This window comes from Sphingobium agri, assembly GCF_023051225.1.
Lineage (GTDB): Bacteria > Pseudomonadota > Alphaproteobacteria > Sphingomonadales > Sphingomonadaceae > Sphingobium > Sphingobium agri.
The window spans coordinates 1,070,771-1,297,996 of record NZ_JALKHS010000006.1 but is presented as its reverse complement, the minus strand read 5'-3'; the positions used below and the strand labels follow the sequence as shown (position 1 = coordinate 1,297,996).

229 protein-coding genes, 3 tRNA genes and 2 pseudogenes (2 of these 234 only partly in view) are annotated in these 227,226 nt (G+C 62.0%); 106 read left to right on the top strand and 128 right to left on the bottom strand.

Annotated elements, in window-relative coordinates:
* Both MU848_RS09750 and MU848_RS09745 read left to right on the top strand, forming a co-directional pair.
* A protein-coding gene (locus MU848_RS09750; RefSeq protein WP_247231464.1) for a copper resistance system multicopper oxidase crosses the window boundary here: on the top strand, positions 1-502 show its end. The gene continues 1,241 nt to the left of window position 1, outside the view; 502 of the gene's 1,743 nt are visible here — the last part of the coding sequence; its start codon lies off the left edge, out of view; its stop codon occupies positions 500-502.
* Complete coding sequence (locus MU848_RS09745; protein ID WP_247231462.1) at positions 499-1,410, top strand: copper resistance protein B; 912 nt, start codon at positions 499-501, stop codon at positions 1,408-1,410. Before MU848_RS09750 ends, MU848_RS09745 begins: the two co-directional genes overlap by 4 nt.
* Before the next feature lies 1 nt (position 1,411).
* On the opposite strand, the gene MU848_RS09740 is transcribed toward MU848_RS09745, so the two are convergent.
* Positions 1,412-2,875, bottom strand: coding sequence for an NAD-dependent succinate-semialdehyde dehydrogenase (locus MU848_RS09740; RefSeq protein WP_247231460.1), 1,464 nt, complete (start codon positions 2,873-2,875; stop codon positions 1,412-1,414).
* A 138-nt stretch (positions 2,876-3,013) separates the two neighbouring features.
* Between MU848_RS09740 and MU848_RS09735 the strand changes: the two genes are divergently transcribed.
* Positions 3,014-3,199, top strand: a complete 186-nt coding sequence (locus MU848_RS09735; protein WP_247231458.1) for a DUF1328 domain-containing protein — start codon at positions 3,014-3,016, stop codon at positions 3,197-3,199.
* A gap of 4 nt (positions 3,200-3,203) precedes the next feature.
* Positions 3,204-3,407, top strand: a complete 204-nt coding sequence (locus MU848_RS09730) for a DUF5818 domain-containing protein (RefSeq protein WP_097091352.1) — start codon at positions 3,204-3,206, stop codon at positions 3,405-3,407.
* Between the two features lie 26 nt (positions 3,408-3,433).
* Here the strand turns inward: MU848_RS09730 and MU848_RS09725 are convergent, their stop codons facing one another.
* The gene (locus tag MU848_RS09725; protein ID WP_247231456.1) at positions 3,434-3,691 is read right to left on the bottom strand and encodes a hypothetical protein; all 258 of its coding nucleotides are present in this window, start codon (positions 3,689-3,691) and stop codon (positions 3,434-3,436) included.
* 399 nt (positions 3,692-4,090) lie between these two features.
* On the opposite strand from MU848_RS09725, the gene acnA reads away from it, so the two are divergent.
* From acnA to MU848_RS09710, 3 genes are all read left to right on the top strand, one after another.
* Entirely contained in the window at positions 4,091-6,760 is a 2,670-nt protein-coding gene (gene acnA / locus MU848_RS09720) for an aconitate hydratase AcnA (protein WP_097091353.1), read from the top strand.
* A 143-nt stretch (positions 6,761-6,903) separates the two neighbouring features.
* Positions 6,904-7,161: a CBU_0592 family membrane protein gene (locus MU848_RS09715; RefSeq protein ID WP_097091354.1), complete on the top strand. Its 258-nt coding sequence runs from the start codon at positions 6,904-6,906 to the stop codon at positions 7,159-7,161.
* A gap of 72 nt (positions 7,162-7,233) precedes the next feature.
* Positions 7,234-7,935 (top strand): glutamine amidotransferase, encoded by a 702-nt coding sequence (locus MU848_RS09710; RefSeq protein ID WP_097091355.1) that lies wholly within the window; start codon positions 7,234-7,236, stop codon positions 7,933-7,935.
* A gap of 29 nt (positions 7,936-7,964) precedes the next feature.
* On the opposite strand, the gene MU848_RS09705 is transcribed toward MU848_RS09710, so the two are convergent.
* Positions 7,965-8,621, bottom strand: coding sequence for a glutathione S-transferase (locus tag MU848_RS09705; RefSeq protein WP_097092741.1), 657 nt, complete (start codon positions 8,619-8,621; stop codon positions 7,965-7,967).
* A 125-nt stretch (positions 8,622-8,746) separates the two neighbouring features.
* On the opposite strand from MU848_RS09705, the gene MU848_RS09700 reads away from it, so the two are divergent.
* Complete coding sequence (locus MU848_RS09700; protein WP_097091356.1) at positions 8,747-9,970, top strand: polyhydroxyalkanoate depolymerase; 1,224 nt, start codon at positions 8,747-8,749, stop codon at positions 9,968-9,970.
* A 7-nt stretch (positions 9,971-9,977) separates the two neighbouring features.
* Here MU848_RS09700 and MU848_RS09695 read toward each other — a convergent pair whose 3' ends face one another.
* From MU848_RS09695 to MU848_RS09675, 5 genes and pseudogenes are all read right to left on the bottom strand, one after another.
* Entirely contained in the window at positions 9,978-10,337 is a 360-nt protein-coding gene (locus MU848_RS09695; protein WP_247231454.1) for a YbaN family protein, read from the bottom strand.
* Positions 10,337-11,641: a sensor histidine kinase gene (locus MU848_RS09690; RefSeq protein WP_201514837.1), complete on the bottom strand. Its 1,305-nt coding sequence runs from the start codon at positions 11,639-11,641 to the stop codon at positions 10,337-10,339. The genes MU848_RS09695 and MU848_RS09690 overlap by 1 nt, the downstream gene beginning before the upstream one ends.
* Before the next feature lie 180 nt (positions 11,642-11,821).
* Entirely contained in the window at positions 11,822-12,487 is a 666-nt protein-coding gene (locus MU848_RS09685; protein WP_097091359.1) for a response regulator transcription factor, read from the bottom strand.
* A gap of 36 nt (positions 12,488-12,523) precedes the next feature.
* Positions 12,524-12,860 (bottom strand): annotated as a pseudogene (locus MU848_RS09680) (hypothetical protein).
* 47 nt (positions 12,861-12,907) lie between these two features.
* A complete protein-coding gene (locus MU848_RS09675; RefSeq protein ID WP_247231452.1) occupies positions 12,908-13,639 on the bottom strand; it encodes an SIMPL domain-containing protein in 732 nt (243 codons plus the stop codon).
* A gap of 142 nt (positions 13,640-13,781) precedes the next feature.
* Here MU848_RS09675 and MU848_RS09670 point away from each other — a divergent pair, with 142 nt between their 5' ends.
* The 4 genes from MU848_RS09670 (at position 13,782) to MU848_RS09655 (ending at position 17,620) form a co-directional block, all read left to right on the top strand.
* Positions 13,782-15,575: an ABC-F family ATP-binding cassette domain-containing protein gene (locus MU848_RS09670; protein ID WP_247231450.1), complete on the top strand. Its 1,794-nt coding sequence runs from the start codon at positions 13,782-13,784 to the stop codon at positions 15,573-15,575.
* 17 nt (positions 15,576-15,592) lie between these two features.
* Complete coding sequence (locus MU848_RS09665) at positions 15,593-16,327, top strand: VIT1/CCC1 transporter family protein (RefSeq protein ID WP_247231448.1); 735 nt, start codon at positions 15,593-15,595, stop codon at positions 16,325-16,327.
* 40 nt (positions 16,328-16,367) lie between these two features.
* Complete coding sequence (locus tag MU848_RS09660; protein WP_247231446.1) at positions 16,368-16,913, top strand: glutathione peroxidase; 546 nt, start codon at positions 16,368-16,370, stop codon at positions 16,911-16,913.
* A gap of 68 nt (positions 16,914-16,981) precedes the next feature.
* The gene (locus tag MU848_RS09655; protein ID WP_201513588.1) at positions 16,982-17,620 is read left to right on the top strand and encodes a trimeric intracellular cation channel family protein; all 639 of its coding nucleotides are present in this window, start codon (positions 16,982-16,984) and stop codon (positions 17,618-17,620) included.
* A gap of 67 nt (positions 17,621-17,687) precedes the next feature.
* Here MU848_RS09655 and sppA read toward each other — a convergent pair whose 3' ends face one another.
* On the bottom strand, positions 17,688-19,571 hold the full coding sequence (gene sppA / locus MU848_RS09650; RefSeq protein ID WP_247231444.1) for a signal peptide peptidase SppA: 1,884 nt from the start codon (positions 19,569-19,571) through the stop codon (positions 17,688-17,690).
* A 150-nt stretch (positions 19,572-19,721) separates the two neighbouring features.
* Between sppA and gpmA the strand changes: the two genes are divergently transcribed.
* The 8 genes from gpmA (at position 19,722) to MU848_RS09610 (ending at position 27,602) form a co-directional block, all read left to right on the top strand.
* Positions 19,722-20,408 (top strand): 2,3-diphosphoglycerate-dependent phosphoglycerate mutase, encoded by a 687-nt coding sequence (gpmA, locus tag MU848_RS09645; RefSeq protein WP_247231442.1) that lies wholly within the window; start codon positions 19,722-19,724, stop codon positions 20,406-20,408.
* Positions 20,409-20,489: 81 nt separating this feature from the next.
* The gene (purE, locus tag MU848_RS09640; RefSeq protein WP_247231440.1) at positions 20,490-20,981 is read left to right on the top strand and encodes a 5-(carboxyamino)imidazole ribonucleotide mutase; all 492 of its coding nucleotides are present in this window, start codon (positions 20,490-20,492) and stop codon (positions 20,979-20,981) included.
* A gap of 1 nt (position 20,982) precedes the next feature.
* Entirely contained in the window at positions 20,983-22,053 is a 1,071-nt protein-coding gene (locus MU848_RS09635) for a 5-(carboxyamino)imidazole ribonucleotide synthase (RefSeq protein WP_247231438.1), read from the top strand.
* Complete coding sequence (locus MU848_RS09630; RefSeq protein ID WP_247231436.1) at positions 22,050-22,550, top strand: dihydrofolate reductase; 501 nt, start codon at positions 22,050-22,052, stop codon at positions 22,548-22,550. Before MU848_RS09635 ends, MU848_RS09630 begins: the two co-directional genes overlap by 4 nt.
* A 43-nt stretch (positions 22,551-22,593) precedes the next feature.
* Complete coding sequence (locus tag MU848_RS09625) at positions 22,594-23,535, top strand: bifunctional riboflavin kinase/FAD synthetase (protein WP_247231434.1); 942 nt, start codon at positions 22,594-22,596, stop codon at positions 23,533-23,535.
* A gap of 113 nt (positions 23,536-23,648) precedes the next feature.
* Positions 23,649-26,534, top strand: coding sequence for an isoleucine--tRNA ligase (gene ileS / locus MU848_RS09620; RefSeq protein WP_247231432.1), 2,886 nt, complete (start codon positions 23,649-23,651; stop codon positions 26,532-26,534).
* Positions 26,535-26,676: 142 nt separating this feature from the next.
* Positions 26,677-27,189 (top strand): signal peptidase II, encoded by a 513-nt coding sequence (gene lspA / locus MU848_RS09615; protein ID WP_247231429.1) that lies wholly within the window; start codon positions 26,677-26,679, stop codon positions 27,187-27,189.
* A complete protein-coding gene (locus MU848_RS09610; RefSeq protein WP_201513597.1) occupies positions 27,189-27,602 on the top strand; it encodes a DUF3035 domain-containing protein in 414 nt (137 codons plus the stop codon). Before lspA ends, MU848_RS09610 begins: the two co-directional genes overlap by 1 nt.
* Before the next feature lie 11 nt (positions 27,603-27,613).
* Here the strand turns inward: MU848_RS09610 and MU848_RS09605 are convergent, their stop codons facing one another.
* The 9 genes from MU848_RS09605 to MU848_RS09565 form a co-directional block, all read right to left on the bottom strand.
* Positions 27,614-27,943, bottom strand: coding sequence for an ArsR/SmtB family transcription factor (locus tag MU848_RS09605; protein ID WP_247231427.1), 330 nt, complete (start codon positions 27,941-27,943; stop codon positions 27,614-27,616).
* Positions 27,930-28,385 carry an SRPBCC family protein gene (locus MU848_RS09600; RefSeq protein WP_247231425.1) on the bottom strand — a complete coding sequence of 152 codons (456 nt, stop codon included), beginning with the start codon at positions 28,383-28,385 and terminating at the stop codon, positions 27,930-27,932. Before MU848_RS09600 ends, MU848_RS09605 begins: the two co-directional genes overlap by 14 nt.
* A 65-nt stretch (positions 28,386-28,450) precedes the next feature.
* A complete protein-coding gene (gene dxs / locus MU848_RS09595; RefSeq protein WP_247231423.1) occupies positions 28,451-30,376 on the bottom strand; it encodes a 1-deoxy-D-xylulose-5-phosphate synthase in 1,926 nt (641 codons plus the stop codon).
* Positions 30,377-30,434: 58 nt separating this feature from the next.
* Positions 30,435-30,899 (bottom strand): Fur family transcriptional regulator, encoded by a 465-nt coding sequence (locus MU848_RS09590; protein ID WP_201513601.1) that lies wholly within the window; start codon positions 30,897-30,899, stop codon positions 30,435-30,437.
* Between the two features lie 46 nt (positions 30,900-30,945).
* Complete coding sequence (locus MU848_RS09585) at positions 30,946-31,272, bottom strand: DUF423 domain-containing protein (RefSeq protein WP_247231422.1); 327 nt, start codon at positions 31,270-31,272, stop codon at positions 30,946-30,948.
* Positions 31,269-33,089: a cation:proton antiporter domain-containing protein gene (locus MU848_RS09580; protein ID WP_247231420.1), complete on the bottom strand. Its 1,821-nt coding sequence runs from the start codon at positions 33,087-33,089 to the stop codon at positions 31,269-31,271. The genes MU848_RS09585 and MU848_RS09580 overlap by 4 nt, the downstream gene beginning before the upstream one ends.
* Positions 33,089-33,508, bottom strand: a complete 420-nt coding sequence (locus tag MU848_RS09575; protein WP_201513604.1) for an iron-sulfur cluster assembly scaffold protein — start codon at positions 33,506-33,508, stop codon at positions 33,089-33,091. Before MU848_RS09575 ends, MU848_RS09580 begins: the two co-directional genes overlap by 1 nt.
* Positions 33,509-33,554: 46 nt before the next feature.
* Positions 33,555-34,721, bottom strand: coding sequence for a formate-dependent phosphoribosylglycinamide formyltransferase (purT, locus tag MU848_RS09570; RefSeq protein ID WP_247231418.1), 1,167 nt, complete (start codon positions 34,719-34,721; stop codon positions 33,555-33,557).
* A 67-nt stretch (positions 34,722-34,788) separates the two neighbouring features.
* Positions 34,789-36,849: a transglycosylase domain-containing protein gene (locus MU848_RS09565; protein ID WP_380800668.1), complete on the bottom strand. Its 2,061-nt coding sequence runs from the start codon at positions 36,847-36,849 to the stop codon at positions 34,789-34,791.
* Positions 36,850-36,957: 108 nt separating this feature from the next.
* Between MU848_RS09565 and MU848_RS09560 the strand changes: the two genes are divergently transcribed.
* Positions 36,958-37,140, top strand: a complete 183-nt coding sequence (locus MU848_RS09560) for a hypothetical protein (protein WP_247231414.1) — start codon at positions 36,958-36,960, stop codon at positions 37,138-37,140.
* Positions 37,141-37,150: 10 nt separating this feature from the next.
* Here MU848_RS09560 and MU848_RS09555 read toward each other — a convergent pair whose 3' ends face one another.
* Complete coding sequence (locus MU848_RS09555; protein WP_247231749.1) at positions 37,151-38,446, bottom strand: MFS transporter; 1,296 nt, start codon at positions 38,444-38,446, stop codon at positions 37,151-37,153.
* A 145-nt stretch (positions 38,447-38,591) separates the two neighbouring features.
* Between MU848_RS09555 and pgsA the strand changes: the two genes are divergently transcribed.
* From pgsA to MU848_RS09540, 3 genes are read left to right on the top strand one after another with little or no spacing between them, the layout of a single operon-like run.
* Positions 38,592-39,155 carry a CDP-diacylglycerol--glycerol-3-phosphate 3-phosphatidyltransferase gene (gene pgsA / locus MU848_RS09550; RefSeq protein WP_097091381.1) on the top strand — a complete coding sequence of 188 codons (564 nt, stop codon included), beginning with the start codon at positions 38,592-38,594 and terminating at the stop codon, positions 39,153-39,155.
* Positions 39,156-39,158: 3 nt separating this feature from the next.
* The gene (locus MU848_RS09545; protein WP_201513607.1) at positions 39,159-39,419 is read left to right on the top strand and encodes a MoaD/ThiS family protein; all 261 of its coding nucleotides are present in this window, start codon (positions 39,159-39,161) and stop codon (positions 39,417-39,419) included.
* A complete protein-coding gene (locus tag MU848_RS09540; RefSeq protein ID WP_247231412.1) occupies positions 39,416-39,859 on the top strand; it encodes a molybdenum cofactor biosynthesis protein MoaE in 444 nt (147 codons plus the stop codon). The genes MU848_RS09545 and MU848_RS09540 overlap by 4 nt, the downstream gene beginning before the upstream one ends.
* Positions 39,860-39,861: 2 nt before the next feature.
* Here MU848_RS09540 and MU848_RS09535 read toward each other — a convergent pair whose 3' ends face one another.
* Both MU848_RS09535 and MU848_RS09530 read right to left on the bottom strand, forming a co-directional pair.
* Positions 39,862-40,788, bottom strand: coding sequence for a hydrogen peroxide-inducible genes activator (locus tag MU848_RS09535; protein ID WP_097091384.1), 927 nt, complete (start codon positions 40,786-40,788; stop codon positions 39,862-39,864).
* Between the two features lie 39 nt (positions 40,789-40,827).
* The gene (locus MU848_RS09530) at positions 40,828-41,601 is read right to left on the bottom strand and encodes a sulfite exporter TauE/SafE family protein (RefSeq protein WP_097091385.1); all 774 of its coding nucleotides are present in this window, start codon (positions 41,599-41,601) and stop codon (positions 40,828-40,830) included.
* A gap of 157 nt (positions 41,602-41,758) precedes the next feature.
* Here MU848_RS09530 and epsC point away from each other — a divergent pair, with 157 nt between their 5' ends.
* From epsC to MU848_RS09515, 3 genes are all read left to right on the top strand, one after another.
* Complete coding sequence (gene epsC, locus MU848_RS09525; RefSeq protein ID WP_247231747.1) at positions 41,759-42,481, top strand: serine O-acetyltransferase EpsC; 723 nt, start codon at positions 41,759-41,761, stop codon at positions 42,479-42,481.
* The gene (locus MU848_RS09520) at positions 42,478-42,822 is read left to right on the top strand and encodes a DUF2794 domain-containing protein (RefSeq protein ID WP_247231409.1); all 345 of its coding nucleotides are present in this window, start codon (positions 42,478-42,480) and stop codon (positions 42,820-42,822) included. The genes epsC and MU848_RS09520 overlap by 4 nt, the downstream gene beginning before the upstream one ends.
* 82 nt (positions 42,823-42,904) lie before the next feature.
* Positions 42,905-43,849 (top strand): NAD(P)H-dependent flavin oxidoreductase, encoded by a 945-nt coding sequence (locus tag MU848_RS09515; RefSeq protein WP_247231408.1) that lies wholly within the window; start codon positions 42,905-42,907, stop codon positions 43,847-43,849.
* Here the strand turns inward: MU848_RS09515 and MU848_RS09510 are convergent.
* Positions 43,832-44,722, bottom strand: a complete 891-nt coding sequence (locus MU848_RS09510) for an alpha/beta fold hydrolase (RefSeq protein ID WP_247231406.1) — start codon at positions 44,720-44,722, stop codon at positions 43,832-43,834. The genes MU848_RS09515 and MU848_RS09510 overlap by 18 nt on opposite strands.
* 177 nt (positions 44,723-44,899) lie before the next feature.
* Positions 44,900-46,864, bottom strand: a complete 1,965-nt coding sequence (locus tag MU848_RS09505; RefSeq protein WP_247231404.1) for a hybrid sensor histidine kinase/response regulator — start codon at positions 46,862-46,864, stop codon at positions 44,900-44,902.
* Positions 46,865-47,081: 217 nt separating this feature from the next.
* On the opposite strand from MU848_RS09505, the gene MU848_RS09500 reads away from it, so the two are divergent.
* Positions 47,082-47,155, top strand: a tRNA-Gly gene (locus MU848_RS09500).
* Positions 47,156-47,167: 12 nt separating this feature from the next.
* Here the strand turns inward: MU848_RS09500 and MU848_RS09495 are convergent.
* The 7 genes from MU848_RS09495 to cyoA form a co-directional block, all read right to left on the bottom strand.
* Positions 47,168-47,701: a response regulator transcription factor gene (locus MU848_RS09495; RefSeq protein WP_097092748.1), complete on the bottom strand. Its 534-nt coding sequence runs from the start codon at positions 47,699-47,701 to the stop codon at positions 47,168-47,170.
* Entirely contained in the window at positions 47,701-49,017 is a 1,317-nt protein-coding gene (locus tag MU848_RS09490; RefSeq protein WP_247231402.1) for an ATP-binding protein, read from the bottom strand. Before MU848_RS09490 ends, MU848_RS09495 begins: the two co-directional genes overlap by 1 nt.
* Positions 49,014-49,676, bottom strand: coding sequence for an SURF1 family protein (locus MU848_RS09485; RefSeq protein WP_247231745.1), 663 nt, complete (start codon positions 49,674-49,676; stop codon positions 49,014-49,016). The genes MU848_RS09490 and MU848_RS09485 overlap by 4 nt, the downstream gene beginning before the upstream one ends.
* A gap of 50 nt (positions 49,677-49,726) precedes the next feature.
* On the bottom strand, positions 49,727-50,119 hold the full coding sequence (gene cyoD, locus MU848_RS09480) for a cytochrome o ubiquinol oxidase subunit IV (protein WP_097091391.1): 393 nt from the start codon (positions 50,117-50,119) through the stop codon (positions 49,727-49,729).
* The gene (cyoC, locus tag MU848_RS09475; RefSeq protein ID WP_097091392.1) at positions 50,116-50,760 is read right to left on the bottom strand and encodes a cytochrome o ubiquinol oxidase subunit III; all 645 of its coding nucleotides are present in this window, start codon (positions 50,758-50,760) and stop codon (positions 50,116-50,118) included. Before cyoC ends, cyoD begins: the two co-directional genes overlap by 4 nt.
* Positions 50,761-50,764: 4 nt before the next feature.
* Complete coding sequence (gene cyoB, locus MU848_RS09470; RefSeq protein WP_247231400.1) at positions 50,765-52,783, bottom strand: cytochrome o ubiquinol oxidase subunit I; 2,019 nt, start codon at positions 52,781-52,783, stop codon at positions 50,765-50,767.
* A gap of 174 nt (positions 52,784-52,957) precedes the next feature.
* Positions 52,958-54,109, bottom strand: a complete 1,152-nt coding sequence (cyoA, locus tag MU848_RS09465) for a ubiquinol oxidase subunit II (protein ID WP_247231743.1) — start codon at positions 54,107-54,109, stop codon at positions 52,958-52,960.
* A 166-nt stretch (positions 54,110-54,275) separates the two neighbouring features.
* Between cyoA and MU848_RS09460 the strand changes: the two genes are divergently transcribed.
* A complete protein-coding gene (locus MU848_RS09460; protein ID WP_247231398.1) occupies positions 54,276-55,607 on the top strand; it encodes an MFS transporter in 1,332 nt (443 codons plus the stop codon).
* On the opposite strand, the gene MU848_RS09455 is transcribed toward MU848_RS09460, so the two are convergent.
* The 4 genes from MU848_RS09455 to MU848_RS09440 all read right to left on the bottom strand — a co-directional run bounded on the left by MU848_RS09455 (position 55,604) and on the right by MU848_RS09440 (position 60,061).
* The gene (locus tag MU848_RS09455; protein WP_247231741.1) at positions 55,604-56,449 is read right to left on the bottom strand and encodes a glycosyltransferase family 2 protein; all 846 of its coding nucleotides are present in this window, start codon (positions 56,447-56,449) and stop codon (positions 55,604-55,606) included. The two genes, MU848_RS09460 and MU848_RS09455, sit on opposite strands and share 4 nt — an antisense overlap.
* A gap of 4 nt (positions 56,450-56,453) precedes the next feature.
* Positions 56,454-57,728 (bottom strand): ammonium transporter, encoded by a 1,275-nt coding sequence (locus MU848_RS09450; RefSeq protein WP_247231396.1) that lies wholly within the window; start codon positions 57,726-57,728, stop codon positions 56,454-56,456.
* A gap of 288 nt (positions 57,729-58,016) precedes the next feature.
* Complete coding sequence (locus MU848_RS09445; protein WP_247231394.1) at positions 58,017-58,697, bottom strand: GIN domain-containing protein; 681 nt, start codon at positions 58,695-58,697, stop codon at positions 58,017-58,019.
* 137 nt (positions 58,698-58,834) lie between these two features.
* Positions 58,835-60,061: an NAD(P)/FAD-dependent oxidoreductase gene (locus tag MU848_RS09440; RefSeq protein ID WP_247231392.1), complete on the bottom strand. Its 1,227-nt coding sequence runs from the start codon at positions 60,059-60,061 to the stop codon at positions 58,835-58,837.
* Positions 60,062-60,250: 189 nt separating this feature from the next.
* Between MU848_RS09440 and MU848_RS09435 the strand changes: the two genes are divergently transcribed.
* The 5 genes from MU848_RS09435 to MU848_RS09415 all read left to right on the top strand — a co-directional run bounded on the left by MU848_RS09435 (position 60,251) and on the right by MU848_RS09415 (position 63,958).
* The gene (locus MU848_RS09435; protein ID WP_247231390.1) at positions 60,251-62,149 is read left to right on the top strand and encodes a potassium transporter Kup; all 1,899 of its coding nucleotides are present in this window, start codon (positions 60,251-60,253) and stop codon (positions 62,147-62,149) included.
* Between the two features lie 99 nt (positions 62,150-62,248).
* Positions 62,249-62,773, top strand: a complete 525-nt coding sequence (locus MU848_RS09430; RefSeq protein ID WP_315862451.1) for a PilZ domain-containing protein — start codon at positions 62,249-62,251, stop codon at positions 62,771-62,773.
* 153 nt (positions 62,774-62,926) lie between these two features.
* Positions 62,927-63,073 carry a hypothetical protein gene (locus tag MU848_RS09425; protein ID WP_247231386.1) on the top strand — a complete coding sequence of 49 codons (147 nt, stop codon included), beginning with the start codon at positions 62,927-62,929 and terminating at the stop codon, positions 63,071-63,073.
* Positions 63,074-63,185: 112 nt separating this feature from the next.
* On the top strand, positions 63,186-63,428 hold the full coding sequence (locus tag MU848_RS09420) for a hypothetical protein (RefSeq protein WP_247231384.1): 243 nt from the start codon (positions 63,186-63,188) through the stop codon (positions 63,426-63,428).
* 344 nt (positions 63,429-63,772) lie between these two features.
* Positions 63,773-63,958, top strand: a complete 186-nt coding sequence (locus MU848_RS09415; RefSeq protein ID WP_247231382.1) for a hypothetical protein — start codon at positions 63,773-63,775, stop codon at positions 63,956-63,958.
* Here MU848_RS09415 and MU848_RS09410 read toward each other — a convergent pair.
* Positions 63,955-64,611, bottom strand: coding sequence for an SOS response-associated peptidase family protein (locus tag MU848_RS09410; RefSeq protein WP_247231380.1), 657 nt, complete (start codon positions 64,609-64,611; stop codon positions 63,955-63,957). The genes MU848_RS09415 and MU848_RS09410 overlap by 4 nt on opposite strands.
* Before the next feature lie 95 nt (positions 64,612-64,706).
* Here MU848_RS09410 and MU848_RS09405 point away from each other — a divergent pair, with 95 nt between their 5' ends.
* Together MU848_RS09405 and MU848_RS09400 are read left to right on the top strand one after the other, a co-directional pair.
* Positions 64,707-64,994, top strand: coding sequence for a hypothetical protein (locus MU848_RS09405; RefSeq protein WP_247231378.1), 288 nt, complete (start codon positions 64,707-64,709; stop codon positions 64,992-64,994).
* 12 nt (positions 64,995-65,006) lie between these two features.
* On the top strand, positions 65,007-65,201 hold the full coding sequence (locus tag MU848_RS09400; RefSeq protein ID WP_247231376.1) for a hypothetical protein: 195 nt from the start codon (positions 65,007-65,009) through the stop codon (positions 65,199-65,201).
* Between the two features lie 350 nt (positions 65,202-65,551).
* Here MU848_RS09400 and MU848_RS09395 read toward each other — a convergent pair whose 3' ends face one another.
* Together MU848_RS09395 and MU848_RS09390 are read right to left on the bottom strand one after the other, a co-directional pair.
* Positions 65,552-66,097, bottom strand: coding sequence for a hypothetical protein (locus tag MU848_RS09395; protein WP_247231374.1), 546 nt, complete (start codon positions 66,095-66,097; stop codon positions 65,552-65,554).
* Positions 66,094-66,780, bottom strand: coding sequence for an N-acetylmuramidase domain-containing protein (locus tag MU848_RS09390; protein ID WP_247231373.1), 687 nt, complete (start codon positions 66,778-66,780; stop codon positions 66,094-66,096). The genes MU848_RS09395 and MU848_RS09390 overlap by 4 nt, the downstream gene beginning before the upstream one ends.
* Positions 66,781-66,930: 150 nt before the next feature.
* Between MU848_RS09390 and MU848_RS09385 the strand changes: the two genes are divergently transcribed.
* On the top strand, positions 66,931-67,095 hold the full coding sequence (locus MU848_RS09385) for a hypothetical protein (RefSeq protein WP_247231371.1): 165 nt from the start codon (positions 66,931-66,933) through the stop codon (positions 67,093-67,095).
* A gap of 7 nt (positions 67,096-67,102) precedes the next feature.
* On the opposite strand, the gene MU848_RS09380 is transcribed toward MU848_RS09385, so the two are convergent.
* Genes MU848_RS09380 through MU848_RS09345 form a run of 8 tightly spaced genes read right to left on the bottom strand, consistent with a single transcriptional unit; the run spans position 67,103 to position 77,661 of the window.
* Positions 67,103-67,477 carry a hypothetical protein gene (locus tag MU848_RS09380; protein ID WP_247231369.1) on the bottom strand — a complete coding sequence of 125 codons (375 nt, stop codon included), beginning with the start codon at positions 67,475-67,477 and terminating at the stop codon, positions 67,103-67,105.
* Between the two features lie 26 nt (positions 67,478-67,503).
* Positions 67,504-68,058, bottom strand: a complete 555-nt coding sequence (locus tag MU848_RS09375) for a hypothetical protein (protein WP_247231367.1) — start codon at positions 68,056-68,058, stop codon at positions 67,504-67,506.
* Entirely contained in the window at positions 68,058-68,357 is a 300-nt protein-coding gene (locus tag MU848_RS09370) for a hypothetical protein (protein WP_247231365.1), read from the bottom strand. Before MU848_RS09370 ends, MU848_RS09375 begins: the two co-directional genes overlap by 1 nt.
* Positions 68,358-68,392: 35 nt before the next feature.
* On the bottom strand, positions 68,393-68,902 hold the full coding sequence (locus MU848_RS09365) for a hypothetical protein (RefSeq protein WP_247231364.1): 510 nt from the start codon (positions 68,900-68,902) through the stop codon (positions 68,393-68,395).
* Positions 68,899-73,908, bottom strand: coding sequence for a hypothetical protein (locus MU848_RS09360; RefSeq protein WP_247231362.1), 5,010 nt, complete (start codon positions 73,906-73,908; stop codon positions 68,899-68,901). The genes MU848_RS09365 and MU848_RS09360 overlap by 4 nt, the downstream gene beginning before the upstream one ends.
* The gene (locus tag MU848_RS09355) at positions 73,905-74,714 is read right to left on the bottom strand and encodes a hypothetical protein (protein WP_247231360.1); all 810 of its coding nucleotides are present in this window, start codon (positions 74,712-74,714) and stop codon (positions 73,905-73,907) included. The genes MU848_RS09360 and MU848_RS09355 overlap by 4 nt, the downstream gene beginning before the upstream one ends.
* The gene (locus MU848_RS09350) at positions 74,714-75,073 is read right to left on the bottom strand and encodes a hypothetical protein (protein WP_247231358.1); all 360 of its coding nucleotides are present in this window, start codon (positions 75,071-75,073) and stop codon (positions 74,714-74,716) included. The genes MU848_RS09355 and MU848_RS09350 overlap by 1 nt, the downstream gene beginning before the upstream one ends.
* The gene (locus tag MU848_RS09345) at positions 75,073-77,661 is read right to left on the bottom strand and encodes a phage tail length tape measure family protein (protein WP_281494406.1); all 2,589 of its coding nucleotides are present in this window, start codon (positions 77,659-77,661) and stop codon (positions 75,073-75,075) included. Before MU848_RS09345 ends, MU848_RS09350 begins: the two co-directional genes overlap by 1 nt.
* 309 nt (positions 77,662-77,970) lie before the next feature.
* On the opposite strand from MU848_RS09345, the gene MU848_RS09340 reads away from it, so the two are divergent.
* The gene (locus tag MU848_RS09340) at positions 77,971-78,246 is read left to right on the top strand and encodes a hypothetical protein (protein ID WP_247231354.1); all 276 of its coding nucleotides are present in this window, start codon (positions 77,971-77,973) and stop codon (positions 78,244-78,246) included.
* On the opposite strand, the gene MU848_RS09335 is transcribed toward MU848_RS09340, so the two are convergent.
* The 25 genes from MU848_RS09335 to MU848_RS09215 form a co-directional block, all read right to left on the bottom strand.
* Positions 78,247-78,666, bottom strand: coding sequence for a phage tail assembly chaperone (locus MU848_RS09335; protein WP_247231352.1), 420 nt, complete (start codon positions 78,664-78,666; stop codon positions 78,247-78,249).
* 17 nt (positions 78,667-78,683) lie between these two features.
* On the bottom strand, positions 78,684-79,121 hold the full coding sequence (locus tag MU848_RS09330) for a hypothetical protein (protein ID WP_247231350.1): 438 nt from the start codon (positions 79,119-79,121) through the stop codon (positions 78,684-78,686).
* Positions 79,122-79,206: 85 nt separating this feature from the next.
* On the bottom strand, positions 79,207-79,674 hold the full coding sequence (locus tag MU848_RS09325; protein WP_247231348.1) for a hypothetical protein: 468 nt from the start codon (positions 79,672-79,674) through the stop codon (positions 79,207-79,209).
* A gap of 68 nt (positions 79,675-79,742) precedes the next feature.
* On the bottom strand, positions 79,743-79,997 hold the full coding sequence (locus MU848_RS09320) for a hypothetical protein (RefSeq protein WP_247231346.1): 255 nt from the start codon (positions 79,995-79,997) through the stop codon (positions 79,743-79,745).
* On the bottom strand, positions 79,994-80,398 hold the full coding sequence (locus tag MU848_RS09315; RefSeq protein WP_247231344.1) for a hypothetical protein: 405 nt from the start codon (positions 80,396-80,398) through the stop codon (positions 79,994-79,996). Before MU848_RS09315 ends, MU848_RS09320 begins: the two co-directional genes overlap by 4 nt.
* Entirely contained in the window at positions 80,395-80,955 is a 561-nt protein-coding gene (locus MU848_RS09310; RefSeq protein WP_247231342.1) for an HK97-gp10 family putative phage morphogenesis protein, read from the bottom strand. Before MU848_RS09310 ends, MU848_RS09315 begins: the two co-directional genes overlap by 4 nt.
* Positions 80,952-81,302: a phage head closure protein gene (locus MU848_RS09305; protein WP_247231340.1), complete on the bottom strand. Its 351-nt coding sequence runs from the start codon at positions 81,300-81,302 to the stop codon at positions 80,952-80,954. The genes MU848_RS09310 and MU848_RS09305 overlap by 4 nt, the downstream gene beginning before the upstream one ends.
* The gene (locus MU848_RS09300; protein ID WP_247231338.1) at positions 81,302-81,871 is read right to left on the bottom strand and encodes a head-tail connector protein; all 570 of its coding nucleotides are present in this window, start codon (positions 81,869-81,871) and stop codon (positions 81,302-81,304) included. Before MU848_RS09300 ends, MU848_RS09305 begins: the two co-directional genes overlap by 1 nt.
* Positions 81,868-82,077 carry a hypothetical protein gene (locus MU848_RS09295; protein WP_247231336.1) on the bottom strand — a complete coding sequence of 70 codons (210 nt, stop codon included), beginning with the start codon at positions 82,075-82,077 and terminating at the stop codon, positions 81,868-81,870. The genes MU848_RS09300 and MU848_RS09295 overlap by 4 nt, the downstream gene beginning before the upstream one ends.
* 77 nt (positions 82,078-82,154) lie before the next feature.
* On the bottom strand, positions 82,155-83,372 hold the full coding sequence (locus MU848_RS09290; protein WP_247231334.1) for a phage major capsid protein: 1,218 nt from the start codon (positions 83,370-83,372) through the stop codon (positions 82,155-82,157).
* Positions 83,373-83,383: 11 nt separating this feature from the next.
* Complete coding sequence (locus MU848_RS09285) at positions 83,384-84,058, bottom strand: HK97 family phage prohead protease (protein WP_247231332.1); 675 nt, start codon at positions 84,056-84,058, stop codon at positions 83,384-83,386.
* A gap of 4 nt (positions 84,059-84,062) precedes the next feature.
* Entirely contained in the window at positions 84,063-85,313 is a 1,251-nt protein-coding gene (locus MU848_RS09280; protein ID WP_247231330.1) for a phage portal protein, read from the bottom strand.
* Entirely contained in the window at positions 85,313-87,082 is a 1,770-nt protein-coding gene (locus MU848_RS09275) for a terminase large subunit (RefSeq protein ID WP_247231327.1), read from the bottom strand. The genes MU848_RS09280 and MU848_RS09275 overlap by 1 nt, the downstream gene beginning before the upstream one ends.
* On the bottom strand, positions 87,058-87,408 hold the full coding sequence (locus MU848_RS09270; protein ID WP_247231325.1) for a hypothetical protein: 351 nt from the start codon (positions 87,406-87,408) through the stop codon (positions 87,058-87,060). The genes MU848_RS09275 and MU848_RS09270 overlap by 25 nt, the downstream gene beginning before the upstream one ends.
* Before the next feature lie 155 nt (positions 87,409-87,563).
* Positions 87,564-87,902 (bottom strand): HNH endonuclease signature motif containing protein, encoded by a 339-nt coding sequence (locus MU848_RS09265; RefSeq protein WP_247231323.1) that lies wholly within the window; start codon positions 87,900-87,902, stop codon positions 87,564-87,566.
* Between the two features lie 163 nt (positions 87,903-88,065).
* Positions 88,066-88,524: a hypothetical protein gene (locus MU848_RS09260; protein WP_247231321.1), complete on the bottom strand. Its 459-nt coding sequence runs from the start codon at positions 88,522-88,524 to the stop codon at positions 88,066-88,068.
* 460 nt (positions 88,525-88,984) lie between these two features.
* Complete coding sequence (locus tag MU848_RS09255; protein ID WP_247231319.1) at positions 88,985-92,002, bottom strand: phage/plasmid primase, P4 family; 3,018 nt, start codon at positions 92,000-92,002, stop codon at positions 88,985-88,987.
* Between the two features lie 93 nt (positions 92,003-92,095).
* Complete coding sequence (gene ssb, locus MU848_RS09250; RefSeq protein ID WP_247231318.1) at positions 92,096-92,536, bottom strand: single-stranded DNA-binding protein; 441 nt, start codon at positions 92,534-92,536, stop codon at positions 92,096-92,098.
* Positions 92,533-92,727, bottom strand: a complete 195-nt coding sequence (locus tag MU848_RS09245; protein WP_247231316.1) for a hypothetical protein — start codon at positions 92,725-92,727, stop codon at positions 92,533-92,535. Before MU848_RS09245 ends, ssb begins: the two co-directional genes overlap by 4 nt.
* The gene (locus tag MU848_RS09240; protein WP_247231314.1) at positions 92,724-93,416 is read right to left on the bottom strand and encodes a site-specific DNA-methyltransferase; all 693 of its coding nucleotides are present in this window, start codon (positions 93,414-93,416) and stop codon (positions 92,724-92,726) included. Before MU848_RS09240 ends, MU848_RS09245 begins: the two co-directional genes overlap by 4 nt.
* Positions 93,413-94,420, bottom strand: a complete 1,008-nt coding sequence (locus MU848_RS09235; protein ID WP_247231312.1) for a DUF5131 family protein — start codon at positions 94,418-94,420, stop codon at positions 93,413-93,415. Before MU848_RS09235 ends, MU848_RS09240 begins: the two co-directional genes overlap by 4 nt.
* Entirely contained in the window at positions 94,413-95,105 is a 693-nt protein-coding gene (locus MU848_RS09230; protein ID WP_247231310.1) for a hypothetical protein, read from the bottom strand. The genes MU848_RS09235 and MU848_RS09230 overlap by 8 nt, the downstream gene beginning before the upstream one ends.
* Positions 95,106-95,107: 2 nt before the next feature.
* Positions 95,108-95,566 (bottom strand): hypothetical protein, encoded by a 459-nt coding sequence (locus MU848_RS09225; protein WP_247231308.1) that lies wholly within the window; start codon positions 95,564-95,566, stop codon positions 95,108-95,110.
* The gene (locus MU848_RS09220) at positions 95,563-96,243 is read right to left on the bottom strand and encodes a hypothetical protein (protein ID WP_247231306.1); all 681 of its coding nucleotides are present in this window, start codon (positions 96,241-96,243) and stop codon (positions 95,563-95,565) included. The genes MU848_RS09225 and MU848_RS09220 overlap by 4 nt, the downstream gene beginning before the upstream one ends.
* On the bottom strand, positions 96,240-96,743 hold the full coding sequence (locus MU848_RS09215) for a phage regulatory CII family protein (RefSeq protein ID WP_247231304.1): 504 nt from the start codon (positions 96,741-96,743) through the stop codon (positions 96,240-96,242). The genes MU848_RS09220 and MU848_RS09215 overlap by 4 nt, the downstream gene beginning before the upstream one ends.
* Positions 96,744-96,851: 108 nt before the next feature.
* Here MU848_RS09215 and MU848_RS09210 point away from each other — a divergent pair, with 108 nt between their 5' ends.
* Positions 96,852-97,073: a hypothetical protein gene (locus tag MU848_RS09210; RefSeq protein WP_247231302.1), complete on the top strand. Its 222-nt coding sequence runs from the start codon at positions 96,852-96,854 to the stop codon at positions 97,071-97,073.
* Here the strand turns inward: MU848_RS09210 and MU848_RS09205 are convergent.
* Positions 97,054-97,335: a hypothetical protein gene (locus MU848_RS09205; protein ID WP_247231301.1), complete on the bottom strand. Its 282-nt coding sequence runs from the start codon at positions 97,333-97,335 to the stop codon at positions 97,054-97,056. The two genes, MU848_RS09210 and MU848_RS09205, sit on opposite strands and share 20 nt — an antisense overlap.
* Complete coding sequence (locus tag MU848_RS09200; RefSeq protein ID WP_247231299.1) at positions 97,335-97,598, bottom strand: helix-turn-helix domain-containing protein; 264 nt, start codon at positions 97,596-97,598, stop codon at positions 97,335-97,337. Before MU848_RS09200 ends, MU848_RS09205 begins: the two co-directional genes overlap by 1 nt.
* Positions 97,599-97,646: 48 nt before the next feature.
* On the opposite strand from MU848_RS09200, the gene MU848_RS09195 reads away from it, so the two are divergent.
* From MU848_RS09195 to MU848_RS19130, 7 genes and pseudogenes are all read left to right on the top strand, one after another.
* Positions 97,647-98,318, top strand: coding sequence for a LexA family protein (locus tag MU848_RS09195; protein WP_247231297.1), 672 nt, complete (start codon positions 97,647-97,649; stop codon positions 98,316-98,318).
* Positions 98,319-98,676: 358 nt separating this feature from the next.
* Positions 98,677-98,817 (top strand): hypothetical protein, encoded by a 141-nt coding sequence (locus MU848_RS09190; protein ID WP_247231295.1) that lies wholly within the window; start codon positions 98,677-98,679, stop codon positions 98,815-98,817.
* Positions 98,814-99,041 (top strand): hypothetical protein, encoded by a 228-nt coding sequence (locus MU848_RS09185; protein ID WP_247231293.1) that lies wholly within the window; start codon positions 98,814-98,816, stop codon positions 99,039-99,041. The genes MU848_RS09190 and MU848_RS09185 overlap by 4 nt, the downstream gene beginning before the upstream one ends.
* Positions 99,038-99,334 carry a hypothetical protein gene (locus MU848_RS09180; RefSeq protein WP_247231291.1) on the top strand — a complete coding sequence of 99 codons (297 nt, stop codon included), beginning with the start codon at positions 99,038-99,040 and terminating at the stop codon, positions 99,332-99,334. The genes MU848_RS09185 and MU848_RS09180 overlap by 4 nt, the downstream gene beginning before the upstream one ends.
* Before the next feature lie 2 nt (positions 99,335-99,336).
* Complete coding sequence (locus tag MU848_RS09175) at positions 99,337-100,566, top strand: hypothetical protein (protein ID WP_247231289.1); 1,230 nt, start codon at positions 99,337-99,339, stop codon at positions 100,564-100,566.
* 1 nt (position 100,567) lies between these two features.
* Entirely contained in the window at positions 100,568-101,077 is a 510-nt protein-coding gene (locus tag MU848_RS09170; protein WP_247231288.1) for a hypothetical protein, read from the top strand.
* Positions 101,078-101,134: 57 nt separating this feature from the next.
* A pseudogene (locus MU848_RS19130) lies at positions 101,135-102,244 on the top strand (recombinase family protein); the annotation flags it as partial.
* A gap of 520 nt (positions 102,245-102,764) precedes the next feature.
* Here MU848_RS19130 and MU848_RS09160 read toward each other — a convergent pair.
* Positions 102,765-102,841: transfer RNA gene (locus MU848_RS09160), tRNA-Met, on the bottom strand.
* 235 nt (positions 102,842-103,076) lie between these two features.
* Between MU848_RS09160 and MU848_RS09155 the strand changes: the two genes are divergently transcribed.
* The 5 genes from MU848_RS09155 to trxB all read left to right on the top strand — a co-directional run bounded on the left by MU848_RS09155 (position 103,077) and on the right by trxB (position 108,310).
* Positions 103,077-104,486, top strand: a complete 1,410-nt coding sequence (locus MU848_RS09155; RefSeq protein WP_247231284.1) for a circularly permuted type 2 ATP-grasp protein — start codon at positions 103,077-103,079, stop codon at positions 104,484-104,486.
* A 148-nt stretch (positions 104,487-104,634) separates the two neighbouring features.
* Entirely contained in the window at positions 104,635-105,567 is a 933-nt protein-coding gene (locus MU848_RS09150) for an alpha-E domain-containing protein (protein ID WP_097091416.1), read from the top strand.
* 16 nt (positions 105,568-105,583) lie between these two features.
* Positions 105,584-106,456: a transglutaminase family protein gene (locus MU848_RS09145; RefSeq protein WP_247231282.1), complete on the top strand. Its 873-nt coding sequence runs from the start codon at positions 105,584-105,586 to the stop codon at positions 106,454-106,456.
* Positions 106,457-106,480: 24 nt separating this feature from the next.
* Positions 106,481-107,218 (top strand): peptidase, encoded by a 738-nt coding sequence (locus tag MU848_RS09140; protein WP_097091418.1) that lies wholly within the window; start codon positions 106,481-106,483, stop codon positions 107,216-107,218.
* A 129-nt stretch (positions 107,219-107,347) separates the two neighbouring features.
* Positions 107,348-108,310, top strand: coding sequence for a thioredoxin-disulfide reductase (gene trxB, locus MU848_RS09135; protein ID WP_097091419.1), 963 nt, complete (start codon positions 107,348-107,350; stop codon positions 108,308-108,310).
* Positions 108,311-108,471: 161 nt separating this feature from the next.
* On the opposite strand, the gene MU848_RS09130 is transcribed toward trxB, so the two are convergent.
* Both MU848_RS09130 and MU848_RS09125 read right to left on the bottom strand, forming a co-directional pair.
* On the bottom strand, positions 108,472-108,762 hold the full coding sequence (locus MU848_RS09130; protein ID WP_247231280.1) for a phosphopantetheine-binding protein: 291 nt from the start codon (positions 108,760-108,762) through the stop codon (positions 108,472-108,474).
* Between the two features lie 29 nt (positions 108,763-108,791).
* Complete coding sequence (locus MU848_RS09125; protein ID WP_247231278.1) at positions 108,792-109,793, bottom strand: GNAT family N-acetyltransferase; 1,002 nt, start codon at positions 109,791-109,793, stop codon at positions 108,792-108,794.
* A 50-nt stretch (positions 109,794-109,843) separates the two neighbouring features.
* On the opposite strand from MU848_RS09125, the gene MU848_RS09120 reads away from it, so the two are divergent.
* The 19 genes from MU848_RS09120 to MU848_RS09030 all read left to right on the top strand — a co-directional run bounded on the left by MU848_RS09120 (position 109,844) and on the right by MU848_RS09030 (position 133,598).
* Positions 109,844-111,376, top strand: coding sequence for an acyl-CoA ligase (AMP-forming), exosortase A system-associated (locus tag MU848_RS09120; protein ID WP_247231276.1), 1,533 nt, complete (start codon positions 109,844-109,846; stop codon positions 111,374-111,376).
* Positions 111,373-112,605, top strand: coding sequence for a pyridoxal-dependent decarboxylase, exosortase A system-associated (locus MU848_RS09115; protein WP_201513724.1), 1,233 nt, complete (start codon positions 111,373-111,375; stop codon positions 112,603-112,605). The genes MU848_RS09120 and MU848_RS09115 overlap by 4 nt, the downstream gene beginning before the upstream one ends.
* 133 nt (positions 112,606-112,738) lie before the next feature.
* Positions 112,739-113,383: an XrtA/PEP-CTERM system exopolysaccharide export protein gene (locus MU848_RS09110; RefSeq protein ID WP_097091422.1), complete on the top strand. Its 645-nt coding sequence runs from the start codon at positions 112,739-112,741 to the stop codon at positions 113,381-113,383.
* Position 113,384: 1 nt separating this feature from the next.
* Positions 113,385-114,902, top strand: a complete 1,518-nt coding sequence (locus tag MU848_RS09105; RefSeq protein ID WP_247231274.1) for an XrtA system polysaccharide chain length determinant — start codon at positions 113,385-113,387, stop codon at positions 114,900-114,902.
* Between the two features lie 11 nt (positions 114,903-114,913).
* Positions 114,914-115,831, top strand: coding sequence for an AAA family ATPase (locus MU848_RS09100; RefSeq protein ID WP_247231272.1), 918 nt, complete (start codon positions 114,914-114,916; stop codon positions 115,829-115,831).
* Positions 115,831-117,411, top strand: coding sequence for a hypothetical protein (locus MU848_RS09095; RefSeq protein ID WP_380800664.1), 1,581 nt, complete (start codon positions 115,831-115,833; stop codon positions 117,409-117,411). The genes MU848_RS09100 and MU848_RS09095 overlap by 1 nt, the downstream gene beginning before the upstream one ends.
* Positions 117,412-117,430: 19 nt before the next feature.
* Positions 117,431-118,654, top strand: a complete 1,224-nt coding sequence (locus MU848_RS09090) for an XrtA/PEP-CTERM system-associated ATPase (RefSeq protein ID WP_247231268.1) — start codon at positions 117,431-117,433, stop codon at positions 118,652-118,654.
* Between the two features lie 8 nt (positions 118,655-118,662).
* Positions 118,663-119,511, top strand: coding sequence for an XrtA system polysaccharide deacetylase (locus MU848_RS09085; protein ID WP_247231266.1), 849 nt, complete (start codon positions 118,663-118,665; stop codon positions 119,509-119,511).
* Positions 119,508-120,578: a FemAB family XrtA/PEP-CTERM system-associated protein gene (locus MU848_RS09080; RefSeq protein ID WP_247231264.1), complete on the top strand. Its 1,071-nt coding sequence runs from the start codon at positions 119,508-119,510 to the stop codon at positions 120,576-120,578. The genes MU848_RS09085 and MU848_RS09080 overlap by 4 nt, the downstream gene beginning before the upstream one ends.
* Positions 120,575-121,804: a TIGR03087 family PEP-CTERM/XrtA system glycosyltransferase gene (locus MU848_RS09075; protein ID WP_247231262.1), complete on the top strand. Its 1,230-nt coding sequence runs from the start codon at positions 120,575-120,577 to the stop codon at positions 121,802-121,804. The genes MU848_RS09080 and MU848_RS09075 overlap by 4 nt, the downstream gene beginning before the upstream one ends.
* A 26-nt stretch (positions 121,805-121,830) precedes the next feature.
* Positions 121,831-123,336 carry an exosortase A gene (xrtA, locus tag MU848_RS09070; protein ID WP_247231259.1) on the top strand — a complete coding sequence of 502 codons (1,506 nt, stop codon included), beginning with the start codon at positions 121,831-121,833 and terminating at the stop codon, positions 123,334-123,336.
* 11 nt (positions 123,337-123,347) lie between these two features.
* Positions 123,348-125,243 (top strand): XrtA/PEP-CTERM system amidotransferase, encoded by a 1,896-nt coding sequence (locus MU848_RS09065; RefSeq protein WP_247231257.1) that lies wholly within the window; start codon positions 123,348-123,350, stop codon positions 125,241-125,243.
* 105 nt (positions 125,244-125,348) lie between these two features.
* Positions 125,349-126,698 carry an exopolysaccharide biosynthesis polyprenyl glycosylphosphotransferase gene (locus MU848_RS09060; protein WP_247231256.1) on the top strand — a complete coding sequence of 450 codons (1,350 nt, stop codon included), beginning with the start codon at positions 125,349-125,351 and terminating at the stop codon, positions 126,696-126,698.
* Positions 126,698-127,831 carry a glycosyltransferase gene (locus MU848_RS09055; protein ID WP_247231255.1) on the top strand — a complete coding sequence of 378 codons (1,134 nt, stop codon included), beginning with the start codon at positions 126,698-126,700 and terminating at the stop codon, positions 127,829-127,831. The genes MU848_RS09060 and MU848_RS09055 overlap by 1 nt, the downstream gene beginning before the upstream one ends.
* Before the next feature lie 62 nt (positions 127,832-127,893).
* Positions 127,894-128,646 (top strand): class I SAM-dependent methyltransferase, encoded by a 753-nt coding sequence (locus MU848_RS09050; RefSeq protein ID WP_247231254.1) that lies wholly within the window; start codon positions 127,894-127,896, stop codon positions 128,644-128,646.
* A gap of 29 nt (positions 128,647-128,675) precedes the next feature.
* Positions 128,676-129,965, top strand: a complete 1,290-nt coding sequence (locus MU848_RS09045) for a hypothetical protein (protein ID WP_247231739.1) — start codon at positions 128,676-128,678, stop codon at positions 129,963-129,965.
* The gene (locus MU848_RS09040) at positions 129,962-131,107 is read left to right on the top strand and encodes a glycosyltransferase family 4 protein (protein ID WP_247231253.1); all 1,146 of its coding nucleotides are present in this window, start codon (positions 129,962-129,964) and stop codon (positions 131,105-131,107) included. The genes MU848_RS09045 and MU848_RS09040 overlap by 4 nt, the downstream gene beginning before the upstream one ends.
* Complete coding sequence (locus tag MU848_RS09035; RefSeq protein ID WP_247231252.1) at positions 131,104-131,856, top strand: FkbM family methyltransferase; 753 nt, start codon at positions 131,104-131,106, stop codon at positions 131,854-131,856. The genes MU848_RS09040 and MU848_RS09035 overlap by 4 nt, the downstream gene beginning before the upstream one ends.
* A complete protein-coding gene (locus tag MU848_RS09030; RefSeq protein WP_247231251.1) occupies positions 131,856-133,598 on the top strand; it encodes an MFS transporter in 1,743 nt (580 codons plus the stop codon). The genes MU848_RS09035 and MU848_RS09030 overlap by 1 nt, the downstream gene beginning before the upstream one ends.
* Here MU848_RS09030 and MU848_RS09025 read toward each other — a convergent pair.
* Positions 133,595-135,289: an amidohydrolase gene (locus tag MU848_RS09025; protein WP_247231250.1), complete on the bottom strand. Its 1,695-nt coding sequence runs from the start codon at positions 135,287-135,289 to the stop codon at positions 133,595-133,597. The two genes, MU848_RS09030 and MU848_RS09025, sit on opposite strands and share 4 nt — an antisense overlap.
* Positions 135,286-136,155: an NAD(P)-dependent oxidoreductase gene (locus tag MU848_RS09020; protein ID WP_247231249.1), complete on the bottom strand. Its 870-nt coding sequence runs from the start codon at positions 136,153-136,155 to the stop codon at positions 135,286-135,288. The genes MU848_RS09025 and MU848_RS09020 overlap by 4 nt, the downstream gene beginning before the upstream one ends.
* Before the next feature lie 97 nt (positions 136,156-136,252).
* Between MU848_RS09020 and MU848_RS09015 the strand changes: the two genes are divergently transcribed.
* On the top strand, positions 136,253-137,500 hold the full coding sequence (locus tag MU848_RS09015; protein WP_201513742.1) for a threonine ammonia-lyase: 1,248 nt from the start codon (positions 136,253-136,255) through the stop codon (positions 137,498-137,500).
* A 121-nt stretch (positions 137,501-137,621) separates the two neighbouring features.
* Entirely contained in the window at positions 137,622-138,440 is an 819-nt protein-coding gene (locus MU848_RS09010) for an arginyltransferase (protein WP_247231248.1), read from the top strand.
* 36 nt (positions 138,441-138,476) lie between these two features.
* On the opposite strand, the gene MU848_RS09005 is transcribed toward MU848_RS09010, so the two are convergent.
* The 5 genes from MU848_RS09005 to MU848_RS08985 all read right to left on the bottom strand — a co-directional run bounded on the left by MU848_RS09005 (position 138,477) and on the right by MU848_RS08985 (position 141,406).
* The gene (locus MU848_RS09005) at positions 138,477-138,854 is read right to left on the bottom strand and encodes a VOC family protein (RefSeq protein ID WP_097091442.1); all 378 of its coding nucleotides are present in this window, start codon (positions 138,852-138,854) and stop codon (positions 138,477-138,479) included.
* A 91-nt stretch (positions 138,855-138,945) separates the two neighbouring features.
* Complete coding sequence (locus tag MU848_RS09000) at positions 138,946-139,716, bottom strand: RcnB family protein (protein ID WP_247231247.1); 771 nt, start codon at positions 139,714-139,716, stop codon at positions 138,946-138,948.
* A gap of 126 nt (positions 139,717-139,842) precedes the next feature.
* Positions 139,843-140,328, bottom strand: coding sequence for a GAF domain-containing protein (locus MU848_RS08995; protein ID WP_097091443.1), 486 nt, complete (start codon positions 140,326-140,328; stop codon positions 139,843-139,845).
* A 9-nt stretch (positions 140,329-140,337) separates the two neighbouring features.
* Positions 140,338-140,742, bottom strand: coding sequence for an alternative ribosome rescue aminoacyl-tRNA hydrolase ArfB (gene arfB, locus MU848_RS08990; protein ID WP_097091444.1), 405 nt, complete (start codon positions 140,740-140,742; stop codon positions 140,338-140,340).
* On the bottom strand, positions 140,729-141,406 hold the full coding sequence (locus MU848_RS08985) for an RluA family pseudouridine synthase (RefSeq protein WP_247231246.1): 678 nt from the start codon (positions 141,404-141,406) through the stop codon (positions 140,729-140,731). The genes arfB and MU848_RS08985 overlap by 14 nt, the downstream gene beginning before the upstream one ends.
* A gap of 65 nt (positions 141,407-141,471) precedes the next feature.
* Between MU848_RS08985 and MU848_RS08980 the strand changes: the two genes are divergently transcribed.
* On the top strand, positions 141,472-142,458 hold the full coding sequence (locus tag MU848_RS08980) for an acyltransferase family protein (protein WP_247231245.1): 987 nt from the start codon (positions 141,472-141,474) through the stop codon (positions 142,456-142,458).
* A gap of 100 nt (positions 142,459-142,558) precedes the next feature.
* Here MU848_RS08980 and wrbA read toward each other — a convergent pair whose 3' ends face one another.
* Positions 142,559-143,158 carry an NAD(P)H:quinone oxidoreductase gene (gene wrbA / locus MU848_RS08975; RefSeq protein WP_247231244.1) on the bottom strand — a complete coding sequence of 200 codons (600 nt, stop codon included), beginning with the start codon at positions 143,156-143,158 and terminating at the stop codon, positions 142,559-142,561.
* Between the two features lie 119 nt (positions 143,159-143,277).
* Complete coding sequence (locus tag MU848_RS08970) at positions 143,278-143,997, bottom strand: pirin family protein (RefSeq protein ID WP_247231243.1); 720 nt, start codon at positions 143,995-143,997, stop codon at positions 143,278-143,280.
* 105 nt (positions 143,998-144,102) lie between these two features.
* Between MU848_RS08970 and MU848_RS08965 the strand changes: the two genes are divergently transcribed.
* Positions 144,103-144,996 (top strand): LysR family transcriptional regulator, encoded by an 894-nt coding sequence (locus MU848_RS08965; RefSeq protein WP_247231242.1) that lies wholly within the window; start codon positions 144,103-144,105, stop codon positions 144,994-144,996.
* Positions 144,997-145,204: 208 nt separating this feature from the next.
* Positions 145,205-145,912, top strand: coding sequence for a response regulator transcription factor CtrA (ctrA, locus tag MU848_RS08960; RefSeq protein WP_097092755.1), 708 nt, complete (start codon positions 145,205-145,207; stop codon positions 145,910-145,912).
* A 201-nt stretch (positions 145,913-146,113) separates the two neighbouring features.
* Here the strand turns inward: ctrA and MU848_RS08955 are convergent, their stop codons facing one another.
* Both MU848_RS08955 and MU848_RS08950 read right to left on the bottom strand, forming a co-directional pair.
* Positions 146,114-146,803 carry a hypothetical protein gene (locus tag MU848_RS08955; RefSeq protein ID WP_247231241.1) on the bottom strand — a complete coding sequence of 230 codons (690 nt, stop codon included), beginning with the start codon at positions 146,801-146,803 and terminating at the stop codon, positions 146,114-146,116.
* Positions 146,804-146,903: 100 nt separating this feature from the next.
* Complete coding sequence (locus MU848_RS08950) at positions 146,904-148,154, bottom strand: S8 family serine peptidase (RefSeq protein ID WP_201513755.1); 1,251 nt, start codon at positions 148,152-148,154, stop codon at positions 146,904-146,906.
* 157 nt (positions 148,155-148,311) lie between these two features.
* On the opposite strand from MU848_RS08950, the gene MU848_RS08945 reads away from it, so the two are divergent.
* On the top strand, positions 148,312-148,800 hold the full coding sequence (locus MU848_RS08945) for an RNA polymerase sigma factor (protein WP_097091452.1): 489 nt from the start codon (positions 148,312-148,314) through the stop codon (positions 148,798-148,800).
* On the top strand, positions 148,797-149,492 hold the full coding sequence (locus MU848_RS08940; RefSeq protein ID WP_247231240.1) for an anti-sigma factor family protein: 696 nt from the start codon (positions 148,797-148,799) through the stop codon (positions 149,490-149,492). Before MU848_RS08945 ends, MU848_RS08940 begins: the two co-directional genes overlap by 4 nt.
* A gap of 7 nt (positions 149,493-149,499) precedes the next feature.
* On the opposite strand, the gene MU848_RS08935 is transcribed toward MU848_RS08940, so the two are convergent.
* From MU848_RS08935 to MU848_RS08915, 5 genes are read right to left on the bottom strand one after another with little or no spacing between them, the layout of a single operon-like run.
* Positions 149,500-150,258 (bottom strand): metallophosphoesterase family protein, encoded by a 759-nt coding sequence (locus MU848_RS08935; protein ID WP_247231239.1) that lies wholly within the window; start codon positions 150,256-150,258, stop codon positions 149,500-149,502.
* A 23-nt stretch (positions 150,259-150,281) separates the two neighbouring features.
* Positions 150,282-150,836, bottom strand: a complete 555-nt coding sequence (gene dcd / locus MU848_RS08930) for a dCTP deaminase (RefSeq protein WP_097091455.1) — start codon at positions 150,834-150,836, stop codon at positions 150,282-150,284.
* Between the two features lie 8 nt (positions 150,837-150,844).
* Complete coding sequence (gene cdd / locus MU848_RS08925) at positions 150,845-151,288, bottom strand: cytidine deaminase (RefSeq protein WP_247231238.1); 444 nt, start codon at positions 151,286-151,288, stop codon at positions 150,845-150,847.
* Complete coding sequence (locus MU848_RS08920; RefSeq protein WP_247231737.1) at positions 151,285-151,941, bottom strand: GH25 family lysozyme; 657 nt, start codon at positions 151,939-151,941, stop codon at positions 151,285-151,287. The genes cdd and MU848_RS08920 overlap by 4 nt, the downstream gene beginning before the upstream one ends.
* A 42-nt stretch (positions 151,942-151,983) precedes the next feature.
* A complete protein-coding gene (locus MU848_RS08915) occupies positions 151,984-152,466 on the bottom strand; it encodes a UPF0262 family protein (protein ID WP_247231237.1) in 483 nt (160 codons plus the stop codon).
* 118 nt (positions 152,467-152,584) lie between these two features.
* Between MU848_RS08915 and MU848_RS08910 the strand changes: the two genes are divergently transcribed.
* Positions 152,585-154,069, top strand: a complete 1,485-nt coding sequence (locus MU848_RS08910; RefSeq protein WP_097091459.1) for a replicative DNA helicase — start codon at positions 152,585-152,587, stop codon at positions 154,067-154,069.
* Positions 154,070-154,114: 45 nt separating this feature from the next.
* Here MU848_RS08910 and MU848_RS08905 read toward each other — a convergent pair whose 3' ends face one another.
* On the bottom strand, positions 154,115-154,510 hold the full coding sequence (locus MU848_RS08905) for an MAPEG family protein (RefSeq protein WP_247231236.1): 396 nt from the start codon (positions 154,508-154,510) through the stop codon (positions 154,115-154,117).
* Between the two features lie 177 nt (positions 154,511-154,687).
* Here MU848_RS08905 and MU848_RS08900 point away from each other — a divergent pair, with 177 nt between their 5' ends.
* Positions 154,688-155,743, top strand: a complete 1,056-nt coding sequence (locus tag MU848_RS08900; RefSeq protein WP_247231235.1) for a family 43 glycosylhydrolase — start codon at positions 154,688-154,690, stop codon at positions 155,741-155,743.
* Positions 155,744-155,861: 118 nt separating this feature from the next.
* Here the strand turns inward: MU848_RS08900 and MU848_RS08895 are convergent, their stop codons facing one another.
* The 13 genes from MU848_RS08895 to MU848_RS08835 form a co-directional block, all read right to left on the bottom strand.
* Positions 155,862-156,653 carry a phosphoadenylyl-sulfate reductase gene (locus MU848_RS08895; RefSeq protein ID WP_201513761.1) on the bottom strand — a complete coding sequence of 264 codons (792 nt, stop codon included), beginning with the start codon at positions 156,651-156,653 and terminating at the stop codon, positions 155,862-155,864.
* The gene (locus MU848_RS08890) at positions 156,646-157,086 is read right to left on the bottom strand and encodes a DUF934 domain-containing protein (RefSeq protein WP_247231234.1); all 441 of its coding nucleotides are present in this window, start codon (positions 157,084-157,086) and stop codon (positions 156,646-156,648) included. The genes MU848_RS08895 and MU848_RS08890 overlap by 8 nt, the downstream gene beginning before the upstream one ends.
* The gene (locus MU848_RS08885; RefSeq protein WP_247231233.1) at positions 157,079-158,710 is read right to left on the bottom strand and encodes a nitrite/sulfite reductase; all 1,632 of its coding nucleotides are present in this window, start codon (positions 158,708-158,710) and stop codon (positions 157,079-157,081) included. The genes MU848_RS08890 and MU848_RS08885 overlap by 8 nt, the downstream gene beginning before the upstream one ends.
* 2 nt (positions 158,711-158,712) lie before the next feature.
* Positions 158,713-159,009 carry a DUF2849 domain-containing protein gene (locus MU848_RS08880; protein ID WP_247231232.1) on the bottom strand — a complete coding sequence of 99 codons (297 nt, stop codon included), beginning with the start codon at positions 159,007-159,009 and terminating at the stop codon, positions 158,713-158,715.
* Positions 159,006-159,794, bottom strand: a complete 789-nt coding sequence (gene cobA, locus MU848_RS08875) for a uroporphyrinogen-III C-methyltransferase (protein ID WP_247231231.1) — start codon at positions 159,792-159,794, stop codon at positions 159,006-159,008. The genes MU848_RS08880 and cobA overlap by 4 nt, the downstream gene beginning before the upstream one ends.
* A 135-nt stretch (positions 159,795-159,929) precedes the next feature.
* Positions 159,930-161,363 carry a succinylglutamate-semialdehyde dehydrogenase gene (gene astD / locus MU848_RS08870; RefSeq protein WP_247231230.1) on the bottom strand — a complete coding sequence of 478 codons (1,434 nt, stop codon included), beginning with the start codon at positions 161,361-161,363 and terminating at the stop codon, positions 159,930-159,932.
* An 89-nt stretch (positions 161,364-161,452) separates the two neighbouring features.
* Positions 161,453-162,553: a redox-regulated ATPase YchF gene (ychF, locus tag MU848_RS08865; protein ID WP_097091467.1), complete on the bottom strand. Its 1,101-nt coding sequence runs from the start codon at positions 162,551-162,553 to the stop codon at positions 161,453-161,455.
* Positions 162,554-162,622: 69 nt separating this feature from the next.
* Positions 162,623-163,327: a DUF2490 domain-containing protein gene (locus tag MU848_RS08860; RefSeq protein ID WP_247231229.1), complete on the bottom strand. Its 705-nt coding sequence runs from the start codon at positions 163,325-163,327 to the stop codon at positions 162,623-162,625.
* 61 nt (positions 163,328-163,388) lie between these two features.
* Positions 163,389-165,017: an alpha-D-glucose phosphate-specific phosphoglucomutase gene (locus tag MU848_RS08855; protein ID WP_247231228.1), complete on the bottom strand. Its 1,629-nt coding sequence runs from the start codon at positions 165,015-165,017 to the stop codon at positions 163,389-163,391.
* A 140-nt stretch (positions 165,018-165,157) separates the two neighbouring features.
* Complete coding sequence (pth, locus tag MU848_RS08850) at positions 165,158-165,727, bottom strand: aminoacyl-tRNA hydrolase (protein ID WP_097091470.1); 570 nt, start codon at positions 165,725-165,727, stop codon at positions 165,158-165,160.
* 157 nt (positions 165,728-165,884) lie between these two features.
* The gene (locus MU848_RS08845) at positions 165,885-166,499 is read right to left on the bottom strand and encodes a 50S ribosomal protein L25/general stress protein Ctc (protein ID WP_247231227.1); all 615 of its coding nucleotides are present in this window, start codon (positions 166,497-166,499) and stop codon (positions 165,885-165,887) included.
* A 111-nt stretch (positions 166,500-166,610) separates the two neighbouring features.
* Positions 166,611-167,489 carry a TraB/GumN family protein gene (locus MU848_RS08840; protein ID WP_247231226.1) on the bottom strand — a complete coding sequence of 293 codons (879 nt, stop codon included), beginning with the start codon at positions 167,487-167,489 and terminating at the stop codon, positions 166,611-166,613.
* The gene (locus MU848_RS08835; RefSeq protein WP_247231735.1) at positions 167,486-168,400 is read right to left on the bottom strand and encodes a TraB/GumN family protein; all 915 of its coding nucleotides are present in this window, start codon (positions 168,398-168,400) and stop codon (positions 167,486-167,488) included. The genes MU848_RS08840 and MU848_RS08835 overlap by 4 nt, the downstream gene beginning before the upstream one ends.
* Positions 168,401-168,562: 162 nt before the next feature.
* Between MU848_RS08835 and MU848_RS08830 the strand changes: the two genes are divergently transcribed.
* The 3 genes from MU848_RS08830 (at position 168,563) to ppdK (ending at position 174,596) form a co-directional block, all read left to right on the top strand.
* Positions 168,563-169,435: a glycine--tRNA ligase subunit alpha gene (locus tag MU848_RS08830; protein WP_247231225.1), complete on the top strand. Its 873-nt coding sequence runs from the start codon at positions 168,563-168,565 to the stop codon at positions 169,433-169,435.
* Complete coding sequence (gene glyS / locus MU848_RS08825) at positions 169,435-171,747, top strand: glycine--tRNA ligase subunit beta (RefSeq protein WP_247231224.1); 2,313 nt, start codon at positions 169,435-169,437, stop codon at positions 171,745-171,747. The genes MU848_RS08830 and glyS overlap by 1 nt, the downstream gene beginning before the upstream one ends.
* 149 nt (positions 171,748-171,896) lie before the next feature.
* Positions 171,897-174,596: a pyruvate, phosphate dikinase gene (gene ppdK, locus MU848_RS08820; protein ID WP_247231223.1), complete on the top strand. Its 2,700-nt coding sequence runs from the start codon at positions 171,897-171,899 to the stop codon at positions 174,594-174,596.
* A 54-nt stretch (positions 174,597-174,650) separates the two neighbouring features.
* On the opposite strand, the gene MU848_RS08815 is transcribed toward ppdK, so the two are convergent.
* Positions 174,651-175,085 carry a hypothetical protein gene (locus tag MU848_RS08815; RefSeq protein ID WP_247231222.1) on the bottom strand — a complete coding sequence of 145 codons (435 nt, stop codon included), beginning with the start codon at positions 175,083-175,085 and terminating at the stop codon, positions 174,651-174,653.
* A gap of 139 nt (positions 175,086-175,224) precedes the next feature.
* On the opposite strand from MU848_RS08815, the gene MU848_RS08810 reads away from it, so the two are divergent.
* Positions 175,225-175,301: transfer RNA gene (locus tag MU848_RS08810), tRNA-Arg, on the top strand.
* Between the two features lie 189 nt (positions 175,302-175,490).
* Here MU848_RS08810 and MU848_RS08805 read toward each other — a convergent pair.
* From MU848_RS08805 to MU848_RS08785, 5 genes are all read right to left on the bottom strand, one after another.
* Positions 175,491-176,945 (bottom strand): cobyric acid synthase, encoded by a 1,455-nt coding sequence (locus tag MU848_RS08805; RefSeq protein ID WP_247231221.1) that lies wholly within the window; start codon positions 176,943-176,945, stop codon positions 175,491-175,493.
* Between the two features lie 60 nt (positions 176,946-177,005).
* Positions 177,006-177,227: a hypothetical protein gene (locus tag MU848_RS08800; protein WP_097092760.1), complete on the bottom strand. Its 222-nt coding sequence runs from the start codon at positions 177,225-177,227 to the stop codon at positions 177,006-177,008.
* A gap of 25 nt (positions 177,228-177,252) precedes the next feature.
* Positions 177,253-178,512, bottom strand: coding sequence for an N-succinylarginine dihydrolase (locus tag MU848_RS08795; RefSeq protein WP_247231220.1), 1,260 nt, complete (start codon positions 178,510-178,512; stop codon positions 177,253-177,255).
* Positions 178,509-179,528, bottom strand: coding sequence for an arginine N-succinyltransferase (locus MU848_RS08790; RefSeq protein WP_247231219.1), 1,020 nt, complete (start codon positions 179,526-179,528; stop codon positions 178,509-178,511). Before MU848_RS08790 ends, MU848_RS08795 begins: the two co-directional genes overlap by 4 nt.
* A 100-nt stretch (positions 179,529-179,628) precedes the next feature.
* On the bottom strand, positions 179,629-180,114 hold the full coding sequence (locus tag MU848_RS08785; protein ID WP_247231218.1) for an RNA pyrophosphohydrolase: 486 nt from the start codon (positions 180,112-180,114) through the stop codon (positions 179,629-179,631).
* A 182-nt stretch (positions 180,115-180,296) separates the two neighbouring features.
* Between MU848_RS08785 and MU848_RS08780 the strand changes: the two genes are divergently transcribed.
* Together MU848_RS08780 and MU848_RS08775 are read left to right on the top strand one after the other, a co-directional pair.
* Entirely contained in the window at positions 180,297-181,673 is a 1,377-nt protein-coding gene (locus MU848_RS08780) for a cryptochrome/photolyase family protein (RefSeq protein ID WP_247231217.1), read from the top strand.
* A gap of 36 nt (positions 181,674-181,709) precedes the next feature.
* Positions 181,710-182,975, top strand: coding sequence for an SAM-dependent methyltransferase (locus MU848_RS08775; RefSeq protein ID WP_247231216.1), 1,266 nt, complete (start codon positions 181,710-181,712; stop codon positions 182,973-182,975).
* A 4-nt stretch (positions 182,976-182,979) separates the two neighbouring features.
* On the opposite strand, the gene MU848_RS08770 is transcribed toward MU848_RS08775, so the two are convergent.
* Positions 182,980-183,690, bottom strand: a complete 711-nt coding sequence (locus tag MU848_RS08770; protein ID WP_247231215.1) for an SDR family NAD(P)-dependent oxidoreductase — start codon at positions 183,688-183,690, stop codon at positions 182,980-182,982.
* Between the two features lie 93 nt (positions 183,691-183,783).
* Entirely contained in the window at positions 183,784-185,262 is a 1,479-nt protein-coding gene (gene purF, locus MU848_RS08765) for an amidophosphoribosyltransferase (RefSeq protein WP_201513800.1), read from the bottom strand.
* A 182-nt stretch (positions 185,263-185,444) separates the two neighbouring features.
* Here purF and ccmC point away from each other — a divergent pair, with 182 nt between their 5' ends.
* From ccmC to MU848_RS08730, 7 genes are all read left to right on the top strand, one after another.
* Positions 185,445-186,167: a heme ABC transporter permease CcmC gene (gene ccmC, locus MU848_RS08760; RefSeq protein WP_097091483.1), complete on the top strand. Its 723-nt coding sequence runs from the start codon at positions 185,445-185,447 to the stop codon at positions 186,165-186,167.
* Positions 186,168-186,300: 133 nt separating this feature from the next.
* Complete coding sequence (gene ccmE / locus MU848_RS08755; RefSeq protein ID WP_201513808.1) at positions 186,301-186,747, top strand: cytochrome c maturation protein CcmE; 447 nt, start codon at positions 186,301-186,303, stop codon at positions 186,745-186,747.
* A 46-nt stretch (positions 186,748-186,793) separates the two neighbouring features.
* Positions 186,794-188,725, top strand: a complete 1,932-nt coding sequence (locus MU848_RS08750) for a heme lyase CcmF/NrfE family subunit (RefSeq protein ID WP_247231214.1) — start codon at positions 186,794-186,796, stop codon at positions 188,723-188,725.
* Entirely contained in the window at positions 188,722-189,249 is a 528-nt protein-coding gene (locus tag MU848_RS08745; RefSeq protein WP_247231213.1) for a redoxin family protein, read from the top strand. Before MU848_RS08750 ends, MU848_RS08745 begins: the two co-directional genes overlap by 4 nt.
* Positions 189,246-189,656 (top strand): cytochrome c-type biogenesis protein, encoded by a 411-nt coding sequence (locus tag MU848_RS08740; RefSeq protein ID WP_097091486.1) that lies wholly within the window; start codon positions 189,246-189,248, stop codon positions 189,654-189,656. The genes MU848_RS08745 and MU848_RS08740 overlap by 4 nt, the downstream gene beginning before the upstream one ends.
* The gene (locus MU848_RS08735; protein WP_247231212.1) at positions 189,653-190,300 is read left to right on the top strand and encodes a tetratricopeptide repeat protein; all 648 of its coding nucleotides are present in this window, start codon (positions 189,653-189,655) and stop codon (positions 190,298-190,300) included. Before MU848_RS08740 ends, MU848_RS08735 begins: the two co-directional genes overlap by 4 nt.
* 130 nt (positions 190,301-190,430) lie before the next feature.
* Entirely contained in the window at positions 190,431-192,359 is a 1,929-nt protein-coding gene (locus tag MU848_RS08730; protein ID WP_247231211.1) for a potassium transporter Kup, read from the top strand.
* Positions 192,360-192,419: 60 nt separating this feature from the next.
* Here the strand turns inward: MU848_RS08730 and MU848_RS08725 are convergent, their stop codons facing one another.
* A complete protein-coding gene (locus tag MU848_RS08725; RefSeq protein ID WP_097091489.1) occupies positions 192,420-192,884 on the bottom strand; it encodes an Hsp20 family protein in 465 nt (154 codons plus the stop codon).
* Between the two features lie 461 nt (positions 192,885-193,345).
* On the opposite strand from MU848_RS08725, the gene MU848_RS08720 reads away from it, so the two are divergent.
* Together MU848_RS08720 and MU848_RS08715 are read left to right on the top strand one after the other, a co-directional pair.
* A complete protein-coding gene (locus MU848_RS08720) occupies positions 193,346-194,596 on the top strand; it encodes a lipoprotein-releasing ABC transporter permease subunit (RefSeq protein WP_097091490.1) in 1,251 nt (416 codons plus the stop codon).
* Positions 194,589-195,278, top strand: coding sequence for an ABC transporter ATP-binding protein (locus tag MU848_RS08715; protein WP_247231210.1), 690 nt, complete (start codon positions 194,589-194,591; stop codon positions 195,276-195,278). The genes MU848_RS08720 and MU848_RS08715 overlap by 8 nt, the downstream gene beginning before the upstream one ends.
* On the opposite strand, the gene MU848_RS08710 is transcribed toward MU848_RS08715, so the two are convergent.
* Complete coding sequence (locus MU848_RS08710) at positions 195,264-197,072, bottom strand: diguanylate cyclase (protein WP_247231209.1); 1,809 nt, start codon at positions 197,070-197,072, stop codon at positions 195,264-195,266. The two genes, MU848_RS08715 and MU848_RS08710, sit on opposite strands and share 15 nt — an antisense overlap.
* 180 nt (positions 197,073-197,252) lie before the next feature.
* On the opposite strand from MU848_RS08710, the gene dnaE reads away from it, so the two are divergent.
* Positions 197,253-200,795, top strand: a complete 3,543-nt coding sequence (gene dnaE / locus MU848_RS08705; RefSeq protein WP_247231208.1) for a DNA polymerase III subunit alpha — start codon at positions 197,253-197,255, stop codon at positions 200,793-200,795.
* Here dnaE and MU848_RS08700 read toward each other — a convergent pair whose 3' ends face one another.
* The 4 genes from MU848_RS08700 to MU848_RS08685 are packed head-to-tail and all read right to left on the bottom strand — an operon-like array spanning position 200,796 to position 204,940.
* Positions 200,796-201,863, bottom strand: a complete 1,068-nt coding sequence (locus tag MU848_RS08700) for a PA0069 family radical SAM protein (RefSeq protein WP_247231207.1) — start codon at positions 201,861-201,863, stop codon at positions 200,796-200,798.
* 46 nt (positions 201,864-201,909) lie between these two features.
* Positions 201,910-202,437, bottom strand: a complete 528-nt coding sequence (moaB, locus tag MU848_RS08695; RefSeq protein WP_097091495.1) for a molybdenum cofactor biosynthesis protein B — start codon at positions 202,435-202,437, stop codon at positions 201,910-201,912.
* Positions 202,437-204,224: a lytic transglycosylase domain-containing protein gene (locus tag MU848_RS08690; protein WP_247231206.1), complete on the bottom strand. Its 1,788-nt coding sequence runs from the start codon at positions 204,222-204,224 to the stop codon at positions 202,437-202,439. Before MU848_RS08690 ends, moaB begins: the two co-directional genes overlap by 1 nt.
* On the bottom strand, positions 204,221-204,940 hold the full coding sequence (locus MU848_RS08685; RefSeq protein WP_247231205.1) for a uracil-DNA glycosylase family protein: 720 nt from the start codon (positions 204,938-204,940) through the stop codon (positions 204,221-204,223). The genes MU848_RS08690 and MU848_RS08685 overlap by 4 nt, the downstream gene beginning before the upstream one ends.
* 129 nt (positions 204,941-205,069) lie before the next feature.
* On the opposite strand from MU848_RS08685, the gene MU848_RS08680 reads away from it, so the two are divergent.
* Genes MU848_RS08680 through MU848_RS08645 form a run of 8 tightly spaced genes read left to right on the top strand, consistent with a single transcriptional unit; the run spans position 205,070 to position 214,672 of the window.
* The gene (locus tag MU848_RS08680; protein WP_247231204.1) at positions 205,070-206,722 is read left to right on the top strand and encodes an electron transfer flavoprotein-ubiquinone oxidoreductase; all 1,653 of its coding nucleotides are present in this window, start codon (positions 205,070-205,072) and stop codon (positions 206,720-206,722) included.
* A 16-nt stretch (positions 206,723-206,738) separates the two neighbouring features.
* Positions 206,739-208,370 carry a tetratricopeptide repeat protein gene (locus MU848_RS08675; RefSeq protein WP_247231203.1) on the top strand — a complete coding sequence of 544 codons (1,632 nt, stop codon included), beginning with the start codon at positions 206,739-206,741 and terminating at the stop codon, positions 208,368-208,370.
* The gene (locus tag MU848_RS08670; protein WP_247231202.1) at positions 208,357-209,226 is read left to right on the top strand and encodes a 4-(cytidine 5'-diphospho)-2-C-methyl-D-erythritol kinase; all 870 of its coding nucleotides are present in this window, start codon (positions 208,357-208,359) and stop codon (positions 209,224-209,226) included. The genes MU848_RS08675 and MU848_RS08670 overlap by 14 nt, the downstream gene beginning before the upstream one ends.
* Positions 209,223-209,939: an N-formylglutamate amidohydrolase gene (locus tag MU848_RS08665; protein WP_247231201.1), complete on the top strand. Its 717-nt coding sequence runs from the start codon at positions 209,223-209,225 to the stop codon at positions 209,937-209,939. The genes MU848_RS08670 and MU848_RS08665 overlap by 4 nt, the downstream gene beginning before the upstream one ends.
* Before the next feature lie 45 nt (positions 209,940-209,984).
* Positions 209,985-211,706: a dihydroxy-acid dehydratase gene (gene ilvD / locus MU848_RS08660; protein WP_201513845.1), complete on the top strand. Its 1,722-nt coding sequence runs from the start codon at positions 209,985-209,987 to the stop codon at positions 211,704-211,706.
* Complete coding sequence (locus tag MU848_RS08655) at positions 211,687-212,073, top strand: hypothetical protein (RefSeq protein ID WP_247231200.1); 387 nt, start codon at positions 211,687-211,689, stop codon at positions 212,071-212,073. Before ilvD ends, MU848_RS08655 begins: the two co-directional genes overlap by 20 nt.
* Positions 212,070-213,461: an NAD(P)H-hydrate dehydratase gene (locus tag MU848_RS08650; protein WP_236574940.1), complete on the top strand. Its 1,392-nt coding sequence runs from the start codon at positions 212,070-212,072 to the stop codon at positions 213,459-213,461. The genes MU848_RS08655 and MU848_RS08650 overlap by 4 nt, the downstream gene beginning before the upstream one ends.
* On the top strand, positions 213,458-214,672 hold the full coding sequence (locus MU848_RS08645; RefSeq protein WP_247231199.1) for a class I SAM-dependent RNA methyltransferase: 1,215 nt from the start codon (positions 213,458-213,460) through the stop codon (positions 214,670-214,672). Before MU848_RS08650 ends, MU848_RS08645 begins: the two co-directional genes overlap by 4 nt.
* Positions 214,673-214,739: 67 nt before the next feature.
* On the opposite strand, the gene MU848_RS08640 is transcribed toward MU848_RS08645, so the two are convergent.
* The 9 genes from MU848_RS08640 to murI all read right to left on the bottom strand — a co-directional run bounded on the left by MU848_RS08640 (position 214,740) and on the right by murI (position 224,898).
* Positions 214,740-215,930, bottom strand: coding sequence for a type III PLP-dependent enzyme (locus MU848_RS08640; protein WP_201513851.1), 1,191 nt, complete (start codon positions 215,928-215,930; stop codon positions 214,740-214,742).
* Positions 215,931-216,078: 148 nt separating this feature from the next.
* Positions 216,079-217,266 (bottom strand): carboxynorspermidine decarboxylase, encoded by a 1,188-nt coding sequence (locus tag MU848_RS08635; protein ID WP_247231198.1) that lies wholly within the window; start codon positions 217,264-217,266, stop codon positions 216,079-216,081.
* A 102-nt stretch (positions 217,267-217,368) separates the two neighbouring features.
* Positions 217,369-218,574: a saccharopine dehydrogenase family protein gene (locus MU848_RS08630; RefSeq protein ID WP_247231197.1), complete on the bottom strand. Its 1,206-nt coding sequence runs from the start codon at positions 218,572-218,574 to the stop codon at positions 217,369-217,371.
* A 101-nt stretch (positions 218,575-218,675) separates the two neighbouring features.
* Positions 218,676-219,023, bottom strand: a complete 348-nt coding sequence (locus MU848_RS08625; protein WP_247231196.1) for a GFA family protein — start codon at positions 219,021-219,023, stop codon at positions 218,676-218,678.
* A 71-nt stretch (positions 219,024-219,094) separates the two neighbouring features.
* The gene (locus MU848_RS08620; protein ID WP_097091506.1) at positions 219,095-219,883 is read right to left on the bottom strand and encodes a TerC family protein; all 789 of its coding nucleotides are present in this window, start codon (positions 219,881-219,883) and stop codon (positions 219,095-219,097) included.
* A 104-nt stretch (positions 219,884-219,987) separates the two neighbouring features.
* A complete protein-coding gene (locus tag MU848_RS08615; protein ID WP_247231195.1) occupies positions 219,988-221,571 on the bottom strand; it encodes a cisplatin damage response ATP-dependent DNA ligase in 1,584 nt (527 codons plus the stop codon).
* Positions 221,572-221,676: 105 nt separating this feature from the next.
* Positions 221,677-222,669, bottom strand: coding sequence for a ligase-associated DNA damage response exonuclease (locus MU848_RS08610; RefSeq protein WP_247231733.1), 993 nt, complete (start codon positions 222,667-222,669; stop codon positions 221,677-221,679).
* Positions 222,670-222,719: 50 nt separating this feature from the next.
* The gene (gene hemA / locus MU848_RS08605) at positions 222,720-223,940 is read right to left on the bottom strand and encodes a 5-aminolevulinate synthase (RefSeq protein WP_097092767.1); all 1,221 of its coding nucleotides are present in this window, start codon (positions 223,938-223,940) and stop codon (positions 222,720-222,722) included.
* Between the two features lie 154 nt (positions 223,941-224,094).
* On the bottom strand, positions 224,095-224,898 hold the full coding sequence (murI, locus tag MU848_RS08600) for a glutamate racemase (RefSeq protein ID WP_247231194.1): 804 nt from the start codon (positions 224,896-224,898) through the stop codon (positions 224,095-224,097).
* Between the two features lie 243 nt (positions 224,899-225,141).
* On the opposite strand from murI, the gene plsY reads away from it, so the two are divergent.
* The 3 genes from plsY to topA all read left to right on the top strand — a co-directional run.
* Entirely contained in the window at positions 225,142-225,741 is a 600-nt protein-coding gene (gene plsY / locus MU848_RS08595; RefSeq protein ID WP_247231731.1) for a glycerol-3-phosphate 1-O-acyltransferase PlsY, read from the top strand.
* Positions 225,738-226,820, top strand: a complete 1,083-nt coding sequence (gene dprA, locus MU848_RS08590; RefSeq protein ID WP_247231193.1) for a DNA-processing protein DprA — start codon at positions 225,738-225,740, stop codon at positions 226,818-226,820. The genes plsY and dprA overlap by 4 nt, the downstream gene beginning before the upstream one ends.
* A gap of 74 nt (positions 226,821-226,894) precedes the next feature.
* Positions 226,895-227,226, top strand: the 5' end (the start) of a protein-coding gene (topA, locus tag MU848_RS08585; protein WP_247231192.1) for a type I DNA topoisomerase. The gene runs 2,245 nt beyond the window's last position; 332 of the gene's 2,577 nt are visible here — the first part of the coding sequence; the start codon lies at positions 226,895-226,897; its stop codon lies off the right edge, out of view.

Here is a 227,226-nt window from a genome sequence, read left to right as displayed (position 1 = left end):
CGCAACGCTTTCGCCAATGCCCATGGACCGGACTGCCGACCGCCCTACGGGTCTGGAAGATGTGTCCCATCGGGTGCTGACCTATGCCGACCTCAAATCGCTGCTGCCGCACAAGGACCGGCGGCCACCGACACGCACGCTAGACATCCATCTCACCGCGAACATGGAACGCTATATGTGGTCCTTCGATGGGGTGAAGCTGTCCGACGGTGCGGAACCCATCGCGTTCCGTCACATGGAGCGGGTGAGGGTGAACCTCATCAACGACACGATGATGCCGCATCCCATCCATCTTCACGGCCATTTTTTCGAGCTGGTCACGGGCGCGGATGAGCATAATCCGCTCAAGCATACGGTGAATGTACTGCCCGGTGGCAAGGTCAGCTTCGATCTGACGGCCGACGCCTTGGGCGATTGGGCATTTCACTGCCATATGCTGATGCACATGCATTCGGGCATGATGCGGGTGGTGACGGTGCGTCATGACGCGGGGACGCCATGAAATACGCCCTCGCGGCCCTGCTGCTGCCTGCTGCACCTCCAGCGCATGCGCAGCAGATGGATCACAGCCATATGCATCATGGCGGCATGGAGCAGCCTCCGGAGGCGAAGGACAATCCGTCTCCAGACATTGCCGATCCTCATGCGGGCCATCTCGCCGTACCAGCCACCCCGAAAGGGACAGCTCCGCCGCCGCCAAGCGATCATGCCGCTGACGCATATTACAACCCTGCCGAAATGGCTCGCGCCCGGGCCGCCATGCGCAGGGAAAATGGCGGCATGACCTTCTCGCAATTGATGCTCGACCGCCTTGAATATCGCCTGGGCCAGGGCGCCGACGCCTACCACTGGCAGGGTGAAGGCTGGATCGGCGGGGACATCAACCGCCTCGCGTTCAAGACGGAGGGCGAGGGGGAGGTCGGGGGCAGGCTGGAAGAGGCGGAGGTCCAGGCGCTTTACAGCCGCGCGATCGATCCATGGATCAATCTCGAAGCTGGATTGCGGCATGACTTCCGTCGCGGGCAGGACCGAAGCTATGCTGTGATTGGCATAGATGGCCTGGCTCCATATTGGTTTGAGGTCGGCGCGCAGGCATTCCTGTCCGCCAAAGGGGATGCGCATCTCCGGCTGGAGGCAAATTATGATCAGCGCATCACCCAGCGTTTGATCCTGCAACCGGCCGCCGAATTGAACTTCGCCGCCCAGGATGTGCCTGAACTGGGGCTTGGATCAGGATTGTCGGACGTCGAACTGGGTCTGCGGCTGCGCTATGAATTTGCCCGCGAATTCGCGCCTTATATCGGGGTCGATTGGGAACGGAAGCTTGGCAAGACCGCCCGGATCGCGCGCGCCGGGAGCGATGATGCTTCCGCGGCGAGCTTGGTGATGGGCATCCGTTTCTGGTTCTAGCCTAAAGCTTCAACCCGCCGACGTGGAACGTCTTGGTCTCAAGATATTCCTCGATCCCCATATGCGCGCCCTCGCGGCCAAAGCCTGACATCTTGACCCCGCCAAAGGGCGCCATCTCCATCGATATGCCGCTCGTGTTCAGCGCGACCATGCCAGCCTCCAGGCGCTCGGCCACGCGAAAGGCGCGATGCAGGTTCTCGGTGTAGAAATAGCTGGCAAGGCCATAGCTGGTGCCATTGGCGATTTCGATGCCTTCCTCTTCATGGGTGAAGCGGAAGAGGGGTGCTACGGGTCCGAAAGTCTCTTCGTCCGCCAGCCGCATGTCGCGCGTCGCTCCGGTCAGCACCATCGGCGTCGCGAAGCGCTCGCCCTTCGCACCTTCCGGCGCCTGGGCATAGATTTTGGCGCCATGGTGCAGAGCATCGTCTACATGCTCCTTCACCTTGTCGACGGCAGCGCTGTTGATGAGGGGCCCGATCGTGGCGCCTTCCTGATCGCCGGGTGCGACCTTGAGGGCGGAGACCGCCTTGGCCAGCCGCTCGGCAAATGCGTCGTGAATGCCGTCCTGCACCAATATGCGGTTGGCACAGACGCAGGTTTGCCCTGCGTTGCGGAACTTGCTCGCCATGGCGCTCGCAACGGCGAGGTCGAGGTCCGCGTCGTCGAACACGATCAACGGCGCATTGCCGCCAAGCTCCAGGCTCAGCCGCTTCAAGGTGCCGGCGGATTGCTGCATCAGTTGCACGCCCACGCGCGTGGAGCCGGTAAAGGACAGCTTCCGCACGATCGGACTCGACGTCATGACCCCGCCGATAGCCTTCGCATCCCCAGTGACGATGCTGAAGACGCCTGCGGGAAAGCCCGCCATTTCCGCCAGCTTCGCCAGGGCCAGCGCGGAGTAGGGCGTCAGTTCGGACGGCTTGATGACAACCGGACAACCCGCTGCGAGGGCGGGGGCGCATTTCCGCGTGATCATCGCGGCGGGGAAGTTCCACGGCGTTATCGCGGCCGAAACACCCACCGGCTCTTTCATGACCAATATGCGGCGATTGGCTTCGGGTGCCGGTATGATGGCTCCATCGACCCGGCGTGCTTCCTCCGCGAACCATTTTATGAAGGTCGCGGCGTAGCGGATTTCCCCCTCTGCTTCCGCCAGCGGCTTCCCTTGTTCAGCCGTCATGATCCGCCCAAGGTCCGCGATCTTGTCCAACACAAGCGCATGCCAGCGTTCCAGCAGCGCGGCGCGGTCATTGGCCGTGCGCGCGCGCCAGGCAGGATAAGCCCGCTCAGCCGCCGAAATGGCCGCGCGCGTATCCTCTTCACCGCAATCTGGGACCGTGCCGATGACCGCCCCGGTCGCAGGATTGTCGACGGGCACGGTCGCGCCGGATTTCGCACTGACCCATTCGCCGCCTATGAAGGCGCGGTCGGTCAGCAATGCGGGATTGTCGAGCAAAAGGGTCATGGATGCCTGCACCGCTGAGAGGAGTTTCTGGCGTCAGTAACGGCTCAGGCCCGGAAAATCTCCGGCCATAACGCATGCGGAACCTGCAAGCTTCGTCATCCGTTCAGCCCGCATCTGTTTATAGTGAAGGATTTCATCATGATCCGCCTGGCAATCGTATCGCTGGTCATCGCCGCGGTGCTCGCGATCCTGGGTTTTGGCGGCGCTGCCGGCACCTTTGTCGGCATCGCCAAGATATTGTTCTTCCTTGCGATCGCGCTGTTCGTGATCTTCCTCGTTCTGGGCCTGCTGGCTGGAAAAGGGATCAAGAACGCAATAGATTGATCGCATGATAGAGATTGGCGCTGGAATCGATGAAACGGGCAGGCTGATAAGGGACGAAGCCGGTTTCCTGCTCCAGCGCGATCTCGGCGGCACCTTTCGCCTCGTCCTCCTGCGCGTACCCGTCGATCATGTCGAAAAGCGCGTACGCGTGCAGGGCTATTATGCAGGCGAGGGAATAGTCGAGGTCGAAGGCGTCGCCGCCGCCTGAATTGCTTCAGCGGCAGCGAAGATATGTCAGGCGGTAACGGGATCGCCGGGCGCGATCGGATTGTTGGTGTGCACGAAGCGTGCGCACGCACCTACGCCACGGTTATTTTCCAGCGGCAGGGCAGTTTCGCAATAGGCGCATTCGGCCATAAGGCGGCCGACGATCCACTGGCTCCGGCCGCAACTGGGACAATGGTTGGCCTCCCCAACATGATAATGAATGATATATCCCCTTAGGGCCGGGTCAAATGACTTGCCGGTCGCGAGGCTCGAAACTGGGCGCATCGTCTCTTCCTCCTCAGACATATATTATCGAGCACCCAGTGAAAAATATCATCGATATTTCAAAACACTGCGATGCGACGACTTAAGTCAGAGCGCGCGACCCGCTTTATTTCATGGTAACCCGCTCCGACTGCCAGAACGCGGCTACAGCTCAATGTATCCCGTGCCGTCGGACCCCGTCTATAATAAAGATTGGTGACATGTCTCATTTCGCGCCTTCGCATTGACTTGACGGGTGCAGGCGCTATGGCGGCGGCCATCAAGGGACATACCCGCTTCGGCCATCGGTTGGGGCGCATCCCGCCACTGTGAGGCCGCCATGATGTGGGGGCATGCGCCGGCGGAATGTCGTTATCCTCCTAGCCCCTTGGCCGGGCATTGCGAGGAGACGCACGACTCATGACCGCCATCGGACAGGATACTCTCGGCACGCGCGACACGTTGAAGGTCGGCGGCAAGGACATTGCCTACTACTCGCTGAAGAAGGCCGCGGCCAAGCTGGGCGATGTTTCGCGTCTCCCCTTCTCGATGAAGGTGCTGCTGGAAAACCTGCTCCGCTTCGAAGATGGCGTGACCGTCACCACCGACGATATCAAGGCGATCGTCGAGTGGCAGAATGACAAGGGCAAGGCCGAGCGCGAGATTCAGTATCGCCCGGCCCGCGTCCTGTTGCAGGACTTCACTGGCGTTCCCTGCGTGGTCGATCTCGCCGCCATGCGCGACGCGATGAACGCGCTCGGCGCCGATGCCAGCAAGATCAATCCGCAGGTGCCCGTCCACCTCGTCATCGATCACTCGGTCATGGTCGACGAATTCGGCACGCCCAAGGCGTTCGAACAGAATATGGAAATCGAATATCAGCGCAACATGGAGCGCTACGACTTCCTGAAGTGGGGCAGCAAGAGCCTCGCCAATTTCTACGCCGTTCCCCCGGGCACCGGCATCTGCCATCAGGTGAACCTGGAAAATATCGCGCAGGCCGTCTGGTCGAGCGAAGGCCCCGACGGCGTCACTGTCGCTTATCCCGACACCTGCGTCGGCACCGACAGCCACACCACCATGGTGAACGGCCTGGGCGTGCTCGGCTGGGGCGTGGGCGGCATTGAGGCTGAGGCCGCCATGCTGGGTCAGCCCGTTTCCATGCTCATCCCCGAAGTCGTCGGCTTCAAGTTCACGGGCGAACTGAAGGAAGGCGTGACCGCCACCGACCTCGTCCTCACCTGCACCCAAATGCTGCGCGCGCGCGGCGTGGTTGGCCGTTTCGTCGAATATTTCGGCCCTGGCCTCGCTTCGCTGACCCTGGCCGACCGTGCGACGCTCGCGAACATGGCGCCGGAATATGGCGCGACCTGCGGCTTCTTCGGCATCGACGACAAGACGCTCGACTATATGCGCCTCACCGGTCGCACCGAGGAGAATATCGCGCTGGTGGAGGCTTATGCCAAGGAGCAGGGCTTCTGGATCGATCCTTCGGTGGAGCCGATCTTCACCGACACGCTCGAACTCGACCTGTCGACCGTCGTCCCGAGCCTCGCTGGTCCCAAGCGTCCGCAGGACCGCGTCTCGCTGCCGGAAGTCGATGACGTGTTCAATGCCGACATGGAGAAGGTCTACAAGAAGGCGCAGACCCGCGTTCCTGTCGAGGGCAAGGATTTCGACATTGGCGACGGTGACGTCACGATCGCCGCGATCACCAGCTGCACCAACACGTCGAACCCCGGCGTTCTGGTCGCTGCCGGCCTCGTCGCCAAGAAGGCGAACGAACTCGGCCTGAAGCCCAAGCCCTGGGTCAAGACTTCGCTCGCCCCCGGCAGCCAGGTCGTCACCGACTATCTGGAAAAGGCCGGGCTCCAGTCGCACCTTGACGCCATCGGCTTCAATCTGGTGGGCTATGGCTGCACCACCTGCATCGGCAATTCCGGCCCGCTGGCCGAGCCGATCAGCAAGGCGATCAACGACAACGGCCTGGTCGCTGCTGCCGTCATCTCGGGCAACCGCAACTTCGAAGGCCGCGTGTCGCCCGACGTGCGCGCCAACTTCCTCGCCTCGCCGCCGCTGGTCGTCGCCTATGCGCTCAAGGGCACTGTGGTCGAGGATTTCATCACGACCCCGATCGGCACGAGCAAGGATGGCCAGGCAGTCTATCTGAAGGACATCTGGCCCACGAACGACGAAGTCGCCTCGACCATGGCGGGCTGCATGGATCGCCAGATGTTCCAGGCGCGCTATGCCGACGTCTACAAGGGCGATGCACACTGGCAGGCGATCGACGTGACCGGTTCGGCCACCTATAGCTGGCGCGCCGGATCGACCTATGTCGCCAACCCGCCCTATTTCGAGGGGCTGACCATGACCCCGGCCGCGGTCACCGACATTGTCGAGGCCAAGCCGCTGGCCATCTTCGGCGACTCCATCACCACCGACCATATTTCGCCCGCCGGTTCGATCAAGGCGACCTCGCCCGCAGGCAAGTGGCTGTCGGAGCATCAGGTCGCCCAGGCCGACTTCAACAGCTATGGCGCGCGCCGTGGCCATCACGAAGTGATGATGCGCGGCACCTTCGCCAACATCCGCATCAAGAACCTTATGCTGGACGGCGTCGAAGGCGGCATGACCCGCTATGAAGGCGAAGTCATGCCGATCTATGACGCAGCGATGAAGCACAAGGCGGACGGCACCTCGCTGGTCGTCATCGGCGGCAAGGAATATGGCACCGGATCGTCGCGCGACTGGGCGGCGAAGGGCACCAACCTGCTGGGCGTCCGCGCCGTCATCGTCGAAAGCTTCGAGCGTATTCACCGTTCCAACCTGGTCGGCATGGGCGTGCTGCCGCTGCAGTTCAAGAATGGCGAGAGCAAGGACACGTTCGGCTTCACGGGTGATGAGACCTTCACCATCCAGAATGTCGCTGGCCTGAAGCCGCGCCAGGACGTGGAGGTGATCGTGAAGCGCGCCGATGGCTCGACCTTCACCTTCACGGCTCTCTGCCGCATCGACACCGTGAACGAGCTCGAATATTTCATGAATGGCGGCATCCTTCAGTACGTCCTGCGCAAGCTGGCCGCCTGATCCGCTGCAATGCCGAGCTAAGACGAAAGGCTCTCTCCGGCAGGAGGGAGCCTTTTGTATGTCGAGATGGGCTGCAATTTCCTGCGCCGAAAACTCTTAACTGCTCACCCGCACACCAGTAAGACGCACGCCGAAAGGACCGCATGGCAATCATCGTGGAAATCGTCGGCTGGGTGGGCGCTGTCCTGGTCCTGGGCGCTTACATCCTCGTCTCGATAGGCCGCCTTTCTGGCGGATCGGCGCTTTTCCAGTGGATGAACGCGTTGGGCGCCGGTTTCTTCGTGCTGAACACCTGGTGGCACGGCGCCATACCTTCGATGGTGCTGAATATCGTCTGGAGCGCGATCGGTTTTGCGGCGCTCTGGCGCATCTGGCGCGCCAAGGCGACAGATAGCCGATAGGAGGGTTATCGGCTCCTCAAGAAAGCCTGGGGTGGCGAGCGTCCGTCCAATCCGTTAGGCATCCCATCAGCAATGAAAAAAGCACTCATCGTCCGTCATGTGCCGCGAGAGGGAGCGGCCGGGTTTCTCCAGCCGATCGAAGCCGCAGGCTTTCAGATCGAGAGGATCGACGTAGCGAGCCCTGAATTTGCCGATGTCGATCTGTGCACGCCTGACCTGCTGATCATGATGGGCGGGCCCATGGGCGTCTATGAGCATGACATCCATCCGTGGATTCCGGTGCAGGTCGGCAAACTGGCCGCGCGGCTGGAGCAGGATCTTCCAACCTTGGGCGTCTGCCTTGGCAGTCAGATGATCGCGGCAGCACTGGGCGCACGGGTCTATCCCGGCGAGGTGATGGAACTAGGCTTCGCGCCTGTCACTCTAAATGGGGCAGGGGCCGATTCGCCCTTGAGGCACATCCGGGATGTGCCCGTTCTCCACTGGCATAGCGATACCTTCGAATTGCCGCGTGGCGTCGAACTGCTGGCATCGACGGGTGCCTATGCGCATCAGGCTTTTCGGCGCGGACGCAACCTTCTGGCGCTGCAATTCCATGCCGAAATGGGCGAAGACCCGCGCTTCGATGACTGGCTGACCCATTTCTGGGCGGACCTCGACGTGGCTCGGCAGTGCGGCGTGGCGCTGCGCCGGGACCATGACGAACATGGTCCTGCGGCCGTCGCAGCGGGCCGTGCGATGATCGGTGATTGGTTGGCCCAGCTGAAGGCCTGACCAGTCCAGCCGCGTCAAAACTCCCAGCGTCAAAATTCTACGTCGAGTTCCTCCACCTCGTCAGGCTCCTTGCGCGCGTCATCGATCCACTCGCGCATCAGGTCCCAGCTGTTCACCGTATCGCAATAGGCAGCCGCTGGACCCTGCAACTTCACGGCATAGGTCAGGAAGCGCTGCACGACCGGCGCGAACATCGCATCCGCCACGGTGGGGCTGTCGCCGAACAGCCATGGCCCGCCATAGGACCCAAGACATTCGGTCCAGATCGCCTCCACCCGTTCGATGTCGGGCTTGGCGCCAGAGAAGATCGGGAATTTCTTGTGCCGGACCTTGAGGTTCATCGGCAAGGCGGATCGCAGGTTCGCAAAACCGGAATGAATCTCGCCCGAAACCGACCGGCAATGCGCGCGCGCGATCCGGTCCTTCGGGTACATGCCGGCGTTCGGATAAAGCTCATGCAGATATTCCGCGATCGCCAGCGTGTCCCAGACGCTGGCCCCTTCATGCGTCAGTCGCGGCACCAGAACGGACGGCGTCAGCAGCAAAAGTTCGGCGCGGTTTTCCAGATTTTCCAGCGCCACCATCTTCTCCGTGACGCGCAGCCCGGCCAACCGGCACAGCAGCCAACCTCTCAATGACCAGGAGGAATAGATCTTGCTCGATATCGTCAATTCCGTAGCGGCCATGGCGATCCTCCCGATATTCCCACATTTTTCCATCAAACATGATGCAGTGCAATACGCAAAAACAGTATATCGAACGGAGGGGGCCGAATCGGCCTGGGGGAACATTTTGGGGCGCCGTTCATATTATGACGATGCTGTACACTGGCTATCAAGCTCTTGAAGACATGCTGGCTCCGGCTCGTTTCGGTGCTGAACTCGCCTTGGGTCTTCGGGACAAAATGGGACCGGTAGCCGATTGGCCCATGCCCCGCCGCGTGTTCGCGCTCATGGATGTGTTCCAGGGGGCGCGCCTCACCCACAAGCGGCCGTCCTACGGAATAGACGAAGTCCGTAGCGGCAATGCCCTTGTTGCAGTGCGGGAAGAAGTGCTGCTCGACCTGCCTTTTGGCAATCTGCTGCACTTCGCCAAGGATGATGTCGAAACAGAACAGCCGCGCATATTGCTCGTCGCTCCGATGTCCGGCCACTTCGCGACACTGTTGCGGAGCACCGTTCGGACGCTGTTGCGCGACCATGACGTCTACATCACAGACTGGAAAAATGCGCGCGACGTGCCTTTGTCGGCCGGACGGTTCGGGTTCGACGATTATGTCGACTATGTGATCACCTTCATGCAGGAACTGGGGCCGGGCGCGCATATGCTGTCGGTCTGCCAGCCTTGCGTGCCCGCCTTCGCCGCCGTCGCGCTGATGGCGGAGGATGACGACGCGGCCACTCCTCGTTCCATGACCTTGATGGGTGGGCCGATCGATCCGCGCGCCGCGCCTACCGTCGTCAACGAACTGTCGAACGAGCGTCCGATCCAATGGTTCGAACGGAACCTCATCACATCGGTCCCGCTACGCTATGCCGGTGCTGGCCGCCGCGTCTATCCCGGCTTCCTGCAGCTATCCGCTTTCCTGTCGATGAATTTGGAGCGCCACGGCGCCCAGCATCGCGAGCTTTATCAGCTTCTGGCGGACGGAAAGGAAGCAGAGGCAGCGAAGATCAAGGATTTCTATCAGGAATATTTCGCCGTCCTCGACATGACCGCCGAATTCTACCTGGAGACCGTCGATCGGGTGTTTCAGCGGACCCTCCTGGCCAAGGGAGAGCTCAAGCATCGCGGCCGCCCGGTCAACCCCGGTGCCATTCGGAAGACGGCGTTGCTGACCGTTGAGGGTGAAAAGGACGATATCTGCGCGGTCGGGCAAACGGCTGCCGCCCATGCGCTCTGCACCGGGCTGCGCCCCCACTTGAAACGTCATCACCTGCAAATCGGCGCGGGTCATTATGGCGTCTTCTCGGGCCGCAAATGGGAAAAGGAAGTCTTCCCGCAAGTCCGCAACATGATCCTAGCGATGAACTGACGCCGCTTCAGGCGTCATCTTCCGGGCGGGTCCATATCCAGGTGCCGCCGATCAGCGCGGCCGCCAGCGGCATGAGGAACCAGGGAAAAGGCGCGAGGAGCAGCGCCAGCAGGGCGCTGAACGCGAAAGCCGCCAATGCCGCCCGCTTTCCCCTACGGCTGATCGCGCCCTTGTTTCGCCAGCGCCGGATATGTGAACCGAAATGGGGATGATCGAGCAGCCTTGCTTCCAATGCCGGGCTCGACCGGGCAAAGCAGAATGCCGCCAATATCATGAAGGGCACCGTAGGCAGCAGCGGCAGGAAAATGCCGACCGCACCTAGGCCGAGCGAGAGAAACCCGGCGGAAAGATAGAGCGTCCGCCGCATCAGGCCGCTGGCAGACGCAGCCGCATGAGGAGACCGCCCAGGTCCTCGCTTTCCTCCATGCTGATCGACCCGCCATAAATTTCGGCCACATCGCGCACAATGGCGAGGCCAAGACCGGTGCCGGGCTTGCCGGAATCCAGCCGCACGCCCCGGTCGAAAATGCGGGTACGTTCCTCTTCGGGAATGCCCAGGCCGTCATCTTCGACCAATATCTCGACCATCGGCCCAGCGCGGTTGACGGTGGCAAAGACGCTGCCTCCGCCATATTTCGCGGCGTTTTCGATGAGGTTGCCAAGCATCTCGTCCAGGTCCTGACGCTCCACCCGAACCGCGACCTCCTTGTCGCCATCCATGTCGATCCGCGTTTCGGGATAGAGGCGCTGCACGGCGCGCTCGACCGCCTGCAAGCTCGCCCATACCTCCGCGCGGCTCTGCGCAGCTCCGCGCCGCCCGACGGCACGAGCGCGGGCGAGATGGTGATCCACCTGACGCCGCATCGTCGTCGCCTCGCGGATCACGGTCTCGCCCAGGTCGGCGGACTGGGCCGTCGCCGCATTCATGATGACGGTCAGCGGCGTCTTCAGCGCATGAGCAAGATTGCCCGCATGGGTTCGCGCCTCTTCCGCCTGCCGCTCATTATGGGCGAGCAGCGCGTTCAGTTCCTCGACCATCGGCAACACTTCGGATGGCATGGGATCGGTGACGCGGTTCTTTTCGCCCGCACGCATCCGCACGATCTCCTTGCGCACCCGGCGCAGCGGCCGCAATCCGTAAAGCGTTTGGAGAGTCGTCAGAACGATCAGGCCAAGCGCCAGCAGCGCAAAGCTCTGCGTCAAGGTTGATCGCAGCGTCCTGATCTGATCATCCAGCCCCGCGCGGGCGGCGGCGACCATGAACATCCACCGCGTATCGGAGCCGGGAAGGACGATGGTCCGTTCCATGATGCGCAGATCCTCGCCCGGAAACTGCTTGCTGTCATAGGCGTGGAAGCTGCGATCATCATGCTCGGGCAGCACCCTCAGCGCGCGGTCCCACAGCGAACGTGACCGCCAATCCTCATGTCCCTTGGCGCTGATCTGATAATAAAGGCCGCTATTGGGCTCCAGAAAGCGCTGGTCGGCGAGGGGGCGATTGAACAGCACTTCGCCATCCGGGCCGATCTCGGCCGACGCGATCATCGCGGTCAGCACATAGTTGAGGCCATCGTCAAAATTGCGGGTGATGGCTTGCGACAGCACGCGATCGAGCGCCAGCCCGCCGCCCAGCAGCAATATGCTGATCCACAGCGCCGCAATGCCGATCATGCGGCGGCTGATCGATCCGGTGGAACGAACTGGAGGAGGGGCGCTGGACTCGCTCATTGGTAATTGCCGGAACCTCCCTGTCCGTCCGCCACGAGGGTGTTGAAGGTTCTACCTTCTTGCGGGAAGTAAAGCGCGTCATGGGTTCGATCAGGGGAATAAGCCGTCCGAACCCGCGAAGGATCAGCGGCCCGGCTCGTCCAGACTGTAGCCCAGGCCGCGTATCGTCGTGATCACGTCCGCGCCCAGCTTCTTGCGGATGCGGGTGACGAACACTTCGATCGTGTTTGAATCGCGATCGAAATCCTGGTCGTAGATATGTTCGATCAACTCGGTACGGCTCACCACCTTCCCCTTGTGGTGGAGAAGGTAGGACAGCAGCTTATATTCTTGCGCGGTCAGCTTCACCGGCTCGCCTTTCAGCGTCACCTTGCCCGAACGTGTGTCGAGCCGCACATCGCCCGCGATCAGTTCGCTAGACGCGTTGCCCGAAGCACGACGGATGAGCGCGCGCAGCCGGGCGATCAGTTCCTCGCTTTGGAAAGGCTTGGCCAGATAATCGTCGGCGCCCGCGTCAAGCCCCGCGACCTTGTCGGACCAGCTGTCCCGCGCGGTCAGCACCAGCACCGGGAAACTACGCCCTTCCTTGCGCCACCGGTCGAGCACGGTAAGCCCATCGATCGTCGGCAGGCCAAGGTCCAGCACGACCGCGTCATAGCTTTCCGTCGCGCCAAGGAAATGTCCGTCCTCGCCATCGGTCGCGAGGTCCACGGCATAGCCCGCGCCCTCCAGCGTGTTGCGGAGCTGTTGCCCAAGGCTTGGTTCATCTTCGACGATCAGCAGACGCATATGGCTCCGTTTCTTTGTATTTTGCCCTTTGGCGCGTCAGTGCGCCCTGCCCATTATATTGCCCGTGCGTCCATCCGCATCAACCCAAACCACCTTGCCGTCCTTCACATATTTCAGCCGATAGCGGTTCGAAGCGGGATTGAATTCCGCGCCAAGATAGGTTGCGCCACCCATGTCCGCGTCGACCCGCCGCTTGATGAGGGAAAATGGCATGGTCTGCCCTTCCAGCATCGCCCGGCGCGCGGCATCCTGCTCGCCGCGCTGACCGGCCTCGGCATAGGAGGGTACGGCCACCATCGCGGCGATGGCGGCCACACCGGCAATCAGGCTGCTAAGCTTCATCGTCATGTGGCATGCCATAGGCGATAAGCATTGAACAGGTGGTGAATGGTGCTGTCAGCGGGGAGACAGGCTACCGGATCAGCGTTCCAGCGCATATTGGACGGTGAGCGTCACCGACGATCCCACCTGGCCCGGCTCCACCGGCGTCGCTTCGGCTGCGTCTGCCTTGAAACGGGTGGTGAGCATCGGCATGGGCGGGCGGCCACCACTGTTGTTTTCCGAGATCGAAATGAGCCGCGCCGAGCGATAGCCCGCCGCCTGCGCATAGAAGTCGGCCTGCGTCTTGGCGCTCTTCAAGGCTGCCGCGCGCGCCTGGGCCAGCATGGGGGTTGGATCTTCAATCGCGAAAGACGGCCCGCTGACATTGGTCGCGCCCGCTTCGACCAGCGTGTCCAGCAACTGCCCCATCTTCTTGATGTCGCGCAGCTTGATCGTCACCTGGTTCGACGCTTCATAACCGATGAAGCGCGGCCCGGCAGGCTGGCCGTTCTGATTGCTGTAGTCATATTGGGCGTTCAGGTTGATGCCGCTGGTCTGGATGTCCTTCTTGGCGATCCCCGCCTTGGCGAGGGTGGCGATCAACCGGTCCATCTTCGCCGCATTTTCCCGCATCGCCTGGGCGGCTGTCGGCGCACGTGTCTGAACGCCGGTGCCGACCACAACCTGATCCGGCGCGGCTTCCACCGTCTCGGTGACGTTCAGCGTCACCACGGGCGCGGTTTCGGCAATTGTCACATTGGTCTGCGCGATGGCCAGGGCAGGAATCGAGACAGCGGCAGCGGCGGCCATCAGGGCCAGGGCGGACTTCATGAGCGTATCTCCTTGAAAAAGCGATGCAGCTCATTTGTAACGGCTGCGATGAATGGGGGCTGACGCGCGTTGAAAACATTGAGGCGGCATGTGGTTCCACGCGCTCTTGCCCCGGCGCGTTGGAAGTCCTAGCTGCACGGCCATGGCCGCACCCATATTCTCGTTCGAAAATCTTGGTCTCAGTCAGGGTTCGCACTGGCTTTTCCGTCACCTCGACATCTTTGTCGGGGAGCGGGATCGGCTGGCGCTGATCGGCCGCAACGGCGCAGGCAAGACGACGCTGCTGAAGCTTATCGCCGGGCAGGTCGAGCCTGACGAAGGGACGCGTTCCGTTCGGCCAGGCGCGCGCGTCATCATGCTTGAGCAGGACCCGGACGTCGCGGGCTTTGCCACCCTGCGCGATTTCGCGCTGGCAGGCCAATATGCACCGCCCGCGCATGAGGTGGAGGCGATCGCCAGCCAGCTCGGCATTGACCTCTCACGCGAAGCAGCGACCGCCAGCGGGGGCGAGCGCCGCCGCGCCGCCATCGCCCGCGCGCTCGCCAGCGAGCCTGACCTTTTGCTGCTGGACGAGCCTACCAACCATCTCGACATCGACGCCATCGACTGGCTGGAAGGATGGCTCGGCCGCTATTCGGGCGCCTTCATCGTCATCAGCCACGACCGCGCCTTCCTTACCCGGCTCACGCGGCAGACCTTGTGGCTGGATCGCGGCTCGATCCGGCGTAATGAGATCGGCTTCGGCGGCTTCGAAGAGTGGATGGAAGCCGTCTATGCCGAAGAGGCGCGTGCCGCCGAAAAGCTCGACGCCAAGCTGAAGATCGAGGCGCATTGGCTCGAGCGCGGCGTCACCGCCCGGCGCAAGCGCAATCAGGGCCGCCTCGCCAAGCTCTATGAGATGCGTGAACAACGCGCGGCGATGGTGGGGCCGCAGGGCGTCGCGAAGATCGCGGTCGCTGCCGACGACAGCAAGACCAAGAGCGTCATCACTGCCGAGCATGTGACGAAGAGCTTCGGGTCCGGTGAGAATGGGCGCACCGTCATCAAGGATTTCTCGCTGCGCATCCAGCGTGGCGACCGCATCGGCATCGTCGGCGGCAATGGCGCGGGCAAGACCACGCTCTTGAAGCTGCTGACGGGTGAACTCGCGCCGGATAGCGGCGTGATCAAGCAGGCAAAGTCGCTCGACATGATCTTCATCGATCAGCAGCGTAGCCTGATGCAGCCCGACAAGCGCGTCCGCGACGTGCTTGCGGAGGGCGGCGACTGGATCGACGTGCGTGGGTCACGCAAGCATGTCCACGGCTATCTCAAGGAGTTTCTGTTCGACCCCTCGCTCGCCGAGGCGCGCGTCGGCACCCTGTCGGGCGGCGAGCGGTCACGTCTGCTCTTTGCCCGGGAATTTGCCCGCGAATCGAACCTGCTGGTACTGGACGAGCCGACCAACGATCTCGACCTTGAAACGCTCGACCTGCTGCAGGAAGTGATTGCCGACTATGACGGCACGGTCCTGATCGTCAGCCACGACCGCGACTTCCTCGACCGCACGGTGACGGTGACGCTCGGTCTTGATGGATCGGGTCAGGTCGACGTCATCGTCGGCGGCTATGCCGACTGGGTCGCCAAGCGCCAGCCCCGGAACGGACCGCGCCCGGAAAAGAAGGCGCCTGCCGCTCCCCCGCCGCCGAAGACGGCGTCGACGAAGCTCAGCTACAAGGATCAGCGTGATCTCGACATGCTGCCCCAGGCGATCGAGAAGCTGGAGCAGGATATCGCGCGCGACGAGGAGGCACTCGCCGACCCATCGCTCTACACGCGCGATCCCAAGCGGTTCGCCGCCCTGACGAAAGCGATAGAGCAAGCCCGCGCTGACAAGGACGCAGCGGAGGAACGCTGGCTGGAACTGGCCGAAAAGGCCGAAGGCCTGAGCGGCTGAACAGGACGGGGGCGACCATGGCGGCGGTGGAAGGATCAGCTTCGGGCGCTCTTGAGCATGCGCGTGCGCACCATGCCGTCCATTATGTCAACCGCGTCGGCTGGCTGCGCGCGGCGGTTCTGGGCGCGAACGACGGTATCGTCTCGACCGCCAGCCTGCTCGCCGGTGTCGCTGCGTCGGGTGCTGCGCGCGACACGATCCTGCTGTCGGGCATAGCCGCTCTATTCGCGGGCGCGATGTCGATGGCGGCAGGGGAATATGTGTCCGTCAGCGCGCAGTCGGACACGGAGCGGGCCGACCTTGCGAAGGAAAAGCATGCGATCGCGCAGCAGCCAGAGGTGGAATGGCAGGAACTGCGTAACATCTATGTGGAACGTGGCCTGACACCCGAACTGGCGGGAGAAGTCGCGCGGCAGCTGATGGATGCCGACGCGCTGGCGGCCCATGCCCGCGATGAACTCGGCATTTCGGAGATCAGCACGGCCCGGCCGGTGCAGGCGGCGCTGACGTCGGCCGCCACCTTTTCGGCAGGAGCGCTCGCGCCCCTTCTGGCAGCAGTCGCCAGCCCGTCTTCGCTGGCCTTGCCAGTCATCGTGCTGGCGTCGCTCCTGTGCCTTGCACTCCTGGGCTATGCGGGCGCGCGGCTCGGCGGGGCGAACACAGGCCGTTCCCTCATGAGGGTGCTATTCTGGGGTGTGCTCGCCATGGTAGTCACGGCGGGTGCGGGCAGGCTTTTCGGCGCGGCCATTTAATGGCAAGGTCCGCGCCATCCGGATTCTCAAGGAGACGATAATGACTGCGATCCAGCAAATTCCGCTCAAGACGATCAAGGGCACCGACGCCAGCCTGGCCGACTATGCGGGGAAGGTGGTCCTGGCGGTCAACGTCGCCTCCAAATGCGGCCTCACCCCGCAATATGAAGGGCTGGAAAAGCTCTACCGCGATTATAAGGACAAGGGGCTGGTCGTCGCCGGATTCCCCGCCAATGATTTTGCGGGCCAGGAACCGGGCAGCAATGACGAGATCGCTGAATTCTGCACGACCAATTTCGGGGTCGAATTCCCGATGTTCGAAAAGATCGTCGTGACAGGCCCGGAAAAGCATCCGCTCTACGCCGCCCTCACCAGTGAGCAGCCCAAGGCTGACGGCGATGGCGATGACTTCCGCGAAAAGCTGCGCGGCTACGGCATGACGCCGACGGAAGAGCCGGAAGTGCTGTGGAACTTCGAAAAGTTCCTGATCGCAAAGGACGGCTCGGTCGCCGCCCGCTTTGCCCCCGGCACCACGCCCGACGATCCGGCCCTTGTTTCCGCGATCGAGGCTGAACTCGCGAAATAGGAAGCGAGCATCCGGGCCGGCGCTGTTGACCTTGCCGGCCCGAATGTTTTTATTTGGCTAATTGCTTCATGCTTTCGCCCGCCACCGCTTTCCAGCAAATCGGCCCGGTGCTGGAAACGCTCAGCATCGTCGGCATTTTCGTGTTTGCCGCATCCGGCGCTTTGGCCGCCGCTCGCTTGGGTCAGACGCTCGTCACCTTCGCTTTTTTCGCGCTGGTCACGGGGGTAGGGGGTGGCACCGTGCGCGACCTGCTGATCGGCGCGCCGGTCTTCTGGGTGCATGATCCGGTCCCGGCAATAACCTGCATGGTCGCGGCCCTGCTCATCTGGTTCACGCCGCGCCGCTTTTGGAGCGACCGAGCGCTCGACTGGCTCGACGCGATAGGCCTCGCCGCTTTCGCGGTGTTCGGCGCGGCCAAGGCGATGAGCTACGGCATCCCACCGTTCGTCGCTGCGATGATGGGCGTCGTCACCGGCTGCGTCGGCGGTATATTGCGCGATCTGCTCGCGCATGAGCCCTCCATCCTGTTGCGCCCGGAACTTTATGTGACCGCCGCGGCCTTCGCCTCCGGGCTCTTCGTCATCCTGCGCTGGTGTGGACTGGATGTCCCCGTTGCTGGCCTGATCGCCGCCGTTCTAGGCTTCCTGCTTCGGGCTGTCGCGATTTGGCGAAGCATCGGCCTGCCCACATATCGCGGTGGCCGGTGAGGAGAGAATGACGGCCAGAAGAAGCGCCACGGACGCGACCCGCAGTCTATCAGCTAAGCCGTCCACCTCACCGCCACAGACTGGCCAGCAATGCCAGCAAGCCACGCTCATCCGCAGCACTCGCCCGCCGTGGCGCGCCATAGCCACGACACTCCAGGCAATCCGCCCGCACGCCGGCCCCGCTGATGAGGCCGCGCACGTCTGCAATCGCCTGCATTGCCCAGCGCCGCTGGATCATCGCCTGTCGGCTCAACATGTCGCGGGGAGCATCTGCATCCTCATCATCCCGCTCCGTCATCGACTGGAGAAACTCCGCAAATTTGTCCGGTTCCTTTTCGATGCGATAGGCTTTCGCCTTGGCGGGATCGATCTTGGCCAGCTTCGCTGCCTCGGCGATCGCGTCCTCCAGCCCGCCGAAGCGATCGACAAGGCCAATCTGCCTCGCCGTGGCGCCATCCCACACGCGGCCTTGAGCGATCGTGTCGATCTGCTCGGGCGATTTGCGCCGCGCCTGTGCCACCAGCCCGACAAAGCGGCCGTAAATATCTTCGATCCCCATCTGCATGATGCGGTCGAACTCAGGCGTCGTACCGCCAGCAAGATCCGGCTGGCCTGAAAGCGGCGTGGTCCGAACCCCGTCGGTCGTGATGCCGAGTTTGGCTAGTGTGCCTTCGAAGCTTGGCAAGATGCCGAACACCCCGATAGACCCCGTGATCGTGCCGGGTTCCGCCAAGATGAGGTTGGCGGGCGTGGATATCCAATAGCCGCCGCTCGCCGCGACATTGCCCATCGATACGACGATCGGCAGACCCTTTCGCTTGGCTTCCATGATGGCTTGGCGGATTTTTTCCGACGCCATCACCGACCCGCCAGGAGAATCGACGCGCACGACCAGCGCCTTCAGGTCCTTTTCCGACAATGCCTTGTAGAGCAGGGCAGAGATGGTGTCGCCGGCAGCGCTGCCGGGGCCCCCATCACCATCCACGATGTCGCCAGCCACGGTGATCACGCCGATCTGCCCGTCATTGGCGGGTCGGTGGGCCTTGGCATAGCTGCTCAGGTCAATGCTCGCAAAATCCCCGACGCGATCGTCGGACGGCTCCCCTGCGACCTGCGCTACGCGCTTGCCGAACGCGGCCTCGTCGCCCAGCTTGTCCACCAGCCCCGCATTCTGTGCCGCCTTGGCCAGATTGCCCCGCGCCGCCTCCGCCGCACCCGCCGGGTTCGCGACATAGGCCGCCAGCTTCGCGCGCGGGCGGGCCTTGGCGACTTCCTCCTGCCAATCCTGCCACAATGCATCGGCCAGCGCCTGATTGGCCTGGCGCGCTTCGGGTGATTGTTCCGTGCGGATGAAGGGTTCGACGAAGCTCTTGTATGTCCCGACGCGATAGACATGCGTGTTGACGCCCAGCTTGTCGATCAGACCCTTGTAGTAAAGGCCGGATCCGCCGCGCCCCAGGATGGCCACGCCGCCAAGGGGATCGACCCATGTCTCGCTGGCATGCGCGGCGAGCTGGTAGCTGTCGTCGCTATAGACGGTGGCGAAAGCGAAGACCGGCTTGTTGGCGGCACGCACCGCATCCAGCGCCTTGCCAACGCGGGACAGCGCGACCTGACCGCCGCCAAGGAACCCGTCGAGGTTCAGGACCACCGCCTTGACCTTGCCGTCGGTCTTTGCCGCCTCCAACGCGGTGACGACATCGGACAGGCGATATTCCTTCGTCTGCGGCCCGGATGATGTCAGCAGCGAAAAGGGGTCGGCTTCTGCCGGTTGCTCGACAATGGTGCCGTCCAGCTTCAGCAGCAGAGCGCCGCTGCTCACGCTGCGCGCGGGCTTGGGCGACCAGGACAGGGCAGCATAGAGCAGGCCGAAGAAGCCGAGCAGGAACAGCAGAACCAGCCCGTCCTTGATCGCGACCAATATGCGCCAGACGCCCTTTACAAATGCCAATGCCGCTTCCTTATGCTTGCTTGCCCGGAGCTATCCGATCGCCCGGCCCACTGCAATGTGGGACGGCCGTCCGGCCGCGCAAGCTTGCGCCTGTCATTTCCGGCGTTATGGGAAACGCCATCATCGCTCTTAGTGCAGGAGATGCGTTACATGCCCACCCTCGTTCTCATCCGCCACGGCCAATCGGCCTGGAACCTGGAAAACCGCTTCACTGGCTGGTGGGACGTGGACCTGACGGAAAAGGGCGTGGAGGAAGCGCGGGCCGCGGGGCAACTGATGTCGGCAAAGGGGCTCGACTTCGACCGCTGCTTCACTTCGGTCCAGACTCGAGCGATCAAGACACTCAATCTTGCTCTCGAAGAAATGGGCCGTCTCTGGCTGCCGGTGGAAAAGGACTGGCACCTCAATGAACGTCATTATGGCGGCCTGACCGGCCTCAACAAAGCGGAGACGGCTGCCAAGCATGGCGACGCGCAGGTGAAGATTTGGCGCCGCAGCTTCGACATTCCGCCGCCGGTGCTGGAACCGGGCGGTGAGTTCGACCTGTCGAAGGACCGCCGCTATGACGGCATCGCCATCCCGTCGACGGAGTCCCTCAAGGACACCATTGCCCGCGTGCTGCCCTACTGGGAAAGCCGCATCGTGCCGGAGTTGAAGGCTGGCAAGCGCGTCCTCATCTCCGCTCACGGCAATTCGCTCCGTGCTCTGGTAAAGCATCTGTCCGGCATTCCGGACGACGAGATCACGGAGCTGGAAATTCCTACGGGGCAGCCGATCGTCTATGACCTTGCCGACGATCTGACGGCCAAGGACCGCTATTATCTGTCGGAGCGTTAAGCACGCAAATCTCGCATTGCCCCCTGCCGGTCGCCCGGCTAAGGGGCTTTGCTTTCCGCGCCATCAGGGGAAGTCAGGCGAATGACCGGAGAGAGCGCCGCCAGCGTCGGCATTATCATGGGATCGCGATCCGATTGGGAAACCATGCGCCACGCAGCCGAAACGCTGAGTGCGCTTGGTGTTTCGCATGAATGCAAGGTCGTGTCCGCTCACCGCACGCCGCAGCGCCTCTATGATTATGCCTCCGGGGCGGTGGGGCGTGGGCTGAAGGTCATCATCGCGGGGGCAGGGGGCGCGGCTCATCTTCCCGGCATGGCGGCCTCTATGACGCGTCTGCCGGTCCTTGGCGTGCCCGTCGAGTCAAAGGCGTTGAAGGGCATGGATTCCCTTCTGTCCATTGTCCAGATGCCCGGCGGTATTCCGGTCGGTACTCTCGCCATCGGCAAGCCCGGTGCGATCAACGCGGCCCTGCTGGCCGCTTCGATCCTCGCCACGACCGACGAGGAACTGGCCGAGCGGCTGGACATGTGGCGCGAAAAGCAGACGGACGATGTCGCGGAGACGCCTGAATAAGATGACGACCATAGCGCCCGGTTCCACCATCGGCATTCTTGGCGGCGGCCAGCTCGGCCGCATGATCGCGATCGCCGCCGCGCAGCTTGGCTATCGCACGCATATTTATGCGCCGGAAGAAAGCGGTCCCGCCGCAGACGTGTCCCGCTGTTGGACCCGAGGCGCTTACGAAGACCCCGCCGCGCTGTCCGCCTTCGCCGACAGCGTCGATGTCGTTACCTACGAGTTCGAGAATATCGACCCCTCCGCCGTCGAGGTCTTCTCCACCCACGGCCTCGTCCGCCCCGGTGCGCAGGCTCTCCGCGTGGCACAGGACCGCCTTGCCGAGAAAAATTTCGTCCGCGATCTTGGCGGCCTTACCGCGCCTTTCGCCTCGGTCGAAAGCTTGGATGATCTGGATCGAGCGATCGCCACGGTCGGCAACCGCTCGATCCTGAAGACCAATCGCATGGGCTATGATGGCAAAGGGCAAGCGCGCCTGAATGGTCCAGCGGATGCTCCTGCGGCATGGGATGCGATCGGCGAGCAAAGCGCCATCCTGGAAGGCTTCGTGACCTTCGAGGAGGAGTTTTCCGTCATCCTCGTGCGCGGCGCGAATGGCGAAGTCCGCTTCTGGGACTCGCCCGCCAACGTCCATGTCGACGGCATCCTCTCCACCTCCACCGCTCCCGGCGGCCCTCGCATCGAGGCGCAGGTGCAAGCGGCGCGCGCTCTCGCCGCGCAGGTTGCCGAGGCGCTCGGCTATGTCGGCGTCCTGACCCTTGAATTTTTCGCCAGCGGCGATGGCCCCGTCTTCAACGAAATGGCTCCCCGCGTCCACAATAGCGGTCACTGGACGATCGAAGGCGCGGTCACCAGCCAGTTCGAAAACCATGTTCGCGCCATCTGCGGCCTGCCCTTGGGCGACACCAGGCTGGCAGCGCGGCGAGTGCAGATGCACAACCTCATCGGCGAGGAAGCTGACGCCTGGCAGGCGATCCTGTCCGATCCCTCCGCTCATCTGCATCTCTATGGCAAGCATGAAGCCCGCCCAGGCCGCAAGATGGGCCATGTTACCCGGCTGACCCTGTGACCGACCGCCAGGAAGTCGTACTCGTCCTCGCCCGCGCTGACAATGGCGTGATCGGCAAGGATGGGGGGCTGCCCTGGCGGCTTCCTGCCGACCTCAAACATTTCAAGGCATTGACCCTCGGTCACGCGATGATCATGGGCCGAAAGACGTTCGACAGCCTGCCCGGCCTGCTTCCCGGGCGGCGCCACATTGTCCTCACCCGTGACAAAGGCTGGAGTGGGGAGGGGGCAGAGGTCGCCCATGACGTCACGTCCGCCCTGCGCCTGGCGGGCGGTCCTGCCGCGATGGTGATCGGAGGAGCGGAGATCCACCATCTCTTTCTTCCGCATGCCGACCGCATCGAATTGACCGAAGTGCATATCGACGCACCCGGCGACGCAGCGATCCCTTATCCTGATGTCGCGCAATGGCAGGAAACCGCCCGCAGCGATCATCCGGGCGAGAGCGCCTATCCCGCCTACAGCTTCGTCACCTTCCGCCGCCGGGCCGGCTCTTGAAGCCGCATTGCCAGCGCCCGGCCATCTCCCTATAGCCACCGCCATGGAGCGGCTGGAAAGCGGCGTCCCGATCCCTGCCCATCTGCGCGGGAGCATCATGGCGCTGGGCAATTTTGACGGATTTCACCTCGGTCATCAGGCGGTCGTCGGCCGCGCGGTGGAGCGTGCCCGCGCGGAGGGGCGTCCCGTCATCGTCGCGACGTTCGACCCGCATCCCATGCGCCTGTTCCGCCCGGAAAACCCGTGGTTCCGCCTCACAAGCCTTGATCAGCGGCAACGCCTGTTTGCCGCCGCCGGTGCCGACGCGATGCTCGTTTTCGCCTTTACCCGTCAACTGGCCGCCTTGAGCCCGGAGGATTTCGTCGATCTGCTGGTCGACGGCATGGGCGTCGCGGGCGTGGTCACGGGCCAGGACTTCACCTTTGGTCAGGGCCGCACCGGCACGGTCGCCACGCTTGCCGAACTTGGCGCCGCGCGGGGCATGAGCGCCCAAGCCGTGGCGCCAGTAACGGATCAGGGTGGAGAGGTGGTTTCCTCCAGCCGCATCCGCGCTGCGCTGAAAGCCGGTGACTGCGCCACGGCAACGCGCCTGCTGACGCGCCCCTTCGCGGTGCAAGGGCTGGTTCAGCATGGCGATAAGGTTGGCCGCACGATCGGTTTTCCCACCGCCAATGTCGATCTTGGGCATTATCTTCGTCCGGCTTATGGCATTTATGCCGTGCGAGGGCTGTTGCCCGATGGCCGTATTCTCGACGGTGCTGCAAACCTTGGCATCCGGCCCAGTTTCGACCCGCCAAAGGAGTTGCTGGAGCCACATTTCTTCGATTTTTCCGAAAGCCTCTACGATCAATGCATCGAGGTGCAGTTGATCCAATTTCTTCGGCCAGAGGCGAAATATGAAGGGCTCGATGCCCTCACGGCCCAGATTGCGAAGGACTGCGACGCCGCACGGCAAATCCTTGCGGGAACGCCGCGCCTCGCCTAATGCACCGGGCACATTTTCTCACCCGTTCGGGCTGAGCCTGTCGAAGCCCTTTCCCTTTTCTTAATGGGGCGCAGTCTTGGGCCGAATGGCAAGGCAAGCAGATACCAGATCACATGACCGACCAGCCCGACTATAAAAGCACCGTCTTCCTCCCCGTAACCGACTTCCCGATGAAGGCCGGTCTGGCGCAGAAGGAACCGGCAATCCTCGCCCGCTGGGAGGAAATGGACCTATACGGCAAGCTGCGTGAGCGGCGGAAGGGCCGCGAACGCTTCATCCTCCACGACGGCCCGCCCTACGCCAATGGCGACATCCATATGGGCCATGCGATGAACAAGGTGCTGAAGGACATCATCGTCCGCAGCCAGTCGCTCCTCGGCAAGGATGCGCCCTATGTCCCCGGTTGGGACTGCCACGGCCTTCCGATCGAATGGAAGATCGAAGAGGAATATCGCAAGAAGAAGCAGAACAAGGACGAGGTTCCCGCACAGGAATTCCGCGCCCAGTGCCGCGCCTATGCAGACAAATGGGTCGGCGTGCAGAAGGAGCAGTTCAAGCGGCTGGGGGTGATGGGCGATTGGGACGATCCCTATCTCACCATGAAGTTCGACGCTGAAGCTACCATCGTGTCCGAACTGTTGAAGTTCGCGGAGAGCGGCCAGCTCTATCGCGGCGCCAAGCCGGTCATGTGGTCGCCCGTCGAAAAGACTGCGCTGGCCGAGGCGGAGGTCGAGTATGAGGACATCGTCTCGACGCAAATCGATGTGGCGTTCGAGATTGTCGAAGCGCCGAAAGCGCCGGAACTGGTCGGTGCCTATGCGGTGATCTGGACGACGACGCCTTGGACGATTCCGGTCAATCAGGCTTTGGCTTATGGGCCGGAGATCGAGTATGTGCTACTCACTCCGAGCTATGACCTTGCCCTGTCAGAAGCCTCGTTCGAGAACGCCGGCGCCGTTCAGAATAAAAAGCTTCTGATCGCAAAAGCCTTGGTCGAGTCTGTGAAAGCCCGGCTTGGATTTACTAGTCATTTTGAACACTGGACGGGGCCGGGCTCAGCCCTCGCCGGAGCCGTCGCCCGCCACCCGATGCACTCTCTCGGCGGCTTCTTCGCCAAGCCGCGCCCCTTCCTCGCAGGGGATTTCGTCACCACCGACGCGGGCACCGGTCTCGTCCACATGGCGCCCGACCATGGCGAGGACGACTTCGCGCTCTGCAAGGCGAACGGCATCAACCCGGTGTTCGCCGTCGAGAATGACGGCAGATATCGGGAGGATTGGGCTTGGCTCGGTGGTCAGGGCTCCGTCATCAATCCCAAGTTCGTCAGCAAGGACGGCCCGATCTGCACTGACCTGCGCGAAGCAGGCGGCCTGCTCGCCGCATCCGACGACTTCAAGCACAGCTATCCGCACAGCTGGCGCTCCAAGGCGAAGATCATCTTCCGCTGCACCCCGCAATGGTTCATCCCTATGGACCGGGCGATCAACGACGGCATCATACCCCGCTGCGCCGAGGAAGAGGCGATCCTTGCGCGCCAGGGCAACGGTGCAACTCTGCGCGGTACGGCCCTCGATGCGATCGAGAACACGCGGTGGGTGCCCGAACGCTCGATCAATCGCATCCGCTCGATGGTGGAGGGGCGCCCCGACTGGGTGATCAGTCGTCAGCGCGCGTGGGGCGTCCCTATCGCGCTCTATATTCATCGCAAGACTGGCGAATATCTAATTGATAAGGCCGTAAATCAGCGCATCGTCGAAGCCTTCCAAGCTGGCGGAGCCGATGCCTGGTTCGGCGCGGACCACCAAGCGCTGCTCGGCCCCGATTACGACCTCAACGACTATGAGGTAGTCAACGATATCCTTGATGTCTGGTTCGATAGTGGCTCGACCCACAGCTTTGTGGTCGAAGGCCGCTATGGCGAAGGCGTTCGCGCGGATCTCTATCTCGAAGGCTCCGACCAGCATCGTGGCTGGTTCCAATCCTCGCTCCTGGAAAGCAGCGGCACCCGTGGCCGCGCGCCCTATGACGCCGTTCTGACCCACGGCTTCGCGCTCGACGGGCAGGGGCGGAAAATGTCCAAGAGCCTCGGCAATGTCGTCGATCCGCTGAAGGTCATTGCCGAATCCGGCTCAGACATCCTCCGCGTCTGGGTTGCCAGCACCGACTATTTCGACGATGTCCGTATCGGCAAGGAAGTGCTGGCTGGCTCTTCCGACGCCTATCGGAAACTTCGCAATACTTTCCGATATTTACTCGGCGCTCTTTCGGATTTTTCCGAAGAAGAGCGCCTTCCGGTCGCGGAAATGCCGGAGCTGGAGCGATATATGCTCCATCTGCTCGCTAAGCTGGATGCCGAACTCAAGGCGGTCGTCGAGAAGGCAGCGGGCAGCGAAAACTGGCTGGAGTTCAGCCGCTATACCCGTGCGCTGTTCGACTTTGCCAACAGTGACCTGTCGGCCTTTTTCTTCGACATTCGCAAGGACTGCCTCTACTGTGATGCGAAGAGCGATCCCAAGCGCCGCGCCTACCGCACGGTGCTCGACACGCTCTTTCACGCGCTGGTCCGCTACGCCGCCCCGATCATCCCCTTTACGGCTGAAGAAGTATGGCAAAGTCGCTATGCAAACCCCGGAGAAAGCGTCCATTTCCTCGAATGGCCCGAGGTTGAGGCTGCATGGCTAAACCAGCGCTTGGATGATAAATGGACCGAAATCCGCAGCCAGCGCGATCAGGTCAACGAAGCCATCGAACCGCTCCGCCGCGAAAAGGTCATCCGTTCCAGCCTGGAAGCCGATGTAACCATGGGCATGACGGTCCCCAGCGACGGTGTGAACTTCGCCGAAATCGCCATCGTCGCCCGCATCGAAACGGGGGTCGGCGACGGCATCATCGTCAAGCCGAGCGAGTGGCATAAATGTGGCCGTTGCTGGCGCCTCCTGCCGGAAGTCGAGGAAGACGGCACCCTTTGCAGTCGTTGCGACGAAGTGCTCGCGGAGTAAAAACTTCCTGTCATACCAGCTCAGGCTTCGGCTATAGCCGACGACTTGCCGCTTGGTAGCAACGAACCGGAATAATGATGGCGCTCTTCAGGACTATGCTCGTGTCACCCTCATCCCGCAAAACGCATGTGGCGCGCCGCTGATGGCAGCTGTCAATCATCGCCCGCTCGGTCTCACCGTCGCGATCGTGACGCTGGCACTCGACCAGCTCATCAAATATACCGTCACCTATCCGCTCGCGCTCAAAAGCCGGATGGATGAGGGCATCGAGCTGTTGCCGATCTTCCGTCTTCGCTGGCTGGAAAATCGTGGCGTTTCCATGGGCTTTCTTCATGCCAGTACGGACATGATGCGTTGGCTGCTTGTCGGCATGACCATATTGATCGCTACTTTTGTCGGTGTCTGGATGTGGCGCGAAAAAGCGCGGCAGGATGTGGCGGCGCTTGGGCTGGTGCTTGGCGGTGCGATCGGAAACATCGTCGACCGTGTTCGGCTCGGCTATGTCATCGACTATGCCGATCTGCATTTTGGGGAATGGCGGCCCTTCCTGATATTCAACCTGGCCGACGCCGCCATAACGATCGGCGTGCTGATCCTGCTTGCGCGGGCGTTGCTGCTGCGCGAGAAGGGCGCAAAGACGGAGTCACTGAACTGATGCGTAAACTGATCCTCGCCGCTGGCCTCATTTCCATGCTGTCCGCTTGTGGCGGTGGCGGCGGCCTGTTCAATCGGGAGCGTCCTGACGAATTTGCCGTCTCCCGCCAGGCGCCCCTTGTGATCCCGCCTGACTATGCGCTCGTTCCTCCTGCACCGGGCACCCCGGCAGCCGCTTCGGTCGATTCCAGTCGTGCGGCGATGGAAACCATGTTTGGTGGCCCCGCCCAGCGCAGCGCGGCGGAAAGCGCAGCCTTGACCGAAGCCGGGCGCGCCAATGCAGCGGCCGGTATTCGGTCGTCCGTGGGTGATCCGGCGACGGAAGTCGTCGACAAGGGCGCCGCGACCCGCGAAATTATCGCCGCGCCGGAGGGCGATGGGCAAGACGCCCGCGCCGCGATCCCCCAGCAGTAAAAACCATGGGTTTAGGGCTGGCTCTCGACAAACATCTTGAGCCTGCCCAACGCGTCATCCCACTGAGCGGAGACTTGCGTGAGCCAATGACGCGCTTGCGCGACGGTCTCTGGCTCCAGGACAAATAAGACCTCGCGACCTCGCCGCGTTCTCCTGACCAGGCCCACGCCCTGCAGAACCTCTAAATGCTTCGCCACGGCTTGGCGGCTGATGGGCAAATCCTCGCCCAGTTGCGCGATAGATTGCTCCGTACCATTGGAAAGGCGCTTGATCAGTCCCAATCGCGTGGCATCGCCTAATGCGGCGAACAGTCGCGCGGGCGATTCCTCAATGTTCAACATAGCGGCGAATATTCTCAACCTGTTCCGTCCAACCCCCGTCATTCGATCGCATGACGTTGCTCCGACGCGGTTCAGGCACCTTGTCAAATCCGCTTTCGATGACTGTCAGCAAGGTGCCTTCACCCGCAGGCTCAAGCAAAAACTCGACCAACGTCCATTCCGCTACCCGCGTGCCGTTTTCCATCAGCTGCTTGTCACCGCCAGTCGCCGGCCACTCAAAAGAAAAGCGCCGCATTGGCTCGATCGCAATTACCCGCGCTTCCCAACGATAGTCTTCATAGCCAGGATAGGTCATATGACCGGTCGATGCCCCACCCACCGCAAAAGGCTGATCCAGAGCGACGCAAAACCACGCGCCGAACTTTTCATGGTCAATCAACGCATCCCACACCCGCTCGACAGGTGCAGCAATTTCGACAATCTTCGTGATTGAGTCAGGCATATGAGCAACCTCCTGGTTGCTCATATGCGCCCCATTCTGCTTTTATGCAACCATATGGTTGCTATTTAAGCGCGCGCCTCTGTTGCTACACCAGCGCTGTTATGCCGTAACGCAGTCAATACCGTATCGATGATCGCAGCTGCATCCAGCTTTGCATCGGCATATTGCTGCTCCGGCTTGTCCTGATCCTGGAAGATGTCGGGCAGGCGCATCGTCCGTAGCTTCAAGCCATTGTCGATCAGTCCGAGGTCACTTGCCAGTGTCAACACATGCGCGCCCAGACCGCCAATCGCGCCTTCCTCGATCGTTACTGCCACTTCATGCGTGGTCAAAAGGCGGCGGATCATCGCTTCGTCGAGCGGTTTGGCAAAGCGCAAGTCGGCGACCGTTGTGGACAAACCCCGCGCTTCCAATGCCTCGGCAGCGCGCAGCGCTTCCTCAAGCCGGGTCCCGAGTGAGAGGATCGCAACCTGCCGTCCGTCCTTTACGATCCGGCCCTTGCCGATCTCGAGCTTTTCGGCCGCCGCTGGCAACAAGACACCGGTGCCGTTGCCGCGTGGATATCTGACGGCGATCGGCCCGCTGTCATGAACCGCGCAGGTGTGCACCATATGCACCAGTTCCGCCTCGTCAGCCGCAGCCATGACTACCATGTTGGGCAGGGTTGCAAGATACGTCACGTCAAAGCTGCCCGCATGCGTCGATCCGTCCGCGCCTACCAGCCCCGCCCGATCGATGGCAAAGCGGACCGGCAGGTTTTGGATCGCGACGTCATGCACCACCTGATCATAGGCGCGCTGCAGGAAGGTGGAGTAGATGGCGCAGAAGGGCCGCATGCCCTGTGCCGCAAGGCCTGCGGCGAAGGTCACAGCATGCTGTTCGGCGATGCCTACGTCAAAGGAGCGATCCGGGAAGGCTTGCGCGAATTTATCAAGGCCAGTGCCCGAGGGCATCGCGGCGGTGATCGCGCAGATGCTGCTGTCACGTTGCGCTTCGGCGATGAGGGCGTCGGCGAACACGGCTGTGTAGCTCGGCGGCCCCGGAGGCGCTTTCGCTTGGGTCCCCGTGATCACGTCAAATTTCTGAACGCCGTGATATTTGTCTGCTGCGGCTTCCGCCGGAGCGTAACCCTTGCCCTTCTGCGTCACGACATGGACCAGGCAAGGCCCCTCTGCCGCGTCCCGGACATTCTCCAGCACAGGGATGAGCTGTTCAAGATTATGCCCGTCGATCGGACCGACATAATAGAAGCCCAATTCTTCAAACAATGTGCCGCCCATGGCCATGCCGCGGGCAAATTCGTCAGTCTTGCGGGCGGCGTTGTGCAGCGGACGAGGCAGTTTGCGGGCCAGACGCTTGGCAAGGTCGCGCAGTCCAAGGAATTCACGGCTTGATACCAGGCGCGCCAAATAGGCGGAGAGACCGCCTACCGGCGGAGCGATCGACATGTCGTTGTCGTTCAGGATGACGATCAGCCTGTTTCCCGCCTCCCGCGCGTTGTTCATCGCTTCATAAGCCATGCCAGCCGACATCGCTCCGTCGCCAATGACGGCGATGCCCTTGCCCGGTTTACCTGCAAGTTTGCTCGCAACTGCAAAGCCGAGAGCCGCGCTGATGGAGGTCGAGCTATGCGCCGCGCCAAAGGGATCATATTCGCTCTCGGCCCGCTTCGTGAAGCCCGACAAGCCTCCACCCTGGCGCAGCGTACGGATGCGATCGCGTCGCCCGGTCAGTATCTTATGAGGATAGCATTGGTGGCCGACGTCCCAAACCAGCTTGTCATTGGGCGTGTCGAAAACATAATGGATGGCGGTAGTAAGCTCGACCACCCCCAGTCCGGACCCCAAATGGCCCCCGGTCACGCCGACGGCGGAAATCACCTCCCGCCGCAATTCGTCAGCCAGCTGAGGAAGCTGCTCAGGCTTGAGGGCGCGAAGATCTTGCGGCCAGATCACCTGGTCGAGCAGCGGAGTGGAGGGGCGATCATTCATGAAAGACATAGACTCCCAAGCGCGCTAGGCCGTTCCTGATCAAAGCGCAACGGCCGCGTCACGCCACGCACTTGGCGCACGTTCCCAATATTTCGATTACCGGCCGTTCGGCCCGGAATCCCTGATGTTCTGCAACGGCGCGAACATCGCCTGTCACTGCGTCATCATCGATGTGGGTCGCTTCCTTGCAGTTGCGGCAAACAAGGAAGATGCAGTCGTGATGGCAACCAGGATGAGCGTTGGCGATATAGGCGTTCGCACTCTCAACGCGCATCGCGATATTGTTCGCGACGAACAGGTCAAGGATGCGATAGACGCTGTTTGGCGCAACCCGTTTGCCTCGCAATTTGGAGACATTGTCAGCAATGTCATAGGCGGACGTCGGCTTTTCTTCGGCCGCGAGGGCATCGAAGATGGCAGCCCGCATCGGCGTCCACTGCTCATTCTGAGCCTCCAAAGCGTTGCGGGCTGCGTCTGCCAAATTCGCGCCGGTGGGTTCGTGATGATGATGGTGTTCGGCCATATATGTTAATCTATGCGTGGGTGAGGTTTGGGGCAAGGGTGGGCTGTCACCCGCGCCAATAGGTCCAAGCTGCCCACAACCAACCGGCTATCATCAATGAACCGCCGATCGGCGTCACCGCACCTAGCCAGCGCGGGCCGCCAGCTGCCATGATATAGAGGGTGAACGCGAAGATCGCCGCTCCGATGAGGAGCAGCAGTGCCGGGCCTTGCCCACTCTTCGCCAGCGTCAGTGCAGCCACGGCATGGATAAGCTGATAGAACCCGCCTGTCCGTAACCATTCCGCTGCTTCGTGGTTGGATGCGCCGTGCGCTCCAAAAGCGCCCGCCGCAATGGCGAGGGCTGCCGACAACGAGGCAAGTAGCGCGATCATGCTCTTTCCTCTTCTTCCCCGCGGGTCAGCAAGCGCATCCTTCTGCCAGGTCTGAACATGAGTTCCTTGGCGGCGAGGAGCGTTCCTTGTTCGCCCTGGACGGTGAGGCGCTGATCGTCATTTTCGCGATATTTGCGCTCGACTTCTTCGATTTCCGCCTGGGGCACGCCGAGCGCTTCCATTGCCTGAACCCCCATGCAAATCGCGGATTCGAATACTTCGCGGACGACGCCGGTTATGTCCATGTCCTTCAGGGCCAGCAACTGCCGCCGGTCAAAGGCCCGGACAAGCAATGCAGCCTGAGGAAAGGTTTCGGCTATCGGTTCAAGGACGCGGCTGTCGAAAGAGGGATCGTCGTGACAGAAGGCGATCAGGCGCGCTTCATCAGCGCCCGATCGGCGTAACAGATCGATCCGTGTGCCGTCGCCATAATAGACTTTCATGTCGAAACGGCTCGACACCTCGATTTGAGCGGGCTTTTTGTCGATCAGTACAACTTCGAACCCGTGTCCCATCAGCATTTGGGCGACGGTTTGGCCAAAACGGCCGTATCCGACGATGATCGCGGTCCCGCGTGTCGCCTCATCAGGGCCTTCCGGGTTCCGCTGACCTTTCGGCTGCGCGAATTCCAGTCTCCGGGCGAAGAGCATGAGGAAGGGGGTTGTGGCCATGGAGAAGGTCACGATTGCGCTGAACAGGCTCGCGCCCTGCGGAGCGATCAGCAAGGCGTTTTGCGCCTGGGCGAACAGGACGAAACCAAATTCGCCGCCTTGGCTGAGTAACAAACCAGCCCCGATGGCTTGCGTCCACTCCATGCCGAATAGCCTGGCGAGGCCGGTTATCAGTAACGCCTTGGTGATGACTAGCATTGCGGCCATGCCGATGACGAACAAGGGATTCGCCGCAACTGCTTGCAGGTCAAGCACCATGCCGACAGCGAGGAAGAACAATCCGAGAAGGATCGACCGGAACGGCTCTACGTCCGCCTCTATCTCATGCCGATAGGGCGAGTCGGCAAGCATCACACCTGCGACGAAAGCCCCGAGGGCAGTGGACAAGTGAAGCGCATGCATGATTGCCGCTGCCGCGAGCACGGTGAAGAGGCCGACCGCTACGAACAACTCGCGCTCGCCCAGCCTTCCAACCAGTTGCAGCAGGGGGCGCAGGATGAACCGGCCAGCCAATACGAGCCCTGCGATCGCGGCCACCGTGTAGCCGGCCAGCTGGATCCCCGGAGGGCCTCCAGCATCAACCGGATTGCGCGATAATGCTGCCACGATGGTGATGAGTGGAACAATGGAAAGATCCTGGAACAGCAGGATGGAAAAGACTTTTTCGCCAAAAGGTGAATTGATGCGGCCGCTGCTTTTAAGGCTAGGTAGTACCTGCGCTGTCGAGGAGAGGGCAAGCGGAAGGCCGAGGGCGATGGCGGCGCCCCATGTGAAACCAGTCAAATAATAGATAAGCGCGGTCAGGGCCAAGCCGCAGATCACGACCTGCGCAAGGCCAAGAGCGAAGATGTCGCGCTTCAACCGCCATAGCCGCGCCGGGTGAAGTTCAAGGCCTACAAGGAAAAGCAGCAGGACGATGCCGATCTCGGCGATCGCAAGCTTCGATTCCGCGCCACCTACAAGGCCGAGACCCTGCGGTCCGACTAGCGCACCCGCGACAAGATAACCAAGTACGGCGCCCAGGCCGAAGCGGCGGAAGAGCATGACGAAGAGCACGGCGGCACCCAGCAGAATGACGCCTTCGGACAACAGGACATCCGTTGCGGAAAGAGGCGCATGCGCCGCTGCTGCTGGCGAATTTGGCATCAGGCGGCCGCCATGCGGGCAGCTTCGGCAACGGCCTCGAAACTCAGGCGGATGGAAGCGTGGCGGGCAGGATATGCGCGCGCAGGAGCCAGTATGGCGAGCCCCGGCCAGAATTCCAGGTCATCGCCTTCGCCCGCAAGATAAGCCGCCAATCTGTCGCGAGCTTTCTCGAGTTCAGAGACGGTCATGCCGACTGCCTGAGCAGCCATCAGCGCGGCCGAAGCCTGCCCTAGCGCGCAGGCTTTGACGTCCAGCCCTAGTTCGGCAAGACTTCCCCCCTCCATCCGAACATCCGCAATCACGCGCGATCCGCAAGTTGGAGACCTTCTTTCCACAGTGGCTTGCGGCTGCGCGAGGCGCTGATGATGCGGAATGCTGGCGGCAAGGCGCAATATATCCTTGTTGTAGAGGGCGCTCATGCTCTCGCTTTAGGACAGCCGAAGCGCTTGAGGAAGGCTGCACATATTATTTGTAGATGATCTTGAGCTTGGCTGCCGCGCTCGCAGCCAATTCGCGCGCGCTGTCCGTATTGTTAGCCAGCGCCAGCGCCACGCCCATCCGCCGGTACGGGCGGGTTGATGGTTTGGCAAAGATGCGGAGATCCACTTCTCCGCCCGATGCGTCCAGTGCATCGGCGGCACCTTCAATTGCGAAATGTTCCGATGCGCGGTCAGCCAGCAGCACGGCCGAAGCAGATGCACCGTTCAACCGTACCTGGGGCACGGGCAAACCCAGGATCGCTCTGGCATGCAGATCGAACTCACTCAGATTCTGTGAAATCAGCGTGACCATCCCGGTATCGTGAGGCCGGGGAGACAGTTCGGAGAAGATGACATCCTCTCCCTTCACAAAGAACTCGGCGCCAAATATCCCATAGCCGCCTAGATTATCGACGACGGCGCGGGCCATATCCTCCGCCTTGGCCAAAGCAGCCGGATGCATTGGCGCAGGTTGCCAGCTTTCCTGATAATCCCCGCGCTCTTGCCTATGCCCGATCGGCGGACAGAAGCTGACCCCGTCGCGGCTTCGAACGGTCAGCAGCGTGATCTCATAATCGAAATCGATAAACTGCTCGACAATCACCCGGCTGCGGTCGCCGCGCATGTTGGCCACGGCATAATCCCAAGCCTGTTTCAGCTCATCTGCAGAATGGACCGTGCTCTGTCCTTTTCCTGAAGATGACATGACCGGTTTGATCACGCATGGAAAACCGGTGTGCTCAGCGCCCTGGCGCACCTCTTCCAAACTTTCCGCATAGCGATAGCGGGATGTGCGGAGGCCTAGCTTCACCGCTGCCACCTCCCTGATGCGATCGCGGTTCATCGTCATGATGGTGGCACGGGCGGATGGAACGACCGTCAAACCCTGCGCTTCGACTTCCGCCAGCACCTCGGTACGGATGGCTTCGATTTCGGGCACGATATAGTCTGGTTGGTGCCGCTCTATCGCATCACGCAGCAAGCTCTCGTCCAACATGGAGAAGACTTCAAAACCGTCCGCAACCTGCATGGCGGGTGCACCGGCGTAGCTGTCGCAAGCGATGACCTCACAGCCGAGCCGCTTGGCGGAGATAACGAACTCACGGCCGAGCTCGCCTGACCCCAACAGCAATATCTTCGCGGTAAATGCCATCTATATCCTCGAATCGCCCCCTGTTGCGGAGAGGCATGCCGCCCGCCTGGTTCAGCCGTCAATCATCTCAAGGTTCCACGCCTTCATCCACTGGCTGAGTGGGTGCGATGCGAGGCGGGGGTGCCGCCGGGGCAGGGGGAAGCTGCGGCGCGTCAGGCTGGCCAATGGGCAGGCGCAACTGACTGGGGCCGATGTTGACTGACATGCCATCTTCATCGACCCCAACGCTCATATTGCCGAGGCCTGCCTCTATCGTCACATTCGCGATTGCGTTGACCAAGTCGCTATCCTGCTGCTCGGGCGGCGTTTCGACAGGCTCGTTGATCGCTCCCGACATGAAGTTGCGCCAAATTCGCGCAGGCACGCCCCCTCCTGCGCTACCCCCAGGAAGGGGTGTATTATCATCATTGCCGACCCATACAGCCGTCACCAGCCCACCCGCATAGCCCACGAAGATGGCGTCCCGGCTGTCCTGCGTCGTTCCGGTCTTGCCGAAGGTGCTTGTGCGCAGCGCCGCAGCGCTGCCAGTGCCGCGGTTTGCAGCCGAGGACAGCAGGTCCCGGATCATCTCCAACTCATCCTGGCTGAAGTGCCGCTGTCGGCTCATCAGCCGCTCGAACCATCCCTGCTCCTCTGGCGGCAGACCGTGGGCGATGACAGGATAGGCGCCCGCCGCAACGGTTGCGTAAGCCTGCGCAAGTTCGATGAGCGGGATTTCCGATGTGCCGAGCGCGAGGCTGAGATCCTCGGTCAGCGGGGCAGTTACACCGAGATCACGAGCGACCTTGATGACGGCGTCCACTCCCACCTTTTGCGTCAGCCTCACGGCGGCGACATTGCTCGATGCTGCGAAAGCCTGACGCAAGGTGATGCGTCCGCGATATTTGCCGCCGTGATTGGATGGACGATAGGTGCCGCTGGTGATCGGCGTGTCCTCAACAAAATCCTCCGGCGTCATTCCAGCGCGGAAGGCCGCGAGATAGACGAACAGCTTGAAGGTCGATCCTGGCTGCCGCTTTGCCTGCACAGCCCTGTTGAAACTGCTCGTGCGATAATTTTTGCCGCCAATCATCGCTACGACGCTGCCGTCAGGCTTCATCGCCACAAGCGCTGCTTCCGCCTTTCCCAGCGGCGCTCTGCGGATTGCTGTCTCGGCAAGCCTCTGAATTCGCCAATCCAGCGTGGTGGGAATGGTCTGCGCGCCATAAACAGCACCTGCGCGATCACGCGCCTCTGGCAGCACCCAGTCAGCGAAGTAGGTGCCCGTAGTCGAAGCGGGCGTCTCACGTACATCCAGACGGGCAGGACGTAGGGCGTTGCGTTCAGCCTTGCTGATATACCCAGCATCCACCATCGCCTGCGTCACGAGGGCGGCGCGCGTTCTTGCGCCCTTGAGGTTCGTCGTGGGTGCCAGGCGGGACGGCGCCTTTAGCAACCCGGCGAGCATCGCAGCCTGGGGAATGGTCAGCCGCTCGGGCTGACGGTTGAAATAATGAAGCGAAGCTGCGCGAAGGCCATAAACATTGTCGCCGAAATAGACGTTAGACAGATAGCGTTCGAAAATCTGGTCCTTGGTCAGCCATGCCTCCAGCCAGAAGGCGATCAGGGCTTCCCGAGCCTTGCGGCCGAACGTTCTGTCGCTTGACAGGAACACGCCCTTGGCGAGCTGTTGCGTAATCGTACTCCCGCCCTGCGATGACCCATCGGACCATAGATTATGCCAAGCCGCGCGCAAGATGCCGCGAGGATCAACGCCCCAATGGCTGTAGAAGCGCCGATCCTCGATCGCCATGAAGGCCTGTGGCACATGCTTGGGAAGATCCGTCATAGATACGGGGCGATCGATGATCGCGCCACGTCGAGCGATCAGATGACCGTCGGCGGAAATGAGGCTGACGCTTGGCGGGGCGATCGGCTTTAACGATCTCGACATCGGCGCTGTGACTGCCAACCATGCGATCACCAGCATCAGCAGGGCCAGCAATCCCGCGACGATCCAGCCGACGATCTGAAGTCGCCGACGCCAGGGCGTAGGCGGTGCGAATGCGCTGGGTGGGCCTGCGCCGAACTCGCGTGCAGGCTGATCTGGCTGAGGGGCGGGCAGGGGGTCTCTCATCAGCTCCGATATGCTGTATTATAGGATTGATACGGTCAAGAGCGTCCTGTCGTGGGACAGTCACCGGTTAACCACGATTGAGGATAGCCGGATTGGTGAATCACACGTTAACTTGCCGCTATGCGAACACGTCCGCTGATCCTTACCAACGAATCCTCGCGTCATCCTTTCCGGCAGGCTTTGCCGCGCCATGTGCTGACAGTGCAGGAGAGTTCGGTTTCGGCGTCAGACGATAGCGATTGGAAGCTTTTTCTTCTCAGCTTCTGCGCCTTTTTCACGGCCTTCTACAGCTTCATCTTTTAGGACGACTTGATCAGTCGCAGGCCTTGTGAAGCCTCCAGGCCAGCCAAGCGCAAGGAAGGCATAGGACAGCAACCAGCAGCAACTGATTGACGACGGACATGCCCGCGATGCTGAGGCTGATGGCAAAGAGCGACCCCAGCACCATGGCACCGGAATTCACGATGTTGTTAGCCGCTACAGTCCGGGCGGCTTCACACTTTTCGACCGTCGTGGTGAGAAAGGCGTAAAGCGGGACTACGAACATGCCGCCGAACGTCGCTACGCCTAGCAGGCATGCCGACAATGCGAGCGCCAGCGGATGGGCCAAAAAGCCTCGAAGCGAGAGCATGCCGCCGCCAGCCTCGGGCGTCCACAAGTCGCATACGATGTGGAAGGCAATGATGCACAGACCCATGCCGATGACGGCAGCTGGCGCATAGCGGGCAGACACATGCCCTTTCAGCAGGCGATTGATGGCGATCGAACCAATGGCGATCCCAACAGAAAAGATCGCGAGGAACAGGCTCGCCACAGGCTTGTCCGCCGACAGCACATTTTTGACGAGTGGGGGGAACTGGATAAAAAGTATCGATCCAACCGCCCAGAACAAGCTGATCGCCATGATCGCCAGAAACAGGCGGCGGATGTGCATGGTGCCGCGCACCAGCGTGACTGATGATCGGATGATGTGGAAGTCGATCGGCTGTCGCCCAAGCAGCGATGGCGCGGGCGGTACTTTCCTGCCTGCCACATATCCGATGGCAGCTGTTACAACGATCCCGATCGCGGCAACCTCGACTGGAATGATACCTGCCAGGATGGTGCCGGCGAGAATGGCTATATAGGTCCCTGCCTCGACCAGGCCCGTGCCGCCGAGAACTTCGTCATCATGCAGGTGCTGAGGAAGGATCGCGTATTTGATCGGGCCGAAGAATGTCGAGTGAACCCCCATAGCAAAGAGAGCGCAAAGCAGCAGCGGGATCGCGAGGCTATGGATCGCAATGCCGCTCCAGATCAGGGCGAGGCCCGCTGCGCCAACCAGCATTATGACGATTTCCGCCGCTTTGACGTAACGGATGATGACCGCCTTGTCCCGCTGATCGGCAAGCTGCCCTGAAAGGGCCGAAAGGAGAAAGAAAGGCAGGATGAATATGCCGGTCGCCAAGGCGCTGAACCAGGTCTCGGACCGCTCGTCATTATAGACGCTGTACACGACGAACAGGACCATCGCGTTCTTGAACAGATTGTCGTTGAAGGCGCCGAGCAGCTGAGTGATGAAAAGCGGCAGAAAACGTCGCTTGTTAAGGAGCCTGAGGGAGGCTTGCATAGGCAAGAAGGTCTTCTTCGCTGTGGACGAGCGGAGCGCGGTCTAGCGGCTACGGCTGCGACTGTCCAACCCATCCGGACGATAAGCGATCCCAGCCTCTCCACCGCTGCTTGTGCAACGCTGCGGACTGTGGCAGTCCGCGCCCATGCTGACGCTGCCCAATTTGCTGACGCTTTCGCGGATATTGACTGTGCCTTTGCTGGTCGCGTTGCTGTGGCCTGCAGAGGTCGGTGCGCGTTGGACGACTGGCTATGCCCTGGCATTCGCCCTTTACTGCCTGATGGGCATTACCGACTATTTTGACGGCTATCTGGCGCGAGCGCAGGGTACTGTGTCGAAGCTGGGCGTTTTCCTTGATCCTATCGCAGACAAGATCATGGTCGGCGCGGTTATCCTGATGCTGGCGGCAACCCGCGATATCGCGGGTATTCACATCGCGGCCGCCATGATCATTCTGCTGCGCGAAATCGCGGTGTCGGGCCTTCGCGAATTTTTGGCCGGGCTCCAGGTTTCGGTCCCCGTCTCCCGCTTGGCGAAGTGGAAAACGGCGTTTCAGCTTATCGCTTTGGGCGCATTGATATTTGCGGGCGCGGTGCCAGCCTTCCCGTTGGTGCAGTTGCTGGGGATCGCTACGCTGTGGGCGGCTGCCATACTGACGCTGATCACCGGATGGGACTATCTGCGCGTCGGCATCAAGCATATGGATTGAGGGGTGGCTAAGCTCGACATCCTCTACTTCGCTTGGGTCCGGGAGATCATCGGCTGCGATAGCGAGCAAGTCGATCAACCTCCCGCAGGCGTGACGGTAGCTGACCTGATCGAACAACTGGCGGCCCGTGACGGCGGCTACGGCCAAGCATTGGGTGACCAGTCACGATTGCGCGCTGCGCTGGACCAGCGGTTCGTACCGCTGGACAGCCTGGTCGGTGAAGCGCTGGAGCTGGCAATCTTCCCGCCGGTCACCGGCGGATGAGCCGGGTCTCCATCCAAGAAGAAGGCTTTGACGCTGGTGCTGAACTCGCGGTGCTCGAAGCGGCAGGTGGGGGCGCCGTCGCTAGCTTCACCGGCGTTGTGCGTGGAGAAAATGACTTGGTGGCGTTGGAGCTTCATCACTATCCAGCGATGACAGCTGCTCAGGTCGAGCGGATAGTTGACGAAGCGATGGGTCGCTGGCCGCTGCTAGGCGTGCGCGTTATCCATCGCTTTGGACGATTAGGGCCGGGCGAACATATAGTTTTCGTCGGAACGGCATCGCGCCACAGATCGGCTGCTCTGGAAAGCTGCGCTTTCCTCATTGACTGGTTGAAGTCCGAAGCGCCCTTTTGGAAAAAGGAATATTTCGCCGACGGCGGAGCCAATTGGGTCGAAGCGCGTGTCGAGGACGAGGCGAAAGCCAGAGGCTGGACCCGCTAAGATCAGGCGGCGGCGCTGGATTGCGGGAGATCGGCAGCATCTCGCAACAGTTCGGCGAGCAGGCGAAATTCCTTCTCCCTCGGACTGTTCTTGCGCCAGACCAAAGCGATGTCGCGATGTGACCGGTCGGATCGCAAAGGGCGCGCGGTGATCTGGGTATGATCCAATATACCGCCGGCGATCGCCATTTCCGGCATGATAGTCATGCCAAGGCCGTTATCGACCATCTGCACCAGCGTGTGCAGGGACGTCCCCATCATCATGGCGCTTGAACGAATTTCCGGCCGGTTGCAGGCCGCCAAAGCATGGTCCTTCAGACAATGCCCGTCTTCCAGCAGAAGCAGCTTCGTTTCATCGATCATGTCCGGCGCGATCCATTCTGGCGGGTCGCGTGGATCATCCTGTGGAAAAGCAACGTACAACCGGTCCTGGAAAAGCAGTTCGCTGTCCAACTCACCAGTGGGGAAAGGCAGGGCCAGCAGCACGCAATCAACATTCCCATGACGCAGTGATTCTATGGCAGTTTGCGTCGTCTCTTCTCGAAGGTAAAGCTTGAGTTCGGGTCTGTCCGCCCGCAGCCGTGGGAGCAGCCTGGGTAGCAGGAATGGGGCGATCGTCGGAATCACGCTCATGCGTAACTCGCCCGTGAGCGGCTTTCCCGATGCTTCGGCAATGGCCGCCAGCTCTTCCGCCTCGCGCAACACGCGATGTGCCTTCTCGACTATGCGGTCGCCTAGGGCGGTAAAGCGCACAACTCTCCGGGTCCGCTCTACCAGCGTCACGCCGATGAGAGATTCCAGCTCCCGAATCCCTGCTGACAGGGTGGATTGCGTAACATAGCAGCTGTCCGCTGCCTTGCCGAAATGCCCATGCTGTTTCAGCGCCACAAGATATTGCAGCTGCTTCAGCGTAGGCATGTAGCTCGACATCAATCGCCTTTCTCGATCAGAACGGCGAAGATAAGAGCATCAGCCGATATATCCAAGCCATTTGGCGACGCCGAACAAGGATGTGAGCGTCAAGATCGTTCCAACTGCCGTGAATAGCATGCGCGGTGCGACATGGCGGGCGAGCATCGCGCCAAAGGGTGCAGCGATGATACCGCCTAGCAGGAGGCCAACGGTGTAGGTCGTGAAAGCTTGCCACCCCAGATGCAGGATGAAGGTCAGGCTGATCGAGAGAGTAAGTACGAACTCGACAGAGTTGACCGTCCCGATAGTATGGCGAGGGCTCGACCCCTGAATAAGCAAATTCGATGTCACGATCGGGCCCCAGCCACCGCCTCCTGTCGCGTCCATGAAGCCGCCAACCAACCCGAGGGGCGCTACCCATTTCGGATCGCGCGGTTGCGGCGGCAGGTGGAAGCCGCGCCAGATGAGATAAATCCCGATCGCGGTCAGGTAGACTTGAACGAAGGGCTTTATCACTGAACCATCGATGTTCGAGAGGATATACGCCCCCGTTACGCCGCCGATGACGCCGGGAATGATGAGGCGAGCGAAAAGTCGCCAATCAACATTCCGGTGCGCGATGTGACTTATCGCTGAAACGGCCGTCGTGAATGTCTCTGCCGCGTGAACGCTTGCCGACGCGCGGCTAGGTGGTACGCCCAGCGCCAAGAGCAGGGTGCTTGAGATAACGCCGTACGCCATCCCCAGCGCACCGTCGATCATCTGGGCTCCAAACCCAATGAGAATGAACGGTAGGAGTTCGCTGAGATGAGCGAGAACGGGATCGGTCATTCAAGGGGCCCCTGGTTGATTGTCTACCGCAGTGATAGGTATATCATGGCACGCCAAGAAACATTCTGTTTTATGGTCAGAAGCCGAAATAGCCGACATCTGGAAAAAACTTGGCCGTGGCCTTATGTATGACCCTTCGATTTTCAGGGGCCGCTGCATGTTGCGCAATCTTATCGGCTATTTGGACTCGGTCAAATCCCGTGATCCAGCTCCACGTTCCCGGGCTGAAATCCTCCTTTATCCGGGCGTTTGGTCGGTCGGATTTCATCGGGTCGCGCATGGCCTGTATCGCGCGCGGCTTTATTTCCTGGCGCGTGCTGTCAATCATTTTTCCCGGTTTCTTACCGGAAACGACATTCATCCAGGCGCACGCATCGGCAAGCGTTTCTTCATTGATCATGGGTTCACGGTCATCGGGGAAACCGCAGAGATTGGCGATGATGTTACCCTCTATCAGAATGTAACTCTTGGCGGCACAGATCCTGCGAATGGCATTGCCGGAAAGCGCCATCCGACGCTTGCCGACGGGGTCATCGTGGGTTCAGGCGCGCAGGTGCTCGGCCCTGTACATGTTGGCCCGAGGGCACGCGTGGGCGCGAACGCCGTGGTCACGAAAGATGTGCCTGAAGGTGCTACAATGGTTGGCATTCCTGCCCGCCAGATGCTGGTCGACGTCACCGCCTATCGTCGTGAGTTCCTACCTTATGGCACGCCCTGCAGCGACTGCTACGATCCTGAAAAGCATAAGCTGGAGCAGCTTCAGCATGAAGTTGAACAGTTGCAGAAGCGGCTGGCGGAACTTCTTGAACGAAAGAAAGTAGGGTCGCTTGGTCCCGATGATGACATCCCTCTGTTCAGGGAGCGTGGTCGCGCCTCATGACCAACGTGACCCCGTTCCCCTCCAAAGCCTCCGCAGCGGGGCAAACGGGGTTTGATCGTTTGGAGTTGCAGCGCATCATGGATCTCTACGGTCGCATGGTTTCGGCCGGGTACTGGCGTGACTATGCAATTGATCTGGGCCGTGATGCCGCCGTCTTCTCGGCGTTTCGCAGAGCAGCCGAACGTCCGGAATATCGCATTGAAAAACGCCCCTCGCTTCGCCATCGCCAGGGAATGTGGGCCCTGATCGGGGAAGCAGGCGGCATTTTGAAGCGAGGGGCCGAACTGCAGGGCATTCTTGCCCCTGTAGAACGCAGATTGCTCAAGATCGTTAACGACTAGTCGCGCTCGTGCGTCTCATATACCCGATCCACAGGCGCACGGCTCGGCCTTCCGCAAGATCGGACAACTGATAGGATTGTTAATGACCTTGCCGGCGCTGCTTCGAGAACGCTTATCGTTGCCACTGATCGCGTCGCCAATGTTCATCGTCTCACAGCCCGCGCTGGTGATCGCACAGTGCAGGGCCGGGATCGTGGGATCCTTCCCGTCCCTCAACGCCCGGCCTTCAGGCGTATTCGAGGATTGGCTTCAACTTCTGAACCGCGAACTGACTGATCAGGACGCGCCATTCGCCGTCAACCTCATTGTCCATAAAACGAACGCCCGGCTGGAAGAAGATCTTGCGCTCTGCGTGAAATATCGCGTTCCGGTTGTGATCACCTCTTTAGGCGCCCGCACTGACGTCAATGAGGCTGTGCACAGCTATGGTGGCATCGTCCTCCATGATGTCATCAACAATATGTTTGCCAGGAAGGCCATCGAAAAGGGGGCTGACGGACTGATCGCGGTTGCGGCGGGGGCAGGGGGCCATGCAGGTACTTTGTCGCCATTCGCCCTGGTCGAAGAAATCCGCGCCTGGTTTGATGGTCCTTTGATCTTGTCGGGGGCCATCGCGACGGGACGCTCGATCGCCGCCGCCCGGATGATGGGGGCCGATTTGGCCTATATGGGGTCAGCTTTCATTGCGACCGAAGAGGCGAATGCGGACCAAAGATACAAGCAGATGATCGTGGACAGCAGTTCAGGCGACATCGTCTATTCCGACTATTTTACCGGGGTCCTCGGCAATTACCTACGGCCTAGCATTACGGCTGCTGGTTTCGATGCAGACAGGTTGCCGCAGGCCAGAGACATGGACATCGCTTCCATGGCCGAAGAGGACAAAAAGGCCTGGAGGGACATATGGGGCGCGGGTCAAGGAATAGGGGCGGTACGGAAAATTCAGCCCGCTGCTTTGCTTGTTCAGGAGCTTAAAGCTCAATACAGGGCTGCGGTTATGGCGTTCCAACTACAGGAAGGCGCGTAATTCACGCATGAAGGAGTCGAATTGATCATGATGCAGCCAATGGCCTGCATCGGCAAACTCCACCAACCGCGCATCCTGGAAATAGGCTGCCCTACCGTCCTCGACGGGGTTGGATGCCCAACTGTCCAGACCCAGGCATAGCAGAACGGGACAAATGATCCGCTCCCAGAAATCGGGGAGATCATGGTCCGTCATGTCCTGGGGCGGGAAATGGCGCAAATAAGGATCAAACTTCCATTCATAGCTGCCGTCTTCATTGCGATTGACGCCGTGTGCGGTCAGATGGAGCGCCTGCTCGCCTGACAGATGGTCGTTTCTCTCTCGCATACGCGCAACGGCGGCCTCGAGCGTCGGATAATTGCGTGAGGGTTTGCGAGCGCTTGCGCGACGCCGCTCTATCCATTCGCGCCAGCGATCAGGAGCAGGATGGGCGGCCTTTTCCTGAAGAGCGTCGGGAGAAAGGCCAAGTCCTTCGATGGCGATCAACCGGTCTATGCGGTCCGGAAAGAGCCCCGCATAGCGCAAGGCGATAGATCCTCCGAGTGAATGGCCGACCAGAATGACCTTGTCGCGGCTGACCAGATCAACAAGCTGCGCGAGATCATAGACGAAATCCGCCATCGAATAGGTCCCTGCGGCTGACCAGGCGCTGTCACCATGGCCTCGAAGATCAAGCGCGACGACATGGAAGTCGCGCGCGAGTGCCCGCGCTGTCCAGTCCCAGCTGCGCGCATGATCGAGCGCTCCGTGAACCAGGATCAAGGTGGGGGCTGACCGATTGCCCCAATCTACATAATGGAGGCGAGTACGCAACGAAGTGAAGAAATGCGATGTCGGGCTCAACGGAGCAATGGGGTCGGCATGTTCGCTCACGGGTGATGCAAAAGTGGGAGTAATATTCATGTTTTCAGGCGCGCTCCCCGATTCTGGACCGGCTGCATCATAACGCAACTGTTATAACAGATTCTCGGGAGAATTGATGACGATAATGAGTAAAGGTCTCATCCTGCCGTACCAATTTGGGAGCAGGATTGAAAATAGCCAGAGCTCTCAAAAATCGGGGGATCGTCCAAACGGGATTACGCGCTCAGCAGAGGAATCATGACGCGCAATAGACAGCATGCGGGCCAGTTCAGCTTGCTTGAAGGGCTTATCAAGCCGCAACCGCTTGGTGGCGTGCGGCGGCAGTTCCGCATAGCCGGTGATGATGATGACGGGTAGGCCGGGATGAGTCTCATCCAGCGCATCGGCCAGCTGCGCGCCTGTCATATTGGGCATGGCGTGGTCGGTGATGACAAGGTCTACCTCGCCTTCGGCCAGCATGCGCAGCGCGTCCGCGCCGGAACCAGCCTGAAATACCGTATGTCCCAACTCCTCCAGCATACCTGCGGTGTTCGTCAGCACCAGGTCGTCATCATCGACGGCCAATATGACCAAGGGTTGATCGCTCAGGGTGAGGATGGACGGGGCAGGACGTTCCTCATCCGTCGCATTTGCATCCTCTTTGGCGACAGGGAGCCAAAGCGAGACAGTCGTGCCGCTCCCGCGCTCGCTTGAGATGATCAGCGAACCGCCGCATTGTTCAGCAAAGCCATGGACCATGGACAAGCCCAAGCCAGTTCCCTTGCCAATTCCCTTGGTGGTGAAGAAGGGCTCCCGGGCCCGCGCGAGCGTATCCTCATCCATCCCTTTCCCTTCATCGATGACGGAGAGGCGTACATAATGTCCGGTGGGCAGGTCAGGCCGCTGTTCTGCCAGCAAATGGGCTTCGGCGCCTTCGACAATGATCCGGCCGCCACCCGGCATGGCATCACGTGCATTGACGGCCAAATTCAGCAACGCCAGTTCTAGTTGCGCCGGATCAGCATGCGCCGAACTGAGCGAAAGGGGAAAGCGGGTTTCGATCGTGACCGTCGATCCCAGAGTGGATTTCAATAGTCCGGCCATGTTCCGGACCAGCGCGATGCAGTCGACGCTCCCAAGTTTCAGTTCCTGACGCCGCGCGAACGCCAGCATGCGTTGGGTCAAGGTGGCGCCTCGATCCGCTGCCGTCATGGCATTGTCGATGTAGCGTGAAATGTCGCCCCCGGTTTCGAGCCGCTGCCTCGCCAAATCCAAACTTCCGACGATGACGGCGAGCAGGTTATTGAAGTCGTGCGCGACGCCTCCTGTCAGCTTTCCGATCGCATCCATCTTCTGGGATTGGAAGATGGCTTCCCGCGCCTCTTCCAAGGCCAACTGGGTTTCGCGCCGTTCGGTGAGGTCGCGTGTGATCTTTGCAAAGCCTATCAGCTCACCCATGGGGCTGCGAATGGCGTCGATAACGACATTGGCCCAAAAGCGCGAGCCGTCCTTGCGAATGCGCCAGCCTTCCGCTTCGAACCGGCCCTCCCTCGACGCAGTCTCCAGGGCGCGGGAGGGAATTCCGGCCATCCGATCTTCTTCGGAATAGAAGCGGGAGAAATTCTGGCCCAGGATTTCGTCGGCGGTATAGCCCTTGAACCGTGCTGCTCCGGCATTCCAGCTGGTTATCGTGCCGACAGCGTCAAGCATGTAGATGGCGTAGTCGGTTACGCTTTCGACCAGCAGGCGAAATCGTTCCTCGCTCGCCTTCAATGCCTCTTCCGCCGCGCGGCGTTCCGTCAGATCGCGTGTAACCTTGGCAAAACCTATCAACGTGCCGCCGGGATCCCGGATCGGATCGATGACGACGCTGGCCCAGAACCTGCCTCCGTCCTTGCGTACGCGCCATCCTTCGGCTTCGAACCGGCCATCCCGCTCGGCTGTTTCCAGTGCTAGAGCGGGAATGCCCGCTGCCTGATCTTCCGGTGTGTAGAAGCGGGAAAAGTGCTGACCAACGATTTCGTCGGCCTCATATCCCTTGAACCTGCGCGCGCCTGCATTCCAGCTGACGATCGTGCCATTGGTCGAAAGCATGTAGATCGCGTAGTCAGTGACGCTCTGGACAAGCAACTCGAAGCGGTTTCCAGAGAACTCCGGCGCCGCCGTGCTCATAATTTCCCCATTACGCTATTCTATCTTCTCGAATCCATCAAACACACTGGACCGTTCATCGTTCCGCTAGCGAACCGCTTTGTAACGCGGCATAAGCCATCCCTCTATTAACTAAAGTATATTTTTGAACGTTTGAGGGAGTTGAACGGCGGGCCGCGTGAAATTGAGGTGCAAGTCGTTGACCTTGCAATACTCAGCGGCTAATCCCCGGCAGCGCGCGGGTGTAGCTCAATGGTAGAGCATTTGCTTCCCAAGCAAGTGACGAGGGTTCGATTCCCTTCACCCGCTCCATGTCGTCCATCATCAACCGACCTGCCGCTTGGCGAGCTTTCGCGCCAGGGTGCGGCGATGCATACCGAGGCGGCGGGCCGCTTCGGATATGTTGAAGTCGCTGTCCTTCAGCACTTCATGGATATGTTCCCACTCGAGCGTCTTGATCGATGTCGGACGCGGGGCGAGGGGCGTCGATGGATCGCCAGAGGAGCGGGCGAATGCCGCTTCGATGTCATCGGTATTTGAAGGCTTGGCGAGATAATGGGATGCGCCGAGCTTGATCGCTTCGACGGCTGTCGCGATGCTGGCAAAACCTGTGAGGACGACGATCAGCGTCTCGGGATCATGGGCGTGGAGGGTCTGGACGCAGACGAGGCCGGATTCTGCGCCGAGCTTTAAATCGACTACCGCAAATTGAGGCTGATGCTGTTCGAGCAGCGTCACGAGCGCTGCGTGGCTGTCGGCGGTCAGGACTTGGTAGCCGCGCCGCTCGAAGGACCGCTTGAGGGTTTTGACAAAAGCCTCGTCGTCTTCGACCAGGATGAGCAGCCGGTCATCTGCCATCATCGTGACTCCTCCAATCCGACGGTGCTTAATGGAAGGCGGAGCAGGACGAGTGCGCCGCCGTCCGCGCCGTTGCTGGCGGATACGTTGCCGCCGAGTTTACGTACCACGTTCACGACCAGGAAGAGGCCAAGGCCGCTGCCTTGCTTCCCCTTGCTTGAACGGTAGGGCTTGCCGAAATCGGCGAGCATCTGTTCGCTGAACCCCTTGCCATTGTCACGGACAGCGATGTTAAGCGATGTGCTGTCGCGCCCGACCAGAAGATCGATGTAGGTGGCGCCAGCTTCTCGGGCGTTGTCGAGCAGATTTGTGATGGCCTGGCGAATGACGGGATCGGCGATGATGCGGGGATAATCGTGGGGGCCGAAATCGCAGCGGAGGGGAATTCCGGGATTGGTGGAGCGCCAGCTTTGGGCGATTTCAAGAAGGAAGTCGCGAATTGGCGTGACTTTTGGAGCTTCGCCCCGGGCTTCTCCTGAGGAAATGAGAATGCCTGTCAATATCTGTTTGCAGCGTTGGACGGCGGTCTGCATTTCGCCGACCTCTTCGAGAAGGGAAGGGTGGGCGGTGATTTCGGGCATGTGGCGCCAGTCGCCCAGCACGACGGCGAGCTGGGAGAGGGGGGTGCCGAGTTCATGGGCGGCGCCGGATGCGAGGAGGCCCATGCGGACGATATGTTCTTCCTCAGCGGCTTGCTGGCGCAATTGGGCGAGATAGGCCTCGCGCGCCTGAAGGTTGCGGGTCATGCGGCTCATGAAGAGGACCAGCAGCACCGCGATCATGGCGAGGCAGATCCAGGTCCCGAGGATATGCAGATCGAAAAGCCGCCCCTCCAGCGCATCGGTAAGATCCAACGGCCGATAGACGAGAGACAGCATCGCGGCGCAGAGCAAGGACAGGAGGACGATGCCCCAGATGCTCCAGCGATCGAGCAGCACCGCGCCCAGCGCCACCTGGAGAAGGTAGAGCGCAATAAAGGGATTGGTCGCGCCGCCGCTGAGATACAGCTGGGTGGTGAGCAACAGCACGTCGAAGACGAGCGCTAGGAACAGCTCTGCACGGGCCACATCGGTCCGGCGGCGCAGCGTGGCGAAGGTCGCGATATTGACGGCCGCTGCGATCGAGGCGACGAGCAGCATGGCGGCAACGGGCAAGCGGATGCCCATGGCCCAATGCACGAAAAGGATGGTGGCGACTTGTCCCGCTATGGCGATCCAGCGCAGCTGGGCGAGCAGCGCCATATTCTTGCGCCCGGCGGCATCCGCAGGCCATTGGCCGGGGAGCAGGCGGGCGCCGGTGGACAGCCACCCTTTCAAGACCGTCTCTCCTTCCATAACTGGCGCATGACGAAGATGTACGCGCCAGCCGCCATCGCCGCCAGCGCGAACCATGTAAGGGCGTAGGAAAGATGGCTGTTGGGGAAGGTGAGGACGGTAAGGCCGCCCACAGGTAGCGATGCCGGAGAACCGCTGCGTTCGGCGTCGATGAAATAATTGGCGACCGGCGGGCGAAGCTGGCGCGCGCGGGCAATGGCCGCCACATCGCGCGAATACCAGCGGTTTGCGGCAGGATCGTTGGAGCGCAGGAAGCCGCCGCCCGGCTCGCTAAGCCGCATCAGCCCGGTTACGCGCACTTGCCCGCCGGGCATGGAAAAGCGGGCGCGTGCCTCTGGCGGCACGAAGCCGCGGTTGACGAGCAGGGTGAAGCCGCGATCCGTGACGAGCGGGGTCAAAACCCAAAAGCCTGCGCCGCGCGCGGTCGATGCCTGCACCAGAGTTGCGCGGCCGTGCAGGAACCGGCCGGTCACGATCACGCGGCGATAGGCGTCATCGCCGCTGGCCGAAGGAGGAGCGGGGACGGGCGCTGCATGGACGCGGCTTTCGACCTGTTCGATCAGGTCGCGCTTCCACGCGAGGCGATTCACTTGCCAAAGCCCCAAGCTGACCAGCCCCGCGACCGCAAGAAGCGCGGCCATCGAGAACAGGATCAGGAACCCCGCCGAGCCACGGCGGGGCGGATGGTCTGTCACGGCATCTGGCTCATGTCATGCACGCTCATATCCTGCATCTGCGGCATCATATTGTGATTGAGATGATACATGACCCAGATGGAGCCGGCGAGCGTGATGACGACCAGCACGATCGTGAAGATCAGCGCCAGCATCGTCCAGCCGCCTTCCGACCGGGTATTCATGTGCAGGAAGTAGATCATGTGCACCAGGATCTGAACGACCGCGAAGCCCATGATGGTGAAGGCGGTCAGTTGCGGATCGCCCAGCACCCCGGTCATGACGAGCCAGAAGGGGATGGCCGTCAGGATGACCGACAGGCCGAACCCGATCATGTAGCTGCCGAAGGTGCCATGGGCAGGCGCCTGCCCATGATGATCGTCGTGATGGCTGTGGCCGTGCGCGCTCATCGCAGCATCCCCATGAGATAGACGAAGGTGAAGACGCCGATCCAGACGACGTCGAGGAAGTGCCAGAACATGCTGAGGCACATCAGGCGGCGCTGGTTGGCGGGGATCAGGCCCTTTTTCGCGACCTGCGCCATCAGCGTCACCAGCCAGATGATGCCGAAGGTGACGTGCAGGCCGTGCGTGCCGACCAGCGCGAAGAAGGCCGACAGGAAGCCCGACCGCATCGGGGTCGCGCCTTCATGGATGAGGTGGGCGAATTCGTAGAGCTCGATGCCGAGGAAGGCGAGGCCGAACAGTCCGGTGATGGCCAGCCAGCCCTGCGTCGCAGCCACCCGGTTCTTTTCCATCGCCAGCATGGCAAAGCCATAGGTAATGGACGAGAAGAGCAGCATCGCGGTGTTGAGGGCCACCAGCGGCAGGTCGAACAGATCCTTGGGGCCCGGCCCCGCCGCATAATTGCCGCCGAGGACCGCATAGGTCGCGAACAGGCAGGCGAAGATGAGGCAATCGCTCATCAGGTAGATCCAGAAGCCCAGCATGGTACTGGACCCTTCCGGATGATGGGGCTCATGTTCCAGGTGGAAGAGCGGATTGCCGTCCTTGTCGAGGAAAGCGGCGTCTACGGTAGGTGCGCTAGCCATGGTGTTAGCCCTGCATCGCGAGACTGCGCGTGCGCTCGCCCTCTGTGCTCTCGACCACATCCTTGGGGATGTAGAAGTCGCGCTTGTAGTTGAAGGTATGGCCGATCGCGACGGCGAGGATGCCGATGAAGCTCAAGCCCGCGAGCCACCACATGTACCAGATCATGCCGACGCCGAAGGCCACGGAGAGCCCAGCAAGGATGACGCCGGTGCCCGTGTTGCTGGGCATGTGGATCGGTTCAAAGCCGGAGACAGGACGCTGGTAGCCGCGCTTCTTCATGTCCGCCCATGCGTCGCCGTCATGGATGACGGGGGTGAAGGCGAAATTATAATCTGGCGGCGGCGAGCTGGTCGCCCATTCGAGCGTCCGGCCATCCCAGGGGTCTCCGGTCGTGTCGCGCAGCTTGTCACGGTTCATGATGCTGACGGCGAACTGGATGAACATGCAGGCGATGCCGGCCGCGATCATGACGGCGCCAAGCGCTGCGATCTGGAACCAGATCTGCAAGCTTGGATCATCGAACACGCGCATGCGGCGGGTGACGCCCATCAGGCCCAGGACATAGAGCGGCATGAAGGCGACCCAGAAACCGACGACCCACAGCCAGAAGCTGCGCTTGCCCCATTTGGTCTCCAGCTTGAAGCCGAACGCCTTTGGCCACCAATAGTTGATCGCCGCGAACAGGCCGAACAGCACGCCGCCGATGATCACGTTGTGGAAGTGCGCGATCAGGAACAGCGAGTTGTGCAGGACGAAGTCGGCAGGCGGAACCGCGAGCAGCACGCCGGTCATGCCGCCGACCACGAAGGTCAGCATGAAGGCGACCGTCCACATCATCGGCAGTTCAAACCGGATGCGGCCGCGATACATGGTGAACAGCCAGTTGAAGAGCTTGGCCCCGGTCGGGATGGAAATGACCATCGTCGTGATGCCGAAGAAGCTGTTGACGCTGGCGCCGGAGCCCATGGTGAAGAAGTGGTGCAGCCAGACGAGATAGCTCAAGATAGCGATGACAACCGTCGCATAGACCATCGAGGAATAGCCGAAGAGGCGCTTCGACGAGAAGGTCGAGGTGACTTCGCTGAACACGCCGAACAGCGGCAGGATGAGGATGTAGACCTCCGGATGGCCCCAGATCCAGATGAGGTTCACATACATCATGGGGTTGCCGCCCATGTCGTTGGTGAAGAAGGCCGTGCCTACATAACGGTCGAGGCTGAGCAGCGCGAGAACGGCGGTCAGCACGGGGAATGCCGCGACGATCAGGATGTTGGAGCAGAGCGAGGTCCAGACGAAGATCGGGAGCTTCATCATCGACATGCCCGGCGCGCGCATCTTCACGATGGTCGCGATCAGGTTGACGCCCGATAGGAGCGTGCCGATGCCTGCTATCTGAAGGCCCCAGATATAATAATCGACGCCGACCCCTGGACTGTAGGCGATGCCCGACAGCGGCGGGTAGGCGAGCCAGCCCGTGCGCGCGAATTCGCCCACGAACAGCGACATCATGGTGATGACCGCGCCCGCGGTCGTCATCCAGAAGCTGAAATTGTTGAGGAAGGGGAAGCTGACGTCGCGGGCGCCGATTTGCAGCGGCACCATATAGTTCATGATCCCGGTGATCATCGGCATTGCGACGAAGAAGATCATGATGACGCCGTGCGCCGTGAAGATCTGATCATAATGATGCGCGTTCAGATAGCCTTCCGACCCGTTAAAGGCCCATGCCTGTTGCAGGCGCATCATGATCGCGTCGGCGAAACCGCGCAGGAACATGATGAGGCCGAGGATCATGTACATGATGCCGATGCGCTTGTGATCGACGGTGGTGAACCAGTCGCGCCACAGCCAGCCCCACAGGCGATATTTGGTGACAACGCCAAGGATCGCGACGCCGCCGATCACGACAGCGACGAAGGTGCTCATGACGATCGGCTCATGGACCGGCACTGCGCTCCAGTCGAGGCGGCCGAAGATCAGTTTCCAGATGCCGCTGTTTTCGGATGCGGGATGAGGGGACATGGGGTCAGGGCCTTGGTGGGAATGGGTGGGGGAGGGTGGTGCGCGACACCCCGCATATTTCGTCATGCTGAACCTGTTTCAGCATCCATCGCGCCTTCGGGAATGGAGTCGCGTGGGGAATAATGGATTCTGAAACAAGTTCAGGATAACGGTGGGATGGAGAAGGCATGGCGTTCACATTCCCTCATGCCCATGATGACCGCCCGCATGCCCATCGGCATCCTTCTGTCCGGGCGCTTGGTTGCCTCGTTCGGCAGGCGTGCGCTGTGCGGCTGGCGTCATGCCGGAAGGCTGGGCGATCTCGCCCTTCTTGCCAGGCTCCACCGGATGGTAGCCGCCCACGTCGATCGTGCCGTCATGGCGCAGCCCTTCGGTATCACGTGCCGATTCCTTGCCCGCGCCGCCGTGCATGTCGGTCATCATGACCTCATCCATGCAGCGCTTGCCCGGCTGGGCGCACATGTTGAGGGCGGCGTGGAAGAGCTTTGGTTCGACGCCCGCGAAATACATGGGCGGCACCTTTTCGCTGGGCTGTTCCAGCTTCACATAGGTAGCGCGGTCGAGCTTTGCGTTGCTGGACTTGACCTGCGCGACCCACTTGTCGAACCCGGCCTGGTCCATCGCCTTGAAGCGGAAGCGCATGTTGGAGAAGCCCGCGCCGGAATAGTTGGCGGAGAAGCCTTCGAAATTGCCGGGCTTGTTGGCGACGGCGTGAAGCACCGTCTGCATGCCGGGCATGGCGTAGATCTGTCCTGCGAGCGCGGGGACGAAGAAGCTGTTCATGAGCGTCGCGGAGGTGATTTTGAACTCGATCGGCTGATCGACGGGCGCGGCGAGTTCGTTCACCGTGGCGATGCCGAGTTCAGGATAGATGAACAGCCATTTCCAATCGAGCGCGACCACTTCGACCTGAAGCCGCTTGGCGGCGGGATCGACCTTGCGCTCATGATCGATGCGTTCGATCGGGCGGTAGGGATCGAGCAGGTGGGTGCTGGTCCAGGTGATGGCGCCGAGCGCGATGATGATCAGCAGCGGAGCCGACCAGATCAGCAGCTCAAGGCTGGTCGAATGGTCCCAATCGGGATCATAATCCTTCGCCTGCGCCTTTTCCCGGTAGCGCCATGCGAACCAGATGGTGGTGGCCATCACCGGCAGGATGATGAGCAGCATGAGCAGCGTGGAGATGATGATCAGATCGCGCTGCTGCACTGCGACATCGCCTGCGGGCGACATGACCACCCAGTTGCACGCGCCGAGCGGCAGCAGCAGCAAGGGCGCGAGTCGGCGCGGAAAAGCTCGGGAAAGGAGGCGAGGACGTGCGGTCATGATGCCCGCATAAGGGGGTGGAGTGGCGATCGACATTGGACCTTTTGTCCTATCCCCTCGCAGGCGCAAAATAGGGCAATGGCCTTTCGACCACCGGGGCGATTCGCTATGCTGCAACGATGTTGGGCATGGATCGTTCCCGCAGCATGAAGGCTTGCCCCGACCGATGAACGCCGCGACCACCACGCCATCCTCCACGCAGATGGAGCGCGACGCACGCCTCGTCACCGCGCGCGATCACAAGGTCGCGCCGGGCGAGATCGCGATCGGCGTGATCATCGGGCGGACGTCGGAATTCTTCGACTTCTTCGTCTATGCGATCGCGTCGTGCATCGTGTTTCCGGCGCTGGTCTTTCCTTATTTGAGCCCCTTGGAGGGGACGCTCTGGTCCTTCGCCATCTTTGCGCTGGCGTTCGTGACGCGGCCGATCGGGTCGTTCATCTTCATGGCGGTGGACAGGGCTTATGGGCGGGGCGTCAAGCTCACAATCGCGCTGTTCCTGCTCGGCGGATCGACGGCGTTCATCGCGTTCCTGCCGGGATATGACACGATCGGCATATGGTCGGCGGTGCTGCTGGCGGTGTTCCGGGCTGGGCAGGGCGTGGCGCTGGGCGGGACATGGGACGGGCTCGCCTCGCTGCTGTCATTGAATGCGCCGCAGAACAAGCGTGGCTGGTACGCGATGATGCCGCAGCTGGGCGCGCCGCTGGCGCTGCTGGTGGCTAGCGGGCTGTTCGCTTTCTTCCTGTCCGTGCTGTCGGACGCGGATTTCCTGGCGTGGGGGTGGCGCTATCCCTTCTTCGTGGCGTTCGCGATCAACGTGGTGGCGCTGTTCGCGCGGTTGCGGATCGTGGTGACGCATGAGTTCGAGCGGCTGTTCGAAGCGCGCGAGTTGCAGCCTTCGCCGGTAATCGAGACGGTGCGGACGGACGGGCGGAACATCGTGATCGGCGCCTTCGCCCCGCTTGCGAGCTTTGCGCTGTTCCACATGGTGTCGGTGTTCCCGCTGTCGTGGATCGCGCTTTACACGAAGCAGCCGCTGGAGCGGTTTCTGGTGATCGAGGCGATCGGCGCAAGCGTCGGCGTGCTGGCGATCATCGTGTCGGGGTTTGTCGCCGACATGGTGGGTAGGCGCAAGCTGCTCGCATGGTCGGCGGCGGGCATCGGGATATTCAGCATTGCCGCACCGCTGCTGCTGAACGGCGGTGAGCTGGCGGAGATCGCCTTCATGATCCTGGGGTTCATGCTGCTGGGATTGAGCTTTGGCCAGTCTTCGGGCGTGGTCGCCTCCAATTTCTCGACGGCCACGCGCTATACCGGATCGGCGCTGACTTCGGACCTTGCATGGTTGGTGGGTGCTGGCTTTGCGCCGCTGGTGGCGCTGGCGCTGTCGGTGACATTCGGGCTGGCGGCGTCGGGCGCTTATCTTTTCTCCGGCGCGGTGGTGACGGGGTTGGCGCTGTTCATCAACAAGGAGCTGGCGGGCAAGGACCGCTAAGCCGCCGCCTGCCGCATCCGCTCTAGTGCCATACGGTCGAACCAGCCGGTCGGGCCGGAGCGGGGGGCGAGGCGGGGGAGCCATGCGGCGTAGAGGCTGCGCAGTTCGCGCGGCAGGCCATTGGGGCCCTCACGACCCATGATGTCCGAGACGATGCGGTTCTGGAAGTAGCGCAACGAATAGTTGGTCATCCGCCTATACTGCATGCGCCAGCTTGATGGATTGGTGAGGCGCACCGGTTCGCAGAGGAAACCTGCATCTTCACAAGCGAAGACGCGGTCACGCTGCCAGGCGGCGTCGGTTTGAAGGTCGGTATGAGCCCAAGCCGCGACGAGGCCATCGTCCCCAATCAGATCATCGGGCAGACGCAAGCACCGGCTGCGTATCCGGTTCACGAAAGGCCCGGAGAGCGCGTAAAGATCGCCAAACAGGCCGCCGTGCGTGGTCAGAAGATGGCGGTAATGCGCAGCCATGCGGCCGTTGAGCGGCATGCCAGCTGCTGCATTGATGCCTTCCTGTCCTACAGCCTGCGCCAATGCGTCGATGGAGCCGGAGGCGATCTGGGCGTCACCATCAAGGAGGATGACGGCTTCGTCGGTCCTGTCTAGCAGATCATGGATGAGGTGGTTCCACGTCCGCGACTTGCCGCCACGAGCGATATCATGGACATGGACATTGGCTCGCCCTGCCGCTGCTTCCCGAGCGAGCACAGCCGTGGCGTCGGTCGAGCCGTTGACGAGGACATGATAGACTATGTCCGCCCGATCCAGCGGGAGCGAGGCAAGGCATGTCCCGATCCGCCGTTCTTCCTGATGGGCGAAGATGCCGACGGCAATAGCCATGATGTCAGCGGAAATCCCAACCCTGCTGGCCATGATCTGCCTGATCAAGGCCCTCTGCCGCTTCCTCGCCGCTAAGGCGCATGGGCAGCGCGGCCGATAGCATCAGCGCGACGATGGTGGTCCCCGCCATCGACCAGAGCGCGACGGCTATGACGCCCGCAAACTGGCTGAGCATGGCTGTGGAGAGGCTGACATCGGCTTCGAACCCGACGCCGCCCAGAAAGGGCTGAACGAAGAGCGGGAGCAACAAGGCACCGATCAGGCCCCCAAGCCCATGGAGCAGGAAGACAGAGGCCGGATCATCGACGCCGCGTCCGAACGCCGCCTTGGCAATGCGGCAGAGAAGGGCAGCGGCAAGGCCGATCAGCATTGCGCCGCCCGGGCCGGACAGGGCCGCAGAGGCGGAGATGGCGGCGAGGCCAGCGATGGCGCCGGACATGATGCCGGTGGCGCTAACGCGGCCGCTTGCCGCCCGATCCGACAGTGCCCATGCGAACGCGCCCGCGCAGGCGGCGAAATGCGTGTTGAGGATGGCGGTGGCGGCGTTGTCGGTCGCGCCGAGGGCCCATCCGCCGGAGAGCCCTGCCCAACCGATCCAGATCAGCGCCCCACCCGCGAGGCTGAGGACAGGCGCGTGGTTCGTTGCAGCCTGCCGGGGTTGGCGGCCGAGGATGAGGGAAAGCGCAAGCGCGGAGAAGCCCGCGCTCATGTGAATGACGAGGCTGCCGGAGAAATCGATCACGCCGAGCCTTGCCAGCCATCCGCCGCCCCAGATGCCGTGGACCAGCGGAGCATAGACGATGAGCAGCCATAGCGGGGCAAGGGCCGCCGTCCAGCCGAAGCGCGCGCGTCCGGCGGTGGCGCCGGGGAGAAGGCAAACGGCAAACAGTGCCAGCGCCATCTGGAACAGGACGAAGGCGGATTCCGGAACGGTAAGCCCCTCTTTCAGCGTCCCGAGATTGGCGAGCAGGAGGTTGGCTCCGCCGCCGAGCCACGTGCTGCCGGGGGCGAAGCTGAGGCTATATCCGGCGATCGCCCAGGCGAGTGATGCGCCTGCGGCGACGATGAATATCTGGGTGCTTGCCGAGAGCGCGCTGCGGACGTTGACGAGGCCCGCGTGGCGCAACAGCAGGCCGGGCAGTCCAGCGATCAATATGAGTATGGCGCAGAGGATCATCCAGGCGGTGTCCCCGCTGTCCGCGACGGCCACCGCAACCTGGGCTTCGGCCGTTTGCGGCGAGGCCATGAAGAGGAAGAGGAGGAGGGCGCGAGCGAACATGGGACGATCCGGCAATCTCAGGTGCCGAATTGTTTATGCTGTGGCGGTAAAGACTTTGATAAGCTTGATGAGAGGGTGATTTTTTGGGGGTGGTTGAGGAGCTGTGATTATCCGGATTACTCAAGCTTTGCTCGGGCTGAGCTTGTCCAGGCCCATTTTTAAAGCCCATTTTTAGAGGAAGTAGCCCTTCGACAGGCTCAGGGCAAACGGGTTGGGTGGCATGTGAGAACGGGGGTTAGCGGGCAGGTGAGGATCCGCGGACGTTCCGGGTCAAGACGCCGGCGCGCCCTAGTAGGCTTCGCCGCCGCAAGTGATGCGGCCGGTGCCGCGATTTTCGACCTGGCAGGCGGCCTTGCCAGCGATGGTGACGTCGCCTGACCCGGATGCGGAGATTTTGGCGGTGACATCGGCGGTCAGCGCAACGTTGCCGGGGCCGTCATTGCTGACCGTCGCCTGACGAACGCGCAGGTCCTCGGCAGCGACTGCGCCGGGACCATTCACACGTACCGCCGCGACAGCCGCTCGCCCCGCCAGCGTGGCGCGGCCTGCGCCAGCGACGCCAAGGCTGAGTTGATCGACGTCCACCGTCGCGACACTGACGTCGCCGTTGCCGCCAAGCACGATCTCTCCGCGCAAGCCCTTCATCCTGCTGACCGAGATGGACCCTCCGCCGGTCAGCACCAGCCTTTCAAGCATGCCGGTCGACAGCCGCACGGTGGCGCGGCCGCCGCTCTTTTCGCCAGGCCGGGCGCGATCCATCCTGATCGTCAGCAGCCGTCCCGACACATCGATGTGCAGCCGTTCGATCAGCGACTGGTCGCCATCGACCTTGGCCGACGCGCCAGCACCGGTGGTGATGATCACTTCCACGGGCGCGTCCACCCGGATCGCGTCGAAGCTGGTGATGGTATAGCCGCGAGTCGCAGCCACGGCCTGCAAAGGCAGCAGCAGCCAGGCGGCTGTGATCATGAGACGTAAGGGATTTCGCGGTGGACCTGGCATGGTGCCGCCTTTAGCCGCGAAACGCTTTCCACAAGGTTGATGGCGCCATCTTCCTGGACGGCCTTTGACGGTCACGTCTGCCGGACTGCCAAGGCCAGGCCTCGTCAGGCGAGCCCTACTTCCTTCAGCGGGACCGAGGAGTCGGCCAGTTGCGCCTGGTCGAGAACGGCGCCCGACAGGATGTGGGCGCGGCCCTGCACATAGTCCTTGACCGCATTCACGCAGTCGAGGGCGATGAGCTTGCCCGCCTTCAGATACAGGACCGAGAAGCTGCGGGTGGCCGGATCGCCACGCAGGATGGTCTGGTCATGGCCGATGGAAAGGCCGACGGTCTGAAGCTTCAGGTCATATTGGTTGGACCAGAACCAGGGGACAGCGTCATAGGCTTCTTCCTTGCCCATGATGTGAGCGACGGCGGTCTTTGCCTGGTCGTTGGCGTTCTGCACCGACTCAAGGCGAAGCTGCGCGCCGCGCGCGAAGCGGTTGGCGTGCGATGCGCAGTCGCCAACGGCATAGATGTTGGGCAGGCTGGTGCGGCAATATTCATCGACATCGACGCCGTTGCCGCCCGCTGCGCCTGCCGCGATCAGCGGGCCTGTTTCGGGCACGATGCCGATACCGACGATCACCATGTCGGTTTCGACACGCTCACCATCCTGCATGAGAACGGCGGTCGCTTTTCCGTCCTGAACCTCGATACAGTCCATCTTCGCGCCGGTGCGAAGGTCCACGCCATGGGCGCGATGTTCGGCTTCGTAGAAGCGGGACAGTTCTTCCCCGGCGACGCGGGCAAGGACGCGGTTCAGCGCTTCCAAGAGCACGACCTTCTTGCCGAACTTCGTGAGGACGGCGGCTGCTTCGAGGCCGATATAGCCGCCGCCGATCACGACGACATGGTCGATCTGGTCCATCTTCGCCATCATCGCGTCGACATCGTCGCGGCGGCGGACGGCATGGACGTTGGGCGCGTCGGCCCCGTTGCACGTCAGCATGCGCGGACTGCCGCCGGTGCACCAGATAAGCTTGCCATAACCGATCTGCTCATTGCCGGCGGTGACCGTCTGCGCTTGCGGATCGATCGTCTTTACCCGGCGGCCGAGAAGCATGTCGACCTTGCGCTCTTCCCAGAAGGCGGCGGGGCGGATGAGGATGCGGTCGAAGCTCTTGTCGCCCGCAAAATATTCCTTCGACAGGGGCGGGCGTTCGTAGGGCGGGTATTTTTCGTCCCCGATCATGGCGACGGACCCCTCAAAGCCGAGTTGACGAAGCGAAATCGCCGCCTGCGCGCCTGCATGGCCCGCGCCTACGATCAGAACGTCATAATGGCTCATCAGCCAGCATCCCCTCAGTCTAAGTTGCTGCCGTCCTTGGCGCGCTTTCCCCGGGCTGACAAGGGGTGCCCAAGGCTTTTTGGGGCGCGAAGGGCCAAATTATAAAATGTTGGCGCTCCCATGTCCCCCATGGCGTTGCCATCCCAGGTTGTGGCATAGGCGCTCGCCAGATTTGGGGGTTTCTTCCTTATGGCTGACAAGGACTTTCCGGTAAGGGCGGAGGGCCAAACGGCGCATGGTCCGCTGTCCGGGCTCGCGCTCGGGGCGCTGGGGGTGGTGTTCGGGGACATAGGGACCTCGCCGCTCTACGCATTGAAGGAGAGCTTCGTCGGCCACCATCCGCTGGCGGTCGATCCGGTCCATATCTATGGCGTGCTGTCCCTGATCTTCTGGACCATGATGTTGGTCGTCACGGTCAAATATGTGTTCATCATCCTGCGCGCCGACAATAATGGCGAGGGCGGCAGCATGGCGCTGCTGGCTTTGATCGGGCGGCGGATGGGCGAGACGCGCTGGACGCCGACGATCGCGGCATTGGGCGTGCTGGCGACAGCGCTATTTTACGGCGACGCGATCATCACCCCGGCGGTGTCGGTGCTGTCGGCTGTCGAGGGGCTGACGGTCGTGGAAGCGGGGCTGACGCCGCTGGTGCTGCCGATCGCGATCGTGATCCTGATCGCGCTGTTCGTGATCCAGAGCATCGGGACGGCGCGAGTCGGCGCGCTGTTCGGGCCGATCATGGTGGTCTATTTCCTTGCGCTCGCCGTGCTGGGCGCCGCCAATATATTGCGGCACCCGGAGATCGTGGCGATCGTCAATCCGTGGTGGGCGCTGCACTTCTTCCTCATCGATCCCAAGCTTGCATTCCTGGCCTTGGGCTCCGTCGTACTGGCGGTGACGGGGGCGGAGGCGCTTTATGCCGACATGGGCCATTTCGGGCGCAGGGCGATCAGTGTCGCCTGGCTTTACGCCGCTTTCCCGTGCCTGATGCTCAATTATCTGGGGCAGGGGGCGCTGCTCATCGACGAGCCTGCGGCGGCGCAAAATCCTTTCTTCCTGCTGGCGCCCGAATGGGCGAGGTTGCCGCTAGTGATATTGGCGACGATGGCGACCGTGATCGCAAGCCAGGCGGTCATATCGGGCGCTTTCTCGGTAACGCGGCAGGCGGTGCAGCTCGGCTTCCTGCCGCGACTGCGGATATTGCACACCAGCGCGTCGGCGGCCGGGCAGATCTATATGCCGCTCATCAACTGGGCGCTGCTGGTGCTGGTCATCATGCTGGTGCTGGGCTTTGGCAGTTCTAGCAATCTGGCGGCGGCCTATGGCATCGCAGTGACGGGAACCATGGTCATCACCACCTGCATGATGGCGGTGTTGACGTTCAGCGTATGGCGGTGGAACCCCGTGGCGGCCGGTTTGGTCATCGGGCTGTTCCTGATCGTCGATGGCGCCTATTTCCTGTCGAACGCGACGAAGATCCCGGATGGAGGATGGTTCCCGCTGCTGGTCGCGGGCGTGTCGTTCCTGGTGCTGACGACCTGGGCGACGGGACGGCGGATCATGCGGCGCTATCTGCGCGAAGACGCCATGGACCTGGAGCTTTTCATCAAATCGGCAGGCGCGTCGTTGAAGCGGGTGCCGGGGACAGCAATATTCCTGTCCTCAACGACCGAAGGCGTTCCGCCCGCGCTGCTGCATAATGTGAAGCACAACCGTATTTTGCATGAGCGTAACATCATCCTGACGGTGCGGACCGAAGATGTCCCGCATCTGCCCTATGACGGACGCACGAGCGCGGAAGATCATGGCGCGGGCTTTTATCGCCTGATCCTGCGCCACGGCTTCATGGAGAATGTCGATGTTCCGGCCGCGATGAAAGCGGTGCGCGACTGCGGGGGGCCGATCGGCGTTGCTGATACCAGCTATTTCCTCAGCAGGGAGACGCTGGTGCCCTCATCCCGGCCCGGCATGGCGATCTGGCGCGAGCGGCTGTTCGCGTGGATGGTGCGCAACGCGGAAAGTCCCATGGCCTTCTTCAAGCTGCCGACGAACCGCGTGGTCGAACTGGGGTCGCAACTGGAGATTTGAGAGGCGGATAGGATTGAAGTCTCGGGACGTGCCTTTTTATCGTTAGATTTCTGTTCACTATATTCGCTTATCAGGCATCGGGCTAAAAGAGGCTGTCGGGTGCTCAAGTCATTACAAATCGGGTATAAGCCTCGGGAGGCGCGCCAGCCGGTGTTGATCCCGGCACGGATGAACACTGGCCCAAGCTGGACAGAGGTGGTCATCCACAATCTGTCGTCCGGCGGTGCGCTGCTGGCATGTGATAATGCCCCGAACCGCGGCACCTATCTCGAGATCAGGCGCGGAAAGCAGACGATCGTGGGGCGCGTGGTCTGGCGGAAAGAGCGATTTTTCGGCATTCAGGCGCAGGGCAGGCTGGACGTCGCCGCCATAATCAACGAGCCGCGCCTTGCGTCGCGACCCAAATCGGCTAATGATCCCGGCTCTGCCTACGAGCGGCGTTCACAGTCGAGAATGGAGGCTGACGCGCAGATCGCGCGTCAACTCGAAAATAGCCGCCGTTGGTCAGCCGCATTCCAGTACGGCATATTCCTCGTCCTCGCCCTGAGCGCGGCGGGATTTGCCGCTACCGAGGTCTACCAGCTGCTCTCGCACCCGTTTTTGCAGGTGCAAAGCCGCCTCTAATATTCTGAGGGGCTGAGCGATGCAAAGCGCGCTCCTCGCGCCATTCGCCTCACGCGGCTGGCTGGTTACGACGTTAACCTTCTTTTCATTGAACTTTTTCCCGTGCCCAGGCTTTCCCGCGCTTCAAATGCGGACGGGAACTATTCGTAAACCATGAATGTAAATGAGCAGGCGCGCTTCCAACAGTTGGCGGAGCGTAATCAACATCTGGCGTCGCGCGCAGATAGTCCGGACATCCGGAGGGTGCATGAAGCCTGGGTGACGTTCTACAAGAAGCTGGCCGCTAATGCGATCAACTGACGCTGCCAAATTTCTGCTGAAGCTTAAAAATGGTAGCGGAGGAACGTTACCGCTTAGAAAGTCCTCTCAAAAAGTTCAGAGTTTAAAGGCGCATATGGAGGGGCGAACCGCAATGATCACCGTACCACTCATCAACTGGCAGCCGATGGGGGCAATGCCAGACGACCGAAAAGACGGGCGTCAGATCCTATTTGCGTTTCACTATGCGCACGGGACCGTCAATCCGGGCCCACCGCATTGGCTTTATTCGACCGGACGATTCGGGGCAGGGCGATGGTTCTTCGAAGATGAGCATGGCTACGCACTGCCCCCGAACGAGCCGCAGCGCTGGGCAGACATCAACCCGCCTGCGTGATTTTAAGGATCAGAGCGGAACCCCGTCCAGCGCGGCGTGATGCGGCACTAGATCGAACTGCGATCGCCATTCCAGTGTTTCAGCCGTGGAAGCATTTTCCCGTTTATTATCAATGACCGTTCCCCCAATTTGCCACCATACTACCCCACAGTTTTTCGCGGGTTTCCGAGGCATGGGGGAACTGAGAACGCCACCTAAATGGGTTTGAGCGACTGAAGGGAACCAGCCACAAACATAAGTTCCTAACCGCCCGGCGCTGAGCGCACCTCGCTTTGGGGAACAGCGATTCCCACTTCGGAACCCAATCGAGTGATTGATCGCTTCAGCACCATGGAGAGCGCACGATGATAGCTGAGTTCACCCTCAACGACGGGAACCCCGTCAGCATCAACCTGGAGCAGATCGACTACTTCCAGCCCAGCGACGACGGCACGCTGGTCGTGTTCGCAGATGGTCGCCAGCTTGAGCTACAGGAGAGCTACGACGCTGTGGCTGAGGTGATGAACCCAGAGCGGCAGGCGGGCTGCTAGAGCAGCGTTGGCCCCTCTATCGGAGCCGCCTTCCTCTGAAACCAGGGCGTGGTGGTATGCTCTACGCGCAGCCGATCAGCAGGATAGGGCCGGTCAAACCGGTATAGCTCCTCAAGCGGGGCGGTGAGCCAAAAATCCCAATCCTCTGGATCGATGATCACGGGCGAGCGATCGTGAATGTCGATCAGGTCTGGGGCATTGTCCGTCATCACGCCGGTGAAAACGCTGCCCCACTCGTCGCTGTTTGCCCAAAGCCCCGCCCAGGCGAAGATGGGCTGATCCTTCACCGATAGCCACGTTTCCGTCATGCAGCCCGGCTCGCCGCACGCCTCACAATATCGGGCTGTCGGAATAAGGCAGCGGTTCTCGGGCTTCTCGGCGGCCCACTTCCAGAAATAGGTATGCAGCTTGTCGAAGCGGGCGTTGTTCACTGGCTTCGGCTTCAGAGGCTTGCCCGTCTTCTTGCTCTTCTGGATGAGCGGAAAGCCCCAGGTCATCTGCTCCAGCACCCGTTCGCCGTTCTCCACCCGGATCACGATGCCGGGCTGGGCAGGATGGATCTGGAGCGGGCCTTCATTGAAACGCGCGCCTCGCTTGGCCTTGAAAAGGTTCAGCACCTTCTGCGTGTCGCCGCGTTCCGCTCGATTGCACATGACCAGAAGGTGAGAAGCGGCGGGCCGAGAGTCAACCGGACTCCCGTTTGTTCTTATTTCGTTCTACAATCGGGCATCGAATCGGAGGACGGAAAATGCAGCAGGAACGGCAAGCCCAATTCATCGGATCATCGCATCCCGACGTGGATCTGGAGTTTGGCGACGGTAAATGGTTCGTGGCCGTGCGGCGGGCTGAGCCTCAATCCCACTCGACCCATGAGCGGCAAGGTGAGGGGTTTTTCTCGCACATCGACGCTGCCCGCGCGGCGGTTGATCTGGCGATATCGCGCGGGCTGACCGTTCCCACTGAGGCGGAGCTGATTGAGGCAGCTGAAGAGTTTCGCAGCTTCGTTGATGGCGAAGACCGCGCCTTTGTCATGTGAGGGCGCAGGCCGATGGACCAGATTGAGATCGCGCGGCGCGGCCGAGACCCTGTCCTGCGCGAATATAATGCCATGATGAAGCAGATCCAACGCGGAGATCCGATGCACCCTCGAGAAGTTGAGGACATGATTAATGACCTGGTCGCAGAGGGGTACAACACCCAAGCTGCCGCGCTCGCTCGGGCGAACGTGAATTGGGATCAGTGAGCGCCGGAGTTGGGCGCCAGCATGCAGAGTGGAGGAATAAGTGTCTCGCTATTCCGACGGCTTGAAGGTTCCCACCTGTCTGTTTGAAGCGGCAGCCTGGCGCTATGCCGTCAAGGTGGGGTGCGGCTGCGGTCATTTCGCTGCGTTCCAGCCGCACGGTATCTGGTGGCATTTTCACCGCAAGGGCTGGCCCGACGATTTCAGAAGTGCTCGATCGAGGATGTGGTGCCGCGTCTGCCGACAATACACTGGGAAAAAAGTAAGGCCGCGAAGGTTGGATGCGATCAGGCCGTACACGGGCAGGCTGATTGATCTGCCGATGCCCGACGAACGCGAATGGAAGAGGATAGTCAATCGCTTCCGGGGGTGAATGGCACCGGCTCCACCTTCACCGACGCCTGCTCTTGGGCCCATTTGCGCAGCGCGACCAAGTTCCACGCCTGCCGCTCCGCTACTCGGAGCTTGGCAAGAAGTCCGTCACAATCGGTCCCTGCATAAGCTCGGCAGGTGGCGTCGCTGGCGATGGACATTGGAGCTGCGTCGGAACTGCGGAGATCGGGGCGGGCGGCGAGTTGCGCGCGCACGCGCTCATAGCGAGCATCAACATCGGCAAGGCGAGTCTGATAGTCATTCACGGTCCTTTCGGTGATTTGCGCCTGTTCCGCCTTCACGCGGACGACATTGGCCTGCGCCTGTCGCTGGGCTTCAGCGGCGGCGGCGCGATAGTTGGCGGCAGTCTGCTTGTGGGCCTTCTCTTCGGCCGTGGCACGATCTCGCCACTGGTCGCGATCGGCAGTGCGAGCGTTCAGCACTAGGAACAGGATGGAGTTGACGGCGAGCAGCACGATGATGGGGATGGCCCACCAGTAGCGGCGCAGGAGGGAGAGTTCGGTCATGCCGCTTTCCTCCGTTCATACGCGGCCGCAAGGCGAGTGTCGTACTTGTTGGCCGCGAACGCCGTGCCATTGTAACCGCGCGCGAAGGCGGCCCAATCGCCACGCTGAAGCGCGCCCTTCAATCCACGCCCCTCGACGAACCGGACAAAGGCCTCCAGCTGGTCGCCTTCGGTCTGCGCCTGCCGCCAGGCGAACGCCCACGGATCATGCGCGCCGCAGACGGCATGGTTCTCTCCGAGGATCTGGAACGCGCCGTAGCTGGCGGAGGCGAATCCTGCATCGACATCGAGGGCGACCGCATCCACTAGCTGCTGCCAGCGCGCAGCCTGCCCCTTGGGGTACAGGTTGCGGTTCCATGTTCGTGACGACAGGTGCGGGTGGCTCTTGTCGAACCGATGCCCGGTCGCGCGGCTGAAGCGGTGCGGCTCAAACAGGATCGTCGGCCGACCATCCACGAAGGCATCGCCCGAGCTTTCCACCTCATAGACAGCCCAGATCTTCGCGTCATCAACGCCAAGGATCGAAGCGCCCAGCCCAATATCAGCGGACGTGATCGGATAATCTGGGCCGCCGGTCAGGCAGGCGATGATCGCGCTCTTGCTCTTTGGCCCGATGATGCCGTCGATCGCGCCGGTGTAATAGCCGAGCGCAGCCAGCCGCCGCTGAAGCGCAGCCTGGTCCATATTCTTCTCCCATGAAAAAGGGCGCCCGAAAGCGCCCTGTCGATCGTCAATTCCCAGAAAGGGGTGGTCAGCGCTGCGGCGGACCGCCGGATGACATTCTTGACCGGAAACGCTATGATCAGCCCAGCACCGGCGAAGGCTCCTGTCACTATGGACTACAAGGCTCTCCACGATCGCATGCGCCAGGAGTGGCGCGACATGCCCAAGGACATCGAGTGGCATCGGCGTCGCCAGAGATGGCTAGCTTTAGATCGGTCTGACCAGAGCGATGAGGCTGCTGAACTGCGTCGAGAATTTGAATGGAAGATCGCCTGATCGCTCCTTAGCGTTCAGATTTACCGGACCCGCCGCCGATCAGCGTTTCACCAAAGGCCTGCATCGCTGCCTTGATGCGGCCGGCCACAAAGCCCTTGGCCATACCGATGATGCTCGCGCCGATCGCAGCAATGCCGATGCCAGTGATCCCGGCCGCCAGCATGTCCAGCTGATGCGCCTGCACCCAAAGGACGGTGATCAGCAGGCAGAGCGCGGTGATGGAAAGATCCAGCGCCCATTGCGCCTTGCCCTTCGCCTGCAGGCCGATGACCACGCGCGTGATGATGACGGCACAGATGCAGACCACCATTGGCCCGGCCGGAAAGGGATAGCCCGCGATCCACCAGACGACGGGCTGCTGCGAGAAAAGTGTGCCGGTCACGGCTGCCGAAGCCCCCCATATCAGTCTCACCGGAGACATACTGCTGCCAGAGCGGCGATGAAGCTCAGCCCTATGATTGCCGTAGCCCGCGCAAGTGCTGGCCACCGCGACCACATGTCCACGGGCAGCGGAGCCTTGCGCAGCTGATGCTCAATTCCCGGCTCACCAAGGATAGCGAGTCCCATCCACAAGAAGCCGCATCCAACCCCGATCGGATCAAGCCAGCGCTTCGCCATCAGCACCCGGGCGGTCGTGGAAGGATCATCCGGGTTCCAGCCCCAGAGCTCCATCGCAGCCGCGCCACACCTGATCGTAAGCCCGAATGCAGCCAACATCGTAATTGTGCGGTAGAGCGTCACCGGGTCCAGCGGGTGATCGTGGAAGCGCTGGCCCCAAATTCGACTTGCCTGCTTGCCCACCATCATCGCGCCCAGGAACGTCGCCGCTGTCATGATGAACAGGTTGAAGAGGAACAGCGACGGGTCCTCGTTGAAGCTGGGCGGGGCGGTTGTGCCCGGTCCAGAGCGGACTGCGTCGGCGGCGGCGCTGGTCGCGGCCGACATGATGACCGTGCTGATCATCACGCTGGCTCAGGTGTCTCAATCTGCGCCTCAACCCGCGCGACATCCTGGTCGATCAGGTCCTTCACCGCGCGAATGACCGTGATCACATTGCCGACCTGCTCATGAGCCATCTGGCCTTCAGGAAGATCGGCGCGCAGCTTTTCCAGATCGTCTGCGATCTTGCTCGTGGATGGGCGGTTCATCACGGCCTGGATCGCCTGAAGGGCAGGAAGCTGTGCGGCAGCAATCTGCGCATCAATCCGAGCCCGCTCGGCCAACAGCTGCGCGATCGCCGAAGTGCTTGCGCTGTCATTCATGGTCGTTCTCCTTTGTTGAACCGGGTAAAGTCTGGTCAGGCGAGCCACTGCACGGCAGCAGCAGCAGCGATGCCGGGGATATCGTCGGCAGCATCGACCATTCGCTTGGCATGGATGCGCTTGGCCTCGATCATCGCCGCCATGGGCACGAGCTGGTTGACCTGATCCATAATCTCGTCGCGCACCTGCGCGATCGGCACGCTGCGGACCGATGCTTCCGCCAGCATGAAAGGATAAAGCCCAGGGTTCGCCACTTCATCACCCTCTGTCCAGGCGCGAGCTTCTGCTTCCTTGCGGAGATAGGTTTGCGCCTGCCCCGGCACATCGGTGATGAAGCGGGAGCGGCAGGTGCCAGCTTCCTGATCGATCCGGGCGTGATAGAAAGCCCGCACCAGGTCGAGATTGATTGGCAGCGAGAACGCCGCCTGTGCGGGGATCTCGAAGCCGATCTCGCCCTCAAGCATGTTCGACGCGATCGCCGGGTAATCCGGGACCGTGATCACGCGCGCAATCGCGCCATCCTTGTAGATTGCGGCTGCTATCATCGTCTTTGCCTCATGATGTCGAATGATGTGCCGGTGCCGATGTCGGTGCCGGACTTTCGGTTAATGAAGTAGAGGAAGAAGTTGTACGTCCCGGCAGAGGGAGCGATCATTCGTCCGAAGAGTGGAATGGCCAACTGCGTGGAAGCGCCACCGTCACTATCGAACTTATATTTGTCGAGTGAGAACGCAGTGCCACCTGACCCGTTGATATCGTAAGCGATGTATATTTCGCCTTGAAGATCGTCCGGGCACTCGAGACGCATAATTCCGGACAGCCGCAGAACCTCGCCTGCCGCTACTCCGGCGACAGAAAGCGTAAGGACGGTCGTCACAGCATTGACGCCAGCGGAGAGTATCGGCGACGCGAGTTGAGCGAAATAGCTCTTGGTAACTGCCTCCAGGGCGATCTTGCCGGTATCGACCGCGCCGTTGCCGATTTTGACACCGTTGACCGTTCCATCGACCAGCAGGTTTCCGCTGATGCCCACATTGCCGGTGAGATTTACGCCCGCCCCGGCGTTGTCGGCCCAGATTGTGACGTCGGCACGCTGCCCGGGTACTGCGGCGCCAATTTGCACGAACGCTCGGGTGCGTCCCGACGCTTCAGCGGCTACGCCAGCAACCTGCTCCACAACAGCGGTGTTGGGCGATGGCGAATAGGGAACCGGCTGCGATGATCCCGGCAACACTTCGGCGATCTGCGGACGCACAAAGAATGCCCAGGAGTCTGCCTGGCCTGAATTGGTACCGTTCTTGCGGAGGATAACAGCGATCTTAACAGTGCCAGCTACAGCCGTGATCCGCACCGAATCTCGCTTGAACGTGCCTAGAGATGGGCCGCCCAATGCGCCTGACAGACTCACCTCCTGTTCCGCGATGAACGCCCCGCTGGCATTAACGCAGAGGATGATCAGCTTCCCGGAGCACCGGGGGGTGCCGTGCCATGTAGAGGCCTCATAGGTCTTTCCGACTTCGCCACCCATTGCGGAAATCCAGTCTGAAATGCCTGTCGTCGTGCCATTGGGCTGGTAGATCGAGAGAACATTTTCATCCTTAGGGCGAAAGTTATCACCTCCGCCGTTTACCGACCCGCTGCTGCCGTTGGCGCCCCCGAAGGTCCAACCGGCTGTGGAAAGGTTGGGAAACTGAGAGTTCGGCAGCCCATTCCCGCCCGCGCCACCATAGCTGGCGGCGAGTGTGGCGCTCGACTGCGCGGCAGAGGCGGACGAACTGGCCACCGCCGCCGAACTCGAAGCCGCCGACGCGCTGGACTCCGCATCACCCTTGTATTGCGCCGCTAGACTTGCACTTGCTGCCGCCGCCGCAGCCTTGTCAGTCGCAGTTGTGGCGCTGCCGGAAGCTGAAGTGGCACTGGTCGATGCATTCGATGCTGAAGTTGCCGCAGCCGTGGCGCTGTTCTGCGCTGCCGTTGCGCTTGATCCAGCATTGGTGGAACTGGTCGCGGCGCTTGATGCCGACCCAGCAGCGGCGGTCGCGCTGTTCGATGCATCCCCAGCCTTGGTGTTGGCCGTCGTGGCGCTGGTCTGCGCGGCTGTGGCGCTGTTCCCGGCGTTGGTGGCGGAGGTTGCCGCGTTCGATGCGCTGGTTGCAGCTGCCGCTGCAGCGCTAGCTGGAGCCAGGCTGTTGGGGCCGACCACCCGAACCGAATGGATCACGAAGCTGCCTCCGGCGCCCTGATCCAGATCGAAGCGGAACCGTGTGATCGTGCTGGTGATCCAATCATCACCGCCCGTGCCCCCCAGCTGCGTCATGTCCCACACCATCGTGGTGCGGACGTTCAGCTGCGGATCGTTTGCATTCTTGGCGTTGAACGACCCTTCACCGTGTCCAGAGGTCGTATAGTAGGCGACCCCATCCCAGGTGCCGCTGGAGCGAGTGGCTGTTCTGGTAAGTTCCACCACGATGCGGGTGAAGCGACTGCCTTGAATCGACAGCCCGGCCGGGGAACGAAGATAGACATCGACACCGGTAGCAGCCACAGCCATTCCGCCGGTGCCAGGTGTCAGAGTGGCATTTTGCCCAGCCCAGCCATTCGCAGAGCCGGTGCTGAAATCCGCCACATAGCCAACGTCGAGGAAAGACGCTGTGACGGCACTGGTCGCCGCCGCACTTGCCGACTTGTCAGCTTCGGTCGCTTTGGTGCTGGCAGTGCCTGCGCTGGTTGAGGCGGCCGACGCGCTGTTGCCTGCATTGGTGGCCGATGTGGCAGCTGCCGTTGCGCTCGTGGAAGCATTGGAGGCATGCCCCTGCGCCGTCGTCGCCGAGTTTGACGCCTGCGTGGCCGAGGTGCTGGCTTCCCCAGCCTTGGTGGATGCCGTCGTCGCACTGCCCGCTGCGGCCGACGCCGACTGCGCCGCTTCGGTCGCCTTGGTGCTGGCGCTGCCCGCGCTGGTCGAGGCGGCCGATGCGCTGTTGCCTGCCGCTGTCGCGCTGTTCGCTGCATTGGTGGCGCTGGTCGATGCTGCCGACGCTGATCCGGCTGCATTGGTGGCGCTGGTCGATGCCTGCCCGGCGCTGGTGCTGGCATTGCCCGCAGAGGTATTGGCAGCCGTCGCGCTGTTCTGCGCGGCGGTCGCGCTGGTGCCTGCCGCCCCGGCCGAGGTCGATGCGGCCGATGCGCTGGTCGCTGCCGCCGATGCGGACGTAGCAGCGGCCTCGCGGTCAGTAACGTCGGCGACCCGGATTTCGGCGAGGCGGAACACAAGGCCGACTTCCGAACTGCTGTTCTGGCGGAACATGGGCCGGAAATAGACGGCGCCGGACGGCAGGACCGTGATCCCGGCCCCTGCGACGGTGCTGAATTTAGCGGTGATCGTCTTGGTGCCGCCGTCCGTGACGACCAGTTCGCTGCTGCCCACGATCGACGTGCTGAAAGCTGCATAGGCGGAGGTCATCAGCGCGGCGACAAAGTTGAAGCCGACAGAACCGTCCGATGCGGTCACCTTGAACTTGGCAGTAACCTCGTAAATTCGCCCGGGAACGAGTGGTATCGCAGCCTTTGGTCCGATGTTGGAGCCGACCGACTGCCAAGTCGAAATCTCGTAGCACTGGCCAAATTCGCTGTCGGTGACCACTGACCCGTTCGTCGGATCTGCGATCGTCGCCGGATCGCCAGCGCGAGTTTCGGTCCAGTAAGCCTTGCCCTGCTTGAAATTGAACGGAGTGACCGGCCCATCCCGGACAGCAGAGCGAGCGGACACATCGCTTGCCGCAGCTGCCGTAGCGCTGTTGCCGGCTGCGGTAGAGCTGGTCGCCGCGTTGCTGGCTGATCCTGCCGCCGCCGTCGCTGATCCTGCTGCATTCGAAGCGCTGGTCTGCGCCTGGTCGCGCGCCGTCTCAGCTGCCGTCCGCGCTGCGATCGCCGCATCACGCGCCGTGGTGGAGCTGGAGAACGCCGCCTGGGCATCACTCTTCGCCTGCTGCGCGTTTGCGTTGGCGGTTTCGGCTGCTGCCTTGGCCGACTGTGCCGCCGCTTCTGACAGCGCTGCCGCCGATGCCGAAGCCGCCGCGCTCGCGGTGCTGCCGTAGGTGTCGATGAGGTTCTGGATATCCTGCTTTGCAGCTTCGATATCCATGGCCTGCTGCGCGGTGGCGCCTTTCGTCGCATCCTTCTCTGCAGGCTTCAAATCTTCCATCACCGTGCCGTCGGCATAGGTGATGTTGTCGGCGGTGATGTCGTCCGACAGGCGGTACCAGCTCGTGTTGCCATCGCCCGGCGTTGAACCGCTTGCTGGGTTTATGGACACATAGAGCCACTGCGACCCATTCGGCAGCGTGACCATGTCACCTTCGCGATAGGTCTCTGCGGGATCATAAGGGCCGCGTGGGTTCAGTGGGGCGCTGAAGGCTATGTCACCAAGCCCATGCACCTGCCATGTCGGCACCGCCCCCTGGGCAACCTTCCAGTAGGGCGTGCCGATCGCCACCTGCTCGACGCTCGCGACGGGTGGCAGGGCGCTGCCATCGGCCGCCATGGTCATGGATGCCGCGCCGATGCCGATCGCGGCAACCCGTAGCATGCCGAGCCAGTCGACGTAGGCCACGGCATTGACGCTGGCAGCAATGCGCTGGATCAAATCGCGCGCGGTGGTCTGCGCCGTCACCATCAGCGACAGGTTCCACGGACGCGCGCTGTTTAGCGCCGTAACGTCCGCAGATGCCACCTTGGCCGATGCGCCTGCGATACCTGCCACGCGAGAAATGAGCGCGCCCGGACGGCGAGACCATCCGCCAACGGCATCCCCCTGCGTGTGGAAGGACACCATGCCAGCTGGAGGTGCGCCAAAGCGGACAAAGCCGCCAGAAGGAGCAATGCCCCATTGGCCGGGTTCCAGCGCGGCAGCTTTGAGCGCGCTGAAGGATGCTGACGAGCCGGCAGCCGCACCGAAGCGCGTCAGGCGATCGAAAGCCACCTCGACGGCATTGATCGCTCCATAGCCCGACAGCTGGTAGATATTGTCGACCGCATCGACCAGCACGGCAGGCGCGAAGCGAGGCGCGCCCAGCGCCAGCGGCTTCACCTGCCCCTGAAGGTCGGTAGAGCCTTCTGCGCCCCCCGTGCCCGTATAGGTGGAGAGCAGCGGCTGATCCAGCCAGCTGTCGTCCGTGCCGATGTTGATGGTCGCAATGCCGCCCGCGATCGACGGCTGCTCTTTCACCCGTCCGTCGAACAGGAGCGCGAAGGCGGCCCAGGCATCGCCCAGTTCGCCCCGCCAGATGCGGATGCGCGCATCATGAAGGGCGAGCGCGGGCAGGATCGGAACCGCGCCGATTGCGGCGGTGAACGAACCTGTCGGCGAAGTGATCGACGCGGCGTCGAACGCGCCGTCGAAGAAATCATAGCGCAGCGTCGGCAGTGTCGCGATGGCTGGCCACCACACCTGTCCGTTCAGGTGGCAGAGGCGATCGTCATCATGGCTGGCAAGGCGCACCGGCGCAGCGGTCGAACCGTCCCATCCATCTATCTGGATCAGGTAGGCTTTCACGCGCCGAGATCCACGATGCTGGCCCGCCACTCATGGCCACCGCCGCCCGGCTTCGCCCAGACCGTGCCGAGGTCGCCGATCATCACCCCAAACCAGATGCGATTCTGCCGCTGAGCATCAGCGTCGGGATCGAGGATGAAGGCGAGAGGATCGGAATTGCCCAATTCCTCGAGCAGCGGATTGATGTAGCTCTCCACCTCCGCCCGCGTGACTGCTTCATAGGACACATTGATGGTGCGCAGCTTCTTGCCGCGCTGGCGCAGCGGGACGCCGCGTCGGCTGAAATCCATGCTGCCCAAATCGCGGACGCCGAAAGCAGCGCCATAGACGACATTCTCTGCGAGCTGGATCTTGCGACCCAGCACCAGGCGCCCGATCGTCGCGGCTCCCGTGCCAAGCCCGCCCACGGTGAAACGCCAATAGCGGGCCGCCGGCGGAGGAGATGCAGGAGCAAGCCAGAGCGCGCGCCCTCGGCCGGACACGGGCATTTCCGAACCGGCGAGAAAGGGGAGAGTGTCGCCAACCCACGACCCGGCCGGGAAGCCGCTACCCTGCGCAGAGGTTGCCGCTTCAACCTTCAGGGTCCAGTTCGCATCGGCTCCCGTGCAGCCCAGCAGCACCGCCGTGTCGATCGTGACGTTCGCGCCCATGTCGACCGTGATCGTGCGGGAAGCAGCGCCAGCGGCACTCTTCCACACCACGCCCATATAGTCATTGCCGACGTAGGCCGCGTCATAGCCAGCAGCCGTCGAGCTGGCGCTCACCGAAGCGAACGGCAGTGGCTTCACCACGATGGAGTTGCTCATTAGCCAAAATATTCCAGCTGAGTGGTTTCCTGCTCCAGATCGACTTCGAGCCGAGAGAGCAGCATGGAGGCATCAAGCCCCTGTTCGGCATCGATGACCCGGTGCGTCGGCACTGTGCCGGGCGTGATTTCGATCATGTCATTCACGGTCACGACGAAGCGGCGGCGGGTGACACCAAGCAGCGCCACCCTCTGCGCCAGCGCCGTCGTTGCGTCGGCTGCGCTATCGAAAAACCCCTCTGCAGGATCATCACTGCCATCGCGCGCGGAAGGAAAGCGGGTTTTGATGGTCGCATCCTGCGAAGACACGACCATCCGTGGCCGCAAGGCTGCGGCGATGTCCGACGGGAGCGCGGGCATTAGGAGCCGTAGTTCCGGAGCGAGCCGGTCCAGGTCGAAGGCCGCTCATCCAGCTTTTGGATGACCTGCTCCAGCAGCCCGTTCTGCTTCTCCAGCAGCGTCACGGTGTTGGCCGTGTTCGCCTCCATCGACTTTGTCGCCGCCGCCGTCTGCTCAATAAACGGATCAGACGTGGTGCGGATCGGCGCGGCATTATCGACCGTCGCGATCGCCTTGTTCGTGGCGGCCTGAATGGCGTCGAAGGCCTCGAAATATTTGGCCGTCGAACCGTACATCTGCCGCTCGATATCCAGGTAGGTCTGGGCCGCTTCCAGATACTTGTCCTGGTTGACCGCCTGCCCGGCGTTGATCTGGGCAAGGAAGGGATCCAGTGCGTTCTTCGCGTTCACCGACTGATCGCGCAGGGACAGCGGCGAGTTGGGGCCCATGTTCATGGACTTGAGAAAGTCCTTCAGCGCCTGCGCCGCCTGCCCGGCGTTCTCCTTCGCCTCCACCATCTCCATATTGTAGAGCTTCTGCGCGTCGGCCATTTGCTGCGAAGTGGCGCCGCCCTCGCGCAGCGCCTCGACAGTCTTGAGCCACTTCTTGTTCAGCTCATCGATCGCGTAGCCGACCGGATCAAGGCGGCGCTGCAGTTCACGCGGAATGTCCTCGATCAGCGTGGCTTTCTCGATTGCCTTCTGCAGATCCTGCCCCGACCTGAGGATATTGATTGACGCCTGACTGATTCCGGACAGCACCGCGCCTTCGATCGACTTCTGAATGGCAAACTCAATCGCCGCCTGCTCATCTTCGCCGAAGCTGTAGAGACCCTTCGCGGAGTTGCCCTTGAAGTCCATCTTGCCGCCGCGTCCTTCGACATTGACGCGGTACTTGCCGTCATAGGTGCCCAAGGCGATGTTCGGCACGCCTGTGATCTTGGCTCCCAGCTGCTCGGCAATGCTGTTGAGCCCGTCCGCGACATTCGACGCCAAGCCGGACGCTGCACGGATTGCGGAACCAGCGTTGCCTTTGCCCGAAGTGCCAGCAAGGTCGCCATATTCGTTCATGTAAAGTGAAGCGCTGCCATATTTGGGCTTGGGCTTGAACAGCCCGCCCAGTGCGCCGCCCAGCAGCCCGCCGGCGATCGACCCGAGCGGACCAGCGAAAGAGCCAAGGCCTTGGAAGACGGAATTGAGGCCGCTTTCCAGCGCTTTACCAAATGGGCCATTTTTCCCCGTAAGAAAGCCGCCAATTGCCCCGCCGATGCCGCCCCCGAGCTTGCTCCCTCCAGCGAGCCCCGCAGCGGTTGAGCCGAGTGCAGCGTTTGCGAGCACAGCCGAAAGCCCCGCGAAGAACTCGCCATTTTTGGAGAAGATGTCCTTCAGCTTGTCGCCGAGCGTTTCCGCGATGACGTTGCCGTCGACCGTCTTGGTGACGCCGCCTGTCGGCAAACCAAGGATGCCGCCCAGCTTGCCGCCGACATTGCTGAAGTTGCCGGTCTTCAACCCTTCAAGTATTCCCGACAGCGGACGGAAGAGCCCGCCCATTCGTCCCAGCGCGTCAACCTGCTGCAAATAAATGTCGAGCACCTGCCGGGCGCCCAACGCTCGAGCGTCTTCCAAGTCCGCGAGGTCGTTCGCCTGCTTGATCATTGCTTCGCCGAGAGGCACGATGTCCTTGCCCCACTCGCGTTGGCGCTTTTCCATATCCTGCGCCAATTCAAAGACGTTGCCCTGCGCCTCCATCTTTGTGTCTGCCAGCCACTGCGCGGTCTTCAGCAATTCCTTAAGCCCGTCGTCGGCCTCCTTCGCCGCCTTTTTCACGCGAGCGGGTTTTAGGATCAGATTGCGATCAACAGCGTTGCCGACGCCATCCAGCATGCGGCCGGCAGAGTCGAAGATTTCAAGGTTACGACCCTCTACAGCCAAGTTTGCAACCGCTGATGCCGCCTTCGTGAACTGTTCAGTAGTCAGCGCCCCCGCGCGCTGCAGGCTTTCAAGCCGCTTTATCGCGGCGTCGGAACTCAGCTTCCCTGCGAGGACTTGAGACGAGATCACCTTTACCGCGCCGGGATTTCGATCACGGATCGACAGTCCGCCCCCCATTCCACCTTCCAAGGCATAGTCGCCGCCTTGAAATCCTGACAGGTCGCTGCGCGCCTGTGCCTGGCGGGACTGCGCCTGAATTTTGGCGACGGCAATCTGCGCCCGCGCCAGCGCCCTCAAAGCCGCGTTCTGCGTATTCATCTTGCCTGTGGTCATATCCATGACGCTGCCAAGGATGCCCTGAGCGTCCCCCAGAGCGTCCGATGCGAACTTCACCGTGTCGAGGCCGGAAGATGTTTCGGTCAACTTGGGCACGAGCAGACCTAGCACGGTCACCGCCCCCATAATGGCTGCACCCCAAGGCCCAGCTAAGAAGCCGACCAGACCCCCGGCACTCCCTCGCATCAGCGCGATCGCTTGTACAATTTGCGATCCTTGCTGCGCGAAAATTATCATCGGGCTCGTGCCAGTCGCGAACTGGGCAGCGACATCGCCAATCTGATACGACAGCTGCTGCATTCCTGCTCGCATCTCTCCGCTGCTTCGGGTCACTTGCCCCATTCCGCGGTTGACTTGGTTAGCGCTGGCCCCAGCGGCCTGGCCAAATTTCACAAGAGAATTTCCCGCCGCCTGTGCGCTGCCACCGACAACGCGAGCCATATCACCAACAGCCTTTTCAGCTCTGCGCATGTCGTCCTGTAGGCGAGCGATCTCGGCAATAATTTCAATCGACAGCGTGCCTGCCGGAACCCCTGCAGCCATGTGCAAATCCTTTGAGAGGAGTTTTCACTCGACAGCCGCGAAAGCGATTGTCGACTTTTTTACCGAGAGCCCGCATCTTGCGCTGCAACAGAAGCGAGGACGAGCAAGATGCGACCAGACGGAGCGAACCAGATCCACGGCGGGGTTATTCTGCTGCTTTTTGCCGTAGCAACTTTCAGCTTGAGCTTTTTCATGCCGCCGCACGTGGCGCCCGGCCTGGCTCTGCTCAGCGCTGGCTTGGCCGGACTTGGTTTTCCGATTCTCATCGCTGGCTGGATAATTCACGCGATCTGGCATTTGCCCGGAAAAGAAGATGCTATCCGCACGACCGATAAGCCGACGCTGGTGCTCGACGAGCATCGTCAGGCTGAAGGTCGCGCCTGATCAATCCTTCTTCATCGCCGACATTAACGCCTTGAACTGACCAGCCACCCGAACGCGCGCCTCAGCCTGCTCTTCACTCGCTGCGCATGGCGGAGGACAGTTGAGCCGCCGAGCCTCATGCTGCTGTGACAGGAATTCACGGGACATGCGTCGGATCGCCTGCGCCTCCCAATGCTCCAGATGATTAGCAGTCAGCTTTTGCCAAGCGGCGATCTCTGACCAGGAAATTGGGCCTTCGCCCATACCGGCCAGCAACGTGGGGCCGATCTCCAGCCACCATCCGACCAGATAACGATGCGAGACCGGGGGGAGCAAAGGATGCTCACCCCGACTTTTCATCGCCTGCAACCGCGTCACCGGCTCCGGCTTTTTTCCCGGCCCCTTATGCTCAATATCGGGCGCGGTGTTGAGCCAGGCCAACTGGCGGGCATACAGGATTAGTTCGTCGAAGCGGTCCCCGAGAACGGCGCCCAGTCGTTTCCCGCTGCGGTTAGCTGATCGCGGATATAGCCGATCGAGTTGTCGGCATATGCCGCCTTGAACATGTCGCGCGGCGAAGCGAACGTGCCACCTACCTCTGGATGGGGATACTCCCACCCATTGAAGGTGACGGTGATGGCAACCAGGAAGTCGATCTCATCATCGCGGCGATTGTCGATAATTGAGCTTGCGATTTTTCGGGGATTCTTTTCTGCCCGCAACGCCTGCTTGCGGCTGCGTTCCGCATCTGCCTGCTGCCACGTCCTGGAGCCGGGACCGCAAAGAGTGACAGACAGGCGGTTGCCTTCATCATCCAGCAGCGGCGCGCCATCGCCATCCGTCAGTTCTATCTTGGCCGTGTCGGAGACACGGCGCTTCGTGATATCGAAACTCATGGGAAACCTCTCAGGGAAGGGTGCCCGGCCCACCGCCCTGACGGCAGGCCGAGCGTAAGGAAATACTGCTCAGGGGCGTGCTGGATTATTCGGGCGTAACCACCACGACGCCATCGGTCGTCTGATTGACGATCGTGTATTCCAACGTGATCTGGCGAGTGGCGACAGTATTGACGTCGCCATAGTTTTTGGGACCGCCCATGACGAGCGCGCGGGCGTAGATGGTACCTAGATCAGGATGCCCGATCTTCACCGATCCAGGGCTGTCAGAATTGGTCAGCGTATCGACCAGCGTCTGCCCCGCATCATCGGGATCGATGCCGACCGTGATGGTTTGACTACCAAGGTCATATCCACCCTTGCTCTTCCGGGCACCCCGTTCAGCAATGGCATTCCACCTTACCAATTCGTAGATCCGGCTCGGGATTTCGCCAAGATCGCTAACCTCTCCGACGGAAGTGAATGTAAGGGCCTCATAGCCTGCTTTATCATAGGTTGCGGGCGCAGCCGCAGAGAGGCCGAGAACCGTCCCGGCCGACGTATGAACCGTCATGTCAAATCTCCACAAAAAAAGGGCCGCGAAGGCAGCCCTGCGTCATTGCCGGGAGCGGCAATATCGGATCAGTCGGCCTTGTCGGCGCCGGGCTGAGAAACGGGCGCTGCTGCGGGCGCGGGCGCAACAGGCTTCGCTGCAACAGGCTTTGCAGCAGGCTTGCGCGCGCGCGCCTTGGGAGAAGATTTAGCGGGCGCGCGTTCAACCATGCCGGTGGGCTCCAGATCATTGAACTGCTGGAGCGGCATCTGGATCGTCGCGCCCTTCTGATGGGTGGTGCCGTTCAGCGTGATGCGGCGCTTTGCAATGGTTTCGATCATCATCGTGTCTCCGAATATGTGACGCGGAAATCGAGCGGCTGCATGTAGATGCTGGCCGCTTCGTTCATGAAGTCAGGGCCCATTCCGTCCGTGTGGACCGTCACGTTTTCGATGCCAGTCACAGTCGGCATCTGGTCTGCCCCCGCCTTCTTTACCTGTGCCATCACCGCTTTAAGGCTGGGGTAGTCTGCGGCCATAACAGTCGCCTGCACCCGCTCGACCACCTGGCGGCGGGTTCCCGGGTTCGGGATGTTGCGATCTGCGGTGGATACGGACATCAGCGAGATCGCAGGAAGACTGATGCCCTGCGGCAGGATGCCAGCTGCGATGCGGTCAGCAGGAACCAGAGCGATAAGACCCGCGTGAGCCACGAACAGCTTCCGCATGACCATCACACCGTTCATTCTTCCACCTCGGTGAGAATTGCTGGCGCTGTGAGACCGCTTTTGTCCTTCAGATAGGTCCGGATACGATCGCCAAATGCCCTCACGGCATCGTCAGCCCTGGCATCAAGCGCAGGGCGAAGGAATGGCTTCGCAGCTATGCCGGGGTGCATGACGACTCCCGAAACGAACGTGTCGCCAATCTTCAGCACGCCGCCTTCCTCCGAGGAGCCCTCCCGCCGAGCCTTTTGAGTCAGCTTACGGGCCGACAGGTCACTATCCCCCGCCGAAATGAAGTGCGGCCGCACCCCATATTCGATGAAGTGCCCAAGGTAGCTGTGCTGGCCCTTCAACTGGACCTTGATCGTGACGCGCCCATCCTGCTCAACCTTGGGGCTGCTCGTCTTGATAGCTTTAGCAAGCTTGCCACTTTTGCGCGGCGCGTTGGCCCGCGCCTGATCGCGCACCGGCTTCGCTGCAGCGGTCAGGGCAGAGCGAACGGCACCCTTTTGGATGTGCGCCGGGAAGGCCTGAAGGAATGCGGCGAGATCCTTGCCACCCTTCATGCTGATGCTCATGCCGCTTCCCCGTCGGTGCTGATCTCTTCCACCATCAGCTCGATTCCTTCCCGTCGGCCGAGCTCGGCAGGACCAGCAATAATGCGCATCGTCTTGCCGTTGAGCTTGACGCGCATGTCGCCGGTCAGGTCATCCCGGTAGCGCATCCGAACACGGGCGGGGCGGCGCAGGATAGAAATGTTGTCGTCCAGGCTTTCGGCGCGCGAGGGCAGCACGTCACGCACCTGGGCCCAGACCTCTGCAAGGGTTTCCCAGGCGCCCTGTGAGGTGCCATAATCAGGATCCTGCGCGACAGCGCGTCGCTCAATCACGATCAACCGATCGAGCGTGCCAGGGTCTAGGGTCATCAGCGATAGACCCGATAAGGCTGGAGAAGATCGTCGACCGTGGCAGACATGGGGATCGCGTTCGGCGTAACGCTGATGTCGGACGCTGATGTGCGAAAGCGATGCATGTCGCCGACCATCATCAAGATGGCGGCCTTGATCGGCGGAGGCACGGTTTCGTAGCCTGCGCGGTACCGGATGCGCAGGGCGTCGCGCCGCTGTGAGCCGTTTAGCCAGGGCCAACCGGCAGCCGGGCGCTCGATCTCTCCATCGAATAGGTCGAAGGTATCGGCAGCCACCGTATGCCCCACACCGCTTCGATCGAGATATACGACGCTGACGATCTCCACGATCGGCGGTAGCGGCAGCCGGATGATGGCGTCGTCAGGAAGTTCGAGACGCACCTCCAAAACCTGCACTCCGATCGAGCGGCCAAGCCACCCATCTGGACCGCCCACGTGCTGAGTGGCCGCCGCGATCAGGCCTTCAACGAAAGCCTTCTCCTGCTCTCCATCAAGGCGAAGGTGCGCCTTCGCCTCTTCCCAGGTCACTGCTATCGCAGCGGGAGCAACGGCGGCCACGTGCATCATTCAGCCTTCTTCGTCTTGGTGCTGGGCGAAGCTCCCTCTTTCTTGTTGGAGAGCGGCCCTTCGGCCTTCTCAGCGACCTCTTCAGCCAGTCCCCGCGCAATGAGCGACTTGGCATCCCCGTCGTTCAATGAGAATTCCTGTCCCGGACGGATCGCGTCCGGACCGACGGCAGAGATATGCAGGCTGTCCTTCGCTCGCAATTTCATGATCAGTCTCCTTACGGGACGGGCGACCTTCGCCCGTCGCGGAAAGAGGCCCCGGCAACATGCCGGGGCGCTCTGGATTAAGCGGCGGTAGCGGCCGTGACGCTGTCGGAGAAGTCGCCCTTGATGAACGCCTCCGGACGATAGACTGCGAGAGCAAGGCGCTCCTCGGCGCGGATCGTGACGAGGTTCTTCCGGAAGTTGTCGCTGTCCTCGGTCGAAATTTCGACATTGGCATCTTCGCGGTCGAAGATTTGCGCGCCCAGCTTGAACGCGCCGACAAGGTACTTGTCGATCGTCATCGCGGGAGTTTCGACCACCGGCAGGCCCCAGAGAGTGTGACCGGCGAGCCCGCCACCCGGATTGCCGATGATGTGCCGCCCGGTCGTGTCCTTCACCAGCTCGATAGTCGCCCAGTCAGTCGGGTGGAGAACCATTCCGGTAGCGGGATATTCCGCGAGCACCGCCTGAAGCATGGCCAAGCGAAGCACGTCGATCTTCGTGACGGTCGCCGGAATAGTGACCGGCGCCGAGAATGCCGTCGCCTGCGTATAGACGCCGTTCAGATCGGTACCGGTGCCGCCGCCGTTGAGGAGCTGGCCTTCCTCGACATATTGCAGGCCATAGCGCAGGCGTCCATCGATGTAGGACTGAAGCTGCGGGACATCGTCCAGGATCTGCTTCGTCGCCAGCACCCAGTGGGCGATCGTCGTGACAGCAGTCGTCATGAGATCGAACTTGATCTCCGACTGCGGCTTGGCGGCGCCGCTGCTTTCCGACACGGTCGCTGCGCTGTTGGTGAAGCCGGTTTCCTTCACATACTGGATCGCGTTCGAGGTCGTGCGACCCGGCGTGAGAAGATCGCGGATGGTCATCCGGCGCTGCGCCGGCGTAATGATTCCATCCTGACGCTGCGGGATGATCAGGTCGCCCGCCGAGCCGTTAGCATCGGTGGTGAGCGAAGAGATGATCGCCTTCACCGCGATATTGACGCGGCCGCGCCCGCCATTGGCGATGAAGCTCTTCAGCTCTTCGCTTTCGCCGACCTGCTCACCATAAGACTTCTGCCGCTGGGGCTGGTCGTTGCCCTTGCGCGCCATCTTCTGTTCGATGTCGGTCAGACGCGCGGAGATCTCGTTGTGCTTCAGCAACGCGTCGTCCGCTGTTTTCTTGGTATCCTCGGTGACCTTGCCGAGGTTCTTCAGTTCGGCGTTGGTGGTCTCAGCCGTCTTCTTCACCTCATCAGCTGCGGACTTCAAATCGGCGGCCAGCTTGATCAGTTCATTCTCGTCTGCCACGTCGTGTCTCCTCATTCGGCAGATTGCAGGAAGCCGTCGACGGCGGCGCGAAGCGCCTTGACGGCATCGGGATCACTGCCGGACTCACTCCGGAGCAGCGGGGCCAGGCCCTTCGACGCGATCGCCGTGGCCTGGGTCTTCGAGAACCCTGCCTCGCGCAGGAAATCCTCAAATGTGGATAGGGCGGGCAAGCCACCCGAAAGCAGCGCGGATTTCACCGCCTCGACACGCGCGCGCTCATTGGCCGCGAACGTCACGATCGAAACTTCGCGCAGCAACAGTTTTTTGAGGCTGATGATGCCCGGCTTGGTGGGATGCGGATCAGCATCCAGCGTTCGGTAGCCAATGGACAGGCCGTCGAGCGCGCCGCCCATGAGCAGGCCATGAGCTTCTTTCGCGCGGGGCGACGCATCGATCAGCAGCCGACCCTTGACGTACAGCCCCTTACTGTCCTCCGCGATGTCATCCCAGATGCCGATCGGCTCATCCGGGTTGTGCTGCCAGAGCATCTTGACGGAACTGCCCTTGCGCTTCGCGTCGAACAACGACTGGGTGAACGCGCCCGGTTCAACGATCTCGCCATAGCTGTCGATATTGCCGAAGATCGAGCCGTAGCCTTCGATGGTGCCGTTTTCACCGACGGCCTTCATGTCGAGCGGCACGCCGCAGTTTTTCGTCAGAAGCATGGGATCAATCCTCGATCGGTTCACCAGGGGCGGGCTGGACTTTGCGGGGCTGGATCGTGCCCAGCTGATCCAGGGGCACGAGGTTGGACTGCACGGTCAGCACATCGCCGCCGGGCTGCGACGGCAGGTTTTCCTTCGCGCGCATCTCATTGCGCGTCATCACGCCGTTCTGACCCAGCGCCGAATACAACGCTGCTCGGGCGGCGCTATCGGCGGCCAGCAGCCCCTCACGGTTGAACTCCGGCTTGAACTTGCGCCGCTCTTCAGGCGGAAGAAGCTGCTTCCGCGCCGCCTGTTCGATGCTGACGAATAGAGGGTTGAGGCCGGTGGTCAGCCATCCAAGGAAAATCTGCTCGACGCCCGATCCCCACATGGTTTGACCTGCGGACGCATGGCCAATGAGGATAGGCGGCGTGTCGAACCAGCGGCAGACTTCTTCGACATTGCGGCCGCGCGTCTCCAGCAGCTGCGCCTCCTGCGGGTTCATCCGCAACGGCTGAAACTTGAAGTCTTTCTCCAAGGGCATGATCTTGCCGGCCTGATCGGTGCCGGTGAATGCATCGAAGATATTCACCAGGTCGTGCCGCTGCTCCGGGGAAAGGCGGTTCGCGCCGGTTTCCATGAAGCCTGAAATCTGCAATCCGTGCCCAACCAGGTTGGCTGCCGTCCGCTCCGCCGAGAGTGCGCCGCTCAGCGACTGGCACCCCGCCGCCACGGCGGACAGGCCAACGTCCCCGCCCAGCGTCAGTCCCCGAAGGTGGAAGACTTTCTCTTCCGGCAGCTCTTCCCGCTTCCCCCGGTCCGAAAAGGCATAGATCCGCGCACCGCCCGCATTGCGACGGACCCGCATGGTATCCGGTGCGATCGGCGTCAGCGCGGTCGTACGGCCCAATGCGCCTAGCGATTTCTCCGCATAACCGTTGCCCCACAGGTCGATGCATCCGACCATGCCGGCCCAGAATTCATAGGGAGTCTGCTCGGCATTGGGGCTGTCATGGAGGAGGTCATAAAGCCAATGACTCGATTCTTCTTGCCGCCCGTTCCCCGGCTGCTTGCTGTAGAGCGTCATCGGGAGCGAGCCGACCACCCGCGATTTCAGACGAACGCAGGCCCATGCCGCCGCCAGCCCGAGCACACCAGCCTGGTTGATGCGCGGCAGCGGCAACCCGCCATGCGCCCAATAGCGGCCCTGATCATCGCCGTCTCGGCCCGACAGCTTGGCGCGATAGCCATTGATCCAGTCAAAGAAGCCCATCAGGCTGCCTTCATCGCGCTGATGAAATCATCGACGCCGCCGCCTTGTGCAGCCGGGTTCGCCTCCAGCAGCTTGGTGGCATTCAGCCCGGCAATGAACGGGTCGATCTTGGCTTTGCCTGCGGCCTGCTTGGTGATGATCACGGCATTGCCCCTTTGTTCGGCCTTCGCGTTCGACACGCACCAGTTGATGAGTGGCGCGCCCGAATGGGCGGCCATGCGATGTTTCAGTTTCCGCTCCAGCGACCAGACGGCGGAGGCGAGGCGGTAGCCCTGCGTCACCCCGACAACCTGCGGATGTTCCAGACCAATGGCGGCAAGGGCATCGACCAGAGCACCCACACCTTCGGGATCGAGGCCGATCGCCCCCTTCTCCGGCAGCAAGCCGCTGTCCTTCACCTTCTGCACGATCGCCACGATCTCGCGGACATCGCGCTCATCGAGCAGTTCAGGCGGCGGCGTGTCGTCGTCCAGGTCGTCATCATCCAACGTGGGGCCACCATTATGGCCGATGATGACAAGATCACCGTCCCGCTTGAAATCGAGCAGGCGCGGCGCGATTTCGTGCCGCAGCTCCAGCACCTCGCTGTAAACCCATGCGCGGAACCAATAGAGCCAGCGCCTGGTATCCTTCTCCCGGCCTGCGACACACAGCCCGTAAAGATCGTCCAGGCCGCCGCCATCGACGCCGACCACTGCCACTTCACAACGGGCCAGCAGCGCCTCGAGCGTCAGTGTCGAATCTGCAGCCGCTTCCCAATAGTCTGCGCCGCGCCAGCGGTCGGTATGGAGGGCAAGTCCGATCTGGACATTCAGATGCTGGGAGGCCCAGCGCCTTTCCTCCTGCAGCCCCTTATCGACTGCGGCCTGATATTCTTCGATCAGACGGTCGAGCGAGATTGACCGCCCGAGGTTCGGCAGCACCATGTGCCAGTGCCGAGGATCTTGCCAGGGCTTGGCCTGGTCAACCTGCATGGCCTCCGGGAACTCGTACAGCAGTGGCAGCATCCGTGCGTTTGCTATGCGGCCGTCCCGAACCCCCCGCGCATAGTCCAACTCAGTCTTAAAGGCTCCCGCCGGCGCTTCGTCGCTCTGCGTGGTGATGATGACCAGGAACGCTTCAGGGTTTGCGATCATACCGCCGCGCAGCTGCCCGATAACGCGAGAAGCGTAGCTGATCGCTCCCATCAGGTGCAGTTCGTCGATCAGCACCATGACGGGCTTGGAGCCGGTTGCGACCTTCATGTCGAAGGTTTTGATTTTCAGCGTGGCCTTTAGCACCCGATCGTAGATCGCCTTGCGGTGATCGGCGACATGGAAGCGCTGCTTGAGATATGGGTCCGCATCGATCATTCCCGAAGCCTGCTGAAACGCCGTATCGGCAATCTCCTGCGTCGGCCCCACCAGTACGAACTCCGCGCGCGGCCGCTCATTCATCAGCAGCGCCGTCAGGCAGATCGCCGCGCCGTTGGTCGTCTTCGCGTTCTTCTTGGGCACCATGGCCATGACTTCGCGTACCTGACGCTCGCCCTCGACCATCGACCCGAAGATCGCCCGAACAATGTCCCGGCCCCATTCGCCTGCCGCATCAGCCATGAATGGCTGGCCCGGCACGTCCGGCAGCCGCAGGTTGTTGAAGATCGCTACGGCGCGCTCCGCCTCATTGTCGTTGAGCGGCAGCGGCGGGAGAAGTGACTTGCCAGCCTTCAAACGCTCCACCCAATCAGGGCAGGCGAAATTCCACGTCAGTGCTTCAGCAGGTTGGCCCACGGGCTACCCTCATGCGCGCTGTGTGCCTGCTCGATCGCAGCTTCCTTCTTCCCCTTCTTCGGAACCTTCGCCTGCTTTGCGGGCTGGACGGCGTTGCCGATGGCAAGGTCGTGCCGGTCGAGCCGCTTGAACAATTTGTCGATGGCCGAGACGTTGCCGCCGTCGACCTCCTTCACCAGTGCCGAGAGCAGCTTGCCCTCCAGTCTCTGGCGAGCCTCCAACCGAGAGCGCAGCTCACGAAAATAATGCTTCCGTAAAGTCGGCGGTGTGATCGAAAGCGCGGCGGCAATCTGCTCTTCGTTCTTGTCGAAGGCAGCTAAGACCATGACTTTCCTACGGTTTTCGTCAGTCGGGATGTGAGGCGGGCGACCGCGCCGACCGTGACCTTCCGGGATGGGATCACCCAGCAGGTCAAAATCCCAATCTGACATGAAAAAAATCTCCGCGTGGGACAGAAGGCGGTAATAGGGCCGCCGGACCCCTAGACTTTCGACCCACCCCCCCATGTCCGACCCTGCGCCCGCGCCGCCCGAGCCGCCGCCGTCTTCTGCTGGTGATGGGTGAAGCAGAGCAGCTCGACGTTGCTGGCGTCGAGGTTCGCGCCGCCATCCTTCCGCTCGACGATGTGATCAGCGATGATCCGATGCGTCGGCGTCGGGCAGCCGGGCCGCTCGCACCGCGCGCCGCGCTCCCGCTTGATGTCAGCTACCAGCCCGCGCCACTCAGGCGATGAGTAGAACCCTTCGGCCACCTTGGGCGCGGCCTTCACCTTCGCAGGCATCCCGCCGAGGCGGGAACCGAGAGCCTTCAGCTTTCCCATGATCGCGCCTGCAAATGACAACGCCCGGCGAGGCGGGGGCCAAGCCGGGCGTTGTCGAGTTTAGGAGAGGATGCTTTGGGTAGCCATAGGACCGCCCCGAGCGTAGATAGCTATAGGCAGAAACGGGCGGAGAAACGAACAAACATAATTTCACGCCCGCAACTTATAGCGTTTGACATGCGACAGGCGCGGATTTGCTGGCGTTTGCCGCGATAACCACCTTTCGCATCGCCCGCTCATACCGCATCCGAAGCCCATCAGCACCGCGTGTCACGCCCATCGGCTTGCGCAGCTTCATCCATGGCACGCGCTTCTCGCCCCGCGCAAGCGCGCCGATGGCCAGGGCGATCAGCCGCCGGTCGTCGGGCTTGGCGGCCAGCACCCACGCGAACGCCTCTTCCATCATGGCGATGTCCTTCCGCGTGGCGGGCAGCGGCTTCAGCGGAATGTCGGAGCTGTTGCCGAGGTAGCCACGGGCATCATAGTCGCCCAGTTCGCGTTCGCGGATGATGTCCGGCCAGCTGGCCTTCACCCTCAGCCAGCCCGCTTCCCGGTCCGAAAGCCGCTTCATCACGAGCATGGCCTCAACCAGGCGCTCTTCCACATCGGCAAAGCTATACAACCTCCCTTCCTCCCTCTCTTGGGAGGGAGAGATGGGAGGATAAACAATAATAATATCAGTAGTTTGTTCGTCGTGTGGGAGCATGGGAGGAATATCCTGATAATTCAGCGCGCGCGTGCGCGCATGTGTAACGCGCGTGTGCGTGCGCGCCCGTGGGATTTAGTCGAACTCCCTCCCAAACCTCCGAAAGCTCCCAAACCCTCGGAAAACTGCGGAGAATGAGGATATGCAATCCTCCCGCAGTTGGGAGAGAGGGAGGATCAAGGCGGGATGAGCATCATAGTGGCAGCTCGCATCAGATCGGATGATGGGCGAGGGAGAAGGCGCATCGGCACACGCCCTTATTTCCCCACATAAATTTTCGTCATATTGCCTCCCAAGGCTCCCACTCTCCCAAAACGGCGGAAAACTGCCAAAAACGATGGAAAGCAAACCTCCCAACACAGGGAGCGTGGGAGGATCATGGCGGCAGATCGTCATCATCGAAGCTCACCGGAGGGAGTGCCGAGGGGGGCACGGGGGGCCATACTGGCACGACCTGCGGCGCACCCGCCGGCAGACCAGCAGAGGGCTTGTCGGGGTAGCGCGGCGCGGGCAGATCGCTCTCCACCGGCTTCCCATCGCAGACGAAGTCAATCGGATCGAAGCGGAGGGCGATGTCCTGCCACTTCATCGTGTTCGACTTGTTGATCTTGAAGCTCTTGCGCTCCATTTCCTGCCGGAGCTTTTTTGACGACCAAGGTTTCCCGGTCTGGGGCAGGTTCTCAGACCATGTCTGCCAAGCCGCGAAGACCTCGTGCAGGGCCGTAGAGCCGACTGTGTTGCCGGGGTCGCGGGCGACGCACATCGTCAGGAACTGGCCCAGCAGATCGTTATCCTCATGATAGGCTTGCGTGGCCTCAATCATCGCCTCCGGCATCGTCAGGCCTTCGGCGAGGTAAGCCAGCGCGCCCCGGATCATCTGATTGAGGATGCCCGACATCTCGGCCCGCAGCTTCGCCTTGAGCAGAGGATCTTGGCTGTCTTTGGGAATGATGATGGTCCAGGGCACAACCTGCATGCGCCGACGGATGCCGAAGTCGGTGCCGATGCGCGGCAGATTGTTCGCCATCACGGTGTTGGTGAAGGTGATGAGCAGCTCGAAGGCGGGGCCATACAGCTCGCGCACGCCGCCGATCGGTTCGTCGGAGGTGAGCGACTTCACAAGGCCATCGGAGAATTTGGAATTATCCTCCGGCTCGTTGGCATAGACCATGCGACGACCGGCGAGGGCGGCCAGATGCGGCGAGGGGCCGCCACCGTTCCGCTTGAAACCGGAATCCATGAACGTCTCGATGCCGGTCGCCCAGGCATAATCGCCAAGGATGTGCGCGTGGGTCTGGACCCAGACGCCCTTGCCGTTCGACCCCTCGCCGTAGAACAGCGCCATGACCTGCGCGTCTGCGATGCCGAGGGCGTTGTAGCCCGACCATCGCATCAGCCATTCGCGCATATCGTCGGGGGGCTGCACCTGCGCTAGGAACGCGTTGAACTGGGGGCAGTCCGCCGCCGGATCGTAGGCCGCCTTGGCAATCTTTGTGATCTTGTCCTCGCGCCGATGCTCGCGCAGCTCGACACGCGCCGGCGTGTCGCCGTCCGGGCGATGGAAGATCAGCGTGCCGTTCTGGACGTTCAGCGCGAGCGGCTCGGCGTCGAACTCCTCCGGCCGCGCGGAGAGGCGAGGGGGCGCGAGCTTGCGCAGGCACTCGATATGTCCGCTGCTTTCCGAGGTGCGACCCCATGCCGCCAGCTTGTCGGAAAACAGCACGACGTCACCGTTGCTCTTTACCTGAAAGATGAAGTCGTGGCGCGGGCCGTCGTGGCGCGTCTTGCGGGCAAGGCTCCGCTGCAAATACCACATGGCGCTACGGCGGGCGTGGCGCTTTTCCTCCGCCTTCAGAAACTGCTTTTCAGCCCAGCCCGGCTCGCGCTCCTCAGCGTCATCAGGCTCCGTCTCCTCTTCGACCTTATCGGCATCCGGATCGGGCAGATCGCCTTCCTCCGGCGGAAACGGAACGCCGCTGGCGCGAATGTAATCAGCTTCATCCTGTATCAGGCGCATCGTCTCCTGCGCCGCTCGGCCGAACAGGGCGTCCGCCATGCTCCGGTTCCAGCGGGTCCGGTCCCACGCGATGTAGCCAGGCGAAGAGGAGCTTTCCGCCCACGCGGCGACGCAGAAGAAATCCTGTCCGTAGCGCGCGAGGAACCGTTCGAGGTTGCCCAGGTCGGTCATAGGGTAGCGCGCGCATTTCAGCGTCAGCTCAGGGTCTATATCGTCCCCCAGCCCCTTTCGCTCGCTTATGGCCCTGTCCCCTCCCGCGTGGGAGCGTGGTTCGCCATTATCAGTCGAAGGGGGAGGTGCGGAGGCAGAGGCAGAAGGCCGGGATGATCTATGCGGCCGCGCCGCGCGCTGGCGCGCGCGCGACGCGACGTTGGTTAGATCACGGGGAGTTGCCTCCCCGGCGGTCCAGCCGCTGTTGATGGTAGCATGGAGCTGCTGCTCATCATCATCGCCGGGATTGTCGCGGGCGGCTGACTCGATCGCGGTGCGGGCGAACCGGGCATCGATCGCCGGGAAGGGCGTGGAGTTGACCAGCGTGCCGATGTTGAACGCGCTTTCGTTCAGCTGGGCATTGCGCGCGCCGGAAGCGGCGGACCGGATCAGGCGGCACTCTTCTTCCAGCGCCGACAGGCCGTATTTGCGGATAGCGTCCTGCTCCGCCTGGGTGAGGTCGCTGGCCCGGGGCGCATCGGCCGAGATGGACGACGGAGGCATCTGCTGCGGCCGCTCGCCGGCGGGAGCCGCTTTCTTCCCCTTTGATCGCAGGATCTCGACCAGCGACGCCGGGGCGTCCACAGGATCGTCATGCCGGTTCGACAGCCATTCATAGCGGCCCTCGCTGCCATCCTCATGATAAAGGATGCTGGGCGGAGCGACGACATAGCCGCCAAGCCCCCGCACATCGACATGCTTGGGCAGGTTGCCCCGGTTCCGGATCGGCTCGCCGCCGTCGTTCGGTTGCAGCAGATAGACATGGACGCCGCCGCTTTGCGTCATGGCCGTGAGGCTCTTGGGCAGATCGCAGCCCATCTGCTCGATCAGCGCGGCCTTCAGGGTGTCGAGCGTGAACACCTCGCCGGTCGACTCATCGATACGAGGATCGAAGTCCAAGGCGAACAGGCCGTTGCGGCCCATGGCGACGCCAATCATCGCGTTGGGCCATTTCTTCCACCAGCCGGTGATGACCTGTTCGTCGGTCGTCGCATCCTTCACGCCGCTGCCGCCGTAGGGCGACTTGGCTTTCAGCTCGCGCTTCTTCCCGCCGAACGTCTCGACGGTTTCGCTTTTCTCCCGGCATGGAAACACCGGCCAACCCCGGCGGGCATAGCTCAGCGCAGCTTGGCCGAGCGGTGACAATAATGGTGCAGAGCGGTTCACAGTCAAAAAATTCCCCCCGGCAAAGCGCACCCGCTCCCGGTCTATCAGTCGTGCATGTCATGGCGTCGCCGCAGGCTTGGCGAGCGCCTGCGGTTAGAAAGGCACTTCGTCGTCCAGATCGGGCTGCTGCTCGCTGGAGGGGCGGCCGCGATCGGCGTCGGCACGGCCGCCCGCATCATCGCGGCGACGGTCCATCAGGCTGAGCGTCCCGCCAAACTTTGGGACGACGATCTCGGTCACCTTGCGTTCAACCTGCTGGCGGTCGGTATAGCGGCGCGAGCGGATCGTGCCCTCAACATAGACGGCGCTGCCCCTGCGAAGATAGGACATGGCAGTCTTGCCGAGGGCCTCGTTGAAGATCACGACGCGATGCCACTCGGTCGCGCTCTTCCGTTCACCGCTGCCCTGTTCCTTCCAATATTCGGTGGTCCCAACGCTGAGCGTGACGACAGACCCGCCGCGCTGCATGTCGGCGCTCTTCGGATCTTCGCCAAGGAAGCCTATCAGCTGGGCCTTGTTCAGATTGGCAGTCACCACTTTCTCCCTTTTCCGGCGTTCCATGAGGCGACGGCGGTTGCGTCGTCGCGGTAAGCATCCTCGGTCTCGGGGCCGACAGCACCGCAGCCGGCGCATTGCACCCAGGTGGCGACAGCATCTTCAGAAACGCGACGCGTGCGCACGCCCGGCATTCGGCCGCAGCGGCAGCGATTGACCTTGGCCATCATGCAGCCACCTTCAGCGCATCAGCGGCAGCACGTATGCGGCGGCAAGCGGTCTCAAAGTGTGCTTCGTTCTTTTCAATGCCGACGAAGCGCTTACCCGCCTTCAGCGCCGCCACGCCGGTGGACCCTGTCCCCATGAAAGGGTCGCAAATTTCGTCGGCCGCGATGTTGCGGATGATCTTATCCATCACGGCGTCGGGTTTGACGGTCGGATGGTCGAACTGACCGCCGCGCCCAACCTGGCTCATCACGTGCCGTTTCTTGTCGGCCAGCGTCCCCGCCGGATGATAGCCGCGGTTCCATGCGTGGATGTAGATTTCGCTGTCGGCCTGATAATGCTTGTTCGCCATGGGCATGGGGTTGGTCTTGATCCACATGCACAGGGCGAAGCGGTCGAAGCTACCTCGCAGGTATGTCGTTAGCTCGGGCACCTGATCATTGTGGCAAAACACAACAGCTGACCCGCACAGCAGCGGATTAATAATGCTGTGATCAAAACCCTGATCCAGCCCCTCTTCAGCGATGCGGTCAGTATGCCCCCGCTGCGCACGGAACTTGCCCCCGCCCGCCGTTCGGATCAGGTATGGCGGGTCCGTGCAAATCTGGGGGACGAAGCCAAGCGTCGGCAGGACGGTATAGCTATCGCCAAGGATGAGGCGAGCATCCCCTATGGTGACCTCCCGGAGGATCATGCGGGCATCCCGTCATGCTGGACACCATCGAGGAATCGACCCGCAAACTTTTTAGTGGTGAGCAGCGTGTTGTTGCTACCGTTGGCCCAAAGCCGACCGTCCGCCAGCATCTGGCCGCAAGGGACATGCGCCCCCCATTGCTTGAAGAAGAAGGGAACGTCGGCATCATGGCAGTCATCCCGCAGCGTTCTGGGCCATTCCGGGTCCATCGGCCGCGCGCCTGGGCCACTTTCACCGCCGACAACAACCCAGTCGATCTTGCGTATCAGGGTGCCGTCACCGCCATTGCGGCGGCAGCCCGGATCATACCCAAATAGGCTGCTACAGTCGCAATCCCCCCAGCACTCGGGGGTCAGAACTGTCGAGCAGCCGTCCGCAACATCTGTCAGGAAAATCGGACCTAGCATGGGTTCGCAAGAAAGCCACCGGACAGCAGCTGGCGTAGCTAGAAGGTCGGGGATGCGAAGCAGCGCCCGTTCATGATCTTCGACAGAGACACCCAGCCAGATATTGGAAGGCACCTTTAGTTCATTATTGAACGGATGCTGCCCCAGTGTCCCGTCGCCCACCGGCACCATGATCGGCGCTGCGGTTTTCCGGGCCGTCAGATATTCCCGCATCCGATCAGCCCGCTTTGTCAGCACCTGAAAAATGTGCTGCGGGCAAAGCGCCATGACGGCGAAAACCTGATCGATCCACTCATCCGGCACGCTCTCGTGGAACAGATCGGACGTGGAACAGACGAAGATCCGGCGCGGCTTCTTCCAGCCCATCGGCTTCAGCAGTTCCTTGTCATCGAACCGCGTCACACCGGTCCAGCGATGATCCTTGCCCTGCGGCGTGTCGACAATGCGGGCCAGACCCTCTCCCCACTGACCCGGCTGCGAAAAGCGCGCTGCCATGATCTCGGCATAGCAGTTGATGCAACCGGGCGAGTGCCGGGAGCATCCCTTGATCGGCGTCCAGGTCGCATCGGTCCATTCGATCGAACTGCGGTCAGCCATCGATATTGCCCTTCCGCACATCGAAGGACACCGCGACCACCCATGGGTTCGCCTCCCATGCGCCCGCGCCGTTGATGTGATTCCAGAGCAAATGGTAACAAGATTGGGGGTCGTCCGCGCTGAGGACCAGCTCGCCCAGGTCGACATAAGCGGCCTCAGTTTCGGGATGGCGCGTCAAGCCCTCAGCCCACGCGTCGGCCTCGCTGCAATCCTGCAATCTCTCGACCCGAACGTCAGTGACGGTCAGGGTCAGGCGGGAAAGCGCGCGCCGCATGAAGATCGACGGGTTCCACTTGATTTCGCTTTCAGGCGGATATGGCTTGTCGAAGCCGTGGCGGTCGCACTCGGCTTCGTACCCTGAAGCGCGGTAGAGCGTCCAACGGTCGGCATCGCCAACGCAGGTATGAGTTTCCTTGACCCACAGCCGATCGCCTGGACCATAAGGCAGATAGGCATAAAGGCCCTCGCCCCATGCGAATGCCTGCATAGATCCACTGCCCACTATTCGGCTCTTGTCCCATGTGCCATCCCGATATGGGTGATATTCATCGTAGCGACATCCGCTGACCGGATGTGTGTAGAACTCAAAGCCGCGCGGCTTGAACAACCGCCGCGTCTGCGTCTTTCGCCCGGCAAGGAGAGCGCACACCATCGGGGCACTGAAAAGGATAGGCCGATCTGCCATGATTACGCCGCCAGCCTTTCCAGAACCCGTACAACGGGATTGTGGCTGTAGAGGCCGAGCGTCCGTGCGATGCGCGCTGCGCTGCGGGCATGGCCCTCAGCGAGCAGCTCACGCACCTGCGGTTCAATCTCGCGCACCACGGACGCATGAGAGGTGAACCGGCGGTCCTGAGGCTTCGCGGGCAGGGGCCGAATGCCCTTCACGATCCGCGTGCCATCCTTCGAGGGCGAAGATCCCGGCATCGGCTTGCCGAGCCGCTTGGCGATATAGTGCAGATTTTCATCGCCCGGCCCATGTAGGCGGCGGCTTCGCTTCAGCTCCACATGGCCGTTCTGCGCCAGCTCATACAGGCGCCGGGTGACCTTGTTGGGCGTCAGGAAGGTGGCGCGGGCATAGACGATGGTTTCCCCTGCCTTGGCTTCCCGCAGCCACTTGTCGAGCATCGACTCCGCGATGATCATGCCGCCACCGCCAGACCCGCGCGGCGGACATGCTGAATATGGGCAATGCCATCCGCGAGGGCTGCCTGCATCGCCTTGGCCGTGCTTTCGTCCAGACACAGCGACATGCCGCAGCCAGTCAGCACGAAGCCTTGCGGGAACCGGCTATCAGCGATCGGGTGGAACAGCCGACCGGAAGGCAGCGGCCCGCCCAGCGCACCAAGCGGCGGCAATTCGGCGGTGCGATCATCTGAAGGCACCGGAGCCGCATCCTGACAGGGGGATACAGGCGCGGCCGCCGGTGCCTTCTCATCCGCGCCAAGGGCCTGCGACGCGGATGATGTCGTGTCGGCCTCGACCTGGCCGAACATCTCGGGAAGAACGACGCCCTCGGTCATGTTGGCGAGGGCGAGGGCAAAATCGTCGGCGGGCAGCACTTCCCCAATGAGGATGCGCTCAATCATCATGCCGCTGTTCAGGGGATGACGGCCCGGCTTAGGCTTGGCGACCAGATCCTGATGCTGCATGATCCAGTCCGCGAGGGCGAGGGAGCCGACACTGCACAGCCGATCATCCCAATAGCCGCGATGCTTGACCGCGCAGGCGCCGATCAGCTCGCGCCCGCCAGCAAGGGCACCCCACCCCGCAGGCACGACGGCCTCGATGGAGAAATGACGATAGTTGGCGAAATCCGTCATGCGTTCGCTCCCTTCAGTTTCGCGGAGAGTTTCAGGCGCAGCTGCGCCGATGTGCGGTCCAGCCCATCCAGCTCGCGCAGAGCGGCCATGGCTTCCTGTTCGGTGACATCGCGGCCGCCGTCGCCGGTGGTGGCGACCGCTTCGGACACGGCGCGGGATACATCGCCCAGCTCGCCCGCCAGCTCCGCGACGGTCAGCATCATGCCGTCCGCGTCGTCGTCGCCCTGCGGCAGCGGCACGAACACGCCGCCGCGCCGGCGGCAGAGCCAGCTGGTGACATGCGGCCAGCCGGGCATGCCGACGGTCCGATCTTCAAGCGCGTCGATCAGGTCGAGCGTGGGCGATTCCGCCACATTGGCGAGGCCCATATCGCTGATCTTCTGCCGCCGGACTCCGGTTTCTTCCGCTGCAGCGTCCTGACCGCCAAAGCTCTTCACAAGCGCTTTGAACGATGCCTTTCCGGACTGCTGTTCCGGGGTGAGGGCAAGGGACCGGCTCATGCGGGCAGCCCTCCGGGGGCACGGCGACAAATATTCACAACCAGGCTGTGAGCCGCGCCCCCTTCGGCTATCGTGCGGCTGTCAAACCCAGCACGAAGGAACAATTGAGTGTCGGAAACAGCACCTGAAGCGGTCACAGCATTCCACTTGGTGGTGGCGATGCTGCGCGAGCTTGATGAGCGCTTAGGCCCCGAGTTCAGCGACACAATTAAGCGGCGCGTGGTGGCGGTCCGGGACGACTTCCGCGCCGAGGGCAGCGATATCGATGCGGATGCGTTGACCGAAGGTCTGGATTGGCTCGACACCATGATCAAGAACCCTTCTTCATGATCTGAGCGATGTCGGCTTCCAGCTCGCTTACCCGGCGGGAGAGGGCGGCAGAACGCTGCTTTTCGGTGCACAGCGCGGAGCCGATCGCTAGAAAGGCTGCCCGCAGATCCGCCTCATCAGCCGCCGCATTCCCGATCATGGCGCACGCCGCTTCGATGCGCTGAAGCTCGACCCGCTGCGCCTTCTGCGACGGGAAAGCGTTCGGTTTGTTGGGTTGGGCGGCTGCACTCGGCAGCCACGCGATCGGTTTGAAGCGCTGCATCACGCCGCCTCGCTTTCCGGGGCGGCAAAGTTCCGCTTTTTGCCGGGAGACGCTGATGTATCGCCGGTTTTATCTGCGGCCTTGTCGATGTTGCTGAGGTCGACGCCCAAGCGGGCTGCAAGAGAGTTGATTCCCTGCATTCTCCACTTTGGAATGCGGGCGCCTGTCTTCCAGCTCGAAACCGTTGAGGGAGGAAGCTCCAGCTCGCGGGCGACGGCGCTTGTTCCTCCAAGCGCGGCGATGATGTCGGATGCGGTAGCCATAACGGCGAATTACGAAAACCGTAATTCATTTGCAAGCGAGAAATTACGATGTTCGTTATCGACCCAGAGTTACGATTTCCGCAATGTCGCCTGGTGCTTACTCACGACCAACTCCTAAATGAACTCAGGGCGCAAATCGCTGCCAAGAAGTTTTCCCAGAAACGCTTGGCGGACCATCTCTCCATCGCGCCTGCGAGGGTTACCGAGATACTGAAAGGCGGCCGCCGCATTCAGTCACAGGAGATGCCTCGCCTTGCACAATGGCTTGGACTTTCAGACGAGAGCGAGGCTCAGCGCCAGTTTGTGCCGGAGGGCGCGATGCCGGTTGCTGCCGTGCCGCTGCTGGGGGAGGTGCCGGGAGGGAACTGGAGAGAGGCCATTCGCAACACCCACCACTTCATCCAGGCGCCTGAACCAAATCTGCCAAGGTTCGCCTACGCGTTGAAGGTCGTCGGCGATTCGATGGATAAGATCGTTAAGGATGGGGCGACGATCATCGTCGATCCAGAGGATCAGGATCTCTTTGACAAGTGGCTTTATGTCGTGCGGAACGGAGAGGGCGAGGTAACCTTCAAGCAGTATCGTGAGAAGCCTGCGCGGCTCGTGCCCTGTTCAGCCAATCCCGATCACAAAGTGATACCCATAACCGATCGCGATTACGAGATCGTGGGCCGCGTGGTGCTGATTACAATGAGACCCGATCAAGCCGCTCTAGACTGAGCGCACTCAGTCCGAATCTCGACCTCGCCGGGAACGGTGACAAAAAATCGCCCCCATTCGTCGTAGCTGCCAAGCTCGCGAGCTATCAGGTCGCGCCTGACCTTTTCCCGGCATGAGCGCCACGGGCCTACCGGAGTTGCGAAACACAGGGCGCGATACCAGACAATTTTTTCCATGCGATCTCCGAATCGAACAGGATCTCACTGGAACAAAAATGGAACATAGGGCAAGCCTTCGGGCCTGAAATTCTGTGGATAACGCTCGTCGGCTTCCAACCTGCGCGAAGGATTACGATTTTCGTATTGACGTTGGATTACGAAAAACGTAATTCACCTCTCGTCGTCAACGGGAGGTAACAGTGTCCCACATCGAACTGAATGCACATGGCGTGCTGCTGGAGGCCCGCCGGGCTGAGGCCAACGCTCTCGCCTACATGATCGTATCGCTGACGGCGCTTTTGCTGGCAGTCGCGCTCGTAGCCTGGGCGATTTGGGCATGAGCGGCGCGCATCTTTCCTCGCTCGGCATGGCTGGCCTGCACCTTGAAATGGTGACCGGCCATGTTTCTAGCCTCGCCGCCCGCGCCGCGCAGAACACCAGCCTCGTGGATCAATATTCCGAGGAGCTGGAAAACCAGGCCATGGCGCGGGACGCTTTCCGCGCCGAGCTGGAGCGTGTCACTGGCCTGCCTGCCGACCTGATCAAGCGGAGGTTGTCGCTATGATCACGATCATCCATGGCCCGATGGGATCGGGAAAGACTTTCCACAAGCAGGCCTTCGCAAATCAGTTTGGCTGCACGCATATCGTGGAAGACTGGCTTCCGACTATTCATGAGGTTCCCGAAGACGGCCGCCTGGTGCTGACCTATCACAGTCCGGAAGAGATCAAGCGAGCAATCCGCCTTGATCGACCTCAAGCCGATATCCGCATCATCGACATCAGAACGGCTCGCAGTCTGATCGGCGCGGCCCCTTCCGCGCCCGACCGGACGCATCGTGTCGATCTGGAGGGCTGAACATGCCTCAGCGGAAGGCTCCGGCCTGGACTCAACAGGAAATCGCCATCCTTCACGACGTCTATCCGCGCGAAGGCATCAATGGCGTCACTGATCTGCTGCCGGAGCGCAACTGGCAGGCAATCTATGTCATGGCGAACAAGTGCGGTCTGCGATCGTCAGTGGTCCCCGCCGCGCCCGCTCCCATCCTCGCCGGCGAACAGCTGGAAGAAGCAATCCGCCTTCGAGAAGAGCAGGGCTGGTCCTTCGCCCGCATTGGCGCGACATTCGGTATTAGCGAAGCCGGCGCATCTAATGCCATCCTGATCGCTCTCTGCCCGCGCAAGGGCTTCCGTCCGGCCGAACGTGACGAGAAGGGACGGTTGACGGCTCAGGGATTGGAGCGCCTGCGCCTTGCCCTGCGGAGAGGCATGAAGGCTGTCGATATCCAGCTGCAACTGGGCCTCAGCGCAGGCCGCGTCGCGGAGGAGCGCCGCCGTTACAGCGCCGACCTGAAGGCGCGTGGCAAGGCACCGTTGCCGCCCGCTGGCGGTGGCGCGGCCTATTCCGGCGCGAAGCTAAGCCGCCAGCAGCGCGCAGAGGTCGAAGCGCTGTTGCTGCAGGGCTTCGGAGCGAAGATCGTCACCGAACGTACCAGCGCGAGCAACACGACAGTCGGGCGAATCCGTAACCGCCTGGTCAAGAAGCTGGCGCGCAAAGGCGAAACCCTGCCCGGCTGCGACCGGGACGGACGACGCATCGCCGCAGCGAAGCAATCGCGCCACTACATACCCGCGGCATCCCTTGACGAGCTGCGCCGGCGCATCCTTACAAGGGAACCTGTCGCCCGAGCCGCGCAGGATCTGGGTATCGGTGGCAGCACCGCGTATCGGCTCCGGGACGAAATCGCCGCCGAATTGGCCGCGCGGGGCGAGCAGCTGCTGCCTCCGATAAGGCGGGGCCGCAGCAGCGAAGCTCGCTCGCGGTCCAAGGCCGCGCAATGGCTCCCTGCCGATCGTCGGCAGGAATATCGCAACCTCGCGCACGAACACGGTCATGCCGTGGCGAAGGACATCATGCTTGCTCGCATGGCCGAGGAGCGCCGCGCAGAAGCCAGCCGGCCCCGCACCTTCGAAGAGCAGCTCGCCCGCGTCGCCGCCGGCAAAGCGACGATCGCGCCCGTCTTCCGTCCGAGCAAGGTGCTACCCGACGCCACCTTGGGCGGCGTCGCCACCGGCATGATTGGAGGCTGATATGAGCGGTCTCATTGAATTCACCGCTCTGGCACGTGAGGCTGCAGCCGCCATCGAGCGTCGGGAGCAGCAATATCCTGCGCTCATAGACGCGGGCAAAATATCGGCTGAGCAAGCAGCGCGGGAGATCCGCGTATGGCGCTCCATTGCTGCAGACTGGCATTGGGTCGTGACGCTGGAGCGACAGGATGCCGCCGCCGCGACGCTGGAGGAGAAGGTCGCTGCTCTGGAGGATAGCACCCGGCGTGCCGAGCGGGCATTGCGCCGAGCCTTCGAGGCGGCTGACAGGAGCGTGCGGGAAGCATGGCGGCGTGACATGCCGCTCACCGAGATCGCTGATCGGTATGGCGAGACAGCCGCACCCTTTCTCGGGGAGTGGGATCGCTACTGGCGATTCGCGGATCTGCTGGAATGGTACCGCCGCGACCTCCCCGGCAGCGATCGATTCGGTATCGCTCACTTCGTTGAGCGGCACATCCAAGGCGCACGGCAGGTTCAGGCGGCAGCGTGACTGGCTTCAGCATCCTCGATCTTGCTCTAGCCATTGCCGAAGACATGGCGGCAGAGGATGCTGCTCGCGAGTTCGAATCACAGAGAGACTTCACCCATGAGCTGGGCACCGGAAGGCACCCGCGTCGCAATCTATGCGCGCTTCAGCACGGACATGCAGAACGCCCTAAGCGCCGAGGATCAGATCAGGCTCTGTCGAGCCTACGCTGAACGGCATGGCTGGCAGTTCGTCGACGCCTTTTCGGACGCGGCCATTTCAGGACAGAACAAGCACCGCCCCGGGTTGAACGCGATGCTCGCGGCCGCCGATCGGCGCGACTTCGATATCGTCCTTTCAGAATCGCTCGACCGCATCGCCCGCGATCTAGGCGACACGGCGGAGATCTATCGACGCCTGGAGTTCGCCCGCGTCGCGCTGTTCACCTGCGCCGACAACCGAGTGACCGAACTGCATATCGGCTTCATCGGCACGATGAGCGCTCTCTATGTGAAGGAGCTAGGCAGCAAGATCCGCCGAGGCGGGAAGGGGCAGGTCAGCCGAGGGCGCGTGCCGGGCGGCCGCTGCTATGGTTATGACGTTACGCCGATCGTCAACAGCGATGGATCGGTCGAGTTCGGGCACCGCGCCATCAATGAGGAAGAGGCCGGGATCGTCCGCCGGATCTTCCGGGAATATGCCGAAGGCGTCCCGCCTCGCACGATCGCGCACAAGTTGAACGCAGAGCGCATCCCTTCGCCGCGCGGCACCGAATGGCGCGCCAGCACCATCAATGGGTCGGCAGCGCGCGACTATGGCATCCTGCGCAACCCGATCTATGTCGGCCGCATCCGCTATGGCCGCGTCCGCATGGTTCGCGACCCTAATTCCCGCAAGCGCCTGTCGCGGGTCGATGCCCAGCCGGACATTGTCGAGGGCGAGGCACCACACCTGCGCATCATCGACGACGCGCTCTGGTCAATTGTCCAGGAGCGGAAAGAAGATCTCGCCCATGTGCCTTTCCACCGCCAGCGTCGCGCGCGGCATGTGCTTAGCGGCCTTGTCAGGTGCGGATGCGGCGGCACCTATACCGTCGTGTCAAAGGACCGTTGGGCCTGCTCCCGACACAAGGAAGCCGGCACCTGCGACAATGGCAGGCGCATATCCACCGGCCGCCTCGAAGAGCGGGTGCTGTCCGGCCTTCAGGATCGACTGCTAGATCCGGAGATCATCAGCGCCGTGGTGAAACGCTATCATGATGCGCGCAGCCAGGCGCGGGCAAAGCTTCAGTCGTCGCGCTATCGAGCGGAGGAACGGGTCGAGCAGCTGAAGGGCGAGATCCGCAACCTGGTCAACGCGATCGCCGCCGGCGCCGACATGGACGAAGTGAAGGAGGCGCTGAAGGACCGCAAGGCCGCGCTCGCGTCCGCCGAAGCAGCCTTAGCCGAGCATGAAGCCGTCCCGGCGATCATCCTGCATCCGCAGATCGTCGAGGCCTACCGTCGCAAGATCCGCCAGCTTGGCGATGCGCTCACCAGCGGCGAGCAAGCACAGAAATATCTGCCGATGATCCGCGACCTGGTCGAGGCCGTGATCGTGCGGGATGATGAGAACGCGCCCGATCGCGCGTCTCTGGAGCTGGTCGGCAATTTGTCGGCAGTGCTTGCCATCGCGACAGGGAAGCCTGTGCCAAAAAAGCGGACTGTAAAGGTGGTAGCGGAGGAGGGACTTGAACCCCCGACACGCGGATTATGATTCCGCTGCTCTAACCAGCTGAGCTACTCCGCCCCATGGGCTGCGCGGGGCGTGGCCCCTGCGGTGGGCGCGCTATAAGCAGAGCCGCTATTGGGGTCAACGGGGTTTGGCGCGGGATGCGCAATTTCTGTTCGTGACGATGAAGCGTGCCCAGGAAGAATCTGTGTGGGTGCATTGCCGTGGGTCTTTTTGCGCTTGCAATCGTTCGGCCACGTTGCACTAATGTTGCAATGCACAACCGGGCTGGGCCCGAGGGAGGATCGACGCTTTGCCCTTCCACGAAATGTTTGAACCGGATGGTTCGATACGGCCTTGCTATGCCGAAGTGCAGAATTGGGTGGAGCGGACAGGCATTGCGGGCCTCAACCGGCGACTGGATGAGGCGGAAGCGATTTTCAGGCGGATCGGGATCACTTTTGCGGTCTATGGCGAGGGTGGCGATCCGGAACGGCTGATCCCGTTCGACCTGCTGCCGCGCATCTTCACCGCGCAAGAATGGCGGGTGCTGGACCGGGGCATCCGGCAGCGGGCGCGGGCGCTCAATGCTTTCCTGCATGACGTCTATCATCGCGGCGAGATCGTGAAGGCCGGAATCATGCCCGCCGAGATCATCTACCAGAACAGCGCCTATCTCGCCGAAATGGCCAACTTTACGCCGCCAGGAAAGGTGTACAGCCACATCGTCGGGATCGATATCGTGCGCACCGGCCCTTCCCGGTTCGAGGTGCTGGAGGATAATTGCCGTACCCCCTCGGGCGTGTCCTACATGCTGGAAAATCGCGAGATCATGACGCGGATGTTCCCTGAGCTTTTCGCGCAGGGGCTGGTGGCGCCGGTCGATGATTATCCAGCCGAGTTGCTGAAGAGCCTGAAGGAAGTCGCGCCGCCAGCATGCCAGGGCGATCCCGTTGTCGTGCTCCTGACGCCCGGGTCGCTCAACAGCGCTTATTATGAGCATAGCTTCCTTGCTGACCTGATGGGCATCGAGCTGGTGGAGCCCGCCGACCTGTTCGTCGATGAGGATCGGGTGTGGATGAAGACGACGCTTGGCCCCCGCCAAGTCGACGTCATCTATCGCCGGATCGATGACGAATATATCGATCCGCTGGTGTTCCGGCCGGACAGCCTGCTGGGCATTCCGGGCATCTTCAACGTGTATCGCAATGGCGGGGTGACGCTGGCATCCGCGCCGGGGGCAGGGATCGCGGACGACAAGGCGGTCTATATCTATGTGCCGGAGATGATCCGCTTTTATCTGGGTGAACAGCCGATCCTGGACAATATTCAGACATGGCAGTGCGGGAAGCCGGATGAGTGCGCCTATGTGCTGGAGCATCTGAACGAACTGGTGGCGAAAGAGGTGCATGGGTCTGGCGGCTATGGGATGCTGATCGGGCCTAAATCGACAGCTGCGGAAATTGCGGCCTATGCTGATCGGATCAGGGCCAATCCGGGCGAGTTCATCGCGCAGCCGACGCTTGATCTGTCCACCGTGCCGACACTTGGCCCCGCTTCGGTCGTGGGGCGGCATGCTGATTTCCGGCCTTATTGCCTGGTGGGCAAGCAGATCCGGTTGGTGCCCGGGGGGCTTACGCGCGTGGCGCTGACGGAAGGGTCGCTGGTGGTGAACTCCAGTCAGGGGGGCGGGGTGAAGGATACATGGGTGTTGCAGGATTGATGGAGGTTGCCAGCGCCTTTCGCAGTCATCGTCATCCCAGCGGAAGCTGGGATCTCGTGAGGCTATGCAGCGCGCTCTCGCCTGAGATCCCAGCTTTCGCTGGGATGACGGCGAGGGATGGCATCGCGCGGCGGGGGAGGTCGCGCCCATGCTGAGCCGCACAGCTGAAAATCTCTACTGGATGGCGCGCTATATGGAGCGGGCCGAGGCTACGGCGCGGCTGTTGACCATGGGGCAGCGCATGGCGATCCTGCCCGGGGCGCACCACAGGGACGAGTGGCGGTCGGTGGTGCGGGCGACGGGCGTCGAGGGCCAGTTTCCTGAAGGCGTTCAGGTGACGGAGAGCGATGCGGTCGCCTATCTGATGCTGGACCTCAACAATTCCAGTTCGATCCGGTCCTGCCTGCTGCGGGCGCGGGCCAATGCGAAATCGGCGCGCACCATGCTGACCCAGGACATGTGGGAGGCGCTGAACGAAGGGTGGCGCAAGCTCGACAGCTATGATGTGGGTGAGGCGCGGCAGCAGCTGCCAGCGCTGATCGACTGGGTGAAGACCCGGGTCATGACTTTCCGGGGCGCCGCGCATTCAGGGCAGTTGCGCAATGAAGGGCATGATTTCCTGCGGGCGGGGTCAGCGCTGGAACGGGCGCAGATGACGCTGCGGCTGCTGGACGTCAAATATTATGTGCTGCTGCCGGAAACCGAGGTGATCGGCGGCAATCGCGATCATTATCAATGGACATCGGTGCTCTATGCCTTGTCCGGCGCGCGGGCCTATCATCATGTTTATGGCGGCACCTATACGCCTTGGCAGATCACCGATTTCCTGATGCTGAACCGCCTTTTCCCGCGCAGCGTCGCCTATTGCTACGACCAGCTTGCCTATCGGCTCAACCGGCTGGCGGGCTGGCACAACGGGCGGGGCACGTGTCACGAGACGGTGCGACAGATGGTGGATCATCTGGAGCAGCTGGACAGTGGAGAGATTTTCCGCGTCGGCCTGCACGAGACGGTGCAGGGCGGGTTGAAGATGACCAATCAACTGGGCGCGGAGATCGCCCAGACCTATCATTTCGGATGAAGGAGCGCCGCACACCGTGAAATTGCTGGTGCGTCACCAGACGACTTATCGCTACGCCGCGGCGGCAGGCCGTGTGGCAATGCGCCTGAAGCTGATGCCGATCGATACGGCGTCGCAGAAAGTGCTGGAGTGGCGGGTCAGCGTGAATGGCGAGCCGGTCGAAACCTTTCGTCCCAACAGTTTCGGCGAAATGGAGGCGGTCTGGATCCGCCACGACCGGCTGGACGATGCCTCGATCGTTGCGGAGGGGCTGGCCGAAACGGTGGATACCAGTGGCGTATTGGGTAACGTCAGCTGTGGCGTGCCGCCTGCCTTTTTCCTGCGGGAGACGTCGCTAACCCGGGCGTCCGAAGCGATCCGCGCGATGGCGCTTTCCTTGCCCGATGCGGATGGGCCGCTGGCGCGGCTGCATGCGCTGTCAGCGGCGGTCAGCGATGCCGTGGCTTATCGCAGCGGCGTTACATCGTCGGCGACCACAGCGGCGGAGGCCTTTGCGCTGGGGGCCGGGGTGTGTCAGGATCATGCGCAGATATTCATCGCTGCGGCGCGGATATTGGGGATTCCCGCGCGCTACGTAACGGGATATCTGCTGGCGGAGGGTGGCGTCGCCCTGCATGAAACACATGCCTGGGTGGAAGCTTTGGTGCCGGACCTGGGCTGGGTCGGCTTCGATCCCTCCAACCGGGTCTGCGTTACGGAACGCTATCTGCGGCTGGCATCCGGGCTGGATGCCAATGCGGCGGCGCCCATCCGGGGATCGGTGACGGCGGCGGGCGAGATGTGGATTGACGCGGACGTTCGGATCGCGCAGGCGGAGGAAGGGGTGGAAGAAAGGCAGTTGCAACGCCAGCAACAACAAAGCCTTCAGACCGCCATCCCGCAGGGTTGAACGAATATAGGAGCCCGGTGGGCGATGACCTATTGTGTGGCGGTGCGCGTGGACCAGGGTCTGGTCATGCTGTCGGACACTCGCACCAATGCGGGCATGGATAATATCGCCCGTTTCCGGAAAAGCTTTACCTACAGCGTGCCTGGCGAGCGGGCGATCGTCCTCATGTGCTCGGGCAACCTGTCGATCACGCAAGGCGTCAAGACGATGCTGGGTCAAGCGATCAAGGAGGCACAGCTTGATCCCGATGTCGAAAGCATCCTCAATTGCGCGACCATGCACAGGGCGGCGCAGCTGGTCGGCGATGCGATGTGCGAGATGCAGCAGCATTATCGCAGCACGATAGAGATGCAGGGATCGGGCGCGGACGCTTCCATCCTGCTCGCGGGGCAGCGGCGTGGGGGCAAGCCGCGCCTTTACCTCATATATTCGGCGGGCAATTTCATCGAGGCGACCGAGGACACGCCGTTCTTCCAGATTGGCGAGCATAAATATGGCAAGCCGATCCTGGACCGCATCATCAAGCGGGAGACGACGCTGGAGGATGCGACGAAGGCGGTGCTGGTGTCGATGGATTCGACGCTCCGGTCGAACCTGTCCGTTGGCATGCCGCTGGACCTGACGGTGATCGAGCGGGACCAGTTCGACTTTCGTGTGAAGACACGCATCGAGGCCGATAATGAGGAGTTCCAGCTGCTTTCGCACAGCTGGTCGGCGGCGCTGCGCAAGGGGTTTGAGGACCTGCCCAACGTCATGGATTGACTCGCGTGGCAACGCGGAAGCCCGAAATCGGCAACAATCGAGTGATTTCCGATGATCGGGAGGGTTGCGCGCGGGACGCTGCTGCCTATGTCATCGCGGCACACGAATCCATGAGCTGGGGACCTTTAGATGACTGCAACGCATTCCACTCGCATGCTGATCCTGGGCTCTGGCCCGGCCGGGCTTTCGGCCGCCATCTACGGCGCGCGGGCGGGTATGGCGCCGATCGTGGTGCAGGGCATGCAGCCGGGTGGGCAGCTGACCATCACCACGGACGTGGAAAATTATCCGGGCTTCCGTGACGTGATCCAGGGTCCCTGGCTGATGGAGCAGATGCAAGCGCAGGCAGAGCATGTCGGCGCGCAGATGATGTATGATCAGATCATCGATGTCGATCTTTCGGAGCGACCCTTTCGCCTGACGGGCGACAGCGGCACGCGCTACTTCGCGGACACGCTGGTGATCGCGACGGGCGCGCAGGCCAAGTGGCTGGGCACTGAAGGCGAACAGCAGTTGCAGGGCAAGGGCGTGTCGGCCTGCGCTACGTGCGACGGTTTTTTCTATCGCGGCAAGAAGGTGGTGGTGATCGGCGGCGGGAATACGGCCGTCGAGGAGGCGCTGTACCTCACCAACCACAGCCATGACGTCACGCTGATCCACCGCCGCGATTCGCTGCGGGCGGAGAAGATCTTGCAGCAGCGGCTGTTTGCGCATCCCAACATCAAAGTGCTTTGGAACCAGAAGATCGAGCGGTTCGTGGGCGGCGGCAATCCGGAAGGTCTGGTCGGCGTCGATCTGGTCGATACGGTGACGGGCAAGGCTTCGCACATCGAAACGGACGGCGCGTTCGTCGCGATCGGCCATCAACCGGCGACGGAGCTCTTCGCGGGCAAGCTGCCGATGGATGACGGCTATCTGGTCGTGGAGCCGGGCACGACGCGCACGTCCATCCCTGGCGTTTTTGCGGCTGGCGACGTCAGCGACAAGATTTATCGGCAGGCGGTGACGGCTGCTGGCATGGGCTGCATGGCGGCGCTGGACGTCGAGAAGTTTCTGGCAGAGGCCGACTTCGAGGCGATGGCAGCGGAGTAGGGCGATGGGCGGGCGCGCATTGCGCGCCTCGTCTGCTTGAGACCCAGCTATCTACGGTAGGCCCTTTGCTTGTCGAAGGGCTTTCCTTGCTCGTCGAAGAAAGGGAAGGGCTTCGACAGGCTGAGCCCGAACGGACCTGTTGGTACTGAGGGGAGGACTGTTCAGGCCTCTGTCTTCGCCTGCGCAAAAGCGACCAGTGTCCCGAAGGTCTCGAAGGTTTCGCCGTCGATGTCGTCATCCTCGATCAGGATGTCGAAACGGTCTTCCATTGCCGTAAGCAGGCTGGCGACGGCCATCGAGTCCAGTTCCGGCAGCGCGCCGAATAGCGGCGTGTCGGCGTCGAACGCGTCGACCCGTTCCTGAGAAAGTCCCAGCACATCGCGCAGAAGATCGCGCATCGGCTTCGTCATGTCGCTTGTCCGGTCGACCGGCATAGAGGTTTCCGCCCGCATGATGGGGCGTCTACCTAGTCGTTCCGCTCCTAGCCCACAAGGGCGGAAATGGCTGTGCGGGCGGCGGGAAACCAGGTGGAGGCAAAACGCGGATTGAAGAAGTCGAGCCGATAGAGCGTCTGGCGCTCCTCCATCCACTCCGTCTTGTAGGCATTGTCGCCGGTCCCATAGTCGATATGGCTGATCTTGTCGGCATCTATGGCGTGAGCGAACATGGCATGGCTGAGCAGCGTACCTGGGGACGCGCCATCGAAGGCCCTGTCGTGCGCGAGCTTGTGGATCAGGGCCGTGCCGTTTTCCACGGTCCAGAACTGCGTCGCCACGGGCTGACCCTTGAGGCGCGCGAAGCCGAGCCGCAACGTACCGGCGGCTGCTTCCCGCTCCGCCAGCGCGCGCAGGAAGGAGAGGCCGGGTTCGGGCTGTTTCCAGCTGCTCGCATGGACCGCCACATAATCCTGCCACAGCGCGTCGATGACGTCATGGCGGATTTCGAAGGTGAAGCGGTTGGAGCGGGCCTTCCGATGGACCTGATTGCGCAAACGGGTGGGGCGGTCGGCCCAGTAGGCCGCGAAGTCGCGGCCGTTGAGGTTCAGAACATGACGCCCGCCCATCGGACGACGCACGCCGAACCATCCGCTGCGGCGGAAGGCATCGAGCAGCAGGTCTGCGCTGTCGGCGACAGGGTAGAGGTCGATATGGCGGCCCGTCTTGAACAAAATGGCGGCGAGAACCTCCACCAAACGCCGCTGTGTTTGCGCGTCGGGATCGCCAAGATAGACCGGTGCCCAGGCGAAACTGTACCAGTTGGCGAGTGCGCTCTGGCGATCGTTTGAAGGCGACTGCAGGAACAGCCAGGCTTCGTTCGAGCCTTCCTGCGCCTGGAGAATGCGGACGGGGTTGCTGGCAAGGCAATGATGGTGGAGCGATTCGAACCAGTCGATGCGGTCGAAGAGGGAAGGGGCGCGATCCATGCGGCCCGCCAGCGCCAGCCGGGCTTCCGCGATCGTGCTATATTCCCTTGTGACCAGCAAATCATTATCTCCCCGGCACCGTCCCCACGCCTTAGGTGAAAAGTCTGTAAATGGAGTTAAGCAGCGCCACCCTGATCGATGGCGAGGAAGTTCGCCCGATTGACCACTTGCTGCTGCGTGGCGATCCGGCGCGCCCGGCGCTGGATGGCCGGTCGGGATCACAGAATTTCGCTGAACTGGAAGAGACGCTTGGCCGTCTGGCTGCATGGCTGGCGGGGTTCGGGCTTGAGAAAGGCGCGCGGGTCGCCAGCTGGATTGCGAAAGGACCGGTTGCTGCGCTGATGCCGCTTGCCGCGCCGCGTGCGGGGCTGGTTCATGTGCCGGTCAACCCACTGCTGAAACATGGGCAGGTGGCGCATATTCTGGCCGACAGCGGCGCGCGGTTGCTGATTGGCTCGCCGGCGCGGCTGGATACCCTGGAGCCGGACGACCTGCCGGGTGACTGCCGCCTGTTGCGGGAGGAGGATGCAGCCGCGGCCATGAGTGGCGGGGATGGACTGCCGCCCTCTGAAGCAGGCCCGGATGATCTGGCGGCGATCCTCTACACAAGCGGATCGACCGGGCGGCCCAAGGGCGTGATGCTGAGCCACGCCAATTTGTGGCTCGGGGCGGTGAGCGTGGCCAGCTATCTTGGGCTTGGCGCGCAGGACCGGACGCTGTGCGTGCTGCCCTTCAGTTTCGACTATGGGCAGAATCAGCTGTTTTCGACCTGGTATGCGGGCGGCTGTGTCTATCCGCTCGACTATCTGACGGCGCGTGACGTCATGAAGTCGGTGGACACGCGCGACATCACGACGTTGGCCGGCGTGCCGCCGCTTTGGGTTCAGCTGACGGAGCTTGAATGGAAGCCGGAAGTGGCGGGAAAGCTCAAGCGCCTGACGAACAGCGGAGGAGCGCTGACGCGGCCGCTGGTGGCGAAGCTGCGCAGCCTTTTTCCGCAGGCGGACCTCTATCCGATGTACGGCCTGACGGAGGCGTTCCGCTCGACCTACCTGCCGCCTGCGCTGGTGGACAGCCATCCAGATTCGATAGGGTCGGCGATCCCGTATGCGGAGATTTTGGTCGTGCGGCCGGATGGCAGCCTGACCGATGACGATGAAGCGGGGGAACTGGTTCATTGCGGGCCGCTCGTGGCGCAGGGCTATTGGCGGGATGAGGCACGTACGGCGGAGCGGTTCAAGCCCGCGCCGCCTTCCTCTCGCTATGGCGGCATGGCGGTCTGGTCCGGTGACACCGTGCGGCGCGATGAGCAAGGGCTGCTCTACTTCGTTGGCCGCGATGACGCGATGATCAAGTCTTCGGGCAATCGCATCAGTCCGACGGAGATCGAGGAGGCTGCCGTAGCCGTGCCGGGCGTTGCGGAAGCTGTCGCGCTGGGGATCAAGGATGAACGGTTGGGCCAGGCGGTGCTGCTGCTCATCCGATCAGTCGAGGCAGAGGCCGAGGCTTTGGTGGAGACAAGGTTGAAGACCGAACTGCCCAATTTCATGCAGCCACGGACGATTATCAGGCTGGCGGAATTTCCGCGCACGCCCAATGGCAAGATCGACCGTGTAGCTCTTGCCAAGGAATTTGATCGATGAAGCCGATGGGACCTGTTCCGCCCTTTTTCGAGGGTGAGGAAGGCATGTTGCTGATCGGCGGATGCGGCGCGGCGAGCCTGGTTGACGAAGCGGGAGATACGCCGCTCTTCGTGTACGACATGGGGATAGTCGAACGGCAGGTGCGTGACTTGCGCGACGCCATGCCTGCGCAACTGTCGATCCATTATGCGGTGAAGGCGAACCCCTATCCGGCGCTGCTGGAGCGCATGGCGCGGCTGGTCGATGGCTTTGACGTGGCTTCGGGCGGTGAACTGGCGCGTGCGCTGGAAGCGGGCATGGATGCCGCGCATGTGAGCTTTGCCGGGCCGGGAAAGCGCGACGACGAACTTGCCGCCGCGATTGACGCTGGGGTGACGCTGAACCTGGAATCGGAGGGTGAGGCGCGGCGCGCGCTTGCGATTGCCGAGAAGCGGGGGCGGACGCCCCGGCTGGCGGTGCGGGTCAATCCGGATTTCGATCTTAAGGGCTCGGGTATGAGGATGGGCGGCGGCGCAAAGCCTTTTGGTGTCGATGCGGATCGCGCAGCGGGGCTTGCCCGCACGCTGATCGATGCGGGGGCTGACTGGCGCGGCTGGCATATCTTCGCGGGATCGCAGGCGCTCGCGGCGGAAGCGCTGATCGAGACGCAGGCGGCGACTGTGGGATTGGCGGCGCGGCTTTCGGACGCCGTGGGCGTTGCGCCGCCGCTGGTCAATCTGGGTGGCGGATTTGGCATTCCCTATTTTCCGGGCGATCAGCGGTTGGACATCGCGCCGATCGGAGATGCGTTGAGCCAGACACTCCAGGCGCGGGCCGACATATTGGCGGACAGTGAATTTGCGATGGAGCTTGGCCGCTGGCTGGTGGGCGAGGCGGGTGTCTATCTGACCCGTGTGGTCGATGTGAAGCAGAGCCAGGGCGAGACGTTCGTCGTGGTTGATGGCGGGCTCCACCACCAATTGGCGGCGAGCGGGAATTTCGGCACGGTGGTGCGGCGCAACTATCCGATGGCGGTGGCGAACCGTTACGGCGCTTCGCCTGCTGAGGAGGCGGTGACGGTAGTTGGGTGCCTGTGCACGCCGATCGACAAGCTGGGGGACAAGGTCGCTCTGCCCCCCATGGTGGAAGGGGACCTGATCGCCATCTTCGCCGCAGGGGCCTATGGAGCGTCTGCAAGCCCTTCGGCCTTCCTCGGCCATCCGCCTGCACTCGAACTACTACTTGGCTGATATACCAATAGTTTGACGCCTAACCGTATCTTTACCCTTTGAAGGCAAGAAGAGGCCCAAAGCCCATCGCTTTGCGGCCGCTTCACCTCTCTGGCGGCTGTGCTTGCGTGCGGCCCTGTCATGAGGTGAAGATATGCGTTTCCTGTCGGTTTCCCGGGCTTTGATCGGCGCATCGCTGCCTGCTTTGGCGCTGTCGGGCTGCGCTTCGGGCGGCGGTGGACCCCAGTTGCCGCCCGCATCCTTCGTGGCGCAGCAGGAGGGGCCGGGCGAAGAATATGTGATCGGCCCGCTCGACGACCTCACCGTCTTCGTGTGGCGCAATCCGGAATTGGGCGCGAAGGTTCAGGTACGGCCGGACGGGCGCATCACGACGCCGCTGGTTGCCGACATGCCCGCCGTGGGCAAGACGCCCAAGCAGCTGGCCGACGACATGAAGGTGGCGCTCACCAAATATATCGAAAATCCGCTGGTGTCGGTGATCGTCAACAATTTCTCTGGCACGTTCAGCCAGCAGGTGCGGATCGTCGGCGCGACCGAAAAGCCTGCCTCCATTCCTTACCGTGCCAACATGACGCTGCTTGACGCCATGATCTCCGTTGGAGGTCTTAGCGAATATGCGGCGGGCAACCGGGCGCGACTCGTCCGCTTCAACAAGGAGCAGGGCAAGCAGCAGGAATTCAACGTCCGTATCGGCGATCTGCTGAAGCGCGGCGACAGCAAGGCGAACGTCATGCTGGCGCCCGGCGATGTCATCATCATTCCTGAAAGCATGTTCTGATATGGCGGGTCTTTACGACGAACTGCTGGTCGCCCTTCACGGCATATGGACCCGGCGCTGGCTGGCGCTGGCCGTGGCATGGGGCCTGTGCATGCTGGGCTGGCTGGGCATTGCCCTGGTGCCCAACAGCTATGAGAGCAAGGCGCGCGTCTATGTGAACACGCAGTCGCTCTTGCAGGACAAGGTCGGCATCACGCAGGTCCAGTCGCAGCAGGATCTGGACCGCGTGCGCCAGACGCTGGCGAGCACGGCCAATCTGGAGCGGGTGGTCAAGGAAACCGACCTCAACCAGACGATCAGCGGCCCGCGCGACATTGCGGCCAAGATCACGGCGCTGCGCGAAGGCATCACCGTGATGGCGCAGGCTGACCCGAGCATGATCGACATCAGCGCCAAGTCGGCGGATTCCAGCCTGTCGGACGGCGCCAATGCGCGGATCGCGCAGCAGGCGGTGCAGAAGCTGATCGAGATTTTCCAGGAAACCAACCTGTCCTCAGATCGGGTCGAGACCAGGCAGAGCCTTGCCTTCCTCGATCAGCAGATCGCGCAGCGTGGGCGTCAGCTTGCCGCCGCCGAGCAGCGCCGTGTCGAGTTCGAGCAGCGCTATGCGGGGATGCTGCCGGGTGCGGGGTCCATCGGCCAGCGCATGGACGCGGCGCGGATGGAGATCAACAATATCGAATCGCAGCTGGTGCAGGCGTCGAGCGCGCTGAGCGCCATGAACGGCCAGCTTGCCGGTACGCCGCAAGTGCTGCCGGGCGTTGGCGCGTCGGGCGGCCCTTCCGCGCTCGCACAGGCACAGGCGGATCTGGCCGGTATGCGCGCGCGGGGCTGGACCAATGACCATCCGGACGTGATAGCGGCCCAGCGGCAGGTCGATGCGCTGCGGCGGCAGGGTGGCGGTAGCGGTGGGGCGGCTGGCTCGCCCAATCCGGCCTATCTGTCGATCAAGTCGATGCAGGCCGAGCGAGCGGCGACGGTCCAGGCGCTGCAGACGCGCAAGGCGCAGCTTCAGGCTGACTTGAACGCCATGTCCTCACGCCAGACCGATGAACCGGGCCTCGCCGCCGAGCAGGAAAAGCTCGACCGGGACTATGAGGTGCTGAAGACCCAATATGACAAGCTGCTGGCCGACCGGGAGGACGTGCGCCTGCGTGGCGATGTGAAGACCGAGACCGGCTCTGTCCAGTTCCGCGTCATCAATCCGCCGAGCGCACCCACCGCGCCGGTCGCGCCAAACCGGCCGCTGTTGCTGCTGGGTGTGTTGATCGTCGGCATCGGTGCTGGCGTCGGCACCGCCTTTGCGATGGGGCAGCTCAAGGGCAGCTTCCCGACGGCGGCACGGCTGGAGCGGGCGGTCGGCCTGCCGGTCATCGGATCGATCACGCAGACGGTGAGCGCCGCGCAGCGGGCGGTCGAAAAGCAGCGGTTCAAATGGTTTGCCGGTGCGAGCGGGGGGCTGGCGGCGTTGTGCGTGCTGTTGATCCTCGTCGAATTCATCCAGCGCGGCATGGCCTGAGGAGCGGGACAATGAACAAGCATAGCTCGCTTTCCAAAGGTTCGCTGATCGAGCGGGCGACGGAGATCTACGATTTCAGCGCGGCCTTGCAGGGGCGTGCTGCTCCGGCGGTCGAGGTGCCTGCGGATGAGCCCATGCCGCCCGTGGTGGAGGTCGCCCGGCCGGTGACGCCGGATGCAGGACATCGCGCGCCGGACTGGCGCGGGCCGGTGCAGAGCATCGATCGGATCACGCTCGGCGAAAATGGCTGGCTGATGCCCGATGGGCCGGTGACGGCGATCAGCGAAGAGTTTCGGCTGCTGAAGCGCGATCTTCTCGCGCAGTTGGGGGATGATCCACGCGGCAATCGCGTGCTTGTCTGCTCGGCGCATAGTGGGGAGGGCAAGAGCTTCTGCGCGATCAACCTGGCGCTTAGCCTGGCAGCGGAAAAGGACCGGGAAATCCTGCTGGTCGATGCCGACTTTGGCAAGCCCGGCATTCCCGAGGCGCTCGGGCTGACGAGCGGGCCGGGGTTGATGGACGCCATCGTCGATCCGTCGATCGCGATCGAGGATTGCGTGATCCGTACTGACATTCCGTCTCTTGCCGTGCTGCCCGCGGGACAGCGCAGCAACAATGATACCGAATATCTGGCGTCTGCGCGGACGGAAATGCTGCTTAGCCGTCTGACCGAGGGACGGCCGGACCGGATCATCCTGTTCGATTCGCCGCCTCTGCTTGTGGCATCGGCCGGTGCCGTGCTGGCGAGCCATGCCGCCATAGCCCTGTTGGTGGTGCGTGCTGACCAGACCAGCGAAAGCGCGCTGCGCGACGCGGCAGGCATGCTGAAAGCTGCGGGCAAGGTGCAACTGCTGCTGAACGGCGTCACCTTCTCGGCCACGGGCCGCCGCTTTGGCAGCTATTATGGCAAGGGGAGCGACGACGCATGATGTTGCGTACTTCCCTGGCGTTGCTGGGCGCGGTAGCGCTGGCTGCGTCGCCTGTCATGGCGCAGGAGCGGAAGGTCGATGTCACGCCTTATCTGGGCATCGACCAGACCGTGCTCGTGCCACTGAAAGGCGGCGGCGATGTCTTGACCTACACCAATGTGACGGCGGGACTGACCGCGCAATTGCAGACGCGCCGGGTCGAGGCGGTCGCAGATATTCAATATAATCACAGCTTCGGCTGGGGGCGTGAGGCCAGCGATCAGGATGTGATCAGCGGCATCATTTCGGGCCAGTATCTGGTCTCGCCGGGGCTGACGCTCAATGCGGGGGCGCTTGCCACGCGCATTCGCACCGATGGCCTGTCGGGTGCGGCGATGTTGAACGACAGCCAGACGAGCCAGGTCTATGCAGGCTATGTCGGCCCATCCTACGCGTCATCCTTCGGCGACATCGACGTCACTGCCTCCTACCGCCTTGGCTATGCGCGGGTCGATGAAGACGTGAATGCCGACTTTGCCGGGGCGTCCGCTGCGGGCTCTTTCGCAGACTCCGTGACCCATAGCCTCGCTGCTTCGGTCGGCGTGGCACCGGGTGTCTGGCTGCCGATCGGCATCGTGGCCAGCGCCGGATATGACCGCGAGGATGCGAGCGAACTTGATCAGCGGTTCGAGGATGCTTGGGGCCGCGTGGACGCTACCCTCCCTGTGTCGCCGACCGTCGCGATCGCCGGTGGCGTCGGCTATGAGAGGATCAAGATCAGCCAGCGCTCGCCCGAGTTGGATGTGAGCGGCGTGCCCATCATCCGCAACGGCCGCTATGTCACGGACGAGAGTTCGCCACGCGCGCTTATCTACGATTTTGACGACATCATCTGGGACGTTGGCGTGCTTTGGCGGCCCAGTCACCGCACCTCGCTAGAGGCGCGTGTCGGCGAGCGCTATGGCGGCATGACCTATAGCGGCAGCTTCGTCTGGGAGGGCCGGGGGCAGTCCTTCGCGCTGGTGGTGTTCGACGGCATCGACAGCTTCGGGCGGATCATCACGTCCAATGTCGCGGCGGTGTCCGGCAGCAGCCTGAATGTCGTTCGCAACCCCTTCACGGGCGACTTCACCGGCTGCGCCTTTTCGCAAAGCGGCGGCGGGCAGTGCTTCAACGATGCGTTGGCCGGAGTCACGGACACGAACTTCCGCTATCGGGGCGTTGCTGCCCAATATGCGGCGCAGCGCGGCCCTTGGGGCGTCGGCGTCGGCCTTGGCTATTCGCAGCGCAAGTTCGTGACGCCTTCGGGCCAGACCGTGTTCGTGCGTGGGACGCGGGACCAGAATTGGTATGGCACGGCATCGCTCAGCTATGTCATCGACAGCCGTTCCAGCCTGGATAGCGCCATTTACGCGAACTATTTCGATGCGAGCGGCGCGCGGCTCGACGTGCTGAACCTGGGCGCGTTCACCAGCTACAACCGCCTCATCAACCGCAATCTTCAGGCATCCGCTTCGCTTGGGCTCGACAGCGCCAAGGCGGACGATCTGGATGCCGTCATCAACGCCATGGGCCAGGTCGGCCTGCGGTACAGCTTCTAATCGCGTCCGGAGACAAGAGATGTACGACCAGTTCTACGGATTTGAGGGCCGCCCATTCCAGCTGACCCCCGATCCGCATTTCTATTTCGAAAGCGCGACGCACAGGAAGGCGCTGTCCTATCTGGGCTATGGCCTGGCACAGGGCGAAGGCTTCATCGTCATTACGGGCGACATCGGCGCGGGCAAGACCACGCTGGTCGGACATCTGATGGCGACGATCGACCCGGCGCGGCTGACCGCCGTAAAGATCGTGTCGACGCAGGTGGGCGGCGACGACATGCTGCGCTTGACGGCGCAGAGCTTTGGCTTGCCGACCGAGGACATGCCCAAGGCACAGATTTTGCGGCAGATCGAAGCCTTCCTGCATGGGCAGGCGCGGGCGGGACGACGGTCCTTGCTGATCGTGGACGAGGCGCAGAACCTGTCCGTTTCGGCCATCGAAGAGCTGCGCATGCTGTCCAACTTCCAGTTGGGCGGACAGTCTTTGTTGCAGATATTCCTGCTCGGGCAGCCGGAATTTCGCGACCTGCTGAAATCGGCCCAGTTGGAGCAGTTGCGCCAGCGCGTGATCGCGACTCATCATCTCGATCCGATGCAGCCCGAGGAGATCGAGCCTTATATCCTGCATCGCCTGTCGATCGTCGGGTGGAATGGCGATCCGCATTTCACCCCCGATGCCTTCGCGGCGATTTATGCCGCTACCGGGGGCGTTCCGCGCCGGGTCAACGTGCTCGCTAGCCGTGTGCTGCTGCTGGGAGCGCTTGACCAGTTGTCGGAGATCGATGCGGCAGCGGTGCAGGCGGTGATCGAAGATATGGGCGCGGACAGCGACGCGGCCGTGCAGCCGATGCCGTCATCCGTGCTGGACCGTGCGGACGAAGCGCCTGCTGCGGCGCCCGCTGCTGCGGCTGTGGCATCGCAGGCGGAACCTGCGCGCGAGACCTTGCGCGCTGAACTCAATGCGCTGCGGTCACGCCAGCCCGAGCCTTCGCCTGCGTTGATGGACGAGATTGCCGGGCTGCGTGCTGACGTCGAGTCGCTCCGGCTTGAGCAGGCCACCATGCAGACGGTCGATCCCGAGGCGCTGAAGGATTGTTTCACGCTGATCGAGGAGCGGCTTTCCGCACTGGAATTCCGTGTCGGTGAGCAGGACACGGCGCTTCGCCGCGTGCTGACGCTGCTGGTGGACTGGGTCGAACGTGAACAGCGGATGGGCGACGCGCCGCACAGCGCTGCCGCCTGACCGCGATCATGGTGCTGAATGCCCTGTCGGTCGATGTGGAGGACTGGTTCCATGTCGGCGCCTTTGAGCGGACGATCAGCCGGTCTTCGTGGGACGGACTGACGCACCGGGTTGAGCGCAACACGGATGCCGTGCTGGCCCTGTTCGCCGAAGCAGGAGTCAGCGCGACATTCTTCACGCTGGGGTGGGTGGCGGAGCGCTATCCCGCGTTGATGCGGCGGATCGCGGAGGCGGGGCATGAAGTGGCGAGCCATGGCTATGACCATGCGCGCGTCTTCACATTGAGCCCGGAAGCGTTCCGCGCCGATTTGCGACGGTCGCGCGCGCTGTTGGAGGATGCCAGTAGGCAGCGCGTCATCGGCTATCGCGCGCCGAGCTTTTCGATCGATCATCGCGCGCCCTGGGCGCATGGCATATTGGCGGAGGAAGGCTACCGCTATTCGAGCAGCGTCGCGCCGATCCGGCATGACCATTATGGCTGGCCTGAATCGCCGCGCTTTGCCTGGCGGCCGGTGGCGGGGCAGGATTTGCTTGAGCTGCCAGTGACGACAGCCGAGTTTGGCGGGCGGCGGCTCGCGGCTGGTGGCGGAGGGTTTTTCCGGCTGCTGCCTTATGGCTTTTCGCGCTGGGCGATCCGGCAAGTGAATGGGCGGGAGCAACGGCCTGCGATCATCTATTTCCATCCGTGGGAGATCGATCCCGATCAACCCCGCGTCGCCGGAGCACCGCTCAGGTCGCGCCTGCGCCATTACAGCAACCTGTCCGTCATGGCGGACAAGCTGCGGCGGCTGACCGCCGATTTTGCCTGGACGCGGGTGGATGCGCTGGTCGCTCGCGAGGCGGAGCGCGCGGCATGAGGCTGGATGGTGGGGCCGGTGTGGGCGTGGTCGCGCTGGACCTGGATGATGCGGCACAAGTCGCCGCGGCGGATGCCTTCGTGAAGGGCAGCGCGGACGGAACGCCCTTCCATCGGCCCGCCTGGATCAAGGCCATCGAGCGGGGGACCGGCAACCGTGCATATATGCTGGCCGCAGTGGCTTCGTCCGGGCAGATTGCTGGACTTCTGCCGCTCACGCATATGAAGAGCCGCCTATTTGGGGAGGCTTTGGTGTCTTCGGGCTTTGCCGTCGACGGCGGGATATTGGCTGGCGATCCTGCCATCCATTCGGCACTTGCTTGCGCAGCTGAAGGGCTCGCGCGCGACCGCCGGATCGGTTCGGTCGAACTGCGTGGGGGCTCGTCGCCGGGCGAGCCTTGGTGCGTGCACGAAGGAAGTCATCTCGGCTTCGTCCGGCCGATCGCGCCGGATGATGAGGCCGAGTTGCTCGCGGTGCCGCGCAAGCACCGTGCGGAACTGCGCAAGGCACTGGCTAATCCGGCACTGCGGGCCGAGGTTGGGCGGGACCAACGTCTCGTGCAGGCACATTATGATGTTTATGCGCAGAGCGTGCGTAATCTCGGGACGCCGGTCTTTCCCAAACGCCTGTTTCGCGAAGTGCTGGCGGCGTTCGGCGAGGACGCGGATATTTTGATCGTCTATGAGGGCGACCGGCCGGTTTCGGGAGTGCTGACGCTCTACCATCAGGGGCGGGTCATGCCTTTTTGGGGCGGCGGCGTCGCGGATGCGCGCCGGCTGCGTTCCAACGAACTGATGTATTACCGGCTGATGGGCCACGGGCGGACGCGCGGCATGCGCATCTTTGACTTCGGGCGATCCAAGACGGGGAGCGGGCAGGCTGCATGGAAGAAGAGCTTCGGTTTCGATCCCGTGCCGCTCGCCTATCACAGCTGGTCGGCAACGGGCGAACGGCGCGATATAAACCCCAATAGCGCGCATTATCAGCGCCGCGTGGAGATGTGGAAGAAGCTGCCGCTGCCCATCGCCAACCTGATCGGGCCGTTGATCTCCCGGGGGCTGGGATGACGGGCGAGATCCTCTTCCTTTGCCACCGCATTCCTTTTCCGCCCGATCGGGGCGACAAGATCCGGTCCTACCACATATTGAGGCGGCTTGCGGAGATCGGGCCTGTGCATGTCGGCTGCTTTGCCGATGATGATCGCGATCTGAGCTTCGCACCGGCCATGGCTGACATGACGGCGAGCCAGTGCGTGCTGAAGCGGGACCGGTCCCGCGTCATGGCTGGGCTTGCCGGGCTTGCGAAGCGGCAGTCGATGCTGGTGTCCCTGTTCGATGACCCGCGCCTGCATCGATGGGTGCGGAAGACTTTAGCGGAGCGGCCGATTGCGGCCGTGATGGGATATTCGGTGCAGATGGCGCATTTCGTGCCCGATCTTCCGGAGGGCGTCCGCTTCGTCATGGACTTTGTCGATTTCGACTCCGCCAAATATGCGAGCTATGGCGCGGCAGGCGGCGGGCCCATGGGGTGGATCAACCGGCGCGAAGGACGCGTGCTGCTTGAGTTTGAGCGCGCCACAGCCGCACGCGCCGACATCAGCGCTTTTGTGAGCGAAGCGGAGGCCGCGCTGTTCCGCGCCTCGAGCGGCCTCGACACGGCGCGCGTTGCCGGGATGGATAATGGCGTTGCGCTGGAATATTTCGATCCGGCGGCAGATTTCGACGCGGTCCCCCAGCCTGGCGGTCCACTCATCGTGTTCACAGGACAAATGGACTATCGGCCAAATATCGAGGCGGTGGAGAGCTTCGCGCGCGACAGCTTGCCGGCCTTGCGGGTCCGGCATCCTGAAGCTTGCTTTGCCATTGTCGGGCGCAATCCCTCTCCGCAGGTGAGCGCCTTGTCTCAACTCCCCGGAGTCGTCGTGACCGGTGCGGTGCCCGATGTTCGTGGCTGGCTGGCGGCGGCGGATATCGTGGTCGCGCCGCTGCGGATCGCTCGCGGAATACAAAATAAGGTGCTGGAGGCGATGGCCATGGCGCGGCCGATCGTCGCGTCACCGCAAGCAGCCGAAGGCATCGACGCGCAGGACGGAGTGCATTTTCTCATCGCGGCTGATCCTCTCGAAGAGGTTGACAGCATTTGCGCGCTGCTTGCCGATCCCGAACGTGCCCGGCGGCTGGGCGACGCTGCCCGCTCGCGCGTAGAGCAACGTTACAGGTGGGACGAAACGCTGAAGGACTTGCCGGAGATGCTGTTCGGCCCTTTGCCCGCCAAGGGTATCCTTGCCGCGTGACCGACGGGACGTTGCCCCTGCCGCAAATGCGTAGCGTCGGCGTCGAAGGCTGGCGAGGGCATCTCGCCGCGCTGGGCGTCGTGGCGTTGCTGATCCTGACGCTCTTTCATCGCGACGTGGCGGGGATGGTATCGATCTGGTGGAACGCCTCCACTTTCGGCCATTGCCTCTTCATTCCGTTCCTGATCGCATGGCTGGTGCAGCAGAGACTTCCCGGTTTGCGACAGCTTCGGCCTGTCGCCTGGGCCCCCGGATTGCTCTGGATGGCGTTGGGCGCATTCGCCTGGCTACTTGGAGCGGCGGCGGGCGTAGCGTTGTTCCGCCATGCCGCGATCATCCTGATGTTGCAGGGCAGCGTGGTCACGCTGCTAGGCCCTGCCGTGGCGAGGGCGCTGCTATTCCCTCTTTTCTATGCCTTCTTCATGATTCCGGTGGGGGAGGAACTGGTCGCGCCGCTGCAATTGATCACGGCGCGGCTCTGCATGGTCTTTCTCGGGATCGTCGGCGTTCCCGCGCATCTCGACGGCATCTTCATAACGACGCAGACCGGATATTTCCGGGTGGCAGAAGCCTGTTCGGGCGCGAAGTTCGTGATCGCCATGACCGCCTATGGCGTGCTGGTCTGCAATGTCTGCTTTTCAAGCTGGGTGCGTCGTATCCTCTTCCTGGTGGGCGCGCTGCTGCTGGCGGTGCTGGCCAATGGCCTGCGAGCCTTCGCGACCATATGGGTGGCGCATCTGACGAGCATCGAGACCGCAGTTGGCTTTGACCATGTCATATATGGTTGGGTCTTCTTTGCGATCATCATGGTTGTGGCGATGGCGGTGGCGTGGCCATTCTTTGATCGGCGGCCGGGCGACCCATGGTTCGATCCCGCTAAGTTTCGCGCTACCACCCGCGGCCGCCTTCCGCTCATCGTTGCAGGCGGTGCGGCTAGCGCGTTAGTACTGACCCCTCCCGTTTGGCTGATAGTGAGCGCGGCGGCGAGCAAGCCGCTGCCCGCTGCGCCGCTCCTGCCTCCGGTCAAGGGTTGGGTTCTGACTCCCGCCCAGCCCACCTACCCTTGGAGGCCGCGATTTGATGGAGCGGACTATCTTGTCCTTGGCCGCTACCGGAATCCGGCGGGAGAGGTGGTCGACCTCGCCATCGCCACCTTCGATCGGCAGGATGAGGGGCGCGAGCTTGTCGGCTTCGCTCAGGGCGTGGTCGATCCCGATCAGCGCTGGTCATGGTCGTCCCCTGCGCCCGCTCCCGCCAATGGCCGGGGCGAGCAGATCACTGCACCTGGCCCGGTGGTCCGCCACGCGGTCAGCTTCTACAAGGTCGGAGACGCCGCTGTGACGGGCAGCGCGCCGCGCGTGAAGATCGACACGATGTTCGCCCGGCTGCTTGGCCGCGATCAGCGAGCGGCTGCCATCATCGTTTCGGCCGAAGAGAGGCAGGGCAAGCCCGCTGATCCCGCCATCGCCCTGTTCCTGCAAGACATTGGCGATGTGAAGGATTTGGCTGACCGCAGCCTCGGCATCCGCTAAAGCCCGTTCGCATGTGCGGGGTAGCGGGCATCTTCCATCTTGAAACGGCCAAGCCGGTCGATCCGGCGCGGGTGCGCGCCATGCTGGACGTCATGCCGCATCGCGGGCCGGACGGCAGCGGCGTTTGGACAGCGCCGGGCGTGGGGCTGGGGCATGTGCGCCTTTCGATCATCGACCTTGGCGGGGGGGCACAGCCGATGCTGACCGAGGACGAGAGCCTTGCAGTCACATTCAACGGAGAAATTTACAATTTTGCCGAGGTTCGCGCCGAACTTGAGGCGAAAGGCCATGTGTTCCGCACCGACAGCGATACCGAAGTCATCCTCCACGGCTATCGCCAATGGGGCGAGGCCTGTGTCGAGCGCTTCCATGGCATGTTCGTCTTTGCCCTGTTCGACGCGCGGGCGCAGTCGCTTTGGCTGGTGCGCGATCGGCTGGGGGTCAAGCCTCTGCATTATGCCCAGCTTTCGGATGGCAGCCTGATCTTCGGATCGGAATTGAAGAGCCTTCTTGCCCACCCGTTGCTGCGCCGCGCACCGGATTTGGCTGCGGTCGAAGATTTCATGGCCTATGGCTATGTGCCTGACGACGCGTGCATCGTTGCAGGCGTGCGCAAGCTGGGGGCGGGGCATGCCCTGCGGCTGGTACGCGGGCGGCCCGTGCCGCAGCCGCAGCGCTATTGGGACGTGAGCTTCGCCGAACGCAGCAAGGCAAGGCCGGAGGCTCTTGAGGAAGAACTGGTCGCCCTTATGCGGCAGGCGGTCCGATCGCGGATGGTGTCCGATGTGCCGCTGGGCGCCTTCCTGTCCGGTGGGGTGGACAGTTCCAGCGTCGTGGCGCTGATGGCAGAGGCTTCCAACCAGGCGGTGAAGACCTGCACCATCGGCTTCGATGTCGCGAGCCTGGACGAAAGCGCTTATGCCGACCGGATCGCCCGGCGCTTTGCCACAGATCACCGCATGAGGATCGTGTCGCCTGACGATTATGGTCTGATCGATACGCTTGCCTTTCATTTCGACGAACCTTTTGCTGATGCTTCCGCGCTGCCTACCTACCGGGTGTGCGAACTGGCGCGGGAGAAGGTGACGGTGGCCTTGTCAGGCGACGGCGCGGACGAAGCCTTTGCCGGATATCGCCGCCATCGGTTTCAAATGCAGGGGGAGCGGGTGCGCGCGCTTATCCCCGCATCGGTTCGCGAACCGCTGTTCGGCACGTTGGGCCGCTGGTATCCCAAGGCCGATTGGGCGCCTCGATCGCTGCGGGCGAAGTCCACCTTCCTTGAATTGGCAGGCGAGGGGAGCGAAGCCTATGCGGCGTCCGTCAGCGTTACCCCCCATGCTCTTCGCCAGAAGCTGTTCAGCCAGGACATGCGGAGCCGACTGGGAGCCTATCGGGCGGAGGACCGCTATGTCCGCGCGATGGCGCAGGCGCCCGCGCGTGACCCCTTGGACCGGGCGCAATATGCCGACATTCATATCTGGCTGCCCGGCGACATACTGACCAAGACCGACAGGATGAGCATGGCCGTGGGGCTGGAGGCGCGTGAGCCATTGCTCGATCATCGGCTGGTGGAGTTCGCCGCCCGCCTGCCGGTGGCCCAGCGGATCAGGGGCAACAGTGGCAAATATCTGATGAAGAAGGCGATGGAGCCTTACCTGCCCCACGACATTCTCTATCGTCAGAAAATGGGGTTCGTCACGCCGATCAGCAGCTGGTTCCGGGGGCCTCTGGCGGGTGAGGCGAGTGCCATCGCTGGCGGATCGGCGCTTGCCCGGACGGGCTGGTTCGATGCCAAGGCGCTGGGGCGCATCGCGGCCGATCACAAGGCCGGAATGGCGGATCATGGTCGCCTGCTTTGGCAATTACTGATGCTGGACAAGTCGCTCGCCCGTTTGTTCGGGCTCTGACCGCCGCGCAGACGGTTGGCGACACGGGCCCTTCATGCAAAACCTTGCATGCAAGTCATACCGGTGCCAACGGAGCGGGCGGGTCAAGGGCAAGCAAGGACGCAAGTGACAGTTTCGAAGGAAATCGTTCGGGCGCGACTTTATCTGCTGTGCCTCCTTGGAGACTTGGCGGGGCTGTTCCTGTCTTTCCTGCTGGCGAACTGGTTCGTGCTCGGCGCGCTGCTCGGCGAGCCGGGGAAGCCGCATGGTCTGGTCATGTTCGCCATGGTAGCGCCGCTCTACATCTTGCTGGCGGTGCAAGGCGGTGCTTACGGCATTCATATGCTGGACGACATCCGGCGTGGCATCTTTCGCGGGCTGCTGGCCTTGGCGCAAGCGGCCTTGCTGATGCTGCTGGTGGTCTATCTCGGCAAGATCGCTGAACAGCTTTCCCGTTTGACCTTCATCACCGGCCTTGGCTTTTCCGCCGTCAGCGTGGCGCTGGTGCGCCTGGCGATTGCCCGGCTTGGGGCTCGTTTGCTGGGCGAGGTGCCGCATCTCACTGCCGTCATCCGGGATGGCGTGGACATCGAGACTGGCGCGCACATGGAAGTGATCGACGCTGCTGCCGCGAACCTGCGTCCTGGCCGCCACGATGCCGACATGGCGGCACGACTGGCGGCGGCTGTCGGCATGGCGGAGCGCGTGATCGTCGCATGTCCGATGGAGCGGATGAGCGACTGGTCGGTGGCGCTCAAATCTCTTTCCGCGCGCGGGGAAATCGTGGTCCCGGAACTGCTGCGCTTCGCCCCGGCGCGCGTGGATGAGTTCGACGGCCAACCGACCATCATCGTTGCTGGCGGTCCCTTCCAGTTCCGCGACCGCATCATCAAGCGGATTTTCGACATCATCGTCGCGACTGTCGCGACCATCATCATGTCGCCTGTGTTGATCACTGCCGCGCTGTCGGTGAAACTGACCAGTCCCGGCCCGATCCTCTTCAAGCAGCCGCGCATCGGGCGCGATGCCCGGCCGTTCAGCATCTACAAGTTCCGGTCGATGCGGATCGAGGCGGCCGATCACAATGCGGACAAGCTGACGGCGCGTGACGACGATCGGGTGACGCCGGTCGGGCGTTTCCTGCGTCGTACCAGCATCGATGAACTGCCGCAGCTGTTCAATGTGCTGCGCGGCGACATGAGCATCGTGGGACCGCGTCCCCATGCCGCGGCGGCGAGAGCGGGCGACAGCCTTTATTGGGAAGTCGATGAGCGCTATTGGGAGCGGCATTGCATCAAACCCGGCATGACCGGCCTTGCCCAGGTTCGCGGCCATCGCGGATCGACCGACCATCATCAGGACCTGATCGACCGGCTCCAGTCGGACCTTGAATATGTGACGAAATGGTCGATCTGGCGCGACCTGCGGATCATCGTCGCGACCATCGGCGTGCTCGTGCATCACAAGGCCTATTGATGAGTGCGCTGGACCTGACCCTTTTGCTTATCCTTTTCGCCTCCATCGTGGCGCTGCTTTGGCCGTTTCTGTTCTATCCGCTGATCCTGCGCGCTCTGCCTACTAAGCCGGAGGCACTCCGAGCGGGTGCTGCCCCCTCAGCTTCGCTGCTTTTCTGCGCCTATAATGAGGCTGCGGCGATGCCCGAGAAGCTCGCCAATCTCGCAATGTTGAAGTGCCTCCATCCAGACCTGGAGATCCTGGCGTTCGATGATGGATCGTCCGATGAAACGGCGGCCCTGATCGCCGCAGAGGGCGATCTGGTCACGCTGATCCGGGGACCAGGTCGCAGTGGCAAGGCGCATGGCATGAAGCAATTGGCGGCGCGCGCTACAGGTGACGTCCTGATCTTCACGGACGCCAATGTGATGTTGGATGAACGAGCGATCGGCAATCTTCTCGCCCGCTATGCCGATCCGCAGGTGGGTGGGGTGCTCGGCTCGCTGCACTATATGGGTGAAGGGGACAGCGCGACGGCATCGGTGGGTTCGCTCTATTGGCGGATCGAGGAGCGTTTGAAGGACGAGGAATCGCGCACCGGCAATGTGCTGGGCGCGGACGGATCGATCTTTTCCATCCGTCGCAGCCTCTATCCCGTCTTCCCCGATAGCGTGCTTGATGACCTGACGGTGTCGATGGCGGTGGTGTTTGCGGGCGCGCGTCTGGTCAAGGCCAAGGATGTTATCGCCAGGGAAAGGCTGGTTGCGGGCAGAGGCGATGAATATCGTCGGAAGGTCCGCATTGCCGCACGGGCCTGGCACACGCATCAGCATCTTCGGCCTCAGCTTCGGCGCATGGGGGCGCTCGACCGCTTCAAATATGCGTCGCGCAAGATCATCAGGTGGTTCGGGGGCGTGTTCATCCTGACCGGCGGGCTTGCGGCCTTGTCGCTGGCGTTGAGAATATCCCCTCTGCTGGCGCTTGCCGCGGCGTTCTTCGCCTTGCTTCTGTTGATGCTCGGGATGCGGGCCAAGTCGGGCCCAATAGCCGCTCTGACAGACATTCTCATCGCTTATGCGGCCACGCTTCAGGGGGTAATGAAGGCCATGTCGGGCCGCACCGTCACCATCTGGAATCCCGCCAAGTCACGCTGATCCCTCTCGCCAAAGGCCGGGCATGATGTATAGGCCCTCCCAATGCTGATCGGAGCCAAGGCGTGATTACTTTCCAGCGGGTGGCAAAGGCCGCCGGCAAGCATCTGACCCGGACCATGCTCGTCTTGCGCAAGGCGATAGGTGCGCGCGCCAATCGGGCGTGCACGGCTTGCGGCCAGTCGGTCGTCGGCTTCTTCCGCTATGGCGACAATGCGGAATGGGGTTGCCCCAACTGTGGCGCCTCGCCACGCGAGCGGCTGATGAACCTTCTGATCGCGGAAAAGACTCTCACGGTCCCGGAACAAGGCGCCATTCTGCACATGGCGCCCAACGAAGGCAGCCTGGTCCGTCGCTTTTCGACCGCCGCCGACTATGTGCCAGCCGACCTTGATCCGGCGCGCTATTCCGTCCCGGGCATGCGCCGCGTTGACCTGATGGCGCTGGCCGATGCGGACCGCTATGACCTGTTCTACGCCAGCCATGTCATGGAGCATGTGCCGGACGATCAAGCCGTCCTGCGCAATATCTATCGAGCGCTCAAGCCCGGTGGTGAAGCCTGGCTGATCGTGCCCTTGTGGGACAAGCCGACTGAGGACGGCAGTTTCGACATCCCGCCGCGTGAACGGGAACGGCGATTTGGTCAGTGGGACCATGTTCGCCAATATGGACTCGACTTCGCGGACCGCATCCGGGATGCGGGGTTCCAGCTGGAAGAGATCGACGCAAGCGGCATCGATGCCGACACACGCCATTTCTTCGCGCTCGACGATCGCCTGTTTCGTGCCCGCAAGCCGGTGGGAAGCACCGCGGGGTGAGCGCGCTGCTCGGCAGGACCATCACCAGGATGGAAGGGTCCGCCCGCTTCATCGCGCTCATCAAGCTTGCCAATGTCGGGCTGACGCTGATCTGGGGATTTGCTGTCACTTATGTTTTCGTGCGTGTCCTGCCGCTGCGCGAATTTCAGGCGTTCCTGCTGCTGGTCGCCTTTGGCAACTTCACCATTTCAGCCGAATTTGGCCTGACCAGCATCATTTATGCCCGGCTGCGGCGCTACTGGCTGGCCCATGGGGAGGGGAGTGCTGATGGCTTCCGGCTTGAGGAGATGGGCGTCCTTTTCCTGTTCCTCGCCATGCTGATACTTGGCGGTGTCGTGATCCTGCTGGTCGCGCTTGTGGCTGGCGGGCTCGATACGACGATGCCGCTTCTGTTCATCCTCTTCTTCCTTTCCGCCTGCATCAACTTGCCCGCCTTGCTCGCCAAAAGAGCGCTGGCGGCGGTGGACGGGAATTTCATCTGGGAAATGCTGGATTGCGTGCGGCGGCTGATGACGATCGCATTGCTGCTGCTGATCCTGAAAGGATTGGACGCGCGCCTGTCGGTTGCGCTGCAAATTTTGATCAGCCTGACCGTGATCGGATATGCCATCGCGCTGGTGCATCGCCGGTTGGGGATGACGGCGCAGGACTGGCTCGCCTTCAGCCGGGGTGGGACGCATGTGCGCACCCATTATCTGCAGGATATCGGCGCATCGGCGTTGTTCACCATCTCGGAGATCGTCGCCTATAACGCGCCCTATTTTACCATAGCGGCTGCCACCCACGACGCCCGGCCGATGCTGCTCTTCGACTTTTTCTTCAAGATGTCGCGGGCGCTTTCCATGGCCATCCGGGCGATGGTGGAAGCCGCGCTTCCCCGCATAACCCGCGCCTTTCATACCGGAGAACCCGCTCGACTGCGTCAGTTGCTGATCCGCGCTTTGTCAGTTGCTGTCGTCTTTGCGCTCACCGCTTCGGTTGCGCTCCTGCTGGTTGGGCGATGGATTTTCACCAAACTCTTTGCGGGCCGCGCCGCCATCGGCATGGTCGACCTGTTGCTCATCGATGGAGCCTTGCTGGCGCTCACCATGATCTGCGTTTCCGTCTATGTTCAGGCTGCGTTGGGACGATTTTCCCATCTGCTCAAGCGCTCGCTACCATTCCTTGCCGGATCGCTGCTCAGCGTGCCGCTGGCCATGCTGTTCGGGGATTGGTTCGACCGGGGGTTCCTCGCGCTCTACGCGCTGACGATGATCCTGGTTGCCGCGCTACACGCGCTTTCCTTACGCCGCCTCCTGGCTGAAACGGCCGCGCGATGAAGGTTGCGATGATCGATCCGTCGCTCTTTACTGGGCGATATGATGACAGTCTGTGCGCGGCCTTGGCCGGCCAGGGCGCTGACGTGGCCCTGTTCGGACGGCCAATGCGCCAGACGGATGCCATCACGCCGGAAGGATATCGCTACGAGCCGCACTATTTCCGGCGGAGCGAGGCGCTGCGCACAAGACTGGGCGAGGGGAAGGCTTTCCGGCTGCTCAAGGCCGCCGAATATGGCACGGATTGCGCTTTTGGTCGGACCAGCGCTCTGGCAGCAGCAGATGTCGCTCATTTCCAGTGGTTGCCGCTCGCGCCCGCCGACCGCCTGCTCCTGCGCCGTTTGAAGGGGCGGGTGGCGCTGGTCCATACGGTCCACAATGCGGATGCCTATCATGCGGATGCTGGTGTGCAGGGCAGGGGATATCGCGCTTTGCTCGACATGTTCGATGCGCTGATCGTGCATGGCGATACGACCCGCGAGGCACTGGAGGCGCAGGGCATCGCTTCGGCGCGCATCCATGTTACGCCGCACCCTCCGATGCGCCTTGCTTCAGCCGGTGCCGCAGATCTGGCCGCCATCGCCGACCCTTCCATGCCGCGCTTGCTCTTCTTCGGCACGATCAGGCCCTATAAGGGCATCGACATATTGGTCGAAGCATGCCTCTCGCTCTGGCGGGCTGGTCATGTCTTCGAACTGGTCCTTGCCGGGAAACCCTTCATGGACATCGGCCCGCTGCTCGACAGCGTGAACAAGGCGGGCTTTGGCAACCGGCTGATCACCGATCTTGGCTTCCTCTCCGAGCATCGGCTCGACGGCCATATGGCGAAGGCGGATGCCATCATCTTTCCCTATCGCCATATCGATTCCAGCGGTGCGTTCCTTTCGGCTCTGCATCATGGCAAGGCGATGGTGACATCGGACGTGGGCATGTTCGCGGCTCTGCCCGAAGACGTGGCGATCCGTACAAAGGCCGGAAATCCGGCCGATCTTGCTCAAGCCCTCTTGCGGCTCTTCCAAAGCCCCGCCATCAGGCAGACAGCTGGCGCGGCGGCACGCGCCTATGGTGAGAATATGGGCAGTTGGAAGGACATGGCCTTGGCAACGATCGGCATCTACCGCTCAGTTATGGCCACGCGCGGATGAGCCGATATGTTCGCGAACTGGCCGACCGCGCGCTGGCGGTGCGCCTCGCCATTGCGGGCCGTGTGCACCAATATCCTGAAATTCAGGCGCTTCGCCGCTTCCTCTCCGCTTTTGCGATCGATTGCGTGTTTGACGTGGGCGCCAACCGCGGGCAATATGCGACCATGTTGCGCAAGGATGCGGGCTTTTCCGGCACGATCCTGTCCTTCGAACCCAATCCCGATATTTTCGAAGAACTGTCCCGCCGGGCGGCATCCGATCGCAAATGGCGTGTTTTCAACCTGGCCTTGTCCGACTTTGACGGGCCAGCCAGCTTCAACATCATGGCGGCCGATCAGTTCAGCTCACTCAAGAAGCCCTCGGATGAGCAGGATGCGATCTTTGCCGATCGCAATCGTGTCACGCGCACAGTCGAGATGCAGTGCAGGCGGATCGATCGGCTTTTCCCAGAGCTTCAGGCTGAGCATGGCTTTTCGCGCCCCTTTCTGAAGATGGATACGCAGGGCCATGACCTGTCGGTGTGCGAAGGCGCGGGCGCGCTGATCTCCAACATGGCGGGCGTGCAAACAGAACTTGGCGTGCGGCCCATCTATGAAGGCGGGACCAGCTATCGCGCCATGATCGACTGGTTGGAAGAGAGAGGCTTCATGCCGTCGGCCTTCTTCGCCAACAACAAGGGGCATTTCCCCCTCCTCGTCGAAATGGACGGCGTTTTCGTCAACCGGGCGCTGCTCCCGCAAGGAAGCTGATGTACGCGCCACCAGTCCGATCTGTTGATGCCCGGCGCCTATTTCTGGCGGGCGCGATCGGCCTTGCCTTATGGGTGGGCGCGACGTTCCTGTGGCATGTGACATATCGGCAGGGCGTCAGCCTGGCTGTCATCCTGTTTCTGGATCAGGATTTTCCGGCGCTCCTGGGTGGCCTCTTCCTGATGGCTCTGGCTGCCCCTCTTGCGGAAGGGATGGGATTTCGCCTACCCAGGCCGCGCGCGCGCGTGATCGTGCCGCTGATAGTAGTCTTCGGCCTCATCGCCTGGGCCGGTCATTATTGGCTGTTCCAGAATTATGCGATCTCGCGCGATGAGGAAGTGGCACGCTTTGCCGCTGCCTATATGCGCGAAGGCTTGCTCGCCCGACCGATCCCCGCCGAATGGGAGCCCTATCGGCGTGCGATCATGCCGGAGTTTTTCTCTCCCTTCGGCGCTGCGGATTATTGGACCGCCGCTTATCTGCCGGTGAACAGCGCGATCCAGGCGCTGTTCTGGCGGATGGGGGATCCTAACCTTGCGGGTCCTGCACTGTTGATCGCGGGGCTTTTCGCCCTGTGGCGCGTGGCGCTGCATCTCTTTCCGACGCGGGGCGATGCTGTTTGGGTGACAATGCTGCTGGCGTTGTCGTCTACGCAGCTGTGGGTCACGGCGATGACCCCCTATGCCATGACTGGCCATTTCGCGCTCAACATGATCTGGCTCGCGCTGGTCCTGCGGGGGGGCATTGTGGGGCATGTCAGCGCGGGTGCAGTGGCACTGCTCGCCGCAGGGCTGCACCAATGGCATTTTCCGCCGATTTTCATCGCGCCCTTCATCTTGTGGATGCTGTTGTCGCGCCGCTGGGCGGTGGCCGCCTTTCACATCCTCGTCCTGGTTGCCATCGTTATCGTCTGGGCAAAGCTATGGCCGGGTTTCCTCGTCCAACTGCTTGGCCCCGCATCCGATGTACGACCATCCGCAGGGGTCGCGGACAAGGTCGGCAGCTTGTTTGAACGTTTGGGGGACCGGTGGCAGCCGCTGGTCAATCTCAGCCGCTTCGCCGCATGGAATAACATATTGATGGTGCCGCTTGCCGCGTTGGGCGTGACGGCGATGAAGTGGCGCAACGCGCTCCGAGGCCAGGAGATCGCGCTTCCGCTGGCGCTTGGATGCTTTGCCGGTTGCGCGTTGGCGTTGGCGCAGGGCTATGGCTGGGGGTTTCGCTATGCCCATGGCTTCATCGGGCCGTTCTGCCTGCTGGCAGGGCTTGGATGGGCCCGCTTTCGACCAGCGGCGATGCGGCCGCTCTATCTGGGCGTCGTGATCACGCTGGTCATGAGCGCCTTTCTGGTCTGGCGGACCCATGTTTTCGTTGCGCCCTATGCCGCCAGCCACCGCATGATCGACGCGTCGCAAGCCGACGTCGTCCTGGTTGACCCCCGCGGTGGCCTGTATGTTACCGATCTGGTGCGTGGGCGAGACGGAGTGCCGGGACGGCCGATGGTCATGAACCTCGGCATGCTGACGTTGGAACAGGTGGACGGCCTTTGCCAACATTATGTCGTGGAGCTGTTTGATCGGGCTGAGTTCCGGCCGCTCGGCGTGCCGCTCGCCCGCTGGAACCTTGGGCGCATGGATGCGCTGCGCGCCCATATGAAAGCGGTGGGCTGCGACAAGCCCGTCCTTCCGCCATTGGTGGAAACGATCGATGAGGCGATGAAAGCTTCGGGCGACGTGCTCTAGGGCTTGCTGCCCTTCATATAGACCCGTTTGCCGCCGATCCAGGTTTCCAGAACCTGCGTGGCCCGTACTTCGTTGGGACGAGCGACGGAAATATCCCGGTCTATCAGGATGAAATCGGCCCGCTGTCCGGGGATCAGGCTACCGAACCGCTTTTCGGCAAAGCCTGCAAAGGCCGCCTGCCGCGTGTAGCCGTCGAGTGCGGCGTCGAAGCTTACGCGTTGCTGGGGCGTCCATCCGCCAGCGGGTTCACCCGAGCCGTCTTCCCGACTCATCGCTACTGCCATGCCGGCGAACGGGTTGGGTGTCGTAACGGGTGCGCCCGATCCGAATGCCAGCGGGACCCTGTTGTCGAGCATCGTCTTCCAGGCATAGCCGCCGCTCACTCTCTTTTCCCCCAGACGTGCTACCGATACGCGCCAATCGGTCGCCAACCGCGCAGGTTGCATTGACGCAATGACGCCATTTTGCCCGAAGCGGGGCAGGTCGGCGGGATCGACGATGGCTGCCTGCTCGATCCGCCAGCGCCTGTCGCCCTTGTAGGTCAGCGCGAGCTCCGTGATCGCGTCCAGCACCTCGCTATTCGCTGCATCGCCCGTGGCATCGACGGCGATCTGGAAATTGTCCATCGCCGCGCGGCTCATCATGTTGCGCATCTGCGTCGAGGGGGTCAGCGAATATCCACGCTGCCCGGGCGCGTCCGCATAGTCGGCCTTGAGCCACGCCCCGCGCGAGGCCAGCGATCCATCCAGTTCGAGCTTCAGCCCGCCCATGCGCAGCCGGTCCTCATAAAGCCATGGCGTAGGCTCAGGTCCTGCGATCAGCACCATATTGTCGAGGCCCTGCGCATAGGAGATGATCCGCACCCGCAGCGCGCCGCGATCAGCCGACCGGCGGAACGCCTGCCAATCCTCGATCGTCGTGCCCATGTCGGCGATGCCGGTGACGCCATTGGCCAGCAGTAACTGCTGCGCCTTTTCCAGCGCGATGTCCCGGTCTTTAGGGGCGGGCGGGGGCACCACCCGTTGGATCATGTCCATCGCCTTGCCCACGAACACGCCAGACGGCTTGCCTCCGGCCATTTCGATCCGGCCGCCGACTGGCGCCTTGCTCCCCGCGCTTATGTTGGCAGCCCTCATCGCAGCCGAGTTGGCCCAGCCCGCCTGACCGTCAGCGCTTTCCAGCCAGACCGGCACGTCAGCCGTGGCAACATCGAGTTCAGCAGAGGTCGGAGCGCGATTGAGCCCCCAACGTTCCGCGCTCCAGCCCCGCCCGATTATCCATTTCCGCCCGCTATTGGCGGCGACATACTCCCTTATCTTGGCCTGCGCCTCTGCCAGTGATCGCGTGTCGGAAAGGTCGAGTGTTACCTGCGTCAGTCCCAGCGCCATGACATGGCCATGCGCATCGATGAGGCCAGGGATCAGCGTCTTCCCGCCGCCATCCAACTGAAAGTCCAGCCCCTTGGGCCAGGTCTCGCCCTTCTTGAGCTTCTTTTTGCGGGGCGGCGCTTCATAGCGGCCCGGCAACAGCCTCTCGACCTTGCCTTCATCGTCGATCAGCAGCGCGCGAAAGCGCACCGTGCGTCCATTGGCGTCGACGGCGATGCCGTTCACATTGTCTATGACACCGGACGCGAATGCGGGGAACGGCAGAGCAAGCGCGGTGACGGCCGCCAAAAGGGCTCGCTTCATGCCTTGGTGATCCGCCTGACCAGCGCGCTTGTATCCTGCCGGTTGCCGCCCATGGCCTGCACATCGGCATAGAATTGATCAACCAATGCGGTCACGGGCAGGGTCGCACCATTGGCGCGCGCTTCTTCAAGGGCAAGGCCAAGATCCTTGCGCATCCAATCAATGGCGAAGCCGAAATCGAAACTGTCCTGAGCCATGGTCTTCCAACGATTTTCCATCTGCCAACTCTGCGCCGCGCCCCCCGATACAGCTTCGAAGACCTTGTCCAGATCGAGTTCGGCTGCTTGAGCGAAGCGCAGCGCTTCGGAAAGCCCCTGCAGAACGCCGGCTATGCAGATCTGGTTCACCATTTTGGTTGTCTGGCCCGCGCCTGCGCCGCCGACATGCACGATGCGCGCGGCATAGCTTTGCATGACGATCCTCGCCGCTTCGACAGCAGGCCCGGTTCCACCGCACATGATGGAGAGGCGGCCATTCTCCGCGCCCGCCTGTCCCCCTGAAACCGGGGCATCGACGCAATGCAGTCCCCGGCTTTCGCCTTCGACGAACAGCTGCCGTGCAATCCGCGCAGATACGGTGGTGTGATCTATGAAGAGGCTGCCCGGCTTCATCGAGCGGAATGCGCCTTCCTTGCCGAGAGTCACTTGCGAAAGGTCATCGTCATTACCGACGCAGCTGATCACGATCTCGGCCTCTTCCGCCGCCTTGGCCGGGCTGACGGCGACGCCGCCGCCATAGGCCTCCGCCCATTGCTTCGCCTTGCCGATCGACCGGTTATAGACGGTCAGCTGGTGCCCGGCCTTCGCCAGATGTCCGGCGACGGGGCCGCCCATGACGCCCAGACCGATAAACGCGATATTAGCCATATGCCTCGTACAGTTAGCCGCGTGGCCTTTTGCCATAGGGCGAGATTTCGCCAAGGGCCAGTTCCTTCCGAGCTAAATTTCCGCTAGGGGCGAGCGCATGAACACGTTGAGCAAGATCGAAAGCGCAATGCCGCTGCCCGTAACCGTCGATGACATATTGGCGGCACGCGTGCGCATTTCGGGCGCGGTCGTGCACACCCCCACGCTGATCAGCCAGACCTTGTCCGACATGCTGGGCTGCAAGGTTTACCTGAAGTTCGAAAATCTTCAGTTCACCGCCGCTTATAAGGAGCGCGGCGCGCTCAATCGCCTGCTTCAGTTGGATGCTGCCGCAAAGGAAAAGGGCGTAATTGCCGCATCCGCCGGCAATCATGCGCAGGGGCTTGCCTATCATGGCCGCCGCCTGGGCGTGCCCGTGACGATCGTCATGCCAGTGACGACGCCGACCGTGAAGGTCACGCAGACGCAAGGGCATGGCGCGACGGTCGTGCTGCATGGCGAGAAGTTCGACGATGCCAGCACATATGCGCGCCAACTCGCCAAGGAACATGGGCTGACCTTCGTCCATCCCTTCGATGAACCGGACATCATGGCGGGGCAGGGCACTGTCGCGCTTGAGATGTTGGAGGACGCGCCGGAGATCGACACACTTGTCATACCGATCGGCGGCGGCGGCCTGTTTTCTGGCATGGCTACGGCGGCCAAGGCGATGAAGCCCGATATCCGCATCTATGGCGTGCAGGCGGAACTTTATCCGTCCATGTACAGCCACATCAAGCAGACGAACCTTGCCTGCGATGGCGATACGCTGGCGGAAGGCATTGCCGTCAAGCAGCCCGGCGAGCTGACGCGCCGCTTCGTGGAGCGTCTGGCCGACGATGTGCTGCTGGTCGACGAACGCCATTTGGAAGAAGCGCTGAGCCTGCTGCTCCAGATCGAGAAGACGGTGGTCGAGGGCGCGGGTGCGGCTGGCCTCGCCGCGCTGCTGACGCATAAGGAATTGTTCGCGGGCCGTAATGTGGGCTTGGTCCTGACGGGCGGCAACATCGATCCGCGCCTTCTGGCGAACGTGCTGCTGCGTGACCTCGCGCGCTCGGGCCGCCTGGCGCGCCTGCGCATCATCCTGCAGGATCGTCCCGGCGCTTTGTTCCATGTTGCGCGCATCTTCGATCAGGAAGCGGTCAACATCCTGGAGCTGTCGCACCAGCGTATCTTCACCAATCTTCCGGCGAAGGGCCTCAGCCTGGATGTCGAATGTGAAACGCGCGATGGCGAGCATCTCGACCGTCTGATCACGGCGCTCAAAGCCGCTGGATATGAGGTCGCGCCGATCGAGGTTGCCTGATTTGCGCCTTGATCCGGGGCGGCGCATTTTTCGTGGTAAATAACCTTTTCACGGACGGCTGCGGGCGTCATAGTCTGTCCATGACTCAAGTTTGGCGCAGCGTTTTGACGGAGACCGTGGCGTGAGCGCACCATTTCGTTTCCCGCGCTTCTTCGTGACGAACCCCAGCCCGTGTCCCTACCTGCCGGGCCGCAGCGAGCGTAAGGTTTTCACCGAACTGAACGGCGACAATGCGTCGGAATTGAATGACGCGCTTGGCCGCATTGGTTTCCGCCGCAGCCAGAACGTCGCCTATCGGCCGAGTTGCGCCGACTGCTCCGCCTGTGTTTCGGTGCGTGTGGTGGCGGGCGAATTCACGCCCAACACCACGCAGCGCAAGCTTATCCGCCGCAACAGCGACCTCGTCGTGACGGCTTGCAAGCCCTGGTCGACCGAAGAACAGTTCGAACTGCTCCAACGTTATCTCAAGGCGCGCCACCCCGGCGGCGGCATGACCGAGATGGACGAGATGGACTTCGCCGACATGGTCGAACAGACTCCGGTCGAAAGCCATGTGGTCGAATATCGCGAGCCGGGTAGGAATGGCCGCCCCGGCAAGCTGATCGGCGCATGCCTCACCGACCGGCAGGGCGATGGCCTGTCGATGATCTACAGCTTCTTCGATACGGAGCTGGAGCATCGCAAGGGCCTCGGCAACTTCATCATCATGGATCACATCCTGCGCGCCGCGAAAGCCGGTCTGCCCTATGTGTATCTCGGCTACTGGGTCGAAGGTTCGCAGCGGATGCAATATAAGGTCCGCTATCGTCCGCTGGAAAAGTTGAGCCGCAGCGGCTGGGTCCGTTTCGACCCGATGGAGCAGGATCGGGCCATCCAAGGCGTTCTGCCGCGCGACGAACCGCCGCTGCCGATCGAACTGGCGGGCATCTTCCGGAAATGATGATTGTTCGGAGCGCTTTTGGCGCTTCTTTAGGACCTATTTCGCGACAAGCGTGACAGCCTCGATCTTGTTGCCGTCGGGATCGCGGACGAATGCGCCATAATAGTGCGCATCATAGTTCGGCCGCACGCCCGGCGCTCCCTCGTCCGTTCCGCCTAGTTCCAGCGCCAGCCGATGAAACTCCCGCACGGTGTCCCGGTCGGCTGCCTCGAAACAGATATGGACGCCGTTCCCGGACGATGCCCGTTCTCCATCCACCGGTGTTTCCACGCTGAACACCACGTCCGTGACGCCATAATCCAGCGAATGCGGATAGTCGCGGACGCTGCGATATCCCAGAAGCGCCATCAGCGGGTCATAAAAGGCCCGTGCGCGTTCGACGTCATTGGTTCCAACCGACACATGATGAAGCATGTCTCGCCTCCCGGTAGCCATGGTTTGCTGCCAGGCTAAAACCGCTGACTCAGGCTGTGGTTGCGTCGGTCGCCCTGACGACGCGTGTCGGTTAGCGGGGATCGATCACTATCGTCGTGGTTGTCGCCCCGGGATAATAGTAGCCGCCAGCGATGTAGCCGGGAGCCTGCGTCGTCGTCACCATCGGTGCTCCGGGACCGCTGTGATGGACCACGGCAGGCGGTGCTGAATAAGGCGGAGCGTCATAGTCGACACCGTAGTTGCTCTGCGCTTCGCCTTCGAAGCGGCCTTCATACTCGCCGCTCACTGTCCGGCCGTTTTCATCGCGCCAGGTTCCGGTCCAGCGCCCCTCATATTCGTGGGGTGGCGGAGGAGGGCCATCATGCGCGGTCACATCGTCATCATAGGGGACGCCCGGCCGTGCGCGATCACCATCTTGAGCATCCCAATCGACGTTGCTGCGATAGTCGCGCACACGTCCCTGATCGTCGACCATCACCGCATCATCATAATAGCGGGACCAGCCATATCCGGCGACGGGTGCCGGAAGGCCATAGCTGCCATGATTTCCGATGCGATAGGCGGGGCGGGTCCAGTAGGAAGGCAGGACATACCCCACCACCGGCCTCCTGTAGGCACCCCACCCGCCCGGCGCATACCATCCTGCGAACCAACGGCCCTGAACGCGCGGACCCCAGCGATGAGCGACGGTCCCGCGATGCATCCCGGCATGAACAGGGCGCGCGCCGGAAAAGCCTTTGCCCATCATCGGGAGCGCTGCGCCGCTGCCATTTGCCATTGCCGGTGTGGCTAGGCCGATAGCAAGGCCGGTGCCGACCAGCATGATGCTCCAGATCCGCATGCGAAACTCCCCGTTTGTTCAAGGCCGCCCCATGCGCAGCCGCGATGTTAACGGTTGGTTTAGCATGATGATCCATCCCGATCCACGCGGGTGGAGGGCGAAGCCTGTCCCGAAACGAAGCAGCTTTCAGGCCAGGCGCTTGCCGATACGTGCCATGATCATCTCCAGCCCCTCCCGGTCGGCAGCATCGAACCGCGCTGGGGTGGGGCTGTCGAGGTCAAGCACCGCGACAACCTGGCCATTCACCTCAACCGGCACGACGATCTCGGAAGCACTTGCCGCGTCACAAGCGATGTGCCCCGGGAAAGCATGAACATCCTCGACCAGTTGCGTCTGCCCTGAAGCTGCTGCCGTACCGCAGACGCCGCGGCCCAAGGGTATGCGGATGCACGCAGGCTTGCCCTGGAAAGGCCCGAGCACCAGTTCACCCCCTACCATGCGATAGAAGCCCGACCAGTTGAGGTCCGGCAGAAACTGCCAGATCAGGGCAGCCACATTCGCCATATTAGCGATCGCGTCGGGTTCATCATTCGTCACCGCTTCCGCAGCGGCCAGCAGATCCTTAAAGAGCGTCGCCTTGTCCCCATCGGCCGGGGCGTTGAAGTCGTACATCGGAGGTCCTCAATCCAGCCGCACCTTGCCACGGCCTTGTTTCACTGAACTGCGCGCCTTCTTGGCGTCGACGCGGCGCGCTTTGGCCGCCTTGCCCGGTTTCGTGGCGATCCGTTTCGCATCGCGCTTGTAGGCCTGCGCAATCATCTCGGCCAGCCGTTCGCGGGCGTCCTGGCGATTGGCCTCCTGCGTGCGGAAACGCGACGCCTGGATGACGATCTCTCCGCCGGAGGTCAGGCGCGACCCCGCCAGTTCCTTCATTTTCCGATATGCATGCACCGGCAATCCCAGCCGGTATAGATGGACCCGCAGTTGAACAGCCGTAGCGACCTTGTTGACATTCTGCCCGCCGGGACCGCCGGCAGTGATGAAACGCTCCTCCAGCGCTTCTTCGGGAATGTCAAAGTCCGGCATCGTCCAGATACTCCGGCCCGAAACCCGCCGCCGCGAAGGTAGAGGGCAGGGGAGCGGTCGCCTCCGCCGGGGCTTTACTCCCGCGCGGGATGCTGAGGAAACGGCTGTGCAGCAGCATCGGTCCTTCGCCCCTGCCATATACCGGGTCCCCGGCGATGCCGAAGCCAAGGCCATGCAAGGCATGCGATCGGATCTGGTGAGTCCGGCCGGTACGCGGCGTGAAAATGACCATGGCGCGCCCATCCTTGACCGCCAGTTTGCGCCATTCGGTCACGGCTGACTTGCCGTCGTTCGCTGCGATCATTCGCCATCCCCTTGCAGCGCTGCTGACCTTCTTCAGCGAAAGCTCGATGACGCCGCTATCTGGCTCCGGCACGCCGTCCAGGACCGCAACATAGCGCTTGCTGACAGTGCCCGCCTCGAACTCGGCAGCATAGCGTTTGTGCGCCTTGGGATTGCGCGCCAGCAACAGGCAACCGCTCGTGTCCCGGTCCAGCCGATGCACTGGCAGTGGCCAGCGCTGAAAACCGAATGTCAGCGATGAGAGATGGTTCTCCAGGCTCAACGAACCGTCGCGCGGCGCGTCGACCGGCAGTCCGGCAGGCTTGTCGAGGATGATGGCTTCACCATCGATGAAGAGAACTCGGTCATGCAAAAGGGACAAGGAGTGATTCCCGAAGCAGTTGGAAAGATTGACGCGCGGCCTGCGTCCTATAGGTCGTGGTAGCCATGGAGAACAGGGGGGACGAGGTCCAGCAAAAGTCCGCACGGCGGCAACAGGCGCAGGGTGGCGGTCGGCTCGAATGGATCGATGTCGCGCGCGGCGTCGGCATCATCGCCGTTGTCGCAGGGCATGTCTGGACCAAAGGCCCTTTCCGGGACGCGCTCTACAGTTTTCACATGCCCCTCTTTTTCCTGCTCTCCGGCATGCTGTCCCGGCCACAGCCGCCTGAACGTTTCGCGCTGCGGCAACTGTTGTCGCAGATGCGCCCCTATGCGGCGTTCCTCGCACTGCTGATTGTCGCGGATCAGATCATCGAGCCGATGAAGGGGCAGCGGCCCATTTTCAACCAATGGCCAGAGGATCTCCTGCCGATCCTGCTCGGCGGGTCATGGCTACGCGGGCCCTATACCATATTCTGGTTCGTGCCTTGCCTGATGGTCTCGCGCATCCTTTTCAATGCGTTGCTTTCCCGCTGGTCAGATCCGCTGGACCGCCGATGGTTGATCACGATCATTCCCGCAATTGTGTGCGCATATGCGGTGGGAGAGATGACGAAAGCCTCTTTGCTGGGATTGCTCACCGTTCCAATGGCATTCGTGCTGCTGTGGGTGGGTGCGGCGTGGCAGCTGGTGCAATGGAAGCAATGGATGTGGTTGCCATTGGGCGGGATCGGGCTGGCGGGATTGTCAGGACTGCTCCCCACGCTCAACATGAAGGCGGCCGATTATGGTCTGCCCATCTTCTCGCTGGCTTCGGCGGTCGCTACATCGGTGCTGATCTTTCGCATATCCGTCCATCTCGCGCCCTATGGCGGTTGGTTGGCGGCGGTGGGGAGGGCGTCGCTCGTCATCATGTATCTGCATGTCGCGGTGATCCACTATCTCTCGCCGCATCTCGATGAACCCTGGCTGCTGCTGAATGCGTTGCTGCTGCCGACCGGCATCTATTATCTGCTGCGCGCCACCCCTGCAGCTCGCCGCCTCTTCCTCTGAAAAAAAGGGGCCGGCGCACCCATCCCGTGCACCGGCCCCAATGTTGCGCCTTGCACCCAAGGCTCAACCGCTGCACCGAGAGGGGGAGTGCAGCAAATGTCTAGCCGTGCAGCTTGATAGCCGTCTCCGCGATCTGCTTGCCCTGATAACGGGCACCTTCCAGTTCATCCTCGTCGGGCTGGCGGCTACCATCGCTATGCGCGATGGTCGTCGCGCCATAGGGTGCGCCGCCGCGAACCTTGTCGACGCCCATCTGGCCGGTGTGGCCATAATCCAATCCGACGATCACCATGCCGAAATGCAGCAAGTTGGTGATGATCGAGAATAAAGTCGTCTCCTGCCCGCCATGCTGGCTGGCGGTCGATGTAAAGGCGCCGCCGACTTTGCCGTTCAGCGCACCTCGGGCCCACAGCCCTCCGGCCTGGTCCAGGAACGCCGCCATCTGGCTCGACATACGGCCAAAGCGCGTGCCGGTGCCGATGATGATCGCGTCATAGTCGGCCAGTTCAGCGACGGACGCGATCGGAGCCTGCTGATCGAGCTTAAACCCGGCATTCTGCGCGACTTCCAGCGGGGCCGTTTCCGGCACGCGCTTGATATCGACCTGCGCTCCAGCAGCGGACGCGCCTTCCGCCACGGCTTTGGCCATCGTTTCGATATGGCCGTAGGACGAATAATAGAGGACCAGCACCTTTGCCATGACGAGTCTCCAATCTTGTTAATGCATTGAACGGAAAAAGGTTTCTTGAGGGGTTTGGCCGCCCGCCACGCCAGGGGGGGTGGAGCAGTGCGGGCGGCCGTAAGGCTCCACAGCGGAGCCTATTCGCTGTCTACCAACACGATTTCACTGTCCTCGATCGCGGTGATCGTGATGGGCTGCCCGCCCAGGATCGCAGCTCCATCGCGTGCTTCGAACGTCTGGCCATCGATTTCGATGCGCCCCGTCGCGGGAACGAGATACAGGTGGCGTCCCTCAACGCTTTCGTAGGTGACGCTCGTGCCAGCCTTCACCGTCCCGCCCAGCAACCGGGCGTCCGCACGGATGCGGAGTGCTTCCTCATCCTCGGCATAGCCGCTGGCGAGCACCACCAGCTTTCCGGAGCGATCGTCCTTGGGAAAGGGCTTCGCGCCCCAGCTCGGGGCGTCGCCCTGCGCCTTGGGGATGATCCAGATCTGGAACAGGGTGGTCGTCTCGTCCTCCAGATTATATTCGGAGTGACGGATGCCGGTGCCTGCGCTCATCACCTGGACGTCACCTGCTTCCGTGCGTCCCTTGTTGCCCAGGCTGTCCTGGTGCGTGATCGCGCCCTTGCGGACATAGGTGATAATTTCCATGTCGCGATGCGGGTGGGGGGGGAAACCAGTGTTCCCCGCGATCTCATCATCGTTCCATACGCGGATCGCGCCCCAACCCATGCGATCGGGATCAAGATAATTGGCGAAAGAAAAATGATGGCGGGCATTCAGCCACCCATGGTCGGCATGGCCGAGGCTGTCGAAGGGACGGCGTTCGATGCGGCTTGCTGCGGTGGTGTTCATTGCTGTGCCTTTCCTTGGCGGGTAACCATTCCCGCTTGCTTTCGACCTATTTAGCGATAAGGATTGTTTCTTAAATCGGCAGTGTCGAAACGGATTGTTTCCTTTATGCGCCTTCCTGATCTCGAAGCCTGGGCGATGTTCGCTGCGGTCGTTGAGCATCGCAGCTTCACTGACGCTGCAAAGGCCCTCAGCGTATCGAAAGCGACGGTTTCAAAAGCCGTCACGCGCCTTGAGCAGCATCTCGAAACCAGCCTGTTCAACCGCACGAGCCGCCGCCTTGCACTGACGGAAAGCGGAAAGCGTCTGGCCGCCCATGCTGCCCGTATTCTGGAAGAGGGCCAAGCCGCCGAAGAGGCGGCGCGGCAAGACACGGCCGAATTGTCCGGCACCATCCGGCTGGGCGCGCCGATGACGTTCGGGCTTCTCCGCATCGCGCCTCTGATTGCCGAGTTTGCCAAGCTTCACCCTGCCGTCGATGTTGATCTTCACCTTTCAGACGCGCGGATCGATATGGTCGAGATGGGGCTCGACGCCACTCTTCGTATCGCGGATATGCCGGACAGCTCTTTGCGGGCACGGCGGCTGGGCGACGTCAAGCTTCACGTCATCGCCTCGCCTTCCTATCTCGCGGAGCGGGGACGTCCTACCCATCCTTCCGACCTCGGCGCCCATGACTGTCTTTGCTATTCCAACGCCCCAACGCCTGACGTCTGGCGTTTCTCTGGACCGGGGCAGCAGAATGTCGTGATCCAGGTCAGGGCGCGCATTACCGTGAATAGCGGTGACGCGATGCTGCCCGCGTTGAAGGCGGGGATAGGTATCGCCCGGCTGCCCGACTTCATCGTCAGCGATGGCCTCGCGTCAGGCGAATTGCAGGAGGTGCTGGTCGATTGGAGACCTCCGCCCCTCGGTCTGCACTTGGTCACGCCACCCTCGCGTTTGCGCCCCGCGCGGGTTGAAGCGCTGCTTGATTATATTACTCGCCATCATGGCTGCTAGGGTTCGTTGCGCAGGTGAATCCATCTTGACTCAAAATGAATCACTTCACCGGCAAATCTTTGCAAATAGATTCAAATTCCCGCGACTCGCGCATTTCTGCGGGTTAGCGAAAAATTAACCTTTGTCCTTCAGAAGTTTTTTGGTTAATGAATTGGAGCAGACGCCGTTCTTAGGGGTTGACGGGATCTGCAAGGACAGGGGCTTCAATATGCGCGTTCTGCTAATAGAAGATGAACCGACCACGGCCAAGGCGATCGAGCTCATGCTCACGACCGAAGGCTTCAACGTCTACACTACCGACCTTGGCGAGGAAGGGCTCGACCTGGGCAAGCTGTATGACTACGACATCATCTGCCTCGACCTGAACCTTCCGGACATGCACGGATATGACGTGCTGAAAAAGCTTCGCGCCGCCAAGGTGCAGACGCCGGTTCTCATCCTTTCTGGTATCGCGGAGATGGATAGCAAGGTTCGCTCCTTCGGTTTCGGTGCCGACGATTATGTGACCAAGCCTTTCCATCGCGAAGAACTGATCGCGCGGATTCACGCCGTGGTCCGCCGCTCCAAGGGGCATTCGCAGTCCGTCATCCGCACGGGCAAGCTGGCCGTCAATCTCGATGCCAAGACCGTGGAAGTCGATGGCAACCGCGTCCACCTGACCGGTAAGGAATATGCGATGCTGGAGCTGCTTTCGCTCCGCAAGGGCACGACGCTGACCAAGGAGATGTTCCTCAATCATCTTTACGGCGGCATGGACGAGCCTGAACTCAAGATCATCGATGTTTTCATCTGCAAGCTGCGCAAGAAGCTGGCGCTCGCTTGCGGTGGCGACAATTATATCGAAACCGTCTGGGGCCGCGGTTATGTGCTGCGCGATCCTGATGAGGCGGAAGAGATTGCGACCAAAGTCGCCTGAACCAATATTTTCTAGCTGCTGAAAAAGGCCGGTGATCCATAACGGTCGCCGGCCTTTGCATTGGTACTGCGCTCACGTCCGCCCCGAACCATGTGGAAAAGGGCCAGCGATCCTTGTGGATCACCGGCCCTTCCATGTCAGGCGAATTAGGGGCGGAGGAAAGGGCTTAAAGCCTCAGGTGGGGGAACCGCCCCTTAGGGGTCAATTGTCCGCCTGATTGGAAGACGGGCTTTCACTGGAGCCCACGGCTTGTCCGCTTCCAGACAGTTGCCCCGTGGCATTCAGCGCGGCGCTTCCATTCAGAGCGCCACCGCTGCTTCCAGCAGGTGGCGCGGCGCTGGATTGGGCTGCCCCGGCAACGTCGCCAGCCGCCGATCCTGCACCATTAACGGCGCCGCTGGCCCGATTGCGCGCTGCGTCGGCCGTTGCGCTTGCCTGTCCCTGCGCCGCCGCGCCAGCGGTGACCGCACGATCTCGCACGGCGCCCGCCGTCTGGCTCGCACCATCGCGAATACCGCCGACGGCATTGGCCACGTCATTGGTGCCCAACGTGTCTGCAGTCAGGCTGCCGCTTGCCGATCCGCTGGCAGAGCCCGAAGCATTTGCGCCGCGGCTTTTGCCCTTGCGGCTGACTGACCCAGCAGCAGCACCGTCGGCGCGGCCCGAGCCCGACCCGCCAGCCGACACGCGGCCATTGTTGAGGTCAACGCTGCGATCAATGCCAATGCCGCCCGAGCCGTTCAATGTTCCGCCCAGCGATCCGCCAACGCCACCCAAGGTGCCGCCAAGGCCTCCACCCAAGCCGCCTCCGCCGCCAAGCAGCTGAGCAGACGCAGGAGCCGCGGTGAGGGCGGCAAGGCAAGCCGTGGCAAGAATGATTGTCTTCTTCATCGATCGTCTCCTTGTTCGTTGTCGATCCGATGACAGGAGAACGCGATCGCGATGCGACTTAATCCCGGGTGCCTGGATAAATTCTACAAGTAACTGAAAATCAATTATTATTTCTGCATTCGCCGCAGATGATGCCATGGCCGAATGCTTTGCTGGGTCCCGCCTTCGCTTCGGCGATCAGCCCATTCAAGCTGCCTTTCGCCACCAGCCGTCCTGCAACGAGGGGCGCCGCGAAAGAAGTCCCTCTAACCCGGCCTTTTCCGCCATCGGCGCGGGCCGCATACATGTCGGCACCAGGCGCTGCGAAATCGACGTGCCGAGCGCGGCCCGCTTCCGGCAGCAATCGGCCCCGGCCATCAACTCCAGTTACAGCCACGACGTCGGGATAGGATGCCGGATAAGCGGGAGGCGCAGCCGGGCCGTCATTGCCCACAGCAGCCACGATCCTGACCCCCTTGTCCCGCGCAAGACGGATCGCGCCTGCCAATAAGGGGTTGCTGGGACCCACCAAACTTGCCGTCACCACCTTCACCCCACGCGCAGCCATCCATCCCAGCGCGCGTACGATCGCAAATGCGCTGCCGCCGGCGGGATCGTCACCATAGACGTCTGCCACCAGAAGCGGCGTGCCCGGCGCTGCCCCCCGGATGGCGCCCGAACCGCTGATCAGGGATGCCACGGCCGTACCATGTGCACTGGCCCGGGGGGCGCCCCGTGCGAAGCCGCGCTGCTCGATCGCGCCGGGGAGTGACGCGTGGCGGGCCACGCCCCCGTCAATGATTCCGGCGGCAGGCGATGTTACATTGGAGCCGCCTGCCAGAGCCGCTCCTTTCAATTTTGGTGCGGCACCTCCGGGAAAATAGAGATTGTCCGCGCTCGCCTCCGCTTCCGGCGCGATGGACCGGACCTGCTTCAGCGCGCTGGCAAGGCTCCGGCCAGCCGGTATCGTCAGCCGTGCGAGCGGCAGGCCGATCCCTTCGACAGTATCGCTCGCCACAGAATATCCCGCGCGACGAAGCGCTTCGATGCTTGTTGGACTTGCCCCCATCAGCAGGACGACGCCACGCCGTGCCACTTCCTGCCTGTCGTCCAGTTCGACGCTGTCACGATGCCGCCGGAGCAGGTCAGCAATCCGCGCTGTCCTTTCTGCCACCAGGCGCTCCGCAAGCCTGGCCGGGGAAAGCCGATCCAGTCCGCCACGATCTAACGCGCGATCGGCATTATCAAGCAGTTGGGGAACGGCATTGTCGATCGAACCCAATGCGCCACCGGGGGACGGCAGCAATTGCGCCTGAGCAGCCGGGCCCGTCAGCAGAAACCCAACAATGATCAAGGAACGATGCATCTTCATCTCAATCTCTTCACCCTCGCAGGGCCTGGGAGCAAAGCCCCCTGTCCTTTCGCATTCATCATGACCCATCGCGAATTAATTTCCGCTATATCCAACTCGTCTGGGATGAAACGCGCGAAGCCAGCCGTTTCATCCCTGAACATGAGATGGAGAACGGATGTCGTTTGAGAGCGATCTGTTGGCGATCCTTCCCCGGCTACGCCGCTTCGCCGTCAGCCTTTCGCGGGATCGCGCCGATGCGGACGATCTCTGCCAGGCTGCGCTGGAACGAGCGCTGAGGGCGCGCGACCAATGGCAGCCGGGGACAAGGTTGGACAGCTGGATGTATCGTATCATGCGCAATCTCTGGATCGATGAAGGCCGTTCGCGTCAACGTGCTTTGCGGACCTTTGCGCCTGAAGAAGCCGGGCAGAATGTCGGCTATGCGGGGGACCATGACGTGGAAGCTCATATGACCCTCTCCGATGTCGATCGGGCCATGCAGGCACTTCCCGACGAACAGCGGGAAGCCATTGCCCTCGTCCTCGTGGAGGGGCTGTCCTACAAGGAAGCGGCCGAAATCTTAGGCGTCCCGATGGGCACATTGACGTCACGTCTGGTCCGCGGTCGCGGAGCCCTTATCGAACTGTTGGGAGAAGCGGCATGACTGACATCGACGAAGCCATGCTGATCGCCTGGGTTGACGGAGAATTGGACGAAGTGAGCCGCCGCCGTGTCGACCGCGCCATCGCGGAAGATCCGGCGCTCGCTCAGCGGCTTGAGACGCACCGCCGGTTGCGGGAACGCCTCTCTGGCCATTATGCGCCGGTCGAGGCGGAGCCGGTTCCACCGGGCATGCGGGCCCTGCTTGAAGAAAGCGGCAAGATCATCCCGATCGGCCACTCATCAGCACCCCGGCAGCGGAAACTGTGGATAGGCGGCGCAATCGCGGCAAGCCTTGTGCTCGGCCTTGGAATAGGCCGCATGTCCGATGGTCCAACTGGGCCGATAGGATTGAGCAATGGCGTCATGATGGCGAAAGGCGACCTCGCCTCGGCGCTGGAAACCCAGCTTGCCTCTGTTCAACAAGACGCGCCCATCCACATCGGCCTAAGCTTCAAACGGCGAGGCGGCGGGTGGTGCCGCAGCTTCGAAGGCAGCATTATGTCGGGCGTCGCATGCCGGGAAGCGGACGGGTGGCAGGTTGAGCAGTTGGTCCCCGCCGGGTCTCGATCTACGGAGTATCGTCAAGCTTCGTCGACAGACGAACGGGTCACCTCAACGATAGATGCCTTGATGGAAGGCGCTCCTGCCGACGCCGCGCAGGAAGCTGCCGCCCGGGCCAGCGGATGGCGGTAGCTTCAGTTCAGGTTTGCAGCAGCCAGCGATCGGTGCCTTGAAGACCGATCGCTGTCAGCTTGCCGCTCTTCCAGGCGCCCGTGTCTATGCCGATCCGATTTGCCTGCTCATCAACCTCAGTGGTGATGCTGTGGCCATGAACGACCATGTAGGGATGGGGCTGCCGGTCATGCAGAAATTCCGCCCTGATCCAGCGCAGGTCGGCTGCTTCCTGTTCTTCCAGCGGCAGTCCTGGCCTGATCCCGGCATGAACGAAAAGGTAATCGCGCATGACCAGGCTATCTTCAAAGGCGTCCAGGAAATCGACATGCTCGCGCGGCACATGCCGCAGCATCCATGACGCCATATCGCCATCCGTCATCGCTGCCCCGATGCCGGGCTCCAGGCCATAGCTCTCCAGCGTTGCTATCCCGCCGATACGGCGGCAATAGGCCGCGAACTGCGCACTGCCGCGCGCGGCGCCAACGAACACTTCCTCATGGTTGCCCTTGATCAGGTGGACGTTGCGCGAAGCACCAGCGAGCGCCATAGCGCGCTCGATGACTGCGGCGGACTGCGGACCGCGATCCATCAGATCGCCAAGCAGGACGAGATGGCAGGGCAGGGGAGCGCGAGCCCCATCATCCTGTTCGATCAGTTCCAGCAACTGCTCGAAAAGGTCCAGCCGCCCATGAATGTCACTGATTGCATAGACCCGCCGGTCCGAACCGATATCCGGCACGAACGACGGCGTAGGCTGCGATCTGGCGCGGAAAAATCTAAACATCGCGCTCCATCCTCGCACAGCGTTCAGAGTCGAGGCAATGTGACGCCTTGCTGCCCCATATATTTGCCAGCGCGATCAGCATAGCTGACCTCGCACGGTTCATTGCCCTTGAGGAACAGGAACTGGCACGCCCCTTCATTCGCGTAGATTTTCGCTGGCAGCGGCGTGGTGTTGGAAAATTCCAGCGTCACATGGCCTTCCCAGCCGGGCTCAAGCGGCGTCACATTCACGATGATGCCGCACCGCGCATAGGTGGATTTGCCAAGGCAGATCACCAGCACGTCGCGCGGCACCCGGAAATATTCGACCGTCCGGGCGAGCGCAAAGCTGTTGGGCGGAATGATGCAGCATTCTGTCTTGCGGTCGACAAAGCTGTTCGCCGCGAAGTCTTTCGGGTCCACGACCGCGCTGTCGACATTGGTGAAGATCTTGAACTCGTCCGCGACCCGAGCGTCATATCCATAAGAGGAGAGGCCATAGCTGATGCAGCCATCCCGCCGCTGATTTTCCACGAACGGCTCGATCATTCCATGGGACATGGCCTGCTCGCGGATCCACTTATCGGACAAAATCGACATGGTTTTTCTTAGCTCTTGCTGGGAGGAACATGTCCCAAGTCGTTGGGACTGAATGAGAAAGGAAGAAGTTCGGTGACGCTGTGGCGAGCAAAGGACTCGCCATTGGCAGCGGCACAATAAATCGCGATCGGCCGTCCGGCTACCTGCTCTGCTTCATTGAGGATCTGACGGCACCGGCCGCAGGGTGTCACCGGTGACGCGTCGCCTCCGGCAACCGCGATGGCTTCCATGTCGGCCAGCCGTCCCTGCGCGTTCACCGCCGCAACAGCCACCGTTTCCGCGCAAAGCGAAAGCCCGAAGCTCGCATTCTCGAAATTCGCGCCGACGATAATCTCACCGCCAGCTAACCGCACCGCAGCACCGACGGCAAAGCGGCTATATGGTGCATAGGCATTGCCCCGCGCCGCGCGCGCGGCCTCGATCAAGCTTTCGACATCCGCTTCCATGCTCATGGCGCTACCACGCCCCATCTCACCGGACCATCGACGCCATCGATATGGCGCATGTCATTCGCCGTCCACATCACCCATCGCCGGGTGGCATAGTCTGGCGGGAAGAAATTGCCGTCCAGCCACAGCGTCCGGTTTATGCCCGAAGCGATGTCATATTCCTCTTCGAAAGCCTTTGAGATGTTGAGGAGGACGGGCTTTCCGGCATTGCTCTCGACCAGGTTGACCAGCGTATTGAGTTCCGACAACACCGCGTCCCGTCCCGGTCGTGCCGCGCAGGTCGGATCGAAGTCCAGCCGGATCACCGGGGGTAGGGCGGCATTGTCGCGCGGCACGGTCGTGATGAAACGTGTCGCCTGACCTGCAGCCCGGCTGCACAGGCTGAAATCCAACACCGCGCCATAACGCAGCCCTGACGATCGCGCCGCAGACCAGTTCCGTGCAAAGGCAGGATCGCGGCCGTCTTTGCCCTTTGCCGCGCGGATATAAGCGAAATCAACGCCATTGGCGGCCAAGGTGCCCCAATCGATCGCGCCCCCGTCGGCGGTTACCGCCACACCCTGAACCGGATAGACATCGCGCCCCGGCGCCCAGCGGCAGGCATAGACCCACGCGCCCGCCGCCAGCAGGGCGATGACAGCCGTGCCCGCAAGGATGCGGACCAGAAACTGGCCTGAAGAATGCTGGCGAATGTCCCCTTACCCCTTGATGTGCAGCACGCAGATCAGCGTGAACAGGCGTCGTGCCGTGTCGAAATCGACCTTGATCTTGCCCTCCAGCCGCTCGATCAGCATTTCCGCTGCGTCATTGTGAATGGCGCGGCGCGCCATGTCCACCGTTTCGATTTGCTGGGGCGAAGCGTTGCTGATCGCCTGGTAATAGCTGTCGCAGATCGCGAAATATTCCCGGATCGGTCGGCGGAACCGGCCCAAGCCCAGGATGATCGCCTCCAGCGGCTCGCCATCCTCCCGCTTGATTTCGATCACCAGCCGCCCGTCCTCGACGCGCAGCAGCACCCGATAAGGCCCGCCATAGCCATCGCCGTGGACGCGCTGAGGTGCGAAATAATTGTCTTCAAGCAGGTCGAAGATGGCGATCCGCCGCTCCTGCTCGACGTCCGCGTTGCGCCAAAGGATCGTGCGCTCGTCAAGCGTGATGTCTATGATGCGCGGGTCGGTCATGGGCCCCTAGTCCCTGCTTGCGCGGCCGTTGAAAAGCAAGGGGGAGTTCTCCACAGCTTTGCAGGATCTGCCATAGCTTGCCCCTTGCGCAGCCGGGCTGCTGGCGCGATGAGGGGGGATGGTCGAATTGGTGCAAATGAACCCTGTCATGGAAGCAGGCATGCCTGAACTCCCCCGCAATGTGGAGGCTGAGGCGGCGTTGCTTGGCGCGCTGATGATCGACAACCGCATCGCCGAGGATATCCAGCTCAAGCTCAAGGCCGAGCATTTCTTTGAGCCCTTGCATGGCCGCATCTACGAAGCGGTCATGAAGCTGGTCGAGCGGGACATGGTCGCCAACCCCGTCACGCTCAAGCCGCTGCTGGAACAGGACCCGGCGCTCAAGGAGTTGGGCGGCGTCGGCTATCTGGCGCAATTGACGGGGAATGGCGCCGCGCTTCTCGGCGCGCGTGACTTTGCAACCCAAATATACGACCTTGCTCTTCTTCGTCAGCTTGTGAATGTTGGCCGGGAACTCGTTGAAAATGCGCTGGATACGAGCGAAGATGTCAACCCACGCGAACAGATAGAGCAGGCGGAAGTCGCGCTCTACAAAGTCTCGGAAGGTGAGGGAGAAACCGGATCGGTCAAGAGCTTTGCGACTGCCACCACCATGGCGGTCCAGGTCGCCGAGCGTGCGCTGAACAGTGGCGGGCACGTTTCCGGCATCACCACCGGCCTCACCAGCCTCAACGAAAAGATCGGCGGCCTCCACAATTCGGATCTTATGATCCTCGCCGGGCGTCCGGGCATGGGCAAGACCTCGCTCGCCACCAATATCGCTTATAATGCGGCGTCTCGCTGGATGCGCGACCATGCGGACGGCATCCCACCGGAAAAGAATATGGGTGCGAAGACCGCCTTCTTCAGTCTGGAAATGTCCGCCGATCAGCTCGCTACGCGTGTTCTGGCCGAACAATCGGGCATTAGCGGCGAAGCGCTTCGCATGGGCAAGATCAGCCGCGCCGACTTCCAGAACCTGTCCCGCGCCGCACGGGAGCTACAGGAACTGCCGCTGTTCATCGACGACACGCCGGGCTTGACGATCGCTGCGTTGCGCACGCGCGCGCGCCGATTGAAGCGGCGTCATGACATCGGCCTCGTCATCGTCGACTATCTTCAGCTGCTGCAAGGCAGCGGGCGGGGCAGTGATAACCGCGTGCAGGAAATTTCGGAAATTTCCCGTGGTCTCAAGACGTTGGCGAAGGAACTTAATGTTCCGGTTCTGGCGCTTTCCCAGCTCAGCCGTGCCGTCGAGCAGCGCGAGGACAAGCGGCCGCAGCTGTCCGACCTGCGTGAATCGGGCTCCATCGAGCAGGACGCCGACATGGTCTGGTTCGTCTTCCGCGAGGATTATTATGTCGCGGCGAAAGAACCGGGGAACAAGGAGAGCAGCGAGCATCTTGAATGGGCGCAGGAGATGGAGCGGATCTACGGCCTCGCCGAACTGATCGTCGCCAAGCAGCGTCACGGCTCGACTGGCCGCATCCGCATGAAATTCGACGCGAAGATTACCCGCTTCTCCGATCTCGCGGACGGCGGCTACATGGGTGATTATGAGTGACCTGTCCTCCGGTCCGGCCTGCTTCGAACGGCCGGGGGAGGGCGCTCAACCTGCAATGAGCGCCTGCAAAACCAGCACCAGCCCGATCAATCCTACCATATAGACCAACGTCCGGATGACCGGCACGCCAAAGGCGTAAAGCGGAAGATAGACGATCCGCGCGCCGAGCCACATCCATCCGCCGATTGCAGTCAAGTCGCTCGTCCGCCCTGCTAGCACCACGCCGAGCAACGCGACGATGGCGATCGGATAAGTCTCAAGGAAGTTCGCCTGCGCGCGCACCAGCCGTCCGGCGACGGGTTCCAACGGCGGCAGCGTCTCATCGCGCGCGCCCATATTCCATTTCGACCCATATTGCTTGGTTTTGAAATGCCCCGCTGCAAAGATATGGACCAACAGGAGTACGCAGCTCCAAGCCAATATTTTGAGTTCGATCGCCACGCTGGTCCCCTTTCCCACGACTGAAGCGGCCACAGTATCGCCATTCCTGCACATGCGCCATTATGCTCGTCGCGTGGATGGCTTTATGCCAGGAGTAACCGCATGGCGCTCGACTGAACGGAACCGTTCGATTATGCAGTATCCTAAGAACTGCCAATCGCTTATAAGGACATAGCAGTGATCATCTCCCGGCGTCGCGCTCTTACCTTGCCCCTTCTTGCAAGCGCTTGGTCCGCTGCTCCAGCCTGGGCGCGCGAAGCTGGCAGAGGCTCGCGGCTACAATATACGGGCAATCCGCTGCGCCTGCCGATGGGGGTCTGCGACCCGCAAATCCGGATTTTCGATGACGTAGCTTGGCTCTATGCCACCCATGACGCCAGCCCCACGAGCCGCACTTTCACGATGAAGGATTGGCAGATCTGGCGAAGCGACAATCTCGTCAACTGGTCTCATGAAGGAACGCTGCGCCCGGAACAAACCTATTTCGGCAAGCCAAGCAACCATTGCTGGGCCACTGACGCCATCCGGCGCAATGGCAAATATTATCTCTATTTCTCCATGGGGCCTGAAAATATTGGCGTGGTCGTCAGCGACGCGCCCGCAGGGCCTTGGCGCGATCCATTGGGCAAGGCGCTGATCGCAAAGGGTCAGGTTCCCACCGAAACGCGCGACCCCGGCATATTACAAGAGGCTGACGGCACCAGCTATATCGTCTTTGGCACCTATGACTTTTATATCGCGCGCCTCTCCGACAACATGATCTCGCTTGCCGAAACCCCGCGCCGGATCACGATCGCCGATCCTGAAGGGCCTTATGGTCGGGGTAAGACCGACGACAAACCTTTCCTGCATCGGCGCGGGAAATATTATTATCTATCCTGGGGCACCTATTACGGCATCGGCACCTCGCCCTATGGTCCTTTCCAATGCAAGGGTCCCTTGTTGCTGCCCGAAAATGTGGAGCCGTCCTTCCTCAACGACAGCTCCATGCGCGGCCGTTATGCGCCACCGCCCGGTTTCAAACCGAAAAATTGGCTGAACTTCGACCGTCATGGCTCCTTCTTCAAATGGCGCGGCCGCTGGTTTTTCGCCTGCAACGATCAGTCGCAGGAAGGCACCACGCCGCTATTTCGGCAGAGCGTGATCTTCGACGTCCACTATCTCCGCGACGGCAGGATTGCGCCGCTTAAGCTGGCAGCGAACGGCGTGATCTCACCAAAGAAATCTCGCTGAAACGTCGATCATCACCCGTCATGCCAGCGGAAGCTGGCATCTCTGGCCTAAGACCGCGACCACGCCTCACGATATCCGAGCTTCCGCTGAGATGCCGTGATCGATTCAGCTCAGGCCATCAGAACACAGGCTGGTTGGCCGGGTCCTCTGGATCAACCGAGGGCGCGGGGATCGGCGTCACGGGCGAGTGAATGCCGCATTCCACCTTGTCCCAACCGCGCCAGCGTCCTGCGCGCGGGTCTTCACCTGGCAGCACCTTCGACGTGCATGGCTCGCAACCGACAGACAGATAACCCTGCGCTTCCAGTGGATGGCGTGGCAGGTCATGCTCGGCGAAATAGGCTTCCAGATCGTCCTTCGTCCAGTCGCCCAGCGGATTGATCTTCAGGCGGCCGTCTTCCACCTCAAACCGCGGCATGTTCTGCCGCGTGGTTGACTGGAAAGCTTTGCGCCCTGAAATCCACGCATCCAGCCCCTGCTTGGCGCGGTTCATCGGCTCGACCTTGCGAATATCGCAGCAGCCGTCAGGGTCGTAGGACCAGCGGAGGCCCGTTTCGTCCTTCTTCGCCAGAACATCCGCATCCGGCGTGACCGACCGGCTGTTGATAAAGCCCATGCGGCTGATCAGCGTATCGCGATAGTTGAGCGTTTCCGCGAACATCTTGAGCGTATCGACGAAGATCACGGGGACCGACTTGTCGGCCCTCGCCACCAGATCCAGCAGCACGGCGCTTTCCGTGCCGAAGGAAGACACAACCGCCACCTTGCCGGCCAGACCTTCGGCAAAGACGGTCTTGAGCATCGTCAATGCATCCACGCCGTCGAAACGCGCGTTCAGCGCGTCGGCATCAGCCTGCGTGAAGGCAGGGCGGGCGTCGATTACGTCAAGCTGGCGGGCAGGTTCAGCCATATATACTCTCCGGGTGCCGCTTCGCCCAAACCGGGCTGCGGCCATCGACGGTCTTTTGATAGACGTCGGCATAGCGATTGAGGGCGCGCTCGACGGCGGCGTCGTCCAGCGCCTTGTCCGGGCGGAAGCTGTCAAAGCCGCAGCGGCGCATCGCGACCAACTGGTCAACCAGCACGTCGCCAACCGCTCGCAACTCGCCCTGATACCCCGCCTCACGCAGGATACGCGCCGCCGAATAGCCGCGTCCGTCGCCATAAGCGGGGAAGTTCACCTCGACCAGTGACAGCCGTTCGAGATAAGGCAGCAATTCGCGCGCATCCTCGCCCGCCTCGATCCTGACGGCGGTCGAATTGGACTGGCCCGTGAAGGATTCGACCGTCACGGCGGGTTCCTGCGCGGCTTCACCGTCGCGGAAAGTCAGGAACTCAACCATAGATCGCCTCCTTGAAGGGCTTCATGCCAAGACGGCGATAGGTGTCGAGGAAGCGTTCACCTTCCTGACGCTCGGCGAGATAGAGGTCCGTCACCTTCTCGATGGCATCCACGACGCCATCCTCGGAGAAGCCCGGGCCGGTGATCTGACCGACGGCAGCATCCTGCGCACCCGATCCGCCGAGCGACAGCTGGAAATTCTCCACGCCCTTACGGTCCACGCCCAGCACGCCGATATGCCCGGCATGATGGTGACCGCAGGCGTTGATGCAGCCGGAAATCTTGACCTTCAGCTCGCCCAGCTCCTTCTGGCGGCCTGCGTCGGCGAACCGTTCCGAAAGCTTCTGCGCCAGCGGGATCGATCGCGCGTTGGCAAGGCTGCAATAGTCCAGGCCCGGGCAGGCGATGATGTCGCCGATCAGGTCCAGATTGGCCTCCGCCAGTCCAGCCTCATCCAGCTTCTGCCAGATGGCGTGAAGGTCCGCCTTCTTCACATGCGGCAGGACAAGGTTCTGCGCATGGGTTACGCGCAGTTCGTCCAGCGAATAGCGTTCCGCCAGGTCTGCCACCAACTCGATCTGCTCGGCCGAAGCATCGCCGGGAATGCCGCCGCGCGGCTTCAGGCTGATGTTAACGATCGCATAGCCCGGCTGCTTGTGTGCCGCGACCTGTCGGTCCACCCAGAGGGCGAAGGCCGGGTCGCTGCGATCGATATCTTCGCTCAAGCCCTGCTCATAAGCCGGGTTGGCGAAGAAGGGCCGGATACGCGCCAGTTCTTCACGCGGCGGATTGAGGCCGAGCGTGCGCATATGTGCGAACTCTTCCTCAACTTGCCGCTTATATTCCTCGACGCCTAATTCATGGACCAGGATCTTGATCCGCGCCTTGTACTTGTTGTCGCGGCGGCCATAGCGATTATACACGCGCAGGCATGCCTCCAGATAAGGCACGATCTCATCTTCGGTGACGAACTCATTGATAAGCGGCGCAACCATCGGCGTCCGCCCCATGCCGCCACCGGCATAGACTTCCGCACCGATTTGCCCATCGCGCGATATCAGCTTGAGGCCGATATCATGCAGCCGCATCGCCGCGCGATCCTCCTCCGCCGCAATCACCGCGATCTTGAACTTGCGCGGCAGATAGGTGAACTCCGGATGGAAGGTCGACCATTGGCGCAGCAGCTCGGCCCATGGGCGGGGGTCCGTCACCTCGTCGGCGGCAACGCCCGCATATTGGTCGGACGATATATTGCGGATGCAATTGCCGCTCGTCTGGATCGCATGCATCTCGACCGTCGCCAATTCGGCGAGAATGTCGGGCGCGTCGGCCAGCTTGATCCAATTATATTGCAGGTTTGTGCGCGTCGTGAAGTGGCCATAGCCCTTGTCATATTTGCGCGCGATCTCGCCCAGCTTGCGCATCTGCTTGGCGGACAGCGTGCCATAGGGAATGGCAACGCGCAGCATATAGGCGTGAAGTTGCAGATAGAGGCCGTTCATCAGCCGCAACGGCTTGAACTGATCCTCGGTCAGTTGCCCGGCGAGCCGCCGCTGCACCTGATCGCGAAATTCCTCAACGCGGGCATCCACGATGGACTGGTCATAGCTGTCATAACGATACATGGTCAGATCACCCAGTTGCCGGCATCGGCGTCGTTCGGTTTAAGCGTGAGGTCGGGACGCACGGTCGGACCCAGAGCGCGAATGCGATCCTTGATATGGGCGGGACGCACACCTTCGTCCGTCACGGTTGCATCGATCACATAAGGAGCGACCACGCGTAGCGCCGCTTCCTCGGCCCGCGCCAGTTCATCGCCCCGGTCGCCCACATCGACCGACTCGCTGACCTGCCGGGTCCAGCCATCGCCCGCCCACCAGATCACGTCCCCGGTGCCAAGGTCATTCCCGGTCAAAATCTTCACGAATGCATCTCCGCCCCATTGTTCATTTGTGCAGCAAAGCCAGCCAGCACATCCTGCGCCAGCGCGTAAGCCGCAACGTCCCCAACCACAATCAGCGCCGGGCTTTTTACCTGTTCCCGCGCCACCATGTCGCCCAAGTCCGCCAGCAGCGTCCGGAACGTCCGCATGTTCGCGCGCGTGCCATTTTCCATAACCGCGACCGGAATGGCGGGCGATACGCCATCGGCAATCAGCTTGTCGGCGATGTCGGTCGCCGTCGCCACACCCATATAGATGACCAGCGTGCGGCCATGACCGGCGAGCCCTGACCAGTCCTGATCCGTCAACCCCTTGCATTGTCCCGCAACAAAGGTCACCGCGCTTGCCGCATCGCGATGGGTAAGGGGTAGCTGCGCCTGCGCCGCACAGCCGATCGCTGCGCTGATGCCAGGCACGATTTCGACCGGCACGCCAGCCTTGCGGCATGCCTCCATCTCCTCACCACCGCGTCCGAAGACGAACGGATCACCCCCCTTCAACCGCACGACGCTGCGTCCGGCAAGCGCAAGTTCCACGAGCAGGGCGTTGATGCCCTCCTGTGGCATCGAGTGACGGCTGCGCTGTTTGGCAACGGAAATCAGTTCGGCTTCAGGCGAGGCCATCGCCAATATCTCGGCCGACACCAACCCGTCATGCACGACCACATCCGCCTGCGCGATTAACCGCGCAGCGCGTAACGTCAGCAGTTCCGGATCACCCGGACCCGCGCCGACGAGAAAAACGGTAGCAGGTAGTTGTTCGGCCATGCTGGGCAGATGGCGGAAGCGCGCAACGGTTTCAATTCAGAATGCTTTGCCGATGGCGAAGGAAAATTTGGGGCCTTACTATCCCACCTCTTCATCCCAGCTTCTGTCAGAATAACGGAAGCGGCGAGATGAACCTCAATCTCCCATCCCACTGACATCCACTTCCTTCAGCCCGATCCCGATCGAAGCTCGGGGCTGCTCGATCTCCGCCGACGAAACCGGGTAAGCGCAATAATCCGCTGCATAATAAGCGCTCGGCCGGTGATTGCCCGAAATACCCTGACCTCCGAAAGGCGCAGACGATGACGCCCCGTTGGTCGGCCTGTTCCAGTTGACGATCCCCGCCCGGATATTCGCCCAGAATTGGTTATACAGCTCCGGCGATCCACCGATCAGTGATGCAGAAAGGCCATAACGGCTATTATTCGCCTCGGCGATCGCAGCCGGGAAATCGGGAACGCGGATCACCTGCAACAAGGGCCCGAACAACTCCACGTCGGGGCGCTCGCTCATGTTGGTCACGTCGATGATCGCCGGGCTCAACAAAGGCCGGTCTTCGGACAGCCGGACGAGATGCTTTATCGGCCGCCCGCCATGGCTCATCAGATAAAGGAAGCTTTCGGTGAGTTGGTCCGCGGCCTGATTGTCGATGACCGGCCCCATGAAAGGCGCAGGATCGGCATGGGGATGATCGATGATCAGCCGATCGGCGACTTTCTTGACCTCGCCGATCAACATATCGGCCAGTTCGTCCTTGACGATCAACCGGCTCGCGGCCGTGCAGCGCTGACCGCTCGACAGGAAAGCCGATTGCACGACCAGGACGGCGGCGCTGGCGATATCGCCGGTATCCCAGACGACGATCGGATTGTTGCCGCCCATTTCCAGCGCGAGTATCTTGCCCGGATTATTGGCGAACTGGCGATTGATCGTCAGTCCCGTAGAGGCCGAACCGGTAAAGAGAATGCCGTTGACGTCCTCATGCGCGGCAAGCGCTTTGCCCTCGTCCGGCCCGCCCAGCACCAGTCGCACGACGTCCTGCGGCACGCCCGCTTCATGGTAGAAGCGCACCAGCATCTCGCCCACTGCTGGCGTCTTTTCCGACGGCTTGAACAGCACGCCATTCCCGGCGAGCAGGGCAGGCACGATGTGGCCATTGGGCAGATGAGCGGGGAAATTATAAGGGCCAAGCACTGCCATCACGCCATGCGGCTTGTGCCGGACGGATTGGCGAGCACCCATCGCCGCTTCCAGCCGCCGCTGGCCGGTGCGTTCCGAATAGGCGGCCACCGAAATATCCACCTTGTTCATCACGGAAGTGACTTCCGTTCTCGCGTCCCAAAGCGGCTTTCCGGTCTCCCGCGCGATCAGGTCCGCCAGCGCCTCCTCATTGGCGCGCACGACATTGACGAAACGGCGCAGCGTCTCGATACGATAGGAAATCGGCTGAGCAGCCCAGGATGGCCATGCCGCCCTGACCCTCGCAACCTCCGCCTCCACATCGCTGGCATTTCCCTGCCACAGCAGTGCACCGGTGGCGGGTTCAGTTGAAGTCAGCGTTGCGGACATATACTCGGTATGGCGGATAACGGCCCGTTAGGGAAGCGGCGGGAGGTCAAGGAGTTCGTCCGTTAACAGCCGCCGGCAGCGTCACGACGTCAGACGTTGAAGCGGAACAGCATGATGTCGCCGTCCTGGGTTACATAATCCTTGCCTTCGGACCGCCACTTGCCCGCTTCCTTGGCTCCAGCCTCGCCATTGAACTGGACATAGTCGGCATAGGCCATGGTTTCGGCGCGGATGAAGCCCTTTTCAAAGTCGGTATGGATCGCGCCGGCCGCCTGTGGAGCCTTTGATCCCTTTGCGACCGTCCAGGCGCGCGCTTCCTTCGGACCAACGGTGAAGAAGGTGATGAGGCCCAGCAATTCATAACCCGCGCGGATAATGCGGGCGAGGCCTGCTTCGGTCAGGCCCAGAGCTTCCAGATATTCGGCACGCTCCTCGACCGGCATGGTGATAAGTTCGGCTTCGATCGCAGCGGATACGATCACTGCCTTCGCGCCTTCGGCCGCCGCCTTTTCGAACACGCGAGCGGAGTGCGCATTACCCTCCGCAGCTGCCTCTTCCTCGACATTGCAGACATAAAGAACGGGCTTGGCGGTCAGCAGCTGGGCTTGCTGGAAAATGCGAGCTTCCTCGTCATCGCCGGGTTGCGTCAGCCGCGCGGGCTTGCCATCGCGCAGCAGGTCCAGCGCCTTGCCCAATACCGACGCCGCCGCCTTGGCTTCCTTGTCTCCCTGCGCCGCCTTTTTGGCGAAGTTCGGGACACGCTTTTCCAGGCTTTCCAGGTCCGCCAGCATCAACTCGGTCTCGACCGTCTCCGCATCCGCGATGGGATCGACCTTGCCCTCGACGTGGGTGATGTCGCCATCTTCAAAACAGCGCAGGACGTGGACGATGGCGTCCGTTTCACGGATGTTGGCGAGGAACTGATTGCCAAGTCCTTCACCCTTGGACGCGCCTCGCACCAGGCCTGCAATGTCAACGAAGGACAGCTGCGTTTCGATGATCTTGGCGCTGCCGCCGATCTTGGCGATGGTCTGCAGCCGGTCGTCGGGTACGGCCACGCGGCCTTCATTGGGCTCGATCGTGCAGAAGGGATAGTTCGCCGCCTGCGCAGCCTGCGTTTCGGTCAGCGCATTGAAAAGGGTGGACTTGCCCACATTGGGAAGCCCGACGATACCGCAACGAAAACCCATGGACCTGCCTTCACGTCAAAATGATGGCCGGGCCGATAGCCTGTTCCGCGTCCGAAGGCCAGCCTGTGCTCAGCGCCGGAAGAAGAGCGTCACTGATGCGACGTGATTCATGCGCTCGTTCCCGCCCCGCTGGTTGATCAGTTGATTGAGATAGCCGATCTCGGCGGTGGATTTGCCCATCAGCTTGACCTCTGCCCCGACGAAGCTGCGCAATTGGTCGAAGCCCGCCCGCTGCCCCCAATTCGTGCTGTTGAGCGCTGCGAATCCCTCGGCGTAGACCAGTGCATTGACCGCCTGGCTGCCGGGCTTCAGCGCCTTTTCATAACGAAGCATTTCCCGCAGCCGCCATCCCATGCCGCTGCCGTCCGAACGCCAGCGCTGCTCCAGCCGCGTTCGGGACGAAAATTCGCCATCCCCCGGCTTGCCGGTCGTCCAGCTGATCTGCTGGAAGCTGCGCTCTTCATTAACGTCGCGCCCGCCCTGCGACGGCAGGACGATGTGCCCGTAGCCTTGATAGATGGACAACGCGGGCGACAGCTTCCACCCCACCGCGCCTCGGAGGATGGTCTGGTCGGCTTGCGACGCGCCATTGCCGAAGCGGGGCTGAATTTCGGCGAAATAGATGAGCTTTCCGCTCACTGGCCCCATCGCTGTCAGGTTGAGCCAGACCTGTTCATCTTCGGCCGTCTTCGCATGTGCAGCAGCGCCGGGCAAAAGGGTCGAGGCACTCAAGAGAGCGCCGAAAAAATGAACAGCAGGACGAGGTCGGAACATGGGGCGTCCCTAGTCTCTCGCCCTTGCCATCCGATTTCCCTCCGGTGACTTTTTATGTCTGTCAGGTAATCACGCTCGGCTGCTCCATGCCGGTGAAGCCGGTGATATCCGCGATTTCCTGCGCCGCGCGTACCAGTGGCGCCAGCGCGTCTGCGGTTTCCATGTCGAGCTTGCCGTGGCGGTCCACATAGCGCTCGATATAGACGCGCAGTGTCGCGCCTTCGGTGCCAGTGCCCGACAGCCGGAATACGACGCGCGATCCATCCTCGAACAGGATGCGAATGCCCTGGTTCCTGCTGACCGACTGATCGGTCGGATCGCTATAGGCGAAATCATCCGCGCTCTGCACCGTGCCGCCGCTGTTCGCCGTGCCGGGGAGGGCAGTCAGCTTGTCGCGAAGTGCAGCCATCAGTGCGTCCGCACGATCCTTGGCGATGGCTTCATAATCGTGCCGCGCATAATAGTTGCGGCCGTAAGTCGCCCAATGCGTCTGCATGATCTCCGCCACGCTTTGCCTGCGCGACGCCAGGATGTTGAGCCACAGCAGCACCGCCCAGATGCCGTCCTTCTCGCGTACATGGTCGGAGCCTGTCCCCGCGCTTTCCTCGCCGCAGATGGTCGCCATGCCCGCGTCCAGCAGGTTGCCGAAGAATTTCCAGCCTGTCGGGGTTTCATACAGCGGAATGCCGAGCTTTTCCGCCACGCGATCCGCTGCGCCGCTGGTGGGCATCGACCGCGCAATGCCCTTGAGGCCCTTTGCGTAGCCGGGCGCGAGATGGGCATTCGCCGCCAGCACCGCTAGCGAGTCCGAAGGCGTCACATAACAATTGCGGCCGATGATCAGGTTCCTGTCCCCATCGCCATCCGATGCTGCGCCGAAGTCGGGCGCGGCGTCACCCATCATGCGGTCATAGAGTTCTTTCGCATGGACGAGGTTGGGATCGGGATGGTGATGGCCGAAGTCGGGAAGGGGTGTGCCGTTGCGCACGGTTCCCGATTGCGCGCCCAAACGCCGCTCGAAAATCTCTTTCGCGTACGGGCCGGTGACCGCGCTCATCGCGTCGAAGGAGAGGGTGAAGCCTTCGGCAATCATCTCGCGAATGGCCGGGAAGTCGAACAGTTGCTCCATCAGGTCGGCATAGGCGGCGACCGGATCGACGATCTCGACCGTCATCCCGGCCAGTTCACGCGTTCCCAGCGTGTCTATGTCGATGTCGCCGGCATCGACGATGCGATAGCTGTCGATCGAGAGCGTCCGCGCGTGGATGGCGTCCGTCACTTTCTCCGGCGCGGGGCCGCCATTACCTACATTATATTTGATGCCAAAATCCTCGTCCGGCCCGCCTGGATTATGGCTGGCCGAAAGCACAAGGCCACCGAATGCACCTGAAGAGCGGATGAGGTGCGATGCCGCGGGCGTGGACAATATGCCGCCTTGGCCGACGAGCACCCTGCCAAAGCCGTTCGCGGCCGCCATCTTGAGCACGACCTGGATGACATCGCGATTGAAGTATCGTCCGTCACCGCCGACGACCAGCGTCTGGCCTTCAAAGCCGGAGAGGCTGTCGAACACCGACTGCACGAAATTGGCTGCATAATGCGGCTGTTGAAAACCGCGGACCTTCTTGCGCAAGCCGGACGTGCCCGGCTTCTGGTCATTGAAAGGCTTGGTGGCGACGGTCTGGATCACCTTTATCCTCTTGAGAAGTGGAAGGTCAGGTATCCTCTATGGCGCTTGGATGCTGCCTTGCGCAATGCATCGCCCAGATTTCACCGTGCGGGCAGGGCGGCGGGCCGTGGACTCATAACTTTCCCCGCAGTCTCTGCTGATCAGTCCGCGAGCCTTAGCGCAACCTCATTCATGAAGCGGGCGTCATCGCCCTTCGCCAGCCACTCTGCCTCCGCGCCGATCGCTCCCAGCATATCGGCCAGTGCGTCCATCTCGCTCTTGTGATAATTGCCCAGCACATAGCCATGCACCCGGTCCTTGTGCCCCGGATGGCCAATGCCGATCCGCACGCGCCGGAAATCCGCGCCGATGTGCGCGTCCGTCGACCGCAGGCCATTATGCCCAGCATTGCCACCGCCGCGCTTCACCTTCACCTTCATCGGCGCGAGGTCCAGCTCGTCGTGGAAGACGGTCACATCCTGCGGCGTCAGTTTGTAGAAGCGCATGGCCTCACCGACTGAACGGCCGCTTTCGTTCATGAAGGTGGCGGGCTTCAGCAGGACGATCTTCTCTGTTCCGATGCGGCCTTCCTGCACCCAGCCATGAAACTGCTTTTTGGGTGGGGAGAAGCGATACATGTCGGCAATGACGTCAGCCGCCATAAAGCCGACATTGTGCCGGTGCATCGCATATTGGGTGCCCGGATTGCCGAGGCCTGCCCAGATCTGCATCCGTATCTCCCAGCCTGTATAACAACAAAGCCCCGTTCGCTCTGAGCTTGTCCAAGGGCTCGCCTGAACGAAATGAAGGCATTCTTCGCTTCGTTCAGTTGAGGCTTCGGCTTCGCTCAGCCCGAACGGGGCTGCTTTAGTCGTAACGGAAGAAGGCTTATTCGCCTTCCGCCGGAGTCTCGTTGTCACCCTCGGCGCTCTTCAGGGCAGACGGAGCAACGATGGTCGCGACGGTGAAGTCGGTTTCATCATGCGCAGCCTTGGCGCCACGGGGCAGCTTCACAGCGCCGATGTGGATCGATTCACCCACGTCCAGGCCCTTGAGGTCCACGACCACGTCGTCGGGGATTTCGGCCGCGTCGACGATCAGTTCGATGTCATGCGCGACGATGTTGAGAACGCCGCCCTTCTTGAGGCCAGGCGAAGCGTCTTCATTTTCGAAGCGCACCGGCACGTTGACGTGGACGGTGGCATGTTCCGAAACGCGCAGGAAGTCGGCGTGCAGCGGACGGTCGGTCACGGGATGGAAAGCGACGTCCTTGGCAAGGGTACGAACCTTGTTGCCGCCGACTTCCACAAAAACGACCGAATTGAAGAAGTGGCCGGTGCCGAGCAGCTTGCTGAGGAGCTTTTCCTCAACGTGGATCGACTGGGGTTCTTCATTGTTACCATAGATGACGGCGGGTACGCGGCCCTCACGGCGGAGAGCGCGGGAGGCTCCCTTGCCTGCCCGATCGCGTGCCTCTGCCGACAGCGTAAGCTGCTCGCTCATTGCGTGTCTCCAAAAGCTGATATGTCAAAACTTCCCGTAACGCCTCCAGGGATGACCATCACGGGAAGGCGGCCCTGTAGCAGAAAGGCGGGTAAAGGCAAGGGCGCGGCGCTATTGCACCCGCGTCACCTCATATCCGCGCGCTTGCAGCAAACTGATGAGATTGTCCCGCCCCGTTAGGTGCGCGGTGCCGACGGCGATGAACGGTCGCCCCTTCAGCGTCCCGATCGCATCGATCCAATCCCGGTTGCGCGCGATCAGCACGGCGCCCTCGACAGCGGGATCAGGCCTCTCGCCGGCTTGATCGACGCGGGCAATCTCCGCCATGTCACCCCTCAACCATCCTTCCAAAACCCGCTTGTAGAGCGTCTTCATCTCCTCCGCTCCGCTCACTGTCTGTAATAGCAAACGCCGCTGCGACGTTTCCGGCAAGGTATCGAATGCGCCAAATTGTCGCGCGACGGTCTCTAGCCCGCCGATCGGCTTGCCCGCCGACTGGAACTCCGCGATCAGCACCTGCTCCACACCCTCGCTTGCGCTCAGATGTAAAGACTGCTGCGCTGCCATCGACAAGAGCATGGCCGCCGCCCAGCTTTCATAGCCGGACAGGCGCTGCAAATCCGCTTCGCCTTCGGTAGCGATCCGTCGCATTTCGGCTCTCTCGCTCGCAGGCACGCGATCCTCCAATGGAGGGAGGCCCGGGCTGCGACCCATTTTCTCGAACAAGGCGCTGGTCGCCTGCGGGTCTTGTATTTCGGCGGACTCAAGCACCAGCCGGTCGGAGCTTTCGATCGCGCGCGCAATGTCCCGCGTCCGCCAATTCACTCCGCGGGGCAGCACATGGATCGTGCCGAACAGCCAGCCATCCAGCCCGCGCCCCTGAACGCGCCACAGCGCGGGCCCAACCTCAACCTCTTTTGAGCTCGGCTCTTGCCCACAAGCCGCGATCAGCAGCAGTGCGCAAAAACCCAGCCATCGAAGCCAATTCACTCGGCAACCCTTGCCGACGCTATGCCCAGACCCTTAAGCTGGTCCTGCACGCTGCCCTTGCCTGCCAGATGCCCTGCGCCGACAGCAATGAACACGGTTCCGGGCCGCGCCAGCCGCTCCTTGATCCACTTGGCCCAATTGCCGTTCCGCTGGATCAGCAGAACCTTGGCCAGTTCCGGCGTGGCTTCCAGCGATTCATTCATTTCCGCTGCCAACTTTGCAGGATCGCCCGCCTGCCAATGCGCGATCAGACGGGAAAATTCCGCATCCATCTCCGGTAGTCCATCGACCGTGGCGTTCAAGAATTTGATCTGGCTGTCGACCGGCAGCCCGGCGAAATAGCCCAACTGCTGCTCGACCGTTTCCAGCGCGCCGATCTTCTTGCCCGCTGCCTTCGCTGCTGCCGTCAGCGTCTTCTCCGCACCCAGATCCGCTTCATAACCCAGCTTTTCCAGCGGCTTTACCGCCAGCGCCATGCCCGCCATCCACGGATTGAATGGCTCAAACATCTGCCAGGGCAGGCCGTTCGCCGTCATCGCCGCCTGATATTTTTCGCGCATGTCTGGCGTAAGCCGATCCGACAGCTTGACGCCATCGCGCGCCAATCCCTGTTGCGCCATACTGGCTGCCATCGCTTGCGGATCGTCCGGCTCGATAATTTCCAATATCAGCTCATCCGAGCCGTCGAATGCCCGCTTCACGCCGCCGTTGAACCAATCGGTCCCCGGTTTCAGCACATGGACCGTCCCGAACAGATAGATGGTCGTGTCCTCGTCGCACACTTGCCAAAGCGCGGGCGTTACATAGCCAGCCTTCGTAACCGGAGGACGCGCCGTGGCCTGCTGCTCCTGCGCACAACCACTCAGCATCAACAAGCCCGCGGCAATCAGGCGGGGAAGCGACCATTTCATCTCGCGCATCGATCCATCATCAGCAAAGTTTCCGCATCCATGCGGGGCAGGGGGCTTTTGGGCAAGCGGATTAGTCTCGGCCAAGCCGCTTTTCCTTGACCCTAAAGCCCTCCTGCGCCAAGGCGCGCGCGATCAAACTGTCATTTTCGCAAGGGACCGTCCGTGGCGACAGGTAAGCCGCTTTCCTTTCAGGATTTGATCCTGACCCTGCACGCCTATTGGGGCCGCCAAGGCTGCGTCATCCTGCAACCTTATGACATGGAAGTAGGCGCAGGCACCTTCCACCCCGCCACCACCTTGCGCAGCCTTGGCCCGGATGCCTGGAACGCTGCCTATGTGCAGCCCAGCCGCCGCCCGACCGATGGCCGCTATGGCGATAACCCCAACCGGCTCCAGCATTATTACCAATATCAGGTGATCATGAAGCCGTCCCCGGCCAACCTTCAGGAGCTGTATCTGGGCTCGCTGGTGGAGATCGGCATCGATCCGCTGGTCCACGATATCCGCTTTGTCGAGGATGACTGGGAAAGCCCGACGCTCGGCGCCTGGGGCCTCGGCTGGGAAGTCTGGTGCGACGGCATGGAAGTCACCCAGTTCACCTATTTCCAGCAGATGGGCGGCTTCGACTGCAAGCCTGTCGCTGGCGAACTGACCTACGGCCTCGAACGCCTTGCCATGTATATTCAGGGCGTGGACAGCGTCTATGACCTGAAGTTCAACGACGCAGGCGTTACCTATGGCGACGTCTTCCTCGCCAATGAGCAGCAGATGTCGAAATGGAATTTCGAGATCGCCGACACCGAAAAGCTGTTCCGCTGGTTCAAGGATGCCGAAGCCGAGTGCAAGGCGTCGCTGGAAGCGGGCGTCCCGCTCGCCGCTTATGACCAGGCGATCAAGGCAAGCCATGTCTTCAACCTGCTCCAGGCGCGCGGCGTCATCTCCGTCCAGGAACGCGCCAGCTACATCGGCCGCGTCCGCGACCTTGCCAAGGGTTCGTGCGAAAAGTGGATGGAAGTGAACGGGTGGGCCGCGTGATGACTGACTTCCTCCTCGAACTCCGCTGCGAAGAAATCCCGGCCCGGATGCAGCTCAAAGCGTCCGAAGACCTCGCCCGCCTCTTCACCGAGGAACTGGGCAAGGCTGGCCTGAAACCTGAAAGCATCGACAGCTTCGTCACGCCCCGCCGCCTCGCCCTGATCGCGCGCAGCCTGCCCCTCGAGACAGCGGCCGTCAGCGAGGAGTTCAAAGGCCCCCGCACCAGTGCTCCCGCGCAGGCGCTGGAAGGCTTCCTCCGCAAGACCGGCCTCACTCAGGACCAGCTTGAGGACCGCGAAGGCGTCTGGTTCGCGAACGTCAACAAGCCCGGCCGCGCGACGGCGGAAGTGCTGGCGCAAGCCGTGCCCACCATCGTCCGTGCTTTCCCCTGGCCCAAATCCATGCGTTGGGGCACCGCTTCGCAGACGACGGAGAGCCTGCGCTGGGTCCGTCCGCTGCAAGGTATCGTCGCCATCCTCGGCGAGGATTTGGTCGACATTGAGATCGAAGGCATCAGGTCGAGCTACGCCACGCTTGGCCATCGCTTCCATCATCCCGGCGAAATCACCATCGGCGGCGCGCATGACTATGTCGAAAAACTGCGCGCCTGCCATGTGATCGTCAGCCATCAGGAACGCCAGTCGATCATCGAGGCAAAGGCCAACGAGGCCGCCGCCGCGAAGGGCTATACGGTCATCGAGGACAAGGGACTCGTCGCTGAAAATGCCGGGCTAACCGAATGGCCTGTCCCGCTATTAGGCGATTTCGACCCGACCTTCCTTGATGTCCCGCCTGAGGTCATTCAGCTAACCCTCCGGATAAACCAGAAATATTTCGTTCTGCGCGATGGTGCGGGCAAGCTTGCTCCGGCCTTCATCTGCACCGCCAATATCGAGGCCAAGGATGGCGGCGAAGCAATTGTCGCGGGCAACCGCAAGGTCCTCGCCGCGCGCCTGTCCGACGCCCGCTTCTTCTGGGAACAGGACCGCAAGACCAGCCTCAAAGACCACGCGAAAAAGCTCGAACGCATCACCTTCCACGAAAAGCTCGGCACCGTAGCCGACAAGGTGGACCGCGTGGCGAAACTGGCCCGCTGGCTGGTAGAAGAAGGCATAGTAACGACTTCCCCCCTCCCGCAAGCGGGAGGGGCCGGGGGTGGGCAGGCAGCGACGTCCGAGGAACTCGCAAACCTCGCCGAACAAGCCGCCCGCCTAGCCAAAGTCGACCTCGTCACCGAAATGGTCGGAGAGTTCCCAGAACTCCAGGGCATCATGGGCGGCTACTACGCCCGCGCCGAAGGTCTGCCCGATGCTGTGGCCGATGCGATCCGCGATCACTACAAGCCGGTCGGGCAGGGTGATGAGGTGCCCACTGCGCCGGTGACGGTAGCAGTGTCGCTGGCGGATAAGTTGGACACGCTGGCCAGCTTTTTCGCTTCTGACGAAAAGCCAACTGGGTCGAAGGACCCATTTGCTTTGCGTAGAAGTGCCATCGGGGTAATTTCGACACTGACGGCTCTTCAATACCGGTTGCCTCTTCATAAGATTATTAACGTGGCAACTGAGCAGCTAGCGGTGCAACGCACAGGCGCGATTGATGCGGCCACGTTAGATACCGCAATGCAGGCAATGGCCGCCCTTCTGGGGCAAAAGGCTGCCGATAAAATGCGGGACCGATTAAAGGACGTCGAAAGCCCGACTGCGTTTGAGTTGTGGTTTAGCTATTATGCATCGGAACACTCGCTCCTCGACTTCTTCGCCGACCGCCTAAAAGTCCAGCAAAAGGAAGCAGGCGTCCGCCACGACCTGATCGACGCCGTCTTCGCGCTCGGCGGTGAGGACGACCTCGTCCGCCTGCTCGCCCGCGTGAAGGCGCTCCAATCCTTCGTCGCCACCGATGACGGCACCAACCTCCTCGCGGGATACAAGCGCGCCGCCAATATCCTGAAAAAGGAAGGCGTCGATCAATCCGTCATGCCAGCGGAAGCTGGCATCTCTGCCGGTTCGAGCGAAGCTGAGACCCCGGCTCCCGCTGGGGTGACGCCGTTAACCTACACCCCCGAACCGGCCGAAGCCGATCTCATCGCGGCCCTCGACGCCGCCGAGCCGCGCGCAAGCGCCGCCGTGCAGGCAGAGGATTTCGAAGGCGCCATGGCCGCGCTCGCCACCCTGCGCGCGCCGATCGACGCCTTCTTCGACAAGGTTACCGTAAACGATAGCGACACGGCCAAGCGCCTCGCGCGCCTCGCTCTGCTTGCGCGGGTGCGGGACGCTGTCCACGCCGTCGCTGATTTCTCGAAAATTGCAGGGTAATTCATAAGAACCGGGATGCGAAGCGCCGGAAAAGAATAGAGAAGACCAAGGATCATCGTAAAAGCGGGTGCGTTCATCGCCCCGCCTGTTGTAGGAATGTTGCTGCAACGCACAAATACACGGCAACCAGTGCAGGGAGAGCCGGGACTATGTTGAAAATGGAAGAGGCCAGCATGAGCACGACCGCGACGCGTTATGTCTATCGTTTCGGCGGCGGCGTCGATGATGGTGGCAAGGGTGACAAGAATCTCCTTGGCGGCAAGGGCGCCAATCTGGACGGCATGGCCGCCATCGGCCTCCCCGTGCCTCCGGGCTTCACCATCACAACCGAAATGTGCACCCGCTATTATCAGGATGGCGGCGTATTCCCCGAAAGCCTCAAGGCCGAAGTCGCAAACGGCATCGCCCATATCGAAGGCGTCACGGGCAAGAAGTTCGGAGACGCGGCCGATCCGCTTCTCGTCTCCGTCCGCTCCGGTGCGCGCATCTCCATGCCGGGCATGATGGACACCGTCCTCAACCTTGGCCTCAACGATGAAACGGTCCTCGGCCTCGCTGCCGCGTCCGGCGACGAGCGCTTCGCCTGGGACAGCTATCGCCGCTTCATCCAGATGTATTCCGACGTGGTGCTGGAACTCGATCACGGCGCGTTCGAGGAAGCGCTGGAAATCGCCAAGGAGGATCAGGGCTACACACTCGACACGGAAATGACCGCCGACGATTGGAAGGCGCTTGTTTCCGAATATAAGGGCCTTGTTACAAAGCTTTGGAACAAGCCCTTCCCGCAGGACGTAAACGACCAGCTTTGGGGCGCAATCAGCGCAGTGTTCGGCAGCTGGCAGGCCGACCGCGCCAAGGTCTATCGGCGCCTGAACTCGATCCCGCACGATTGGGGCACCGCCGTCAACGTGCAGGCGATGGTATTCGGCAACATGGGCGACACATCGGCCACCGGCGTCGCCTTCACCCGCGATCCCGCGACGGGCGAGAACGCCTACTATGGCGAATATCTCATCAACGCGCAGGGCGAGGACGTCGTCGCGGGCATCCGCACACCGCAATATCTCACACGCCAGGCGCGCGAGCGGGCAGGGGCCAAGCCGCTGTCGATGGAAGAGGCGATGCCGGAAACCTACGCCGAACTGGCGCGGGTGTTTCAGATCCTCGAAACCCATTATCGCGACATGCAGGACATCGAGTTCACGGTGCAGCAGGGCAAGCTCTGGATGCTCCAGACCCGTTCGGGCAAGCGCACCGCCAAGGCCGCGCTCAAGATCGCCGTCGATATGGCGACCGAAGGCCTGATCAGCGAGGAAGAAGCCGTCGCCCGCGTCGATCCCGCCGCGCTCGACCAGCTTCTGCACCCCACGCTCGATCCCAAGGCGCCCCGCGATGTGCTGACCAAGGGCCTGCCGGCGTCTCCGGGCGCCGCATCTGGCGCGATCGTGTTCGACGCCGATACGGCCGAGCGCCGCAATGAGCTGGGCGATTCCGTCATTCTCGTCCGCGTCGAAACCAGCCCCGAAGACATTCACGGCATGCACGCCGCAAAGGGCATCCTGACCGCGCGTGGCGGCATGACGTCACACGCGGCGGTGGTGGCGCGCGGCATGGGCCGTCCTTGCGTGTCCGGCGCTGGTAGCCTGTCGATCGACAACGCCGCCAAGACGCTGCGCATCGAAGGGCGCACGCTCAAGGAAGGCGACATCCTCACCATCGACGGTTCGACTGGCGAGGTGATGGCGGGTGAAGTGCCGACGGTGCAGCCCGAACTGGCTGGCGACTTCGGCACGCTGATGGGCTGGGCCGACAAGGTTCGTCGCCTGAAGGTCCGCGCCAATGCCGAAACCCCGCTCGACTGCCAGACCGCGCGTGATTTCGGCGCGGAGGGCGTCGGCCTCTGCCGCACCGAGCATATGTTCTTCGACGCCGCCCGCATCACTGCGGTCCGCGAGATGATCCTCGCCGACACGGAGAAGGGCCGCCGCGCCGCGCTCGAAAAGCTGCTGCCCGAGCAGCGGGACGATTTCGCGCAGATCTTCATGGTGATGGCCGGTCTGCCCGTCACCATCCGCCTGCTCGACCCGCCGCTGCACGAATTCCTGCCTCATGGCGAGGCGGAGTTCGAGGAAGTGGCCAAGGCAGCAGGCGTTGGCGTGGATGCGCTCAAGCGCCGCGCCGCCGAACTGCACGAGTTCAACCCGATGCTCGGCCATCGCGGTTGCCGTCTCGGCGTCACTTATCCCGAAATATACGAGATGCAGGCCCGCGCCATCTTCGAAGCCGCGCTTCTCATCAAGCAGCGTAGCGGCGAAGCGCCGATTCCGGAAATCATGATCCCGCTTGTCGCGACAAGGAAGGAACTGGAGCTGATGAAGGCGATCGTCGATCGCGTCGCCAGTGAAGTCTTCGCGGAGCAGGGCGCCTCGGTCGAATATCTCGTCGGTACCATGATAGAACTGCCGCGCGCGGCGCTCAAGGCAGGCGAGATCGCTGAAGTGGGCGAGTTCTTCTCCTTCGGCACCAACGATCTCACGCAAACGACGATCGGCATCAGCCGTGACGACGCGGGCCGCTTCCTGACGCAATATGTCGACAAGGGCATCTTCGCCCGCGATCCATTCGTCAGCATCGATGTGGAGGGTGTAGGCCAACTGATCGAATTGGCAGCCGAGCGTGGTCGCGCGACCCGTCCGGGGATCAAGCTCGGCATCTGCGGCGAACATGGCGGCGATCCCGCCTCGATCGCCTTCTGCGAGGCTACCGGCCTCGACTATGTTTCGGCCTCGCCCTACCGCGTCCCGATCGCCCGGCTCGCCGCTGCGCAGGCCGCGCTGGCGAAGAAGTAGCGCGAACCCATCAACCCCCTCCCGTACGCGGGAGGGGTTAAGGGGGCATCCACCTTATGTCTCCAAATAGCGCCGCTCATGCTCGCGGACCTTGCCGGTTTCGAGCAGCCGCGCCTGGGTGCGCCATTCCTCGCGCGCGATCGTTCCCGGTTCCCGCCCCAGCCGTGCCTCCAACGCCGCTTGCTGCTCGTCACTGATTGCGCCAAGCCGGTCATAACGATGATAGCCCGCCTCATGCAGTGCGGCCGCATCTGCCGCTGAAATCCCTCTGACCCGTGTCAGATCATCCCGATCAGAGCGATCATGCCCAACGCCGGGAGGAACAGCCGCCACCCGCGCATCCCGTTCCTTTAACGTCTGCCGATGCGCGATCTGCTCGTCCCGCCACAGCCGCTTATATTTGCCGCGTCCGCTCATCATCAGGCCCAGCACAAGCCCAACGAGCAGTGCGATGACCAGCAATATGATTTCGTTCAAAGTGAAAGCCATGCCTCGCCTCCTTCCCCAATCCGCAACGAGCAAATGCCGGGAAAAGTTGCGCCTGCGAAACTGCGACGGCAGCCCCGTAAAAAAAGTGAAAAAGGGGCTTGCCCAATCATCCGCCCCCCTCTATCTGCCGCTCCACAACGCGCCCGTAGCTCAGCTGGATAGAGCATCAGACTACGAATCTGAGGGTCGGACGTTCGAATCGTTCCGGGCGCGCCATTTTCTTTTCCCAAGAAAATCAGCAGCATGTAAGACAATCATAGCTGATTGTCTTAGCTGTTCAGGCGCGACTGTGCCGGTCGGACGTCCCGCAAATATCGGCCCGTTAGTAACAGGGGAAGCCACCCGGCTGAACGGTGGGCGAGCTTGCCGGCAAGCCGCATCATTTCCCAAAGCAACCCGTCCGCGTCAGCGTTTCGTCGCCATCTCGATCATCGCATCGATGTCAGCATGCAGCTCCAACTGCCCGGCAATGTCATCGAGCGCCTGTTCCACCGACGCGGCATAATCCACCGCTCCGGATTTCACGCCCAACGACGCCAGCAATCCAGCACGCGCTTCCGTGCTGGCAAAGAGGCCGTGCACATAGGTGCCGCAAACGCGGCCGTCCGCACTGACAGCACCATCCGTCCGGCCATCGGCCAGCCGCGCCAAATGCCGCGCGCGATCGGGGCCGTCGGTCAGGCCGACATGCATCTCATATCCCGCGAAGCTCTGCCCCCACGCCGTGCCCGCCACCCGCTCCAGCGACTTATCGCCCGTCAACCGTGTGTCCACATCAAGCAGGCCCAGCCCCTCGATCCTTTCCGGTTCCCCCTCGATGCCTTCAGGATCTGAGATGCTGCGGCCAAGCATCTGATACCCTCCGCAAATGCCCAAAATGGGCCTGCCGCGCCGATGATGCGACAGGATGTCGATATCCCATCCCTCTGCCCGCAATGCGCGCAGGTCGGCGATGGTCGCCTTCGAACCCGGCAGAATGATCAGGCTGGCCTCGGCGGGGATCGGTTGCCCCGGCGGCACCATGACAAGCTCCACGTCAGGCTCGAGCTTGAACGGATCGAGATCATCGAAATTCGCGATGCGGGGCAGGACAGGGCAGGCAATCACCGTCCCCCTGGCGCCACGATCGATATTCCTCTCCAGCACCACGGCGTCTTCGCTGGGCAACCTGGCAGTGGCCGATAGCCAGGGGATCACGCCAAAGCCTCGCCAGCCTGACAATTGCTCGATCTGGCGATAGCCATCCTCGAACAGCGCGGGATCACCACGGAACTTGTTGATCAGGAACCCTCGGATCATCGCCGCATCCGCCGGGTCGATAATGGCCTTGGTGCCTGCGATCGCGGCAATGACGCCGCCACGATCTATGTCGCCGACCAGGATGACGGGCACATCCGCCGCCCGCGCGAAGCCCATGTTCGCGATATCACCGGCCCGTAAATTGATTTCGGCGGGCGATCCGGCGCCCTCGACCACGACGATGTCGCATTGCTGCCGCAGCCGCTCGTAGCTCTCCATCACCGCGCCCAGCAGCTCGGCTCGCGCCGTCCGAAAATTCCCAGCGCCCAGCGTGCCGCGAACCTTGCCATGCACGACCAGTTGCGACGTCCGGTCAGCCTGCGGTTTCAGCAGCACCGGGTTCATGTCGCTATGCGGTTCTACCCCGGCCGCCGCCGCCTGGAGAGCCTGGGCCCGGCCGATCTCTCCGCCATCGGCCGTGACGGCTGCATTATTGGACATGTTCTGCGGCTTGAAAGGACGCACGCTGTAGCCACGGCGCACCAGCGTGCGGCACAGCCCCGCAACGAGCACCGACTTGCCGACGTCGGATCCTGTTCCCTGAAGCATGATCGCGGCCATGGAGCGCTCCTGCATGCGGCTCCGCTCCCGGTCAACCGCCGCCTTGCCCCGAAACGCCGTTCAGTAGGTCAGGCGCCGCCGCATCTCGACGGCATCGATGATCATCCCGCCGGCCATGAATACCGATCCGGTGCATGCCAGGGCAAGCAATTGGCCGCCGAAACCGGGATATTGCCCCATATAGACGATGCCGCGCTCCGTAGCGCCCAGTGCAAGCGCATAGATGACCAGAAACGCCTCGAACTTCGTCTTGATCGTGAAAAGGCGCTTGATCCGGTTCATCATTCCACTCGAGCTGCGACTAGCTCTAAGGAATTAAGTCGCCCGAAAGTTGCAAATGGTCAACAAGCATTAACCACGATTGTTCGATCTGCGCGATCAGGCGGGTGTCGGCAAGATCAGTGGCGATGATCTCCTCAGGCCAACTACGCTCGACAATGTTCGCGATGGCGTCAAGCTTGGCTTCGTTCACCAGAAACCGTGGATCGATATTCGCCGGGTCCGCGACGACCCTCAGCCGCAGGCAAGCTGGTCCTCCGCCATTGGCCATGGATTGGCGCACGTCGACGGGGAACAGTTCCCGGATGGGACCATTGCCCGCGACCAGATTTTCCAGCCACCCCCAGACGCTCCTGATGGCCTTTGCTTCGGCAGGCAGGACCAGAGCCATGCCGCCATGGGGCATCGTGACTAGTTGCGCGTTGAAAAGATAGCTTTGGATGGCGTCGGTCAGGCTTATCGCCCGTGCTGGCACTTCGATGATCTGCACCGCCGGGAAGAGCGCCCGCAACTGCGTGTAGAAGCGGTCCTTGTCCGCAAAGGCTTGCTCATGGGCGAACAGCAGGCCTTCGTTGGCGACTGCTACCACGTCATTATGGAATGCGCCGGCCGCGATCGCCTCTTGCGACTGCATCACGAACAATGTGCGCGCAGGATCAAGGCCGTGCAGCCGCGCTACCGCCTTGCTGGCTTCGACATGCTGGCGCGCAGGATAGGGGCCACCCAATTGGCCATAGACGAATATTTCGACGCCTTGATCCGAATGCCGGTCACATAGCCGCATATGGTTGGCGGCGCCCTCGTCGCCAAAAGGCGCGGGGATCGGCGGATGCACCGCGAATGCGGACTTGTCGGAAAAGGCGACCTGCAATTGGGTGAGCGTCTGCTGCCACTCATGGCTGCGATGGGGCATGGTCACCAGATTGGCGACCGTCAAATGGGTACGCCTGTCTGCCGTGTCCGGCCCCGGCGATACCGTGGCGGCATTGGCTGCCCACATCGACGACGCGGACATGGCGGCCGCCCGGATATGGGGCTCTGCTTCGCTGATATTCGTGCCCAGTGCGTTCAGCCAGCGTCCGTCCGGCCGCCATTGCGGTACGAAAATGCCTTGGGTCAGGCCCAGGCGGAGGTTCGTGCGCATCTTCTCGATGCCTTGCAGGGCGGCTGCCCGGGGGTAGGATGCCGCTCCTGCATTGTTGGCCGAAGCGAGATTGCCATGGCTCAGGCCCGCATAATTGTGGCTCGGGCCGATCAAGCCGTCGAAGTTGATCTCCCTGACGCTCATGCGCGCGGCACCATCGTGAATGACTGCCCCGGCTCGATCGCCAGCCGTTCAGCGCTTTCCCGGTCGAGTGATACGCCCTCGTTGCTGGCGCGTTTGACGAGGCCGTAGGTGCAGCGAAACTCGGCGCGCTGACCGCAAGCGATCAAATGCTTTTCGCCGCCATCGTCATGGATCGAACCAAGTGTCACATCCTGCGCATGGGCGATGGTTTGCAGCGAGTTGATCTGTCCGACCATCGTCGGCCCGCCGTCGAAAATGTCGACATAGCCCGGATTGGTGAAACCCTCCGTCTCCAGCATTCGCATTGCCGCGCGGCCATTGGGATGGGGAAGGCCGATGACGGCACGCGCGCCTTCGTTCAGCATGGCGATGTAGATGGGGGTCTTGGGCATCAGGTCCGCGATGAACTGATTGCCATGGATGGCATTGAATTCGTCCGCTTCCTGAAAGGTCATGCCGAAAAAGCGCCCGGCAAGGCCGTCCCAAAATGGCGAGCCGCCCGCTTCATCGATCACGCCACGCAGCTCCGCGATCACTCGTTCTCCGAAGCGCTCGCGATGATTACGGATATAGAGATAACGGCTGCGAGCGAGGAGGAGGCCAAGACCCTCCGCGCGCTCTCGCGGATGCAGGAACAGGCCGCCTACTTCCGTGGATCCCTCCAAGTCGGTCACGAGCGAGAGCATTTCCGCCCGGAACGTCCGCGAAAGCTCGCGGCTATGCTGGGTCAGGACGCCCAGGCGGTAGGAATAAAAGGGCCAGCTTTGCCCGACCTTGCTGAAAATCTGGCAGGTGCCCCGAACTTGCCCTGTAGTGCAGTTTTCGAGAACCATGAGAATGAGTTCGTCTTCAACCTCCCCACCCTCGCGAGCAAGAGCCAGTTCGGTCCGGACCAGCTTCTCTTCCAACGCCTTCCGGTCAGCGGGCAGGTTCGTAAATCCTCCCCCCGTTTGTTTCGCTAATTCATACAGGGTTTGCAGATCATCCGCCCGCGCCGTCCGCATGACAAAGCTCAAGCCATCACCTCCACGCCAGGGCTCGATCAGGAAAGGAAAGCGCCCTCATGCACCGGAGCTTATCAAACGAGGCTGCCCGCCTCCACCCTCGCGGTGGCTTTTAGATGAGCGCTTTGAATTCCTGCAGAATGTCCCGGTAGAGCTTGCGCTTGAAAGGAACTATCACGTCGGGAAGCGCTTCCGGCTCGATCCATTTCCATTCCGAAAATTCCGGGTCAGCGGTAGCGATATCGATGTCGCCATCAGTGCCGAGAAAGCGTGCCAGGAACCACGTCTGCCTCTGGCCGCGGAACTTGCCGCCCCACAGCTTCCCGATGAGTTCAGGCGGCAGGTCGTAAAGATGTTCGTCCCGCGCCTTCGCGATGATCTCGACATGATCCGGCGTGATCCCCGTTTCTTCGCCAAGTTCACGAAGCGCGGCTGCTTTTTCCTCTTCCCCGTGGTCGATCCCACCTTGCGGCATTTGCCAGGCTTCCACCTGGCTATCGATCCGCTGGCCGACAAAAACCTTGCCGTCCATGTTGACGAGCATCACGCCGACACAAGGCCGATACCCGAGTTCCGAATCATTTGGCACTGACGCCATATTGTCCCCTGATCAATGTCCTCGCCGCTAACCCTGGGCCGCAGCCTTTCTCCGTTGCCAAGATAAGCGGCCGACTTGCGCCCGTCCATGAGCTAAAAAATACAGTGCCGTATCTGGACAGCTTTTCGCGCCGAAATGGTCGAGGGGTTGGAAGCCTCGCCCAGCAATGGCAAAGCTGGCATATGTCCGATCCCGTCATCCTGTGGTTCCGCCAGGACCTCCGTCTCTCCGATCAAGCTGCCTTGGAGCAGGCGGCCAGCGAAGGACCAGTTATCCCGGTCTACATTCTGGACGATGCAACGCCCAAGCAGTGGAAAATGGGAAGCGCGCAGCGATGGTGGCTCCACCATAGCCTCAGATCACTGGATGATAGCCTTCGCCGCAAAGGATCCCGTCTTATCTTGCGCAGAGGGAAGAGCGTAGAGGCATTGCAGCGGCTAAGCCGGGAAACGGGCGCTAAACGGGTGCATGCGCTGGCGCACTATGAACCATGGTGGCGCAATGCGGAAAAGGCAGTGGCCCGCGATCTCGACCTTCAATTGCATGGAGGCATGCTGCTGCTGCCACCCGGCAGCGTCCGCACGTCTGGTGGAAAGCCCTATCAGATATACACGCCTTTTGCCCGCGCCGCGATGCAGCATATGCCGCCTCCTGTCGTCAGTCCGGCCCCTGCGGAAATCGCTTCTCCCCATAAGTGGCCTAAAAGTGAGTCCCTCGACGATTGGGGCCTGCTTCCCAGCAAACCTGATTGGGCTGCCCATTTTTCTGACGACTGGTCTCCTGGGGAAGCCGGAGCCCGCCAGAATGTTGCGTCATTCATGGATGAAGCTGACGAATATGACACGGCACGCAATCTTCCCTCGATCGAAGGCACATCCCGACTTTCCCCCCACCTGCATTTCGGCGAGGTTTCGCCCGCTTATGTGTGGCACCGCATCGGTGATGCAGCCACGGATGCCACAACCTTCCTCAAGGAACTGCTTTGGCGCGATTATGCGCATACCCAAATATGGGCATTCCCAGCCTATGGATCACAGAATGCTCGTGCCGGTTTCGACCGGATGCCATGGCGGGATTTGCGCGAAGCAGGCTCCGATCTAGCGGCGTGGAAACAAGGGCAGACAGGCTATCCGATAGTGGATGCCGGCATGCGGCAGCTTTGGACGACAGGATGGATGCATAACCGAGTCCGCATGATCGCGGCCAGCTTTCTCATTAAACATCTTCTGATCGATTGGCGGCACGGGGCTCAATGGTTTTGGGATACCCTCGTTGACGCAAGCTATGCGAACAACAGCGTGAACTGGCAATGGGTGGCTGGGAGCGGTGTTGACGCAAACCTATTTTCGCGGATCATGGCGCCATTAACGCAGTCTCCAAAATTCGAGGCGGCGGACTATATCAGGAGGTGGGTGCCTGAACTGGTGCATCTGGATGACAAGGCAATTCATGATCCTGACGCCTTTGAAGCAAGGCCGCGATCCTATCCTCCCAAGCGCGTAGGGCATCGCGAGGCGCGGGAACGTGCGCTTGCCGCATATCGGCGCAGCAGGGCGTGACGACAGTATCCATGAGCGAGCGGCAGAGGTGAGGGTATGAACGCAATCGATCCCAAGCGTGGCAGGCGCGCGTCAGCCGTGCGACGATTGCCTGAGGATGAACCGAGCCGCTGGCTGGAGCGCCTGACTGCACCCCACTTCCACCGCCTTCTGGACCGCATCGATTCGGGACTTGAGAAGGGCAAACTCGAAGCGACGCTGCCCGATGGCACGATCAGGATGTTGGGCGGGCGGGCGGCAGGGCCCGCGTGCGAAGTCAGGTTGGTCCGCTGGCGTGCTCTGCTGCGGCTGATTGCTGGTGGGTCGGCGGGTTGGTATAGGGCATGGGCTGCAGGTGAGTGGAGCAGTCCCGATCCGGTCCCACTGTTCGAATTGTTCATGGCGAATGCCGCTACGTTGGGCAATGTCGCGCGCCCGAACGGCCCGGGACGATGGTTTGCGGCGCTTGCGCATCGCCTGAGGCGCAATAATCGGCGGGGATCGCGTCGCAACATCGCTTATCATTATGACCTGGGGAACGATTTCTACGGCCTCTGGCTGGACCGCAACATGCATTATTCGAGCGCGTTGTTTCGCGATCCAGACGACCCGAGCGAAAGCCTGGAGCGCGCGCAGCAGCGCAAGGTGGACGCTATACTGGATCGGCTCCACCTCAAGCAGGGCAGTGCGCTGCTTGAGATCGGCTGCGGATGGGGAGGGCTTGCCGAGCAGGCAATGCAGCGCTGCGCCATCCGCTATGATGGGCTGACGCTATCGACCGAGCAAGCCGATTACGCGCGTGAACGGCTGGGTGCCGGAGCCAATATCCTCCTGCGTGATTATCGCGATGCCCAAGGCCAATATGACGCCATCGCCAGTGTGGAGATGGTGGAAGCCGTTGGCCAGGAATATTGGCCTGCCTATGTGAGTGCGATCAACAGGCTTCTAAAGCCCGGGGGGCGAGCCGCGGTTCAGTATATTCTGATCGATGATGCCATTTTCGATCGATATGCCCGTGGAGCTGATTTCATTCAGACCTATATTTTCCCGGGCGGCATGTTGCTTTCCGAAGGCCGCTTCAGGGCTCTGGCGGAGGCCGAAGGGCTGGAATGGCGAGACGTTCACCATTTTGGCCAGCATTATGCGGAGACACTCAGGCGATGGCGCGAGCAATTCGATCGCACTGTCGATCGTGGCCTTCTACCCGCGAGCTTCGACCAGCACTTCGTGGCGCTTTGGCGCTATTACCTCATGTATTGCGAAGGCGGCTTCAGGAGCGGCACGATCAATGTCGCCCAGGTCACGCTGGTTAAGCCCGGCTGACGAATCAATCTATGCGCAGGTGATAACCGTTCGGCTGGTCCGAAAGGACGAGGTCGGCGATCGCTTGGCCAACGACCTCCGGTTCTTTCACCGTTGCCGGATCTTCCCCTGGATAGGCTCTGGCCCGCATCGCGGTCCGCGTTGCTCCGGGGTCAACGATATGGGCGCGGATCGCGGAAATATTCTTCACTTCCTCGCCATAGGCGCTGACGAGCGTTTCGAGCGCCGCCTTGGATGCACCATAGGCGCCCCAATAGGCGCGGGGCGCACGTGCGACCGATGAGGTAATCGCAACGACGCGGGCATCAGCGCTAGCGCGAAGCATTTTGTCGAATGCCGCGATCAAGGCCTGCGGTGCCGCTATGTTCAAGGTGAGCTGCCGGGCAAATTCCTTGGTATCGATAGCGGGAACTGCGGCCAAGCTACCGAGCGTTGCGGCATTGAGCACCAGGACATCCAAAGCCTGCCACCGGCCAGATACCGCCTGCGCCAGTCGTCCGATGCTCTCTCCATCTATGAGGTCAAGTGGCGCGATGGTCGCGCTGCCGCCGACGCCGTGAATATATTCTTCCACCTCCTCAAGCCCGCCAGCGGTTCTGGCCGTCAGAATGACGTGAGCACCGGCAGCGCCCAACGCCTTGGCGGTGGCAGCGCCGATCCCGCGGCTCGCGCCGGTTACCAGGGCAAGCTTACCGGAAAGAGGAAGAGTGGACATGAGGTATCCTGTTCGCCCTTCTGAGTGAAAGGCCGTTCGTTGAAAAGGGAATGGCTGCTCAGGCCGAGCAGCCATCCAGATTTGCTTTAGTGATCAGACAACCCGCTCGGCTAGCAGTTCAAGCTGGTTCTGCACCACCGCATCATCCTGATCGGTGAGTGTGGTGGGATAATCGCCGGTAAAGCAGGCGTCGCAATATTGCGGCCGGATGTCCGCCCGCTTTGCCTCGCCCAGCGCTTTGTAGAGCCCATCTATTGAAATGAACGACAGGCTATCGGCATGGATAAAATCCTGCATGCCGCCGATATCCAGACGATGCGCCAACAGCTTGGTGCGCTCGGGCGTGTCCACGCCATAGAAGCAGCTATGCTTCGTCGGCGGACTGGCAATTCGCATGTGCACTTCCTTGGCCCCAGCTTCGCGCATCATTTGTACGATCTTGAGGCTGGTGGTCCCACGAACGATCGAGTCGTCAATGAGGACGATGCGCTTGCCCTGGATCAGCGCGCGATTCGCATTATGCTTGAGCTTGACACCAAGGTGCCGAACCTTGTCCCCCGGTTGGATGAATGTACGTCCGATATAGTGCGAGCGGATGATGCCAAGCTCAAACGGGAGGCCGGATTGTTGGGCATAGCCGATCGCCGCAGGCACGCCGCTGTCGGGCACGGGGATGACCAAGTCGGCATCGACCGGGTTCTCGATTGCCAGTTGAGCGCCGATGGCTTTGCGAACCGAATAGACGCTCGACCCATCAACGATCGAATCGGGGCGGCTGAAATACACATGTTCGAAGATGCAGGGGCGGGGGTGTACGTCGCCGAACGGGCGGTGGCTCCGGACCTCACCATCATGCGTAACGATGACAAGCTCGCCAGGATCGATAGAGCGGACATGTTCAGCACCGACGACGTCGAATGCGACGGTTTCAGACGCGAAGATCGTAGCATCACCCAGCTTGCCCATCACCAGGGGCCGGATACCAAGCGGATCGCGACATGCGATCATGCCTTCAGGCGTCGTCACGATCAGTGAATAAGCACCCTCGATCTGCTTCAGCGCGTCAATGAACTTGTCGAGCAGCGTCCGGTAGGTCGAGGTTGCGACCAGATGGATGATCACCTCGGTATCAGACGTCGACTGGAAGATGGAGCCGCGCCGGATCAGTTCGCGCCGAAGCTTCATGGCATTGGAGATATTGCCGTTATGTGCGACGGCAAAGCCACCGGAATTAAGCTCTGCATAGAGCGGCTGCACATTGCGGAGCGAGGTTTCGCCCGTCGTTGAATAGCGGACATGGCCAGATGCGGTATTGCCCGGCAGGGCGCGAATCACTTCATCACGGTCGAAATTGCCCGCCACATGGCCCATCGCCCGGTGGGTGTGGAAATCATGGCCATCCCAACTGGTGATGCCAGCAGCTTCCTGACCGCGATGTTGCAATGCGTGGAGTCCAAGTGCGACGATCGCCGAAGCGGTCTCCGCCTGGATGACTCCGAAGATGCCGCATTCTTCACGCAGCTTGTCGTCGTCGAACGGGTTTGTCGTAAACATGGGTGCGAGCGGGTCCATAGCCGATGCCGTGCGCCTCAAAGGGCTGCTTCGCGCGCATATAGTGGCTCGATCCTGATTTGTCGCCTGTTTGAAACAAAAAAGGCTGTCGAGCGGCGAAGATGGGAAAGTTTCCTGGGTGGTCGCGGACAGAAAAGCGCTACTGGCTTTGCGCGTAAGGCAGAGCTAAAGAGCCTCTCCAAATGCACCGTTTTGCCAATCCTGCCCGCTTCCTGAAGATCGCGCGGCCGCTGACCGCCTGGCTGTTCTGGCCTGGGCTGATACTGCTTTTGGCAGGTGCGGGTTGCGGTCTTCTTGTTACTCCGGCTGATTATCTGCAGGGTGAAACGGTAAGGATTCTTTATATTCATGTGCCTGCCGCATGGCTGGGAATGGCGGGATGGACCGGGATCGCGATATCCGCGCTGATGCAGCTTATATGGCGGCATCCACTTGCAGCAGTTGCGGGGCGGGCCATTGCAGTTCCAGGCGCATTATTTACCGCGATCTGCCTCGTCACGGGATCTATCTGGGGCCGTCCCACCTGGGGAACGTGGTGGGAATGGGACGGTCGGATGACCTCCATGCTGGTGCTCTTCTTCCTCTATCTGGGATATATAGCGCTGGCCAATGCAAGTGCGCGGCAGGATCAGGGCGGCGTCAGTCCCGTGACGGCAATCTTCGGCCTTGTTGGGGCGGTGAATATTCCCATCATCAATCGCTCGGTCGTGTGGTGGAACAGCCTGCATCAGGGCCCCAGCATCACGCTGCGAGGATCAAGCATCGACCTGTCGCTTCTCTGGCCACTTGGCTTCACGCTCACGGGATTTTCTCTCCTGTTCGGGGCGATCGTGCTGATGCGGATGCGGACCATATTGGCGCGTAACAAGGTTGAGGCGCGCATGCAGCGGCTGGCGCGGGGGTAATCGACATGAATCAGTGGGCTTTTGTCGCCGGCGCCTACGCGCTGACCTTTTTGGGCACGCTCGTCCTGTGCCTTTCCTGCTGGCGCTCCATGCGCGACGCGGAGGCGGCGGCGCAAAAGTTGACGGACAGGTCATGAAGGCAAAGCATCAACGCCTCGTCCTTGCGCTGGTCGCGCTCTTTGCCTTGATCGGTGCGGGCTTGCTCGCTGCCTCTGCGCTCCGCGACGAAGCCGCCTATTTCTATGCGCCCGCCGATGTTCGCGCGAAAGGCGTAGAAGAGGGCAAAGCCATTCGTCTCGGCGGCATGGTGGTCAACGGCAGCCTCAAGCGGGCGGCAGACGGCGTAACCCTGCATTTTGACGTGACCGACGGGAAGGCGACTGTTCCTGCGGTGTTCAAGGGTATTGCGCCTGATCTTTTCAAGGAAGGGTCTGGTGTAGTTGCGGAAGGGGCGTTTGATGGCGCGGGCACCTTCGTTGCCACGAACCTGCTGGCGAAGCATGACGAACGTTACATGCCTCGGGAGCTGGAAGGCCTGCAATATAATGAAACGACCCACGAGATGAAGGCGGGCCGGTGAGAGCGGCATTCATGACCATCGGGCCTCAGTCAGCGGTGAGGGCGGCATGATCGCAGAAGCAGGTCTCGTCGCGCTATGGCTGGCCGCAGCGCTCGCGTTTCTTCAATTAGGTCTGGTGGCTTTCGGACTGGCGGGAAAGAAAAGCGAACTGCTCGAGGCCGTGCGGCCGGTAGCGGTCGCCCAAGGGGCGCTGACCACCATCGCCTTCATCGCACTGATCGCGCTGTTCATGCGATCGGACATGTCCGTGTTGCTGGTCGCCAACAACAGCCATTCGATGAAGCCATGGCTGTACAAGTTCGCTGGAACATGGGGCAATCATGAAGGCTCCATGCTGCTCTGGGTCACCGTCATGGGCGTGGCTGGCGCTGCGGTTGCCTTGTTCGAACGAGCGCTACGGCGAGATACGCATATGGCGACACTTGGCGGACAGGCTGCGATCAGCCTTGGATTCTATGCATTTCTGCTTTTTGCTTCCAATCCTTTCGCGCGGATCAATCCGCCCGCGGCTGATGGTCAAGGGCTCAACCCGCTGTTGCAGGACCCTGGCCTCGCCTTCCATCCGCCCACCCTGTATCTCGGATATGTCGGGTTGTCGGTGGCTTTTTCCTTCGCGATCGGCGCGCTGCTGACGCGGCAGGTGGATGCATCCTTTGCACGGGCGATGCGGCCGTGGGTTCTGGCTGCGTGGATACTCCTCACGCTCGGCATCACGGCTGGCAGCTATTGGGCCTATTATGAACTGGGCTGGGGCGGTTGGTGGTTTTGGGACCCTGTCGAGAACGCGTCGCTGATGCCGTGGCTGGCGGCGACAGCGCTTTTGCACAGCGTTACGGTGCTCGCCACGCGCGATGCGCTGCGGGCCTGGACGGTGATGTTGGCGGTTATTGCATTTTCGATGTCGATGGTCGGCACATTCCTTGTCCGTTCGGGCATCCTGACCAGTGTCCATGCCTTCGCGGTTGACCCTGAACGCGGCAGCTTCATCTTGGTCCTGTTGGGAATTTACATCGGGGGAGCGCTCGCGCTCTTCGGATGGCGGGTGGGTGCGGTACGCGAGGGAGCGCCTTTTGAGCTTGTCAGCCGCGAGACCATGCTGGTGGTCAACAATCTGCTGCTCTCCGTCATCCTTGGTCTGGTGTTGATAGGGACGCTCTATCCACTTCTTACCGAAGCCTTTGGGCACAAGGTCTCGGTTGGTGCGCCCTATTTCGATCGGATAGCGGGACCCATCGCCCTGATCCTGATGATCGTCATGGCGGCAGGACCTTTGACTCGGTGGCGCCGGGACAATTTGGCTGAGGTTGGGCGGCGATTGATCGTCCCGGCCGTCATCGCCATGATCGCCCTTGCTGCTGTGGCTATACTGGCATGGGGCCGGATCGGCGTGCTGCCGTTCCTCGGGCTGGTCATTGCCCTGGCTGTCGCGGCGGGAAGTGTGGCCCCACTCTGGAAGCGTAATTTGCGGCGTACCCCTCTGTTCACCTGGGGAATGGTTGTTGCGCATTTGGGGTGTGCCGTCAGTCTTGCCGGCATGGCCTGCGATTCCGCTTTCACCGTAGAAAAGCTTGCGGCGGTTCGGCCCGGTGACGTGGTCGAAGCGGCAGGTTGGAAATTGCGTCTCACGCGGATCGTTCCGATAGCAGGCGATAACTGGACTGCGTTACAGGCTGACATGGAAGCGAGCCGGAATGGAGGTGCCCCCGTCATGCTGCATCCACAAGCGCGCTTTTTCCCGTCACCTCCCACGACCACGACCGAGGCAGCGTTGCTGACGCGTTGGAATGGTCAGCTTTACGTCGTGCTAGGCCAGGAGGCCGACCAGGGACGCTGGCAACTTCGGGTTTGGTGGAAGCCGTTCGTCACGCTGATATGGTTCGGCGGTGCGCTAATCGCCTTAGGTGGCGCGTTGGCGCTGGTGGGACGTGAGCGTCGTGGCTGGCTTCTCAAATGGCGCGGCAAGGCGGCGGTCGCATGAGGAAGCTGCTGATCTGGCTGCCGCTGGCACTCTTTGTGGGATTTTTCATCCTTTTCGCCAGTGGTTTGTTGAAGCCTGACGGCCGCGTCATCACGTCGAAGCAGGTGGGCAAGACGTTGCCCGATTTCACTCTGCCGCCAGCGGCCAGCGATCGGCCCGCGTTGATGAGCCGTGAGCTGGTAACGGGCAAACCGCGCCTGCTGAACATCTTCGCCAGCTGGTGTGTACCCTGTGCCGCCGAGGCGCCCCAACTTCTCGCCTTGAAGCGGGCAGGGGTGGAGATCGATGCCATCGCAATCCGTGACGCTCGTGAGGATGTGGACCGGTTCCTGGCGCGCTATGGCAATCCTTATGCCCGGATCGGGCTCGATGCGCGCAGTAGCGTGCAGATCGCCTTGGGTTCATCCGGCGTTCCGGAAAGCTTCGTCATCGATGGAAAAGGCCGGATTGCCTATCAACATGTGGGCGACATACGGGCGGACGATATTCCCATGATCCTCCAGCAGTTGGAGGATGCCCGGTGAAGGCCCTGCTGACCCTGTTCGCATTGCTGTTGACCCCGCCGCTTCTGGCGCAGTCAGCACTTCCTCCTGCTCCCTATGCGGACCGGCAGATCAGTGATCCTGCACTGGAACGCAAGGCAAAGGCGTTGATGGAGACGATCCGCTGCCTCACCTGTCAAAGCCAGTCAATCGCAGATAGCAATGCAAGCATGGCTGGCGATATGCGGTCGCAGATCAGGGAAAGGATCATGGCCGGGGAAGAGCCCGAACATATTCGCCGCTGGCTGATCGAGCGATATGGTGATTGGGTGAGCTATGAGCCCACAGCTGATCCGGTTCTCTGGCCGCTTTGGGGCGCGCCATTATTGCTGATCGGTCTTGGTTTGCTGCTGTTGCGTGGCCGGATCAAACGGAAGGCACGGCGATGAACGGCTGGCTGATAGCGGCGGCTTTTGCATTCTGTCTCATGGCGTTTCTCATCGCGGTAGGGCGCATTCCGCGCATGTCATGGGAGCTGACGGCTGCGGCTGTGCTGCTTGGACTCGCCGGTTATGCTTGGCAAGGAAGCCCCGGATTGCCTGGGCAGCCGAAAATGGCATCGGCTTCCACGGACAGGGGGCAGTTTGACGAGCAACTCGCAGAGCGGCGCCGCGGAATGGCGGAGCGCTACGGCAAGGCTGGACAGTGGCTGATGTTGTCGGATGGCCTCGGCAGGCAAGGCAAGACCAAAGAGGCGGCAAATGTCCTGCTGGCGGGCCTGAAGCAGACGCCCGATGATCCCAATTTATGGCTGGGGCTTGGGAACGCTTTGATCGCTCATGCGGGTGGGGTGGTGTCGCCGAGCGCCGACTTTGCTTATCGTCGTGCGATGACGCTGGACCCGGACGCCCCTGCGCCACCTTATTTTTATGGCTTGGCCCTCGTTCGCGCCGGTCAGTTGCAGGCTGCAAAGGAACTGTGGGCGCCTTTGGCCGCTAGAGCGCCCGAAGGATCGGAAATCAAGGCGGAACTGGAACTCAGCATTGCGCGTATCGACGCAATGTTGGCAGCGGGAACGCCTGTCGCCCAGTGATATGGCGGTTCAATTGCGCTGGTCATGGAGGCGTGGTAGGGGGCGCCCCTTCTTAATGAAGATTGGGAATTTTCCCGTACATCGCCTAGGCTTGAGTGTCGTATGAATATGACCATCTGGCGTTTCCTTCATGGCTGATCACATGGCGAACGGCGTCGACCCCTCCGGCGACGAATCGGCCGAAGAACATGGGCACGCGCGTCAGAAGGCCACGCTGAAACTCGTCGTGGGTGCGGTCGGTATCGTGTTCGGCGACATCGGCACCAGCCCGCTGTATGCGTTCCGCGAAACGTTCGCTGGCCATCATCATCTGGCTCTCGATCCCGATCACATCCTGGGTGTCATCAGCCTGATGTTCTGGTCGATGATGCTGGTCGTAACGCTCAAATATGTCACGATCATCATGCGCGCTGACAATAAGGGCGAAGGGGGGAGTCTTGCGCTTCTTGCATTAATCAACGGGCAGACCAAAACGCAGCGTTGGTCTCGCGGAATCGTATTGCTGGGCGTCTTTGCAACCTCGCTTTTTTATGGCGATTCGATGATCACCCCGGCCGTATCGGTGCTGTCGGCCGTCGAAGGGCTGGCAGTTTACAACTCCCAGCTCGCGCCAGCGATCTTGCCGGCCGCTGTGGTCATATTGCTGGGGCTGTTCTGGATTCAGGGCTTGGGGACCAATCGGGTCGCTGCCTTTTTCGGTCCGATAATGCTCGTCTATTTCGTGACGATCGCGGCGCTGGGCGTCATCAGTATCATAAAGACGCCGGGCATTCTCTACGCCTTCAACCCCTATTGGGCGGTCATGTTTTTTCTGACCGATCCGCTACCGGCTTTCCTTGCCCTTGGCGCGGTCGTTCTCGCGGTCACGGGCGCGGAAGCGCTATACGCGGATATGGGCCATTTCGGACGCAGCCCGATCCGCGTGTCGTGGCTCTTCTTCGTGCTCCCGGCCTTGATGATGAACTATATGGGGCAGGGGGCTCTGCTGTTCCGCGAAGGTGCGGCGGCTCTGCACAGCCCCTTCTATCATCTTGCTCCTCAATGGGCACAGCTGCCACTGGTCGGTCTTGCAACCCTGGCTGCCATCATCGCGAGCCAAGCGGTTATTTCCGGCGCGTTTTCGGTCACCCAACAGGCGATCCAGCTCGGCTTCATGCCGCGCCTGCGGATTGCGCATACCAGCGCCTCGACTGCCGGGCAGATCTATATCCCCATGATCAATTGGGGGCTGATGGTGATGGTGATCCTGCTTGTGCTGGTTTTCCAGACATCGTCCAATCTCACCGCTGCTTATGGTATCGCAGTCACCGGCGCGATGTTCATCGACAATCTGCTGCTGACCGTGCTGCTTTACCGGTTGTGGAAGTGGCGTTGGTATTATTCGGCACCACTGCTGGCAGTGTTCTTCATCGTTGATGGGGCGTATCTCGCAGCGAACTTCACCAAGGTGCCGGATGGTGGCTGGTTCCCGCTGCTGATCGGATTCGTGGTGTTCACGCTGCTAACGACCTGGTCGCGGGGCCGTCGGCTGGTGCAGGATCGGCTGCGCGAGGGCGCCATGCCTATCCCGGTGTTCGTGGCGTCGGCAGCAAATAGCGCCGTTCGCGTGCCGGGAACAGCGGTCTTCATGACATCGACGTCGAACGGAGTTCCGCATGCGCTTCTGCACAATTTGAAGCACAACAAGGTTTTGCATGAACGAGTCATCTTATTAACCGTGAAAATCAGGGATGTGCCGGTCGTGGAAGAGGATGGCCGGTGCAAGTTGGAGGACCTTGGGAAAGGCTTCTTCCGGCTCGTGTTGGAATATGGGTTCATGCAGGAGCCGGATGTTCCGGCGGCGCTCAAGAATGTTACGGGATGCGGGCAGGCATTTCGGATGATCGAAACCAGCTTCTTCCTCGCGCGGCAGACATTGTTGCCGTCCGCCAAGCCCGGAATGCCGCTTTGGCGAGAGAAGATTTTTGCCTGGATGCTGCGCAACGCTGAAAGCGCGATGGAATTTTTCCGCTTGCCGACCAACCGCGTCGTCGAATTGGGCAGCCAAGTAGAAATATAGACGCAGAAAAGGGCGCGGCCATCAGGCCGCGCCCCATGAACATTCCTAAACGGAAGCGGATCAGGCCGCGTCGCGATCCTTGTTGATATCGACGAGCTGACCGCCGTTGATGGAAATTTTCTTCGGCTTCATCGCTTCGGGGATTTCGCGAACGAGTTCGATCGTCAGCAGGCCGTCCGCAAGATCGGCCTTTTCCACCCGCACGAAGTCGGCAAGCTCGAAGCGCCTTTCAAAGCTGCGATTGGCGATACCGACATGCAGGAACTTGGAACGATCCGAACTCGCGCCATCGTCCTTGCGTCCCACAACCTGCAGCAGGTTCTGCTGCGCGGTGATGTCGATTTCATCCGTCCGGAAACCGGCGACGGCGAGCGTCACGCGGTAACGGTCCTCGGAAAGCCGTTCGATGTTGAAAGGTGGGTAGTTGTCGCCCTGCTGCAACCGCGCGTTGTTTTCGATCAGGTCGAAGAGACGATCGAAACCGACGGTGGAGCGGCGATAAGGGGTAAGGTCAAAACCACGCATGTCATAATCTCCATCAGAGCAAAATGAACATACCGGACCCTCAAAATGGCATCCGGCGATACGATGCGCGACCCCATTTGGCGGACGCGCGAGGTTGATATGGTTGAAGGAAAACCGGTTTCAAGAGGCCTGCCATGGGCGGAATCAAAAGTGCCCGGACCGCGTTTCCACGATCCGGGCACTAATGGACGATTGCTCGTCTCCCCCTTGGCCTGCCTCGACCACTTCTCAGCCCCCTAAGCTTGAAGTGGGAAGCAGTATCCCTGAACCACGGCCATTAACCTGTGCTTCGTTGACTTTGCTATGGCCCGCGGAGGCCGCTGTCACGGGCTATTTCCTTGGCCGAAGATTTTCCCTTCACCCCTGTGGCTGACGTGCAACAATCCGTTGCGCTTGCCGTTAGTGGAGACCCTGCTAGACGGGCACTAATCGACATCACATAAAGGGCCGTTCGCGCCACCATGATCTTATCACGCTACGAACGCATGATCGCCAAGCGCTATCTGCTGCCTGGCAAGGGAGAGGGATTCATCTTCCTGGTCGCGGGCATCAGCCTGGCCGCCGTGATGCTTGGCGTCGCCGCGCTCATCATCGTGATGAGCGTGATGAACGGCTTCCGGGCAGAGTTGTTCGACAAGATCGTCGGGTTGAACGGCCATGCCGTGGTTCAAGGCTATGGCGGGCGATTGCCGGACTGGCGTTCGATCCTGAATGAAGCGAAGGCGACGCCGGGTGTCACCAGCGCCACACCGCTGATCGAGCAGCCACTGCTCGGCAGCTTCCAGGGGCGGGTCGAAGCCGTTCTTGTCCGTGGCATGACCGTCAACGACATCCGGAACAATGCGACCCTGAAGGCAAAGGTGCTCGCGGGGAGCATGGACAATCTCACCGCCAATGCGGGTAAGGTCGGCATAGGATCAAGATTGGCCGAAAATCTTGGTTTGCAGCTGGGTGACAGCATCACGATCATCAATCCCGCAGGCCGCTCCACACCCTTTGGAACGGTGCCGCGCCAGATATCCTACCAAGTCGCTGCGATCTTCGAGGTCGGCGTTTACGACTATGACAAGGCCTTCGTGGTGATGCCGATGGAGGATGCCCAGACCCTGCTCCTCTTGGGCGATGTGGTCGGCATGATCGAGGTGGAGACGGTCGATGCCGATCGGGTCGGCACGATCCTGGAGCCGCTGGCCGGGAAGGTCGCAGGCCGCGCGGTCGTGACCGATTGGCGGCAGATGAACGCGTCCCTGTTCGAGGCACTGGCCGTCGAGCGGGTAGCGATGTTCGTGGTGCTTTCGATCATCGTGCTTGTCGCCGTCTTCAACATCCTTTCGTCATTGATCATGCTGGTCCGCGCAAAGACGCGCGACATTGCGATCCTGCGCACCATGGGGGCGAGCAGGGTGGGCCTGGTCAAGATCTTCATGACCGTGGGCGTGACGATCGGGTCGCTTGGGATGGCGGCCGGATTGGTGCTGGGCTTCACCTTCCTCTTCTTCCGCCAGAGCGTCGTGAATGCGATCCAGTTCATGACCGGGCAGAATCTGTGGGACCCTTCGATCCGCTTCCTGACCGAATTGCCGGCAAAACCCGATCCGATAGAGATCACGATCATCTGCCTCATGGCGCTGATCTTCAGTTTCCTTGCGACGCTCTATCCCGCGTTCAAGGCCGCCAATACCGATCCCGTGCAGGTGCTGCGCTATGAATGACATATTGAAGGTTGAGGGGCTGAAGCGCAGCTTTACCCAGGGGGGCGTGACGATCGAGGTTTTGCGCGGCGTCGACCTGACCGTGGGGCCGGGCGAGATTGTGGCGCTGCTCGGGCCGTCAGGCTCTGGCAAGTCGACGCTGTTGCAGGCTGTCGGCCTCTTGGAAGGCGGCTTCGACGGGTCGATCCGCATCGATGGCGAGGAAGCCGCGCGCCTTGATAATGACGGAAGGACGCGGCTGCGCAGGGACGCGCTGGGCTTCGTCTATCAGTTCCACCATCTGCTTCCGGATTTCAACGCGGCGGAAAATGTCATCCTGCCGCAGGTCATTCGTGGCCAGGAGAATGGTGTGGCACGCGCGCGCGCTGAATCATTGCTCACCTCCCTGGGTCTGGGTCATCGTATTGATCACCGTCCGAGCCAGCTTTCGGGCGGCGAGCAGCAGCGCGTCGCCGTCGCCCGCGCATTGGCGAACCGGCCCGCTCTGATCCTGGCAGACGAGCCCACCGGCAACCTGGATGAGCGCACCGCCGACATCGTGCTGGCAGAGTTTCTCCGATTGGTTCGGGAGGAAGGTTCAGCTGCTCTGGTGGCAACCCATAATGAACGGCTCGCGGAAAAGATGGACCGCGTCGTGCGTCTTCATGAAGGGCTGCTGGAAGAGGCTTCAGACCTGAACTGAGGCGTCGTCCCGGACAGTTGCCACCACGATCTGGTTTCTGCCTTGGGACTTCGCCCGGAGGAGGGCGGCATCCGCGGTTTGGACGAGCTGGTTCGGCCTTCCATGATCGGGATAAGCGGCAAGCCCGAAAGAGGCCGTGACCGGCCCAAGCTGCTGATGGCCATGCTGCACGCGCAGGTTCTGGATCTTGGCCTGTACCTGGCGTGCCCGGTCGATCGCCTGATCCAAGGAGAAGTGCGGCATCAGAAGTACGAATTCTTCACCGCCGAGGCGAAAGGCGTAGCCATCTTCGCGGAGGGATTCGTTCAGAACATTGCCGACTGCCCGCAGCACGGCGTCGCCCGCGTCATGGCCATGCGCATCGTTGAACCGCTTGAAATGATCGATGTCGATCATGAGGCAGGCGAGGGGAGACCGGTCCCGGCTGCTGACCGCCACGGCATCTTCAATGGCAGCGTCGAATTGCCGCCGGTTCGATAGGCCGGTCAGCGCGTCGACCATCGCCATTTCGCGCAGGGCGTCGCGAAGGCGGAGGTTCGCAAGGGCCAGTCCGATATTTTCGGCCAGCATCTCCAGATATTTCTCGCTCCGTTCGATCTGATCGGCCGAGACGTTGGCAGGTTCTTCGAAATACAGGAGGCCGATCGTTTCCCCCTGTGCTGCCAGCGGCATGCAGATGGTGGGAGCAGGGGTTTCCGAACCCAGATGCTCGCAGGGGATGTCGATGATGTTGCCGGACGGCCGGTGCGTTTGCCCGCGACGCAGCGCCCAACAGGCTGACGGGGAGAATTCCGCCTTGGACCATTGCGGAGACAACCAGTCGCAGGCCTGACGCATGGCGTTTCGGCGCGCATCATAGATGTACAGCCTGCCCGCGAAGCCCGGCGCGATTTCCGGGGCGAAACGCCGCACGACGCCAGTAAGATCGGCGCTGTTGTCGCAACCCTGAAGCCGCTGCGTCATGCGGGAAAGAAGGTCCTGCATGATGCGATCGGCGTCGCGTTCCTTTTCCAGCCGTTGGCGTTCAAGGCCATTTTCCCGGAAGATTCGGATAGCCTGAGCCATGTCGCCGATTTCATCCACATGGGAAATGTCCGGCGGAATGGCCGCGAAGTCCTGCGCGGCCAGGCGCGTGACGACGTCGCTCAGGCGCACGACCGGGTGCAGGATGCGCTGTTTGAGGATGAAATAGAGGACGCAGAGGAACAGGAGCGCGGTCGCCCCGAGCATGATTTCGGACATGCTGCGCCATTGGCGCGCCGTCGCGGTGGCGCGGGCGATGGCCGCTTCGGTCCGTTGGTCCAACATATATTGGAACTTGCCGATCTGAGCGGCGATCCGGTCAAGCTCCCGGCCATATTCGTCACCGAACAGGATGGTTCGCGCAGTGTCCTGATCGCCTGCCTGGGCCGCGCGAAGTGCAGCCTCCTGCTCATCGGTCAGGGCATCCGCCCAATGCAGCGCGTCGCGCAGCGCCCTGAGTTCGCTCTCTGTCGCGCCTGCGTCGCGCAAATGGCTGATCCGCTGTTCCACTGAACGCAGCGCGGCCTTCTCACGCTGATAGGCGACGAGGTGGGTGGGATCGCCGGTGATCGAAAAGGATCGCGCCTGTTCGGTCTGGCGATAGCTGTCCTCTAGCAGCGCCGAGGTCAGTTGATCGAAGCGCGCGCGTTGCGCGACTGCCTCACGCTCGTTTTTCTCAGCGCCCGACGCCATGAGCATCGTGGTTCCGGAGGCGAGGGTAAGCAATAGGGTGGCGCCATATGCCCAATTGGTGATCGTCGACAAACGCATGGGGCGCACACTATATCGGAGAGGTTGGAGAATGCTTAACCGGGTGGAAAGCAGTCTCAAAGAGCGAGATGCCGCCAAATTGGTGGTCGCGGGCCTTTCGAAGAGACTGGGGAATGCTTATCCACAGCATTTCTCAAGAAGGACTGGCGCCAAGGCGGCCAGGGACGCTATCAACGCAAAATGCCTCATGCCGGTTTTGTACCCCTTCGCATCTTTTCCTCTTACACCATGCTGGAAGGTGCAATCGAGCCGAAGAAGATCGCGAAGCAAGCGCGGACGCTGGGCTTTCCCGCAGCAGCGATCACCGACCGCAACGGCCTTTATGGATCGATGGCATTTTCGGATGGGTGCAAGAGCGAGGGCGTGCAGCCGATCATCGGGGCCATGGTGGGCATATTGCGGCCGGGGCGTCCCGCCAATGCCGCCGCAGTACATGATTGGCTGGCGCTTTATGCCCAGGATGAGGCGGGGTACGACAATCTCTGCGCCCTGGTATCGATGGCGCATCTCGATCGCCCGGTCGAGGAAGTCCCGCATGTTACTTTGGAAGCTTTGGCTGGCAGGACGGACGGGCTCATAGCGCTGACCGCAGGCGCGGAAGGGGCGATTGCCCGGCTTTTCGCGGAGGATCAGCCGGACGCCGCGCTTGCTTATGCCGATCGGCTTGCCGCGCTCTTTCCGGATCGGCTGTATGTCGAAATTTGCCGCAGGCAGGACCCCGTCGAAGACAGGGCGGAAGCTGATTTGCTCGATCTTGCCTATGCGCGTGACCTGCCGCTGATCGCGACCAATCCGACCTGTTTTGCTGAACCTCATTTCCATGAAGCGCATGACGTGATGCTTTGCATCGCCGATGGCGCCTATGTCGAAACGCCCGACCGGCGGACCAGTTCGCCCGATGCCTGGATGAAACCCGCGGCCGAGATGCAGCGCCTGTTCGAGGATTTGCCTGAAGCTTTGGCCAACACGCTGGTCGTGGCGCAGCGTTGCGCGGTCGCTGCGCCGAAGCGAAAGCCGATCCTGCCCAGCCTTGCCGGTGACATCGAGGGCGAGGCGCGGATGTTGCGGGAGCAGGCGGCCCAAGGGCTGGAACAGCGGCTCGCAAAGGCGGGGATCGAGGGTGACGAGGCGCGTCAGCCTTATTTCGACCGGCTGACATTCGAAACCGACATCATCATCCAGATGGGGTTTCCCGGCTACTTCCTGATCGTTGCCGACTTCATCAAATGGGCGAAGGAGCAGGATATTCCCGTGGGGCCGGGCCGTGGTTCGGGGGCGGGCTCGGTGGTTGCCTGGGCGCTCACGATCACAGATCTCGATCCGCTGCAGCTGGGGCTGCTGTTCGAGCGCTTCCTCAATCCAGAGCGTGTTTCGATGCCGGACTTCGACATCGATTTCTGCGAAACGCGGCGTAGCGAAGTGATCCGCTACGTCCAGCAGAAATATGGCGTCGATCATGTGGCGCAGATCATCACCTTCGGTAAGCTGAAGGCGCGGGCGGTGCTGAAGGATACCGGCCGCGTGTTGCAGATGAGCTATGGCCAGGTCGATCGGCTCGCCAAGCTGGTGCCCAATCATCCGACGGACCCCTGGACGCTGGAACGGTCTTTGAACGGCGTTGCAGAGTTCAGGGCCGAATATGACAATGACAATCAGGTCAAGCGGCTGATCGACTATGCGATGAAGCTGGAGGGCTTTCCCCGGCATAGTTCGACCCACGCTGCGGGCGTCGTGATCGGCGATCGGCCCTTGTCACAGCTTGTGCCGCTCTACCGCGATCCGCGTTCGGATATGCCGGTGACGCAGTTCGACATGAAATTTGTCGAAGGCGCGGGGTTGGTGAAGTTCGACTTTCTCGGCCTCAAGACCCTGTCCGTCTTGCAAAAGGCGGTGCAGCTGCTGGCGGGGCGCGGTGTCGAGGTCGATCTGAGCAGCCTTAGCTGGGATGATCCGGCGGTTTATGATTTGCTCCAGCGGGGCGATACCGTGGGCGTGTTCCAGCTGGAATCGGAAGGGATGCGCAAGACGCTGGCGGCCGTCCGGCCCACCAACTTCGGCGATATCATCGCGCTCGTGTCGCTCTACCGCCCCGGCCCGATGGACAATATCCCGATGTTCGGCCGCCGCAAGAACGGGCAGGAAGATATTGAATATCCGCATATTCTGCTGAAGCCGATCCTCGAAGAGACCTATGGCATCTTCGTCTATCAGGAGCAGGTCATGCAGGCCGCCCAGATACTGGCGGGCTATTCCCTGGGGGACGCCGACCTTCTTCGCCGGGCCATGGGCAAGAAGATCAAGGCGGAAATGGACGCGCAGCGGGCGCGGTTCGTGGAGGGATGCGCGAGGAGCGACATTCCGGCGGCCAAGGCCAATGAGCTGTTCGATTTGATCGACAAGTTCGCCGGCTATGGCTTCAACAAGTCACATGCTGCGGCCTATGCATTGCTGGCCTATCAGACGGCCTGGCTGAAGGCCCATTATCCGGCCGAATTCTACGCCGCATCGATGGCGTTCGATATCCATCTTACGGATAAGCTGACCATATTCGTTGATGACATGCGTCGCATGGGGCTCAGCTGCCTTGCGCCTGACATCAATCGCAGCCTCGCCGACTTCTCCGTAGAGCCGATCGAATATGAGGGGGAGGATCCCCGCCTCGGCTTTGCGGTGCGCTATGCCTTGGGCGGGCTGAAGGGCGTGGGCGAGAAGGCGATGGAGCAGCTTGTCGCCGAACGCGACGGCGGTGGGACATTCAAGTCTCTCGATGATTTTGCCGACCGTATCGAGCCGCGATTGTTGAACCGCCGCCAGTTGGAAAGCCTTGCGGCGTCAGGGGCGTTCGATGAAATTCACCCCGACCGGGCGGGCGTGCATGCAGCGGCCGACACGATCCTGAGCGTCGCCGCCAGTGCTGCCGAAGCGCGCGAGAGCGGGCAGGGCGGCCTGTTCGGCGATGTCGAAACGCCGCATGCGGACGTCCGCATTCCGCCGCATCAGACCTGGTCCACCGCAGACCGGATGGCGCAGGAAAAGGAAGCGTTCGGCTTCTACTTCTCGGCGCATCCCGTCGACCGATACCGGCATCTGGCTGATGCGCGCGGGGCGAGGAACTACGGAGCGATCTGTGCCGAGCAGGTGGCGGAAGGCGGGCGGGCCAACGCAGTCATGGCGGCCATGGTTGAGGAAGTCCGCTGGCGTGAGACGCGGCGGGGCGCACGCTATGCGGCGGCGACATTTTCCGACAGCAGCGGGCAGTTCCAGGCAAGCTGCTTCGATGAGGACGCGTGCAAGGCGATCGAGGCCATGGCCCGTGACGGAGACTGTGCGCTGCTGATGGTGGAACTGGATCGCATGCCCGGCGAAGAAACGCCGCGCGTGACGATCAGGGGCGTGGAGCAGTTCAATCAGCTTGCCAGCGCATCGCGGATGGAACTGGTCGTGGATGTGCAGGATAGCGCCGCTGTCAACGAACTCGCGCAATTGCTGTTGCGCAGCAGGGGCGGGCGAAGCGAAGTATTCCTGCGCGCCCCAGTGGCGGGCGGCAAGGCTGCCCGGATGTTCCTGGGCGATGATTATCTGATCGGGGCGGACCAGGTCGATGCCATCGCACTCATCCCTGGCCTTGCGATCCAGAGTTTCGAGCGCATGGAGCCGAAGGCCGATGGCTATCGGGCACGGACCCGGCGTTCGGGGTTCAGGCTGGTTGCGGCAACGGCCTGATCAGAAAAGTTGAAGCTGCGGACCTTCCGGTGGACGGAACAGGTCGGTCCTGAGCGTCAGTCGTTCGCCCGAGAAACCGGCGCGCCTTCGCGCCTTGATGAAGCGGGTGCGGATCAGGTCAGCCCAGATGCCCTGTCCGCGCATTCTGGTTCCGAAGTCAGGATCATTGTCGCGGCCTCCCCGGATGTCACGGATGATCCCCATGACCTTCGCGGCCCTGTCGGGATAATGTTCCTGTAGCCACGCCCGGAACAGGGGCGCGACTTCGAACGGCAGGCGCACGGGTATGAATGTGGCGTCCCGGGCGCCCGCCGCAGCGGTCGTTTCGACGATCGCCTCTATCTCATGATCGGTGATGGCAGGAATGATGGGAGAGACGCTGGCGACCACGGGAACGCCTGCTTGCGCCAACTGGCGAATGGCTTCCACCCGGCGAAGAGGGTGAGCCGCACGCGGTTCGAGAGTGCGCGCCACCTTGGGATCAAGCGTGGTGACGGAAATCATCACCGCCACCAGCCGATCACGGGCCATGTCTTGAAGAAGATCGAGGTCGCGAAGGACGCGGTCCGACTTGGTCGTGATGAAGATCGGGTGACGACATTCCGCCAATATCTCAACGCATTGCCGGGTGATCTTCCAGTCCCGTTCGATCGGTTGATAGGGATCGGTGTTCGTCCCCATGGCGATCGGCGAGACCCGGTAGGAAGGCTTGGACAGTTCGGCGCGCAGCAGGTCGGGAGCCTCCGCTTTGGCGAAGAGGCGTGTTTCGAAGTCCAGCCCCGGTGACAGGTCGTGATAGGCATGGGTCGGCCGTGCGAAGCAGTAGATGCATCCATGCTCGCAGCCTCGATAGGCGTTGATCGATTGGGTAAAAGAAAGGTCGGGCGATGTGTTGCGGCTGATGATCGTGCGGGGGTGTTCCACCGTGACTTGCGTCCGGCGGCGTGGTGCTGGTCCATCTATGACATCAACTGCGTCGAGCCAGTCGCCGTCAGCGACCTGTTCCGCCATGTTGAAGCGGTGACTGACGACGTTCAGCGTCGCGCCTCTACCCTTTTCAGCAACCATGCCTTATTGGAACATAAAGAGAACATGATGGCAAGGGTGAGGGAATTCAGCGCTCCATCAGGCGGGGCATCAGTTCGACGAAGTTACAGGGACGGAATCTGCTGTCGAGCTGGCTGGAGAGGATGCCGTCCCAGGCATCTTTCACCGCGCCGGTAGAACCCGGCAGCGCGAAGATATAGGTGCCGCGCGAGACACAGGCGGTGGCGCGTGACTGTATCGTCGACGTCCCGATCGTCTGGTAGCTGAGCCAGCGGAACAGCTCGCCGAAACCGGGGATTTCCTTGTCCTGGACCTGGGCGACCGCTTCGGGTGTCACGTCTCGACCCGTGACGCCGGTTCCGCCAGTGGTGATGATGCAATCGACTTGGGGATCGTCTATCCAGCTGTGGAGACGCGCGACGATGGCGGCTCGATCATCCTTTTCGATATGCCGCGCAGCCAGAATGTGGCCCGCCGCCTTGATCCGGTCGACCAGAGTGTCGCCGGACCGGTCTTCCGCAAGGCCCCTGCTGTCTGACACGGTAAGGACGGCAATTCGCACCGGCAGAAATGACCGGCTTTCATCGATCGGCATCAGTCAGAGCCGCCCGCGATACTGGGTGCGGAGAGCGTGTTGTTCTGGCTCATCCGGACCATGCGCGTCCCCTTGGCGGTGGGGAAGGTCGGCCACATGCCCTGTGCCATGCCGGTCAGGCAATCCGCGCTTCCCTTCGCCTGGATCTGGTACATCCAGTAGTTCCGCATGACGATGTTCACATAAGCGCGGGTTTCATAATAAGGCAGCGACTCCATGAACAGCAGAGGGTCGCCATTGTCCTTGACCTCGCTGTTCCACCGCTGAACAGGCAGCGGGCCCGCATTATAAGCAGCCATGACCTTTGGCAGAAGTCCGCCCGTAGCACTCATGTTGCGGAGATTTTCGAGGTAGCGTTGGCCATATTCCATGTTGGTCGACGGCACGAACAATTGGGCTGCGGAAGCAAGGCCCATGTCACTGCCGGTGCCAGGCAGGACCTGCATCAGCCCGCGTGCTCCTGCACTGCTGACGACATCGCTGCGGAAGCCTGATTCCTGAAGTGTGTGAGCGTAGATCAGCGCTGGATCGACACGCCAGCCGCCGTCGGGACGCCAATCCGGCGTTGGGAATCGAGCGAAGCTGTCGGGCTGTTTGCCCGCCGGGCCGTTATGGGCGAGCCATAGCTGGGTGGCAGGAAGGCTGAGGGCATTGGCGAGCTTCAGCAGGGCGTCATATTGAGCAGCGCCGCCCAACCGGGCCTGATGCCGGATGAACTGGTCAGCCTTCGCAAGCTGACCGATTGACGTGAGAGCAATCGCAGCGCGGACATTCGGGCTGTCCTTCAGCTGTTGCCAATCAGCTGATCCGAAGCGCGGAGCGGTCCTGCCGCCACCCAGCGGCAGGCCAAGCGTTTCGCGGGCGAGCAAGCCGTAGAATGTTTCGCCGGATCGCGCGGCGGTCTTGAGGAGATCCTCGACCTTTTCTGCCTGGCCACAGGCCATGTAGGCGCGCGACGCCCAATAGGCGCCAGCCGCGCGCATGTCGGCATTACCAGCGAGTGCAGCGACATTGGCAAAGGCAGGCGCCGCCGCAGCGCAGTCATGCTGACGCCATGATGCAAGGCCGAGCGTCCAGTGCGCCTGCACCATCCAGTCGCCGCCCGCACGGGTTTCAAGGGCGCGGTTGGCCATGCGCCGCGCGTCAGCATCGTTATTCTCGATATAGTAGGACCATGCGACGCGCTGGCGTACTTCGGTCAGGCCTTCGGGCGTCAGGCCGATTTCTCCAGACGCGAGCAGCGTTTCCGCTCCCACAGGATCGTCATTCTTGATGAAGGGCGTGATCTGACCAACCAGCGCCTGGGCAAGCAGGTCGGTCTTTGTCGTCGCGACATATTCCCGGCGCGGCGCTGAACCCAGCCAGACCATCTTCTGGACCTGGGGGAGCGTCGGCAGGATCGTCGCGCCCCGCTTCTGCGCGAGCCGCGAAAGTTGATCCGCGTTGGGAAGCCAGGCCGCCTTGTTCACCAGGTCGAGCACGTCGAACAGCTCAACGCGCGGCGAGTCCTTGGCTACATAAAGGTCGGAAAGCGCGACTGAGCGCATGGGGTCCTGAGGGTCCAGAGCCAGGATCAACGCTTTCGCATCAGCCCAGCGCTGATCCGACAGCGCCGAATAGATGGCGGAGTAACGGGTCTTGTCGCTGTCGTCGACTGACAGGGCTGGGTTGAACCCTGATCTGAAGCCAGCCGCTGCCGGCGCATTGTCCGCTTTGGCGGGCATGGCCGCGGCGGCACTGATGGCGGCCAGTGCCAGGCAAGATGATCGGGTGAGCGCGCGAATCACTGATGCATATCCTCGACCAGGCGTTGCAATGTGCGCCAACATTCCGCTTTCGCCGCGGGCTGCCCCAGCAGGAGCCGCGGATGGAAAGTGGCTGAAGCAGGCACAGTGCCGCCATCATGGTTAAAAAAGTGTAAACTTTCCATTCCCTGCCTGTCTTGTACGGGAAGGAAGGTGCGGATCGTCCGGTCGCCCAGAAGCAGCAGCCTGCCGGGAAGCACGAGCGAAACATGGGTGCGCATGCGGTCGGCGGCTGCATTGAGGTCGGCCGCCTCCACCATGCCGCCGGGCGGGCGGGCGCAGAAGAGGGAGGCGATATAGACGCTCTCCCGGGACAGGCCGACAGCAGACAGCATCGCGTCGAACAAGCGTCCGGCGCGATCGGCAAGTAATGTGCCTGCATCCATGTCGGCTGGATCAGGCATGTCGGTGATCACCATCAGCGGCGATCCAGCTTGCCCTCCCGGCAATATGGGTGTGCCTGGCCAGCGGCGTTCCGGCTGCGCCGAATCCTGGGCGAGCCAATCGGTGAACTCTTGAAGCGAGCCTGGCTTCTTCACCGTGGCCGGAGATGAAGGGGGTGGCGCCAGCGGAACGGCCGGTGACGGACGCAGCCAATTCACCGGTTCTTCCGCCGTCGCGCAATCCACGCCCGCCATGTTCCACCACGCCAGATAGGCGCTGGCGGCATCGGCCAGATCTTCCGTCATTCCCCGCATCGATCTTCTAGGGCCAGAGGTTGACGCCGGGGTCAAGAATCTTCATCGGCAACCGGTGGTAAATCGTTTGAGTAACGCGGCGGCCGGACAGGAGAGGCAAACCATCCGGCTCGTCCCGATGGAGGGATTATGAGCGAACGGGAATCGATGCCCTATGACATCGTCATCGTCGGCGGGGGGCCGGCGGGGCTGTCCGCGGCGATCAGGCTGAAGCAACTGGCCAACGACGCTGGCCAGGAACTGGCGGTGTGCGTTCTGGAAAAAGGCTCGGAGATCGGCGCTCATATTCTGTCGGGCGCGGTCATAGATCCCCGTGCTCTTGATGAGCTGATCCCCGAATGGCGCGACATGGGCTGCTCGCTGGCGGAAACGCCGGTGCGGGACAACCAGCACTGGTTCCTGACGAAGCGCGGCAAATTGCCGGTGCCGCATATTTCGACGCCGCGCTGGATGCACAACAAAGGGACCTATACAGGTTCGCTCGGCAATCTGTGCCGCTGGCTGGCCGAGCAGGCCGAAGGATTGGGCGTCGAGATATTCCCCGGATTCGCCGCTGCCGAGATCCTCTACAATGAGGATGGCAGCGTGAAGGGCGTCGCGACCGGTGACATGGGCATCGATCGCGAGGGCAATCGAAAGGGCGATTATCAGCCAGGGCTGGAACTGCACGCCAAATATACCTTCTTCGCTGAAGGCGCGCGCGGCCACCTGACCAAGATCCTCAAGCGCCAGTTCGAACTGGACAAGGATTGCGAGCCGCAGGTCTACGGCCTGGGCATGAAGGAATTGTGGGATATCGATCCCGCCAAGCACAAGCCGGGCCTGGTGATCCATACCCAGGGTTGGCCGCTGACGGACGCCTATGGAGGCGGGTTCCTCTACCATCAGGCCAATGGGCAGGTTGCTCTAGGCTTCGTCGTGGGCCTCGGATACCGCAACCCCTATCTCTATCCGTTCGAGGAGTTCCAGCGCTGGAAGCAGCATCCGGCGATCCGCGAATATCTGGAAGGTGGCCGCCGCGTTTCCTATGGCGCTCGCGCGATCAACGAGGGTGGCTGGCAGTCGGTGCCCAAGCTCGTCTTCCCCGGCGGTGCGCTGATCGGCTGCTCCGCAGGCTTCGTCAACGTGCCGCGCATCAAGGGCACGCACACGGCGATGAAGTCGGGCATGCTGGCGGCGGAGGCGGCTTTCGAGGCAATCCAGAACGAACGCTCCCGCGATGTGCTGCACGACTATGATGACCGCCTGCGCTCCAGTTGGGTTGCGGACGAATTGAAGCTGGTCAAGAATGCGGAGCCGCTGCTGGCGAAGTTCGGCAATACGATCGGTACGCTGCTGGCGGGCGTCGATATGTGGATGCGCACGCTGAAGATCGGCTTGCCCTTCACGATGAAGCACAAGCCGGACAATGAAAAGATCTGGCCCAAGGAAATCGGTCACAAGATCGATTATCCCAAGCCTGACGGGGTGATCAGCTTCGATCGACTGTCCTCTGTGTTCCTGTCGAACACCAATCATGAGGAAGATCAGCCGGTTCACCTGCAGCTGAAGGACCCGTCGATCCCGATCGCATACAACCTGCCGCTTTATGACGAGCCCGCGCAGCGTTATTGCCCGGCAGGCGTCTATGAGGTGGTCGGTTTGGAAGAGGGCAATCCCCGGTTCCAGATCAACGCCCAGAACTGCGTCCACTGCAAGACGTGCGACATCAAGGACCCGACGCAGAACATCAACTGGGTCGTGCCCGAAGGCGGCGGGGGGCCGAACTATCCCAATATGTAGGCGCCTGCTCTGCGCAATGTCACTGCCGATGCTGCTGGCCTTACCCGCTGGCGCATCGGTGGATCGGTCGAGCGCGCTGCATGCCTATGCCCGCGGCCGACTGGCCGACAGTTATGGTGAGGCGAACGTCGCGCTCAGCAACTATCGGGACGCGCTGGCGGGAGACGCGAGCAGTTTGGCAGTGGCGCGGCGGTCCTACCTGCATGGCCTGATCAGCGGGGACATGGCGCTGGCGCTTCAGTCGGCAAGGTTGCTGGACAGCCGGGGGGTGCTGCCGCGTGACGGGACGCTTCTGTTCCTGGGCGACGCGCTTGTGCGCAGGGACTGGAAGACGGCGAGGCAAGTTGCGGACCGTGTAGCGGCAGAAGGGAATTTCGGCTTTCTTGCGCCGATAATCCGCAGCTGGATATCGATCGGGGAAGGTCGAGCGGTGCCGCCGGAGATTGATCCGGCAGATCGCTACGCGTCCCTGGGGCGGCGCTACATCGACGAGCATATCGCGCTTCAGGCGCTTGCGCGGGGAGATGCTGCCGCGGCTGGCCCAGCGATAAACCGCGCGTTGGCGTTGCGAACGGTAGAGCTAGGCGAGATGCGGCTGACCTTTGCGGCGCAACTGGCCAGCCGAAAGGCGAGAGCCGAGGCGTTGGCCCTGCTTCCTGAAGGGAAAGCCGACTATGTTCTGGCCCGGCAGGATATTGCGCATGGTCGGAGCGGAGGCGAAATCGGGCGAGCGCTGAGCCCCGCACAGGGTTTTGGCCGCCTTCTTGCCCGTTTGGCTTCGGACATTTCATCGGACGAAAGCACGCGGATGCTGGCGATCAGGCTCGCGCGCATCGGGAGCTTCGCTAATCCAGCTGGAGCGGATGGCAGGCTGGTGCTGGGGCAGTTGCTGACCGATGCAGGACATGGGCAGCAGGCTGTTTCGGAATTGAACAAGGTTGTGGAAAGCGGCTGGTTCGGGACTCTCAGGCAGACGGCTCTGGTCAATGCCTGGGCTGCATCGGACGACAGCAGCGCTGCGATATCGCTGGCGCGCGGATTGGCTCAAGCTCCGGGCGCCGACGTGGAACGTCTGGTGCGGCTTGGGCAGTTGCTGGCCCGCGAGAAGGATTTTGGCGGCGCGGCGGACGCGTTTCATTCTGCCGAAACACGCTATGCTGCGGATAATGTGCCTTGGGCATTGCTGCTGATGCGGGGGAGCGCCCTTGAGCAGGCGGGACGTTGGGAAGAAGCACGTGCGGTGCTGGAGCGGGCGGCGAAGATCGCACCGAATGAACCGGCTGTGCTGAATTACCTCGGCTATGCACAGGTCGAGCGGCGGCAAAATGTTCCAGCGGCGCTGGAGCTTCTCAAGAAAGCCAGTGCGCTCAAGCCTGACGACGCGTCGATAACGGATTCTCTGGGATGGGCGCATTTCGTGACAGGAAATGTCGAAGCTGCGGTGCCGGTGCTTGAGCGCGCTGCTGAGGGCGCCCCTGCCGACGTGACGATCAACGAGCATCTGGGCGATGCGCTCTGGGCCATCGGTCGGCGCTTCGAAGCGCGCTATGCCTGGAGGGCTGCGGCGGTGTTCGCTGAAGGAGACGTCGCGGCGCGGCTTGATGCGAAAACCAAAATGGGGATGAGGCCGGAATATGCCGCTCCTTGACGCCGCGACATTGACCGAAACTGCCTATGCCAAGGTGAACCTGGCCCTGCATGTGCGGGAACGGCGGGCCGACGGCTATCATGCGCTCGAAAGTCTGTTCGTCTTCGCGACGGATGGCGATCGGCTGAGCGGATGCCTGGACGTTGGCAACGAGATCAGCCTGACGCTGGATGGCCCTTTTGGAGCGGCCCTGGGCGCTGGTGCGGACAATCTCGTCGTGAATGCGGCGAAGAAGTTGCAGGAGCATCTTGGCGAGAAGCGGGGCGCGCGGTTGAAGCTGACGAAAAATCTGCCGGTGGCTTCAGGCATCGGTGGGGGATCGGCTGACGCGGCGGCGGCGCTGCGACTGCTCAATCGCTTGTGGGATGCTCGATTGCCCCGTGCCGAGCTGGAGCGGATCGGCCTGGAACTGGGTTCCGATGTGCCTGCCTGTGTCAGCAGTGTCACGCAGATGGTCAGGGGGCGGGGCGAGGTGCTTGAACCGTGCCACATTGACGGTTTGAGTGGGATTCCGATGCTGCTCGTCAATCCCGGCGTCGGCGTATCGACGGCCAGCGTGTTTAGCCGGTGGGACAGGGTTGATAGAGGTCCTTTGACAGCGTCAACGCTGGAGGACCTCATCGTGGATGCCCGCAACGACCTGGAAGAGGCAGCGATCGGGGCCGCGCCGGTCATTGCTGATGTGATTGCCCTTTTGCGGGAGCAGCCGGGGGTGCGCCTGGCCCGCATGTCGGGATCAGGCGCGACCTGCTTCGCCCTTTTCGATACTTTGGACAGCCGAGCAGCGGCGGCGCGCCATATAGCGGCACGGCAACCGGGCTGGTGGTCATTGGAAACGGAGATCGGCGGGGCGTGAGCGAGGCTTTCACACAAATCGATGGCGGGCCGCTTGATGTGCTGATCATAGCGGATCATGCGTCCGCCCATGTGCCTGCCGACATTGATCTTGGCATCGATCCCGCCCTGCTCGGCAACCACATCGCGATAGACATCGGTGCGGCGGAGGTCAGTCGGATGCTGGCGGAGCAGTTGGGATGCACCGCGATATTGGGCGGTGTTTCCAGATTGGTGATCGACCTCAATCGCGAGGATGACGCACCCGGCCTGCTGCCGGTCATGAGCGACGGTCATCCGATCCCCGGCAACCGGCATGCCGATCTTTCCGACCGGATGATGCGCTTTCATCATCCCTATCATCATCAGATCGCCCGATTGCTCGACGGAATGACGTCGCCCTTCATTCTGTCGGTGCACAGTTTCACGCCGCAACTGGCGAGTGACCCGCAGGCAGAGCGGCCGTGGGACATAGGCGTGCTCTACAATGAAGATGATCGTGCCGCTCGCATCGCCATTCCCATGCTGGAGCGGGCGGGCCTGATGGTGGGCGACCAGTTGCCCTATTCGGGGCGGCTGCTGAACGCGACCATGAACCGTCACGCCGAAGCCAACGGTATCCCTTATCTCGGCATCGAAATGCGGCAGGATCTGGTGACAAGCGGGGAGGGGCAAAGCCGCTTCGCCAGCATAATCGGGCCCATCGTGCTACAATGCCGCAATAGCCTTGCGTGACTCGTCCCTTTTTGGAAAGGAGGCGCCGCAAGAAGGGTAGGTTTTATGTCTCATACGTTCGACAAGTCGAAACTGCCGAGCCGCCATGTCTCGGTTGGTCCGGAGCGCGCTCCGCATCGTAGCTATTATTACGCGATGGGCCTGACCGAAGAAGAGATTGCCCGTCCTTTCGTAGGTATCGCCTCGGCTGGCAACGACAGCGCGCCGTGCAACACGACGCTCGACATGCAGGCGGATTTTTGCCGTCAGGGTGTAAATGAGGCAGGCGGCATGCCGCGCCGGTTCAACACCATCACCGTCACTGACGGCATTGCGATGGGCCATCAGGGCATGAAAAGCTCGCTGGCGAGCCGTGAAGTGATCGCGGATTCGGTCGAGCTTTCGGTGCGTGGCCACTGCTATGACGCGCTCGTCACCTTCGCTGGATGCGACAAGTCGTTGCCCGGCATGATGATGGCGATGCTGCGCCTGAACGTGCCGTCGATCTTCGTCTATGGCGGGTCGATCCTGCCCGGCCGGTTCGAAAATCGCGACGTCACGGTTGTCGATGTATTCGAGGTCGTGGGCAAATATGCGGCGGGCGCTTGTCCGCTCAAGGATGTGATCGCGCTCGAAAAGGTCGCTTGCCCCGGACATGGTGCATGCGGCGGTCAGTACACCGCGAATACGATGGCATGCGTGGGCGAAGCGATCGGCCTTTCGCTCCCCAACAGCAATATGGCGCCTGCTCCTTACAAGAGCCGTGAGGAGGTCGCCGTTGCCGCTGGCCGTCAGGTCATGGAACTGCTGGCGAAGAATATCCGTCCGCGCGATATCTGCACCCGCGAAGCGTTCGAGAATGCGGCGCGCATCGTCGCGGCGACTGGCGGATCGACCAACGGCGCGCTGCACTTGCCCGCCATGGCGAATGAATGCGGCATCGATTTCGACCTGTTCGACGTGGCGCAAATCTTCAAGTCGACGCCTTACATCGCTGACCTCAAGCCCGGCGGCAAATATGTCGCCAAGGATATGTATGAGGCAGGCGGTGTCTACATGCTGATGAAGACCCTGTTCGACAACGGGCTGCTGCATGGTGACTGCATGACCGTCACCGGCAAGACGATCGCCGAGAATATCGATGAAGTCAGCTGGAACCCGGACCAGAAGGTCATCTATGACGTCAAGTCGCCGATCACCCCCACGGGCGGCGTCGTGGGCCTGAAGGGCTCACTGGCCCCCAATGGTGCGATCGTGAAGGTGGCGGGCATGCATCGCCTCCAGTTTGAAGGCCCGGCGCGGGTTTTCGATTGTGAGGAAGACGCCTTCGCAGCAGTCGAAGCGCGGGACATCGCCGAAGGTTCGGTCATCATCATCCGCTATGAAGGGCCAAAGGGTGGCCCCGGCATGCGCGAGATGCTGTCGACCACGGCCGCGCTCTATGGTCAGGGCATGGGCGAGAAGGTGGCATTGATCACGGACGGCCGCTTCTCTGGCGCCACGCGTGGCTTCTGCATCGGGCATGTCGGGCCGGAGGCTGCGGAAGGTGGTCCGATCGCGCTGGTAGAGAATGGCGACATCATCGCCATCGACGCGGAAGCTGGCACGATCGACCTCAAGGTTTCCGAATCCGTCCTCGCCGAGAGGCAGAAGAACTGGAAGCCGCGCCAGAATGATTATCAGTCAGGCGCTCTCTGGCGCTATGCGCAGAATGTGGGACCGGCTTACAAGGGGGCAGTGACGCACCCGGGAGCGAAGACCGAAACCCATGTCTATGCGGATATCTGAACAGATTGCCGGGGCGGGGCTTATGTGCCTCGCCCTGGCCGCGTGTGACCAAGGCGGAGACAAGGCTGCTCACCCATTTGAAGGCTCGTCAGCCGCCCGCCAGGCGGTTGCCGATTGCGCAACCGGTGCTGGCGCGAAATGGGAGCGATCCTGTTCGGTCGAGCAGGATGGGCGGGTTTTGACGATCCGTCATCCCGACGGCGGATTTCGCCGGTTCCGGATGCTCGAAGACCAGCGGGGCGTCGCCTCAGCCGATGGCGCCGAACCGGCCAAGATCGCCATCGTTGGCGATGACCAGATCGAAGTCAGCGCGGGGGACGATCGTTACCGGTTACCTGCCACTATTTCCCGAGCAGCAGCGCCTTGAGCGATCTGCCGATCCTGACCGCCGCGCAGATGCGGGAAGCCGAACAGGCGGCGATCGCCAGCGGCATAGCCGAATATGAGCTGATGGAGCGGGCGGGTGCGGCTGTTGCGGAGATAATCTGGCGTGCGGGGGGCAGGCGCGACCTTCTGCTACTGTGCGGTCCTGGCAATAATGGCGGTGACGGTTATGTGGTCGCTCGCTTGTTGAGGGCGCGCCGGGTGCCGGTGCGAGTGGCTGCCTTGGGAGAGAGTCGCACGGAGTCTGCCCGACGGGCGCGCTCGTCCTGGGGCGGTCCGGTAGAAACTCTGGAGGATGCAGCGCCCGCCACGCAGATTGTCGATGCCCTGTTCGGAACCGGCCTGTCGCGTGGGCTGGACAGCGCTGTTGCTGATAGATTGAGGTGCCTGACGGAACAGGCGGCCTTCAGCTATGCGGTCGACCTGCCGAGCAGTGTTGAGACCGATAGCGGGGCCTTGCTGTCGGCGGTTCCGCAATTTGGCGTCTGCATTGCTTTGGGCGCGCTGAAGCCTGCTCATGTTTTGCACCCTGCTGCCGGGAGCTTCAAGCGGCTGATCTGTGCCGACATCGGCGTCGCGGCGAGCGCACAGGCGCACCGTCTTGCTGCGCCTCATTTGGAAGCGCCGAGGGGTGCTGATCATAAATATAGCCGGGGTCTGGTTGCGGTGGTTGGCGGGAGCATGGCAGGGGCGGGGCTGCTCGCGGCCGAGGCGGCTGCGCGATCGGGTGCGGGAATGGTTCGCCTTCTGGGAGCAGTCGGTGAGCTTTCGGGATCGGATGCAATCGTTAGGGTGAAGGCGCTCCAAGCCGACTGCGTGGAGGCTGAATTAAGCGACGAGAGGCTGGCGACGGTGTTGGCCGGGCCTGGCCTTGGGCGAGATCAGAACGCCGTGGGCCGCTTAAGCGCCGTGTTGCGATGTGGACGGCCGTTGGTGCTGGATGCCGACGCTCTGACATTGCTGGGAAAGGGGGAGGTCGGGGACATTCCTCCTTCATCGATCCTGACGCCGCATGAAGGTGAATTCGTTCGGTTGTTTGGCGATTTGCCGGGCAGCAAGATCGATAGAACCCGTGAAGCAGCACGTCGATCTGCTGCGGTGGTTGTCCTCAAGGGTTCGGACACCGTCATCGGCGCCCCGGATGGACGCGTCACGGTCGCAACTGGCGCGTCCCCTTGGCTGTCGACGGCGGGGACCGGGGACGTTCTCGCAGGATTGGCGGCGGGGCGGCTGGCGGTCGTGGCCGACCCGTTTCGCGCGGCTTGCGAGGCGGTCTGGCTCCATGGAGAGGCGGCGCGGCGTGCGAGAGCCGCTTTTGTCGCCGATGATTTGATTGCGCAGCTGCCAGCGGCTATCGCCTCCCGCTTGTGACCGACATCGACAAAGATCTCATAATACGCATCGCCGCAAAGGGTGATGGCGTTACCGCCGATGGGCGGCATGTACCGCTGGCAGCGCCTGGAGACAGGGTCACGGCCGATGGCGGTTTAGTGGCGGGTCCCCATCATGCCGAAGCTCCATGCGTTCATTTCCCCGCCTGTGGCGGATGCGAGCTACAGCATGTGGACGAGGAGAGCTTGGGCGCGTTCGTGACCGCGCGTGTCACAGGCGCTCTGGCCGGACAGGGGGTGACGCTCCCGCCTCAATCGCTGTTGCCGCCTCACCTGTCGCCGCCGAAGACCCGGCGTCGCGCATCATTGCGTGCGGCTCGAGACGGGCGGCGGATCACCATCGGTTTTGCAGAGTCGGGCAGCCACAAGCTCATCGATCTTGCGATGTGCGAGATACTCGATCCCCGCCTCTTCGCTCTGGTCGAGCCGCTTCGGGCTTTGCTGCCGCTGGTTCTCGCTGACAAGCGCGCTGCACATGTCCGGATGTCCCTGATCGACCAAGGCGTCGACCTGCTGCTGGAGAATGTTGGCGTTTCCGGCCTCGCCGCGGACGAGGGTTTACGGGATTTCTCAGCGGCTCAAGGCCTCGCGCGATTGACGATCGATGAAGGTGATGGCCAGCAGACCCGCTGGGAGCCTGAGCCTGCGACCATGACATTCGGCGGCGTGCCGGTCGCCTTTCCTCCGTTCGCTTTTCTTCAAGCGACGCCGGATGGCGAAGCAGCGTTGTTGGAGGTTGTGCGCGAGGCATTGCCGCCGGGAGGCGCGGTGGCCGACCTGTTTAGCGGGCTGGGCACATTCGCTCTCGGAGTGGGCAAGGAGCGTCCGGTTTATGCCGCGGAGGGTGCGCGTGACTTGATGCTGTCGCTCAAGGTTGCGGCCAATCGCGCGCAGCGGCGAATGGTGGTTGATCATCGTGATTTGTTCAGGCGACCGCTTGTGCCTGAAGAGCTGAACCGGTTCGCGGCGGTGATCATCGATCCGCCGCGCGCAGGTGCGCGGGAGCAGGTGATGCAGTTGGCGGCGTCGGTCGTGCCGGTGATCGCTTATGTTTCGTGCAATCCGGCGAGCTTCGCGCGGGATGCTGCGCATCTTGTGGCGAGCGGCTATGTTCTGGACAAGGTGAAGCCGGTCGGCCAATTTCGATGGTCGACCCATGTCGAACTGGCAGCTGTTTTCCGCCGCCCATAAAATGAACCCTCGCCGCATATTTGCGGCGAGGGAACAGGCACCCTCTCCAAAGGGGAGCTTGAGCCTTTTAGCCCAGCTTGATTACAGTTGCGCGACGGCGTGCCGGGACCGGATCGGCGTAGAGGCTCGCCATCGGCTCGTCCTCAACCTCGATGATCGCTTCCGATGTGAAGCCGTTGAAGCCGGTGCGCATGGCCGCACCATAGGCGCCCAGCATGCCGATTTCGATATAATCGCCGGCAGCCACATCGTCGGGCAGCATGAAAGGACCGGCCATATGATCCATATCGTCACAGGTCGGGCCGTAGAAGGAGAAAGGCGCGTTTTCCGCTTCGCTTTCCTCTTCGCGCAACAGGGCGACCGGGAAACGCCAGCCGACATGGGCCGCATCGAACAGAGCGCCATAAGCGCCATCGTTGATGTACAGTTCCGTGCCGCGACGGCGCTCGACCCGCACGATGATGGAGCTATATTCCGCCGACAATGCGCGGCCGGGTTCGCACCATAGTTCCGCCGAATAGCTGATCGGCAGGCTTTCGAAACCGCGATAGATGGCGTCGAAATAGGCCTCCAGCGCTGGCGGTTCCATGCCCGGATAGACCGACGGGAAGCCGCCGCCGACATCGATGATATCGACCGTGACGGCCGCATCGACAATCGCCGCACGAACACGCTCGATAGCATCGCTATAGGCTTGCGGGCTCATGGCCTGGCTACCGACATGGAAGCAGATGCCAAGCGCGTCAGCCGCCTGGCGGGTGGCCATCAGCAGTTCGCGGGTTTCGCCGAGTTCTGCGCCAAACTTGGACGCAAGGCTCAGTTCCGAATGTTCGGAGGAGACGCGCAGGCGAACGCAGAGCTCAAGGTCGGTGGCTTCATGGGTCGCGCGCAGAATTTTTTCCAGCTCGTCGATCGTGTCGAGCGAGAAGGTGCGCACGCCATGGACATGATATGCTTCCGCGATGGCTTCTTCGGCCTTCACGGGATGCATGAAGCACAGCTTCGCTTGCGGCAGCGTTTCCGCGACGAGGCGAACCTCGGCGATCGAGGCGACGTCATAATGCGTAATTCCGCTGTCCCACAAGGTCCGGAGCAAGTCCGGCGAGGGATTGGCCTTCACGGCATAAAGCGAGCGCCCCGGAAACTTCTCAGAGAAGAATCGGGCGGCGCGGGCCGCAGCCTGCGGGCGGATCAGCGTTACCGGTGCTGCCGGTTTGAGGGCGGTTGCTACCCCCAGCGCGCTATGGTGCTTGTGCAACTCAAGGGACCTCCAGTGTAGTCGTGGGCAAACAAGCTGCCTTGCGGTGGAAGTCCCATGGGGCAGCGGAAGGGCGATATATGCGGCAGGTGCCCCCCTGTAAAGCGCGCCCGTAAATTTTGTTGCGCGCCTCGCTACGAAATGTGCGTCAGGAGAGACGGGCCTTGAAGTCCTGGTATGAAAAACGCCGGATTTCCTGGAGTTCACCAGTCTGCGAGTTCCAAAGCCAGATGCCCGGGAGCGGTACGCCGTTGAAGGTGTTGGTTTTTACCATCGAGTAGTGCGCTTGGTCGAGAAAGGCGATCCGCCGTCCCGGAGTCGCGCCGCCGGGGACTCGATAGTCTCCGATAATGTCACCCGCCAGGCAGGACGGACCACCGAGTCGCGTTACCGGCCCTTCGTCCCGTTCATGGAGCATGGCAGGGCGGTAGGGGGCCTCAATGACGTCCGGCATGTGGCATGTTGCGGAAATGTCCGTGATGGCGACGGGCATGCCGTTGTCGATGACGTCGAGGATTTCCCCGATGAGGATGCCAGCGTCGAGGGCCATGGCCTCACCCGGTTCGATATACAGATCGAGCCCGGTCTGCGCCTTGATACGCTGCAGGAAGGTGATCAGGTCCTCGATCTGATAATCGGCGCGCGTGACATGATGTCCGCCGCCGAAGTTCAGCCATTTTAGACCACTGACATGCGGCATGACGCGTGATTCGATGGCCGCCCAGGTGCGTTCGAGCGGCAGGAAGTCCTGTTCGCAGAGATTGTGGACGTGGAGGCCGTCCACGCCATCCAGATGCTCTGGCCGGAGTTGATCGATCGGGAAACCGAGGCGGCTGTGCGGCTGCGAGGGATCGTATTTGGGCACTTCTCCCTCGGCGTGGAGGGGGTTTATGCGCAATCCAATGTCGAAGTTCACACCGTTCATGCGCGCATTGTCGATGACGGGCCGGAGCCGCTCGATCTGCCCGGGGCTGTTGAAGATCACATGGTCGGAAATCTTGAGGATTTCGGCGAGATCTTCGGGCTTGTAGGCTGCGCAATAGGTGGCGACCTCCTTGCCGCCATCCTGGCCCGCATATTCCTCGCGCCCGAGACGGGCTTCGTAGATGCCCGACGCGCAGACGCCGTCGAGATATTCGGCCACGACCCCGCCCAGCGACCACATGGAGAAGGCCTTGAGCGCCCCCAATACCTTGATCCCTGCGCGATCGCCGATCTCGCGCAGGATAGCGAGATTGCGGCGGATCGCTGCCTCATCCACCACGAAGGCGGGCGAGGGGACGCTGTAAAGGTCGAAATGGGCGAAGGCGGCCGGATCGCCGGCTTTGGTTTCCATCAAACGTTCTCCGTCACCCCAGCGAACGCTGGGGTCTCAGGCGAGAGGGCACGGCGTAGAGGCACGAGATCCCAGCTTTCGCTGGGATGACGTTTCCTAACTTTAGAAATCCAGCGGCGCGTCCAGTTCCTTTACCTGCCAGGGCAGGCCGTGCTTGTTCAGCATGTCCATGAAGGGATCGGGATCGAACTGTTCGATGTTGAACACGCCCTCACCTTTCCACGCGCCAGTAAGCATGAGTGCCGCGCCGATCATGGCTGGGACGCCGGTGGTGTAGCTGACTGCCTGGTTGCCGGTTTCGGCATAGGCGTCCTCATGGTCGCAGACATTGTAGACATAGACGGTCTTCTGCGCCCCGTCCTTCTGTCCGGTCGCGATGTCGCCGATGTTGGTCTTGCCCTTGGTAGTCGACCCTAGACTCGACGGTTCGGGGAGTACGGCCTTCAGGAACTGGAGCGGGATGATTTCCTGGCCGTTGTAGATGACCGGGTCGATCCGCGTCATGCCGACATTCTGGAGCACTTCGAGATGCTTGAGATAGGCGTCGCCGAAGGTCATCCAGAAGCGGATGCGCTTGATTTCCGGGTAGTGCTTGGCGAGGCTTTCCAGTTCCTCATGATACATGAGGTACATGTTCTTCTCGCCGACCTGGTCGAAGTCGAACACCTGCTTGTGCTTGAGCGCCGGGCCCTCCACCCATTTGCCGCCTTCCCAATGGCGGGAGGGCGCGGTGACTTCGCGGATGTTGATTTCCGGATTGAAGTTGGTCGCGAAATGCTGGCCATGGTCGCCGCCGTTGCAGTCGAGAATGTCGAGCGTGTCGATGCGGTCGAGCAGATGCTTCTTGATGTAGGACGCAAAGACGCTGGTGACGCCGGGGTCGAAGCCCGAGCCGAGCAGGGCCATGATGCCTGCTTCCTTGAAGCGTTCCTGATAGGCCCATTGCCAGCTATATTCGAACTTGGCTGTGTCGCGCGGTTCGTAGTTGGCCGTGTCGAGATAGTCGGTCTTGGTCGCGAGGCACGCGTCCATGATCGCGAGGTCCTGATAAGGCAGCGCGAGGTTCACGACGAGCTTGGGCTGGACCTTTTCAATGAGGGCGACGGTCTCTTCGACATTATCGGCGTCGACCTGCGCTACGTCGATGGTGACGCCGGTGCGGGCCTTCACCGATTCGGCGACCTTTTCGCAGCTGATGATGCGGCGGCTGGCGAGCGTGATATGGCTGAAAATGTCACTGTTCATCGCCATCTTGTGAACCGCGACAGACCCGACGCCGCCCGCGCCAATGACCAGAACCTTGCTCAATTCAACTGCTCCATAAGTGAAGCGCGCCCGAAGCGCGAAAGCGCCCATATAGGGAGTGTGCGTGACAGCGCAAAGTCAGTCTGTCACCAGCGTCCAAGGAGCTAGAAACTCGCCCCGTCAACCTTGTTGATCTTGAGCGTGTCCAGATCGACGTCAGGTACGCAGCGCAGGTTGACAGCCCGGATCGCTCCGTCAGGGGTTTCCCCCTCCGCAAAGGATTGCGTGCCGCAGATATTGCAGAAGCGGTGGGTGATCTGGTGCTTGTAGAATTTGTAGTCGGTCAGATTGTCCGCGCCGCTGCTCAGGGTGAACTGGTCGGCGGGCACGAAGGTGAGGAGGAAGCCTTTCCGGCGGCAATGGGAACAGTTGCAGGACATAGCTTCGGTGGGCGCATCGGCGGTCACGGTGAAGGTGACTGCGCCGCAGTGGCAGCTTCCAGCATAGGGCATCGATCGTCCTTTCAATCTGGCTGTAAGGGATGGCGCAGCCGCTTTTGCAGAGTTGCTGCGCCATCATCTTGTCAGGCGCGATTTTTCCGCGCCTCCGCCCTGCGCGCGAAGATATTGAGCAGTTCGACCAACGTCGAAAACGCCATGGCTGCGTAGATATACCCCTTGGGCACATGAACGCCAAACCCGTCGGCGATGAGGACCGCGCCGATCATCAGCAGGAAGCCCAAGGCCAACATGACGACAGTGGGGTTGCGGGCAATGAAGTTGGCGAGGGGATCGGCCGCGAGGACCATCGCCGTCACCGCGACCAGGACAGCGATCACCATCACCGCGAGATTGTCCGTCATGCCGACTGCGGTAAGGATCGAATCCAGCGAAAAGATCATGTCGAGGAGAATGATCTGGACGATCGCACTGCCGAAACTCAGCGTCGCCGCGCCCTTTTGCTTTTCGAGAATGTCGTCGGAGTGGACGGGATCGACCGTGTGGTGAATTTCCTTCGTGGCCTTCCAGATCAGGAAGAGGCCCCCGGCGATAAGGATGAGATCGCGCCAGGAAAATACCGTCTCGAATGTCGGGACACCATGCTGATCCAAGGGACCACTGATCCCCAAGTCAAATACAGGCTTGGTAAGCCCGACGATCCACGCGATCATCGAAAGCAGCACGAGCCGCATGCCGAGCGCAAGGCCGATGCCGATCCGCCGCGCCTTGGGACGCTGCGCCTCCGGCAATTTGTTCGTCAGTATCGAGATGAAGACAAGATTGTCGATGCCGAGCACGACCTCCATCACCACCAGAGCCACCAGCGCGGCAAGGGCCGTAGGATCGGTAAAGGCGCTTATCAGGCTATCCATTGGGTTCCTCTCGTTCAATCGGCAGCCGCTACGTCGCGATTGCCCAGTGTGTCAGTCTGGACTGCATGCCGTAAATGATTTGGTCAAGAAAAGCTGGCGGGCCATCAGCTTACCAGCTTGCGCAATCCCTCGACCGTATCCGCTTCCGCAGCGGGTTTGTCCCGCCTGATCCGGGCGATCCTTGGGAAGCGCATGGCTAGCCCGGACTTGTGTCGCTTGCTGTCGTGGATGCTGTCGAAGGCGACTTCCAGGACCAGCGACTTCTCCACCTCCCGCACCGGGCCGAAGCGGTTGAGGGTGTTGTTGCGCACGAAGCGGTCCAGCCACTTCAGTTCCTCATCGGTGAAGCCGCTATAGGCTTTGCCGACGGGCAGCAGTTCGCCATCCTCCGTCCAGCAACCGAAGGTGTAGTCGGAATAGAAGGACGAGCGTTTGCCGTGGCCGCGCTGGGCATACATCATGACGCAATCGGCGGTCAGCGGATCGCGTTTCCATTTGTACCAGAGGGCGGCCTTGCGCCCGGCGACATAGGGGCTGTCGCGGCGTTTCAGCATGACGCCTTCGATCGCGGCGTCTCGGGCGCCCGCGCGGATTTCGGCCAGGGCTTCGAAGTCTGACGCCTCTATCAGGGCGGATATGTCGAAACGATCCTGGTCGAGGGTGGGAAGCAGGGCTTCAAGGCGGGGGCGGCGATCAGCCCATGGTAGGGCGCGAAGGTCTTCGTCGGCGTGAAGGAGTATGTCGTACAGGCGAACGAAGGCGGGATAGTCGGCCATCATCTTGGCCGTCACCGCCTTGCGGCCGAGACGTTGCTGGAGGGCGTTGAAGCTGGCTGCCTCGCCTCCCTGGAACTCGCCTTTGACGAGGAGTTCGCCGTCGAGGACTGCGTGGGCGGCGAAGGCTTGGGCGATTTCCGGGAAGCTGCCGGTGATGTCATCCCCGGCGCGGCTATAGAGGCGCGTCTCCTTGCCCGTACCGACGATCTGGATGCGGATGCCGTCCCATTTCCATTCGGCGGCATAGTCGGCGAGGTCGACGCTGTCAGCTTCGAGCGGATGAGCGAGCATGAAAGGGCGGAAGAAGGGCGTGCCTGCTGGATCGGGGCGGTCAGATCTGTCCTCGGCCCAATCGAACAGGGCGGTATAGGGTGGCGTGAGGGCATGCCAGCATTCCTCCACATCATCGACGTCGAGGTCAAAGGCCTGGGCGAAGCCGGTCTTGGCGAGGCGGGCGGAGATGCCGACGCGCAGCCCCCCGGTTGCAAGCTTGAGCAGGGCGAAGCGGCCCGATGTGTCGAGATGATCCATCATCTGGGCGAGAGTGGCGGGCGCTGCGGCGCGGCTGACGCTGTGCAGGCGATCGATGATGGCGGAGAGGGTGAGGGAGCCGTCGTCTATCTCGGCGGGCTGGTCCTCGCTCTTGGGCCAGAGAAGCGCGACGGTTTCGGCGAGGTCGCCGACATAGTCGCGGCTCATTTCGTAGAGGACCGGATCGGTGCGGGCGCGGATCATCTCTCCGATGGCGGAGGCCTTGACGGCCTTTATGTCGAGATTGCCGGTGAGGGCGGCCAGCGCCCAGCCGCGATCCGGGTCTGGCGCCTCGCGCATATAGCGAGCGATGAGGTCCAGCTTGCCGTTGCGGGATCGGGTGTAGACGAGGCCGTCGAGGAGCTGGGAGAATTGTCTCATAGAGCCAAACCTCTCACCCGTTCGCCCTGCGCTTGTCGAAGGGCTCCTCTTTCTTGAAGAAGGTGAAGGGCAGCCCGAACGGCGGGAGAGAAAGGTCGTCTATCATCATCCCTCATCCTCGTCCTCGCGGCCGACGAGCTCGAGCGCTCTCGCGCGGATCTGGTGGATCATGCACCAATGCAGCAGGGCCTCCTCGCGGCCATGGGTGATCCAGGTTTCGGTGGGTGCGACCTCGCGGATGGTATCGGTCAGCTCGTCCCAGTCGGCATGGTCGGATATGACGAGCGGCAGTTCGACATTCTTCTGCCGGGCACGTTGGCGGACGCGCATCCAACCTGACGCCATGGCGGTGATCGGGTCGGGCAGGCGTCGGCTCCAGCGGTCGTTGAGGGCCGAAGGGGGAGAGACGATGAGATGGCCGCGCATCTCTTTTGCGGGCACGCCGGTTGCGGGGCGGAGTTCACCAAGGTCTATGCCGAAATCCTGGTAGAGCGCGCACATGCGCTCCATCGCGCCATGGATGTAGATGGGATCATGATGCCCGCGTGCCCGAACCTCGCAGATCAGGCGCTGAGCCTTGCCCAGCGCATAGGCGCCGACGAGAACGCAGCGATCGGGGTGCGCGTGAAGCGCGGCGAGCAAGCGGTCGACTTCGCTGCCTGTGTCGGGATGCCGGAAGACGGGAAGGCCGAACGTCGCTTCGGTGACGAAAATGTCGCAGGGGACGGGCTCGAACGGCTTGCAGGTCGGGTCCGGGCGGCGCTTGTAGTCGCCGGTCACGACCACGCGCTCGCCCGCATGTTCTAGCAGGATTTGCGCCGAACCCAGCACATGGCCCGCCGGAATGTAGGAAATGTCGACGCCGCCCATGCGGACCTGCTCGCCATAGCGGACGGGTGTGCCGCTCGCCGTGCCATAACGAAGCGCCATGATGGCGAGCGTCTCTTCGGTAGCCCAGACATGGCCATGGCCGCCGCGCGCATGATCGGCATGGCCATGGGTAACGAGCGCGCGCTCTGCGGGCTGGGATGGATCGATCCAGGCGTCGGCAGGGCGGACGTAGATCCCGGTGGGGTGGGGTTCGATCCAATGGGGCATATCCATCCAAGAAGATGGGAAATGCCCCTATTGTTCCGCAAGAGGTCCGGTCAGGCGGCCTTCTTGAGCTCCAGTTCCAGCCGGTCCCAGATTTCGACCAGTGCCTGGACAAGTTCCTGCATCATCTCCACCGTGTGCGCCGGGCCGGGCGTAAAGCGCAGGCGCTCGGTGCCGCGTGGCACGGTGGGATAGTTGATGGGCTGCACATAGGCGCCATATTCGGCGAGCAGAATGTCGCTAATCCGCTTGGCCTTTACAGGGTCGCCGACCATCAGCGGGACGATGTGCGTGACGGACGGCATGACCGGCAGTCCGGATTCCCTCATCAGTCGCTTCAGGGTGGCGGCGGCGGCCTGCTGGCCTTCGCGCTCTTCGCTGGATTGCTTGAGGTGGCGGACGCTGGCAAGGACGCCAGCGACAAGCACAGGCGAGAGAGACGTCGTGAAGATGAAGCCGGGTGCGTAGCTGCGGATCACGTCGATGATCATCTGATCAGCCGCGATGTAGCCGCCCATGACGCCGAACGCCTTGCCCAGCGTGCCTTCGATGATGGTCAGGCGGTGCGCGACATCATCGCGTTCGGAAATGCCGCCGCCATGTGCGCCATACATGCCGACCGCATGCACTTCGTCGAGATAGGTGAGCGCATTGAACTCGTCCGCCAGATCGCAGATCTCGGCGATGGGGGCCACGTCGCCGTCCATCGAATAGACGCTTTCGAAAGCGATCAGCTTGGGCGCGTCGGGATCTTCGGCGGCGAGCAGTTCGCGCAGATGATCGACGTCATTGTGACGGAAGACGCGCTTTTCGCAGCCCGAATTGCGGATGCCCGCGATCATGGACGCGTGGTTCAGTTCGTCGGAGAAAACGATGCAGCCGGGCAGCAGCTTGGCGAGCGTGGAGAGCGCCGCTTCGTTCGACACATAGCCGGACGTGAAGAGCAGGGCGCCTTCCTTGCCATGCAGGCTGGCGAGTTCAGCTTCCAGATCGACATGATAATGGGTGTTGCCGCCGATGTTGCGGGTGCCGCCGGAGCCTGCGCCGACATCGTGCAGCGCTTCTTCCATCGCCGCGACGACCTTTGGGTGCTGGCCCATGGCGAGATAGTCGTTGGAGCACCAGACCGTGATGGGCTTGGGGCCGTTGTGACCGTGGAAGCAGCGTGCGTTCGGGAAGGCACCCTTGTTCCGCAGGATATCGATGAACACGCGGTAACGGCCTTCGCTGTGAAGCCGGTCGATCGCCTGCGCGAAGATATGCTTGTAGTTCACGTAACGCCCTAGTCCCTTGGTGGCCCGCATTCCCCTCTTGCGGGCCGTTTACCCGCTGCGCCGCTCCATTACCAGCGATAACCGTTCGCAGCGGTTGGGAGAAATACCTATCACAATGATAGAGGAATTTGCGAGTGGACCAAAGGTCCCACCCTTACAAAGCTTCCAAGTGCGTGAGGCCGAAGTCGGCGAGGGCGGGCGCGAGTGCTGCGACGCTGTTGTCGAGCCGGGTGAAAACGGCTTTCCCGGATGAACGCGACGCGGGCCATTCCTGTCCCTGCGTCAAGTAAGCGATGCGGCGGGCGATGCCGTCGCCGCCATGGACGAAGGCGAGGGGGCGGGGCGCTGCAGCGGCAAGCTCTGCTTCCACCAGAGGAAAATGGGTGCAGGCGAGGACGACCGTGTCCATGTGGTCGCCGCCGGGCTGATCGAGCAAGCCCGCGAGCGCATCGCGCGCTATCGCCGGGTCTAGCGGTTCGCCACGCAGCTTGGCTTCCGCGAGCTGGACCAGCGCGGCGGAACCGTGGCGCAAAACGGTGCAATCCGCGCCGAACTCGGCAGTGAGACGGTCGACATAAGGTTGGCGCACGGTGGCATCGGTGCCCAACACGCCGAAGACGCGGCTTTTGGAAAGAAGCGCGGCGGGCTTGATCGCCGGAACCGTGCCGACGACGGGAATGTCGAGCGCGGCCCGGACGGCGGACAGCGCGATGGTCGAAGCCGTGTTGCAGGCGATCACGGCCAGGCGCGGGCGGAAACGTTCGACCAGGCGGCCGAGCAGCGCGGGCACGCGAGCGGCGATTTCCGCCTCGCTCTTCGTGCCATAGGGGAAGCCTGCGCTGTCGGCTGCGTAGACGATCGGCGCGTTGGGCAGTGCGGCACGCGCTGGCGCGAGGATGGAGAGCCCGCCGACGCCGGAATCGAAGAACAGCAGGGGGGCTGATGGTGCGACCTTCATTATGGCGCACATGTCGCGGGAGAGGGCGGGGCTGTCAATATTTTGGAGCGATTGGGATGCCAGCGGGTGAGGGTGCCTCGGGGTATCCGGCGTGCACTTGCTCCGGAGATGCCAGCTTGCGCTGGCACGACGGAAGATAAATCATGACGGAAGCAAATAAGGCTGATCACTCCAGCGCATATGCAAAGCTTGCCCCCGGCAGCGGCAACGCTATGGTCGCGCCGCAATCATTTCGGCGAGATCATGAACCCTCCCTGGCTACTTCCCGCATTCGTCCTGCTGATTTCCTATCTGCTGGGCTCTATCCCCTTTGGACTGTTGCTGACACGCGTCACGGGAGCCGGGGATTTGCGGCAGATCGGGTCGGGCAATATCGGCGCGACCAACGTGCTGCGAACCGGGCGCAAGGGGCTGGCGGCGGCTACATTGCTGCTCGACCTGTTGAAAGGCGCGGCGGCTGTGCTGATCGGCGCGGCATTGATCGACAATGGCGGGCCGATGGCGGGGGCGATGGCCTTTATCGGGCATTGCTATCCGCTGTGGCTGCGCTTTGCTGGCGGCAAGGGCGTGGCGACGATGATGGGCGTGGTGACGGCGCTGCACTGGCCTGCCGGGATCGTCTTTGCGGTCGTGTGGCTGGGTGCGCTGTTCGGTACGCGATGGTCGTCCGTCGGCGGGATGGCAGCGGGGATCAGCGCGCCCATTGCGATGTGGTTCATGGATCGGATCGATCTGGTCCCTGTCACGCTGGCGATGACGCTGATCCTGCTGTGGCGGCATCGGGCGAACATCGCCCGGCTGGCGAAAGGCACCGAGCCCAAGATCGGGGCGGCGAAGGGGTGAGCGAGCAGGAGCGGTTCGATCGCCTGCGCCTGATCCGTTCGCCCCGCATAGGGCCGGTGACGTTCCGGCAGTTGATGGCGCGCTTCGGCAAAGCGAGCGAGGCTCTGCGCGCTGTCCCTGAACTGGCTGCGCGGGGCGGCGGCAAGGCGGCTGTGGCGGACGCAGGCGCCGTCGAGAAGGAAATTGCCCGCAGCCGGGCGCTTGGCGCGCGCTACTTGCTGATGGGGGATCAGGATTATCCATTTCTGCTGGAACAGATGGATGGCTCCCCGCCCGCGCTGATCGTGCGGGGCGATGTCGGACTGACGGGGCGGCAATGCGTGGCGATGGTGGGCGCGCGCAACGCTTCTGCCGCCGCTTGCCGTTTTGCGCGGACGCTGTCGCAGGAACTGGGGCAGCAAGGCGCGGTGGTCGTGTCCGGCCTTGCGCGGGGTATCGATACGGCGGCGCATCAGGGATCGGTGGCGACGGGCACGATCGCGGTGATCGCTTGCGGCATCGATGTCGTGTTCCCTCCTGAAAATGCCGAGTTGCAGGAGCAGGTGGCGAGCGTTGGGCTGCTGGTGACGGAGCATCCTCCCGGCACGCAGCCGCTTGCCCGGCATTTTCCCGCGCGCAATCGCATCATCGCCGGGCTGGCGGCCGGAACGGTGGTTGTAGAGGCTGCGCCGAAGTCAGGCTCGCTCATCACCGCGCGGCTGGCCGTCGAAGCGGGGCGCGAGGTCATGGCGGTGCCGGGGTCGCCCGCTGATCCTCGGGCGCAAGGATGCAACCAGCTGATCCGTGAGGGCGCGACTCTAGTGCAAAATGGCGCGGACGTGATCGAGGCGATCGGCGGGATCGACCCGCGCATGGTGCGGCAGGGGCGGCTCGACTTCGGCGCCGCGCCCGTGTCGTCCGACGTGGCGGGGCAGGAGCGGGAGGTGGTGCTGGGACTGCTCGGCCATGCGCCGGTGCCGGTGGATGAGGTGATCCGCCTGTCCGCACTTCGCCCCGCGATCGTTCAGACCGTGCTGCTGGAGCTGGAACTCGCCGGCCGACTGGAGCGGCATGCGGGGGGCAAGGTCAGCCTGTCGTGACACACTTGACGCAGGGCCTCAGCGCCTTCCAGACTCGCGCGTGTACGTGAGAGCACTTTAAAACCGGGGCATGAATGCAGCTTGTCATCGTTGAATCGCCAGCCAAGGCGAAGACCATCGAGAAATATCTGGGCGGCGATTTCCACGTCCTCGCCAGCTATGGCCATATCCGCGACTTGCCGCCCAAGGATGGGTCGGTGGATCCCGACAATGGCTTTGCCATGCAATGGGAAAATTACGGGGACAAGGGCAAGCAGCTCAAAGCCATAGCCGATGAGGCGAAGAAGGCCGATCGATTGATCCTGGCGACTGACCCTGATCGCGAGGGTGAGGCGATCAGTTGGCATGTGCAGGAAGTTTTGCGGGCGAAAAAGGCGCTGCCGCAGAAGGTGGATCGCGTGACCTT

Coding starts and splice junctions, on each gene's coding strand:
- MU848_RS09665 (WP_247231448.1), top strand. CDS start 15,593: ATGGCGGCGGTGGAAGGATCAGCTTCGGGCGCTCTTGAGCATGCGCGT.
- MU848_RS08675 (WP_247231203.1), top strand. CDS start 206,739: ATGTCACTGCCGATGCTGCTGGCCTTACCCGCTGGCGCATCGGTGGAT.
- MU848_RS09130 (WP_247231280.1), bottom strand. CDS start 108,762: ATGCGGGCGGAAACCTCTATGCCGGTCGACCGGACAAGCGACATGACG.
- MU848_RS09215 (WP_247231304.1), bottom strand. CDS start 96,743: ATGAGCCGGTCCCTTGCCCTCACCCCGGAACAGCAGTCCGGAAAGGCA.
- MU848_RS09450 (WP_247231396.1), bottom strand. CDS start 57,728: ATGTTCGCTCGCGCCCTCCTCCTCTTCCTCTTCATGGCCTCGCCGCAA.
- MU848_RS09080 (WP_247231264.1), top strand. CDS start 119,508: ATGAGGCTGGATGGTGGGGCCGGTGTGGGCGTGGTCGCGCTGGACCTG.
- MU848_RS09560 (WP_247231414.1), top strand. CDS start 36,958: ATGCGAACACGTCCGCTGATCCTTACCAACGAATCCTCGCGTCATCCT.
- ccmC (WP_097091483.1), top strand. CDS start 185,445: ATGCACCGTTTTGCCAATCCTGCCCGCTTCCTGAAGATCGCGCGGCCG.
- MU848_RS08885 (WP_247231233.1), bottom strand. CDS start 158,710: ATGTATCGTTATGACAGCTATGACCAGTCCATCGTGGATGCCCGCGTT.
- MU848_RS09555 (WP_247231749.1), bottom strand. CDS start 38,446: ATGCAAGCCTCCCTCAGGCTCCTTAACAAGCGACGTTTTCTGCCGCTT.
- MU848_RS09040 (WP_247231253.1), top strand. CDS start 129,962: ATGAAGGTTGCGATGATCGATCCGTCGCTCTTTACTGGGCGATATGAT.
- MU848_RS09085 (WP_247231266.1), top strand. CDS start 118,663: ATGGTGCTGAATGCCCTGTCGGTCGATGTGGAGGACTGGTTCCATGTC.
- cobA (WP_247231231.1), bottom strand. CDS start 159,794: ATGGCCGAACAACTACCTGCTACCGTTTTTCTCGTCGGCGCGGGTCCG.
- MU848_RS09025 (WP_247231250.1), bottom strand. CDS start 135,289: ATGAAGCGAGCCCTTTTGGCGGCCGTCACCGCGCTTGCTCTGCCGTTC.
- MU848_RS09200 (WP_247231299.1), bottom strand. CDS start 97,598: ATGGCTACCGCATCCGACATCATCGCCGCGCTTGGAGGAACAAGCGCC.
- dxs (WP_247231423.1), bottom strand. CDS start 30,376: ATGAATGATCGCCCCTCCACTCCGCTGCTCGACCAGGTGATCTGGCCG.
- MU848_RS09455 (WP_247231741.1), bottom strand. CDS start 56,449: ATGGCTATTGCCGTCGGCATCTTCGCCCATCAGGAAGAACGGCGGATC.
- MU848_RS08910 (WP_097091459.1), top strand. CDS start 152,585: ATGGTCGAATTGGTGCAAATGAACCCTGTCATGGAAGCAGGCATGCCT.
- cyoD (WP_097091391.1), bottom strand. CDS start 50,119: ATGAGCGCGCACGGCCACAGCCATCACGACGATCATCATGGGCAGGCG.
- MU848_RS09495 (WP_097092748.1), bottom strand. CDS start 47,701: ATGGCAGATGACCGGCTGCTCATCCTGGTCGAAGACGACGAGGCTTTT.
- MU848_RS08775 (WP_247231216.1), top strand. CDS start 181,710: ATGAACGCAATCGATCCCAAGCGTGGCAGGCGCGCGTCAGCCGTGCGA.
- ppdK (WP_247231223.1), top strand. CDS start 171,897: ATGTTGAAAATGGAAGAGGCCAGCATGAGCACGACCGCGACGCGTTAT.
- MU848_RS09185 (WP_247231293.1), top strand. CDS start 98,814: ATGAGCGGCGCGCATCTTTCCTCGCTCGGCATGGCTGGCCTGCACCTT.
- MU848_RS09090 (WP_247231268.1), top strand. CDS start 117,431: ATGTACGACCAGTTCTACGGATTTGAGGGCCGCCCATTCCAGCTGACC.
- MU848_RS09020 (WP_247231249.1), bottom strand. CDS start 136,155: ATGGCTAATATCGCGTTTATCGGTCTGGGCGTCATGGGCGGCCCCGTC.
- trxB (WP_097091419.1), top strand. CDS start 107,348: ATGACTGCAACGCATTCCACTCGCATGCTGATCCTGGGCTCTGGCCCG.
- MU848_RS09585 (WP_247231422.1), bottom strand. CDS start 31,272: ATGATCGCGCTACTTGCCTCGTTGTCGGCAGCCCTCGCCATTGCGGCG.
- MU848_RS08980 (WP_247231245.1), top strand. CDS start 141,472: ATGGAGAACAGGGGGGACGAGGTCCAGCAAAAGTCCGCACGGCGGCAA.
- MU848_RS09280 (WP_247231330.1), bottom strand. CDS start 85,313: ATGGGCTTCTTTGACTGGATCAATGGCTATCGCGCCAAGCTGTCGGGC.
- MU848_RS09725 (WP_247231456.1), bottom strand. CDS start 3,691: ATGCGCCCAGTTTCGAGCCTCGCGACCGGCAAGTCATTTGACCCGGCC.
- MU848_RS09660 (WP_247231446.1), top strand. CDS start 16,368: ATGACTGCGATCCAGCAAATTCCGCTCAAGACGATCAAGGGCACCGAC.
- wrbA (WP_247231244.1), bottom strand. CDS start 143,158: ATGGCAAAGGTGCTGGTCCTCTATTATTCGTCCTACGGCCATATCGAA.
- MU848_RS09395 (WP_247231374.1), bottom strand. CDS start 66,097: ATGACCGAACTCTCCCTCCTGCGCCGCTACTGGTGGGCCATCCCCATC.
- MU848_RS09180 (WP_247231291.1), top strand. CDS start 99,038: ATGATCACGATCATCCATGGCCCGATGGGATCGGGAAAGACTTTCCAC.
- MU848_RS09440 (WP_247231392.1), bottom strand. CDS start 60,061: ATGAGCCATTATGACGTTCTGATCGTAGGCGCGGGCCATGCAGGCGCG.
- MU848_RS09715 (WP_097091354.1), top strand. CDS start 6,904: ATGGCAATCATCGTGGAAATCGTCGGCTGGGTGGGCGCTGTCCTGGTC.
- arfB (WP_097091444.1), bottom strand. CDS start 140,742: ATGCCGGACTTTGACATTCCCGAAGAAGCGCTGGAGGAGCGTTTCATC.
- MU848_RS08615 (WP_247231195.1), bottom strand. CDS start 221,571: ATGAGACAATTCTCCCAGCTCCTCGACGGCCTCGTCTACACCCGATCC.
- MU848_RS09345 (WP_281494406.1), bottom strand. CDS start 77,661: ATGGGGCAAGTGACCCGAAGCAGCGGAGAGATGCGAGCAGGAATGCAG.
- MU848_RS08735 (WP_247231212.1), top strand. CDS start 189,653: ATGAACGGCTGGCTGATAGCGGCGGCTTTTGCATTCTGTCTCATGGCG.
- MU848_RS09535 (WP_097091384.1), bottom strand. CDS start 40,788: ATGTCGAGCTACATGCCTACGCTGAAGCAGCTGCAATATCTTGTGGCG.
- MU848_RS09340 (WP_247231354.1), top strand. CDS start 77,971: ATGCGACCAGACGGAGCGAACCAGATCCACGGCGGGGTTATTCTGCTG.
- MU848_RS09735 (WP_247231458.1), top strand. CDS start 3,014: ATGATCCGCCTGGCAATCGTATCGCTGGTCATCGCCGCGGTGCTCGCG.
- MU848_RS08750 (WP_247231214.1), top strand. CDS start 186,794: ATGATCGCAGAAGCAGGTCTCGTCGCGCTATGGCTGGCCGCAGCGCTC.
- MU848_RS08805 (WP_247231221.1), bottom strand. CDS start 176,945: ATGGCCGCGATCATGCTTCAGGGAACAGGATCCGACGTCGGCAAGTCG.
- dcd (WP_097091455.1), bottom strand. CDS start 150,836: ATGTCGATTTTGTCCGATAAGTGGATCCGCGAGCAGGCCATGTCCCAT.
- MU848_RS08835 (WP_247231735.1), bottom strand. CDS start 168,400: ATGAAATGGTCGCTTCCCCGCCTGATTGCCGCGGGCTTGTTGATGCTG.
- ychF (WP_097091467.1), bottom strand. CDS start 162,553: ATGGGTTTTCGTTGCGGTATCGTCGGGCTTCCCAATGTGGGCAAGTCC.
- MU848_RS09175 (WP_247231289.1), top strand. CDS start 99,337: ATGCCTCAGCGGAAGGCTCCGGCCTGGACTCAACAGGAAATCGCCATC.
- MU848_RS09375 (WP_247231367.1), bottom strand. CDS start 68,058: ATGATCAGCACGGTCATCATGTCGGCCGCGACCAGCGCCGCCGCCGAC.
- cyoA (WP_247231743.1), bottom strand. CDS start 54,109: ATGACCGCACGTCCTCGCCTCCTTTCCCGAGCTTTTCCGCGCCGACTC.
- MU848_RS09530 (WP_097091385.1), bottom strand. CDS start 41,601: ATGACCGATCCCGTTCTCGCTCATCTCAGCGAACTCCTACCGTTCATT.
- moaB (WP_097091495.1), bottom strand. CDS start 202,437: ATGCCGATCGATGAAAGCCGGTCATTTCTGCCGGTGCGAATTGCCGTC.
- MU848_RS09670 (WP_247231450.1), top strand. CDS start 13,782: ATGGCCGCACCCATATTCTCGTTCGAAAATCTTGGTCTCAGTCAGGGT.
- MU848_RS08965 (WP_247231242.1), top strand. CDS start 144,103: ATGCGCCTTCCTGATCTCGAAGCCTGGGCGATGTTCGCTGCGGTCGTT.
- MU848_RS09035 (WP_247231252.1), top strand. CDS start 131,104: ATGAGCCGATATGTTCGCGAACTGGCCGACCGCGCGCTGGCGGTGCGC.
- MU848_RS09520 (WP_247231409.1), top strand. CDS start 42,478: ATGACCAACGTGACCCCGTTCCCCTCCAAAGCCTCCGCAGCGGGGCAA.
- MU848_RS09030 (WP_247231251.1), top strand. CDS start 131,856: ATGTACGCGCCACCAGTCCGATCTGTTGATGCCCGGCGCCTATTTCTG.
- MU848_RS09390 (WP_247231373.1), bottom strand. CDS start 66,780: ATGGACCAGGCTGCGCTTCAGCGGCGGCTGGCTGCGCTCGGCTATTAC.
- MU848_RS09205 (WP_247231301.1), bottom strand. CDS start 97,335: ATGCAGCGCTTCAAACCGATCGCGTGGCTGCCGAGTGCAGCCGCCCAA.
- MU848_RS08780 (WP_247231217.1), top strand. CDS start 180,297: ATGTCCGATCCCGTCATCCTGTGGTTCCGCCAGGACCTCCGTCTCTCC.
- MU848_RS09610 (WP_201513597.1), top strand. CDS start 27,189: ATGCGTAAACTGATCCTCGCCGCTGGCCTCATTTCCATGCTGTCCGCT.
- MU848_RS09705 (WP_097092741.1), bottom strand. CDS start 8,621: ATGGCCGCTACGGAATTGACGATATCGAGCAAGATCTATTCCTCCTGG.
- MU848_RS08845 (WP_247231227.1), bottom strand. CDS start 166,499: ATGAGCGAGCAGCTTACGCTGTCGGCAGAGGCACGCGATCGGGCAGGC.
- ccmE (WP_201513808.1), top strand. CDS start 186,301: ATGAAGGCAAAGCATCAACGCCTCGTCCTTGCGCTGGTCGCGCTCTTT.
- MU848_RS09590 (WP_201513601.1), bottom strand. CDS start 30,899: ATGGCCGAACACCATCATCATCACGAACCCACCGGCGCGAATTTGGCA.
- MU848_RS09270 (WP_247231325.1), bottom strand. CDS start 87,408: ATGGTCTTAGCTGCCTTCGACAAGAACGAAGAGCAGATTGCCGCCGCG.
- MU848_RS09420 (WP_247231384.1), top strand. CDS start 63,186: ATGATCACCGTACCACTCATCAACTGGCAGCCGATGGGGGCAATGCCA.
- MU848_RS09015 (WP_201513742.1), top strand. CDS start 136,253: ATGAACACGTTGAGCAAGATCGAAAGCGCAATGCCGCTGCCCGTAACC.
- murI (WP_247231194.1), bottom strand. CDS start 224,898: ATGAAGGTCGCACCATCAGCCCCCCTGCTGTTCTTCGATTCCGGCGTC.
- MU848_RS09220 (WP_247231306.1), bottom strand. CDS start 96,243: ATGACGGATTTCGCCAACTATCGTCATTTCTCCATCGAGGCCGTCGTG.
- MU848_RS09460 (WP_247231398.1), top strand. CDS start 54,276: ATGAACGCCGCGACCACCACGCCATCCTCCACGCAGATGGAGCGCGAC.
- MU848_RS08725 (WP_097091489.1), bottom strand. CDS start 192,884: ATGCGTGGTTTTGACCTTACCCCTTATCGCCGCTCCACCGTCGGTTTC.
- MU848_RS09245 (WP_247231316.1), bottom strand. CDS start 92,727: ATGATGGCCAAGGTCAATCGCTGCCGCTGCGGCCGAATGCCGGGCGTG.
- astD (WP_247231230.1), bottom strand. CDS start 161,363: ATGTCCGCAACGCTGACTTCAACTGAACCCGCCACCGGTGCACTGCTG.
- MU848_RS09405 (WP_247231378.1), top strand. CDS start 64,707: ATGCAGCAGGAACGGCAAGCCCAATTCATCGGATCATCGCATCCCGAC.
- MU848_RS08685 (WP_247231205.1), bottom strand. CDS start 204,940: ATGCGGGGAATGACGGAAGATCTGGCCGATGCCGCCAGCGCCTATCTG.
- MU848_RS08625 (WP_247231196.1), bottom strand. CDS start 219,023: ATGCCCTATGCTGGAAGCTGCCACTGCGGCGCAGTCACCTTCACCGTG.
- MU848_RS09365 (WP_247231364.1), bottom strand. CDS start 68,902: ATGATAGCAGCCGCAATCTACAAGGATGGCGCGATTGCGCGCGTGATC.
- cdd (WP_247231238.1), bottom strand. CDS start 151,288: ATGAGCATGGAAGCGGATGTCGAAAGCTTGATCGAGGCCGCGCGCGCG.
- xrtA (WP_247231259.1), top strand. CDS start 121,831: ATGCGTAGCGTCGGCGTCGAAGGCTGGCGAGGGCATCTCGCCGCGCTG.
- MU848_RS09310 (WP_247231342.1), bottom strand. CDS start 80,955: ATGAGCATCAGCATGAAGGGTGGCAAGGATCTCGCCGCATTCCTTCAG.
- MU848_RS09730 (WP_097091352.1), top strand. CDS start 3,204: ATGATAGAGATTGGCGCTGGAATCGATGAAACGGGCAGGCTGATAAGG.
- MU848_RS09300 (WP_247231338.1), bottom strand. CDS start 81,871: ATGATGCACGTGGCCGCCGTTGCTCCCGCTGCGATAGCAGTGACCTGG.
- MU848_RS09605 (WP_247231427.1), bottom strand. CDS start 27,943: ATGTTGAACATTGAGGAATCGCCCGCGCGACTGTTCGCCGCATTAGGC.
- MU848_RS09695 (WP_247231454.1), bottom strand. CDS start 10,337: ATGCGGCGGACGCTCTATCTTTCCGCCGGGTTTCTCTCGCTCGGCCTA.
- MU848_RS09170 (WP_247231288.1), top strand. CDS start 100,568: ATGAGCGGTCTCATTGAATTCACCGCTCTGGCACGTGAGGCTGCAGCC.
- MU848_RS09240 (WP_247231314.1), bottom strand. CDS start 93,416: ATGATCCTCCGGGAGGTCACCATAGGGGATGCTCGCCTCATCCTTGGC.
- MU848_RS09065 (WP_247231257.1), top strand. CDS start 123,348: ATGTGCGGGGTAGCGGGCATCTTCCATCTTGAAACGGCCAAGCCGGTC.
- MU848_RS09540 (WP_247231412.1), top strand. CDS start 39,416: ATGAGCCGGGTCTCCATCCAAGAAGAAGGCTTTGACGCTGGTGCTGAA.
- glyS (WP_247231224.1), top strand. CDS start 169,435: ATGACTGACTTCCTCCTCGAACTCCGCTGCGAAGAAATCCCGGCCCGG.
- MU848_RS09140 (WP_097091418.1), top strand. CDS start 106,481: ATGACCTATTGTGTGGCGGTGCGCGTGGACCAGGGTCTGGTCATGCTG.
- gpmA (WP_247231442.1), top strand. CDS start 19,722: ATGCCCACCCTCGTTCTCATCCGCCACGGCCAATCGGCCTGGAACCTG.
- MU848_RS09355 (WP_247231360.1), bottom strand. CDS start 74,714: ATGAGCAACTCCATCGTGGTGAAGCCACTGCCGTTCGCTTCGGTGAGC.
- lspA (WP_247231429.1), top strand. CDS start 26,677: ATGGCAGCTGTCAATCATCGCCCGCTCGGTCTCACCGTCGCGATCGTG.
- MU848_RS09305 (WP_247231340.1), bottom strand. CDS start 81,302: ATGACCCTAGACCCTGGCACGCTCGATCGGTTGATCGTGATTGAGCGA.
- MU848_RS09105 (WP_247231274.1), top strand. CDS start 113,385: ATGGCGGGTCTTTACGACGAACTGCTGGTCGCCCTTCACGGCATATGG.
- MU848_RS09115 (WP_201513724.1), top strand. CDS start 111,373: ATGAAGCCGATGGGACCTGTTCCGCCCTTTTTCGAGGGTGAGGAAGGC.
- MU848_RS09635 (WP_247231438.1), top strand. CDS start 20,983: ATGACGACCATAGCGCCCGGTTCCACCATCGGCATTCTTGGCGGCGGC.
- epsC (WP_247231747.1), top strand. CDS start 41,759: ATGTTGCGCAATCTTATCGGCTATTTGGACTCGGTCAAATCCCGTGAT.
- MU848_RS09745 (WP_247231462.1), top strand. CDS start 499: ATGAAATACGCCCTCGCGGCCCTGCTGCTGCCTGCTGCACCTCCAGCG.
- MU848_RS09150 (WP_097091416.1), top strand. CDS start 104,635: ATGCTGAGCCGCACAGCTGAAAATCTCTACTGGATGGCGCGCTATATG.
- MU848_RS08995 (WP_097091443.1), bottom strand. CDS start 140,328: ATGTACGACTTCAACGCCCCGGCCGATGGGGACAAGGCGACGCTCTTT.
- MU848_RS09740 (WP_247231460.1), bottom strand. CDS start 2,875: ATGACCCTTTTGCTCGACAATCCCGCATTGCTGACCGACCGCGCCTTC.
- MU848_RS08800 (WP_097092760.1), bottom strand. CDS start 177,227: ATGAACCGGATCAAGCGCCTTTTCACGATCAAGACGAAGTTCGAGGCG.
- MU848_RS09055 (WP_247231255.1), top strand. CDS start 126,698: ATGAGTGCGCTGGACCTGACCCTTTTGCTTATCCTTTTCGCCTCCATC.
- MU848_RS08620 (WP_097091506.1), bottom strand. CDS start 219,883: ATGGATAGCCTGATAAGCGCCTTTACCGATCCTACGGCCCTTGCCGCG.
- pth (WP_097091470.1), bottom strand. CDS start 165,727: ATGCAGATCTGGGCAGGCCTCGGCAATCCGGGCACCCAATATGCGATG.
- dnaE (WP_247231208.1), top strand. CDS start 197,253: ATGCCTCATGCCGGTTTTGTACCCCTTCGCATCTTTTCCTCTTACACC.
- MU848_RS09045 (WP_247231739.1), top strand. CDS start 128,676: ATGGAAGGGTCCGCCCGCTTCATCGCGCTCATCAAGCTTGCCAATGTC.
- MU848_RS08970 (WP_247231243.1), bottom strand. CDS start 143,997: ATGAACACCACCGCAGCAAGCCGCATCGAACGCCGTCCCTTCGACAGC.
- MU848_RS09445 (WP_247231394.1), bottom strand. CDS start 58,697: ATGATCACAGCCGCCTGGCTGCTGCTGCCTTTGCAGGCCGTGGCTGCG.
- MU848_RS08745 (WP_247231213.1), top strand. CDS start 188,722: ATGAGGAAGCTGCTGATCTGGCTGCCGCTGGCACTCTTTGTGGGATTT.
- MU848_RS08785 (WP_247231218.1), bottom strand. CDS start 180,114: ATGGCGTCAGTGCCAAATGATTCGGAACTCGGGTATCGGCCTTGTGTC.
- MU848_RS09235 (WP_247231312.1), bottom strand. CDS start 94,420: ATGGCTGACCGCAGTTCGATCGAATGGACCGATGCGACCTGGACGCCG.
- MU848_RS09675 (WP_247231452.1), bottom strand. CDS start 13,639: ATGAAGTCCGCCCTGGCCCTGATGGCCGCCGCTGCCGCTGTCTCGATT.
- MU848_RS08915 (WP_247231237.1), bottom strand. CDS start 152,466: ATGACCGACCCGCGCATCATAGACATCACGCTTGACGAGCGCACGATC.
- MU848_RS09685 (WP_097091359.1), bottom strand. CDS start 12,487: ATGCGTCTGCTGATCGTCGAAGATGAACCAAGCCTTGGGCAACAGCTC.
- purT (WP_247231418.1), bottom strand. CDS start 34,721: ATGGCATTTACCGCGAAGATATTGCTGTTGGGGTCAGGCGAGCTCGGC.
- MU848_RS09580 (WP_247231420.1), bottom strand. CDS start 33,089: ATGCCAAATTCGCCAGCAGCAGCGGCGCATGCGCCTCTTTCCGCAACG.
- MU848_RS09110 (WP_097091422.1), top strand. CDS start 112,739: ATGCGTTTCCTGTCGGTTTCCCGGGCTTTGATCGGCGCATCGCTGCCT.
- cyoB (WP_247231400.1), bottom strand. CDS start 52,783: ATGTCCCCTCATCCCGCATCCGAAAACAGCGGCATCTGGAAACTGATC.
- MU848_RS09485 (WP_247231745.1), bottom strand. CDS start 49,676: ATGGCCGCGCTTCTTGCGGTCGCGGGGCTGGTCAGCTTGGGGCTTTGG.
- MU848_RS08670 (WP_247231202.1), top strand. CDS start 208,357: ATGCCGCTCCTTGACGCCGCGACATTGACCGAAACTGCCTATGCCAAG.
- MU848_RS08715 (WP_247231210.1), top strand. CDS start 194,589: ATGAATGACATATTGAAGGTTGAGGGGCTGAAGCGCAGCTTTACCCAG.
- MU848_RS09600 (WP_247231425.1), bottom strand. CDS start 28,385: ATGCCTGACTCAATCACGAAGATTGTCGAAATTGCTGCACCTGTCGAG.
- MU848_RS08680 (WP_247231204.1), top strand. CDS start 205,070: ATGAGCGAACGGGAATCGATGCCCTATGACATCGTCATCGTCGGCGGG.
- MU848_RS09005 (WP_097091442.1), bottom strand. CDS start 138,854: ATGCTTCATCATGTGTCGGTTGGAACCAATGACGTCGAACGCGCACGG.
- MU848_RS09230 (WP_247231310.1), bottom strand. CDS start 95,105: ATGGCAGATCGGCCTATCCTTTTCAGTGCCCCGATGGTGTGCGCTCTC.
- plsY (WP_247231731.1), top strand. CDS start 225,142: ATGAACCCTCCCTGGCTACTTCCCGCATTCGTCCTGCTGATTTCCTAT.
- MU848_RS09710 (WP_097091355.1), top strand. CDS start 7,234: ATGAAAAAAGCACTCATCGTCCGTCATGTGCCGCGAGAGGGAGCGGCC.
- MU848_RS09265 (WP_247231323.1), bottom strand. CDS start 87,902: ATGGGAAAGCTGAAGGCTCTCGGTTCCCGCCTCGGCGGGATGCCTGCG.
- MU848_RS09075 (WP_247231262.1), top strand. CDS start 120,575: ATGACGGGCGAGATCCTCTTCCTTTGCCACCGCATTCCTTTTCCGCCC.
- MU848_RS09425 (WP_247231386.1), top strand. CDS start 62,927: ATGAATGTAAATGAGCAGGCGCGCTTCCAACAGTTGGCGGAGCGTAAT.
- MU848_RS09120 (WP_247231276.1), top strand. CDS start 109,844: ATGGAGTTAAGCAGCGCCACCCTGATCGATGGCGAGGAAGTTCGCCCG.
- MU848_RS09325 (WP_247231348.1), bottom strand. CDS start 79,674: ATGACGGTTCATACGTCGGCCGGGACGGTTCTCGGCCTCTCTGCGGCT.
- MU848_RS08635 (WP_247231198.1), bottom strand. CDS start 217,266: ATGGAAACCAAAGCCGGCGATCCGGCCGCCTTCGCCCATTTCGACCTT.
- MU848_RS09515 (WP_247231408.1), top strand. CDS start 42,905: ATGACCTTGCCGGCGCTGCTTCGAGAACGCTTATCGTTGCCACTGATC.
- MU848_RS09100 (WP_247231272.1), top strand. CDS start 114,914: ATGAACAAGCATAGCTCGCTTTCCAAAGGTTCGCTGATCGAGCGGGCG.
- MU848_RS09370 (WP_247231365.1), bottom strand. CDS start 68,357: ATGAATGACAGCGCAAGCACTTCGGCGATCGCGCAGCTGTTGGCCGAG.
- MU848_RS09625 (WP_247231434.1), top strand. CDS start 22,594: ATGGAGCGGCTGGAAAGCGGCGTCCCGATCCCTGCCCATCTGCGCGGG.
- MU848_RS08950 (WP_201513755.1), bottom strand. CDS start 148,154: ATGAAGATGCATCGTTCCTTGATCATTGTTGGGTTTCTGCTGACGGGC.
- MU848_RS09315 (WP_247231344.1), bottom strand. CDS start 80,398: ATGAACGGTGTGATGGTCATGCGGAAGCTGTTCGTGGCTCACGCGGGT.
- MU848_RS08935 (WP_247231239.1), bottom strand. CDS start 150,258: ATGTTTAGATTTTTCCGCGCCAGATCGCAGCCTACGCCGTCGTTCGTG.
- purE (WP_247231440.1), top strand. CDS start 20,490: ATGACCGGAGAGAGCGCCGCCAGCGTCGGCATTATCATGGGATCGCGA.
- MU848_RS08655 (WP_247231200.1), top strand. CDS start 211,687: ATGTCTATGCGGATATCTGAACAGATTGCCGGGGCGGGGCTTATGTGC.
- MU848_RS08610 (WP_247231733.1), bottom strand. CDS start 222,669: ATGCCCCATTGGATCGAACCCCACCCCACCGGGATCTACGTCCGCCCT.
- MU848_RS09295 (WP_247231336.1), bottom strand. CDS start 82,077: ATGAAATTGCGAGCGAAGGACAGCCTGCATATCTCTGCCGTCGGTCCG.
- MU848_RS09575 (WP_201513604.1), bottom strand. CDS start 33,508: ATGAGCGCCCTCTACAACAAGGATATATTGCGCCTTGCCGCCAGCATT.
- MU848_RS09700 (WP_097091356.1), top strand. CDS start 8,747: ATGACGATGCTGTACACTGGCTATCAAGCTCTTGAAGACATGCTGGCT.
- cyoC (WP_097091392.1), bottom strand. CDS start 50,760: ATGGCTAGCGCACCTACCGTAGACGCCGCTTTCCTCGACAAGGACGGC.
- acnA (WP_097091353.1), top strand. CDS start 4,091: ATGACCGCCATCGGACAGGATACTCTCGGCACGCGCGACACGTTGAAG.
- MU848_RS09400 (WP_247231376.1), top strand. CDS start 65,007: ATGGACCAGATTGAGATCGCGCGGCGCGGCCGAGACCCTGTCCTGCGC.
- MU848_RS08945 (WP_097091452.1), top strand. CDS start 148,312: ATGTCGTTTGAGAGCGATCTGTTGGCGATCCTTCCCCGGCTACGCCGC.
- ilvD (WP_201513845.1), top strand. CDS start 209,985: ATGTCTCATACGTTCGACAAGTCGAAACTGCCGAGCCGCCATGTCTCG.
- pgsA (WP_097091381.1), top strand. CDS start 38,592: ATGCTGACGCTGCCCAATTTGCTGACGCTTTCGCGGATATTGACTGTG.
- MU848_RS09095 (WP_380800664.1), top strand. CDS start 115,831: ATGTTGCGTACTTCCCTGGCGTTGCTGGGCGCGGTAGCGCTGGCTGCG.
- MU848_RS09410 (WP_247231380.1), bottom strand. CDS start 64,611: ATGTGCAATCGAGCGGAACGCGGCGACACGCAGAAGGTGCTGAACCTT.
- MU848_RS08720 (WP_097091490.1), top strand. CDS start 193,346: ATGATCTTATCACGCTACGAACGCATGATCGCCAAGCGCTATCTGCTG.
- MU848_RS09350 (WP_247231358.1), bottom strand. CDS start 75,073: ATGCCCGCGCTCCCGTCGGACATCGCCGCAGCCTTGCGGCCACGGATG.
- MU848_RS08700 (WP_247231207.1), bottom strand. CDS start 201,863: ATGGTTGCTGAAAAGGGTAGAGGCGCGACGCTGAACGTCGTCAGTCAC.
- MU848_RS08955 (WP_247231241.1), bottom strand. CDS start 146,803: ATGAAGAAGACAATCATTCTTGCCACGGCTTGCCTTGCCGCCCTCACC.
- MU848_RS08770 (WP_247231215.1), bottom strand. CDS start 183,690: ATGTCCACTCTTCCTCTTTCCGGTAAGCTTGCCCTGGTAACCGGCGCG.
- MU848_RS09435 (WP_247231390.1), top strand. CDS start 60,251: ATGGCTGACAAGGACTTTCCGGTAAGGGCGGAGGGCCAAACGGCGCAT.
- ileS (WP_247231432.1), top strand. CDS start 23,649: ATGACCGACCAGCCCGACTATAAAAGCACCGTCTTCCTCCCCGTAACC.
- MU848_RS09330 (WP_247231350.1), bottom strand. CDS start 79,121: ATGAGTTTCGATATCACGAAGCGCCGTGTCTCCGACACGGCCAAGATA.
- MU848_RS09285 (WP_247231332.1), bottom strand. CDS start 84,058: ATGCTTCTGACGAAAAACTGCGGCGTGCCGCTCGACATGAAGGCCGTC.
- MU848_RS08940 (WP_247231240.1), top strand. CDS start 148,797: ATGACTGACATCGACGAAGCCATGCTGATCGCCTGGGTTGACGGAGAA.
- MU848_RS09320 (WP_247231346.1), bottom strand. CDS start 79,997: ATGATGATCGAAACCATTGCAAAGCGCCGCATCACGCTGAACGGCACC.
- MU848_RS08710 (WP_247231209.1), bottom strand. CDS start 197,072: ATGCGTTTGTCGACGATCACCAATTGGGCATATGGCGCCACCCTATTG.
- MU848_RS08815 (WP_247231222.1), bottom strand. CDS start 175,085: ATGGCTTTCACTTTGAACGAAATCATATTGCTGGTCATCGCACTGCTC.
- MU848_RS09385 (WP_247231371.1), top strand. CDS start 66,931: ATGGACTACAAGGCTCTCCACGATCGCATGCGCCAGGAGTGGCGCGAC.
- MU848_RS09195 (WP_247231297.1), top strand. CDS start 97,647: ATGTTCGTTATCGACCCAGAGTTACGATTTCCGCAATGTCGCCTGGTG.
- MU848_RS09505 (WP_247231404.1), bottom strand. CDS start 46,864: ATGAGCACGGCGGCGCCGGAGTTCTCTGGAAACCGCTTCGAGTTGCTT.
- MU848_RS08730 (WP_247231211.1), top strand. CDS start 190,431: ATGGCTGATCACATGGCGAACGGCGTCGACCCCTCCGGCGACGAATCG.
- MU848_RS09225 (WP_247231308.1), bottom strand. CDS start 95,566: ATGATCATCGCGGAGTCGATGCTCGACAAGTGGCTGCGGGAAGCCAAG.
- ctrA (WP_097092755.1), top strand. CDS start 145,205: ATGCGCGTTCTGCTAATAGAAGATGAACCGACCACGGCCAAGGCGATC.
- MU848_RS08890 (WP_247231234.1), bottom strand. CDS start 157,086: ATGGTTGAGTTCCTGACTTTCCGCGACGGTGAAGCCGCGCAGGAACCC.
- purF (WP_201513800.1), bottom strand. CDS start 185,262: ATGGACCCGCTCGCACCCATGTTTACGACAAACCCGTTCGACGACGAC.
- MU848_RS09690 (WP_201514837.1), bottom strand. CDS start 11,641: ATGATCGGCATTGCGGCGCTGTGGATCAGCATATTGCTGCTGGGCGGC.
- MU848_RS09000 (WP_247231247.1), bottom strand. CDS start 139,716: ATGCGGATCTGGAGCATCATGCTGGTCGGCACCGGCCTTGCTATCGGC.
- MU848_RS08860 (WP_247231229.1), bottom strand. CDS start 163,327: ATGTTCCGACCTCGTCCTGCTGTTCATTTTTTCGGCGCTCTCTTGAGT.
- MU848_RS09655 (WP_201513588.1), top strand. CDS start 16,982: ATGCTTTCGCCCGCCACCGCTTTCCAGCAAATCGGCCCGGTGCTGGAA.
- MU848_RS09415 (WP_247231382.1), top strand. CDS start 63,773: ATGATAGCTGAGTTCACCCTCAACGACGGGAACCCCGTCAGCATCAAC.
- MU848_RS08895 (WP_201513761.1), bottom strand. CDS start 156,653: ATGGCTGAACCTGCCCGCCAGCTTGACGTAATCGACGCCCGCCCTGCC.
- MU848_RS08795 (WP_247231220.1), bottom strand. CDS start 178,512: ATGAGCGTCAGGGAGATCAACTTCGACGGCTTGATCGGCCCGAGCCAC.